Source organism: Labrys methylaminiphilus subsp. lupini, from assembly GCF_051161885.1.
Taxonomy (GTDB): Bacteria; Pseudomonadota; Alphaproteobacteria; order Rhizobiales; family Labraceae; genus Labrys.
Map to the genome: position 1 here is coordinate 1,382,580 of NZ_JBMDIH010000002.1, position 228,780 is coordinate 1,611,359.

The following is a 228,780-nucleotide window of genomic DNA, read 5'->3' on the forward strand; positions in this document are numbered from 1 at the left end:
ATAGCGGTCGATCAGTGTATGGATCAGCTCGATCGGCGAACCGGCGCCGCCGAAGCCTCCGATCATCACGGTCGTTCCGTCCTCGATCTCAGCCACGGCGCTGGCGAGGTTCGCGACTGTCTTGTCCATCTCAATCCATCCATGGGCCGAACGCGATCTGGAGGCGCAGGATTAAGCGCGATAACGCATTCCGTAAATCCAATTTGTGCGATATGATATTATTTGTTGACATATCGCACAAAGGAAACGGATGGCGATCAGCGAACGCGACATCATGGGAGGGTTGGCCAAAGGACTGGCGGTGATCGAGACCTTCACCGCCGAGCGCCCGCGCCAATCCATTGCCGAAGTCTCGGCCGCCTCGGGATTGGACCGGGCCACGGCCCGGCGCTGCCTGCTGACGCTCGCTTATCAGGGCTATGCCGATTACGACGGCAAATTCTTCACCCTGACGCCGCGCATCCTGCGGCTCGGCACGGCCTGCCTCGCGACCATGCCGCTGCCGCAGATCGTGCAGCCGATGCTGGACAGACTGGCAGAAGAGATCGGGGAAAGCTCGTCGGTCTGCATCCTCGACGGCAGCGAGATCGTCTATGTCGCCCGCGCCGCACAGAGAAAGGTGATGTCGGTGGTGCTGATGCCCGGCTCGCGCCTACCGGCCTATTGCACCTCGATGGGGCGGGTGCTGCTCGCCGGCCTGCCGGAATCGGAAGCACGGGCGATACTGGGTACGGATACGCTGCCGGCGCGCACCTCGCGCACACTGACCGATCCCGAGGCTGTCGTCGCCGAACTGGTGCGGGTCAGGGCCCAGGGCTATGCCGCCATCGACCAGGAGGTGGAGGAAGGATTGCGCTCCGTTGCGGTGCCTCTCTTGAATGTACGCGGCCGCGTGATCGCGGCGCTCAACACCGGCCTGCCGGCTTCCGGCCCGGTGGCGGATCTGACCAGCCGCTATTTGCCGGCCCTGCTGGCCGTGCAGGCGCAACTGAAACCGATCCTGCGATAGAGGTACCGTCGCATTCAGATCTCGAGCAACGCGTAGGGCCGGCCCGTCGGCTTTTCGATATGGGCAGCCACATTGTAGACGGGCGCGCCTCGCGGCGTCTTGCCCTGATAGGCACCACGATGGGCATGGCCATGGACCACGGCGCTGACCTCGAAGCGATCGATGGTTTCGGCGAGCCGCGAGGAACCCAGGAAGGGATAGATTTCAGGGGGTTCGCCGGCGACCGTCTCGACGATGGGGGCGTAGTGAAGCACTACCACCGCCCGATCGGCGCGAACCTGCCGCATGGCATTTTCCAGGCGCATCGCCTGGTCGATGCCCTCGGCCACCATGGCCTTGATGGCGGGCTCGCCGAACGAGCTCAGCATGAAGCGCCCGAAGCCACCTGCAAATCCCTTCACACCGACGAAGCCGACACCTTCGATCTCGACATGACGGCCGTCGAGCAGATGCACCTTTGCCGCTTCCAGAATGGCAGCCAGCCTGTCCGTCTCACCTCCCTCATAGTCGTGATTGCCGAGCACGGCGACCACGGGAATGCTGCAGGCGGTGAGGTCAGCGGCAAGATGCTCGGCCTGTTTCGGCTTGCCGAGATCGGTGAGGTCGCCGGCCAGCACCAGCACATCCGCCGCCTCCGAAATCTCCTTGAAGAGATCGCGGTAGGACTCTTCCGGCGTATCCTTGACATGCAGGTCGGCCAGGGCAGCCACCTTGATGCTTTTTGGCCTGTCATTCATCGCTTCTGTGTCCCTTGGAAGCGCGGCGGTCCCCCTCACCGCCCACATCGGCAAACCCCCATTCCTTGACGTCGATCTCAAAGTCTATGCGTGAATACATGCGGCCCCGGCAGATCTTCATCTGTGGGGGCGGCAATTGCCGCTGTGCAGCGAGCCGCTCGAGTAATTCCGTCAACAGCCAGGCCGGAACGACGTCGCGCTCTGATGGATAGATCCAGCGGAAATTGAGCAGGTGCATCAGGAGCACCTCCCAATGCACCTCCATATGCGCAAGCAGGCGCTGCCAGTCGATCTGCGCATGCGTCTTGAGGATGAGATGGACCACGTCGGCGCCGTCATAGCGATGGCGCATCTGCACGAAACATTTGGACCAGATGAGATCGGTCGGTCCGACGATGCCGACCTTGCAATCATAAAGATGGATCCGGCGTCCCTGCTCGAACCAGTCGTCTCCCACCGGCATCGTGCCGTTCGGCGAGGCAAAAATGACGTCGAAGAACTTCTTGCCCTTGAAAACCTTGCCGAGCCAGCGATCATCCTCGATCTCGACGGCATAGTTCTCGGCCTGGAAATAGGCGAGCAGGCGCTGGGCATCCCCCGCCTTGCAGAAAATGTCCAGATCCTTGGTCAGGCGGGTGATGCCGGTATAGGCGCTGACGGCAAAGGTGCCGGCCACCAGAAACGGAACATCGCAGGCAGCCAGGTCGTGGATGGCCTGTTGCACGAAGCTCTCTGCTTCGTCGTCGTGCAGCAATGGCTCGGCCATGGCCTGCATCAGGTGCGACCGCTTTGCCTTGCCTGTCTGTTTCTTGCGGCTTGTCGCCATCCCCACCGCCTTTGCCCGCTCGAAGCATTGATCCTCCCTGTTGGAACCGACGTTGAACAACTTGGTTCCGAAGTGATCACGTCCGGTGAGCATTCGATCGCGCCGCAGCCGCAATCGAAGGGCTTGCCTGCCAGCCGCAGCGGTTACCCCGGGCTTCGCCGCGCGAGGGTGAAGTGGATGGCACAGTGATGGCAATGTTGCGACCACCACCGACACCGTGCAAGTGGCCTTGCAATGCATCGACCGGATGTCCGAGGCCGCCCTGGTCTCCCAGGGAGCGACCTCATCGATCCCGACGCTGCCGAATTGGCGGCATCGTCAGCCCCGACGAGCCGCCTCGATCGCCGCGACATCGATCTTCCTCATCGCCATCATCGCGTCGAACGCGCGTTTTGCTTCCGCACCGCCGGCGGCTATCGCCTCGGTCAAGGCGCGGGGCGTGATCTGCCAGGAGATGCCCCATTTGTCCTTGCACCAGCCGCACGCACTTTCCTGGCCGCCATTGCCGACGATGGCGTTCCAGTAACGGTCGGTCTCCTCTTGGTCATCCGTGGCGATCTGGAAGGAAAAGGCCTCGCTATGCTTGAACGCCGGCCCGCCATTGAGGCCAAGACAGGGGATGCCGGCAACGGTGAATTCGACCGTCAGTACATCGCCCTCCTTGCCCGACGGGTAGTCGCCGGGAGCGCGATGGACGGCATGCACGTTGCTGTCAGGAAAGGTCTCGGCATAGAAGCGGGCCGCAGCCTCGGCGTCCTTGTCGTACCACACGCAGATCGTGTTCTTGGCAATCGCCATTGCTTGTCCTTTCGCTTTCAAAGCCAATGGAGCTTCTGACGGACTCGCGGTGGTTCGCAGTCGGCCTGAGCACCGCACCATGACCATAGAATGCGTTGCCGCCGCACAACGTTCCGACAGCTACGCCCAAAAAGTCAATGTTGGTGCAGGCACTTGTTGTTCGAAGTCACTGCTCGCGGGGGCACTGCCTCTGCAGGATGGCTGGGCAAAGACGGTTCGATGAGGGCAGCGGCGCAGCTACCGGACTTCCATCATGCTGCGTGGCAGGCGACACGCACGTCACCCTCGACCGTCCGCATCTCGGGCCGTTCGCGCTTGCACATCTCCATCACCAGCGGACAACGCGGGTGGAAGGCGCAGCCCGAAGGGGGATTGAGCGGGCTGGGCAGATCCCCGGCCAGGGGCGCGCGATCCCGGTTGGGATTTTCGATATCGGGGATCGTCTCCAGCAGCAGCCGCGTATAGGGATGGCGCGGCATGTCGAACACGGTGCGGCCCGGCCCCTCCTCCACCAGGCGGCCGAGATACATCACACCGATGCGGTCGGTGAGAAAGCGCACCACCGACAGATTGTGGCTGATGAACAGATAGGTCAGGCCGAGGCGCTGCTGCAGGTCCTTGAGCAGGTTGAGCACCTGCGCCTGGACGGAGACGTCAAGGGCGGAGGTCGGCTCGTCCAGCAGCAGCAATTCGGCCTCGGCGGCAAGGGCGCGGGCGATGGAGATGCGCTGGCGCTGGCCGCCGGAAAACTCATGCGGATATTTGGTGCCGTCACCGGGCGCCATCCCGACGGTCGCCAGGAGTTCGCCGACCCGGCGCCGGCGCTCGGCGCCCGGCAGATGCCGCATCGGCTCGGCGATGCTGCGGCCGATGCGCCAGCGCGGATTGAGGCTGCCGACCGGATCCTGGAACACCATCTGCAACCGCACCGCCTTGCCACCGGCGCCGACGAAGTCGATACGACCCGCGCTCGGCGCATCGAGACCGGCGATAAGGCGGGTGATGGTGGACTTGCCGCAGCCCGACTCGCCCACGATCGAAAAGGTGGTGCCACGCTCAATCCAAAAGCTCACGCCATCGACGGCCCGGACCAGCTTGCGGCCGGCGCGCGTGACCACACGCTGCAGGAAGGGCGCCGAGACGTCGAAGGTCTTGGAGAGATCGGCGACCTCGACCAGCGGGCTGGCGTTGTCCTGCTTCATGGCGCCTCGCTATCGATCCATTGATTGTCGGCGGCCACGACACGGCCCCGCTTCACCACGAGCGCGCGCGGCGGGCGATCCACCAGGATCTGCGCCAGGTTCTCGCCCTCGATCAGCACGAGGCTGCCTTCGCAGCCTGCCTCGAGCCCATAGCCTTCCAGCCCGAGCAGGTCGGCACCGCGGCGCGTGCCCATGTCGAGCGCCCTGAGCAGCTCGCCATCGGTGCGGCAATGGGTGCGGTAGGCCAGGAGCCAGCAACGGTCGAGCATGTCGCCATCGCCATGCGGGTTCCAGGTATCGCGCAGCGAATCGGAGGCAACGGCACAGCGCACCCCGCGCGCCGCGAGCTCGAACATCGGCGGGAAGCCAATCTCGCCCGGTACGGCGGAAATGATGCCGATCCCCGCTTCGGCCAGCACGTCGATCATGCGCTGCACCTTGTGCGCCGGGCCGTCGCCGAGGCAGAAGGCGTGGCTGACGACGACGCGGCCCTGCATGCCGAGAGCGCGCGTGCGCTCGGCGATCATGCCGAGCTCGAACAGGCCCAGTTCCCCTGGCTCATGCAGGTGGATGTCGATCTTGGCGCCCTTGCGGCTAGCGATGTCGAAGATGGTGTCGAGATGTCCCTTCGGATCAGCGTCGATGGTGGCCGGGTCAATGCCACCGATGACCGAGGCGCCCTCGTCCAGCGCAGCCTCCATCAGATCCGCGGTACCGGGATCGATCATCAGGCCGGTCTGGGGGAAGGCGACCAGTTCCAGGCCGACGGCATGCTTCACCTTCTGCCAGGCCTCCAGCACGCCGTGCAGATTGTCGAGCCTGTAGGCGGTGGAGATATCGACATGGCTGCGGATATGGGTCGAGCCCATCTCCACGCAGCGCCGCATCAGATTGCCGGCGCGCTCGGGCACGCCCCAGGGCAGCTCCTTGCGGATGGCGACCTCATTGTCGATCATGGCCCGCAAGGAGGGCGGCACATTGATGCTGTGCCAAGGCAGGCCCCACAGGATCTTGTCGAGATGGACGTGGGCTTCGACGAAAGGCGCGATGGCGATGGCCCCCTTGCCCTCCACCTGCGGCACGCCTTCGGGCCGGGCCAGGTCGCGGCCGACGGCGGCGATCTTGCCGCCGCGGATCAGGATGTCAGCGCTTTCCTTGGCATCCGGGCGGACATTGGTGAGAAGCAGATCGGTCATTTCAGGGCCCATGATCGACAAAACAGGGATCAACGAAGACGAGGATTGAGGACATCGCGCAACCAGTCGCCGACGATGTTGACGGAGAGGACGAGCAGCACCAGCGCGGCCCCCGGGAACAGGGAGATCCACCATTCGCCCGACAGCAGGAGATCGTTGCCGGCGCGGATGAGCGTACCGAGCGAGGGCTGGGAAGGCGGCATGCCCAGGCCAAGGAAGGACAGGATTGCCTCGGTGAGGATGGCGACGCCCAGCCCGAGCGTAGCGAGCACCAGCACCGGCCCGATCGTGTTGGGCAGGATATGCGAGAGCACGATGCGAAGGCTGGATACCTTGCTGATGCGCGCCGCGGCCACATAGTCTTTCTGGCGCTCGATCATGGTGGCGGCCCGCACCGTGCGTGCGAACTGTACCCAGTCGGCGACGCCGATGGCGAGGATGACGACATAGAAGCGCATGTCTTCGCGCAACGCCGCCGGCATCACGATCTTGGCGACCCCATCGATGAAGAAAGCGATCATGATGGTTGGAAAGGAGAGCTGCACATCGGCAAGGCGCATGATGAGGGCATCGATCCAGCCCCCGAAATAACCGGCCAGCAAGCCGAGGGTCACCCCGATGGTAACCGAGAACAGCACGGCCGCGGCGCCGACCAGGATCGATATGCGCATGCCGTAGAAGATGGCCGACAGAATGTCCCTGCCCTGCTCGTCGGTGCCGAGTAGGTAGCGGACGCTCCCGCCTTCCGACCAGACGGGGGGCAGGCGTGCATCCATGATGTCGAGCGTGGCCGGATCGAAGGGATCATGCGGCGCGATCAGGTTGGCGGCCACGGCGCACAGGATCAGCAGGCCGAGGATGAAGGTGGCGATGATGACCGCGGGCGAAGTGCGAAAACGCCAGGCGAGTTCGCTGGTGGCCATGGTCCGGACGATGGCGGCAAACTGGCTCATTTCACCCTCAATCTCGGATCGACCAGGAGATAGGTCAGGTCGACGATCAGGTTGATCAGCACGAAGCTGAAACCGACGAAGGCGAGATAGGCTGCCATCACCGGAAAATCCGCAAACTCGATCGCCTGCAGGATCAGGAGACCCATGCCGGGCCATTGGAACACCGCCTCGACCACGATGGCGAAGGCGATCAGCGAGCCGATTTGCAGGCCGACGATGGTGATCACCGGCAACAAGCTGTTGCGCAGGCCATGGGTGAGATGAACAGCCCGGTCCGACAGGCCGCGGGCCCGGGCGAACTTGATGAAATCGGAGCGCAGCACCTCCAACATCTCGCCGCGGATCAGGCGCATGATCATCGAGACCTGGAAGACGGCGAGTGTGATGGTGGGCATGATCAGGGCCTTGAGGCCGCTCACCGTGAGGAAACCGGTGGTCCACCAGCCGATCCGCACCGTGTCGCCGCGCCCGAAGGCCGACAGCCAGCGCAGCTCCACCGAAAAGACCAGGATCAGCAGCATGCCGATCAGGAACTGCGGCATGGAAATGCCGAGGAGCGAGCCCATCTGGAACAGGCGGCTCAACCATCCGCGCGGCCTCAGCGCCGTATAGACCCCCATGGGAATGCCGACCACCAAGGCGGTCAGGGTCGCCGCGAAGACCAGTTCCAGCGTCGCCGGCAAGCGGGTGAGGATGAGATCGAGCACGGGCTGCCGGTTGCGGTAGGAGACGCCGAAATCACCAACCACCGCCCGTTCGATGAAACGCCAGAATTGCACGATCGTCGGCTGGTCGAGGCCGAGGGCAGCCCGCAATTCCTCGCGCTGGGCCAGGGTGGCATTGACGCCGAGTACATTGTTGACGGGGTCGCCGAGGAAATTGAAGATGCAGAAGGACAACCCGGTAACGACCAGCATGACCAGGATGACGCTGGTGAGGCGGGTTGCGAGCATGGAGATCATGAGGGTCTCTCGATCCCTGGCGCATTTTCCAGAAGAGACGAAGGAGTCTCCGGTCGAGAAAGTGCGTCAAAACAAGAAGTTGAGCAATGGCTACGACTCAACGGCAATGCCCCTCGGTTTGTGCTGCCCCTCACCCATACCCTCTCCCCGTATGAACGGGGCGAGGAGGCACGAGCGTTGCGATTGATCTTCAATCCCTTCATCTCGCCCGACGGGCGGGCGAGATGGCGTGCCGCCGGCATGAAACTCGCCGCCAAAGCCCCCTCGCCCCGTTCTTACGGGGAGAGGGTATGGGTGAGGGGCTGAGCGACCTCATCAGAGTGAATAAGCTGAAATGCGGTCACACCCCACGGGACCTGCGGAGGGGCGGTGGGAGAAACCGCCCCTCCGTTTGCGCATGACGCCGGACAGTTTCGGGGGACCCGGAGAAAACATCATGCGGCAAGCGAAGACTGAGGGCATGGCGTCGCCGGCACAGGCCGGCTCGCAGCCCTAGTTCATGGTGTAGTACCAGAAGCGCGTATACTCGTCGGCGGGCACGACGGCATTGACCTTGTCGCTCATGCCCCAGGTCAGGAACTGCTGGTGCAGCATGATCTTGCCGACTTCGTCGCGATGGATCTTCACCACTTCCGAGATCATGGCCTGGCGCTTGGCCGGGTCGTATTCGGTGCCGATCTGTTCGATCAGCTTGTCCACCTTGGGGTTGGAATAGCCCTTGGGGTTCCAGGTGCCCAGATCGCCGGTAGGCGTATGGATCGTCGCCGACATGATGTTGTAGGCGTCGATCGAGGGCAGGCCGGCCCAGCCCAGCATGTAGAAGGAATATTTGCCGGCGGGCAGCTCGGTGTCGGTCTGGACCGGCGTGTGCATGGTCAACTGCACCTTGATGCCGATCTTTGCGAGCATGCCGACGGTGGCCTGGCAGATCCTTTCGTCATTGATGAAGGAACCGGCCGGGCAATCCATCGGCAGGGTAAAGCCCTTGGCATAACCCGCTTCCGCCAGCAACGCCTTGGCGGCGGCGACGTCATAGGGGAAGCGCACGTCCAGGCTGGCATCGTAGTAGGGAAGCTCGGGCGCGAGCGGCACGGCCGTCGGGCGCGAATTGCCGCGCATGATGCTGCGCTTGATGCCGTCGATGTCGATGGCCTGGTAGATCGCCTTGCGCACCCTGACATCGGCGAGCGGATTGCCCTCGACGCCGCTGCCCGGCAATGTCTTGCTCTGCTGGTCCATGCCAAAGAAGATCGAGCGCAGGTGCGGCGCGCGCATGATCTTCATGCCGGGAGTGGATGCGATGCGGTCCACATCCTGGGGCGGTGCATTGCGGATGAAGTCGACCTCGCCCGACAAGAGGGCGGCGACGCGGGTGGCGGCATTGGTGATCGGCGTATAGACGATCTCGTCGAGATTGTGCTGCGGCTTGTCCCACCAGTCCTCGTTCTTGACCAGCACGGTGCGTATGTCGGGCTGGCGCGAGGCCAGCTTGAACGGCCCGGTGCCGATGCCCTGGGTGGTCATGGCGCCGCCGGTGTTGGAGGACAGGTCGATCGGCTTGGTGGCACCGACCGATTCCTGGAATTTCTTGTCCAGGATGTACCAGCCGGCGAAATCGTTGAGCAGCAGCGCATATTTGCGCTTGAGTGTCACCTCGACGGTGTGATCGTCGACCTTGGTAATCTTGGCGATCGGCTCGAGCAGGCCGGCGAAGGGAGAGCCCGGCGCGCCCGCCCGTTCGAAGGAGAAGATCACGTCGTCGGCGGTGAAGGGGTCGCCATTGTGGAACTTGACACCCTTGCGCAGGTGGAACCGCCACTCGGTGTCCGAAACCGCCTCCCAGCTCTCGGCCAAAGCCGGCTCGAGCTTGAGGTCGCGGTTCCAGCGCACCAATCCTTCATAGACATTGCTGAGCAGGCTGAGCGTGAAGTCGTCCCGCGCCGCATGCGGGTCCATGGAACTGATTTCCTGGGCTTCAGCGAAACGCAGCGTCTTGGCGCTGGCCGCTCCGGTGGCCAGCGCGGCGCACGAGGCGATCAGCAGGATCTTCAAATAGGTCTTCACGGCCATCTCCCGGTTAAACGGTCCTTCGTCGGCGGTCACGACGGCGCGGCTTTATTTTTGTCTCGCGCTTCGCCACCAAGCGATCGGCTGCGTTCCGAATGGCTGGTGACACCGTTCTTCGCAGACGATCCATTCCCCTGCCCGTATCCAGTTCGGGCATTTCGATCATTCCATAAGCGGCACCAGCCGTCTACAAATTTGTACTATAACAAGTATACAATATTGTATGGCAGTGTTGGAGACGAGTTTACCCGGCGCGGGAGATGCCGCGCCCGCGTGATCGTCAGAGCGCTGTACCGCCTTGATGCAAGAAACAAGCCGCCGCGGTGGCGCCTGCAATGGCGAGCCGGGGACTCTCGGCCTGGCAGCGCGGACCGCTCTGCCGGCAGCGCGGGTGGAAGGCGCAGCCCTTGGGCCAACTGCCCAGACGCGGCATCGCCCCGTCGATCTGCGCCAGGCGCTCGACCTGCCGGTTGAGTGATGGGATCGAAGCCATCAGACCGGCCGCATAGGGATGGTTGGGCCGATGCACCACCGCTTCCACCGGGCCGATCTCGACCACTCGCCCGGCATACATCACCGCCACGCGGTCGGCGATCTCGGCAATCACCCCCATGTCATGGGTAACCAACATGATGGCGGTGTTCTTCTCTCGTGCCAGGCGCTTGAGCAAGGCCAGGATCTGGGCCTGAATCGAAACGTCGAGCGCCGTCGTCGGTTCGTCGGCGATGATCAGCTCGGGCTCCCCCGCCAGCGCCAGGGCAATGACGATGCGCTGGCGCATGCCGCCGGAGAATTGATGCGGATATTGTTCGAAACGATTGACGGGGTCGGCGATGCCGACTTCGGTGAGAAGGCGAATCGCCCGCTGGCGCGCTCCCTCGCGATTCAGATCGGGAAAATGCGTGCGGATGGTCTCGGTCAGCTGCCGCCCCACGGTGAACAAGGGGTCGAGGCTGGTCAACGGGTCCTGGAAAATGGCGCCGATCCGCCGGCCGCGGATCTGGCGCTGGCGGTGCGGAGGCAGGTTGTCGATGCGCTCCCCGCTCAGGCGGATGCTGCCCGCCGCGATGCGGCCCGGCGCCTGCAAAAGCCCGATCAGGGCGCTGCCGGTCATCGACTTTCCTGCACCCGATTCGCCGACCACGCCGAGGATCTCGCCCTGGACGATGTCGAAGGAGACATTGTCGATGGCGACCAGCGTGCCCATGCGTGTCGGGAACTCGATACGCAGATCCCGGACCTCCAGCACGGCCGGAGGCAACGTCGTCATCCCATCTGTTTCACTGTGTGCACTGGTCATGCCGCCTCACAATCCGGGTGCCGCCGCCTGGTTGCGGCCACCATGACAGGGGTTGTTTCCAACTCGGCAATATACAATGTAGAATACACTTGGTTTCCTCCGTTGAGTCAAATTGCAAGGCCACATCATGCCCCCATCGTCCGGGCCTCAAACGAAGCAAGCGCCTGTCGCCCCCAGGCGCCGCGGACGGGTGGACGAACGGATCCATTCGGAGATCTATTCGGCCATCATCAATCATCAGCTTCGACCGGCCACGCCGCTCCAGGAGGATGCCCTGGCCACCGCCTTCGGCGTCAGCCGCACGCTGATCCGCAAGGTCCTGCAGCAGCTTTCCCATGAAAAACTGGTCGAGCTCATCCCCAACAAGGGGGCGATCGTGGCCCGCCCCTCGGTGGAGGAAGCACGTCAGGTTTTCGAGGCTCGGCGCGAGATCGAGTGCATCCTGATCCGGCGCCTGGCCGCGACCATCACCGATGCGGAGATCACTCGCCTGCGGGCCGCGGTGGAAGCAGAGGCCCGGGCCCAGGAGCAAGGCGACAAGCGCCGGCGGCTGCAACTGTCGGGAGACTTTCATCGCGAACTTGCCTCCATGGCCGGCAATGACGTTCTCAAGGATTTCGTGCATGAACTCGTGTCGCGCTCCTCGCTGGTGATCGCGCTTTACGAATCTCCCGGTGCGGTTCCCTGCGCCTATGACGAACACAAGCGCATCGTCGATGCCCTGGCCAAGCGCGATGCGCAGGATGCCGCCCGCAACATGGAGCACCATCTGCGCCATGTCGAAGCCCAGGTAGACCTGTCAGACGTTCCGGCCCGCATCGACTTCAAGTCGCTCTTCCGACCGCTGGGCTGATACGCGCCAGCCGGCTGGCGCGTAGGCGGCCAACTTGCCGGCATAGGGCTTGGCGAGGGGATAAGCGAGGTCGCCATGCTTGGAGGTTTTGAGGCCCATGCCGACCAGGGCCTCGGCGAATTTGACCGCGGCGCAGACGCCGTCGATCACCGGGATCTGTAACCTGTCCTCGAGAAAATCGGCCAGGCCGGCCATGCCGGCGCAGCCGAGCACGATCGCCCCGGCCTTGTCCTCCTCCAGCGCCATCTGGCACTCGGCCAGGATGATGTCGCGAGCCCGCGTGCCCGGCTGCTCGAGTTCGAGTACCGGCAGTTCCGTCGCCCGCACGCGGCGGCAGTGATTGTGCATGCCGTAGTTGCGCACCAAATGCTCGGCGATGATGCGCGTGCGCTCCAGCGTGGTGACGACGGAAAAGCCGGTGGCCACGAAAGCGGCCGCATGCATGGCCGCTTCCGCAATGCCGATCACCGGCGCGTCCGTGATTTCGCGCGCCGCCAGCAGGCCCGGATCGCCGAAGCAGGCGATCACATAGGCGTCCGCGGGCGGCCCGTCGCGAATCTCGTCGACGAGGCCGATCACGCTCATGGCTTCGTCGAAATGCCCTTCGATCGAGGCCGCTCCGGAACGAGAAGTCGAGGCGACGATCTCCGTGCCGGGCGCAGCCACGGCGCAGGCGCTGATACGCATCGCCTCGGTCATCGACGCCGTGGTGTTGGGATTGATGAGCTTGATGCGCATGGAGTTCCTCGGACGGGGTGACGCATTTTGTTCTTAATATTGTATACGATATTGTATCTTTATGTGATTTCCCGCAGGCGTCAATGGCAATGATGGGGAACGATACCGTCGTGCCATCCAGCCCTTCTGGGTTGAGGATCAGGATCGATCAGGCCCGAAGGAACCCTTTCACGAAGCGCATCAACTCAATCACCCCTCCTGGCAGGCCTGACCGGCACGCTTGCTGTTCATATTGACGGAATGTGGTGACGTTGCCCGACGGCCGGATGCAATGCCATCGCAGATTGAATTTCATTGTTGACACATTATTGTATACATGTGACGTTCCAGATCGTATCCGACAGAACCGCCTGCAAGGGAGATGTCGATGGATCGCGATACCAGGCCCATCCTCAGGGTGCGCAATCTCAAGACCGGGTTTGCCACGCCGGCAGGCACGGTGGTGGCAGTCGACGGGGTCGACTTCGACCTCCATCGCAACGAGATTCTCGCGATCATCGGCGAATCCGGCTCGGGCAAGACCGTGACCGCGCTCTCGCTGATCCGTCTGATCACCTCGCCACCCGGGCGCTATCTCGGCGGATCGATCGAGATCGGCGGGCGCGACCTCCTCACTCTCGACGAGGCGGCGATGGAGACGGTTCGCGGCAAGACCATCGGCATGATCTTCCAGAACCCGCGCGCCTCGCTCGATCCTTCCTTCACCATCGAATCCCAGCTCGTCGAGACGCTGATGCGCCACGATCCGGCCCTCGGCCGCAAAGGCGCCCGCGCCGCGGCTGCCAAGGCGCTCCAGGAGGTCGGCTTTCCCGACATCGCGCGCGTGCTGGCAAGCTACCCCCACCAGCTCAGCGGCGGCATGTGCCAGCGCATCGGCCTCGCCATGGTGCTGGCCTGCAAGCCGGAACTCCTCATCGCCGACGAACCCACGACGGCGCTCGATGTCGGTGTCCAGGCCAAGATCCTGCTGCTGCTCAAGAAACGCAGCCGCGAGACCGGCCTGCCCATCGTCATCATCACCCACGATATCGGCGTGGTGCGCGCCATCGCCACCCGCGTCCTCGTGATGTATGGCGGCCATGTCCAGGAGGCCGGCGACATCGATGAGGTCCTGTCCGAGCCGCTGCACCCCTATACCAAGGCCCTCATCCGCTCCATTCCCGATCCGGACGCCCGTTCGGACGCCATGACCTTCATCAAGGGCGAACCGCCAAACCTGTTGGCACCGCCGCCCGGCTGCCGCTTCGCGCCGCGCTGTGATCAGGCGATCGGGCTGTGCCATCAGAAGCTGCCGGACTGGCGCGCCGCCGGCCCGGGTCGGATGGTGCGCTGCCACCTCGCCGCTGCGGGAGCAACCCAATGACGCGCCCTGCCCTGATCGAGGTGCGTTCCGTCAACAAGACCTTCTCCGTCAGCAAGGGCGGCCTGCTGCGCCGGCCCGCCGCGAGCACCAAGGCGGTCAACGATGTCAGCCTGACCATCGCCAAGGGCGAGATCCTCGGCTGCGTCGGCGGCTCGGGCTCGGGCAAGTCGACGCTCGGGCGCATCATCCTGCGCCTGATCGAGCCTGACAGCGGCGAGATACGCTATGATGGAACCGATCTGCGGGCCCTCTCGCGCGAGCAGATGCGCCACTATCGCCGCCGGCTGCAGATCGTCTTCCAGGACCCGCTGCAATCGCTCAACCCGCGGCGCACGGTGGCCGAGAACATCGCCCGGCCCCTGCTCAATTTCGGCATTTCCGGCGCGGCGGCCAGCCGGCGCGTCGACGAACTGCTCGAACTCGTCGGCCTCGATCCGCGCCAATCCTATCGCTATCCGCACGAATATAGCGGCGGCCAGTGCCAGCGCATCGCCATCGCCCGCGCCCTGGCGCTCGAACCCGAGTTCCTGTTCCTGGACGAACCGGTTTCGGCGCTCGACGTCTCGATCCAGGCCCAGATTCTCAATCTCCTGGCGGAGCTGAGAAAGAAGCTCGATCTCACCTTCCTGTTCGTTTCCCACGACCTGAAGATCGTCAAGCAGTTCTGCGACCGCACCATGGTGATGTATCGCGGCTGCGTGCTCGAACAGGGCACCAGCGAGGAAGTCTATGCCGAGCCGTTGCACCCCTTCACCCGCGACTTCCTCGGAACCGTGCTGCATCTGCGCAAGGATTCGCGCTGGGAACAGGCGGCCGAGCGAGCCGAGGATCTGGAAGGAACCGCGGGCCTTATGGGAGCGGGCTGCATCTATGCCGGCAATTGCGCCGAGCGCTTCGAGCCCTGCACCCGATCGGCACCCACGCTGACGGCCATCGCCGGCGAAAGGAAAGTGGCCTGCTTCCGCCACGGCGGGCCCTGAACGTCAAAACACCATCCCAACGACAATGAAAAATCACGAGGGGAACCATCATGACGAAAGAGCATCGCACCGAACGAACGGGACCGCGCAGGTCCTGGAGCGGCCTGCTGCGCGCGGGCGTGACGGCCGCCGCGCTGATTGCCGGCGCCTTTGCCGCCTTCGACGCGCCGCCGGCGCTTGCGGCCGGCAACACCATCACTTTCGCGGTGGAATCGGATTTCAGCCGCCTCGACCCCCACGCCTCGCGCACCTGGAACACCTTCAAGGTCGTGCGCCATCTGTTCGAAACTTTCGTCGAGGAGGATCTTACCAAGGGCCCCGACGTCGCGCCCAAGATCGTGCCGGCGCTGGCCGAGAGCTGGGACGTCTCGGCCGATGGCAAGAGCTATACCTTCCATCTGCGCAAGGGCGTCCAGTTCCATGACGGTACGCCCTGGAACGCGCAGGCGGCCAAGTTCAATCTCGACCGCATGACGGACAAGAATTTCAAATATTTCCAGCCCGTCTCCCCCGGCCTGATGGGCTGGATGTGGCAGGACCTCGCCGGCTATGAGGTGGTCGACGACACCACCTTCAAGATCAATCTCAAGCAGCCGAATGCCGAGTTCCTGCGCCGGATGGCCGCCGGCGGCTCGGGTGCGCCGCGCATGATCAGCCCCACCGCCGTCGAGACCTATGGCAACGACAAGATCGAGCAGCATCCCATCGGCACCGGTCCCTTCAAATTCGTGGAACGAGTGGTGGGCGAGAAACTCGTCATCGCCCGTAACGACAATTACTGGGATCCAACGCGCAAGCCCAAGGCGGATCAGATCATCTTCAGAGGCATTCCCGAGGTCTCCACGCGCGAATTGGCGCTGGCCGGCGGCGAAGTGGACGTGATAGGCACGCCTTCCCCCGATTTTCTCGATTTCCTCAAGCAGCAGGGCATCCAGATCATCTCCGGCCAGAGCCCGATGATTTATGTGCTGTGGCTCAACCACAAGGACGAGCATTTCAAGGATGTACGCGTGCGCAAGGCCGCCTGCATGGCGATCAACCGCGACGACATGGCCAAATATCAGCGCAAGGGCCTGGCCCGTCCAGCCTATGGCGTACTCAATCCCGGCGGTCCAGGCTTCGATCCCGCCTATAAGGACTGCAACTACGACCCCGAAGGCGCCAAGAAGCTGCTGGCCGAAGCCGGCTACCCCAACGGCTTCACCACAAGGATGGACTGGACCTTCGGTGCCGGCGCCGACGTGAATACCAAGGGCGACGCCGAGTGGCTGCAGCGCGATTTCGAGAAGATCGGCATCAAGGCAAGCATCGAGATGTTCGACAACAACACCTTCTGGGAGATGATGTCGAAGGGAATGCGCGAGGGCACCGGCCTGACATCGGCCTCCTGGGGCGAAAGCACCTTTGCCTGGCTCGACCAGATGATAACCACCACCGCTTTGCCGCCGAACTGCTGCAATTCGGGCTACTACAACAACCCCAAGATCGACACCCTCTTGTCGCAGGCCCGCGGTGCCGCCACGACGGAGGCCATGGACAAGAAGCTGCACGAGGTGCGCGATGCCATCGCCAACGACATGGCTTTCACCTCCTATTACACGGCCGATTCCGTCTATGCGGCCCGGCCCGAAGTGAAAGGTTTCGTGCTGGCGCCGCAGCACTGGTTCGACCTCACCGGCATCACCAAGCAGTAGCAACACCCCTCGTCCAGTCGCCCCCGCTGAGATTTTGGTGTTCGTGCATCGACGCCGAGACGAGCAAAGCGCAACGATCCCTCCCCGGTTTCGGGGAGGTCGCACACACAACTTGTGTGTGCTGGGGCCGGCAAAGCCGGCTCGGGGGGGGATAGCGTGGCGCTTAGGACGACCAGTTGGTCCACGTCGCACCACGCTCCCCCATCCGCCGGTGCCGCACACCGGCGCCTTCCCCGAAGTCCGGGAGGGATCTCAGCGCTCCATCTGTTCGGGTTGAGATGCGTGAATCCGAAGGCTCGATGGGGACGGCCAGATGCACCAATGAAGGGCTTTGCCATGTCCATCTTCGCTTTTGCCGGCAATCGGCTTCTCTATGCCATTCCGGTGCTGCTTGGCGTGACACTGGTGGTTTTCCTGTCGCTCCAGCTCATTCCCGGTGATATCGCCCTGACACTGCTCGGGCGCATGGCCACCGAAGCGCAGCTCGAAGCCTTGCGCCAGCGCCTCGGTCTCGACCAGCCGCTGATCCTGCAATATCTGCGCTGGCTGTGGAATCTCCTGCATGGCGACATCGGCAATTCCGTCTCGCAGCAATTGCCGGTGCTGCAGATCCTGCTGCCCAAGATCCTCAACTCGCTCATCTTGATGGCCGGCAGCCTCGTGATCGTGCTGGCCTGCGGCTTCGGGCTCAGCGTGCTCTCGGCGCCGCGTTTCCGCACCTTCACCGACAAGTCGGTGGTGGCTCTCACCTTGGTGCTGGCCTCGCTGCCGGTGTTCTGGCTCGGCATCGTGCTGCTCTATTTCTTCGGCTTCAAATGGAAGCTCTTCCCCATCTCCGGCATGTACAACATGATCGATCCCGGCGGCCTCGGGCAGTTGCTCCATCATATGGTGCTGCCGGCGATCGCGACCGCGGCCTCCTCGATCGCCGTCGTCACCCGCGTCACCCGTTCGCGCATGCTCGATGTCCTCGGCCAGCCTTATATCCTGGCCGCCCGCGCCCGCGGCCTCAGCCGCCGGCAGATCGTGCTGCGCCACGGCGTGCGTAACACCCTGCCGACCTTCGCCAGCATCGGCGGCCTGCAGATCGGCTATCTGTTCGGTGGCGTCATCTTCACCGAGATCATCTTCAACTGGCCCGGCGTCGGCCAACTCCTGTTCGACGCCATCATGCAGCGCGACGTGCCGGTGATCCAGGGCTGCGTGCTCGCGGTCGCCATCGTCTTCGTCCTCGGCAATCTGATCTCGGACGTCATCGTCCACGCCCTCGATCCCAAGCAACGGTGAGGCTGCCATGACCGCGGTCCCTTCCCTGGCGCCGGCCAGCAAGCTTTCGCCGCAGCGCCGCGGCAATCTCTATTTCGTCTGGCGCGGCGTACTCGGCGATCCCGTCGCCCGCATCGCCGCCGGCATCATCATCGTGCTGGTCCTCACGGCGATCTTCGCGCCTCTTCTCGCCCCGTTCCCGCCCAACGAAGCCAATCCGGCCCTGCGGCTTCGCCCGCCTGGCACGCCGGGCCATCTGCTGGGGCTCGACCAGCAGGGCCGGGACATCCTTTCGCGCCTGATCTACGGCGCGCGCCTCACCTTGATCTCAGGCGTCATCCCCGTATTCCTGGGGGCGGCCATCTCGATCCCACTCGGCCTCATCGGCGCCTGGTATCCCCGGCTCGGCGAGGTGATCATGCGCCTGATGGACGTGCTGTTCGCCTTCCCCATGGCGCTGCTCGCCATCATGCTCGCGGCGCTGATGGGCCCCGGCCTCGTCAACATGATGATCGCCCTGGTGGTGACTTTGGTGCCCTATAACACCCGGGTGGTCTATGCCGCGGCCCGCCAGGAGCGCGACCTTGCCTATGTCGAGGCCTCGCGCGCCATGGCCACGCCCGATCTCAAGATCCTGTTCGTGGAAATGCTGCCGAACGTGGTGGCCGCCTCCGTCGTCTATAGCTGCACCATCGTCGGCGCGGTGGTGATCACCGCCGCCGGCCTGAGCTTCCTCGGCCTCGGCGTGCAGCCCCCGATCGCCGAATGGGGCATCATGACGAGCGAAGGCCGCAGCTTTGTGTTCGTGGCGCCCCATATCGCCGCCATTCCGGGCCTCGCCATCACCATCCTGGTCATGGCGTTCAACCTGCTCGGCGATTCCCTGCGCGACTCGCTCGATCCCAGGACGCGTCTCCAGTTGGTCAAGCACCGGGCCGATCCGGCCGGTGGCCAGGACAGGGAGCGGTGAGGCCATGCTGACATTGATCAAGGATGCGCGCGTCCTCACGCTCGATGAGACCAATGGCGAGCATTCGAGGGCCGACATCCTCGTCCGCGGCGACTCTATCGAGGCGATTGCCCCGGACCTTGCGGCCGGAATCGGCATGGACGGCGTGCGGGTGATCGATGCCTCCGGCCAGCTCGCCATGCCGGGCCTGGTCAACGGCCACTTTCATTCACCGGCCAACTTCATGAAGGGCGCGCTCGACAACTGGCCGCTCGAGCTGTTCATGCTCTACGAGGTACCGCCTTTGATGCGCGAGGTCGTCTCCGCGCGCTTTGCCTATGTGCGCACCATGCTCGGCGCCATGGAGATGCTGCGCCAGGGCGTCACCTCCGTGCATGACGACTGCTTCTTCGTGCCGGTGGTCACACAGACGGAAGTCGACAACGTCATGCAGGCCTATGAAGATGCCGGCATGCGGGCCACGGTAACGCTCGACCAGCCCAATGTGGTCGAGCACGCCAAATACCCCTTCCTGAAGGATCTGCTGCCGTCCCACCTGCGCGAGCGCATGGAAGCGGTGCCCCTGATGTCGGACGCCGACCTGCTCGCCCATTACGAGGGCTTCCTCGAGCGTTGGCATGATCGCGCCGGGGGACGGCTGCGCTGTGCGGTGTCGTGCTCGGCGCCCCAGCGCGTCACGCCCTCCTATTTCAAGGCGCTCGGCGCGCTCGCCCGCGAACGCGACCTTCCCTACAACATGCATATCCTGGAAACGCGCCTGCAGCGTGTGCTCGGCGAGGTCAATTACGGCAAGTCGCTGATCCGCTATGCCCATGATAGGGGCGTGCTCAACGAGCAGGCCATGGTCATCCACGCCATCTGGATCGACGAGGACGATCTGGCGCTCCTGGCTGATTCCGGCTGCTCGATCGCCCATAATCCGGTGTCCAACCTCAAGATCGGCAGCGGCATCATGCCGTTCAGGCGCCTGCGCCAGCGCGGCATCAATGTCTGTCTCGGCAATGACGAGGCGGCCACCGATGACGGCATCAATCTGTGGACCGTCGGCAAGGTCGCCGGCCTCGTCCACAACGTCGCCGATCCCGATTTCGACCGCTGGCCCCTGCCCCTGGAAATCCTGACCGCGCTGACCTCGGCCGGCGCCAGGGCCATGCGCCTGCCCCGCCCGACCGGGCGGCTGGCGCCGGGCTGGCAGGCCGACATCATCCTCCTAGATCTCGACAGCTTCGCCTTCACGCCCCTCAACGACCTCAGGCGCCAGCTCGTCTATTGCGAGAACGGCTCGTCGGTCACCACGGTGATGGTGGGCGGACGCATCGTCGTCGAGAACCGCCGTCTGCTCACGGTCGACGAGAATGCGCTGAAGCAGGAAGCCCGCCTCCTGGCCGGCGAATTCGCCGAATACATGGCCCGCTGCAAATCCGCCGCTGACGAGCTCGAACCCCATTATCGGCGCATGTATCGGCAAGCGCTCGCCACACCCATCGGCCTCAATCGCTGGGCCGGGCCGATGACGCCCTGATCCACCTCCTCCTCAAGTCATCCCGAACGGACCGGAAATCATGACCACCACCAGAGTGAAAGCGCGCTATGTGATCGGCTTCGACGGCGAGCAGCACCGCACGCTCGTCGATGCCGAAGTCGTCTACCAGAACGACACCATCGTCTTCGTCGGGCGTGGCTATCAGGGTGAGGTCGACGAGGAAATCGACGGGGGCAACGCCATTCTCGGGCCGGGCTTCATCGATCTCAATGCCCTGGGCGACCTCGACACCACCATCCTCGCCTTCGACAACCAGCCCGACTGGGCGAAGGGGCGCGTCTGGCCGGACGACTATCTCGCCGCCGGTCCGATCGAGATGTATTCGGCCGAAGAGCAGACCTTCAAGATGAAATATGCCTTCGCGCAATTGGTGCGCAACGGCATCACCACGGCCCTGCCGATCACCTCGATGTTCTACAGGCAATGGGCCGAGACCTATGACGAGTTCGCCCGCTCGGCCGACAGCGCGGCGGAGATCGGCATCCGGGCTTATCTCGGCCCCTGCTACATGACCGGTGTCACCATCATCCGCCAGGACGGCAGCTTCGATACCTTCTGGGACGAGGAGCGCGGCCTCAGGGGACTGGAGACGGCCAGGGACTATGTCGGCACCTATGACGGTGCGCATGGCGGGCTGATCCGAGGCATGTTGGCGCCCGATCGCATCGAGAACTGCACCCCTGAGCTGCTGCGGCGCTCGGCCCATATCCGCGAGGAGCTCGACTGTCCGATCCGCCTGCATTGCTGCCAGGGCATGGACGAATTCGAGACGATCGTGGAGCGCCATGACAAGACGCCGGTGGAATGGCTGGCCTCGCTCGGCTTCCTCTCCAGGCGCTCGCTGCTGCCCCATGGCGTCTACCTGACCGGCCACTCCAAGGTGGCGCGGAGGGGCGACGATGTCGGCCTGCTGGCGCAATCCGGCGCCACGCTGATCCATTGCCCGCTCGTGCTCTCTCGCTATGGCGGCGCCATGGAATCCTTCGCGCGCCTCAAGCGCCAGGGCATTCCGATCGGCCTGGGCACCGACACCTTCCCGCCCGACATGGTGGAGAACATGCGTATCGGTATCAGCCTGTGCCGGGTTGCCGATGCGGATGTCGGCGCCTGCAGCTCGGCCGATTTCTACAACGCTGCCACCCTCGTGGCGGCCGATGCCCTCGGGCGCCCCGATCTCGGCCGGCTTGCCGCCGGCGCCAAGGCCGACATGACGCTGTTCGATCTTGGTGCCTTCGAACTCGGCCCGGTCATCGATCCCATCCAGACCATGATGCTCAGCGGCACCGGTCGGGATTTCAAGACCACCATCATCAACGGCCGGGTGGTGATGCGCGACCGGCAATTGCCGGGCATCGACCTCGAAGACTATCGCTTGCGAGCCCAGGCCCAGTTCGAGCGGCTGATCGACAAATATCCGCTGCGCACCTGGCGCCACCCGCCGGTCGAAGACATCTTCCTGCCCTCGTTTAAATTTGCATGAGCCGGTCGTGCCGGCCCGGCTGTGCTCCTTGATTGCGTCAAGGTTTCGCTGCCCCTCTCCTCGTAAGAACGGGGCGAGGGGAAACATCGGCGTGGCGCTCTAACCTGAAATCAATTCGTCTCGCCCGACGGTTGGGCCAGATGCAGGATTGCAAGGACATGTTGCGACGCTTGTGCGCCCCTCGCCCCGTTTACGGGGAGAGGGTTAGGGTGAGGGGCAGCGCAACAGCGACAGAGTGGCTGAACAACGAGAATCCCCGCGGCCATTGGTATAACTCTTTGTCTTGACCTATTTTCTCAATCGAAGGATCTCCAGCTCAAGCCGGAAGGCGCCAAATGCCGAGTGCCGATAAGACTCCAATGACCAAAGGGCACAGTGCGCAGCGCTTGTTCGCGTCCCAGGCCTCGCTCCACAAGCTCGAGATCTTCTGCATGGTCTGCGACCTTCAGAGCGTCACCCGCGTGGCGGAGCGGCTGCGCATCGCACAGCCGGTGGTCAGCGCGCATCTGCGCTTCCTGGAGGACAAGGTCGGCGCCAAGCTCTTCGAGCGCAGCGGGCGGCGCCTGGTTTTGACGCGGGAAGGCATCCGCGTCGAGGCCTGGGCTCGCGATGTCGTCACCCGAACCCGCGAACTGGAACGCGAGCTGGCGCTGTCAGGCGACGGGGAAGCAGGCAGCGCCGTGGTCTCGGCGTCCATGACAGTCGCCTCCTATGTGCTGCCTCCGATGTTCGCCGCCTTTCGCCGCACCTTGCGCGAGGGCGGCATCACCGTCCAGGTTTCCAACCCGCAATTCGTCACCGCCAGCGTCAGGGATGGCTCCTGCGATTTTGGACTGTGCATTCTGGATCCACGGCACGATGTCGATGGCCTCGGCGTCGAAAAACTATGGACTGAACAGCTCGTCCTGATTGTCGCAGGCGACAGCACCCTGGTCGGTAACAGCGCCGATCCGCAGGAGATCGCAAGCCTGCCCTTCGTCTCCTCCCCTCGCCAGCAGGTCCGGCGCGAGCTCGAGGAGGACGCGCTCTATGCCCATGGCATCCGGCATCGTGAGGTCGTCCTCGAATTCGGGCATCCGGAGGCCATGAAGCAGGCGGTGCGCCATCATGCCGGTGTCGCCTTCGTGCTGGAGAGCTGCGTGCGCGACGAACTCGCCAGGGGGCTGCTGCGGCAGGTCGCGACGCCGGGGCTTGACCTGCCTGTCCCCGTCTTCCTGATCCACAAGCGGGGCAAGACCTTCTCGCGCTTCCAGTCCCGGCTGATGGATTTCGTGCGGGAGGCAGCCGCAGATGGTCAGGTACCGAGTTTCGAGCCTCCTGCGGCGGTATGATGGCGGGCTGAGGAGTCATCCGTCAATAAACGAAACGAATTGGCGCTCCAGCTATTTCCGGGACGATGCCTCAGCAAGCCCGTTCGTCATTCTTCATTTCATAGGCATTTGGCTATGTATCGCTGCGAATTATATATTGGATTGTCGTAAAGCCCGGGCGTAAAACTCGACCCATGTTCGCGGGGAAGAGAGCCCTGCGCCGGGACAGAATCCAATTTCAAGCGCGTTTCCAGCCGCTGTGCCATGCACGGCAGCCTACGCGCTCGGCCATGGATCATCCGGTACCAGGCTGGGAGGAAGTCCATGTTTCTGGGTGTCGATATTGGCGGCACGTTCACCGACCTCGTTCTGCTGGACGAGAATGGCGGCCTGATTACCACCAAGGCGCTGTCCACGCCGGGCGAATTGGAGGTCGGCGTCTTCAATGCCGTACAGGATGCCGCCGCGCAGCGCGGCATGACCGGCGAGGAATTGCTGGCTCGGGTCATCGCCTTCGGCCATGGCACGACCCAGGCGACCAACGCCGTCATCGAGCGCGACGGGGCCCGTACCGGCCTGCTCGCCACCCGCGGTTTCGGCGACACGCTGGCGATCCAGCGCCTGATGGGCTTTACCGCCGGTGTGCCGGTCGACCGGCTCGGCTGGTATTCGCGCCGGCGCTATCCCCAGCCGATCGTGCCGCGCCATCTGGTGCGGGAGATCCGCGAACGTGTCGACCATGCCGGCAAGGTGCTGGTTGCACTTGACGAGGAGCAGGTGCGGGCCGCAGTTCGCTCCCTGGCGAGCGAGGGCGTCCAGACCTTCGCGGTCGCCTTCCTGTGGTCATTCCGCAATCCCGAGCATGAGCGCATTGCCGCCCGCATCATCGGCGAGGAAGTACCGGGCGCCTATGTCAGCCTCTCGAGCGAAGTTGCCCCCGTCATCGGCGAATATGAGCGCACGGCCACGGCCGCGCTCAATTCCTATCTTGCCCCCAAGGTCGTCTCCTACCTCGACGGCATCGAGCAGATGCTCAGGAAGCGCGGTTTCAAGGGCGCCTTCTCCATCCTCAATTCGGCCGGCGGCGTCATGCCGGTTGCCGAGGCCGCGCGCCGGCCGGTGACACTGGTCACCTCCGGCCCGACCGGCGGGGTGATGGGCTCGGTCCATCTGGCCAAGAAGCTGGGCTATCGCAACCTCATCACCACCGACATGGGCGGCACCTCCTTCGACGTCGCCATCGTGGTCGACGACAAGCCGCTGATGTCCACCAATCACGAGGCCGGCGGCTTTCATATCGCCACGCCGATGATCGAGGTTCGCGCCATCGGCGCCGGGGGCGGCTCGATCGCCCGCGTCATCGACGGCCAGCTGCGCGTCGGCCCCGACAGCGCCGGCGCCCGGCCAGGACCGGTGTGCTACGGGCGGGGCGGCAGATTGGCCACCGTCACCGACGCCGATGTCGTGCTCGGCATCATCGATCCCCAGACCTTTCTCGGCGGCAAGATGAAGCTCGACAAGGCGGCGGCATCGGCCGCCATCGAGGAGCAGATCGCCAAGCCGCTCGGCCTGACCACCGAGGAAGCCGCCGCCGGCATACGCCGCATCGTCGATGCACAGATGGCCGATACGCTGCGCGAGGTCACCATCGGCCGCGGCCACGATCCGCGTGACTTCGTGATCTTCGCCTATGGCGGGGCTGGCCCGGTCCATTGCGCCGGCTATGGCGCCGAGCTCGGCGTGCCCAAGATGGTGGTGCCCGTGACCTCCATGGCGCATTCGGCCTATGGAGCGCTCGCCGCCGACCTGCAGTTCGCCGTCGAAAAGTCGCTGCTGATGCGGGCAGGCGGCGGATCGCGCGCGCCTGCCGACGGCCTGGTCGCCTCCGAGATCGCGGCGGCCTTCGCGAGCCTCGAAGCCGAATGCCTGGACGCCATGCGCCGGGCCGGGGTCGCCCGCGAGGATATCCAGCTCGTGCGCACGGCGGATCTGCGCTATCGCCGCCAGACCAACGACCTCATCATTCCCGTGCCGGCGGGCGAGATCGCCGCTGCGACGCTGGACGAACTCGTCGCGCGCTTCGAGGCTGTTTATGAGCAGACCTATGGCAAGGGATCGGCCTTCCGCGAGGCCGGCCTCGAGCTGACCAATGTCCGTGTCGAGGCTTTCGGCAAGGCGCGTCGGCCCGAGATCGCCCTTGTGGCCCCCACGGGCGAGCCGACAGTCGGCAAGCGCCGGATCTTCGAGCCCGTCGCCACCGCATGGATGGATTGCGCCGTCTATAATTGGCGCGAGCTGCCGAAGGATTTCATCGTGACCGGCCCCGCCGTCATCGAGCACCCCGAGACCTCGGTCTTCGTGGCGGCCAGTCAGGTCGCCCGGCTCGACGCCACCAACAACATCACCATCGAGCAGCGCTAGGACATGGTGCGATCCGATGGGATCGCAACCCGCCCTAATTCTTTGTTTTGACGCATTTTCTTAGCCGAAAAGTCTATCGACTTTTCTGGAAAATGCTTTTGGGAGGCAGCAATGTCTACGACTGACAACGCCATCGATCCCATCACCTTCGAGGTCGTGCGCAACAAGCTGCAGGCGATCACCGAGGAACAGGCGATCACGCTCAAATCGGTCTCCGGCTCGCCGGTGGTGACCGAGGCGACCGACTTCAACAACGGCCTCTATCTCGCCGATGGCTCGATCGTCACCATGGGTCCGCAGGTGCTGTTCCACACCGGCACGATGTCCTCGGTCATCCGTTCTATCAATGCCGAGTTCGCCGAGAATCCAGGAATCCGCGAGGGTGACATGTTCATCCTCAACGATCCCTATCGCGGCGCCATCCATCAGCCCGACGTCTCGATCGTCGCGCCGATCTTCCACCAGGGCCGCCATGTCGCCTGGGCCGGCTCCTGCGCCCACCAACTCGATGTCGGCGGCATGAGCTTCGGCTCCTGGGCCATCGGTGCCACCGAAATCCAGCAGGAAGCCATGCTGCTGCCGGGCATCAAGCTCGTGGAGAACGGCGTGCTGCGCCAGGATCTGTGGCAGATGATCATGGGCATGACCCGCCTGCCCCATGTCCTGGGCCTCGACCTCAAGGCGATGATTGCGGCCAACACCGTGGCGGCCCGCCGCCTGGTCGAACTGATGGACCGCTATGGCGGCGACACGGTCGAGACCATCATGGCAGAGGAGATCGCCAGTTCCGAGCGCCAGATCCGCCAGGTCCTTTCAGCCCTTCCCGACGGCGTCTTCCGGGCGCGCGATTATATCGAGCATGACGGCCACGAGAACGTGCTCTACCGCGTCTGCGTCACCGCAACCAAGAAGGGCGACCGCCTCACCCTCGACATGACGGGGACCTCGCCGCAAGCGCCCGGCTTCATCAATTGCACGGCCTCGGGCATGCGCGGCGCCGCTCTCACCGGGCTCCTGCCGATCCTCGCGCCGCGCATTCGCTGGAACGAGGGCATCCTGCGCGCCGTCGATTTCGTCGCGCCCGAAGGCATCTTGTGCAACGCCTCCTGGCCGGCTCCGGTTTCCTCGGGCACGATCTCGACGGCCTGGATCGTCCAGAACGTCGTCGTTGCCGCGCTGTCGCGCATGGTGGCCTGCTCGCCCGAACATGCCGGCGAAAGCCAGGCCGTCACCAAGGGCCACATGATGGTGATGACCCTGGCGGGGCAGGACCGCGACGGCGGGCCGTTCGGCACCTTCCTGCTCGACTCGACGGCGGGTGGTGGCGGTGCCTTCCCCGATCATGACGGCCTCGACGGCTCCGGCGATTTCTGCGTGCCGCGACCGGCCATCGCCAATGTCGAGGCCAATGAGGCGAACGGACCCTTCCTCTACCTTTTCCGTGCCTTCGTACCCGATAGCGGCGGCCCCGGCCGCCAGCGCGGCGGCGCCGGCGCCTCCCTCGCCATCGCACCTTATGGTACCGACGCCCTGCATGCCATGATGCTCGGCCATGGCGTGGAGGTGCCCAATGCGGTGGGCCAGTTCGGCGGCCTGCCCGGCGCCTGCGGCCGCAACGTCATCCGCCGCGACGCCGGCGATCCGGCCGCCCTCGCAGGCCTTGCCGGCGATCTCGACGAATTGCTGGCTGCCGGAGTCGAGCAGCTCGGCCCCAAACCCGGCCGCATGCGCCTCACCTCGCGCGACGTGCTCGGCTATGCCTTCCAGGGCGGTGGTGGCTATGGCGACCCGCTGCTGCGCGATCCTGCCGCCGTGCTCGGCGATGTCGCGAACCGCCATGTCAGCCTCACGGCGGCGGCCGCCCAATATGGCGTGGTGATCGCGAAGGGCACAGTCGACCTCTCCGCAACCGAACAGGCCCGGGCCGCGATCCGCAGCCGGCGCCTGGCCGGCGCCACGCCCAAGCATGCTCCCGGCAAAGGGGAGTTCACCATCGCCGAGGGGCGCTTTGCCTGTGGCTGCGGTTGCGACCTCGGCCCCGTTACGGCGAACTGGAAGGACAGGGTGCGCAGCTATCGCATCGAGCCGGAGACCTACGGACCGCATATCCGCACGCATGCCGATCTCGAACTGCGCGAACATGTCTGTATCGCCTGCGGCACGCTGCTGGAAGCCGAAGTCGTGCGCAAGGACGAAGCTTCCCTGGTCACGCTACAGCTCGACGTCCACCAGAGCCAGCCCGAACACGCGGCGGCCTGATCCGGCCCGCAGGAAAGGAACCCATCATGCAATCTTACCCGTCACGCGGCGCCGTCATCGTCACTGGCGCCGGCCAGGGCATCGGGCGCCGGCTCGCTCTCACGCTCGCCGGCGAAGGCGTCGATGTCTGCATCGCCGACTGGAACGAGGACAAGGGCCGCGCGGTGGCCGAGGAAGACACGCCGGGCACCGGCCGGCGCCTGTTCGTGCGCACCAATGTCGCCGATGAGGCCAGTTGCCAGGGAGCCGTCGCGGCGGCGGTCGAAGCCTTCGGCGGTGTGTTTGGCCTGGTCAACAACGCCTCGATCTTCTCCACCTTGAAGATGCGTCCCTTCTGGGAAATCCCCTCCGACGAGTGGGACCAGGTCCAGGCCGTCAATCTCAAGGGCGTCTTCAACATGACGCGTGCCGCTCGTGAGGCGCTGGTGGCATCGGGCGAAGGCTCGGTGGTCAACGTGGCTTCCTCGACCATCCTGTTCGGGCGGCCCAATTATGCTCATTACGTCTCGTCCAAGGCCGGCGTGATGGGTCTGTCGCGGGCCATGGCGCGCGAGCTCGGTGGCCACTCGATCCGGGTCAACACGCTGACGCCTGGCCCGACCTTCACGGAGGTCGAACGGGCGACCGTGACGCCCGAGCAGAAGGCCGCGATGATCGAGCAGCAATGCCTCAAGCGCGCCGGCGGCCCCGACGACATCGCCGATGCCATCGCCTTCCTGCTTTCCCGCCAGGCCCGCTGGATTACCGGGCAGCTCCTCAATGCCGATGGCGGCATGATCACCCATTGATGTCAGGCCACCCGCACGGGTGGCCGGAAAGAGCACGCAGACATGGCTTACGCGATAGAACATGACAGGATGCTGATCGGCGGCGAACTGGTGCACGCTTCGAGCGGCGAGTTCGACATTTCCATCAACCCCGCCACCGAGGAAGCGATCGGCCGTTCCCCGCGCGGCACGGCCGAGGACGTCGAGCGTGCCTTTGCCGCCGCCGACGCCGCCTGGCCTGCCTGGGCCGCCCTCACCCCGTCCGAGCGCGGGGCCCGCATGCGCGCCTTCGGCGAGGCCCTGCGCGCCCGCGCCGAAGAGTTCCTCAAGATCGAGGTCGCCGACACCGGCAACACCATCACGCCGATGCGCGGCGATGTCGGCCATGCCGTGGACAGCCTGACCTACTATGCCGGCCTCATTCACGAACTCAAGGGCGAGACCATTCCCGCCACGGCCGAGAACCTGCATCTGACCGTGCGGGAGCCCTATGGCGTGGTGGCGCGCATCGCGCCCTTCAACCATCCCTTGATGTTTGCCGTCGCACGCACCGCCGCCATGCTCGCGGCCGGCAATGCGGTGATCGTCAAGCCGCCGGAGACGAGCCCCCTGTCGGCGCTGCTGCTGGCCGAGGTCGCGCGCGAGGCCCTGCCGCCGGGCGTGTTCAACATCGTCACCGGCCCCGGCGCCACGGTGGGCAATGCCATCGTCCGCCACCCCGGCATCAAGCGCATCGCCTTCATCGGTTCGCCCCAGACCGGACGCGCCATCCAGCGCTCGGCCGCCGAAGTGGCGGTCAAGCATGTGACGCTGGAGCTGGGCGGCAAGAACCCTCTGATTGCCTTTCCCGACACCGACCCCGAGATCATCGCAGCCGCTGCCGTGCGCGGCATGAACTTCAGCTGGCAGGGCCAGTCCTGCGGATCGACCAGCCGGCTGCTCCTGCACGAGGACATCCATGATGCCGTGCTCGAGCGCGTGGTCGAGAAGGTTTCCCACCTCAAGCTCGGCGATCCCTTCGATCCTGCCACCGACATGGGCCCTCTCAATTCACGCCTGCAATTGGAAAAGGTCGTTTCCTTTTTCGAAAACGCCAGGGATGACGGCTCGCGCCTGATGACGGGCGGCCGCAGGCCCTTGGGCGAGCGCTTCGCCAAGGGATTCTGGGTCGAGCCAACAGTCTATGCCGACGTCAAGCCCGGCATGCGGCTATGGCAGGAGGAGGTATTCGGCCCCATCCTGTCGGTCGGGCGCTGGAAAACGGTGGACGAAGCGGTGAACCTTGCCAACAGCACCGAATATGGCCTGACGGGCGCGGTGTGGACCAACGATATCCGCAACGCCCTCAATGTCGCCCGCAGGATCCGTTCCGGCCACGTCTGGATCAATGGCTGCTCCAACCATTTCCTCGGCGTTCCCTTTGGCGGCATGAAGAATTCCGGTGTCGGCCGTGAGGAAGGCATCGAGGAGATGATCTCCTACACCGAGGCCAAGACCATCAACATCATGCTGGGCTGAGCCGACCGCGAAGGTCCATCAGGCGGGTTCGAGAAGACGGGCTTCCCGCTTGAGCCAGTCTATGAACAGATCGACGGCCTTCTTCCGTGCCTTGCGCCGGGGCGCGATGAAGAAATAGGCGCTTTGCGTGACGATGGCTTCATTCGTGAGCCTGACCAGCCGGTTCTGGATCAGCAGATCCTCGACCAGCCGGCGCCAGCCGAGCGCGATGCCATGACCGTTCAAGGCGGCATAGATCGCCTCGGTATAGAAGCTGCAATGCATTCCCGAGGCTTTGCCGGGAGCCGCGACGGAGAACGCCGCAAGCCACTCGGCCCAATTGGTCCAGGTGGGGTCGGCGGTATCGTTGGTGATCAGAGGATAGCGCGTGAGCTGGGCGAGATCTCTGATCTCTCCGATCTCCCGCGCATAATCGGTGCTGCAGATGGGAAAGATCTCGTCGCGGAAGAGAAATTCAGCGTCACTGTCAGGCCAAAAACCGCTCCCGAAACGGATAGCCAGATCCACGTCCTCGCCGTCGACCTTGACGGCATTGTCCTGCGTGATGATGCGCAGCCTGATGTTGGGATGGGCTTTCGAGAAGGAGGCAATGCGGGGGAGAAGCCAGAAATGGGAAAAGGCTATCGTCGCCGCGATGGCAAGATCGTCTTCCGCCTCTTCCTTCGACCAGTCCGAGATCGTCTCCGCAATGAGATTGAAGGCCGTCGAGGTCGTGGACGAAAGCTGCTTTCCCTTCTCGGTCAATTCGACCCGCCTGTGCAGGCGCCGGAACAAGGGAAAGCCGAACATATCCTCCAGGAGATGGATCTGGCGGCTGATCGCCGCCTGGGTGACGCCCAGTTCCGCGGCCGCCCTAGTGAAACCGCCCAGGCGCGCCACCGCCTCGAAGGCGGTGAGAGCGGTGAGCGGAGGAAGCTTTCGCCGCAGATTGGCCATGACCTACAGCCCTCGGGAATTCTGACGCGCCGAATGCACCGTGATGACGGTGGCGTCACCCAATACGCATTACATTGAGTTATGGGAAATGCAAACATTTGTGCCGTTGAGTGGGCGGTTTCAAGCGCGCAATATGGGAGGAAATCTGGTGAGGAAAACTCATGCTCAATACATTCTCGTCTGTGATTTCGCCCCTGCTGGATCAGCGCATGGCGGGCCATGCCCTTCCCGCCGGCCTCTACACGCGCGAGGATGTCTTCAAGGCGGATCTGGAGGTGTTCTTCCGCCGGCACTGGATCTTTGTCGGGCTGGAGTGCGACGTCCCCGAGCCGGGCGATGCTCATGTGATCGATCTCGGCAGCTCCAGCATCATTCTGCTGCGCGACGACGACGGCCAGATCCGGGTGCTTCACAATGTCTGCCGCCATCGCGGCGCCCGCCTGCTGGACAGCGGTACTTCGATCGTCTCGAAGCTCGTCTGCCCCTATCATCGGTGGACCTATGAGCTGTCGGGCGAACTCGCCTACGCCCCGCATATGGGTACGACCTTCGACAAGACCTGCAGGAGCCTCAAGCCCGTTCACTTCCGGTCGATCGGCGGGCTCATCTATGTCTGCCTTTCGGACAATCCCCCCGAAGACATCGGCACGCTCGAGACCGTGATGCGGGAGCGCCTAGCGCCCTACGACATCGCGAACAGCAAGGTCGCCTTCCAAAGCGAGATCATCGAGAAGGGCAATTGGAAGCTGACCATCGAGAACAATCGGGAATGCTATCACTGCTCGTCCAATCACCCCGAGCTCTGCGTCTCCTTCATCGATCTCGATTTCGGCTTCGATCCGGCCAGCCTGAGCCCCGAGGACCGGGAAGAAGCCGAGAAGCACCAGGCTCTCTACGAGGCACGCACCAGGGCCTGGGAGGCTGAAGGCCATCCCTCGGCACCAGTCGAGCAACTCGTCGACTGCGCCACCAATTTCCGCACCCAGCGCCTGATCATCGCGGGTGCCGGCGAGTCCCAGACGCCGGATGCCACCGCCGCCTCCTCCAAGCTGCTTGGCTCGATGACGCGCAAGGATCTCGGCGACGTCCATCTATGGGGCCATAATTGCTGGCATCATTTCATGGGCGACCATGCCGTGAGCACCCTCATCATTCCGCTCAGCGCCGACGAGACCCTCGTCCGCACGAAATGGCTGGTGCACAAGGACGCCGTCGAGGGCCGCGACTACGATCTCGACAAGCTCACCAATGTGTGGCTCGCCACCAACGAGCAGGATGCGCAATTGGTCGCGCGTTCCTATTCGGGGGTTCTGGATCCGGCCTATGAGCCCGGCCCCTATTCCCCCTTCACCGAAGGCCAGCTCGACAATTTCGTCAGCTGGTACATCGATCGGATGCGCGCCAATGGCTACTGACGGCTCGCTGCAGGCAGGTGCCGGCATGACCATTGCTCCCCACGCCGAAGCGTTCGACCTGCTCCTCTGCGTCGATGTCCATGACGAAACGCATGACGTGAAAAGCTTCACCTTCCTGTCACCCGAGGGAAAGGCCTTCGATTTCGAGGCGGGCCAGCACCTGTCGCTCGAGCTGGAGATCGACGGCTTGCCCGAAAGCCGCTGCTACAGCATGTCTTCCTCGCCGGCGAGGCGGAAGGCCATCACCGTCACGGTGAAGCGCACGGAAGGCGGCCGCGTCTCGAACTGGCTGCACGACAATCTCGTCCCCGGCATGACGGTCAAGGCCTTGGGGCCGCTTGGCGCTTTCGTGCGGCCAGCAGCCGCGCCGGCCAAGCTCGCGCTGCTGTCGGGCGGCTCGGGCATCACCCCGATGATGTCCATCGTCAGGGATATTGCCGATTCCGCGCAAGCCGCGGACGTGGTCTTCGTCCATGCGGCGAGGACGCCGCGCGATCTCGTCTTCCGCGACGAGCTTTGCGTGCTGGCGAACCGGTTGAAGGGCCTGCGGCTGCTCCTGCTTCCCGAGCAGCTCATCGGCGAACCGTCCTGGCCGGGATTGACCGGGCGGATATCCAAGGCGTTCCTGTCGCTGGCCATCCCGGATCTCACCGAGCGTGTCATCATGTGTTGCGGCCCGGCGCCCTTCATGCAGGCCGTCCGCTCCTTCAGCGCCGAATTGGGCAGCCCGGCCCACAATTACTACGAGGAGAGCTTCGACAGTGTCGGCGTCGAGGAGCCAGCTGCCGATATCACGCCGCAGGCGAGACTCTTCAAGGTCGAGTTCGCCAAGCAGTCGCGGACCATCGAGGTAGCCGGCGAGCAGACGGTGCTGTCGTCAGCCAAGAAGGCGGGCGTTCGCCTTCCCTCGTCCTGCGCCAATGGCCTATGCGGCACCTGCAAATCCAGGCTCGTCAGCGGCAGCGTCGACATGCAGCACAATGGCGGCATCCGTCAACGCGAGGTCGAGGCGGGCTTCTTCCTGCCCTGCTGTTCCAAGCCGCTGAGCGACCTGGTGATCGACAGATAGCTTCCGCCACAAGGTTCATTGCACCCTGCAACGGTGGACCAATGCCTCCGGGATGGCAGGCATCCTTGCCTGTCATGCCGGGAAGAGGCGATTTCGATCCAAGATGCTACGATGGCATGAACGCCGTCCCGCCCAGGAGCGGGACGGCGTTCATGCCATCGTCGCCCTGGTTTGCCGCGCCCCGACAATGGGCACTATCAGGGTCAACAGGGCGCCCGAATACGGCTCCAGACCTGTACATTTATGTCTACTAAATAGACACAATTGACGCTATGCTAGACATTCATGTGCATTTCGCTTGATCGCCGATTTGCCGTTGATGGAGGGGGCGTCATGGAGCAGGTTTTGGGCGAAACGGGCTGGCGGGGCTCGGCCGAGGTCTGGCTGGAGGCGGCCTATGAACTCCTGCTCGAATCCGGGGTCAGCACGCTCAAGATCCTGCCTTTGGCCAAGAAGCTCGGCCTGTCGCGAACCAGCTTCTATTGGTTCTTCAAGGACCGCGAGGAACTCCTCGGCGCCCTGATCGAGCGCTGGCGCGACAAGAACACCGGCAATCTCGTCAAGCAGGCGCAGGCCTATGCCGAGTTGATCGCGGAAGCGATGCTCAATGTCAACGATTGCTGGATCGACAAGACGCTGTTCGACGCCCAGTTCGAATTCGCCGTGCGGAGCTGGGCCCTCGAATCGCCGGACATCCTCGCCGAAGTGCAAACTGCCGACCAGATACGCCTCGACGCCCTTGCGCAGATGTTCACGCGTTTTGGCTATACCGCGATCACAGCCGATGTGCGGGCCAGAACGACCTACCTCACCCAGATCGGCTATATCTCGATGCAGACGCAGGAAGACGTTGCCCTTCGCATGAAGCGCATTCCCGAATATGTCGAGATCTTCACCGGCGTAAGGCCGGAACAGCGTGAGCTCGACCGTTTCCATGCAAGGCATGGCTTCAAGTGAGAGCCTTTTTGCAAGGCCTGATCGACCCGGAGGGTCCTCAGGACTCCCTATCGGCCCGGAGCGCCCAGAAGGCGAATAGCGGCGTTGCGAGCGAGCGCATTGCATGCCGGATACCGGGCCTGTTGTAGAACGAGCCGCCGATACCCGGCGAAAACCAGTCTCCCTGCCCCTGACGGAACTCGCCGTCGGACAGCACCAGATAGACCTCTTCGGGAGCATGGTCATGGTCGGGATAGCGCACCTTCGGCGCCATCAGCGACACGCCGAGCCAGACGTCGCTGCGCTCCTCCAAGCCTCCGGGGCCCAGAAGCATCGCGTTGGCGTGGCTGTCGTCGAAATTGCCGCTGGCGGTGCTGTCATTGTTCGGACGCCGGCGCCATTGGAGGTTGGGCTCGACCTCCCTGAAACGCTGCAGCAGCTTGTCGAGCGTGGCTTGGCCCGTTTCGACACCAAGGGCAACATCGAGCTGTTCGCAAACCGGCAGACGCCCGCCGGGGCCGGACCGCACAGCGCCCGGTTCTTCCAACGCCGAGAAGATCTCGGCGATGGATTTCCGCGCCTTCGGATCCTGTGCAAATTGGCCGAAAGCTGCCTTGGCCGCCTCGACGAAGTGCTGAAGAGCCGCGCTGCGCTGTGTCATTGAAAGCCTCTCCCAGTCCGGCGAGCTTCGAAAATCATGGCACCGAGCTCAAAGATCCTTGGCCAGCCTAAGAGCATCATAGATGGCCGCATGGGTATTGCGAGCCGCAACCGCGTCCCCGATGCGGAAGAGCTGATACTTGCCCTCACCGTTGCGAACCACGGATTGAGGCTCCCCCGCGATCAGTTGATCATAAGACATCTCGCCGAGATTGCTCGAGGACGGCTTCAATTCGAAATAGAGATCGTCGAGCGGAATCGTGCCGTGATTGACGACGATCTGATCAAAGCTGCGCTGCCTGACAATGCCGCCATAGTCGCTGCCGATATGGGCAACCAGCAGGTTCCCGGATTTTTCGACGGCATGGAGGCGGTAGGTGACGGTGAAGGCGACATCCAGCTTCTGCAAGCTGCGCATATAGGGCACGAGGTTCATTGCCATGACTTCCGGCGCGAAGGAACGGTCGGGCGTCATGATCTCCACCTTCGCCCCGGCCTGCGCCAGCATCTCCGCCGCCTGCAATCCAGCGTGATCGCCGGCATCGTCGAAGATGAGCACGTTGGAGCCGGGCTTGACGTCGCCGGAGATGATGTCCCAGGCCGAGACGACGAGGTCGTTGCCCTTGGACAGCACCTCGGTGTGCGGCAGCCCGCCCGTGGCGACAACAATCACGTCCGGATTCTCGGCTTCGATCCTGTCGGCGTCCGCCCAGCTATCGAAATGGAAGGTCACGCCCAGCTTCTCGCACTGGCTCATGCGCCATTCGATGATGCTGATCATTTCCTTGCGCCGCGGGCTTTGGGCGGTGAGCCTGACCTGCCCGCCCGGCTTGCCTGCCGCCTCGAAGACAACGACCCGATGCCCCCGCTCGCCGGCGACGCGTGCCGCCTCCAGGCCTGCCGGGCCTGCGCCGATGACGACCACGGTCTTGCGGACCTTGGCTTGTTGCAGGGCATGCGGCATGGTCAGCTCGCGGCCGGTGGCCGGATTGTGGATGCAATAGGCGGCCCCGCCCTGATAGATGCGGTCGAGGCAGTAATTGGCGCCCACGCAGGGCCGGATGTCGTCCTCGCGCTTTTCGATGATCTTGCGCACCAAATGCGGGTCCGTCATGTGGGCGCGCGTCATCCCGATCATGTCGACCTTGCCGGCGGCGATGGCGTGGCGTGCCGTGGCGACATCCGGAATCTTCGCGGCATGGAAGGTCGGGAATTGCGTCGCTGCGCGGATCTCGCCGGCGAAGTCCAGATGGGGCGAATTGGCCATGCCCTGGATCGGGATGACGTCGGTCAGCCCGGCATCGGTATCGATATGGCCGCGGATGACGTTGAGAAAATCGATCAGGCCGCTCTCCTTGAGGCGGCGTGAAATCTCCAGGCCCTCTTCCTTGGTCGTACCGCCCTCGAGCTGTTCGTCGGCAGTATAGCGCACGCCGACAATGAAGTCGGGGCCGACGCGCTCGCGGATGGCCTTCAGCACGTCGAAGCCGAAGCGCAGGCGATTTTCCAGCGAACCGCCATAGGGGCCTTCCAGCTCGTTGGTGAGCGGCGACCAGAACTGGTCGATGAGATGGCCATAGGCTTCCAGCTCGATGCCGTCCATGCCGCCGGCCTTCATGCGCTCGGCCGCATCGGCGAAGTCCTTGATGATCCGCTCGATGTCCCAGTCTTCCAGCTTCTTGGGAAAGGCGCGATGCGAGGCTTCCCTCTGGTGGGAAGGCGCCACGACAGGCAGCCAGTCGCCCTTGTCCCAGCGCGTGCGGCGGCCGAGATGCGTGAGCTGGATCATGACAGCCGCGCCGTGCTCGTGAACCGCGTCGGTCAGGTCCTTGAGCCAGGGCACGATCTCGTCCTTGTAGGCGAGCAGATTGTTGAAGACCGGCGGGCTGTCCTTTGAAATGGCAGCGGACCCCGCCGTCATGGTCATGGCAACCCCGCCCTTCGCCCGCTCCACGTGATAGGCCCGATAGCGTTCCTTCGGCATGCCGTCCTCGGGATAGGCCGGCTCATGAGAGGTCACGATGATGCGGTTGCGCAGCTTGAGATGCTTGAGCTGAAAGGGCTGCAGGAGGGGGTCGTTCGACATGGCTCGGGATCCAGCGTTGCATGTGCCTCAAAAGGCTAGGCAGAATGTACACTGGTGTCAATCGAACTCTAACGGTCTAGTCATGTTTTTTGACAATGGTGTACATTTTTATTGCTTCTAAACGCGTGGCTATGGCAGCATGGGTTTCGTCCATGAGCGGCGACGCTTTCCGATAGGGGAGTTTGTGGTCGTTTCATTGCCAGGCATGGTTTCCGGCTGACCACATGAGCGGTTCACGATGAGCAGGCCCCTGAAAATCGGTGTGATCGGTGCAAATGGCTGGCTCGGCGGCGCCATCGTCCAGGCCCTGCTGGACGCCGGCCTGACATCGCCCGAGCATCTGGTCCTCTCCCTGCGCAGTGGGGAACCCGCGCGCTTTCCCACTGCGCGCTGGACCCGGGACAATCAGGATCTCGCCGACAGCGTCGATCTCATCATCGTCAGCGTGCGCCCGGCGGACTGGCCGGCGCTGAACGTCAAGGCTGCGGGTAAACTCATCATCTCCGTCATGGCCGGTATTTGCCTGGAACAGCTAATCTCGGGCCTCGGTTCTGAGCGCGCGGTGCGTTCGCTGCCCAACGCGGCAGCCGAAGTGCGGGCATCCTTCACGCCCTGGATCGCGTCCCCGGCGGTATCAGCCGAGGAGCGCCGCCTCGTCGGCCGGATTTTCGAGGCGTGCGGCAGGAGCGCCGAACTTGGGAGCGAGCGCGAGTTGGACTACCTGACCGGTCTTGCAGGCTCAGGCCCTGCCTTTCCGGCGCTGCTGGCGACGGCGATGATGCGCCATGCCACCGCCCACGGCATCGAAGCCGCAGTGGCCCGCCAGGCGGTGACCGCTCTTCTCGTCGGCACGGGACGGCTGTTCGAAAAGAACGGCGATGACCCAGAGAGCACCGTCGAGGTCTTTCTCGATTACCGAGGTACGACAGCCGCCGCCATCGAGGCGATGAAGGCGGGCGGCTTCGACCAGGCTGTCGGGGCTGGCCTCGCTGCGGCATTCCAGAAATCCATCAGCATGGGCCTGCCAGCCTAGCTGCAAGGGGCACGGTGACGGCGGCGCACCGACAGCCTGACAAAGCCGCCTGAAGCAGAGGGAAATGACCGTGAAGAAACTATTGTTGACGAGCTGCCTTGCTCTCGGCCTGGTCGGGCCGATGTCGCTGGCTCAGGCGGCCGAATGCGGCTCGGTATCCATTGCCAGCATGAACTGGCAGAGCGCCGAAGTGCTGTCCAACATCGACAAGTTCATCCTCAACAACGGCTATGGCTGCACCGCCGAGATCACGGTGGGTGACACGGTGCCGACGATCACCTCCATGGCCGAGAAGGGCCAGCCCGACATCGCGCCGGAAGCCTGGATCGATCTGCTGCCTGACGTGGTCAAGCGCGGCATGGACGATGGCAAGCTGGTGACGGCAGCGACCTCCCTGCCCGATGGCGGCGTGCAGGGCTGGTGGATTCCCAAATATCTCGCCGATGCCCATCCCGACATCAAGACGATAGGCGACGCCCTCAAGCATCCCGAGCTCTTCCCCGATCCCGAGGACTCCAGCAAGGGCGCCATCTACAACGGTCCGCAAGGCTGGGGCGGCACAGTGGTGACCGCGCAGCTCTACAAGGCCATCAATGCCGAGAAGTCCAATTTCAGGCTGGTCGATACCGGTTCGGCGGCCGGCCTCGACGGCTCGATCGCCAAGGCTTACGAACGCAAGAAGGGCTGGCTTGGCTATTACTGGGCCCCGACCGCCTTGCTCGGCAAATATGAGATGGTGCGCCTCGACCCCGGCTATCCGCGCGACGAGGCGGAGTGGAAGCGCTGCAACACCGTAGCCGATTGTGCCGATCCCAAGCCCAATTCCTGGGTTCCCGACAAGGTCTATACGCTGGTCGCCAAGAAGTTCTCCGAACGTGTCGCTCCCGATGTCATGGACTACCTGAAGAAGCGCGCCTGGCACAACGACACCGTCAACAAGGTGATGGCCTGGATGACCGACAACCAGGCCAATGGCGAGGACGGCGCCAAGCACTTCCTGAAGGAAAATCCCGACATCTGGACCCAGTGGGTGTCGCCGGCCGCCGCGGACAAGATCAAGGCCGCGCTCTGATAGCAAAAAGGCGGCGCGCGTCCGGCGCGCCGCTTTCGTGACGCCCATAGCAAAAACAACAGGGGCGCCGTCGCGGCGAAGAGGGGTTATCCGATGGAATGGTTCTACAAGTTTCCCCATATGAACGATGACAGCCTTCGCGACTTGAAGAAGGCGATCGACGAGGGGTTTCGCACGTTCACCCGCACCTATGGCGATGCCATCGAGAGCTTCTTCTCGCCGCTTCAGTATTTCCTGATGCAGGCCGAGCGCTTCATGACGCAGACGCCTTGGCCGATCATCACTTTGATCATCCTGGCCATCGCCTGGTTCGCCAGCCGCAGTTGGAAGGTGGTGGTCGCCTGCCTCCTCACCTTGCTGGCGATCGGCTATTTCGGCATGTGGGATGACACCATGCGCACGATCTCGATGATCTTCGTGGCGACGGTGCTTTCCATCGTGATCGGCATTCCCATCGGAATTCTAATGGCGCTCAATGACCGCCTCCAGAAGACGCTCAATCCGCTGCTCGACGTCATGCAGACCATGCCGAGCTTCGTCTATCTCATCCCCGTGGTCATGCTGCTGGGCATCGGCCGCGTGCCCGGCCTTATCGCCGTGGTCATCTACGCCATTCCACCCATCATCCGCCTAACCAATCTCGGCATCCGCCTGGTCGACAAGGATGTCCTCGAGGCGGCCGATGCCTTCGGATCCTCCGGCTGGCAGAAGCTCAAGAACGTCCAGCTCCCCCTCGCCTTGCCCACTATCATGGCCGGCATCAACCAGACGATCATGATGGCGCTCGCCATGGTCGTCGTCGCCTCGATGATCGGCGTCCAGGGGCTCGGCCAGCCCGTGCTGAAGGCCATCGCCAACCAGTATTTCACCCTCGGCATCTTCAACGGGCTGGCGATCGTCGGCATCGCCGTCATCTTCGACCGGGTCAGCCAGGCCTATGGCCGCCGCCTCCAGAAGCATCGGGAGACGGTCCATGGTTGAGGGTACGAAGCAGTACGGCATCGAAATCCGCAACCTTTCGAAGATCTTCGGCCCGAATGCCAAGGCGATGGTAGAGCTTGTCCGGCAGGGAGCGACCAAGGCCGAGCTCAACGAGCGGCATCGCCACGTCCTCGGCCTGCGCAACATCAACATCAGCATGCCGGTCGGTGGCATCCAGGTGATCATGGGCCTGTCCGGCTCGGGCAAATCGACCCTCATCCGGCACATCAACCGCCTGGTCGATCCGACCGACGGCGAAGTACTGGTGGGCGGCGAGGACGTCGTGAAGATGAACCAGCGCGAGTTGCGCGAGTTCCGCCGCCACAAGACGGCGATGGTCTTCCAGAAATTCGCGCTGCTGCCGCATCGCACCATCCTGGAGAATACGGTCTACGGCCTCGAAATTCAGGGTGTGCCGCGCGCCCGGCAGGTCGAGGAGGCGATGCGCTGGATCGAACGGGTGGGTCTCAGCGGCTTCGAAAGCCGATACCCGAACCAGCTCTCAGGCGGCATGCAGCAACGCGTCGGCCTCGCCCGCGCGCTCACCAACGACGCCCCGATCCTGCTGATGGACGAAGCCTTTTCCGCGCTCGATCCCCTCATCCGCATGGACATGCAATCCGTGCTTCTCGATCTGCAGCAGGAGATCAAGAAGACGATCGTGTTCATCACGCACGATCTCGACGAGGCTTTGCGGCTGGGTGACCGCATCGCCATCCTGCGCGATGGCGAGGTGATCCAGCAGGGTACCAGCCAGGACATCGTGCTCAATCCCGCCGACGACTACATCGAGAACTTCGTCAAGGAAGTGAACCGCGGACGCGTCATCCAGGTGGATGCGATCATGTCACCCCTCGTCGAGGGCTATGAGACGAAGGGCATGACGGTCTTGTCGGGCTCCACCCTGGAGGGCGCCATCCGGCTGCTCGCCCACCAGCCGCACGACGATGTCGCCGTCCTCGACCCGGCGGGCAAGCCCATCGGCGTGGTGAATCTCAGGCAGCTCGCGGCTGCCGTCGTGCCCTCGCACTGACGACCGGTCACCGAAGCAAGAAATCCGCGGGGCGGGGCGACAACCCGTGCCCCTCGGCAGCCCCCCTCTCAACCCACCGGATGGCCACGGTGTCCAAACAGTTTCCCCGCTTGTTCTCATCCATCGCAATCGGCAAGCACGAGCTCAGGAACAGGATCGTTTTCGGCGCCCACACCGCGAACATGGCGGTGAACGGGCTGCCGACGGAGCGCCATGCTGCCTATTATGCCGAGCGCGCCAAGGGCGGCGCCGGCATGATCGTGGTGGAGCCGATGCCGGTCCACCCCGCCGCCATTCTCACACGCGGCAATTTTCGCGTTTGTGACGACAGCGTCATTCCCGCCTTCCGGAAAGTCGTCAGCGCCATCAAGGACAACGGCGCCGTCGCCATCCAGCAGCTCTATCACATCGGCGCCCATGGCGATTCCGACAATTCATTCCATCCGCACTGGTCTCCCTCCGGGCTGCCGAGCTACCACGACAGCGACGGTTCCCATGCGATGAGCGAGGCCGAGATCCAGGAGACGATAGACGGCTTCGTGGAGGCTGCACGCCGATGCCGGGCCGCCGGTTTCGACGGCGTGGAGGTCTGGGCCGCCTATCTCGGCCTGGTCGACCAGTTCTGGACGCCCTGGACCAATCGTCGCGAGGACAAATGGGGTGGCACGCTGGAGAACCGCACGCGCCTGTCGAAGGAAATCCTTAGCCGCATCCGCAAGTCATGCGGTGAGGACTTCATCATCGGATTGGCCATCAGCGACGAGCCCGACTACAGCGTTGCGCTCAGCCGCGACGAACTGGTCGAAATCGTGAGCCTTCACGACCGGCAGGGCCTGATCGACTATGTCACTTGCGGTTCCGGCGGCTATCTCGACTTTCACAAGCTGATGCCGACCTTTCTCTATCCGGAAAAACTCGGCGCGGATCTGGCTGCCAGGATCAAGACCGTCACGACGCATGCACTCGTCATTGCCGAAAGCCATATCCGCACGCCCGAAAATGCCGAGACTGTCCTGAGCGAAGGCTCTGCAGACCTTGTTTCCATCGTGCGCGGCCAGATCGCCGACCCGCATCTGGCCAGAAAGGCCAGTGAAGACCGGGCCGACGACATCAGGGGCTGCATCTCCTGCAACCAGATGTGCTGGGGACGTCGCTCGCGCGACTATTGGATCAGTTGTCTGATCAACCCCTCCGTCGGGCGTGAGTTCATGTGGGGCGGCGACCGTTTCGAGCCGGCGGCTGCAGCAAAGCACGTCCTTGTGGTGGGCGGCGGCCCGGCAGGCCTGGAGGCCGCTCGCGTCGCCGCCGAACGCGGGCACAAGGTGACGCTGGCCGAGGCCTCCAGCCGGGTGGGCGGCAATTTCCTGCTGGCTGGCCTGCAGCCCCGCCGTGCCCAGATCCTCGATCTTCTCGCCTGGTATGAGCGTCAGTTGCTCAAGCTCGGCGTCGATGTCCGCTTGAACTGCTACATGGAGGCCGAGGACGTGACGGCGATGGCTCCGGATGTCGTCATCCTGGCCACAGGCTCCCTTCCGCCCGACACCGGCTTTCAGAAAGCTATTCCGGCGGTCGAAACGCTGCCGGGCATCGACAAGGGCAATGTCTTTTCGATCGAGGCCGTCATGAGCCGCCAGGCCCGTCTCGGCAAGCGCGTGCTGCTGCTCGACGAAGGCGGCGGCTGGCGCGGATGCGGAACGGCCTGGAAGCTGGCGGAAGAAGGCCACGAGGTCACCATCCTCACGCCGGATGCCTTTGTCGGCAAGGAATTGCAGCGCACCACCGCCGATGTTCCCTTGCGCCGGACACTCAAGAAGCTCGGCGTTACCTGGCAGGTCGAGGTCAGCATTGCCGAGTGGCACGGCCGGGGCGCCACGATCATCGACCACAACGGCGGCGAAAGATCGTTCCTTGCAGCCGACAGCCTGGTGCTCGCCATGACCAATATCCCGGCAAACTGGCTCGCCACGGACCTTGCGGCCCAAGGCGTTCCCTATGTCGAGATCGGCGATTGCGCCGCGCCCCGCCAAGCACCCTATGCCTTTTTCGACGGCCGAAAAATCGCCCTCGGCCTTTGACCGCTGCTGAAAAGCAAGACGTGGCGCGCCGGCAGTCCTCTCGCCATCACCCGGCCCTTTCCCGAAGGCACCCGTACCCGGCCTTGCCAAGCCATTCAGACTCGTATATTGGCCTTGTTTAACGATAAACAAGGAGCGTGCTTTGCCCAAAACCCATACCGGCTTTCATGGGGTCTACCCGATGATCTATGCCTATTTCGACGCTGAGGGTGGACTGATCGAAGCCCCCGTGAAGGCTTCGGTCGAAGCGATGATCCGCCATGGTGTCCACGGCCTGGCCGTGCTCGGCCTCGCCTCCGAGGTCAACAAATTGTCTCGTGCCAGTCGGCTGCAGCTTCTCGATTGGGTCAGCGAGGCGAATGCCGGGCGCGTACCGCTCAGCGTTACCGTGGCCGAGAACAATGTCACCGGTCAGGTCGAGTTCGCCAGGCTGGCCAAGGAGCGCGGCGCCAACTGGCTGGTGCTGCAGCCTCCGCCCGTCTCGCCGATCAACGAGTCCGAGCTTCTCGCCTTCTTCAGCGCCGTCATCGACAAGGTCGACCTGCCTGTCGGCATCCAGAACGCGCCGCAATATCTGGGCATCGGCCTCTCCAATGCCGGCCTCAGAGAACTCGCCCGCCGCCACGCCAATTTCCGCCTGGCCAAGACCGAAGGCAGTGCCGTTGCAATTGCCCGGTTGGTCGAAGAAACCGAGGGCATGTTTGACGTGTTCAACGGCCGCGGCGGCTTCGAGCTGCCCGACATACTGCGCGCGGGTGCTGCCGGTGTGATCCCGGGGGGCGAGAGCTTCGATGTCTTCGTCAAGGTGTATGACGCCATGCGGGCCGGTCACGCGGAAGAAGCAGAAAGGCTCTATCGCGAAGTTTTGCCGCTCATCGTCTTCCTAGAGGAGAGCATCGACCATCTGGTGACTTACGGCAAACAGGTCGCTGCCTTGCGCCTCAACGCGGACGCCGGCAAACCGGCGTTGCCCTCGACGGTGTGCACGCCCTTCGGCCTGGCGGCAATCCGCCGCTTCGCGGACGCCCTCGGCAAACTCTAAGCGTCTTGCGATTTGGCGGAATCGCCAGGAAGCGTTCCTGCTCCGGAGCATCAAGCCTTCCAGGCCGCGCAGAAGTGCGGCCCGGCCATAACAATCAAGCCATCAGACAGAACCAGAAGGGAAAGAGACATGACCGTTCGGATGACCCGCCGCCATTTTGCCGCCGCTCTCGCGGGCATGGCTGGCGCAGGCCTTATCGCCCCAACCATCGCCCGTGCAGAGACCGAGGATCTGCTCGCCCAGATCAAGAAGCGCGGCTTCCTGCGCGTCGGCACCTTCAGCATTCCGCCCGAGACCTGGATCGACATCGGCAGCGGTGAATGGAAGGGCATCGATGCCGATTTCACCAGGGCGATCGCCAAGTCGATCGGTGTCGAGGTCGATCCGGTCGTTCTCGTCCACGGTGCCCTTGCACCGGCCCTGGAGGCGGGTCGCGTCGACGTCATCGCCGGCCTCTACCGCACCGCCGAGCGCGAGAAGGTGATGGCTTACAACAAGGTGCCTTTCTGGTACGGCATCGACGTGCTCGTCACCCGCAAGGAAGGCGGTATCGACAAGGTGGAGGATCTCAAGGGCAAGGTCATCGGCACGGTACGCGGCTCGGCCCAGGAGCTGGAAGCGGAAGAGTTGAAGAAGCGCTTCGGCGCCCAGGACATTCGCAAGTTCGATGCCGCCGACCCCATGCTGCTCGATCTCAAGGCCGGCCGCCTCGATGCAGCGATCTGGTGGGGCTATACCTTCGACTATGCCGTCCAGAAAAACCCGTCCTATGACTTCAAGGTGGTGGAATATCTCCCGCCCGAATATCTGGGCAGCGAAAAATTACCGGCGACGCATTACGTCTTTGCGCGCAAGGGCACGCAAACTCTGGTCGAGGCCTTCGATGCCGAGATCCGCCGCTTGCAATCGGCCGGCGAGGACAAGAAAATCATGGAAAATTACGGCCTGAGCAACCCAGCCTATATCACCGGCGTGCTGAAGTGATGCCCACGGGAACGCGACGCGACTTGCATGTGGCGTCGTGTTCCCTGTCCCTGGATCAAAGTGCGGTTTCTTCGGACCGAACCTTGCTCTCCACCTCCTTGTTTCAATGCATTTTCTTGATCAAGAAGTCTGCCGGCTTCTTTGGAAAATGCTTTGGCGACTGACCTTTTGTCCGGAGTCCCCCGCTCATGGCGGATTTTCTCGACCTCGCCCAGCGCTACTTTCCCTATATCCTGCGCGGCGCGGTGGTGACCCTCGAACTGACCGTGTTGTCCCTGGTCGGCAGCATCATTCTCGGCCTGGCTCTCGCTTTGGCGCGTATGAGCCCGATGCGCTGGCTGAAAGTCATTGCAGGCATCTATATCGAACTCGTCCGGGCCACGCCGGCCCTGCTGCAGCTCTTCATCATCTATTTCGGCCTGACCAGCTTCGATATCCGCCTGGGTCCCTTCGCCGCGGCGGCGCTCACCCTCGGCCTGATCGGCGGCGCCTATGCGGCCGAGGTGTTCAGGGCCGGCATCGAAGCGGTCGATCGCGGCCAGTACGAAGCCGCGCGCAGCCTCGGCATGCCCACGCCGCTCGCCATGCGGCGCATCATCCTGCCCCAGGCCGCCGTACTGATCCTGCCGCCGTTCACAAATTTCGTCATCGCCATGATCAAGGATACCTCGCTGGCGCTGACGATCGCCGTGCCTGAGATCATGTACCGCTCCTATGACGCGGCCAGCCAATCCTTCCGCAGCCTGGAAATCTACGTCATGGCCGGCGTCATCTATGTCGCGATCTGCCTGCCGCTGTCGCAGCTGGCCAAAGCGCTCGAACGGCGAAAGGCCCCCCGATGACCGAGATCCTGACGCTTCAGGGCCTGCGCATGGCCTTCGGCAGCCATGAGGTGCTGCGCGGCATCGACCTATCGGTCGCCGAAGGCGAAAGCATCGCCATCATCGGGCCGAGCGGTTCGGGCAAGAGCACGCTGCTGCGCTGCCTCAACCGGCTGGAACAGCCGACTGGTGGACGAATGACCTTCGAGGGCCGAGAATTCACGCCGGCCTCCGACGTCAATGCCTTGCGCATGCGCATGGGCATGGTGTTCCAGCACTTCAATTTGTTTCCGCACATGACAGCGCTCGGCAACGTCATCGAAGCGCCGGTTCATGTCCGCAAATTGCCGCGTGAGACCGCGATCTCGCAGGCAAAGGCGCTGCTGGCCAGGGTGGGTCTCGCCGACAAGGCCGACGCCTATCCCTCGCAACTGTCGGGAGGGCAGAAGCAGCGGGTTGCCATTGCCCGCTGCCTGGCGATGGAACCACGCCTGCTGCTCCTCGACGAGGCAACGTCGGCGCTCGATCCGGAACTGGTCGGCGAGGTGCTGGCGGTGATCCGCGACCTCGCCCGGCAGGGCATGACCATGCTGATCGTCACCCATGAAATGGGCTTTGCCCGCGACGTCGCAGATCGGGTCATCTTCATGGATGGCGGTGTGATCATCGAGCAGGGTCCAGCTGCGCAGATCTTCGGCGCACCGCGCAACGAAAGGCTGCGGCGCTTCCTGCACGCGGTGCTCGAACGCGACGCCCCCTGAGCCACCCGGCGACAGTTTGAACATCGTACCGAAAAATCGGCGCCATGTTCAGAAAATTATGCAACAACAATGAGTTAAATAGAAATTCGTTCACAGAGAAACGTTTTATTTCTATAACTCATTGTTTCAGAAGTATTTTTGCGATCCAGCCGTTGCGGTGAAAGCGCTGCACACTTTGGCTATCCCATTTGACAAGGAACGGACATGTCGACCAGCTTCAGGCCCGATTACCACGTCGCAATCACCGGTGCCGCGAGCGGGCTGGGGGCTGCCGCGGCCCGCCATCTCGCCGCGCTCGGTGCGACGGTGGCCTGTCTCGACATCGACGAGGCAGGCGCCGCAAAGCTGGCAGCCGAAATCACCGCCAGCGGCGGCAAGTCACTGGCGGCCCGCCTCGACGTCAACGATCCCGCCGGCGTGGAAGAAATCTTCGCCAGGCTCGACCAGCACCTGCCCACTTTGGAGGCCCTGGTCAATTGCGCCGGCATCACCGGCACCACCAACATCAAGGCGCATGAGGTGGACCTGGCCGATTTCGACCGGGTGCATGCCGTCAATTTGCGCGGTGCCCTGATCATTTCGCAGGCGGCCCTGCGGCGGATGCTGCCAAAGGCCTATGGCCGCATTCTCCACGTCGCATCGATTGCCGGCAAGGACGGCAATGCCGGCATGACCGCCTATTCGGCGACCAAGGCCGGACTGATCGGCCTGGTGAAGTCGATGGGGAAGGACTATGCCACGGCCGGCATCACCGTGAACGCGCTCGCGCCCGCCGTCATCCGCACGCCGCTGGTGGAGGCCCTGCCCCAGGCAACGATCGACTACATGACCGCCAAGATCCCGATGGCGCGCTGCGGCGAACTCTCCGAAGCCGCCGAGATGATCGCCTGGATCGTCTCACCAGCCTGCAGCTTCACCACGGGCTTCACCTTCGACCTCAGCGGCGGTCGCGCGACCTATTGAGATGCGACCTGCCTGCTTCACGCCGCCTGCGCAAATCGCCTCTCGCCCTCCCCGACCAAGTCCCTGTCGAGCTCGAAGCCAAGGCCCGGGCGCTGGAGGGCCTCGATCCAGCCCTGCTTCGGATCGAGGTCGGGCGAGGTCACGATATCCTTTTGCACCAGTTGCCACATGATCTGGTTGCCGTCATCGAGATTGGGGATGGCGAGCGCGATATGATGCTCGGCACAGGTGGTGATGCCGGTGGTGAAGGAACTGTGGATGCAGATCTTCAGACCTGCCGCCTCGGCGACCGCCGCCGCCTTCAGCATCGGCTGGATGCCGCCGATCTCGCGTGGCCCGATACAGATCATGTCGGCGGCGCGCTGGCGGCAGATCTCATAGACATCGTAAAGCGTGAAGGCCGCCTGGTCGGCGACGATCGGAATGCCGACGGCTGCGCGCACATGCGCCATCGCCGGAATGCTCCAGCTTGCCGTCGGCTGCTCGATGAACTCGATCTCGAACCTCTCGAGCTTGCGGCACATGTTGATGGCCTCGTGCACGCCCCAGCCTTCATTGGCATCGAGCCGCAGGCGCGCATCGCCAATCTCCCGGCGCACCGCCGCGGTAATTTCCAGGTCGAGCTTCTCGCCTCGGCCGACCTTCAGATAGAAGACGCGCTCCCCACGTTGGCGGCCCGCGGCAGCGTCCCGCGCCAGCTCCTCGGCAGTCTCTCCCTGCAGGAAATAGAAATAGCCGACGGCCTTGCTATGGGCCCCACCCAGGAGCCGATGCACCGGCAGTCCCGCAAGTTTGCCTTGCAGATCCCACATCGCCATATCTACACCCGAGAACATCTGGTTGGCGGCGCGCATGATATTGGCGCCGTGACCGAGATATTCCTGGTGGAAGATGCGCGCTATCAAGGGCGCGACGTCATAGGGGGACTGCCCGACCAGATGACTCGCCAGCCGCCTGAGGATCGCCGCCGTTCCCGCCTGATCCGGCGCCACCGTGCATTCGCCAATGCCGACCATGCCATTGTCGGCCTCGATCTCGATCAGATTGACGGCGAAATTCTCCCTGATGCCGTAGGACCAGTGATAGGGCTGCTTGAGGGGCAGCACCAGCGGCCTGACGCGCACCTGCGAGACCTTGACCATATTGCTCGTTCCTTCCTGATATCGATGCGGGTGGCGTTGCCGATACGGGGCTTATCCTCGTCCTTCGGCAGCAAGCGTCGAGAGAGCCCGGGTTATGCGCTCCATCGCGGCCCTCGCGCGCAATGCCGTGTTGCGGGCTCGCAGGAAACTGTGCGGCAGGCCTTCCTCCTCATGCCAGGAGGCGGGGACGCCCTCGGCACGCAACCGGTTGCAATAGATCTCGCCATCGGAGGAAAGCGGATCACATTGGGCCGTGAAGACGTAGGTCGGGGGCAGATGCCCGAAGCTAGAGCCCGCCAGCGGCGTGAAGCGCGGATCGGCGCTGCAATCGATGCCGCCGGTACGCATGCCGCGATAATAGATGACGTCGCGGGTCGTCAGCAGCGGTGCGTGGGCATGGGTCAGATAGGAACCCTTGTCGAAATCGGCTCCCAGCAGGGGATAGATCAGCACCTGCCCGATCGGCCGCCGCCCCTCTTTCCCCTCATGATCCGCCAGGCAGGCGGCCAGATTGCCACCGGCGGAGTCACCCGCCAGCACAACCGGGTGCCCGAGGCCGGCCGTCACCCAGCCATAGGCGGCAATGGCATCCTCCAGCGCTGCCGTTCCCTTATGTTCCGGAGCCAGGCGATAGTCGACCGAGACGACCGTCAATCCGGTCGTCGCGCAGAACTCGGCGCAGACGTCGTCATGGCTGTCGAGACCGCCGAGGACGAAACCGCCACCGTGAAAATAGAGGATCGTCGCACGACCATTGCCTCCCTCCGCCGAATAGATCCGGATCGGAATGGCATGGCTCGGTGTCTCCACAGCCGTGGTTTCGACGGCGATGCCGGGCGGCCGGCCGGCATGAAAGGCCTGGGCCATCCGGTCGTAGACTTCCCGGTTGCGTTCGATCGACCAGTCGACGGCTTCAGGCGGATAGAAGCTGTTCGTCCGGTTGATGAAATCCCAGGTTTCGGCATCTATGAGGCGGGTGTAGTCAGGCGTCATCATCGGGTACCGCAAGCAGAAAAAATTCGATTTTCAGCAATACTTCGACTGCCATTGGGAACTCAATCGATCCGCAGGATTGGCATCGCAATGACAGTCATTCATCGTTCAAGTCCAAGAGCCATCAGAATTAAAGCAACCCCGCCTGCTTGAGATAGGCCTTGGCGACATCCTCGATCGCCTTCTTGTGGACGTCGACCTCGCCATTCAGAGCCTGCATGGTGGCGTCGTCCAGCTTGGCCGATAGCGCTTCGAGCGTGTCTTTCAGGTCCGGATGCGCCTCGAGCGTGGCCTGCCTGACGACTGGGGCGAGCGCGTAGTTCGGGAAGAAGCCCTTGTCGTCCTTGAGCAGGGTCAGCTTCATGGCGGCGATGCGCCCATCGGTGGCGCCGACCGTGGCGACGTCGATATCGCCGCTGGCGAGGGCATTGTAGACCAGCCCGATCTCCATCGGCCGAAGATTGGCACGCCCCGCCTTGAAGCCGTATTTTTTCTCCAGGCCGATCAGGCCGTCCTCGCGTTTGGGAAACTCCGCCGTGGCCCCAAGCAGGACCGGCTTGCCATCCTTATAGGCGGCGGCGAGATCAGAGAAGGTGACGAGGCCGTGCGTTTTGGCATTATCAGGCCGGATCGCCAGCGCATAGGTGTTGTTGGCCTTGGACGGCGCCAGCCATACCAGCCCCTTGGCCCCATCGAGCGTCTTCACCCTGGCATAGGTTTCCTGTGGCGACAGCGGCTCCGTCACCTTGTTGAAGGTCACCAGCGAGGTGCCCGTATATTCCCAATAGAGATCGACCTGCCCGTTCTCCAGGGCTGATCGCACGATGTTGGTGCCCATGCCGTCTTTCTTGTTGACGGTATAGCCCTTGCTTTCCAAGAGCTGCCTGGTCATTTCGGCGAGCAGGAACTGCTCGGTGAAATCCTTGCCGCCGACGGTGAGCGTGGCGGCAAAGGCGGTCGTGGACAACACGAAGGAGGCCGCGACGCACAAGGCGGCGATCGCGCGCTTGCGCAGAATACTGATCATGGTCTGGTTCCTTTGGCTCCATCAGCAAGTGACCGTCATCCCCGGCACGGCCGAAGGCCGTGGTATCCTCACGAGCCTTGCTTGTGAGTGAGGACGACAGGGCAGCTCACTTCAAGCCGTTCTGCTTGAGGAAATCGGCTGCGACGACTTCGACCGTCTTCTTGTCGACATCGACCTCGCCGTTCAGCTTCTGCATGGTGGCATCGTCCAGCTTGGCCGAAAGCGCCTCGAGGGTCGGCTTCAGGTCGGGATGGGCGTCGAGCACGGTCTTGCGCACCACCGGCGTGAGGGCATAGTTGGGAAAGAAACCCTTGTCGTCGGCGAGCACGCGCAGCCCCAGCGCCGCGATCTGGCCGTCTGTCGCCTGGGCGGAGATGACGTCGAGATCCTTGTTGGCCAAAGCCCTGTAGGCAAGGCCGAGATCCATCGGCTTGACGTTGGCCCGGCCGGCCTCGAAGTCATAGGTCTTCTGCAGGCCGAGCAAGCCGTCCTGGCGCTTGGGAAACTCGGCCGTGGTGCCCATCATCAGCGCCGTTCCGGCCTTGTAGGCGGCCGCCATGTCGGAGACCGTTTTCAAGGCGTCGGTCTTCGGATTGTCCTTGCGTACCACCATGGCATAGGTGTTGTTGGCCTTGGACGGCGCCAGCCAGACCAGTCCCTTCTCGCCATCGAGTTGCTTGACCCGATCATAGGTCGCCTGCGGCGAGAGCTTGTCCGTCACCTTGTTGAAGGTGACGAGGGAAGTGCCGGTATATTCCCAGTAGAGATCGACTTCGCCATTCTCCAGGGCGGCGCGGACGATCTTGGTGCCCATGCCGTTCTTCTTGTCGATCGTGTAGCCCTTGCTGGTCAGAAGCTGCGTCGTCATCTCGGCGATGATCTGCTGCTCGGTGAAATCCTTGCCGCCGACCGTGAGATTGGCCGCCGGGGCCACGCTGCCGGTCGCGGCCAGCACGATTACCGAAAACACCCCCGAAAACACGCACTTGCCCAGTTCCGTAAGCATTGTCATCGTCTTTCCCTCTGTTGCTTGTTGCCGCTGTTCAGCGCAGCGGATTGATGCCTCGCGGGACGAGGTAGTATTGCAGCCGGCCCACCAGGAAATCGGTCATGACAGCCAGGATCGCGGTGGGGATGGCGCCGGCGAGCATCATCGGCAGTTCGTCGAGGGCGATGCCGGTGAAGATCAGCTCGCCAAGGCTGCCGGCCCCGATCAGGAAGGCGAGCGGGGCCGAGCCCACGCAGATCGCCAGAGCGGTGCGGATGCCGCCGAAGATGACGAACAGTGCATTGGGCAATTCCACCCGCCACAAGGTCTGCAGCGGTGTCATGCCCATACCGCGCGCGGCTTCCAGGAGATGGGGCTGAACCGCGCGCAGCCCTGCATAGGTATTGCGCACCATCGGCAGCAATGTCGCCGCCCACAGCCCGAACACGGATGGCAGGATGCCGATGCCGAGCCAGGTCATCGACAAGGCGAGGATGGCGAGCGTCGGGATGGTGCTGCCCAGATTGAAGATCTGCATCGCGAATTCGGAAAAACGTCTGAGGGCCGGCCGCGACAGCAGGATACCCATGGGAACGGCGGTGAGGATGGCGAGCCCGCCCGCCCAGGCGACCAGTTCGATATGCTGCAGGCTCAGATAGGTGATGTCGTCCCAGTAGGCGAGAATCTCGCCCGCCATGCCGCTGAGCCACAGCCACAGGCAAACCGCAAGCAGCACCGCCCACATGCCAAGCGGCACCCAAAACTGCGAGCGCCCCCTGCCCTGCCTGGTCGCTATTGCCGCCGCTGGTCCGCTCATCCGGCTTCTCCGGCATGGCTGAGGCTGGCGACGATCGAGCGATAGGTCAAAACGCCCTTGAGCTGCCCCGCCTCGTCCACGCAGGGCAAAACGGGCATGTCCTGCGCAAACATGGAGGCCACCGCATTGCGCAGATCCGAATTGAGCGCGGCCGTGGTCTCGATCGGGCGCGCGTGGTCACCGACCATCCCCGTCGCAGTCCTGGCATGGTCGAGCGCCACCAGGCCCTCCGGTCGGCCATCGGCGGAGACCATGATGATGGCGTGCTGGCCGGAGGCCTGCATTTTCTCAAGGGCCAGAGCGATCGGATCCTGGCGTCCCACCGTATCGAACTGAGCGGTCATCGCCTCCCCGGCCGTCACCAGGCGCAGACGCTTGAGGGCCCGGTCGGAACCGAGGAAATTCTCGATGAAGGCATTGGCCGGCCTGGCCAGCAGCACGTCGGGGCTGGCATATTGTTCCAGGCGCCCACTGCGGAAAATGGCGATCTTGTCCGCCATCTTCACCGCCTCGTCGAGGTCGTGCGAGACGAAGATGATGGTCTTGCGGATCGCCCGCTGCATCTTCAGGAACTCGTCCTGGATCACCTCGCGGTTGATCGGGTCGATGGCGCCGAAGGGCTCGTCCATCAGCATGACCGGCGGATCGGCGGCGAGTGCGCGCAGCACGCCGACGCGCTGCTGCTGGCCGCCGGACAATTCGCGCGGATATCGGCTGAGGAACAGGTCCGGCTGCATGCCCACCAGTTCGAGCAGTTCGGCCGCCCGCGAGCGTGACTTCCTGCGGTCCCAGCCCAGCAGATCGGGCACCACGCAGATGTTCTCGCAGATAGTCTTGTTGGGAAACAGCCCGATCTGCTGGATGACATAGCCGATCGAGCGGCGCAGCTGGATCGGATCGGTCGCGCTGGTATCCTTGCCGTCGATATAGACCTTGCCGCCGGTCGGCTGGATCAGGCGGTTGATCATCTTCATGGTCGTCGTCTTGCCGCAGCCCGACGGCCCCAGCAGCACGCAGATCTCTCCCGCCGGCAGGTCGAGATTGATGTCGTCGACGGCGACGAAGGGCTTGCCCGCCGTTTCGAAAGTCTTGGTGAGATGTTCGAGACGGATCATCGGCTCGCTCCGCCCTTGATGCCCTTGGAAGTCAGCAGCCACTGCACCAAAGCGAGGAACAGGTCTGCCGCGATCGCCAGGAGGGACACGGCCAGAGCGCCCGTGATCAACTGCCGGGGATCGGATTGGCTGATGCCGCGCGAGATGAAGGTGCCGAGCCCGCCTGCGCCGATATAGGCTGCAATGGCGGTCACCCCGATATTCATCACCACGGCGGTGCGCACCCCCGCCATGATCACAGGCACGGCCAGCGGAATCTCGACCTGGCGCAGCCGCTGGCCCATGCTCATGCCCATGCCTGTAGCCGCCTCACGCAAGGCCGGGTCGACATTGGCGATGGCGGTATAGGTGTTGCGGATGATCGGCAGCTGCGAATAGAGGATCACGGCGATCACCGCGGGCACATAGCCGATGCCGTGACCGAAGGGCGATAGCAGCGGGATCATCAGCCCGAACAGAGCGATCGACGGCACGGTGATCATGATCGAGGCGAGATAAAGCACGGCGTCGGCGGCAGTTTTGGACTGGGTGATCGCAATGCCGATCGGCACTGCCGTGGCAAGGGCAATGCTCACCGCCACGAAGACGATGGAAATGTGTTCGAGTGCCCTGGCACCGATCACATGGAGATTGTCGGAGATAAAGGTCAGGATTTCCATCATGCCGCTGTGCCGCAATCCTCGTTTTGTCGCCGTCGTTCGAACCCGCAAACGCTCCTCAAAGTTCTGCATAGAGATCGGAGGCATTCTCATAGGTAAAGCGCAGGGGCACCGAGCCTCGGACCTGCCAGGCCTCGACTGGCTCGCCTGCGATCAGGCGGCATGCCTGGTCGGTGCCTACCACGGCACCGCCATAGAGCCGATTTGCCAGGTTGAGGATGGCAGTCTGATGCATGGCCGTGCTGGCCGTGCCGCAGGCATCCTTGACCAGGAGCACGTGGAAGCCGAGGGCTATCGCGTCCTTGACCGTCGCATCGACGCAGGCCTCGGTCCACACCCCCGCGATGGCCAGCCATTCGATGCCCTTGCGCCGCAATTCCTCCGCCGGCGAGCTGGCGCCGAACAGGCTCGGCTCCGATTTGAAGATGACTGCCTCCTCCGCGGCCGGCGCGACTTCGGCGCAGATGGCGATGCGCGGATCGTCCTTGTCGCTGAAAGCCGAACGTCCGTCGGCCTGCATGGGATGGAAGGGACGGCCGGGCTTCGCCGGATCCACGACATAGGCGGCGTGATAGAGCGGCACGCCGTGTCGGCGTGCCGTATCCTGCAGACGGCGTGCCTCCGCCAGCACGCCGGCATAGCCTTCGACCAGATAGCGCGGATCGGCCCGATGCTCCTCCTGGAGATCGATGAAGATGGCGGCCATCCGGTTGCGGTCGATATGCAGCGTCCGTTTCACGTCAGATCTGTCCTTCCAGGAACTCGTCCTCATAAGGGAAGCGCGACAGCAATTCCGTGCCGGTCTCGGTGATGAGGACCTCGTCTTCGAGCTTGACCCCTTCGCGCCCGCCCTTCTCGCCGATATAGCTTTCCACCGAAACGACCATGCCCGGCACCAGATGGCCGTCGCGGCCATAGGTTTCGTAATCCATCGAATGGGCGATGAACGGCGTTTCCCCATGCATGCCCACGCCGTGCATCACCGAGGTGTAGCGCTGGTCGACGAAACGCTCGGGGATCTTCCAGGCTTTCTCGGCAATCTCGCGGAAGGCCATGCCCGGCTTCACGATGCCGATATTGTGCTGCACCTGGTCGTAGGACATCCGGTACAGCATCTTCTGATAGGTCGTCGGCTTGCCCGGCCCACAGCGGAATGTGCGGGAGAAATCGGAATAATAGCCGTAGCAGCCAATGGTGTCGGTATCGAGTGCCACCAATTCGCCCGGGCGGATCTTGCGCCCGCTCGCCTCGTTGAACCAGGGATTGGTGCGCTGGCCCGAGCTCAGCAGGCGTGTCTCGATGAATTCGCCGCCCTGCCGGATCACCTCGTGATACATGATGGCGAAGAGCTCGTTTTCCGAAACGCCCGGCTTGATCGCCTCCCGGACCGAGGCAACGGCCGCTTCGGCGCCGGCCATCGAAACCTGAAGGCACTTGACCTCCTCCGGCGTCTTGATGGCGCGCACCGCCAGGATCTCGCCCTGGCAATCCCTGACGTCGCAGCCGCGCTTTTGCAGCGCCACTGCCTGCAGATGGCTGCAGCGGTCGAGGCCGAGCTTCATCGATCCGCCGCCATGGGTCTTGAGGAGTTCGGTGATCTCGTCGGCGAAGGGACCGGCCGTCTCGTCGTCCCGGCCCGACACCGATGACCACACGAGCTTGGAAGGCCGGGCCTCGTCGATCGTGTCGAGCACCATCGAGACATGGTAGCTCTGCGGATATTCGAACAGGACGATCGGCCCCTCGGTGGGGATGAAGAAATAGCGCGTGGAGTTGCGCAGGAAGTAGCCGAACATATTGCGCGAGCCGGTGGCGTAGCGCTGATTATAAGGGTCGAACAGCACGACCGCCCCATAGCCGGCCGCGGCCATCCATTGGCGCAGCCGGGCAAGGCGACCCTTGCGCAGGGCATCGGCATCGATGAAGGAAGGCTCGGTATCGGAAAGCCACATGCCGCCGGCCGGATCCGCAGCCGCCGGATGGCGCATGCGATCCTTGAAGTCGACATCCTCGACACGATCCGGATCGAAAACCACAATGCTCATGAATAGTCTCCTGTCCATGAACAGTGACCAACCGGCGCGCGCATTGTTTGGCTGCTTTCCGCGAAAACTATGCGCGATTCCGCAAGGCCGCCCGCCGTGACCATTCTCGTCATGCCGGGTCTTGTCATATCCTGGGCGCCTCCCCCGAGATCGACTTGCGCTGGCGCACGCCCCTCGGCGCGTAGCCGAAGCTATCGCGGAAGGCCCGGGAGAAATTGGCCGCATTGTTGAAGCCGCAGGCCAGCGCCACCTCGCCGACCCGCAGGCTCGAATGGGTGAGCAGATCGGCTGCCCGCCTCAGGCGCAGGCTACGGTAGTAATGGTTCGGCGTGACGCCGAGCTCGGAGCGGAAGGAACGCTCGAGCTTGTCGGCGGAGACGCCGAGGCGCCGCGCCAGCGCATCCATGCGAAGAAGGTCCTCGACGCAGTCCTCCATGATCGCCACGGCGGCCAGCACGAGTTCGTCGCCGATGCCGGTACGCAGGCGCAGCGGCATCGGCCGCCTGTCCACGCTCGACCGCAGCGGACTGTGCACAAACCATTCGGCGACGCCGGCCGAGAGCTCGCTGCCATAATCACGGCCGATCATGTCCAGCATCATGTCGAGGCTGCCCACCCCGCCTGCCGCCGTGAAGCGTCGCCGGTCGATGACATAGAGGTCTCGCTGCATGTCGAGGCCCGGAAAGGCCTCGCGAAAAGCCGGCTGGCTGGTCCAGTGCAGGGTGCAGGCATAGCCGTCGAGCAGACCGGCGCGGGCCAGCAGGAAAGCCGCATCGGCGACCGAGCCGAGATGTGCGCCAGCCCTGAGGTTGCGGCGGATCCAGGCCATGGCATCCTCGGCAACCAGATGATCGGCGTCGCCGCCCGAACACACCACGATGCGATCGACGGACGGCGCGTCCCGAACGCCGAAATCCGGCTCGATGTCGATGCCGTTGGAGGCCCGGACCTTCGATCCATCAGGGCCGACCGTGATCCAGGCATAGCAGCGCTTGCCGGACAGCGTGTTGGCGGCACGCAGCGGCTCGATCACCGAACTGAATGCCATCAGGGGAAAGCCCGGGAACATCAGCACGGCAAAGCGGATCGCCTCACTGGCCTGCCTTTCGCTCAGCCTGATCTCCATGGCATCGATCCCTTCAAGGTTCCCCGGCGCCGATCTCCGTGCGCCGGCGCACGACATAGGCCTCGAGCTCCTCGCGAACGGCTTCGTCCAGGGCCGGCTCCTGATATTCCCGCAAAGCGTGCTGCCAGAGGCCCGTCGCCCGGTCGAGTGCGTCATGCGCTCCGGCCTCCTGCCAGCTGCCGTAATTCTGCCAGTTGGAGAGCATGGGCTGATAAAATGCGGTTTCGTAGCGCGACATCGTGTGTTCGCTGCCAAAGAAATGCCCGCCGGCAGGCACGGCCTTGATGGCCTCGAAGCCCAGATCGTCCTCCTCGAAAGGCAGGGGACGCAGGAACTCCATCATGTTCTGGAGGATCTCGACGTCGAGGACGAGCTTTTCATAGGACGCCGTGAGGCCGCCCTCCAGCCAGCCGGCGGCGTGATAGATCAGATTGGCGCCGCCGAGGACGGCGCCCCAGGTCGCCATCTCCGTTTCATAGGCCGCCTGCAGGTCGACCGCATTGGAAGCATTGGCATTGGAGGTGCGATAGGGAAGGCCATAGCGCCGCGCAAGCTGGCCGGCGATGATGTTGGCCTTGGTGTTCTCCGGCGTGCCGAAGGCCGGCGCGCCCGAGCGCATGTCGACATTGGAGGTGAAGGCTCCATACATCACCGGCGTGCCCGGATTGACGAGCTGCGTCAGCACGACACCGAACAGGGCCTCGGCGTTCTGCTGGCACAGGGCCGCCGCCAGGGTCACCGGCGTCATCGCGCCCATCAGCGTGAAGGGGGTGACCGTTACCGGCTGTCCATGTTCGGCCATGGCCATGAGGCCGTCCGCCATGGCGTCGTCGAAGAGCCGCGGCGAGTTGACGGAAATGATGGTGATGACGCCGGGCGAAGCGCGCATCTCCTCCAGGGTGATGCCCCGCGCGATCGCCATCATGGCGATGGCATCCATGGCGCGGCCGCGCCCGATGGCGCTGCAGTGGAAGCTCAGATCGCTGAGAGACAGATTGGCTTTGTAGGTATCGAGGTGGCGCGAATTGGCCGGCAATTCGATGGGCGCGCACACCTGGTTGCCCAGGATGTGGATGGCGTTGAAATAATGGGCCAGGCGGGTGAAGTTCTCATAGTCGGCAAGATTGCCGGATCGCCGGCCGTTGATGCGGTCATGCACGTTGGGCGGCCCGGCCACCAGGCCGAAGACCAGCGCATTGCCGCCGATCTCGAGCTGCTTGTCGGGATTGCGGCCCGTCAAGGTGAAGCGACGCGGCGCGGTGCGAAGCGCTTCCTTCACCAATGTCTCGTCGATGCGGATGGTCTGGCTCTCCCGGTCGACGAGCGCGCCGGCCTTTTCGAACAGGTCCATCGCCCGCGTGCTCATCACCCGAATGCCGAGTTCGGAGAGAATGCGCATCGAGCTGCGATGCAGCATCTCCATGCGCTCTTCGTCGAGCATCTGCATGGGCGCATAGGGATTTGACACGCGCTGCCAGGGCAGCTGGGGAATGCCCCCGCCCCGCGCGCTTCTCGATCGGCGCCCCCCGCCACGCCTGTCCTGTGTCATGCCCGGTACGCCACCCTTGCTTGAATTCATCTGACAACTCGCCATGATAGGTGTGGTACAAGGCGCCTTTCACGTGATTAGTTTGGCGGCATTGCCCAAAAAAAATGATGTCATGGCGCAAAGCGGCGTTGAACCGGCGGAGGCAGTTGAACTAGCCTCCGGCAAACATCCAGAGCCGCCATGAAACCCCCTCCTCCGCTCAACTACATCCGCTCCTTCGAATGCTCGGCCCGGCATTTGAGCTTTACCGAGGCCGCCAAGGAGCTGGGCTATACCCAGGCCGCCATCAGCACCCATGTGCGGGCCCTGGAGCACTATATCGGCCGTCAGCTGTTCGTACGGTATCCGCGCAGCCTGAAACTGACCGAGATGGGAGAGGCCTTCCTGCCGACGCTCAGGCAGGCGCTCGATCAGATCGACCACGCCACCGAAGCCATCCTCGCCTCGGTCAGGAACCGGACGGTGGTGATTTCCTGCCCGGCGACGCTCGCCACCAACTGGCTCGCGGGCTGCATTGCTGCCTTCCATGCCAGGCATCCTGATATAGAAGTCGTGCTGCACGGCACGATCTGGGAGGATCCCAGCGAACCGGCGGCCGATCTCACCGTCTCCGCCCGGCGCTTCGACAACAAGCCACCAATGGCCATCCCGCTATGGGATGAGAGCCTGGCTCTGCTGTGCGCGCCGCAATTCCTCTCCGGGCCGAACGCGATCAGGTCCCCCGCCGATATCCTGAAGCAGGGCTGGATTTTCGTGCACAGCCGCCAGGAATATTGGCAATGCATGGGCGCGGCTCTCGGCATCGAGACGTCGGAGCACGAGAAATATCTCAGCACCAACTCCTCCAATATCGCCCTGGAGCTGGCGGTCGCCGGTGCGGGCTGCGTCGCCGTACAGCTTTCGCTCGCCCGCCCTTTTCTGAAAAGAGGGCTTCTGGCCGAACCCTTCGCTGTCCGCCCGCCCAGTCCGTGGGGCTATTATCTTTCCGACAATGCTTCATCCAAGGGCAGCGTGGTAAAAATCGTGAAGGAGTGGATTCTGGCCCGCGCCAAGGCCGACATGGTCTGACACGATCCTCCGATAGACTTCCCCGAGCCAATCCTACGTCTCAAGCGTTCGGCAACAAGCGAAGATCGCGAGGCCAATGACATCGTTTTATTTGGTCATTCTTTGCCGAACACCGCTTTTTTGCGCGAAAGGCTGCCTACCCGCCTCGTGCCCTGCTGCCTAGACTTGCCCGGTCACAACAGGCGAAAGCCCTGCCAGGATCTTCCGCGTGGATCTCCCAACGGCATCGGGCCTTCGCCGCATGGATTGTTCATCGGGAAGTTCGTTTCATGCGTAGCCATGCCCAGGCCGTCGTGATCGGCGGCGGTTTGATCGGTTGCTCGATCCTCTATCACCTCGCCAAGCTCGGCTGGACCGAAATCGTCCTGCTGGAACGGGACGAACTCACCTCGGGATCGACCTGGCATGCGGCCGCCAACATCCACGGCCTGCACGACTCGACCAATATCAGCCGCCTGCAGCACTATACGATGGCGCTCTACAAGGAGCTGGAGGCGGAGACCGGCCAGGGCTGCGGCATCTTCCAGCCCGGCTCGCTCTATCTCGCCCAGACCCAGGAGCGCGAGCACCAGTTGCGGCTGCAGGAAGCCAAGGCGCGCCGCTACGCCATGAATTTCTACGAGGTCTCGCACGGTGAAGCCGAAAAGCTGCATCCGCTCGTGGATTTCTCAGGCATACGTTGCATCATGTTCGAGCCCGAGGGCGGCAATGTCGACCCATCGGGGGTGACGGCGGCCTATGCCGCCGGTGCCCGCCAGCGCGGCGCCGAGATCCATCGCTTCACGCCGGTCACGGGCACCGAGGCGCAGCCCGACGGGAGCTGGATCGTGCGCACTCCGAAAGGCGATATCCGCAGCCAGTGGATCGTCAATGCCGCCGGCCTGTGGGCGCGCGAAGTGGCCGCCATGGCCGGGCTGACCCTGCCGCTGATGCCGACCGAGCATCAATATTTCGTCACGCAGACCATCCCCGAGATTGCCGCGCTCGATCGGCGTCTGCCCTCGGTCGCCGATCGCGACGGCGAATACTATCTTCGCCAGGAGGGCCTCGGCCTGCTGGTCGGGGCCTATGAGCGCGACATGCGGTTCTGGGGCGAGGACGAGACACCCGCCAATTTCGGCCATGAACTCTTTCCCGACGATCTCACCCGCATCGAGGACAACATGATGCGGGCGATCGAGCGCGTACCGGTGCTCGGCTCGACCGGCATCCGGCGGGTGATCAACGGCCCGATGATCTGGTCGCCCGACAGCGCCGTGCTGTTCGGCCCCATGCCGGAAATGAAGAACTACTTCTGCTGCAATGGCATCATTCCCGGCTTCTCCCAGTCGGGCGGCATGGGCAAGCTCGCCGCCGAATGGATGATCGAGGGCGAGCCCTCCCTCGACATGTTCGCCTGGGACCTCGCGCGCTTCGGCTCCTGGGCCGACAAGGCCTTCACCAAGGCCCGGGTTCGCGATCAATACGGCCATCGCTTCAAGATCCACTTTCCCAATGAGGAGCGCAGCGCCGGCCGGCCCGTGCGCACCCGCCCCATCCATGCGATGCAGCAGGAAATGGGCGCGGTGTTCGGCTTCAACTTCGGCTGGGAACATCCGCTATGGTTCGCCGCCGCGGGCGAACCCCGGGAGGAGACGGCCGGTTTCGCGCGCCAGAACTGGTGGGAGCCAGTGGGGCGGGAAGCGCGCATGCTGCGCGAGCATGCGGGCATCATCGATATCTCCAACTTCGCCAAATATGAGGTCACCGGCCCGGGTGCGCGAGCCTGGCTCGATGCGCTGTTCGCCAATCGCATGCCGACGCGGACAGGCCAGATCTGCCTCACCCCCCTGATCGGCCGGCGGGGCGGCGTCGCCGGCGACTTTACGGTCACCAAGCTTGCCGATGATCGTTACATGATCTTCGGCTCCGGCATGGCGGAACGCTATCATCAGCGTTTCTTCAACGCCGTGCCCCTGCCGGAAGCAACGCTGTTTCGTTCGATGACGGAGGCCATGTGCGGTTTCAGCGTCGCCGGCCCCAAGGCGCGCGCCCTCCTGCAGAGCCTGACATCCGATGACCTTTCCAACGACTCCTTCCCTTTCATGCGTTCGCGCCTTCTCAATCTGGCGGGCATCGAGGCCGTGGCCCTGCGCGTTTCCTTCACGGGCGATCTCGGCTGGGAGCTTCATTGCCAGGCCGGCGACCAGGAAGCGCTCTATCGCGCCCTCCTCGCGACCGGGAAGGAGCTCGGCGCCGGTCCTGTCGGCGCGAGAGCGATGACGTCGCTTCGCATCGAGAAGGGCTATGGCAGCTGGGGGCGCGAATATTCGCCGGAATATTGGCCTCAGGAATCCGGCTTGGCGCGTCTCGTCAAGCTGGACAAGGGCGATTTCCTCAACCGCGACGCCTATGCGGCCGTCGCCGACTGTCCGGTGCGGGACCGGCTCGTCACGCTGGCCATCGAGGCCGAGGATGCCGATGCAACTGGCGGCGAACCGATCTTCCTGCCGGACGGCACTCCGCTCGGCCAGGTTTCCTCCGGCAGCTATGGCTATTGGGTCGGCCAATCCTTGGCCCTGGGTTACGTCAAAGCCGATCTGGCCTGTGACGGCGATGCCGTGACAGTGGCCATATTAGGGATCCCGCATAAGGCGCGCATCCTCGCCGAGCCTGCCTTCGACCCAGGAGGCGAGCGCCTGAGAGGCTGAAGCCCCGTCCGGCCATGACCGTTTGCATATCGCGCACGCCGGCGGGCGCGACGCCGGGGCGATCATCGAGGATCATGGCCGGTTCGCGGGTCAGATTTGTGTTTCGGAACGGGCGGCCGTCACCTCCCAGTGCCGGTATGAAGGCTCGTCCGTCGGTGCGATCTCCGTCGCCAGCAGCACATAGCAACCGGGACAGAAGACCTGGCGCAGGCCAATCGGCCGATCGGTGAAATGCGACGCCGGGGCTCGCACACCGGGACCCGCATCCTGGGAAGGCCGCTCGCGGCGGATGGCGTTGGCGAAGGGGTTGCCCACACCAGCCCCCAAGGGATGATCGCAATGATCGCAAACGATGGTCCCGTCCGTCTGCTGCCTCACATTGTCATCGATCTTCATGGCTCTCACTCCGCAGCCTGGTTCGGGACGGGTTCGCCGACGCGTTCGCATCGGATCTGCCTGCGGCGCCGGCGGGTCGCCAGTTCGTCCGCGCTGCCATCGCCATTCAGCAGCACACCATAGATGTCGTTGGCCGCCTTGGCGGACACCTTGCGGGCCTCGACGTCGCGGGCAACGAGAACCGCATCGCGCAGGAGCGGATCACCGTAACCGCCGCCGCCCTGCCAATGGGTGTAGTAGACATCCTGCTCGCCCAGATGCGTCTCCAGATGCGCTTCCAGAATGTCGGCGGTGCCGCCAGCCTCCTCCAAGGTCGCGGGAATACGTCCGGCCGCGAAGAGTTCAGCGACACGGGCATTGCGCTTGAGAACATCATATTGGGTGCCGGCAGGATAGCCGCCGCTGATGCCGGTTGCCTGCGGCAGCGCCTTGCCGGTAGCTGAGACGACCAGATGCACGCCCCCGATCGGGGAATCATGCGGGATGAAGCAGCTCGATCCGCCCATGCCGCCGCGAAAACGGCCCGGTCCGCCGGAATCCGTCTCCTCTCGCCGCCACAGATAGAGCATGGGGAAGCTGAATTCGTTGATCTCGACATCGGCGACGCGGCCCATCGGGATACAGTTGAGACCACCGGTATCGACCCCGTCCTGATCGACACGGGCGCCGAGGCCCCCGGCCATGGAATCGCAGATCATGGTCACGAAGGGGTTCCCGCGCTGGTCGAGCCCGGCGAGCACGGCGAGGTCCCAGGTACCGCAGCACACGCACATCAGCGATTTGCGGTGCTCGGGATGCACATCGAGCATGCCCGCGACGCATTCGGACACCACGTTCTGCGTCGCCCAGGCCGAAGCCACCGAGGCCTTGCCAATGCCGGCCGGGAAGTTGCAATTGTTGATGGTGCCGGGCTCACTGACGATCTCGAGGCAGCGATAGAGGCCGCCCGGCGACCAGGGAATGTCGCCGCACAGCATGGTCAGCACGATGGGCATGATGCCGCCGCGAAGGCCAGCGAAGGTGCAGTTGGCAAAGCCCTCCGTTTCCTTGTCGGTGCCGGTGAAGTCGAACTTGAGGCTATCGCCCTGCTTGGTCATGGTCAGCAGGATCTTGTAGAGATTCCGGTCGCTGTGGCGGAAGGAATCCTGGTGGGCAACGCCGCTCCACGTGCCATCCGGCAGCGCCTGCAGCTTGGCACGCAGCCGCGCCTCGGCATCGTTCATCATGCGCTTCATCACCGCCTTGACGGTGAGCGCGCCATATTTGGCAATCAGGGCGGCGAGGCGCTCCTGGGCGATGTTGTTGGCACCGATCTTGGCCCGCAAATCGAGAGCAATCAGGCGCGGCACCCGGGAACGGCGCAGATACATGTCCTCGATGTCGGAGCGGATGCTGCCACCCTCGACGATCTTCACCGGCGGGATCGGCGTCGATTCCCAGAAGACGTCGCGCCCCTCCACCGACCAGCTTCCCGGCGAGACACCGCCGAGATCGACCTGATGGCAGACGACGGCGGTCCAGGCGAATACCTCGCCGTCATGGACGAGCGGGGCAAAGACGGTGACATCGTTCTGGTGCAGGCCGCCGCCAACCCAGGGATCGTTGCACAGGAACATGTCGCCGGCCTGGAAGCCGGGCTGCCTGGAGCGGTTCTCCAGCGTCCATTTGACCGCCATGTCGACGGAAGCGGCAAGCTGGGTGTTGTAGAGCCCGACGACGACGGAATCGCCGCATTCGTCGAGAATGGTCGCGCCGAAATCGTTGCAGTCCGTCACCACGACGGAGCCCGACATGCGCTTGAGGCCGTCGCCCATCTCTCCGGCGACGGCGGCGAGGCGGTGGCGGATGACCTCATAGGTCAGGGGATCGACGGCCTCGATGTCCTTGTCCGTCACCTGGTGCAGCTTCGCGCCCGATGCGAGCTTGCGGGTCTCGTCGAGTGCCTTCGGCTGATAGGCGTAGCGCTCCGACCCTGCGATTTGAATGAGCGGCATGGTTTTCTCCCCCTCAGCCCGGTTCCGCGACGCGAATGGCGAGATTGCCATAGGCGTCCACCACGCCGGCAAAGCCTTCCGGCAGCGCGACGGTGGTGGTCGGTGTCTCCACCACGGCCGGTCCCGTCAGTTTCGACCCGGCGCCCAGGCTGCGATAATCGTAGATCTTGGTGTCCTGCCAGCCTTTGCGCGTATCGAGGAACACCTTGCGCATCGAGGAAGGAATCGGATCGGCGGTCGCGCTTTCATGCGCGGCGAGATCGGCCCGGATCGGCAGGATGCCGATAGCGCGCACCCGGTAGGTGATGATCTGCAGGCCGGCGTCGCTGAACCCGGCACCTTTGCCGTAGATGCGTTCATAGAGCTGCTCGAAGCTGGCACCGATGCCGGCGATCTCTGCCTCCCCGAGCGGCCCTCCCGGCACCGGAGTGGTTACCTCGGCCATCTGCATGGTGTAGCGCAGCTCGGCTTCCCGCTCATAGACCACATTGGCAAAACGCAGCTTCTGCTGGACCAGGCGTTCGGCGAGCTCGGCTTCGAGCTTGCCGAAATTGCCGTTGAGCGTGGTCGGCTCGATGGGGAAGTTGCCCGGATCCGACATTTCCGCGGTCAGCACGATGTCGGAGGAGGCGAGCCCGTAGGCCGAAAACACCGCGGCGGTGGAGCCGAGCGGCACCACCACTTCCGACACGCCGAGATCGGCCGAATAGTTGACTGCATGGACCGGACCTGCGCCGCCAAAGGAATAGAGCACGAAATCGCGCGGATCATGCCCGCCATTGACCACGACGCTGCGCACGAGATCGGCGGTCTGGGCATTCTGGATGGCGTAGATCGCGGCGGCGCCCTGCTCCACGGTCAGGCCGAGCGGTTCGGCGATCCTGGTGCGGATCGCTTCGGCCGCGAGCTCCTTGGACAGCTTCTTGCGACCACCCAGGAAATTGTCGCCATTGATGATGCCGAGCACGAGATCGGCATCGGTGACGGTCGGTTCCTGCCCGCCCTCGCCGTAGCAGACCGGACCGGGACGGGCACCGGCGCTGCGGGGGCCGACACGCAGATTGCCACCGCCGTCGATCCAGGCGATCGCACCGCCGCCGGCACCGATGGTGCGGACATCGACCATCGCGGTGTTGATCTGATGCTGGTGCAGCACCGTGGTCGTCGTCGTGCTCGGTTTGCCGTCGCGCACCAGCCCCACCAGGAAGGTGGTTCCGCCCATGTCGGTGGAAATGATGTTCTTGTGCCCGAGGCGCTCGGCCAGGCGCAGGCAGCCGATCACGCCGCCGGTGAGCACTGAACCCAGCGTACTGACGGCGTGTTTGGGCGCATCGGCCGCCTGCACGCAACCACCTGAGCCCTGCATGACCAAGAGGGAGCCCTCGAATTTCTTGGCGCGCAGTTCTTCCTCGAGCGGGGTGAGATATCCCTTCAGCACTGGGCCGATCTGCGTGTTGATGATGGTGGTGGCGCTGCGGGTGTATTCGCGGATGCGCGGGCTGGTCTCATGCGACAGGGCGACATAGAGCTCCGGCGCTTCTTCCTGGATGAGCTCGCGAATGCGCCGCTCGTGCACCGGGTTGCGGAAAGCCCAGAGCAGCGAGACGGCAATCGCCCGCACGCCGTCATCGCGCAGCTTCCTCACCGCAACACGGACGCCCTGCTCGTCGAGGGGAACGATGACTGCGCCCTTGTGGTCGATGCGCTCGTCGATCTCGATCACGTCGCGATGCGGCACCAGCGGCGCGGGCTTGTTGGTGCGCGAGATGTTCTGGACGGCGCTCGGATCGAGGCCGGCATAGCGCCCTTCCAGATTCATGATGCGGATGGAATCGGCATGGCCTCGAGTGGTCAGGAAGCCGACACGCGCCACGTCGCCGGTGACGACGGCGTTGAGCGTAGAGGTGGTGCCGTGAACGATGTAATCCGTCTTCGATAGAAGGTCCTCCACACTGCTTCCAACCGTGTGTGCCAGTTCTCCAAGGACGTTGATGAAGCCGCGCGAAAAGTCGGGCGGCGTCGAGTGGGCCTTGGCGGAGACCAGCACGCCATCCGTGCTGGCCAGGAAGCCGTCGGTAAAGGTACCGCCGGTATCGACGCCGATTACATATGTCATGGATCCTCCCTTTGTTTTGTTTTTGGTTAGGCAGCACCGTCACGCGGAAGCGAAACGCGCGTCCCCTGCTTGGTTGTCAGCACACAAAACTGGAATGCGGCCGGGTTTGTCCTGAAGGTTTCGCCTTCACTCTCCGCCTGCCTTGAAGGCCCGCGGATACTCCCTAGCTCATTAAACAGCATACATAAATTCAGTATGCTGTCAATATGGTCGCGACGCTCTGCCGGCGCCGGCTCACGCCCTCACCCCTTCGGCAGTACGATGTTGATGGTCTTGGTCTCGGTATAGCCCAGCATCTCTTCGATGCCTTCCTCGCGCTCCACGCCCGAGCTTTTCATGCCGCCGAAGGGAACGCCAATGAAATGCGCCGAAGAACCGTTGATCCAGGTGTGGCCGGCGCGGATCTTGCGTACCATCCGCAAGGCGTCGTTGATGTTGTTGGTCCACACCGCCGCCGTCAGGCCGTATTCGGTACTGTTGGCCTTCTCCACCGCCTCGTCGAAGCCCGTCCACTTGCCAACCGACAGGATCGGGCCGAACACTTCCTCCTGCCACAGCCGCATGCCCGGCTCGACATCGGCATAGACGGTCGGCTCGACCCAGTAACCCTTTTCGAACATCGGACCATAGGGACGCTTGCCACCGGTCATCAGGCGTGCGCCATCCGTCTTGGCGCTCTCGAAGAAGGAAAGCACCTTTTCCAGCTGCACCCGCGAATTGACGGGCCCCATCCCGGTATCGGGCGATTGCGGGTCACCGAGCCGGATCGCCTTGACCTTGTCGACGACACGCTCCAGCACGGCGTCGTAGATGTCGGCATGCACGAGGAGACGGCTGGTTGAACCGCAGGATTGGCCCTGCCACGCGAAGTTCATGCCACGGACCGCTGCATCGGCAATCCGGTCCGGATCGACGTCCGGAAAGGCAATGAAGGGATTCTTGCCGCCCAGCTCCAGGCTGACATGCTTGACGCCGACCTCCGCTGCCGCGCGCTGGATGGCCCGCCCCGTCTGCGGCGAGCCGATGAAGGCGATGCGCTTGATCAAGGGATGCTGGACGAGAGCGTTGCCAACGACCCGGCCGTCTCCGGTGACGATGTTGAAGATTCCGGGCGGTAGCGCCTCCCGCGCAATCTCCGACAGGATCATGGCCGAGAGAGGGCTGGTTTCCGGCGGTTTGACCACGACGGCATTGCCGGCGGCCAGCGCCGCCGCAGTCCTCGCCACGGCAAACATCAGCGGGTGATTGAAGGGGGCGATGCGCACCACCACGCCATAGGGCTCGCGCAAAGTGAGGTGCAGATTTTCATGCGTGGAGGGGATCGTCGCGCCCTTCAGCTCATGGGCGAGACCAGCATAATAGTCGAGGCTGTCGACCGCGAAGCCGACGTCGCCGCGCATGGGCGTGACGGTGTTTCCGGTATCGGCGACCTCGACCTTGAGGATCTCCTCCGAGCGCGCCAGCAGGGCCTTGCCGAAGTCGCGCATCGCGCGGCTGCGTGCCAGCGGCGTGAGCGCGAACCATTCGGGCCAGGCGGCATCCGCCGCCCTGACAGCACGGTCGACATCCCCAACCGTCGCGCGCGGCACGCGGCCGATGACCTCTTCCGTTGCTGGGTTGATGGACAGGTCGAACTCGCCGCTGCTGGCATGAGCGAGCTCGCCGCCGATCAGCATGCGATCCGCCTGGGTGACGTAGTTCATCGGATAGTGCTCCTCCCGTTCGACGGACCCGTCAGCAGGCCTGCCTTTGTTCTTCACCATTCCGCCTGTCGATCCACGAAGCCGGGACCCTTGCAGCCCTGCCATCTCGCAGGCCGCGCCACAGGCACCCCATGACGACATGGCACATGGTTCATTCCATAATTGACAGTATACGGATTATCAGTTAACTGTCAATTATGGAATACCCGACCGAGCACTACCGGGATCGCACCGCCCGAGGCCACCTGCCCAAGGCCGCACGATCATCCGATGCCGTACGGACCGCACCGGTTCCAGTGAACAAGCCAATGGAGAGGAGACACCGAAAATGCAGCACAAGACCGTCATTGCCGGCGCGGGAATCGGCGGCCTGGCAGCTGCGCTCGGCCTCGCCCGCAAAGGCCATGCCAGCATCGTGCTCGAGCGCGCTCCGGCGCTGGGTGAAATCGGCGCCGGTATCCAGCTCGGCCCGAACGCCTTCCACTCCTTCGACTATCTGGGCGTCGGCGACGCCATGCGCAAACTGGCGGTTTATGTCGACCGCCTGCGTATGATGGACGCGCTGACGGCCGAGGAGATTGCCTCGATCGACCTGACCGAGCCGTTCCAGAAGCGCTTCGGCAATCCCTATGCCGTCATCCACCGCGGCGATATGCACCGGGTTCTGGTCAATGCCTGCCGCGCCGATCCGCTCATCGACCTGCGCACCGGCTGCACCGTGACCGGCTACGAACAAGACGGAACCGGTATCACGGCCCTGCTCCAGACCGGTGAGCGCATCGCCGGCAGCCTGCTGATCGGAGCCGACGGGCTATGGTCGAACATCCGTACCCAGCTCGTCGGCGACGGCGCGCCCCGGGTGACGGGCCATACGACCTATCGAAGCGTCATTCCCACCGAACAGATGCCGGAAGACCTGCGCTGGAATGCGGCAACGCTCTGGGCGGGCCCCAAATGCCACATCGTCCACTATCCGCTATCGGACTGGAAAAGCTTCAACCTCGTCGTCACCTACCACAACGACGCGCCGGAACCGGTTGCCGGCAAGCCGGTCAGCCAGGAGGAGGTGCTCATCGGCTTCCAGCATGTCCATCCGCGGGCGCAGGATATCATCCGTCACGGCAAGGACTGGAGGTTGTGGGTGTTGTGCGACCGCGATCCGACCGACAGGTGGACGGAAGGACGGGTCGCGCTCCTCGGCGATGCCGCCCATCCCACCCTGCAATATATGGCGCAAGGGGCCTGCATGGCGCTGGAAGACGCGGTCTGCCTGTCCGACGAAATCGCCGCCCATCCCGATGATCACGAAGCCGCGCTCACCTCCTATCAACGTCGCCGCGTGACCCGCACCGCCCGCATCCAGTTGATGTCGCGCGAGGTGGGCGATCACATCTACCATCCCGCCGGCGTTCATGCCCGATTGCGCAACGAGATCATGGCCGCCAAATCGCAGGAGCAATGGTACGACGCCCTGCAATGGCTGTACGGCGCCAACGGCCTTGGCGTAGCGTCGGCCCCACAACCTGTCGCGGCGGCCTGACCGCTTCGCACCGATCCAGCTTCACAACAATGCTTCGAGGACCATCCCATGTGTGTCGATAAATCCCACGCTTTCGAGGATGCCGCCGGCGTCATCGTCGCTGACCAGGCGGGCGCCGGAGCAGCCCCGTCACCGACGCTGGTCGAGGACCTGGTCAACGCCAACCACATATTGTTCGATCAGGGCGTCGTGGACGCCTTCGGCCATGTCAGCGTGCGCCACGATCGCCGCCCGGACCGTTTCCTGCTGGCGCGCAACATGGCGCCGGGACGGGTGGCGGCCGAGGACATCATCGAATTCACGCTCGACGGCGAAGCCGTCAATGCCGGGGGACGACGGGTCTATCTCGAGCGCTTCATCCATGGCGAGATCTATCGCCGCCGCCCCGACGTGACCGCCGTGGTCCACAGCCACTCACACGCGATCGTGCCCTTGAGCGTGTCGAAATCCACAAGGCTGCGAGCCTTGTTCCACATGGCCGGATTCATCGGCCAGGCTGCCCCCGTCTTCGAGATCCGCGATGCGGGCGGCGACAGCACCGATTTGCTCATCAGCGACAACGCGCTCGGCCGCGCACTCGCCGAACAATTCGACGCCAGCGACATCGTGCTGATGCGTGGCCATGGCTCGACAGTCGTCGCCCAATCGCTGCCGCAAGCCGTCTACCGGGCTGTTTATGCCGAACTCAATGCCCGCTATCAGCTCGAAGCCAGCCGTCTTGGCGATGTGACCTATCTCAGTGAGGGCGAAGGGCGCACGGCCGCGCAGAATATCGAGGCGCAAGTGCACCGGCCCTGGGATCTATGGGTCGAGCAGGCGAAGGCACGTCGCAAAGGGAGCTGACGAACGTCGAGTTCGGACGATGGATGGATTGGCGAGGCGGCTGGCGTTCGCCCGTTACCAATCTGCGTTCGGGGCCTTGCCCGGTAGGCTGCTTTGATTTGCCTTGGCCGATGATTTAACTATCGTCCGGCGGAAATTGGGTAGCATTTCGATGACAGAACTCTATGGCATGCCGGGACACCTGATCCGGCGCGCGCAGCAGATATCGAGCAGCATCTTCGCCGAGGAGTGCGATGGCTTCAATCTGACGTCGGTACAGTTCGCGGCGCTGTTCACTATACGCGCCAATCCGGGCCTGGACGCGACCCGGCTCTCGAGCCTGATCGCCTTCGACCGCTCCACCATCGGCGACGTGCTCGAGCGTCTTGAGGCGAAGAAATGGATTCGGCGGCGGGCCAGCCCGAGCGACAAGCGAGCCAAGCTGCTCTACCTCGCGCCGGCTGGCGAGAAACTCCTGAGCGACGTCGAGCCGGCCGTCCGCCGCGTGCAGGAACGCCTTCTCGCCCCCCTGCCGCCGGAGAGCCGCGCGACGATGATGCGCTTGCTGACTGAGCTCGTCAGCCTCCATAACGATAATTCGATCCCCTGAACGCGCTTTCCTAATCCACGTCCGCCGACCATCGTGATGGAGCAAAGCGTTCTCGATTTAATTGACAGTATACATAATATATGTATACGTACTAAAATAACCCAACCGAATTGGGCAGGCTCGCCAAGCCATCACCGGACAGATCGGTCGTGAAGGCGATCTTGCAGGGCGGTGCCACCCGATTTCGGCAATTTTCAAAGAACGATTCCGGCCGGCTCCCTCGCGGATAAAGACCGGCAATTCGGGGAGAAACGAGACCATGGCGAGCCCTTCGCTCAACGTTTCGCGGCTGATCGACGAAAGGCCGATCAGCGGGCTGCAGATCGCGGTGATCGGCCTGTGCGGCCTGATCAACTTCTTCGACGGCATGGACACCCAGTCGATCGGCGTGGCGGCGCCGTTCATCGCCAAATCACTGGGCCTGACCATCCCCCAGCTCGGCCCCGTCTTCTCGGCCGGCCTGCTCGGCGCAGCTCTTGGCGCCATCGGCTTCGGCGCTATCGCGGACAGGGTCGGCCGCAAGCGCCTGTTGCTGATCGCCGCGGTGCTCATCGGCGTCTTCACCCTGCTCACCGCCTTCGCCCAGTCTTTCAACGGCTTGATGCTTTGCCGTTTCCTCGCTGGCATCGGCCTGGGCGGCGCCACGCCCTGCTTCATTGCGTTGACTGCCGAATATACGCCGGAGCGCCACAGGGCGACCTGCGTGACGCTGATGTGGTCCTCCTTCCCGCTCGGGGCGATGGCCGGTGCCTTCATCAATTCGCGGCTGATCGAGCATTTCGGCTGGCAGATGATTTTCTATATCGGCGGCATGCTGCCGCTGGTGATTGCCGTCATCCTGGCGATTTGGCTACCGGAATCACTGAAATTCCTGATCGCACGCCGCAATGACACGGCCGCGGCGCGACGCATCCTCAGGCGCATGAGTCTTGCCACCGTTACCGACAGCACCCTGTTGACCGCCGACGGCGACAAGACCGAACGGGCCTCCTTCGGCTCGGTTTTCCGCGGAGGACGCGCGCTCGGCACGCTCCTCCTCTGGGGGCCCTTCTTCACAGGGATGGGCGTGCTGACCCTCACCGTGCTGTGGACGCCATCCCTGATGGGCATGAACGGCATCTCGCCAGCGGACGGTGCCTTCGTCGTTGCCTTCAACGGTCTCGGCGCCTTCTTCGGACAGGCCATTGCCGGCCGCTGCATCCAGCGGTTCGGCATCATCCCGACCATGGTGCCGGCCTTCATCCTCGGTGCAGCCGCCACGGTCGGCCTGGGCTACAGCGTAGCGTCCGTGCCCTCGGCCGCCTTGTGCATCGGCCTCGTCGGCCTGTTCCTCGGCATCGGTACGGCCGGCGCCATCGCCATGGCCGCAGAAGTCTATCCCACCGCCATTCGTGCCACCGGCGTCGGCCTGAGCATGGCGGTCGGGCGGTTCGGGCAGGTCTGCGCCCCCTATTTCGTCGGCCAGATGCTCGCCATCGGAGCTCTGCCCAGCGTGATCATGATTACCGCCGCCGGCGCGGCCATCATCGGCGGCATCTTCGTGCTCTTCTTCAAGCTGTGGCTCTCGCACAGACCTGCCACGGCCGCCTCCGAACTGAAGGCGGCGTCCTGACATGGCCATCGTGCCCCCCGTCCAGGATGCCGGCACCTATGACTTCGTCGTTGTGGGAGGCGGCTCTGCCGGATGCGTGCTGGCGCACCGCCTGACCGAGAGCGGCGCCAGCGTATTGCTGCTCGAGGCCGGGCAATGGGACCGCGATCCCCTCATCCATATCCCTGTCGGCATCGGCAAGATCTTCCCGCAACGCTTGCATGACTGGGGCTATTTCATGGAGCCAGATCCCGGCATCGACGGCCGTGGCATCGAATGCGCCCGTGGCCGGGTGATCGGCGGCTCGTCCTCCATCAATGTGATGGCCTATGTGCGCGGCCATCGCAGCGACTATGACCGCTGGGCGCAATCGGGCCTCGACGGCTGGTCCTATGCCGATGTGCTGCCCTATTTCCGCCGTTCCGAAACCTGGGAAGGCGGCGGCGATGCCTATCGCGGCGCCGAGGGTCCGCTGCGTGTGCAAAGGACCCGCTATCGCGACGCCATTCTCGGCGATTTCATCGAAGCCGGCCGCCAGGCAGGCTATCCCGTGACGAAGGACTACAATGGCGCACAGCAGGAAGGCTTCGACTACGTCCAGGAAACCATCCACGCTGGCAGACGCAACAGCGCCGCGACCGCCTATCTACGCCCCGCCCTGGGCCGGAAGAACCTGCGCGTCATCGTCAGCGCCCGTGCCGATCGCATCGAAATGGCGGACGGCCGCGTCACCGGTATTCACTTCAGCCAAGGCGGTCGCCCCCAATTTGCCCAAGCGCGGCGCGAGGTCGTCCTGGCCTGCGGTGTGATCAATTCGCCCAAATTGCTGATGCTCTCGGGTATCGGCGGCCCTACGCATCTGGCCGGGCATGGCATAGCGGTGAAGGTTGCCAGCCCCGGCGTCGGCAGCAATCTGCAGGACCATCTTTCGGTCATGGCGACCTACCGCCGCAAGAGCCCGAGCCTGTTCCAGCGCGAAATGCGTTATGACCGCCTCGCCGTTGCCATGCTCAAATCGCTGCTACGCAAGGACGGCTTTGCTTCAGACGTGCCGATCGGCGTGACCGCCTTCCTCAAGACGCAGCCGGACCTGACAGCCCCCGATGTCCAGTTCCTGTTCCTGGCGGCGCCCTTCCCTGCCCGGCCCTATCTGCCGCCCTTCACCAGACCGGTGCCGGATGGCTTCGGCTGCCGCGTTGCCCTGCTGCGCCCTGAGAGCACCGGCTCGATCACGCTCAGCTCAGCCGATCCCGAGGCCAAGCCGTACATCACGCCGAACTTCCTGACCTCGGAGCGCGACCGCGACACGCTGCGCGAGGGGCTGCGCATCCTGCGCAGGACGATGAACCAGCCGGCGATGGCACCCCATATCGTCCAGGAAAACGCGCCGGGCGTTGCCGCCCAGGACGACAACGCACTGGATGCGTTCATCCGCGCGACGTCTGTGACCGTGCATCACCCGGCGGGAACCTGCCGGATGGGCGCCGCGCAGGATGCGCGGCGCGTCGTCGACGGGCAGTTGCGACTGGTCGGCGTGGACGGGCTCAGGATCGTCGATGCCTCGGTCATGCCGGATCTGGTGGGCGGCAACATCAACGCGGTCGTGATGATGATCGCGGAAAAGGCGGCCGACATGATGCTGGGCAGGCCCGCCTTGGCCCGCGCCGCCGATGCGTATGAACAAACCGTCATTGCATGAAGAAAAAACGGCGATGCCACGCAGCTTCGCCGGTTTTTTGATGATTTAGTCCGTAATTATTTGCCTGCCCGGGCCAGTAGAGTTGGGGAGGCCGAGGCGCCATCATGCCTCCCAGTCGGGCTGCTTCCTCGGATGGGCGTCGGCGAAGGCGGGAAGCGCCTCGCAGGCGGCATGAACGGCCAGGAGGCGCGGCATGGCCGATAGATCGGCGCCGAAGCGCTGGGCCGAGAAAACCTGAGGCACCAGGCAGACATCGGCTAGGCCGGGAGCCTCCCCGAAGCAGAAGGTGGAAGGCGCGCGACGGGCAAGTATTGCTTCGCAGGCGGCAAGACCATCGATGATCCAGCGCTGGCACCAGCCATCCAGCGCCGCCTGATCGGCAGCGAAGCCGGTCTTCAGATAATCGAGAACGCGAAGGTTCTGCAGCGGATGGATATCGCAGGCGATGACCTGCGCAAAGGCGCGCACCTCGGCACGCAGGTTCGCATCCTCGGGAACCAGCTTCAGCCCTGGCTGCGTTTCGTCAAGCCATTCGATGATGGCAAGCGACTGGGTGAGGCGGAAGTCGCCCTCCTCCAGTGTCGGCACCAGCGCCTGGGGATTGAGGGCGCGATAGGCCGGCGCCTTCTGCTGTCCGCCATCCCGGCGCAGATGCACCGACGTGAAATCATAGGTCACGCCCTTGAGGTTGAAGGCGATGCGGCAGCGATAGGCCGAGGACGAACGGAAATAGCCGTGAAAGCGGATCATTCCGCTGCCCCGATCGTGAGCTCGATCGGGTCGAGACCGTCGATGCCGCCGGTGATGACATTACCGGTCACCACGGCACCGACGCCGGCCGGCGTTCCGGTCATGATCAGGTCGCCGGGCTGGAGATGGTAGTAGTGCGAGAGATGGCTGACGATCTCTTCCACCTTCCAGATCAGGTCGCTGAGATGGGCCTCCTGCTTGATCTCGCCATTCACCGCCAGATGGATGCGCTGGGGTCCGATGGCGGCGAAATCAGCGACCCCGGTGATGGGGGCGAACACGGCGGATTGCTCGACATCCTTGCCGAGATCCCAGGGGCGCTGCTTGGCACGCGCTTCGAGCTGGAGATCGCGGCGCGTCATGTCCAGGCCGCACGCATAGCCATAGATGGCCTTCTGCGCCGCGGCGACGTCCGCCTTGAAGACCGGCGCGCCGATGGCAATCACCAGCTCCATCTCGTAGTGGAAATTCGACGTGCCGGGCGGATAGGCGACCACCGCACCACTCTGCTCGGCGGTCAGCGCCGATTTGGTGAAATAGAACGGCGCCTCGCGATCCACCTCGACGCCCATCTCCGCGGCATGGGCGGCGTAGTTGCGGCCCACGCAGAAGATGCGGTGAATGGGATAGGCGGCCGCCTCGCCCTTTACCGGCACCGTCGGCCAGGCAGGCGAGGGAAACAGGTTCGCACTCGTCATCGGATTCTTCCCTTGCTGTGATGTCGCCTGCCCTCAGGCTCGGAATTCGAGCGGCAGGTCGCGCAATCGTGCCCCATTGTCCAGTTCAAGGGCTCCGTGCCAAAGTCGGCGTGCCCGTTCCATCGCCGTGCCCCGCAAAGGCCGTGCGTGCCCCTCAACATCGGCCACAAGCGCCTCCCAGGCGGCACCCGGCAGATCGCGCCAGACCACGTTGAGATGCACGGCAGCGTGGTCGAACAGATGACGCAGGGCTCGGGCGGGCAGCGTGGCGCCGAGCTCGATATCCTCGATCCGCCCTGCCTCGTCGTCATAAAGGGGTGGGACCGCCTCGCCTGCTGTCGCCGCCTCCATCTGCCGGCTGATCGCCCGCGCCTGATAGGCGACGTCGCAGATGACATGCGCGCGGGTCCAGCCGGGAACGCGGGATGGCGCGTAGAGCGCGGCGTCCCCGAGCTCGCTAAGCTTGCGGGCGAAATAGGCCGTGCCCAGCCGCGCCAGCCGCAGATCTTCCGCCGGCGCTTCCGGCGCATCGTAGCGCGCGCCGAGCCCCTGCCGCTCCTGCAGGGCTCGGCGGGCGGCGTCGAGGTCGCTCATCGCTCCCCGTCCTCGACCAGCGTGCGATCAAAATTCAGGCGCTCGATGATGGGTGCGTCCGAAAAGCGGAACAGGTCGAACCGGGTTTCGGCCTGCAGTGACCAGGCGATCCAGGAAGGAACCACGAAGATGTCACCCTTTTCGAGCTTGTGCGTCACGCCGCCCATCACCACCGCGCCGCGACCGTCGAAGACCTGGAACACCGAGGAACCGACTTCCCGCCGCACCGCCGTCTCCACGCCTTCGCGCAGGCGATGGAATTCGGCGCGGATGGTCGGCATCACGTCCCCGCCGGTGGTCGGGTTGACATAGCGGATCGCCGCGTGACCCTGCTCCACCGTGGCCGGCTGGCCCTCCTCCTCGAGCAGCAACTGCTCGGTGAGCGCTCGGTCGGTGTAGTCCCAACGATAGGCGCCGATGGGCGAGGAAACGGTGTTTCGCAACCCCGACAGCGGGCGCAGGCCCGGATGGCACCACAGCCGCTCGCTGCGCGAGAACTGCGGCGTGGCGTAGTCGGTCACGCGCTCCGAACCGAATTCGAAGAAGCCGACATCGTTCTGGTAGGAGAAGGGAATGTCGAGGCCGTCGATCCAGGCCATCGGCTGGTCGGTCTCATTGTGATGGCCATGGAAGTTCCAGCCCGGCGTCAGCAGGAAATCGCCCCGGCTCATGCGCACCGGGTCGCCGTTCACCACCGTCCAGACGCCCTCGCCCTCGACGACGAAGCGGAAGGCGTTTTGCGAATGGCGATGTTCGGGTGCGGTCTCCTTTGGGCCGAGATACTGGATGGCACACCAGAGCGTGGGCGAGACATAGGCCTCGCCACCGAGGCCGGGATTGGCGAGCCCGATAGCGCGGCGCTCGCCCCCACGGCCAACCGGAACGAGGGCACCCGAGGCCTGCGCCAGCGGAAACAGATCCGACCATTTCCACACATGCGGCACCGCCTTCGGACGGGGATGGCGCGGCATCAGATCGCCAAGCTGCGTCCAGAGCGGATTGAGGTGCTGGTCCTTGAAGTCGGCATAAAGCTGGCGCAACGCCGGCGTGTCTTCAGGCTGCATCGCATTGGCCATTGTCGTTCCTCCCGATGAGAATAGTACGTATACTTACTATTTGATTTTGTCAATGGTTGTCGCGCATGCGGAGCGCTGCTAAAGCGTTTTGCGATGTGGCGGTCACGCCAAGAATCGCGACGACGCTCTCGCCAATCCGTTGGATTGGCTTGGAACCAAAGAGCTAGAGCAAGCAAGCGTTGCCGTCTCAACGCGCTTTGCTCGAGGAAGCGGATATGGCGTTCATTCACCACCTTCCCGGGCACCTGATCCGGCGGCTGCATCAGCTTTCCGTCGCGACCTTCACGCAGAAGACACAGGAAGCCGGTTTCGATCTGACCCAGCTTCAATTCGCCGTGCTGTCCGTGCTGGCGGAGAATCCGCAGATCGATCAGGCCACGCTGGCCACGCTTGTCGACATGGACAAGGTAACGATCGGGGATGTCGTCTCGCGGCTGGAGGCGCGCCAATTGATCCGCCGCCTCGTCAAGGCATCGGATCGGCGCGCGCGCATCCTGACGCTGACCCCAAGCGGCAAGGCCCTGCTGGAAGAGGTGCGGCCTCTGGTGGTCGCAATTCAGGCAGAGATCCTGCGCACCTTGACGCCCGAGGAGCAGACTGGCTTCCTGGCTCTGGTCACCAAAATCTGCAGACCGTCGGCCTGAGAGGGCCGCAGCTCAAACGACAATCCGCCGCACCGGACTCGATTGACCGCACCGAAAAAGGCCGAGTGCCTCCGATCGCGGCGCTCTCAGCGCGCTCGATGGCAAAGCACCCGCCTTATACTGGCGACCCTGCCCTATTTCTTGGCGGGCAGGAGCGCGACGGCTGCCTCCGTCGTCAACAGGCGGAAGGTCAGGCTTTCCTGGAAGTAGAGCTGGACCGATGTCGCCGAATGGCTGGCATAGCCGATCGAGATGTCCTGGCCCACGGACAATTCGAAATCACCGCCTCGCGTCGTCAGCACCAACCCGCCCTCGATCGCCGGGGCCCAGATGATTCCCCCCTCCACCAGGCGCTCGACATGCTCGAAGACCGGATAGCCGTCGTCGCTGCCGCCGGTGGCAGCCGTATAGGCATCGGCTCCCAGCACCAGCGCATAGGGCCCATCCACCCCCGCCAGCCGCAACTGGCTCACTGCCTGTGCGACAATGTCCGGATAGCTTTTCACCTGGGCCGGAAGCGTCAGGGCCGGATTGGAAAGGCCCTGACGGATGCCCTCGATCCCGGCCGCGGCAAAGCCATCGAAGACCGCGCGATCCTCGGCAAAGGCGAGCTTGCGCGCCGCTTCCTTCACCGGCGACCAGTCCGAATCCGCCGCACCCCGCTCCACATCGTCGATGGCCTGGCGTGCCAGCTCGAAGGGAACGCGCAGTTCCACCAAGGCCTTCACCTCCCGCTGGGCGGCTTGGACCCCCTCGCCCGGCCCTGCAAGCGGAAGGATATGACCGGTTCCCACCGCCGATGTCGCCAGGCCCTGCGGGCCCTCGACGTCCACCACACGACGGCCGGCCAGATGGCGCTTGAGGGTGCGCGTCGCCTCCTCCTCGATCTGCGCCCAGGCGCCGTCGGAGATCGGTGCCAGCTCCCGATGAAGATTATTCATGGCCTGCTTCCTTCTTGAGCGATCCAATACCGAGCGAGCCGTCACCGCCAGCCGGCCGCGAACCAGAGCTTTGCGCAGGCTCGATATCTGCGGGAACCGGTTCGGCCGTCGCCGGCGCGGCAGCATCGGCCGCCACATCGTCCAGGAACGTCGCCGACGGCACGAAGAACAAGGAGCCGGTCACCGCCCGGCTGAAATCGAGCAGCCGGTCGTAATTGCCCGGCGGCCGGCCGATGAACATGTTCTCCAGCATCCGCTCGATCCGGCTGGGCGAGCGGGCATAGCCGATGAAATAGGTGCCGAACTCGCCCTTGCCGACGTCGCCAAACGGCATGTTGTCGCGCAGGATCTCCAAGGCCTCGCCATTCTCCTCGATCGAGGTCAGGACGTTATGCGCGTACGGCGCCTTGAGCGCATCGTCCTGCTCGATGTCGGACAGCTTGGCGCGCCCGATGATCTTCTCCTGCTGCTCGACGGGCACCTGGTTCCATCCGGTCAGATCATGCAGATATTTCTGCACGATCACATAGCTTCCACCGGCGAAGGCGCCGTCCTCCTCGCCGATGAGAGTGGCATCCACCGCCGCCTGGTCGACCGGGTTCTCGGTACCGTCGACGAAGCCGATCAGGTCGCGGTCGTCGAAATATTTGAAGCCATGAACCTCGTCGCTGCCGGCGACGGCGTGCCCGATCCGCGCCATGATCTGCGTCGCCAGTTCGAAGCAAAGGTCCATGCGCCGGGCGCGGATGTGAAACAGGATGTCCCCCGGGGTCGAGACCGCATGATGGACGCCGCGGATCTCGCGGAAGGGATGCAGATCCTTCGGCCGGGGCGCTCCGAACAGCCGGTCCCATAGATCCGAGCCGAAGCCCATCACGCAGGACAGCCGCCCCTCGAGATCCCGGAACCCCACCGCCCGCAAAAGCCCCGACAGATCCGCGCACAACGCCCGGACCGCCGCCTCCGACTCCCCGCCGGGCTTGACGGTTACCACCAGGAAAATGGCTGAACGCGAGAGGGGAGCAACGACCGGCTGCGAAATGACGGGTGGCAAACTCGACTCCATCATCAATTCATTATGCGGCCAGCAAGCACGAAGGCCGCCAAAGACTCAAGACGATGCCTCACCATATCCCGAGCCTCATTCACAGCGGGGTGCCGAATCTCGACCGTCTGCAGCGGATGCCGGAGCGGCTTCTCTTATCTGCACCTTGCCGAGATCGATGTGAAGAAGGTTACGGCACTCTTCTTTGATAATCTGCAACGATCCTCACACCGGCCGGGTCTGGACGATATGTCTGCGCCGAGGCGCCTGGAAAGACAAACCATGCAAACATGGCTTCTGCCGCCTGTCGGCAACGCGGCGATGCTCATGACAGTCCTGGGGGATGTAGAACCGGTCTGCCATCCAGCGTCGATGCGCGTCCGGTCACGGAAGGAATTGTTGCTCCCTATCGCGGGCGCAGTTTCGTCGCTATCATCATACCAATGCGGCGTCGGCCGGAATTGCGCGGATAGTGTCGACGCAGGGCATGGTGATCTATTTTCGGTAAGACCTTTGGATATGAGCGACAATACAAGACAGCTTTTCAGGCAAAGTATCGACCTTGAGAGCAACGAACTGCCCGACGGCTATGTCGTCTATGACCGGGGGCGCGACAAGGTCCATTTCCTCAATATTACGGCGGCTATATTGTTCGAACTGTGCGACGGAAGGAATACCGTCGCGGCGATGGCAGAATTCCTGCAGAAGCATTTCGAATTGCCCTATGTCCCGACGGCGGAAGTGGAAGGCTGCCTGGCGGATTTGCAGTCCCAAGGGTTGATAGAACACGCCCAGGCTGAAGCCGTTTAGGAGAGTTTCAAAGTGGCAGTCCGATCCAAAGGCACGACCTCGGCGCGAAGCGCCTGTCCGTCCGTGCTCGTGCTCACGCCCGTCAAGGATGCCGTTCCGCACCTCGACCGCTATCTCGGCCTGCTCGACAGGCTGGATTGGCCGAAATCGCGCTTGAGCATCGGTCTCCTCGAAGGTGACAGCGTGGACGGTACCTGGGACAAGCTCCAGGAACTCAAGCCAGGCTTGTCGGCGCGCGCAAGACGCCTGTCGCTGTTCAAGCGAGACCATGGTTTCAAGATTCCGACGGGCGTGCATCGCTGGGCACCCCAGATTCAGCTCCTGCGCCGCCAGATTCTGGCGCGGGCCCGCAATCAACTTCTGTTCCGGTCCCTGCGCGACGAAGAGTGGGTTCTCTGGCTCGATGTCGATCTCGTCGAATATCCGCCCGACGTCCTGCGCCGCCTGATGGCGACGGGATTCGAGATCGTCCATCCCCACTGCGTGACCAGGCCGGGCGGGCCGACGTTCGACCAGAATGGCTGGCGGGAGCATGGCAGCAAGATGCTGTGCGACCTGCGGGAGAACGAAGCCGTCCGTCTGGACGCGGTCGGTGGAACGATGCTGCTGGTCAAGGCGGACCTGCATCGTGACGGCCTGATCTTTCCGCCTTTTCTCTACGGCCGCAGCAATCCGAGGATCCGTCCCCAGCATCCGATCTGGGGACAGGGAGAGATCGAAACCGAAGGCCTCGGCATCATGGCCCAGGATATGAACGCCCAGTGTTGGGGGCTGCCCAACCTGGAAATCCTGCACGCAAACGGCTGAACGCCTGTTGGCTCAGCCCGTCCCTGTGGTTCTGGCCGGTCATCGCGGCAGATCGGGGGGCAGCTCCCCCGTGAGAGCCAGCAGCCCGGCAAGGGATGACGGCTCCCGGGAGCCGGGCTCATAGACGCAGGAGGCCGCCAGGATCGCCAGGCCCAGAATGCAAATCATGATCCGTTTCATTGGAAGCCTCGCTGGGCGCGGCGATGCCGCGCCCTCTCGGTTGGGTGTGGAAGACGCAACGTGACGGTAAGCTCGCTTCCTCAGACGAGGGCGAGCTCCACATCGATGTTGCCACGCGTCGCCTTCGAATAGGGGCAGGTCTGGTGAGCTTCCTCGACGATGGCCTGCGCGAACTCGCGATCGAGGCCGGGCAGGCTGACCTTCAGGCGCGCCTGCAGGAAATAGGCGCCCTCGGTGGTGCCGAGATCAACTTCAGCATCGACAGCCGTATCGGTCGGGAGCTTCAGCTTGCGCTTGCCAGCCGCAAGGCCCATGGCGCCGATGAAGCAGGCCGACCAGCCCGCCGCGAACAACTGCTCGGGATTGGTGCCCGGCTGGCTGCTGCCGGGAGGCGACAGCTTGATGTCGAGCCGGGCATCCTCGCTGCGTGCAGCCCCGTCACGGCCGCCGGTGGTGTGGGTCCGGCCGGTATAGAGAACCTTGTCGATCTTGGTCATGATACACTCCTGTCCATCTTGGGTTGTCGATACCGCCACCTGCGGCATCGGAAAGACCGGAGTGTCTTGAAGGGGGCGTTTGTCCGCCATGTTTCCGAAAACCCAGGAAGTGTAACAAACGGTAGTTTCCGGGGAGATCGACATGCAGGCATACCGCAATGCCGGAAAGCCTTGGAGAATGCTCCGGCAGTCAGCGGATGACGACTTCCGCCGCCAGCCCCCCGCCGTCGCGATTATAGAGCCGGACCGCACCGCCGATGGTGCCGGCCAGTTGCTGGGCGATGGCAAGGCCGAGGCCCGTGCCACCGGTCTCGCGATTGCGGGACTGTTCCAGCCGGAAAAAGGGCTGCATGGCAGCCTTCAACATGTCTTCCGGGATGCCGGGTCCGCGATCCATCACCGTGATGACAATGTTGCCCTCGGATCTGCGCTCCACGCCAATCTCGGCGGCACCGGCAAATTTCAGCGCATTGTCGATGAAGTTCGAGAGGATGCGCCGCAGCGCATGCGGCTTGGTCGATGCGACGCCGTCGACACAGCCAACCACCGTAACGGCCTTTCCGGTATCTTGATAGTCGTAAGCAACGCTGTCGATGAAGGAGACAAGGTCGATGCGCGCCGCTTTCTCGCCGCTGCTGTGCGAGCTGCGCGCATAGGCGATGCCGTCCTGGACCAGACGTTCGATTTCGCGAAGATCCCGCACCAGCTTGTCCTTTTCCACTGACTCATCGGCCATGTCGGCCCGCAGGCGCATGCGGGTGATCGGGGTTTGCAGGTCATGGGAGATCGCGGCGAGAATCTGGACACGCTCTTCGAGATAGTGAGCGATGCGCTCAAGCATTGCATTGAAGGCTCGGGCCGCATGGGCGACTTCGCTCGGGCCGGCCTCGCTGAGCGGGACGCTTTTCGCATTGGGATCGAGGGCGTCGGCCGCCGCCGCGAGTTCACCGAGCGGGCGGATGGCCTGCCTTACGGCAAACCAGGTACAGAACAGAAGGAGCGCCATCTGCAGCATCAGCACGTAAGGAAGCCAGTCTGCGATCGGCATGACGCCGCGTGGCGTGATCTCGATGGTCAGGGGGCTGCCGTCGCTCAAGGTCAGATGGGCCTGCAGGCGGTTGCCCTCACCCGGTATGGCTTCGATGCGCAGGGGGAAACGGGAACCGGCTGCACTCTCCAGTTTGGCCGCGATCTCCTGGCCATGGCTGGAGGTGTTGGGCACACCGGGAAGGCCCGGCCCCAGCGCGAGGTTGTAGTTGCCGCGGCTCAGCCAATCCAGCAACTCAGGCCTTTCGCTCGCCGGCGTCCGGTCGAGAACGGCGATCGAGGTCGCCACATCGTTTTCCAGCGTGCGCAGCATCAGCGCCTTCGCCGACATATAGCGTTCGGCGTAGAGGACACCGAACGACAGGCCATAGGCTATCGCCAGGCCTGCAAGCAGGATCAAAAACAATCGGGCGCGAAGGCTCTTGGGCCACCACAGCGGGTGGAACGCGCCGTCCACCATCATGGCCGGGGCTCCGAGATCTCCACGGGAACGGAGAGAACATAGCCTTCGCTGCGTACGGTCTTGATGTAGGTCGGCTCGCGCGCGTCATCGCCGAGTCGCTGGCGCAGACGACTGACCAGCAGGTCGATCGAGCGGTCGAACAGGTCGGCATCGCGGCCTTGCGTGAGGTTCAGGAGTTGATCGCGGTTGAGGACGCGCTGGGGATGGTCGATGAAGACGCGCAGCAACCGATACTCGGCCCCGCTCAGCGCGATTTCCGTGCCCTGCCTGTCGAGGAGATGGCGGCCGACGGTGTCGAGCCGCCACTCGCCGAAAGTCAGAAGCTGGCCGGCCTCGCTGATCTGCAGATTGGGCGGCAGCATGCGGGTTCGCCGCAGGACGGCGTTGATGCGTGCCAGCAGTTCGCGGGCGGCGAAGGGCTTGGGCAGATAGTCATCGGCGCCCATTTCCAAGCCGATGATGCGGTCCATCTCGTCGCTGCGGGCTGTCAGCATCAGGATCGGTATCGCCTTATGCTTTCCGGCTCGCAATTCGCGGCAGAGCACGAGGCCATCCTGGCCGGGCATCATCACGTCGAGCACGATCAGGTCGACCGTATTGGCGTCGAGGAAACTGCGCATCTGGCGTCCATCGGCAGCGGCCGAGGCACGAAGGCCGTTCTTCTTCAGATAGCTCGATACCAGATCGCGAATTTCGCTGTCGTCATCGACAATCAATACGTGGTCGACATGTTCCATGCCTGAACTTCCTGCTTGCGCCAGTCACTCATACCTGCGCTCGAAAATGCCGACGCATTCGAGCCGGGTATTACATCGCAACACCATGTCTTCTAGAGCAACGTCTTCTAGAGCAATGCGCGTTTTGTTGAAAACGCGCATTGCGCCAATTCGTTGTTTCCAAGCCAATCCATCGGATTGGCTTGAGCGTCTCGGCGATTTCCGGCGGCGCCATCAAATCGCCAAACGCTTTCACCTGCTCGAAGTCTCATACAAGGCGCAGAAATCAGGGCCGCGGCAGTGCGAAATTGGGCCAGCGCGATGTATCCTGGATGTGTCCCTCGCCGGCGCCCATTGCATATGGATGTAGGATCCGGCGGGCGCGGATACGTTCCGATACAATCGAGGCTCTATCGGTCACTTCTCGGGTTTTGTGTCGTCGTGTCGCCACCAGAGCCCCGGCCTACACGCCGGTACAATCGCCCAAGGCCTCCGACACATTCACGATACTCGCGCACGCCACATCAGCCTCCTTGCTCGTCGGGCCTCCCTGCCATCGTGGGCCCGGCACTCCGTTGCACAGGAGACAATGATGGTTCTTCTAGCCATTGCCTATTTCGGCGGCGTGCTGACCATTCTCAGCCCCTGCATCCTGCCTATTCTCCCCTTCGTCTTCGCCGGAACCGGGCTGCCTTTCCTCCGCGGCAGGCTGCCCATGCTTGCCGGCATGGCCGGCAGTTTCGCACTGGTTGCGACACTGGCGGCTGTCGGTGGGAGCTGGGCCATCCAGGCCAATGAATTCGCGCGCCTGGCTGCGATCGCGCTTCTGGCCCTCTTCGGCCTGAGCCTGATCTCGCCGCGCGTCGCCAACGCGATCACCCAACCGATCGTCGAGTTCGGCAACCGGCTGCACAGCGCTTCAGCGGCCTCAGGCAAGCGGACGGCCGCCAGTTCGCTCGTCCTCGGTGTGGCGACAGGCCTGCTCTGGGCGCCCTGCGCCGGCCCGATCCTTGGCCTGGTGCTGACCGGCGCGGCCCTGCAGGGCGCCAATGTCGAAACGACGCTGCTGTTGCTCGCCTATGCGGCCGGTGCCGCCACCTCGCTGGCCGGCGCCCTTCTGGTGGGCGGCAGGCTCCTTGCCGCCATGAAGCATTCGCTCGGCATCGGCGAGCGCATTCGGCAGGGTCTGGGCGTGGCAGTGCTCGTTGGCGTCGGCACCGCTGCCCTGGGCTTGGACACCGGCGTGCTGGCGCGGCTCTCCTATGCCGACACGGTAACCATCGAGCAGGCCATCCTCGACAGGCTGCATGTGGATCCGCGAACCGCCATGACGTCCAGCCTCGCCGCCAGCGGCATGCTGATCGCGAGCGCCAAGGCACAGACACCCTTCCGCAGCGATCTTCCCGTCGAGGGTCAGGCTCCCTCGCTCGACGGCGCCGTTGCCTGGCTGAACTCGCCTGCCCTCACCACGGAGCAATTCCGCGGCAAGGTGGTGCTGGTTGATTTCTGGACCTATTCCTGCATCAACTGCATCCGCACCACGCCCTATATTCGCGCCTGGGCGGACAGGTACAAGGATCAGGGCCTGGTAGTAATCGGCGTTCACGCCCCCGAATTCGCCTTCGAAAAGAAGCTCGACAATGTCAGGCAGGCGGTCCAGGATTTCGGTATTGGCTATCCCGTGGCTGTCGATAACGACTATCGCATCTGGCGCGCCTTCCAGAACAGCTATTGGCCGGCCTTCTACCTGATCGATGCCCGCGGCCAGATCCGCTACCACCATTTCGGCGAGGGCAATTATCGCCAGACCGAACAGGCGATCCAGGACCTGCTGCGGGAAGCCGGCAGTGACGGGCTGGCGAAAGAGGCGGTCGCGCCCGCGGCGAAGGGAGCGGAGGCCAGTCCCGACCTCGGCAATCTCGGTTCGCAGGAGACCTATCTCGGCTACAGCCGCGACGATAATTTCGCCTCGGCCGAGCGCGTGTCGCCTGACGCGTCGCGTGACTATTCGGTGGCGGATCCCGGCCTGAACCAATGGGGCCTGTCGGGCACCTGGACCGTCGGTCCGGAAAAAGCGGTTCTCGACAAGGCGGGCGGTGGCATCGCTTATCGCTTCAGCGCCCGCGACCTGCACCTGGTGCTCGGTCCCGGCGCTGCCGGCAAGCCCGTCCGCTTCCAGGTCACCGTCGACGGCAAGGCGCCCGGCCCCGACCACGGAGCCGATATCGATGCGCAAGGAAACGGCCTGGTCAGAGAAACGCGGCTCTACCAGCTCGTGCGCCAGTCCGGCGGGGTGTCGGCGCGGACCTTCGAGGTCCGCTTCCTCGACCCCGGCGTCGAAGCCTATGCCTTCACCTTCGGATGACGGCTTCTGCTCCAACCGCCATCCGGCCGTCCGGAACGCACAGCTCCCTGTATCGAGACGGCCGGGCATCGATATGGCGGTGAAAGAAGTGCATCCCTTCAAAATTTTTCTTGAACATTCGTTCCCGAATATTTAGACCATCGATATGGCAAGACTACGGGAATTCGACACCGACGCCGCGCTCGACGCCGCGATTGGCGTGTTCAGGGAACATGGGTTCGAGGGCAGCTCGGCCCAGATGCTCGTTGACGCCATGGGCATCGGCCGGCAAAGCCTCTATGCCGCCTTCGGCGACAAGTGGCAGCTCTATTGCTCGGCGGTGCGCCGCTATGGGCTGGGAGAATGCTCCGCCCATTTCGATGCCCTGCGGAGTGGCGCGCGCGGCATGGACGGCATCAAGGCGATGCTGCGCCGGGTGGTCGACAGCGCCGACCAGTCCTGCCTCGGCACCGGCTCGGTCTGCGAGTTCGGCGCTTCCCGTGCCGATCTCGCCGAGATCAACGCTTCCTTGGCCAGAAGCCTGGGCGGCGTCCTTGCCGGCCGGGTCCGCGACGCGCAACGCGAAGGCGATGTGGCCGCCGGTCTCGATCCGGAAAGAACGGCCGAGTTTCTGATCGCCAGCATCGCCGGCATTCGTATCGCCGGGCGCAGCGGCGCCGACCATGGGATTCTGACCAGCCTGGCCGACATGGCCTTGAGGGCTCTGCGCTAAGTCTTTTTTTGCACAATTCAGGAACGATCATTCAATATAGGAGTCAATCAATGAAAGCCGTCGTCATGAACGGAATCGGCGGAAGCGACAGGTTGAGCCATGTCGAGCGCGCCGAGCCGGCACCGTGTCCCGGCGAAGTCCTGGTCGAGGTCGCCTTTGCCGGCGTCAACTTCATGGATATCGGAGTCAGGCAGGGCATGGCCTGGACAGAGGTCCCAGATCCCAAGATTCTGGGCGTGGAAGGCGTCGGCCGCGTCCTGGCATGGGGTGATGGTGTCGCGGACTTCAAGCCCGGCCAGCGCGTCGCCTGGGTCTATGCACCGGGCAGCTATGCGGAACGGATCGCGATCCCGGCCGGCGCGCTGGTGCCTGTACCAGACGCGATCGATGACCGAACGGCCGCTGCGATCATGATGCAGGGGCTCACGGCCAGTCACTTCGCCACCGACTTCTATCCGGTCCAACCCGGCGACACTGCTTTCGTCCACGCAGCGGCCGGTGGCGTGGGGTTACTACTGACGCAGATCATCAAGCTGCGGGGCGGCAAAGTCATTGGGCGGGTTTCGACATCGGGCAAGGTGGCCATGGCCAAGGCAGCCGGGGCCGACCATGTGATCGTCGACGCCGAAGGGCGGTTTGCCGAGGATGTCCTGCGTCTGACCAAGGGAGAAGGCGTCTCTGTCGTCTATGACGGTTCGGGTCCTACTACTTTCCAGGGCTCGCTCGACATAGTGCGCCGGTCCGGCACGTTCTGCTGGTATGGCCCGGTCCTGGGCGGCCCCGGCCCGCTCGACATCATGAGCCTGCCGAGGAGCATCAAGATCGGCTACGCCGTCTTTTTCGATCATATCCACACGCCCGAACTGCTACGCACGCGCTCGACCCAATTGTTCGACTGGCTGGCCGACGGCAAGCTCGAGGTTCGGGTCGGCGGCGAGTATCCACTGGCGGACGCAGCCAAGGCCCATGCGGACATGGAGAGCCGCAAGACCACCGGCAAGCTGCTGCTCGTCCCGTAAACGCCGGGAGCGCCGTCTTTGCCGAAGCTCCGATCGGACCGGTCCCGAGGACGCCGGCATCTTGGTCTTCCCTTGTCGGGCCGCGCCATGCTTTGCTTGGCCGAATCCGATGAGGAGACCGACGTGGGCGCAGACAGCATTTCCGCATTCGCAACAGCCGCCGAGCTCGGCCGCCTGCTGGCGGAGGGCCGTGTTACCTCCGAGGCCATCACAGGTCGCGCGCTGGAGCGCATCGCCGCCCATGACGGCGCGCTTCGTTCATTTGTCGCCGTTTTCGCGGAAGAGGCGCTGCAGGCTGCCATCGCATCCGACCAGCGCCGCCGCCGCGGGGAGGCGCGGGGCTTTCTCGACGGTGTCCCCTATGCCGCCAAGGACCTGTTCCACGTCAAAGGCTGGCCGACGAGGGCCGGCTCCAGGGCGCTCGGTGCCGAACCCCAGGCTGTAACGGCCAACGCCGTGACGCGGCTGGCCGAGGCTGGCATGGTGCTCGTGGGCAAGGTCCAGACCGTCGAATTCGCCTTCGGCGGCTGGGGCACCAACCACGTCACGGGCACGCCACTCAACCCGCGAGATCCGGGCCTGCCCCGGGCGCCCGGCGGTTCCTCCAGCGGATCGGGCGTGGCGGTTGCCGCCGGCCTCGTCCCGGCGGCGCTCGGCACCGATACCGGCGGCTCCATCCGCAACCCGGCCGCGATGTGCGGCATCGTCGGCTTGAAGACCACCGTCGGCCGGATCGGGCGCGGTGGCCTGCTGACCCTCGCCCCCTCGTTCGACAGCGTCGGCCCTCTCACCCGTTCGGTCGAGGATGCTGCCCTCCTCTTCGCCGCCATGGCCGGGCGGGATCCGCTCGATCCGGCGACATTCGGCGCACCGCCGGTCGCCCTGTCGAGCGCATCGGAGCATGATCTAGCCGGGCTTCGCCTGCGCGTCCCCGCGGCGTCCGACCTTGCCGGTGTCGAGCCGCTGGTGCTCGAGCGGTTCCGGGCTGCACTCGCCGACCTCGCGGCCCTCGGCGCGGACATTCGGGAAAAGGCGATGCCCCGGGCGCCGGAAGCCTATATGACGCTGACCGGCGAGCTGATGTCGGCCGAATCCTGGCATCATCTCGGCCGCTATGCCGGGCCGGACGACGGCCTGGTCCATCCGGACGTGCGATCGCGCATCCTCAAGGGCAAGGAGATCGACGGCGCCCGCTACCAGAACCTGCTGGAGCAGCGGCGTGCCGCACAGATCGAGTTCGCCGGTTATCTGGAGGGCGCGGATGCGCTGCTGACGCCCACGGCGCCGATCCTGCCGCCGCCGCTTGCCGAGATCGACGAAACCAAGACCCCGCTCGGCACCTTCACGCGCTTCGTCAACCTGATGGACATGGCCGCTCTCAGCGTTCCGGCAGGCCTGGTCGGAACAGGCCTGCCGACCGCCCTGCAGATCGCGGTGCCCCGCTTCGAGGAAGCCCTGGCCTTGCGCATCGGCCGAGCCCTGGAAATCCGCCGGGGCGGGTTGTTCGAGCCGCCGACCGCCTATGAGATGCCTTGAGCCAGGCCGTTTCCTGGTCGTGAAGCAAACATCCCAATCCCACTTGCACGGGCACTGGGGATGGGCACCCGACCGGCGGGGCAAGCGCCGGTAGGACTAGCTCAGCGCAGCGACCGGAAGGCGGCACGGACTTCCTGCACGAACAGCTCCGGCTGCTCCCAGGCCGCGAAGTGGCCGCCATTCCCGGCCTCGCTGAAATAGACGAGGTTGTGATAGCAGCGCTCCGCCCAGCTCCGGGGCGCCCGATAGATCTCGCCCGGGAACACCGTCACCGCGACGGGCAGTTCGGCAATGTCGACGGCATTGAAATTGTTGGAGTGGTCCTCCCAATAGATGCGCGCCGCCGAAGCGCCCGTCTGCGTCAGCCAGTAGAGGGAGACGTCGTCGAGCATCTCATCCTTGGTCAGCACTTTCTCCGGATCGCCGCCGCTATAGGTCCAGGTCGCGAATTTCTCATACATCCAGGCGGCCATGCCCACAGGTGAATCCACCAGGGAATAGCCGATGGTCTGCGGCCGCGTGACCATCATGGTCGCATAGCCCGAACTGTCCTTGTAGAAGAGGTCAAGGGCATCGAAGGCTCGGCGCTCGTCCGGGGTGAGGCTCGTGGGCGCCGGCCCACCCGCCGTCAGGATCGCGGCGATATCCTTGGGCACCGTCCCCGGCATGTTGACGTGGATGCCGATCAGGCCGGGCACCTTCTGCAGCGCCATGCGGTGGGAGATCACCGAGCCGCAGTCGCCGCCCTGCGACACATAACGCTCATAGCCGAGACGCCGCATCAGCACGCCCCAGGCGCGGCCGATATGGTCGGAGCCCCAGCCCTTGGCCGTCGGCTTGCCCGAGAAGCCGAAGCCGGGGATCGAGGGCACCACCAGATGAAAGGCGTCCTCGGCCTTGCCGCCATATCTGGTGGGATCGACCAGCGGATCCAACACCTTCATGAATTCGAGGATCGAGCCCGGCCAGCCATGGGTCATGATCATCGGCATCGCCTTGGCATGTGGCGAGCGGATATGGATGAAGTGGATGTCGAGGCCGTCGATTTCGGTCACGAACATCGGCAGCGCGTTGAGCCTGGCCTCGACCTTGCGCCAATCATAGGATTCCGCCCAATAGGCGACCAGCGGCTTCAGCCTTGCCAGTGTCACCCCTTGCGAGAAGTCGGACACCGTCTCTTCGGGCCAGCGCGTGGCGCTCAAGCGCCGGCGCAGATCGACGATGTCCTCCTCGGCAATGGCAATCTTGAAGGGCCTGATATCGTTGCCGGCTTCCGCCGCGTGCAAGGCGGTGGGGATCAGGCCGACGAGCGCCGCTGCGGCGGCCGATTTCAGCAAACCGCGTCGGGACGTGTTGAAATCATGCGAAGGCAAATTGCTCGAAGAAGACGAATTGTTTGAAGACATCTTGTTTGAAGACATGGGGCAACTCCATTCATTTCACGGCAGCCCTCCTGCCGGTGCCCCGTCTTTGGCGATGCCATGTTTGCCCGATATGTCTCCGCCGCCCTCGATCCGCATCCTGCCGTATCCGGCTGGCTTGCCGATACATTGCCATACAGGCAGGCCGGCGGCGGCTGTGGCCGATTGTATCACTCTGTATCCAGGCGGAAGGGGCTTACATAGCCTTTCAAATCCAGCCGATGGCGACATAAGGCCGATACAGTGTTGCGGCTTTTTACGGCCACAACTTCAGCAATCGGGATTCATGTCGATGTCGGAACAAATCGATCAATCGCGCCGCGGCCTGCTCGGCACACTGGTGTTCGGTGCCGTTCTCGCGCCGCTCGGCGCAATCGGTGCCGTCAGCGCACAGACCAAGTCCTCTTCGTCCGCATCCGGCCGCGGCACCCATACCGCCTTCGCCTCGCTCAAGCAGATCAAGGCCGGGGTGCTCGATGTCGGCTATGCCGAGGCCGGGCCAGCCGATGGCACTCCCATGCTGCTGCTGCACGGTTGGCCCTATGACATCCACAGCTATGCCGACGTTGCACCGATCCTGGCGGCAGCCGGCTACCGGGTGATCGTGCCCTATCTGCGCGGCTATGGCAGCACGCGCTTCCTCTCGGCCGAGACGCCCCGCAACGGCCAGCAGGCCGCGCTGGGCAGCGACATCATCGCGTTCATGGATGCGCTGAAGATCGAGAAGGCAGTGATCGGCGGCTATGACTGGGGCGCCCGCACGGCCGACATCGTCGCGGCCCTCTGGCCCGAGCGCTGCAAGGCGCTGGTCTCGGTGAGCGGCTATCTCATCGGCAGCCAGGAGCTGAACAAGGCGCCCCTGCCGCCCAAGGCGGAGCTGCAGTGGTGGTACCAGTATTATTTCGCCACCGACCGGGGCGAGGCCGGCTATGCGAAATACACCCATGATTTTGCCCGGCTGATCTGGGAGCTCGCCTCGCCGCAATGGAAGTTCGACGACGCGACCTTCGCACGTTCGGCACAGGCCTTCGACAATCCCGATCATGTCGCCGTCTCCATCCACAATTACCGCTGGCGGCTCGGCTTGGCGCAAGGCGAAGCCAAGTATGATGAGTTGGAAAAGAAGCTCGCCGCCCTGCCGACGATCACCGTGCCGACGATCACCATGGAAGGCGATGCCAATGGCGCGCCGCACCCGGAGCCATCAGCCTATGCCAAGCGGTTCTCCGGCCGCTACGAGCATCGCCTGATCAAGGGCGGCATTGGCCACAACCTGCCGCAGGAGGCACCGCAAGCCTTCGCCCAGGCGATGCTCGACGTCGCCCGTTTCTGAACCAGGTGAAGGACTTCCACGATGAAGACCTCAGTGACCATGCCTTTGGCCGGTGCCTGCCTCGTGGCTGTGGTCGTCGCTGCGGCCGGAGCGCTCGCCCAGGATACGGAAGCCCCGAAGAGCGCATCCAAGCCGGCCTCGCCGATCTACGGCGTCACCATTCCGAACGGCTACCGGCAATGGGAATTGGTGGCGCCGGCGCTGGAGCACGAGCCCCTCAACGAGCTGCGCACTGTCCTCGGCAACAAGACCGCGATCGACGCCTATCGTGCCGGGACCCTGCCCTTCCCCGACGGGACCGTTCTGGTCAAGCTTGCCTGGAAGCATGTGCAGTCGCCGGAATTCGAATCCGCCTTGGTACCAGGGCCGGCAACAACGGTGCAGGTCATGGTCAAGGATTCCAGAAAATATGCCGCCACCGGCGGCTGGGGGTTCGGGCGCTTCATCGACGGCAAGCCTGTGGACCTGGCCCAACACGAGACCTGCTTTGCCTGCCATGAGGCGCGCGTGAAAGCGCGTGACTATGTCTTTACCAAGCTGGCGCCATAAGGCGCCCTGCTCCTGACGATCCGGAAATTCACATGCCGCCCCATCTCATCCTTTTCGCCGTCGCCACCTTTGCCTGGCGCCTCCTCACGCTCGCGATTTCGGCGCGGCACGAAAAGGCCTTGAAGAGGGATGGCGCGCAGGAATATGGCGCGAAGAACAGCATCCTCCTCGCGGTCTTTCACGTGATCTATTACGTCTGCGCGGTCGTCGAGTCGGCGGCCAGATCGCATCAGCCGAACGCCCTTGTGTCCGCGGGCGGCATCGCGATCTACATCGCATCCACTTTCGTCCTCGTTTCGGTGATCCGTTCGCTCGGCGGGCTATGGACGATCAAGATCATCATCAGCCCGCAGCATCGGCGGGTTCAGAGCGGCCTGTTCTCGTTCGTGCGGCACCCCAACTACTTTCTGAATATCCTGCCCGAACTCATTGGTTTCGCACTGGCTCTCAACGCCTATTGGACGCTGGTGATCGGCATTCCCCTCTATTTCATCCCCCTGGTGACCCGCATCCGGCAGGAAGAAGCCGCGATGCGCGAGACCTTCGCTCCCGATCTGTAAACGCCCGATTTCATCTTCCCGCCCGAGATCCGGTGCGGGTGACAACCCGAAGGAAAGTCCGATGAAGAAGTTCGTGAGAGGGCTGGCCGTCGCCGGCGCCCTGTTGCTGAGTGCGCCCGCTCTGGCCGAGACAGCCAAGCCAACCGTGGTTCTCGTGCATGGCGCCTTTGCCGACGCCTCGAGCTGGAACGGCGTGATCCAGCGCCTCGAAAAGGACGGCTACCCCGTCGTCGCCGCCGCCAATCCGCTGCGCAGCGTGCGCGGTGACGCCGACTCCGTGGCCAGCCTGATCGACAGCATCAAGACGCCCGTGGTCCTGGTCGGCCATTCCTATGGCGGCTCGGTCATCAGCGAGGCCGCCGCCGGAAAGGCCAATGTCCAAGCCCTCGTCTATGTCGCGGCCTTTGCGCCGGAAACGGGCGAGACCGCCATCGGGCTCAGCGGCAAGTTCCCCGGCTCGACGCTCGGGCCGACACTCGCCCCGCCGGTGTCGACCTCGGGCGGCGGCAAGGATCTCTATATCCAGCAGGCCAAATTCCCCGACCAGTTCGCCGCGGACGTTCCCAAGGCCGAGGCGAAGCTGATGGCCGCCACGCAGCGGCCGATCACCGAGGCCGCGCTCGGCGAGGCCTCGACCGAGCCGGCCTGGAAGACGATCCCCTCCTGGTTCGTCTATGGCGACAAGGACCGCAACATCCCGCCCCAGGCCCTGGCCTTCATGGCGGACCGCGCCCATTCCAAGCAGACCGTGGTGGTCAAGGGCGCCTCGCATGTGGTGATGGTGTCGAACCCGGCAGTTGTCGCCAAGCTGATCGAAGCCGCTGCCCAGGCTTCGCCGGGCAAATAGGCTGCCTGTGCCTGCCAGGCATATGGGCCTCGCGTGCTATCAATGTCCCGCAGCGTCCGTCGATGCCGAGAATTTCAATGAACGGAAACCGCCCGGGTTTCGGGCCTGGACGGTTTCATCCAAGTTCAGATCGATCAGTTTTCAAAGAAGGCCCAACGCGTACCATTCCACTGGAAATAATAGGAGCGGCCAGCATACATGGCATAGCTATATCTACCACCGCGCGACGATGTAAAATATATCGAAAATTGGCGGCAACCATTTACGACCGTGGAACTGCCTGTCCAGACCGAATAACTCACAGAATTGCTTTCACTGCCATCTGGATAGGCGCAGGTAACGGAGAATGGAAGCAATACGCTGCGCCCGCCACTGTTGATCGCACTGATCCGGACACCGCCGGCTTGGGCAGGTATCACGGCCAAACCCAAATTAATCGCCGCGAACGTGAGTACACAGGCTGCTTTGGCGCAAAGAAAGCGGATCATCGTTCATACCGTTCGGAAAGATACATCTTTGTGGTTGAAGCCTTGGGCCTCCGCTGCAGAAGGCTTGTCTAGTCGCCGGCCACCATGTCCGTAAAACAGGAGGCAATGGCTCTATTGGCACCGAGTTTCATTGCCCATGCGAAAATCGCAGGCGCTTCGCTCTTATCGGCGACGCCTCCCCAGACATCCTTGAATTTAGGGGCACCGGACGAGGTCTCGAAAAAGAAATAGCCCGGATCAGCCACGGGTACGTTCGCATATACCACGGTCCAGCTGGCCGCCTGCATGAATTTCGTAACGTCAACCTTGGATGGTCGAACCTTCGCGTTGAGGTTCCCTGCGATAAGCTTCGCATAGTCGGTTCGCCGCTGTTTTGTCAGATGGGTATCAACTCCGTCGCAGGGGGACGCCGCAAAGGCTGGGGCAGATATCAGATAGAACGCGCCGATAATCGAACCGAATGAAGCGACTTTTCTGAAGGTAGGCACCATAAAAATATTCTCCATACTGAGAGTTTTTTATTTAAAAAATAAAGTCTTTATCGAAAAACTATAAAATAATTACCATTAATTTTTGTTAAATTACACAAAACATATATTATTTTTGATAATATCATTCAACTACATTTATTATCTATTTTATCTAGACACCGATGACAATATTATCTACCAGAATGTTCTCGGTTTGTAATAAGCCGATGCGAAATTTGTCGTTGAAAGCGCAGGTAATGATCGGATCGTGATAAATCGCAAGAATGTAGTAGTTTTCTGAAAGGTTGCGTGCAGCGCATGGGGGAAGCCGAATGAAGCGTATCGGGCCGGCCTCTCCAGCATCGAAGAAGCGGCATTATGCTATCCAGGCTGGAACTTGATATTCGAGATCTTATGGGTGCCCTGAAGTCGACGCCGGTCATTCGTGACGGGAGTGTATGGGACCCGCATCAGTCAACGCTCATCGGCGATTCATATATCAAGGTGGATGAAGCCTGCGTCCTGTGCATCCTTAGTGTACATGTATTTCAGCCATTCATCAGCCGCATTATACGTGGCGACTACATAACGATCCAATATCTGCAGGTCAGCGGAAACTATTTCCACCACCATAGCGGGCAGATTCAACAGGTTCACTCAGGATCGGTCTCGCTGACTGCGGCTCCGATGTCTGTCACCGAGATCCGTCAGCTTCGCCCGTCAGCATCCACCATCGCCACGAGAGCCATCTGCATTCATATCGCACGTGACCATCTTGTCGGGTCATTCGGACTGCGGCCCGACTTCTGGCGCGACGAATATCGCGACGCTTTCTTCAATGTGGGAGCGTCTTCGCTTTCCATCGCGACGCCCCTCACGCCCGAGATGTGGATCATCCTCGACGCCCTGATCGACTGCAAGTTCGACGAGCCGATCCGCAGCATCTACCTGAAAGCCAAGGCCGTCGAATTGCTGGCTCTGACCGTTGTGCAATTCAACAATTTCGATCTCCCAGGCGGCACCGCGCAGCTTGCTTCGGCAGCCAGAGATCAGAGACTGATCGATATCGCCGCTCTCATCTATCGTCGAGAACTCAACAATCCTCCATCGGTCGAAGAATTGAGCCGACGTGTCGGGATCAACCGCAACAAGCTCACGGCCGGTTTCCAATCGGCTTTCGGACTGACCCCCGCTGATTTTTCACGCCGGCTCCGTCTCGAATGGGCCGCGCGGCGGCTTTCCGAGGGGCTCGATATCAGGCAGGCCGCCGCGGAGGTGGGCTATGACAGCGTGCCCGCATTCGGGCGCGCCTTCCGGCAGCATCACGGCAGGGTACCGTCCGTACTTTCTCCCCCGCCGGCCGATTGACTGAAATTACCCGGATAGCTGGCTGCCTGAAGCGGCATCGCACCACCCGATCCCCACTACCTTTTTCCTTTCGATGTCGTCGAAAGGGCCGCAGCGTCTTACCCAGCCGGGGATCGAGATTCCGCCAGAATTACCAAGAAAAGGCCAGAATGACAAAAAGGTGCAATTTTGTGAAATCCAGTGATATCAAAGGGTTAGTTATAACTTGAACCCTTGCGGGCCGAAAGGATAGCTCTTGGATGGGGGTAATATTATGAGGTCGGCGTTCGCCATGCGTAGCCCGGCTTCGATCTGTGGGGCATGGCTGCGAAGCAGCCAATCATCCGGCATTCCAGCGCGAGGAAGCTCCGTGTCGATTCTGCTTTGGAGGAGTGCTTTCCTCCAATGGCCGGCTTCGATCACCGCGCTGAGGAGACGCCTGGGATACGCATCAGATCGAGGTTTGCCAGAGCTGCGTCGGGTCGCGCCGCCTCTTTGCGACAGTCAGATCGTCCTGCTGCCCCCAGGACAAGGTGTTGAACGGGCATGCTCAGAGGCGTTCCGGACGAATGGGGTCCAAAATACGAGTCCGATGGGGGGGCGATGACGCGGTCCCACACTGGTCCGAATGCGATCGGGTATACGGCGCCCGTGCATATGGCCCTGGTGCTGCTGACGCCCCAGCCAGGCAGGGAACTCGCGCTCAACAGCGATCGCAGGACCGTGGGTGTGGCCCCTGCCGGCTCGCTTGAGATCATTCCCGCCTCGGCTGAGGTATTCGCCTGCTGGAAAGTCGAAAAGCAGAGCCTGCTGGTCGCGGTCGATCCCGGCCGCCTGGCGCGGCTGGCCGGTGCGGAGTTCGACAAGGATTGCTTCGAGCTCCACCCACCACAGCTGGGAACGGTCGACCGCCACGCCCATGCCCTCGCGCAATCCATGCGATATGAACTCGAGAACGCGGCTCTGAGCTTCGAGGAAAGTCTTGATGCCCTGATCACGCTGTTCTCCACCCATCTCCTGCGCAATTACTCATCGCTAAGGCCGCACTCGTCTCCTTCCCTCAATGGGGGCCTATCTCCGGCTACCTGGCGCAAGGTAAACGACTTCATTCAGGCGCATCTGGGCGAAACCTTGTCTCTCGAAAAGCTCGCTTCGATCGCACATTTGTCGCCAAGCCATTTCGCCCGGGCCTTCGGGCAGACGGCCGGACAATCGCCCCATGGTTATGTCGTGACGTCCCGATTGGCGCGGGCTCGTGAATTGATCGTCAACACCGACTTGCCGTTGAGCCAGATCGCGTCGAGTGTCGGTTTTGCCAATCACTCCCACATGACGATGCGGATGAAACGCCTATGGGGTGCGACACCTGCCGAATATCGGCGCCAGCAACGCTGAGACAGCGAGCGTGTCGCCTGCAGCGCCACTTTCTACCCATTCACACCCAGAGGAAGCCATCATTCCAGGCAAACCGGCCCGCCATCGGAACGCCCGAAAGCGCAGTGGCCGCCAAGATGGTTACGGGAATTGCCCGTATACCCCTTGCGCCGCCCGTCCTTCAATTCTCCCGCGCAGCCTTGACGACGCGTCCGAGGAATTCGACCAGCCGTGGCTCGAAGCGTTCGCCGAGGAGGCAGAGGCAATCATGGCGGTCGTAGATGATGTGATAACCGAGTTTTTCGAGAAACTCGCCAATCGCCCGTGAGGCTTCGGCCGTAAGCGCCACATGCTCGAACAGGATCGCCGAGGGACGGTGGCGGTCAAAATCAAAGGTGCGCAAGACAATGTCGTCGCAGCCTTCGACATCGATCACCAACAGGTCAGCCGTCTCGAATCCGGTTTCCCGGCAGAGCGAGTCGAGCCTGCGTGTCGTAACCGGCACGGTCTCAATCATTCCGGGCAGATCATCATATTTGAGTTCGTGCATCATGATGGTCGGCAGCGAGAAGCTGCTCAACACGTCCTCGCCGCGGACAATGTGGAAGTCACGCGTCCCCTCCTCCGGCCAGATCGCCTCATCGCGGAAGATCAGTCCGTCACGCGTGCCGTAATGGGTACGCAGCCGCTCCATCGCCGCCGGCACCGGCTCGACCAGCAGGCCGCGCCAGCCACCCTGGATGACGTGCCGGCTGATGGGATCGCCGCGCATGCCGTCATTGGCGCCGACCTGCACGAAGGTGAGCGGCGCCGCATCGGGCTCGATCATCGCAAGCACATAGTCGACGATCTCGGCAAAGACGTACTTCGTGTTGCGCGGCTCCTTCTGGCAGAACACGGAACTCGAAAGGCCGGCAACGCCGGGATAGGCAGGTCGATTCATCGCTGCTCGTCACTTTCCTTCATCGTGGCGAAGCGGCATCCTACGCCGCAGGACATGATCCCCTCGGGTGCGACTGTTTGCCGGACGCCAGCGGCCGGTGCGAGGCTGGACGAAGATCATGCCTCCACCGCCCATGATCGTCAGGGTGGCCCCGGACCATAGAAAACCGATGCGGAGATTACCAGGATAATGGCCATCTCCGGCCCGGGAACGAACACGGCCTCCCTCAGGACAACGGCCAGCCGACAGGATCAGAACGTCGCCGTCATGCTGACGAAGAAGTTGCGGCCGGGCTCCGGAAAGCCATAGGCAAGCTGATAGTCGGTATCGAAGATGTTGCGGATACCCGCATCGAACTGCAGGTTCTGGGAGGCCTTGTAGCTGACGTTCAAATTCGCCAGCGCAAAGCCCTCGGTCTTGAAGAAGTTGTTCTCCAGGCGGTCCGTCGACCAGCGCGAACTGTAGAGCTCGAGGCTTGGCCGCACCGTGAAATTGTCCCAGGGGAGCCATTCGACATAGAGATAGGCGATGTTGCCCGGGGTTCCGACCGGCTGTAGCCCGGGCCGCTGGGGATCCATCAGCCTGCGCTTGAGATAGGTGTAGCGGGCTCCCAGCGTCAGGTCGGAGCGGGCCGCCCATTCGCCATAGAGTTCGACGCCGTAGGTGCGGCCGTCGCCGACATTCTGGTTCTGGATCTTGTTGCCGCCGATGGAAACAGACTGGATGACGTTCTTGAGATCGCTGTAGAACACCGAACCGCCCAGTTGCACGCCTTCCAGAGGCTTGCCGGCCCAGCCGATCTCGTAATTGGTCGCCCGTTCTGGCTTCAGGCTCGGATTGGGCAGGGCGTCGCCAAAGCGCGTGCTGAAGCGCTCGAACAGGGTCGGAAAACGGGAGCGCGACGAGACGCTGGCGTGGAACTGCGAAGCCTCGCTCTGGCGGTAGATGCTGGCGAGCTGCCAGTTGAAGGCATGGCTGCCGCCTGTCGGATAGTCGAACCGGCCGAGCGTCGTATTATAGTCCTGCGCTCTCTTGATATCGTTGAGATCGTAGCTGACGCCGGCGACGAAATCGAGCTTGTCGGTGGCGTGGAAGGTGTCCTCGACGGCAAAGGACCAGGTATCCTCGGATGTGCGCTGCCATGGCTCCATGACGTCGGAAACGCCGGGCCGGTTGTGTTGGCGCTCCTGGTGGACGTCACGGCGGAAGTGGATCGCCGCCTTCAGCGTGTTCATCGCAATGAGGTCTGTGCCACCTTCGAGGCTGAAGCCATAGGCATGGTCGCGATAATAGCTGTCGAAGGAACGTGTCGTCGTCTGGGTCGTATGACTGTAGTCGTCATAGGCCTGCAGCAGGTTGTCGAACGTGTTGTAATAGGCCCGCGTCTTGATGTAGGAGGCCTCGCCGATTGCCGTCTTGGAGTTGAAGGCAAGGCTGGAGATGTTCCAGTAGGGCCATTCCCAGTCGCGCTGATATGCCGTGCCAGGTGGTAACGGCATTGGCGTGATCCCGCGCACCGGTTCATAGATCGAATAGGGCGCGGCCTTCTCGCCGCCCTGGCGCGTATAGCTCACGACATATTCATCGGTATCGTTGGGCGTAAAGCCGAGCTTGAAATTGGCGCGCCAGTCCTTGACGTTGGTGAAGTTGCGGCGACCGCCCTTTTCGATCGGCCCACCCGCACCGATCGACACCGGATCGAAGCTGCGCGGCAGGAACCAGCCATTGCTGGTGCGGTAGGAGCCGTTGGCCATCAGGTAGAAATGATCCTGCTTGATGCCCACCGATCCGGAGGTGGTGAAGCCCGCTAGGGCACCGGTGTTGCCGGCATCGATCCCCAGCCGCAATTCGCCCTCATAGGCCTTGGTCGGCTTGCGGGTAACCAGATTGATCGCGCCGCCCATGCCGCCGGGACCGCTGAGCACGGAGACATAACCCTTCTGCACCTGGATCTCGGCGAGATCCGGCGTCAGGAAGCGGCCGAAGTCGATACGGTTGTCCGCCGGCAGATAGACGCGGACGCCGTCGATATAGAGGGGAACCTGGAAGCGGTCGAAGCCGCGGATATAGATCAGCCTCTCGTTGCGGCTGCCACCTGTATTGGAGACTTCGACGCCCGGCGTCGTCGCCAAAGCATCATCGAGCGTATTGCGGTTGCTTTTCTGGATATCCGTGGCGGTAACGGTGCTCCGTGATATCGACTGGCCACCGATGTCGGAATTGCTGGCCTGCGACGGCAGGGTGCCGAGGACGAAGACCGGATCCAGCTCTATGGGCTGTTCGGCCTGGCCCTGGGCCGGTTTCTTTTTCTTGGTATCGGTCGCCTCCTGGGCTCCCGCCCCAGACAGCAGGACAGCATTCGACAGCAGCAATACGGCAACACTCGACAACAGTCGGCGCATCAGGATCCCCCAGCCCTTTAGACGGCTGCTGCTCCAAAGCCTCCGGGATGGAAGCCGCCCCTTGGAACGCAATCGTTATGCTTGATGGAATACAACGAAGTGATGTGCAATCAAGTCCTCCCCTGCAATTTTGTTTCAGGAAAGGAAAAGTAGCCGCGCAAATCAACCGAAAAAGAGTTAAATTACATCATCCCCGACATTCCCTCAACGATGAGAACGCGAGCCTAGAAGCCCTTCTTCGTCGCGCGACAGTCACAATTCCTGGCTGCGATCTGTGGCCGCGGCAGCCAGGCGGGCCTTGACCGGGATATCCATCCAACCATAACGATTGGTGGACTTCCGCGATGGAGACGTTTCGATGCTTCGGCGCTCATTCCTGTCGGCTCTGGTGGCGATGCTGCTTGTCGTTCTGCCACAGTCCGGCATTGCCCAGACGCGGACATTCGTCGACGCGGCCGGTCGCAGCGTCGAGCTGCCGGTCGCCATTCATCGCGCCATGGCGGCAGGACCCCCTGCTTCCGTTCTGCTCTACGCCATCGCGCCCGAGAAGATGGTCGGCTGGGTTCGGGCGCCATCGGCAGAGGAAAAGGCGTTCCTTGCGATTCCCTACCGCGATCTGCCGGCCCATGGACGGCTGACCGGCAAGGGCAATACGGCCAATATCGAAGCGGCCCTGGCGCTGAAACCCGATGTGATCATCGATGTGGGAACCGTCGACGGCACCTACGCCTCACTCGCCGACCGGGTGCAGCAGCAGACCGGCATTCCCTATGTCCTGATCGACGGCCGCTTCGCCAAGTCGGCCGATAGCCTGCGCAAGCTCGGCGATATTCTCGGCGAGCCCGGGCGGGCGGACGAATTGGTCCGGTTTGCCGACGAGGCAACACGCCGCCTCGATACAGCAGTGAAAGCCATCCCGGCCGGCGAGCGGCCGCATGTCTATTACGGCCGCGGCCCCGATGGTCTGGAGACCGGGCTTGCCGGCTCGATCAATACGGAGGTCCTGGAAGCGGTCGGCGCAACCAATGTCGCCGATGCCGCCGGTGCCGGCGGCCTTGCCCGAGTGCCCATGGAGCAATTGCTCGCCTGGAATCCCGACATCATCCTGACACTCGACCGCAACTTCCAGGCCAAGGTCGCGACAGATCCGGTCTGGGCCAGCATTACGGCGGTGAAGAACCACCGGGTCTACCAGGCACCGGCTCTGCCGTTCGGTTGGTTCGATGCGCCGCCCGGCATCAATCGCATCATCGGCGTGGCCTGGCTGACATCGGTGCTCTATCCCGGCCGTACGGACATCGACCTTCGGCAGGAAACAAGGACCTTCTACCACCTGTTCTATCATGTCGAACTCACCGAGCCCCAGCTCGACAGCCTGCTCGCTACCGCGACGGGAAAGCCGTAATGGCCGGGCGCAGGAGCCTGCACGAAGCCTTGCCCGGCGGACGGTCTCCGCACGCCTGGGCTTCGTTCCCGATCGCCTTCGCGCTCCTGGTGATCGTGGTACTGATCTCCCTCGGCACCGGAAAATACAGTGTTTCGCCGCCGGATACCGTCAGGGTGATCTGGTCCAGGCTGTCCGGCCTTCCCAGTGGTCTCGATGCGACGATCGACACCGTGGTCTGGCAAGTGAGGCTGCCACGCGTGATCGCCGGATTCCTGATCGGTGCATCCCTTGCGACGGCTGGGGCCGTTTACCAGGGACTGTTTCGCAACCCGCTCGTCTCGCCCGATCTTCTCGGCGTGTCGGCCGGCGCCAGCCTCGGCGCGGTCGCGGCCATCTTCCTTGGCTTATCGGTTGCCGTGATCCAGGCCATGGCCTTTGCCGGCGGGCTTGCCGCTGTCGGGCTCGTCTATATCGTGGGATCCTCGATCCGCCAGGGCGATCCGGTCCTGCTCCTGGTCCTGGCCGGCGTTGCAATCGGCGCGCTGCTCGGCTCCAGCATCTCCCTGCTCAAGGTGCTCGCCGATCCCTACAACCAGTTGCCGGCAATCACCTTCTGGCTGCTCGGAAGCCTTTCCAGCGTAACCCCAGCGGACGTCGCCTCGATCCTGCCGGCTATCATCATCGGCCTCGTCCCGATCATTCTGCTGCGCTGGCGCATGAACCCGATGGCCCTCGACGACGAGGAAGCCCGCGCACTCGGCCTGGCAACGGGCCATCTTCGGCTCATCCTGGTCGCAGCCGCGACCTTGATGACGGCGGCAGCGGTCTCGGTCTGCGGCATCATCGGCTGGATCGGCCTCCTGGTGCCGCATGTGGCACGTATGATGACCGGACCGGAGTTCTCGCGCCTGCTTCCGGCCTCCCTCATTTTGGGAGGCGGCTTTCTCATCGGCGTCGATACGCTGGCGCGCTCGATGGCGCAGATCGAAATACCGCTCGGCATCTTGACCGCCGCGATCGGCGCACCCTTCTTCCTCTTTATGCTGGCGAGGACAAGGCGAGGATGGCAATGATGCTGGAGGCGGTCGATCTGGCCTTCGGATATCGCGGCACGCTTGTGGGGAGCGGTGTAACCCTGGCGGCCCGGCAAGGCGAGGTTCTGTGCCTGCTCGGGCCCAATGGCTGCGGCAAGACCACCTTGTTCAAGACGCTGCTCGGCCTGATTCCGGCCCAGGGCGGGCGGCTGACCCTGGACGGACGCGACATCCGAGCTTTCAGCCGCGCCGAATTTGCCCGCCGCATCGGCTATGTCCCACAGGCGAACGCCGCCTATTTCCCCTTCAGCGTGATCGACGTCGTCCTGATGGGCCGGGCAAGCCGCATTCCCACATTCGCGGCCCCCTCCAGTCACGATCGCGAGATTGCCTGGGATGCGCTCGATATGCTCGGCATCCGCGAACTCGGCACGCGTTCCTACACGCAGATCAGCGGTGGCGAGCGCCAGATGGTGTTGATCGCCCGTGCCTTGGCGCAGCAACCGGCCCTGATCGTCATGGACGAGCCGACCGCCAGCCTCGATTTCGGCAATCAATCCCGCGTGCTCGAACGCATTCGTGCGATGGCAGGGTCAGGCCTTGGCGTGATCCTCTCCACCCACGATCCCGGTCACGCCTTCGCCTGCGGCGATCGCGTTGCCCTGATGCGCCAGGGGCGGCTCGATGCAGTCGGCCCACCCTCCGACGTCATGACGCCCGCCCTCCTGGAAAAGCTCTATGGCGTTGGGGTCGCCATCGAGTTCCTGGCATCGGCCGGCCGGCACATCTGCGTTCCCATCCTTGCCGCTGCGCAGCTTCCCGCCACGGCAAGCCAGACAAGAAGGACCTGAGCATGGTTCGCGAAAGCGAAATTAGACAAAACGAGGTGGCGGTTTCCCCTCCCGAGCCGACCGATGCGGGGCTGGTCTTCATTGGTCGCATCCTGACGCCATGGACGTCGAGGCTGATGGCCCCGCGGCAGGGCCGACCGGATGGGCCGGTCTGCCGCATCGAGATCTTCGAGCCATGGCAGGCGGCGCTCGACAGGATCGAGCATTTCGAGCGCCTGGAGGTCCTCTACTGGCTGCATCTGTCGCGCCGCGATCTCGTCCGCCAGAGTCCGGCCAATGACGGCACCACCCATGGCACGTTCGCACTTCGCTCGCCGGTCCGCCCGAACCCGATCGGCACCTCGATCGTGACGCTCGTGGCTCGCGAAGGATCGACATTGCTGGTCCGGGGGCTCGATTGCCTCGACGGCACTCCCTTGCTGGATCTCAAGCCCGATCGCACCCTGTTCAAGCCGATCGCACCCGAGCAACCCGGCGATCGGGAGACGCAGGCCTGACGCCCGCCTCTCTCCAAGGCACGCTGTTTTATGCGAAACGCTGCGAGGGGGCGGGACGCTTCGATCACGGCCACAGCTTTTCGCGCGACCATCCCACCGCTTCCCGCCGGTAGCGCAGACGCCGATGCCGACGTTCCGCATCGCCTTGCCAGAATTCCACCTCCTGCGGCGCCACGATGAAAAGGCTCCAATGCTGCGCAACCAGATCCGGTCTTTCCCGTATGCGGTCCTGCTGCAGTGCGAGCGCGTCCTCCAGATCCTTGGCGGATGTCAGCGGCTCACTTTGCCTGGCGGCGAGCGCAATCGCCCGCGCACCCGCCGGCCGGGCGAGAAAGTCGACATCACGCTCATGCACATCGGCCCGCTCAACCAAGCCACGAATGCGCACCTGGCGTCCGAGCCGTGACCAATAAAAAGTCAGGGCCACCTGGGGATTGTGCGCGATCTGACGTCCTTTCGGGCCCTGATCGGTGGATGCAAAATGCCAGCCGCGATGATCGAGATTCTTGAGGATGAGAACACGCGCATCGGGCGCCCCCTCCTCATCGACCGTCGAGAGCACCATGGCATGCGGTTCATCCACACCGGCCTCGACGGCATCGCGGAACCAAGAGGCAAACAAGAGCCGCGGTTCTCCCGGCACCCCATCCATGTCGAAGGTCGGGAGGGGACCGGCGAGCGACTTCAAGGCACGTAATTCGTCCTTCATCATCCCACCTCACGGCCTCGATATGATCAGCCGCAAGGATCCTTCGAAGAAAGGCTGGCTGCGGAGTTCGCCATAGCGCCTGTCCCAGCTTCCATCCTTCAGGTCGCGGCTGAGATCGGCAACGAATCGCTCGCCGACGGCAGGGTCGACGAAACTCCACGCCGAGTTGGCAAGCCGTGCGCCGGGCTCGAGCAGACGTTCCGGCCTGCCGTAATAAGCCTCGCCGAACCCGTCGATGCAGCCCAGCGGGATGGGCACCGGCCTGACCTCGATATCGCCTGCGAGCGCATCGGCAATGGACGCCATGCTTGGATAACGCCGGGTCTCGACGGCGATCATCTCCGGGGCGTAGGCCTGCAGCCAGGAACGTTCCAGCGCATCGGGATCGCAGCTGAGAACCAGGACCGGCCCACTCGTGACGCGGCGCATCTCCCTCAGACCTTGCTTGAGATCCGCCCATTGATGGACCGTAAATATCGCCATGCTGGCATCGAAACTCCGGTCGGGGAAAGGTAGGTGTTCGGCCGTTGCATCGAGTGCCGTCGACAGATGGGCCGGCCGCTGCGCCCGCATCGAGGCAGAGGGCTCGACCGCCGTCACCTTGCGGTCGACCGGTTCGTAGGAGCCCGCGCCGGCGCCGACATTGAGTACGGTTGCCGCGTCGCCCAGGGCCTCCAGGATGAATTGGGCGATGCGGGGATCCGGCTGGCGATAGGTCCGGTAGCCGCTACCGATCACGCCATAATTCGCATCGCCGGCGCTGCCGTCTTGGTATCTGCCATCCATATCCCGTCTCCCGTGTTTGCATGGAACAAGGCGGACGGCCCACTCGACGGCCTGTCTTCCTCCGTTCCAAAAATGGCTAGTCTCTTCTGTCGAGAGATAGAAAACACCATGATTTACATGGTGAAAATCGATATGATCGAACACCCAATGTTCGGAAAAAGCACATGGCAAGGCATATACCCTCGCTGAACGCGTTGCGCGCCTTCGAGGCGGCGGGCCGCCATGGCCTGATGACGCGCGCAGCCGACGAACTCAACGTCACCCACAGCGCGGTCAGTCGCCAGATACGGCATCTGGAGCAGGTGCTGGGCGTGCCGCTTTTCGAAGGCCCGAAGAACAGGCTGCGCCTGACTGACGCCGGCACGACATTGCTGTCCGGCCTCGTGAAGGCTTTCGACCAGATCGACATGTCGGTTCGCTCGGTGGCCGACATCGAGCAAGGCCCGCTCGACATATCGTGCCCCGGAACGTTCACCATGCGCTGGCTCATTCCGCGGCTCTATCGCTTCCAGGCCGAATATCCCGAAATCGAGGTGCGCCTGACGGCATCGTCCCGCCCCGTCGATTTCAGCAGGGACGGTTTCGACGTCGCCATACGCGTCGGGGCAGTGCCATGGCCTGAAGGAGCCGAAATCATCGAACTGTTTCCCGAACAGACCGGTCCCGTGCTCGCGCCGTCGCTGGCGGCGGCATCAGCCAGTGGGCTCGACGCCATCCCACAGCTCCACACCCGAACACGCCTGCGGGCATGGGGCGACTGGCATTCGCGCTCGGGGCAATCGATCCAGGCCGGGCCGCGCGTCGAATACGAGCATTTCTATTTCATGCTGGAAGCGGCGAGAGCCGGCCTCGGTGTCTGCGTCGCACCCTGGCCCTATGTCAGCGAGGACATCCATTCCGGCCGGCTGCAAGCACCGATGGGCTTCCTCGACAGTGGCCACGACTATGTCGCCCTGCGCCGGGCGAGACGCAATCGCAAGTCCAGCCTGTTTTGTGACTGGCTTCGCGCCGAAGCCGGCGCCTTTCTGAAATCCGACCCGCCACCGTCGAACATCTGAGGGCGCCATTCGACGGCACCCTCGGCGTTGAAGATCTCGATGACAGGGCGCAGGAGCGCCCTATCATCATATCGCTGCTCCCGGCGGCTCGGGCGGCCCCGTCAGAGCCTGGCCGCCACCGCCTTGGTCTCGGTGTAGTGCTCCATGACTTCCTTGCCCATCTCGCGACCCCAGCCGGATTGCTTGTAGCCGCCGAACGGCCAAGCCGGGTCGCCGTAATTATGGGTGTTGATGCAGATGGTGCCCGCCTTGATCTTGCGGGCCATCATATGGGCGACCTTGAGATTGCGGGTCCAGACGCTGGCCTGCAGGCCATATTCGGTGTCGTTGGCAAAGCGCGCGACCGCATCGAGATCGTCGTCGTCATAGGATTGGACGCAGACCACCGGCCCGAAGATCTCCTCGCGCACCACGCGCATGCTCCGATTGGTCTGGGCCAGCACCGTCGGCTCGACGAAGTAGCCCTGGTTGCCGATGATGCTGCCACCGGTCACGACCTCCGCCCCTTCTTCCCGGCCTGATTGCAGGAAGCCGGTAACTCTCTGGTGCTGCTCCTTGGAAACCAGCGGGCCGAGATTGACGCTCGGATCCAGGCCGTGGCCGACCTTCAGCTTGCCTGCCGCTTCCGAGACGCCCGCGACCACCCGGTCATAGATCGACTTGTGGGCGAACAGACGGGACCCGGCGGTACAGCACTGCCCCTGATTGTAGAAAATCGCATCGGCCGTGCCGGCGATAGCGAGATCGAGATCGGCGTCGGGAAAGACGATGGCGGGCGACTTGCCGCCGAGTTCGAGCGATACGCGCTTGAGGTTGCCCGCCGCCGCCCGCACGATGATCTTGCCGACCTCGGTCGAGCCCGTGAAAGCGATCTTGTCGACATCAGGATGCTCTGCAAGCGCTGCGCCGGCGGTCTCACCGAACCCGGTCACGATGTTGACGACACCGGCCGGGAATCCGGCCTCCTGGATGAGCTCGCCCAAGCGCAAGGCGGACAACGGGGTCTGCTCCGCCGGCTTGAGGATGATGGTGCAGCCCGAGGCAAGAGCTGGCGCCAGTTTCCACGCCGCCATCATCAAGGGAAAGTTCCAGGGAATGATCTGGCCGACCACGCCGACCGGCTCGCGCAGCGTGTAGGCGTGCCAGTTGCCTGCGCTCGACACCGGTATGGTCTCGCCGTTGAGCCGTGTCGCCCAACCGGCCATGTAGCGGAACATGTCGATCGAACCCTGGGCGTCGCCCCGGCGCGCATTGGTCACCGGCTTGCCATTGTCGAGTGCTTCGAGCTCGGCGAACTCGTCTGCATGCTGTTCCAGCAGGTCGCCGAGCCGCCAGACGAGCCGGGAACGCTCGGCGGGCGAAATCCGCGACCAGGGTCCCGTCTCGAAGGCCCGGCGCGCCGCGGCAACTGCAAGATCGATATCGGCCTTGTCTCCGGCCGGCGCCTCGGCGATCTTCTCCTCGGTCGCGGGATCTTCGACGGCGAAGGTCTTGCCGCTCCGGGCATCGACCCATTCTCCATCGATCAGGAGCTTGTGCCGCTTGGCGAGAAACGCCGCCGCGGCGGAACCGAGCGACGGTTTGCGGATTGCAATATTCATAAAGTCCTCCCTTGTTCAAAGATTTATCGGCATTGATTGTATTCAATTGGATACAACGCTGGTGCCAAGCCTGTGTAACGGCACGCCAATTTCGCTAACGCTGGGCGAGCGAGGGATTGGACTCCAGCAGCGATCCACGAACACCGTAATAGTCATACATATATAGCGATAGGCAAAATACCGCCGGATGGCAACCGCTCTTCTCCGGCGGCATCGGGCGGGCGTCGACAAGGAAAGCCTGGTTTGGTGTCTTGGCGGACGCTGTCATCGATGGCGCCTGGCCCGGCAACCCGAGGACGACCTACGCCCCTGCCAGGGCGGCCAGGAAATCGGCGTGCTTCATCGGCTTTGAAAACATCGGATAGTTCTTCTCGACAGCCAGCCTCTGCTCCTCTTCGCTGAGGGTGGCCGTACAATCCGTCAGCGTGATGACGTCGTATCCCTTCTCGTAGCCTGTCCTCATGGTCGACTCGACACAGCAATTGGTCAGGAAGCCGCCAAGCGCGATGGTCGAGATGCCACGGCTGCGCAGGATGAAATCGAGGTTCGTGGTGGCAAAGCCGCACAGCCCTCGTTTGCCTTCGACGACGATGTCTCCCGCTGCCGGCTTCAGGATCTCGACGATCTCGGCGCCCCAACTTCCCTTCCTGAACGACTTGCTGTCGACGACGCCCTTGAGGATGCCATAGGGGCTGGGGCTGAGTTCATGATAATCATCGGTGAAGGTGATCGGCGCATAGACGATCGTCGCGCCAGCCGCGCGAGCCTGCTTCACGGTCTCCACCGTGTTGGCCAGCATGTTCGTCTGCTCCATCACGGGCTTGACCGCCGCGTGCAGGGTGCCACCCTCGGTGGTGAAATCATTCTGGTATTCGATGAGAACGACGGCAGTCGATTTCGGATCCATTGTTTCTCTCCGGATGGCAGGGATCGAGTTCGCCTGGCGACGGCGGAGCGCCAGCCGGCAGCGCTATATATCACTCAATATTGCGCTTCGCGCGAAATTCCGCCGCCCCTTGCCATTGGCATGGTCGTTTGAAGCCGGCACGCCGGTAAGCGCCTTCTATCGGGGAAACCGTTCCGATCCAGTTTCAATCGATGGCGATCATCACATCCGAGGCCTTGATGGCCGCATAGGCGTCTTGGCCTTTCTGGAGTTTCAGCGCATCCACAGCCTCATTGGTGATCGAAGCGGTCACGATGGTGCCGCCGACGTCGAGCCGCACATGCGCGGTCGTCGCCCCTTTTACGATATCCACGATCTTGCCCTTGAGCGTGTTCCGTGCGCTGATCTTCATCGAACATCTCCAATGCAGAGGAAGGGCGGAAATTTGCCGGCACCGACAATCGCGCTGACAGCTTTCTACGATGCCACTATATCTTGTAACGAACCAGATAGGCGAAACACGAACGCTGGCGAAACACCGTGCCGTCCCTGAGCCTGCGCATAGATCTTGACCCTGAAGGCCGCATTGGCCCCGGAAAAATCGAGCTTCTCGAGAACATCGCTTCGCTCGGTTCGATCTCGGCGGCCGGCCGTGCCATGGGCATGTCCTATCGCCGTGCCTGGGATCTGGTAGAGGAAATCAACCAGATCTTCGGCAAGCCCGTCGCCACGCGTCAGATCGGTGGCAAGAATGGCGGCGGGGCCGTACTCACGCCTCTGGGCCTCGCCCTCATCGCTCGCTTTCGCGCCATCGAGCGGGCCGTCAGCGATGTTGCACGTGATCACATCGCGGCCTTGCAGAACGAGATCGCACACCAACCAGCCCATGAGGCTCGGACAGCGCCATCGGCGAGGATAAAGACGAAGAACTAGGCTCTTGGGTTCAGTTCAACCTGACCCGCTTCATTGAACAGAACTCGACCCGGCATTCCGCCTGCTCGATGGATGTCAACGCCTGTCGACATATCAGGGTCATGCGCTACGCGCACAGGGGCATACTCGTTGCGGCAGCATCCTACTTCGCCGCAATGCTTGTTCCTTCTTTCCCTCAACTCAATTCGGGATCTGAGTGTGAATTGATCCAGGGTTTCAGTCACCTCACCTTCATCGCGTGCAATTGGTCATGACTGATCAAGTCGTCATCCGTAATACGGGATGCATGATTGAAAAAATACACGCAATGCGTGTGCATGATCGGTGATAGACTTCGCCGTCGGTGTGCGGCTCACCACGGCCACCGGCACGGCCCTGTCGGCGCCATTCACCTAGTCCGACAGGGCCACCCTCTCTCGACCTTGCAGGAATCGAGATGAAGCACTTTGAAGATCTGCACGAATGCTCGGTCAGCCGCCGTGACGCTGGCGTGAATGACGCATCGAGGGCCATGCGCCGCCGGAGCGCCCCGCACGATGACGGCCAGCGACCACGGCTTAACTCGCTTATCCCAGGTCCGGCTTCGGAGACGCTGCAATGGCCGCCATCGATCCCCTCACCGCCGGCGCCGTCCTGCTGGCAACCGCCGCCACGGATGCGGTCTATGTCATGTTCACCGCTGCGGTGGTGGCCCGCAAGCGCGTGCCGGCCGCGACCTGGAGCAGTGTCTGGTATCTGCTGTCGTCCTATGCGGTCATCAGCTACACCGAGAACTGGGCCTATGTCGCTTTTGCAGCGCTAGGCTCGTGGCTCGGCGCCTACGCCTCGATTACCTTCCTACACCGCCCGCCTGGCGGCCCGCCCGTTGGTGCGGCACCAGACTAGACAATCGACAAGGGAGGGCCGTCATTGCCGGCCGTATCGCCTCACGAAATCCCGAGGTCCTCGGACCCTGGCACGCAAGCTCGAAGTCAACGCAGCAGATCTCGGTGTCGCGTTGCGTGTTGAGCCATCCTCCAATTCGATCCTGCGCGCCGGTCCATCATTCACTGACGGGCCAGCTCGCAATTCCCCAGAACAGGATTGTAATAAATTACTTCCGTGATCTAAGCTGATGACCGAAAGTGACCCACGCTGTCATGGAGGCAACGCTATGAAAGCGGCTCTTTCGCGCAGGGATTTCCTGAAGGCAGGTGTGGCTGCCGGCGTGGCGATCAAGATATCATTCCTGGGCCCCACCGCCGATGCGCGATTGATCGAGACGCCGCCGCGGCCAGGGCCGGATTGGCTGAACGGCCGGGGCAGGCCAAGATACCGCCTCGATGCGATCGCCAAGGTTACCGGTGAAAAGACCTTCTCGCGCGACTATCGCGCCCGCGATCTCGAAGGGTGGCCCAAGGAGCAATCGCATGCCTTCCTGCTGCATGCGACCAGAACGGACCTGGCGTTTGACGGCATCGACCTCAAGGTGCTGGGCGAGGATCTCAAGCCGGACCGGCTGGTGCTGTACCAAGATCTTGTCGCGGACGGCATCGAGATTCCGGTGCCGGGCTTCTATGGCGACGTTTTCCTTGTGCCGAAAGGGCAGACGGCACGCCTGCTCGGCCAGCCCGTGGCCCTGCTCGTCTATCACGATTTTGCCCGCTACGACGCCGCCAAACGCTTGACGCGCTTCGATGACACTGTCGTGCGCTATGGTGGCAAGGCAGCCTCCACCACACCCGGTCCCTATGCCTCCGCGCGCTATGTGCGTATCGACGGCGGCGATCCTTTTGCGGAGGATCGCTATTCATCGCTGAAGGACACCGTGATCCGGGCAGGCTTCAAGGGCGACGAGCCGCAATGGCCACCGGCCGGCAACGCTGACGCCATGGCGCGCGGCATGGCCGCAGCAGCCGAAATCGAGCGCGAGATCGCGGCCGCGGGTGATGATGCCCTGGTGCTGAAGCGTAGCTACTTCTCCCAGTCGACCGACGCCTCGGCCATGGAGGCCGACAATGGCAATGTCTGGTACGATCCGGCAAGCGGGATCCTGCATGCCATGATCGCGACACAGTCGCCTTATGAGGTCGCAGAAGTCGCGGCCCAGATGGTGTCGAAGTCGAAACATCCTTTGAAGGAGGTCGATCTTCGGGTCGGCTACACCGTGGGCTATGGCACCAAGGATCACGCGATCTTCCCCTTCTATTGCGTGCTCGCCGGGCTCTACGGCAATGGCCGCCCGGTGCGGCTGGCAAACGACCGCTACGAGCAGTTCCAGATGGGGCTGAAGCGCCACGCCTTCTGGATGGACAATGTGCTGGTGGTGGACCGAAAGACCGGGCAGTTCCGCGCCATGACCGGCCGCTACAAGAATGACGGCGGCGGGCGCGAGAATTTCTCGGCCTCGGTCGGTGCTGTCGGGGCAACCGCCGGACAATCGATCTATTACCTGCCGAAAAGTGATTTCTCGGCGGCGGCGGTTGCATCGCGTGCCGTCGATGCAGGCTCGACCCGAGGCTACGGCACGCTGCAATCGATGTCGGCGACCGAGATGATGGTCGACGAGGCGGCCGAATTGATCGGCATGGACGTCATGGATCTGCGGCTGAAGAACGTTCTGCGTTCCGGCATGAAGAACACGCAAGGCGCTATTCCCGCCGGGGCCATGCGTCATGAGGAGATCATTCTCAAGGCACGCGAACATCCCTTATGGAGCGAGCGGCAGAAGAAGAAGGCAGCGTTCGAAGCCGCCAATCCGGGCAAGAAATATGGCGTTGGCTACGGCCATGTGCACAAGGATTACGGCACCGGCGCCGAGGCTGCCTTCGCTGCCATCGAGTTCGATGCCAAGGGGCGCCTGAAGCTCGTCCATGTCGCGCATGAGATCGGCACCGGCGTGACCACCTCTCAGGCCATCATGGTGGCCGACATGCTTGGCGCGGCACCTGACGACACCGAATATGGCAAGGTCCGCTGGCCGCAAATGCCGCTCGAGACCACCGACCAGCCCTATACCATGTCGCAGGCCGAGGAAGACCAGCGCAGGCAGAATCCGCGTTGGACTCCCTCCTTCACCTCGCCCATGAGCGCTTCCAACAGCGTCTATTATCTCGGCCACGCCACGCGCGAGGCGGCACGGGCCATTATCGACCTCGCCATCTGGCCAGCGGCGCGGGCGCTGTGGTCACGCGGCATCGGCGGCGGCCAGATGGCTCCGGAGGCGGTGCGCCGTGACGACCTCAGGCTTGCCGGCGGGAAGGTCAATGCCGCGGGCCTGCAGCCACTTTCCTTTGCCGAGGTTGCGGCCGAAGCGCATCACCAGGGGCTCGTCACCGGGGTGACGGTCCACACCTTCAATCGCTGGCAATGGGCGGAGGCGGAGTTCGACCTCGGCGTGATCGGCCAGCACCGTTTTGCCATCGACGCGCTGGCCGTGCGATATGGCGATGGTGCGCCAGCCGAACGCAAAGCGCTGATGACCTTGGATGGCTGGCAGTTCGTAGATCGCAAGGCGGTGTCCTATCCGCCTGTCCAGCGCAACAATGCGGGCGTGACCTATTATACGCCCATGGCTACCCTCGCCGAGATCGTCGTCGACACCGCCACCGGTGAGATCTCCCTGCTGTCGCATCATTCCATCATGGATTGCGGCCGGCATATCGTGCCGGAACTGGTATCCGGCCAGATCCAGGGCGGCCTTGCCATGGGTATCGGCCACGCCCTCAAGGAATATCTGCCGCTTTACGAAGACGGCCCGGGCAACGGCACCTGGAACTGGAACCGCTACGAGCTCCCGATGGCGGGGGATGTTGCCGTGTGGTCGCAGACCGTCGAGATCCTGCCGGCGCTTTCCGAGACCGACCCGCCCAGGGGCATGGCGGAGGTGGTGATGATCGCGGTCGTCCCCGCCATTGCCAATGCCGTCGCACACGCTATCGGCAAGCGTTTCTACAACCTGCCTATCACGTCGGAAAAGATCCTGGAGGCGCTGGCATGACACTCGCGTCCAAGCAACTTTCGCTCACCATCAACGACAAGGCCGTCGGCCCCATCGACGTGCCCGAAACCATGATGATGCAGGATTTCCTCTACGAGTATCTCAACCTGACTGGCTCGCGCATGGGCTGCGGCCAGGGCATATGCCATGCCTGCACCGTGATCGTGGAAAAAGATGATGGCGCGCTCGAGGAAATGCGCACCTGCATCGTCGGCGCCCAGTGGTTCGCCGGCCGGAAGGTAAGGACCGTGGAGGGGCACGCCAAGCGCGACGCCAACGGCGCGATTACCCAGCTTTCACCTGTCCAGCTGGCCTTCATCGAACATTTTTCGTTCCAGTGCGGCTATTGCACGCCAGGCTTCGTGACGGCAGCGACCGTTCTCCTGGACCAGCTCGAACGCAAGCCGATCCCGCGTGCCGAGCTCGAGCAGACGATCACGGACACACTCGGCAGGCATATTTGTCGCTGTACCGGCTATGTACGCTATTTCGAGGCGGTGCGCGATCTTGCTCTCAATACCCCTGGCTTGGTGAAGGCGTAGCGCAGCCATGATGAGAAAACTGCTCTGGACGATCGCCGGCGGAATCGTGCTGGGGGCGGCCGTCGCAAGTGCGATCTTGCTGAGCCTGTTCGAAAAAAGCGTGGTTGCCAAGGATATTGAGCAGCCGCTTACGGCCGATGAGATGAAGACGTTCGCCAAGCGGGGCGCCTATGTCGCCGTTGCGGCCGACTGCTATGCCTGCCACACGGCCAAGGGCGGCGCGCCCTGGGCCGGCGGCCTGCCTTTCCAGACCCCGTTCGGCACGATCTATGCAACCAACATCTCGCCTGACAAGGACAATGGCATCGGTAATTGGACGCGTGCGGAATTCCATCGGGCCGTGCGCGACGGGGTAGGCAAGCAAGGCCACCTTTATCCGGCGATGCCCTATGCGTCCTACCGCAAGATGACAGCCGAGGATGTCGATGCGGTCTATGCCTTTCTGATGACGCGCGAACCGATGAAGGTCGAGAACAAGAAGAACGAGCTGAACTTCCCATTCAACATCCGCCAGACCTTGACGGTCTGGAATCTCGTCAACCTGTCCTCCGATGTCTCGACGGCAGATCCGGCACGTTCTCCCGTCTGGAATCGCGGGCGTTATCTGACCGATGCGCTTGCCCATTGCGGGGAATGCCACACGCCGCGCAATGTGCTGCAGGGCATGAGGAAGGATGCTTATCTCCAGGGTTCGGTCATCGAGGGCGCGCACGCGCCAGACATCACCAGGAATGGCCTCGAGCGCATGGGGTTTACCTCGCCAGTGCTCGCTACTTTCATGAAATCGGGCCTCTCGGCACAGGGCGCGATGACCGGCCAGATGTTCGAGGTCGTACATTTCTCCACGCAATATATGACGCCTGACGACCTCAACGCCTTGTCGGCCTATCTTTTCGATCTCGACGACGCCTCGAAAGGACAGACGCCGACACCATCGCCCGCGATCTCGGTGGCGCCCGAGGTCACGGCTTCGGCCAAGCCGACCTATCTCGCGCTCTGCTCGGGCTGCCATGGCGCCGAGGGCCAGGGCATCCCGCATGTCGTGGTGCCACTCGCCACCAATGCGACCCTGCGATTGACCAGCGCGCGCAATCTCGTGCGTGCTGTGGTCGACGGCATTCCGGCGCAGCGCTTTCCCGGGCTGGAGCGCATGCAGCCGATGCCGGGCTTCGGCCATCAGCTCGACGATCGCAGCCTGGCTGATCTGGTGAACTGGATGCGCCAGACCTGGGGCAATCAGGAGTCCAAGCTGACAGCGGAAGACGTCAAAAAGCTGCGCGAGAACCATTGAAGCGTTTCTGGCGCAGACGAACGCTCAGCGGGCAAGATCGAAATTACCGTATGGCTTGCCTTGACCATACAGATCGGCGGAATTGTCTGAAACTGTTCCTGTCCCCCTCGAATTCGCAGCTGTATGTGGTTGTCCTCAAGCCGCATGGACGCTTTGGTCGGAGATTGCGGAACGGCACCCCATCACGTCAGGAGAGGTCAAGGCATGAACACGTCGCCATCTCCGCCTGGCGTGGGGCCAGTTGACGGCTCGACCGTGCAGATCGGTGCCTTGGTTCCGCTAAGCCGGCCTGGCTGGGTCGAGGCAGGCCGGCATTTGCTTGCCGGACTCGAATTGGCCGTTGGCGAGGTCAATGCGGCCGGCGGGATCGCCGGAAGGCCGCTCGAACTGCTGGTCCGAGATACAGCGGCTGACCCGCAACGAAGCGTGGCGGCGGTCGATGAATTGGACCGCTTGGGCGTGGCTGCCCTGGTGGGGGAGTATCACAGCGTGGCCGCTCGCGCCGCGGCGGGCAGGGCCGATGCCCTCGGCCTGCCGTTTCTCTGCTCGTCTGCGGTTCTCGACGCACTCACCGAACAGCCGATACACGGGATCGCGCGCCTCGCCCCGGCACAGTCCCACGGCTGGCAGGTCTATGCAGACTTTCTCCTCGGCGCAGGCCACAGTCGGATCGCCGTAGCAGCCCAGCCAAGTGTCTATTGGGCCTCCGGAGCCCGCATTCTGCGAGACTATCTGTCTCCACGCGGCGTCACCGTCATCGAACTCGACATGCACTCGCTTATCCCCGCTGCGATGTGCGACAAACTCGCCGACATGCGCGCAACAGCCCTGCTTTTGCTGGTCGGGTATCCGGAGCCGGCCGTGTCGATCGTCAAGGCCGTTCGCCGCGATCAACGTCTCGCCACGATGATGATCGGTGCTCCGGCCGGGCAACCGGAGTTCGCCGAATGGGCGAGGTTGCTGGGTGACGAGGGCACCGCCATCCCGTTCTTGCGCTATCTGCCCGAGCGCCTCGGCCCGCTCGGCACCCGCATCGAGACGGCCCTGCGCGAACGGCTGGCCGAAGCTCCCTCCTTCGTCGCCTTCGAGGGCTACGACACGATCGCCGTTCTCGCCGCGGCGTTGCGCGGTCACGGCGTGGACCGGGCGCGCATTGCCGGATCCTGGCGGTGCGTAGCCGTTGAAGGCACCCGCGGGCGGATCCAATTCTCCCGCGCGCCGGGCATCGGCGTTTGGCAATGGACTTGGCCTCCAGTCCACGTGGTTGACCGAGATCCGGCGGCGCCAGATCGTTTTCGGTTCCTTTACACCCCGTAGGAAGGAGATGAGGTCCTGACGACGCATTTCGCGATAAACGATGGAGCGGTCGAGACCAAGCTGTTTTGCGTCCTCTGTCTATTGGGGCGTTCCCCCCGAGAGTTTTACCGCCATCGCCCTTTCTCGTATCGAGGGCGTGCGGCCCGGCCGCTTGCCCTTGGCTCGAACGGCGACAATGTCGTTCTCTATGCCCTCCGAGATCCATCACCCCGCCTGCTGCTGCTGATCTCCCGATCGACGGAAGCTCGTCGCCAATTAAGCAATATTGATGCCTGGTACCTCCAAGCCCCTTCGCTTCGATCAGCACCGAGTCCACGCCAATGTCGTGATCTGGACCGGGATTCGTCACTGGCCGATTCTGTTCGCCAACACGATCAAGAGCCGTCGGGCGTGAAAGGGCGGTTCGGCAGGACACTTTCCCCGAGAAGCGCGCGCGAGAATTCGTCGATGAGCGCCAATTCCCGATGATGGCGAAAACCGTCGCTGTCAGCCACCGCTAGGCAAACCTCGATCACCCTCTTCCTCGTAGCCAGTGCGGCCGCTTCAAGCTCGTGTAAACTCGTTCTTGCGGCATCGGCCGACGGCCGCATGCGCCGAATCCATTGGCGAGCCCGCTCGATCTCGTCCGGATTCAAGTCGATGCCCTGGGCGGCACAGCAAGCTGTGACATGGTCGAGCATGATCATCACTTCCTCGCCCGACATTTGCAGGTCGGCCCTCGCCACCGAGACGGCGAGCACGAGGCCGTTCTCCCGCGCGACCCTGCGGATCACGTCCCAGCGTTCCCCTCCCCGTTCATCGCCAGAGGCGGCTGGCGGCGGCTGCTGCCAAGACAGTCCGAGCACCTCCCGATAGAACGCATCCAGGGGTTCCTGGAGCACGCCATCCGCGTCGGCGATCGACACGATCCTGTCGAGGCGGAAAGAGCGCAGATCATCTCGATCATGGCTGTAGCCGAGAAGCCGGGGAATGCCGTCCCGCCCCGGCTTGACCGACCAGAGCGTAACAGGCCGAAACTGCCGGCGACCGGCGGCATCCTGATATTCGATGACCAGGAGAAGGCCACCGACACCGGATCCCCCCGAGGACCGGTCAGCCCTTTCGGATGAAGGCGCGTTCGGCCGAGGCGGTTGCGTTCTGCGGGGCATCGATGACCTCTCGACCCGCATTGGCAGGCGATACACGATCAAACTGGCGGCCAATCCTGGATCGGAAAGGCCGGCAACGACAAGCATGACCGAGGATCATCGGAACGATTACCGTCGGTCGATGGTTGATGATGAGATGCGCACGCGTCAACCGGACGTGGCAGTAAAGGGAACAGGGATGGTTTTTCCGGTTTCCCGCCCTGACCAACGCAATGGTAGCCGAGCCCTTGTCCTGCCCGTGCGTGTCACCTGTCGCCGGAGAGGGACAGAGGTGGGACGTTGTCGCCAATGGACAGGCGCATTGTCTCGCGGGCGGCAGCGAGATGGGCGCGGCAAGTGCGCTCGATGGTATCGACATCCCGGCTGAGCAGAGCATCGATATAGTCGAGATGCTGATGGATCGCTGCAATGTTGCGGGCCTTCTCGTCCACCTTGTTCCACTGATAATGATAGTGGAAGATGATCGAGATGATCTGGTAGAACTCGACGACGAAGCGGTTCTCGGAAGCATCGTAGATCAGGCGATGCAGCGTCTCGTCTAGGGCCGAGAAGTCGTGGAACCGGGTCTCCGCCACGGCCAACAGGGCCACATGATCCTCTCGGATTGCCCTGAGTTCGGCCCAGATCGGCGCCTCGGGGGGGAGCGTCGCGACCTTGCGGGCCGAGCGCAGCTCGAACAACTCGCGGATTTCCGAAAGTTCGGCGGCAAAGTCGGTGGTGATACCGCGAAAGATCCAGGTGCTGTTGGGCCGCTGCGCGAGCAGGCCGTAATGGCGCATCTGTTGAAGATATTGGCGGATCACCGTCGTCGAGACGCCAAACTCGCGCGAGAGCTGGGCAACGTTGATCGGATTGCCCGGACGGATGTCGGCGCGCAGGATCCATTCCATGAAGGCGCGCTCGACCTGGGCGGAACGCTGCTCGGTTTCTTCTTCCGGGAAGTAGTCGACCGGTCGCGGGCGGCGCAAAACCTCGCGCTCCCCCAGGATCCTGGCATGCTGCAGGTCCCGCAGCACGGCTCGCAGCGTCGTGCGGCTGATCTGCAAATCCTGGGCGAGCCGTGCCTCGGGGCCATCCAGGCACCTGATCGCAGGATCCGACAAGCGCTGGAGCAGGTGATTATAGGCTTTCTTGTAGACGCTCTTCGACCGCAAAGCATGCACCTTGGTTTATTAGACATTTAAAACCAATTGACGCCAACCTACTGCGCGACCATCGTCGCGGTCAAGGGCATCACGCCCCTTCAAGAATGATGGGATCAGGGCACCGCGCCTTTGGGCGCTGCCAGCAGATCCATCCGGGCAGGCAACGTCAGATCAGAGGGCGCCACGCGCGCACTGCATGAGCTATCAGTTCGATTTCACAGCACTGCTGCCCTATTGGCGGGACTTCGCACAAGGGGTGTGGCTTACGCTCCAGCTTTCCGCCTGGTCGACATTGTTCGGCTTCGTGGGCGGCACGCTCTGCGCCATCGCCCGGGCTGATGGCGCACCCTGGCTGCAGCGTATCGTCGGCGGTTATGTCGAGGCGATCCGCAACACCCCGTTGCTGGTACAGATCTTCCTGATCTATTTCGGGATTGCAGTGCTCGGCATCCACCTTTCCGCCAATCTCGCCGCCGTCATCGCCCTGGTGGTGAACATCACGGCCTACACCTGCGAGATCATGCGCGCCGGCATCGAATCCGTGCACAAGGCACAGATCGAGGCCGCCGATTGCCTGGGCCTATCCCGTCGCCAGACCTATTGGCACGTCATCCTGCGTCCCGCGGTCGAACGGGTCTATCCGGCTCTGACCAGCCAATATGTGCTGCTGATGCTGGCCTCCTCCATCACCTCACAGATCTCGGCCGAAGAGCTGACTGCCGTCACCGGCCGTATCCAGTCCGACACCTTCCGCAGCTTCGAAACCTATATCGTCACCGCCCTGCTCTATTTGTTGCTTTCCTTCGTCGTGCGCGGCGCCTTCTGGGCGTTCGGCATGCTGATCTTCCCGCGCAAGCGCCGATTGGGGACATCGCTGTAACATGCCAAGTTTCGGGCTCTATCATCTCGTCTTCCTGCTGCAGGCCGCTTTTTGGACGCTGGCGCTTTCGGCGCTCGCCTTCGTCGGCGGAGGCATTCTCGGCTTCGCCGTTGCGCTGGCGCGCATTTCCGACAGCCGGATCCTGCGCGCGCTCGCCGGCCTGTATGTACAGATCGTGCAGGGTACGCCTCTGCTGATCCTTCTCTTCCTGATCTATTTCGGACTGGCGATCTTCGGGCTGGATCAACTGCCGGCCCTCGCCGCCGCCGGTGCCGGCCTGACCATCTACGCCTCCGGCTTCCTGGGCGAGATCTGGCGCGGCTGCATCCAGTCCGTGCCGAAGACGCAGTGGGAGGCAGCCGAGTGCCTGGCGCTAACGCGCTGGCAGCGCATGAGCCGGGTGATCCTGCCACAGGCGATGCGCATCGCCACGGCTCCCACCGTCGGCTTCCTGGTCCAGATCGTCAAGAACACCTCGCTCGCTTCGGTCGTCGGCCTGGTTGAGCTCAGCCAGGCGGGCAAGCTGATCAACAATTCGACCTTCCAGCCCTTCGCCGTCTTCATCTGCGTCGCGCTGTTCTATTTCATCATCTGCTATCCGCTCTCGGTCTGGAGCCGAGGGCTGGAGAGGAGGCTCAATGTCGGCCGTCGTTAAGCTCGCCAACGTTCACAAGAGCTTCGGCGCCGTCGAGGTGCTGAAGGGCATTTCCTTCGAAGTCGGCCGTGGCGAAGTCGTCGCCATCATCGGGCAGTCCGGCTCGGGCAAGTCGACGGCGCTGCGCTGCATCGATGCCCTGGAGGTCATTCAATCCGGCACGATCGATGTCTGCGGCCATCAGGTCCACAGCCCGGCGCTCGACAAGCGTGCATTGCGCCGCGACGTCGGCATCGTCTTCCAAAGCTATAATCTGTTCCCCCACCTGACCGCCGAACAGAACATCATGCTCGCACCGGTCTGCGTGAAGTCCCTGTCGAAATCCGCGGCGCGCGAACTGGCACGCGACTGCCTGCGCAAGGTGGGACTGGAGGCCAAGGCCGATCACTATCCCGAGCAGCTCTCGGGCGGCCAGCAACAGCGTGTCGCCATCGCCCGCTCGCTGGCGATGCAGCCCAAGGTGATGCTGTTCGACGAGGTCACCTCGGCCCTCGATCCCCAACTCACCGGCGAAGTCCTGAAGGTGATGGAAGATCTCGCGCGCGGCGGCATGACCATGATCCTCGTCACCCATGAAATGGGCTTTGCCCGCCGCGTGGCAACCAACGTCATCTACATGCATCGAGGCCAGGTCTGGGAGCAACTGTCCGGCAGCCAACTGGCCAATCCTGTCACGCCGGAGTTGCGCGACTTCATCGCCGGCGAGCTTTGAAAACAAGAAAGGCAAGGGAAACGACATGAAACGTAGGCAATTTTTGCTGGCGGGCGCCGCCATGCTGTTTGCACCGGCCGCGGTGCGTGCCGATACGCTCGACAACATCCGCAGTCGCAAGAAGCTGATGATCGCACTCGATCTGGGCTCCCCGCCCTATGGTACGATCGATGCAGCCATGAAGCCGTCGGGTTCCGATGTGGAGACGGCCCAATTGCTGGCCAGCGACATGGGCTTCGACCTCGACATCGTGCAGGTCACCAGCCCCAACCGCATTCCCTTCCTGCTGACGGGCAAGGCCGACATGGTCATCGCCAGCTTCAGTGTCACGGAGGAGCGCAAGAAGGTCATCGACTTCTCCGATCCCTATGGCGTGATCCAGTCGGTGATTGCGGCCAAGAAGGAGATAGCGATCAAGGACGACGCCTCGCTCTCAGGCCTGCGTGTCGGCACCACGCGAGGCAGCTCCAACGACAAGGAACTCACCTCGCGGGGCACCGGCGCCGAGATTGTGCGCTTTGAGGACGATGCCACCCTCGTCACCGCATTGGTATCGGGCCAGATCGACATCATGGCGACGTCGCCGGGCATCATGCAGACCGCCAATACCCGCGCACCCGACGCGCCTTACGAAATCAAATATGTCCTGCGCGTCTTCCCCTATGCCATCGGCCTGCGAAAGAACGACGAGGCGTTGCGCACCGCGGTGAACGAGTGGGTTCATACCAATCTGCGCAACGGCAAGCTCAACGCCATCTACAAGAAATATATCGGTGCCGATCTGCCGGCAGAAATGCTCAACTGACATGAAAGCGCTGATGATCGAAAGCGAAGGGCGCACGCGTTTCCATGACGTGGCTGCCCCGGTGGAAGGCGCTGGCGAGGTGCGCATTGCCGTGCGCCATGTCGGCCTGTGCGGCAGCGACCTCAACACCTATCGCGGGCTCAATCCGCTGGTGCAGCTACCCCGGATACCCGGCCATGAAATCGGCGGCGAAATCATCGCAACGGGCGCAGGCGTGCCACCGGACTTCGCGGCCGGCAAGCGCGTTATCGTCATGCCCTACACCCATTGCGGCTACTGTGCCTCCTGCCGTAAAGGCCGCACCAATGCCTGCCGCTACAACCGCACCCTCGGAGTACAGCAGGATGGCGGGCTGGCCGAGGAGATCGTGCTACCCGCCGGCAAGCTGATCCTCAACGACACGCTGGCACCGCGGCATCTGGCCCTGGTCGAGCCGCTTTCGGTGGGCTTTCACGCCGTGAGGCGGGGCCGGGTGAACGCGGGTGAACGCGTCGTCGTGCTCGGCTGCGGCATGATCGGCATGGGCGCCCTGATCGCCGCCGTCGCCCGTGGCGCCGAGGTCATCGCGGTCGACATGAGTGCGGAAAAGCTCGCCCTCGCCCGGCGTTTCGGCGCGACCCATGTCATCGATGCCAGCGCGCGGGACGTGGTTGCCGAGGTCTCGGCCCTGACCGGGGATGACGGCGCGGACATCGCCATCGAGGCTGTCGGCCTGCCCGCGACCTTCACCCAATGCATCGCCCTTGCCGGCTATTCCGGGCGCGTCGTCTATGTCGGCTATTCCAAGGCGCCGGTGACCTACGACACTCAGCTCTTCAACCTGAAGGAGCTGGACATCAGGGGATCGCGCAACGCGACGATCGAGGACTTCCGCGCCGTGATCGCCTGGCTCGAAGGCATCGGCGATGAAGCCGATGCGCTGATCTCGCGCATCATTCCTTTCGAGCAGGCGGAAGACGCCCTGCCCTTCTGGGACGGCAACCGGGACAGTCTGAAGGTGGTGGTGGCGCGATGAATCTGCAGCAGGCTTTCGGATTGGCGGGCAAGACCGCGCTCATCACCGGCGGTGGCTCGGGCCTCGGCCTCGCCATCGCCCAGGCGATGGGTGCGGCGGGCGCCAAGGTCATCCTGGCAGGCCGGCGCGCTGATGTGCTCTCGGAGGCCGCCGCCACCATTGACGGCGCGGCCTGCGAAGCGGTGGATCTGGCCCAGGTCGACACCCTGGCCGCGTTCGCCACCGGCGTGGAGGCGCGGCATGGGAAAATTGACATATTGGTCAACAATGCTGGCAACACCATCAAGAAGCCCTTCGAGGAGACATCCCTGGCCGAGATCGACCAAGTGCTCGACGTGCATTTGCGCGGTGCGTTGGAGCTCACCCGCGCCGTGATCGCCGGCCAGGCCCGGCGCGGCACCGGCAACGTCATCTTCACCGCTTCCATGACGTCCTTCATCGGCCAGCCCTTCGTGATGGGCTACACCGTGGCCAAGTCTGCCCTGCTTGGCGCCGTGCGCGGGCTTTCGGCGGAATTTGCGGCCCGCGGGGTGCGCGTCAACGGCGTGGCGCCCGGCTGGATCGATACGCCACTCTATCGCAAGGCCACCGATAACGATCCGCAGCGCCGGGCCAAGATCCTCGGCCGCATCCAGATGAACCGGGTCGGCACGCCGGAAGAAATCGGCTGGGCCTGCGTTTTCCTGGCCTCGCCTGCCGCCAGCTACGTCACCGGGCAGACGCTCGTGGTGGACGGCGGCGCCCTGGTTGGTTTTTGATAAGGAGAAAGTCCATGCCGATCGCGACCAAGCGCAGCGACGAGGAAACCTTCGCGCTGCTCAAGGAACGGTTGTTCACGGCGGTGGTCGGCGACGTCCTCGACGTCATGGGACTGCGCAAGCAGTTCCTGCCGGCGACCATCGGCCCGCTGCAGCAGCCGATGCGCATCGTCGGGCGCGCCATGCCGGTGCTGGAGGCCGACATCTTCGCCGAGGGAACCGAGCTTTCGGCCGGCCCGCTCGCCAGCAAGCCGTTCGGCATCATGCTCGAGGCGCTCGACGATCTGAAGCCGGGCGAGGTCTACGTCGCCTCCGGCTCGTCCCTGCGCTATGCCCTCTGGGGTGGGCTGATGTCGACGCGCGCCACCCATCTCAAGGCCGCGGGAGCCGTGCTGAACGGTTATGTGCGCGATGCGGCCGACATCGAGGCGCTGGGATTTCCCACCTTCTGCCGCGGCGTCTACGCGCAGGATCAGGGCGTTCGCGGCAAGGTCATCGATTTTCGCACCGCGATCGAGATCGAAGGCATCCGCGTGGCTCCGGGCGATCTCGTCTTCGGCGATCGCGAAGGCGTCCTGATCATTCCGCGCGAAGCGGAGGATGAAGCCATCGCCCGCGCGCTCGAAAAGGCCTCGACGGAGAACCAGGTGGCCGTGGCGATCCGCAATGGCATGAGCGCCTGCGAAGCGATGGCGACCTTTGGCGTGATGTGAGGCCACAACCATGCAACTGGACCCTCGCCTGCTCCACCTCTCGCCACTCGACAATGTCGTCGTGGCGCGTGAAGGCCTTGAAGCCAAGGCCGTGCTGATACTGGACGGGCAGGCGTTTACGCTGGCCGGGGCGGTGCAGCGCGGCCACAAGATCGCCTGTCGCGTCATCGCGCCGGGCGAGAAGATCATGAAATACGGTGCGCCGATCGGCTCGGCCATCCGGCCCATTGCGCCGGGCGAGCATGTGCATCTCCACAATATAAAGAGCGACTATACGGCGACCCACGTCATCGGCTCGCCAGCGACAGAGGCAGAGTGATGAAAGGCTATCTTCGCAATGACGGGCGCAAAGGCATCCGCAATGTCGTCGCGGTCGCCTATCTGGTGGAATGCGCTCATCATGTGGCACGGGAAATCGTGCAGCGCTTTCCCGACCAGCCCGTTCACCTGATCGGCTTTCCGGGCTGCTTTCCCAACGCCTATGCCCAGCGCATGATGGAGCAGCTTTGCACCCATCCCAATGTCGGCGCCGTGCTGCTGCTGTCGCTGGGCTGCGAGAGCTTCAACAAATATGCGCTTGCCGAGACAATCGCGTCGAGCGGCAGGCCCGTGGAGACGCTGACCATCCAGACCAGCGGCGGCACGCGCAGCACGCTCGAGGCTGGGCGCGCCTGGGTCGCACGGCAGGTCGACATATTGGCAGGCCAACCCACCGTTCCCATGGCTCTCGACGAGTTGGTCATCGGCACGGTTTGCGGCGGCTCGGACGGCACCAGCGGCCTGACCGGCAATCCCGCGGCCGGACGCGCCTTCGATCGGCTGGTCAAGGCCGGTGCCACCTGCATCTTCGAGGAGACGGGCGAACTCATCGGCTGCGAGGAGATCATGGCCGCGCGCGCCGTTACGCCGGCCCTCGGCGATGCCTTGCGCGGGGCCGTGGCGAAGGCGGCGCAGTATTACGCCACGCTCGGCTATGGCAGTTTCGCACCGGGCAACGCGGATGGGGGCCTGTCCACCATCGAGGAAAAATCGATGGGGGCCTACGCCAAGTCGGGCTCCTCGCCCATCTCCGGCCTGATCAAGCCGGGCGATGTCCCTCCTCGTGGCGGGCTCTATCTGATGGACGTCGTGCCTGACGGACCGGTGCGGTTCGGCTTTCCCAATATTTCCGACAATGCGGAGATCGTCGAGTTGATCGCCTCGGGGTCTCACCTCGTGCTCTTCATCACAGGACGCGGCTCCGTCTCCGGCTCGGCGCTGTCACCAGTCATCAAGATTTGCGCCAATCCCGATACCTATCGATGCCTCGCCGAAGACATGGATGTCGATGCCGGCCGTATCCTGGAAGGGCGCGCCTCGCTGGACGAGGTCGGCGACGAAATCCTCGCACTGATCCAGGACGTGGCGTCGGGCGCGATGACGAAATCGGAAGCGCTCGGCCATCAGGAATTCATTCTCACCTACAAGGCCTTCGAGCCGATCGGTCCGGCTTGCCTGCCTATCCGATGAAACCTTCGACCGGTCCCGCACGGGCGGACACAGCTTACGAGCATTCCATACGACAACACCCGACCCAGGAGGTGAGCTTCCAAAGGCAGCAATTCGCCTAATCGTTAGGCATGCATAAAATTTCGCCCCATCATCGATGGGCGCCAGCCCCACCTGCCAGCCCCGAAAACCCGATCGCCACGCCCTGTGCCTTCCGAGAACGGTCTTTCGCCCGATTGGCACGCCGCTTGCAGGAGCCCCACGGGATCCAACAAGAAGCAAGGGGAAGGCGTCATGTCGAAGCTTGGAAGACTTGGTCATAGCCTGTCGGGCGGCATTGCCGCGATGTTGATCATCTGCGGTGCTGCCAGGGCCGAAGAAGGCACCATCAAGATCGGCATCCTGCATTCGCTGTCCGGCACCATGGCGATTTCCGAGACCACGCTCAAGGACGCCATGCTGATGCTGATCGAGGAGCAGAACAAGAAAGGCGGCGTGCTCGGGCACAAATTGGAAGCCGTGGTGGTCGATCCCGCCTCGAACTGGCCGCTTTTCGCCGAGAAGGCCCGGGATCTTCTCGGCAAGGACAAGGTGGCGGCGGTGTTCGGCTGCTGGACCTCGGTCAGCCGCAAATCCGTCCTGCCCGTGTTCAAGGAGCTCGACGGCCTGCTGTTCTACCCGGTGCAATATGAGGGCCAGGAGAGCGAGCGCAACGTCTTCTACACCGGCGCGGCGCCGAACCAGCAGGCTATCCCGGCCGTCGACTATCTGATGCAGCAGGAAGGCGTGAAGCGCTGGGTGCTGGCGGGGACGGATTACGTCTACCCCCAGACCACCAACAAGATCCTGCAGGCCTATCTGCAGTCCAAAGGCGTGGCCAAGGACGACATCATGGTCAACTACACTCCGTTCGGCCAGTCGGACTGGCAGACCATCGTCTCCGACATCAAGAAATTCGGTTCGGCCGGCAAGAAGACCGCCGTCATCTCCACCATCAACGGCGATGCCAACGTGCCCTTCTACAAGGAACTCGCCAATCAGGGCATCAAGGCCGAGGACATTCCGGTCGTGGCCTTTTCGGTGGGCGAGGAGGAACTGGCCGGCCTCGACACCGGGCCGCTGGTCGGCCACCTCACCGCCTGGAACTATTTCCAGTCGGTCGATACCCCGGCCAATGCCCAGTTCATCAAGACCTGGCGCGCCTTCACCAAGAATGACAAGCGCGTCACCAACGATCCGATGGAAGCGCATTATATCGGCTTCAACATGTGGGTGAAGGCGGTGGAGAAAGCCGGCACCACCGATCCCGACGCGGTGATCGACGCCATCGTCGGCGTATCGGTGCCCAACCTTTCGGGCAGCTATTCGACTATGATGCCCAATCATCACATCACCAAGCCGGTGCTGATCGGCGAGATCCAGGCCGACGGCCAGATGCAGACCGTCTGGCAGAGTTCGGGGCTGCTGGTGGGCGATGAATGGTCCGATTACCTGCCTGATTCCAAGGACCTGATCGCCGATTGGCGCAAGCCGCTTTCCTGCGGCAATTTCAACGTCGCCACCGGCAAGTGCGGCGGCCAGGGCACGAACTAGGCTCCGGCATGCTGTCCCGCAAACCCTCCCGTCTCCGGTTGCGCTCCGCCATGCGTGGGTGTCGTTTCCTCATCCTGGCCCTGTGGGCCTGCCTCCTCATGCCCGGCCTCGTCCATGCCGATGAAGCCGGCATACGGGCCAGCCTTGCCAAGCTGGCCGGCGCAGGAAATTTCCAGCAGGTCGAGGCGGTGGTGCGTGACCTGGCCGGGAGCGGCGATGCCCTGGCGGCCCGCCCGCTCGCGGCGCTGGCGGACGGCAATCTCTACTGGCGTCAATCCGACAAGGCGATCCTGATCGCCTCGGGTACCGGCGATCCGCTTGCGGTCGCCGATCCGGTCACCGGTACGGGGCAGGGGACCGCAGGCAAGGGCGAACTCGTCAGGATCAAGGTCAACAACGCCATCAGGCGGGCGATAAGGGAAGCGAGCGGCTCGCTCACGCTCGCCTCCAGCGACAAGGCGGCGCGCCTCACGGCCGCCGCTACCCTGATCCAGACCCCTGATCCCAGCGCGCTCACGGCCCTCGACAACGCCATCGGCAAGGAGACCGATGCCACCGTCAAGACCCGGTTGGAGACCGCGCGCGCTGCCGCGACCTTGTTCTCCGACAGGCCCCAGGCCGACAAGAGCGCGGCCATCGGGCTCGTCGCCTCGCTCGGCACGCGTGAAGCTGCCACGCTGCTCGGCCGCTTCGAGGCCGGTGCCGACGGAACCTTGAAGGACGAGGCCACCGCCGGTATCCGCGCCATTGATGCGCGCTTGAAAATGTGGGATCTGGCGGAGAACGTCTGGTACGGCGTCTCGCTGGCCTCGGTGCTCCTGCTGGCCGCCATCGGCCTTGCCATCACCTTCGGCGTGCTCGGCGTCATCAACATGGCGCATGGCGAGATGGTGATGATCGGCGCCTACACCACCTTCGTCGTGCAGGAGGCGGTGCGCGCCTATGCGCCTGGTCTCATCGACATATCCCTGCTGATCGCCCTGCCCCTGGCTTTTCTGGTCGCCGGCGCCGTCGGCGTCGTCATCGAGCGCGGCATCATCCGCTTTCTCTACGACCGGCCGCTCGAAACCCTGCTGGCGACCTGGGGCGTTTCGCTGATCCTGCAGCAGGGCGTGCGCGTGATCTTCGGGCCGACAAATCGCGAGGTCTCCAATCCCGGCTGGATGTCCGGCAGCTTCAGCGTGGGCGAACTGAACATCACCGCCAACCGGCTGTGGATCTTCGCCTTCTCGATCGCCGTGTTCATCGCCCTGCGCCTCATCCTCAATCGCACCCGCTGGGGCTTGCAGATGCGTGCCGTCACCCAGAACCGGCGCATGGCCTCCTCGATGGGCATCCGCACGCCGAAGATCGACGCACTGACCTTCGGCCTCGGCTCCGGTATCGCCGGCATCGCCGGCGTCGCCCTCAGCCAGATCGGCAATGTCTCTCCCAATCTGGGCCAAGGCTACATCATCGATTCCTTCATGGTCGTGGTGTTCGGCGGCGTCGGCAATCTGTGGGGCACGCTCCTGGGCGCGCTGACGCTCGGCATCGCCAACAAATTCCTCGAACCCTATGCCGGCGCGGTGCTCGGCAAGATCATCGTGCTCGTCTTCATCATCCTCTTCATCCAGAAGCGCCCGCGTGGCCTGTTCGCGCAGAGGGGACGGGCGGTGGAAGCATGATCCTCGCAACCCTGCTCAAGAACGGGCTCGACCGTCGCCTCTCCATCCTCGTCGCCCTTCTCGTGGCGGCGGCCGTGCTGGTGCCGGTCCTTCACCTGGCGGTACCGGCAGACAGCGCCTTCCACGTTCCCGCCTATCTCGTGGCGTTGCTCGGCAAATATCTCAACTACGCCCTGCTCGCCCTCTCCCTCGACCTCGTCTGGGGCTATTGCGGCCTTCTATCGCTCGGCCACGGCGCCTTCTTCGCGCTGGGCGGGTATGCCATGGGCATGTATCTGATGCGCGGGATCGGCGATCGCGGCGTCTATGGCAATCCCGTCCTGCCCGACTTCATGGTGTTCCTGAACTGGCAGGAACTGCCCTGGTTCTGGTACGGCTTCGACCGGTTCTGGTTCGCCGCACTGATGGCGATGGCCGTACCCGGCCTGCTCGCCTTCGCTTTCGGCTGGTTCGCCTTCCGCAGCCGCGTCAACGGCGTCTATCTGTCGATCATCACCCAGGCGATGACCTATGCCCTCATGCTTGCCTTCTTCCGCAACGACATGGGCTTCGGCGGCAATAACGGGCTGACGGATTTCAAGGATCTGCTCGGCTTTTCCCTGCAGGCGCCGGGCACGCGCGCGGCCCTGTTCGCCGCCAGCGCCCTGATGCTGGCCTTGTTCGTCGCGCTCACCGCCATGATCACCGCCTCCAAGCTCGGCAAGCTCATGGTCGCCGTGCGCGATGCCGAATATCGCTCCCGCTTTCTCGGCTGGCGGCCGGAGAACATCAAGCTGTTCGCCTTCACCTTCTCGGCGGTGATGGCCGGCATCGCCGGCGCGCTCTATGTCCCGCAGGTTGGCATCATCAACCCCGGCGAGTTCTCGCCGGCCAATTCGATCGAAGTGGTGATCTGGACCGCCATCGGCGGCCGCGGCACCCTGATCGGGCCGGTAATCGGCGCGGTGAGCGTCAACTGGGCCAAGAGCTGGTTCACCGCCGCCCTGCCCGATTTGTGGCTGTTCGCCCTCGGCGCCCTGTTCGTCGCCATGCCTCTCCTGCTGCCGAAGGGCCTGGTCGGCGCCTTCGCGCATTGGCGTCGATCCTGGTCCGCTCGCAAGGCCCCCGCGAGCAAGGCGCTTGCGCCCGCCCAAAGCGAAGCCGCGGAGGAAGCGGCCTCATGAGCCAGCAACCGCAAAGCATTCTCTATCTCGACGGCGTCAGCGTCAGCTTTGACGGCTTCAAGGCCATCAACAATCTCTCGCTCATCCTGGAACCTGGCGAGATGCGCGCCATCATTGGTCCGAACGGGGCCGGCAAGACCACGATGATGGACATCATCACCGGCAAGACCCGTCCCGATACCGGCGAGGTCTTCTTCGACGGCGAACATGATTTGACCAAGCTCGATGAAACGGACATCGCCAATCTCGGCATCGGCCGCAAGTTCCAGAAGCCGACCGTGTTCGAGACCCATACGGTCGAGGACAATATCGCCCTCTCGCTCAAGGGCAGGCGCGGCATCTTCGCTGCCCTGTTCGACCAGCGCTCGCGATCCGAGGCGGAGCGCATCGACGAGATCCTCGCCACCGTCCGTCTCGAACAGCGGCGGGGCGACAAGGCGGCCGGGCTGTCGCACGGCCAGAAGCAATGGCTGGAGATCGGCATGCTGCTGGCCCAGAACCCCAAGCTCCTGCTCATCGACGAGCCCGTAGCCGGCATGACCGACGCCGAAACGGCGCAGACCGGTGACCTCCTCAGGCAGATCGCCCGCTCGCATTCGGTGGTCGTTGTCGAGCACGACATGCATTTCATACGCGAGCTCGGGGTGAAGGTGACCTGCCTGCACGAGGGCAGCGTGTTGTCGGAGGGGCGGTTCGACCATGTCTCGGCGGATCCGCGGGTCGTCGAAGTCTATCTGGGGAGATAGAGGGTCATGATGCTGTCCGTCAGGGATCTGACCCTGCATTACGGCGCGGCCCAGGCGCTGCGCGGCGTGTCCTTGCAAGCCGAGGCCGGCAAGGTCACCTGTATTCTCGGCCGCAATGGGGTCGGCAAGACCAGCCTGATGCGCACCATCGCCGGGCAGCATCGGTCGAGCGCCGGTTCCATCAGCTTCGAGGGCAAAGTACTCGGCCGCAGCCCCGCCCATGACAGGGCCAGGCTCGGCATCGCCCTCGTGCCCCAGGGCCGCGAGATCTTTCCCCTGCTGACGGTGAAGGAGAATCTGCAGACCGGCTTTGCTCCGCTTAAACGAGCCGATCGCAGCATTCCAGCCCATATATTCGACCTGTTCCCGGTGCTCGCACAGATGCTGCAGCGCCGGGGCGGCGACCTTTCAGGTGGCCAGCAGCAGCAGCTTGCCATCGGCAGGGCGCTGGTGACCCGGCCCAAGCTTTTGCTGCTCGACGAGCCGACGGAAGGGATCCAACCCTCCGTGATCAAGGATATCGGCCGGGCCATCGCATTCCTGCGCGATAAGATGGGCATGACTATCCTTCTGGTCGAGCAATATCTCGATTTCGCCCGCGAACTCGCCGATCGTGTCGTCATCATGGATCGCGGCGAGATCGTCTTTTCCGGCGACGCCGCCGACCTGGACAAGCCCGATGTACGCCGACATCTCCTGCTCTGACCTCAGGAAGGCTCCGCTCCGTCTCGAACGGGCCGAGGGAGTCGCGCGCCTGGCCTTTCGCCGACGCGCCGGGGCCACCAGGCTCGAGACCCTCTATCAGGAAGGATGCGCCAAGGCGCGGTTGCCGCGACCGCTGCCCGGCGCGGAGCCAGAGGCGATCCTCATCAACACGGCTGGCGGCCTGACCGGCGGCGACAACCTCTCCTTCGAAATCGTGGCACGGCGGGCATGCTCGGCCACCATCACCACCCAGGCCTGCGAACGCATCTACCGCTCGACGGGCGAGGATGCGGTGGTGGTCAACCGGCTGGTCGTCGAGGCCGGCGCTCGCCTCGCCTGGCTGCCGCAGGAAACCATTCTGTTCGACGGCGGCCGTCTTGTCCGCTGCCTCGAGGCCGATCTGGCCGATGGCGCCGAACTTCTCGCCGTCGAGGCGGCGCTGTTCGGGCGCGCCGCCATGGGCGAAGTCGTCCGCAGCGGTGTCCTGCGCGATCGCTGGCGCATCCGTCGCAACGGCAGGCTGATCTTCGCGGAGGATTTCCGCATCGAGGGCGATATCGCCGGGCGCCTTGCCACTGCCGCGGCGTTGGGCGGGCAGCAGGCCATGGCCACGGTTCTCGCCGTTTGCCCGGAGCCGGAGGAACGGATCGAACAGGTGCGCGAGATCATCGGCGGCCATGGCGGTGCCAGCGCCTGGGACGGCAAGCTCGTCGTCCGCCTCCTGGCTCAGGACAGCCTAGCGCTCCGACATCGCCTCGAGCCTGTCCTTTCTTATCTGCTCGCCGACCGCCCGCTGCCGAAAGTGTGGCACCTCTAACCTCCGGAACTCGCATGAACCTCACGCCCCGCGAAAAAGACAAGCTCCTCATTGCCATGGCGGCGATAGTTGCCCGCCGGCGCCTCGAACGCGGCGTCAAGCTCAATCACCCCGAGGCGATCGCCCTCATCACCGACTTCGTGGTCGAGGGCGCGCGGGATGGCCGCTCGGTCGCCGAACTCATGGAAGCGGGCGCACATGTGCTGACGCGCGAGCAGGTCATGCCGGGTATCGCCGAGATGATCCACGACGTGCAGGTGGAAGCGACCTTTCCGGACGGAACCAAGCTGGTCACCGTGCACGAACCCATCCGATAAGCGCTTTGCTCTAGAGGCTGCCAAGGAACGATCATGAAGAAATATCTCGTCGCATTCGCCGCCGTGCCTGGCGCCGTGCTCGGGGCCACCCCGGCCCTGGCCCATCTCAACCCGGCCGAACATGCCTCCTTCTCCACAGGCTTCCTGCATCCGCTTTCAGGCACGGACCACGTGCTGGCGATGGTCGGCGTGGGCCTGTGGGCTGCCCTGCTCGGCGGGCGCGCGTTGTGGGCGGTCCCGACGACCTTCGTCATCGTCATGATGGCCGGCTTTGCCGCAGCCCTTGGCGGCATGCCCTTGCCCTTCATCGAGCCGGCGATATCAGCCTCGGTCGTGGTGCTCGGCCTGCTGGCCATGATGGCGTTCAAGGTGCCGACGCCCATCGGCATGGTCGTGGTGGGGTTCTTTGCCCTGTTCCATGGCTTCGCCCATGGCGGCGAGTTGGGCAATGCCAGCGCCACGTCCTTCCTGGTCGGCTTTGCCCTGGCAACGGCCTTGCTGCATGCGGCCGGCATCCTGCTCGGGCCGGGGATCGCCCGTATCGCGGGTGACCGGGCCGGCAAGTTTGCCACGCAATTTGCCGGGGGAGTGACTGCCCTCGCCGGTCTCGCTTTGATCGTGGGAGGCTAGACCATGATCCCGGGCGAAGTCATGCCGATGGCTGGCGATATCATGTTGAACGCCGGCGCGGAGGCGACCGTTCTCGTCGTCGCCAATTCAGGCGACCGGCCGATCCAGGTCGGCTCCCACTATCATTTCTTCGAAGTCAATGCGGCGCTCCTGTTCGACCGCGACGCGGCGCGCGGGATGCGGCTCGACATTCCCGCCGGCACGGCTGTTCGCTTCGAGCCCGGGCAGCAGCGGCAGGTGCGGCTGATCGCGATCGGCGGCAGGCGTCAGATCTTCGGCTTTCAGGGCAAGATCATGGGAGCGCTGTGATGGCCACTTCTCTTTCACGCGCCACCTATGCGCAGATGTATGGGCCGACCGTCGGTGATCGCGTCAGGCTTGCCGATACCGAGCTTTTCATCGAGGTCGAGAAGGACTTCACCATTCCCGGCGAGGAGGTGAAATTCGGCGGCGGCAAGGTGATCCGGGACGGCATGGGCCAGAGCCAGGCGAGCCGCGCCGCGGGCGCGGTCGATACCGTCATCACCAATGCGCTGATCATCGATCATTGGGGCATCGTCAAGGCCGATGTCGGCCTGAGGGACGGCCTGATTACCGCGATCGGCAAGGCCGGCAATCCCGACATCCAGCCCGGCATCACCATCGTCATCGGCCCCGGCACGGAGATCATTGCCGGCGAGGGCAAGATCCTCACCGCGGGCGGCGTCGACGCCCATATCCATTTCATCTGCCCGCAGCAGATCGAGGAAGCCCTGATGTCGGGCGTCACCACCATGCTGGGCGGAGGCACGGGCCCCGCCCACGGCACGCTCGCCACCACCTGCACGCCCGGGCCGTGGCACCTGGCCCGCATGATACGCTCCTTCGACGCCTTCCCGATCAATCTGGGGCTATCCGGCAAGGGCAATACCTCCCAGCCGGACGCCCTGGTCGAGATGATCGAAGGCGGTGCCTGCTCGCTCAAACTGCACGAGGACTGGGGTACGACACCGGCCGCCATCGACAACTGCCTCAGCGTGGCCGACGAATACGACGTTCAGGTGATGATCCACACCGACACGCTCAACGAGAGCGGCTTCGTGGAGGACACGGTCGCCGCCTTCAAGGGGCGTACCATCCACGCCTTTCACACCGAAGGCGCCGGCGGCGGCCATGCGCCGGACATCATCAAGGTGTGCGGCCTGCCCAATGTGCTGCCGTCCTCGACCAACCCGACCCGGCCCTATACGAAGAATACCATCGCCGAGCATCTGGACATGCTGATGGTCTGCCATCATCTTTCGCCCGCGATCGCCGAGGACATCGCCTTCGCCGACAGCCGCATCCGCAAGGAAACCATCGCGGCTGAGGACATCCTTCACGACATTGGCGCCTTCTCCATCATTTCTTCCGACAGCCAGGCGATGGGCCGTGTCGGCGAGGTCCTGATCCGCACCTGGCAGACGGCGCATAAGATGAAGCTGCAGCGCGGCCGCCTGCCCGGCGAGAGCGGCGACAACGACAATCTCAGGGTGCGCCGCTATATCGCCAAATACACCATCAACCCCGCCATCGCGCAGGGATTGTCGGCCTATGTCGGCTCCATCGAGATCGGCAAGCGCGCGGATCTCGTCTTGTGGAATCCGGCCTTCTTCGCGGTCAAGCCGGACATGGTACTGGTCGGCGGCACGATCGCCGCGGCCCCGATGGGCGATCCCAATGCCTCGATTCCGACGCCGCAGCCGATGCATTACCGCCCGATGTTCGGCAGTTTCGGTGGTGGGCCGGCGGCCTCTTCCTTGACATTCGTCAGCAAAGCCGCGCTCGCCAGCGGCCTGAGGGAGCGGCTCGGCGTCGCCAAGCCGATGGCGGCGGTGGAGAACACGCGCAGCGGCATTTCCAAGCGCTCCATGGTCCTGAACGATGCGCTGCCGCACATGGAAGTCGATCCCGAAACCTATGAAGTCCGCGCCGATGGCGAACTCCTGACCTGTCCGCCGGCGGCAGAATTGCCAATGGCCCAACGTTATTTCCTGTTTTGATCATGCTGCACGCCACTTCCCACTGCCATCACGACAGCCGGCTTCCCGTCGGCACCATCACGCTCGATCACAGGGGCCGTCATCTGCGCCGCAAGCGCCTCATCACCGATCAGGGCGATATCGTCATGATCGACCTGCCCGAAGCGGTGCTGCTCGCCAGCGGCGATGCCCTGGTGCTGGAAGACGGACGCACCATCACCATCCTCGCCTCCCCGGAAGCGCTCTACGAGGTCAGGCCCGGCCGGCAATGCCCGCTCGCCCATCTCGCCTGGCATCTCGGCAACCGCCATCTCGCTGCCGAAATCGGCGCCGATGTCATCCTGATCGAACGCGATCGCGTGATCCGGGCCATGTTGGAGGGCCTCGGGGCCGAAGTCCGGGAGGTGGTCGCAGCCTTCCAGCCCGTGCACGGCGCCTACCATGCGCATGGGCACGGCCACCATCACAGCCATGGGCACGGTCATGAATGATAGGACGGCGCATCTCGTCCGGCTTTTGAGCTGGCTGTCGCCGGCCTTTCCCGTCGGCGCCTTCGCCTACAGCCACGGCCTGGAACGGGCTGTCCATGACGGGTTGATCGAGGATCGCTCCACGCTGGTCGATTGGCTGACAACAATCATCCAGGCCGGTTCCGGCTGGAACGATGCCGTCCTCTTGGCGCAGGCTTGGCGCTTGACCTCCCGCGGAGAGAGTTGCGCCGATATCGCGGAGCTCGCCGAGGCTATGGCCGGCACGCGCGAGCGCCATCGCGAAACCACGCTGCAGGGCGAGGCTTTCGCGCAAGCCGTCGCGCACTGGACCGGGGAGCCCCCCGAACCGATGCCCTATGCCGTCGCCATCGGCCGGGTGGCCGCGCGCCATGGCATCGGGCTCGAAAACGCGCTGGTCGGCTTCCTTCACGCCTTTACCGCCAATCTGATCCAGGCTGCCATCCGGCTGGTCCCGCTCGGTCAGCGCGACGGGGTGCTGGCGCTCGCGGCCTTCGAGCCGGTCATCCTGGCCACCGCAAGGCGCGCCTCGCTTGCGATGCTCGATGACCTCGGTGCCTGCACCCTGATGTCCGACATCGTCTCGATGCGGCACGAAACCCAATATTCGAGGATCTTCCGCTCATGACTTCCAGCCCAGGCTCTCATGTCAGTCCAGGTCCCCATTCAAACCACGGCCCTTTGCGCGTGGGCATCGGCGGCCCGGTCGGCGCCGGCAAGACCACCCTGACCGAAATGCTGTGCAAGGCGATGCGCGAAAGCTATTCGGTCGCCGTAGTCACCAACGACATCTTCACCAAGGAAGACGAGCTCATCCTCAACCGGGTGCAGGCGCTTCCCCAGGACCGCATCATCGGGGTCGAGACTGGTGGTTGTCCCCACACCGCCATCCGCGAGGACGCTTCGATCAACCTGTCGGCGATCGCCGAAATGCGCCGGCGTTTTCCCGATCTCGACGTGGTCTTCATCGAATCCGGAGGCGACAATCTGGCTGCAACCTTTTCGCCGGACCTCGCCGATCTCACGCTCTACGTCATCGACGTCGCGGCGGGCGAGAAGATCCCGCGCAAAGGCGGCCCCGGCATCACCCGCTCCGATCTCCTGATCATCAACAAGATGGACCTCGCCCCCCATGTCGGCGCCGATCTCGACATCATGCGCGCCGATACCGAGAAGCAGCGCGGCAAGCGGCCCTTCGTGTTCACCGATATGCGCCGGCGCGTTGGGCTCGCCGACATCGTCGCCTTCATCGAACAGCAAGGCGGCCTGACGGCATAGGTCGCTCGACGTGACAGATGCCGGTTGCAAGGCCGTGCCAGGCATCCGGCCGTTTCCTACCGCGTCCTTCAGCGCTCCAATCGGGTTGCCGGCCTTTTGCCAGCTGGCGACCCTTTCCAATCTCGGACGATATCGATCAAGAGCGCAACGGCCGGATTGCGGGATTCACCCGGAACCGAGAGAACGACCCTCAATGTCGGCGCAGCCGCGAGCGATCTCGGTATGACATCCACAGCCGCCTCGTCGCATATCGACGCCGGCACCAGAGCCACGCCCAATTGTGCCGCCACGAGCCGGACGATGGTGTGCTGCAACTGGGGTTCGTAGCGAAATCGCGGGACGATGCCAGCCTTCTCGAAATAACCCGCGATGGCCTCGCGCAGCGTGGGCGCCACGGTTGCGGGCGCAGCGATCAAGTCCTCCGTTTCCAGATCGTGAGGAGTGATGCGGTCCCGCCCGGCCAAGGGATGCTCCCTCGGAACGATCAGGCACAGATGGTCCGTGATAACAGGCACGGTCCGCAACTGCGGAAATGGCCGGCCGGCAAAGGTAATGGCCGCGTCGAGTTCGCCGCCGAGAAGCCTGTGCTCGATATCGGCAGGCGTCGTCTCCAGGAGGACGATCCGAATGTCCGGTCTCAGCCCGGCGTAGCAACTGACGATCTGTGGCACGATGCGATGGGCGGCATGCATCATGAAGCCCAGGCGCAGCTCGCCCTTCTGGCCTTCCGCAACCAGCCTTGCATCGCGGCAGGCATCCTCGAACTGGGCCAGCACCATACGGGAATCCGCCAGAAATCTTTCCCCCGCCTGGGTCAGAGTGACGTGGCGCGAGTTTCGGTCGACCAACTGCACGCCGAGTTCGCGCTCCAGATTGGCGATCTGCCGGCTGAAAGGCGGCTGGGTCATATGCATTCGCGCAGCTGCCCGGCCGAAGTGAAGGGTCTCGGCGAGAGCCACGAAATACCGCATCTGCCGGGAATCCATTAATACCTCCAATGCATGGATAATAGCTTCGCATTGGATTGGATTATATCGATCGTCTCTTTTATGAAAGGCGACACCACAATCGGCGTGCCATGCTTTCCAATCTCCTCATCGTCCTGCCTGTCTTCGCGCTGATCCTCGCCGGCTGGCTTGCGCGGCGGTGCAATGCGCTTGGCCCGCATGCCACGCGCGAGGTGAACCGGCTCGTTGTCTATCTCGCGCTGCCTGCCCTGTTGTTCGACATCATGGCCAACGCAGACTTGGTACAGATCTGGCAGCCCGGCTTCATTCTGGCTTTTGCCCTGGGCTGCGTGCTCATCTTCTCCGTTGCATTGTGGATCCGCCTGAGACAGGGCAGCCATCTGGCGGATGCGGCGATAGACGGCCTCAATGCCGGTTACGCCAATACCGGCTTCATGGGGTTCCCACTGGTCCTTGCCGTCATCGGCCAATCCGGTATGGCTCCAACCCTGGTCGCGACGATCGTGACTGTCTGCGCGCTGTTTGCCGTTGCCATCGTCCTGATCGAGGCCAGCCTTCAGGCCCAGGCGCGCCGAAGGGATATCGCGTGGAAGACGCTGCTCGCGCTGATCAAGAATCCATTGCTGGTCGCGCCGGCCCTGGGGGCGGTGGTGATGGTTGCGGGTTGGCCACTTCCTCAGACACTCGATCAATTTCTCAAATTGCTCGGCGGTGCCGCCTCGCCATGCGCACTCATTGCGCTCGGCCTTTTCCTGGCGGACAATGCCGGAAAAGGCGCCGAGGCCGGACGCAAGGTAGAGGCCTTGCTGATCGGGCTGAAGCTGGTGGCTCACCCCGTCGCAACCTGGGTGATTGCCGGGCCCATCCTCGGCCTGGAACCGGATGCGGTCCGCATCGCCGTCCTTATCGCAGCCCTTCCGACCGGCACGGGCCCCTTCATGCTGGCCGAATTCTATGGCCGCCAAGCCCTGATCACCAGCCGTGTGGTGCTGGCAACGACGGCCTTGTCCATCGTGACGCTTTCTTTGTACCTTGCGGTATCAGGGTAAACTAAGGCCGTATCGACACCGTCACTCGGCGAACCCGCGCGCCTGTCCACCGACAGCGCCCACTCCCCCTTGACCGGAGCTCGCCAATCAGCGCTTGGCCTCCGGCGGGCTTCCCATGGATGACAATAGCGCCTGCCAGCGGCGCAGGCAGGAAACACGGTCAAATCCGCTCTCGATCAAGGCACGCGCATTGCGCCCCTTCTGCACCAAAAGCTCAGGCCGATGGCGCCATTCGCGGACGACTTTCGCAAAATCCGCGCTGTCGCCGGGCGTGATGACGGCACCACAATCGAACCGGTGGATCAGGTCGGAAATTTCGCCGTCCGGCGCCATGACTGCAATCATGGGCTTTCCGGCTGCAGCGATGCCGTAGAACTTGCTCGGCACGATCAGACCTTCCAGGCGTGGATTGAGCGATAGCCAGTGAATATCCGGCACCGTCAGGGACTGTGGCAGTGTGCCGGCGTCCTGATAGGGCAGAAATCGAAACATCCGGTCCAGCCCTTGGTCGGCAACGGCCCGCTTGAGATAAGAGGTGAGATAGCCATCCCCGATGAACAAGAACGCGATCCCGGGCTCGTCTCGAAGCAGGCGCGCGGCGCCGATCAGGGTATCGACCTCATGCGCCCGGCCGAGATTGCCCGAATAGCCGATCACGAACTTGTCCTGTAGGCCCCAGTCACGGCGTAAGCGGTTGGGCTCAGGGCCAGCCGGCACGATGTGCTGGTCATCGCACCAGTTGCAAATCGCCGTGACCCTGGCGGTCGGTACGCCGAATCCGGCGATCATCGCCTTCATCCTTTCGCCAACCGCTACATTCACGGCCGCACGGCGAAGACTGACGTTGCGCAGCCAGCGCAGGATGCCCCCCAAGACCCCCTGGCCGGCCTTCACGCCAAGCTCTGCTGCGACTTCCGGATACACGTCTTGCAGCCAGTTGATCTGCCGGAGGCGCTTCACCGCAATGATGGGCAGCAGCGAAACGCTCAGCAGCGGCGGATCGGTCTTGACCACAACGATATCGCCAGCCCGTGCGCGTCGCAAAAGCTCCCAGGCCAGAGTCGCGTGAACAGCCATGGCAAGGGCAGCCCGTCTGAGGAGCGATGAGCCCGCTTCCACCACCGGACCGACACGATAGATTGAAACACCGGGCAATGCCGCATCCGGATCCAGCCTGCGGGCGGGTTCGTCATAGCGGCCAGCACCGGTAAGGGCGGTCACGTCCCAACCCTGCTCGGCAAGGAAGGCCGCCAGATCGGAGGCGATTTGGCTGGTCGCGGACGTATCGGGATGGAAATAGCGATTGACCAGGAAAACGCGGCGCTGTTTCAAAGCCATGCTGGATCGCTGCCGTCCCGGTCAGCGTCGATAGTTCGGAGGAGAGTGCTGCTCCGCCAGGCCCCGAGCCGGGGCCTTTCTGCCCCTGCGTGCGGCCATGGCGCGACTGAGCGCGGCAATTCCCCTCCTTTCGCCGCCGAACACGAACATCATGGTCATGACGGCGATTTTCAGATCCAGCCCGAGGGATGCGTTGTCGATGTAATATTCATCGAGTGCGTCCTTCTCCTCGCTGGTCACGAGATTGCCGCCATTGACTTGCGCCCAGCCACTGATGCCTGGCCGTACGGCCAGGCGGAGCCCGGGATTGGCAGGTTGGTCTGCCGGCAGAAGGGGGCGCGGGCCGATCAAGGACATCTCGCCGGCGAGGACGTTCAACAATTGCGGGATCTCGTCGAGGCGCATCTTGCGGATGAGCCGACCGATCGGCGAGAGACGCTCGGCCCCGGGAACCACGTGCCCCTTGGCATCATAGGGGGCGTGATAGGTGCGGAACTTGTAGATGAAGAAATGCCTACCGCTACGCCCTACCCGCTGCTGCCAGAAATGCAGGGGACGCCCGACGTCGAAAAGCACGAGAGCTGCAACCAGCAGCCAGACAGGGGCCAGCAGTACCATGAGTATAACCGAAGCCACGATATCGATGACGCGCTTCACACCGAAATAGCGTGGCAATCCGGCCGCAGGGTCCGCCGCCGCCTCGCGAGCCACGACCGTCGGCAATGCCTGTGCCCGCCGCGCGGAAGCCTTGGGCATGAGTTCGAGCGCCTGTGCGACGCTCTTGAGCGCAATGCCTCGACGATCACATTCATCCGTGATGAAGCGAAGGCTGGCCGTGTCCAGTTGCTCGGGTTCCATGGACAGCCACACGGCCTCGATGGTCACGCCATGCAGCGCATATTCGTCGACGATCCGCCCGAGATCACCGACCCGTCCGGCCACGTGCACGCCATTGAGCGACCTTCCCGTCGCCGACGGCCCCTCGTCGAGAACCGACATGATTTGCGTGGTGACAGGCGATTGGCTCTCGATGAGCTTGATCACGAGCCACGCGAACTGGTCCGTGCCGACAAGGATGACCTTGCGAAGATCGGTGATATTGCGCTTGGCGCTGACCCTGGCCCGCTCATGAGAGACAAGCCTCGAGAAGGCCCGCCCCCCTGCCAGGCCTGCGCCGAGAACGAGCGAGTAGATGATAGGGGTCGACCGTGGTATGCCATCGAGCCGCGTGAGCATGAAAAGAAGCAAGGCACTGGCGCTGATCGTCAACGCGATCACCGCGCAGATCGCATAGAGATCGGGGACCGAAAAGGTATTCTGGATTGCATCCCCGGCGCGAAAGATGAGCAGGGCCGGGATTGCGAATGCGATCGTAACAAAAACGAAAAGATAGGGTCCCGGTAGGTCGAACGGCATATTCGGCCAGGCGAGAAGGTCGACATCTCGCAATGCCAGAGTCAATAACGGCGCTGCAATCACCCACAATACGTCGAAAAGCGATAGACGTATTTTACGCGGACTATATGACGTCGGGATTCGGGACCGCATTCAACGCTCCTTACAGGTCCAGAATAGATATGGCCACAACAACGTCAAGCGGCCAACCCAGAAACACAACCGACAGTTGCGGGGTGATCGCGAAGAAACGTCGCGGTTCCCAGGCTACGGTCCTCAGCCATGATCCTGGACAATCGGCCCCGCTGCTCCTCATGGCGTGGCACTCAGGAAGCGTCGCCCGGCTTCTTCCAACACGACTGCGGTGAGGCGGGAAGTAGCAAAGGCGCCGGTATCGACATTGATCCGATTGGCGTGCGTTTCCGGCTGGGAGACGGGTGAATGGCCGTGCACCACGATCTTGCCGAAGCTGCCCTCGAACTTCAAAAACTCGTCCCGGATCCATAGGAGGTCTCCGCCTGCCTGGCGATCAAGGGCAACATGTGGCTTCACGCCGGCATGGCAGAAGAAATAATCCCCGCATGCATGGCTTAGAACGGTGTCTTGCAGGAATCGCCGATGGGCGGGGGGCAGTTTTCGTTCAAATTGTTCGCGTGCCTGGCGGTAGCCGCGTCCGCGCAAGGCCTCACTGACGTCGACCCCATAGGAGTGCAGCGTTTCCAAGCCACCGAGGCCACGCCAGCTATCGAGAACCGAGGGATCATCGAGAAAGGACAACAGCAAATCCTCGTGATTGCCACGCAAGGCCTTGATGGGGACGCCGAACCGGCACGAGGACAAGTGCTCGATCACACCGGCAGATTCAGGGCCTCTGTCGACATAATCTCCCAGAAAAATCACGAGAGGTTCGGTGATACCGCCCTCGAGGTCAGCCAAAATCCGTTGGTCCATCCGCAACAGCAGATCCCGGCGGCCGTGAATGTCGCCAACGGCGTAAATTCTAGTTCCAGGCGGGATAGTCGACACACCTTCCCCCTCTGGCAACGCCATCATCAACATTACGAGTTATAACCAAACAGCGTTAAGATTACCCTTGATGCTTGAGCTATCAACACCCTTCTTCATCAGCCAGATGAATTTGTTCATTAACGAAACGAAATAATGCACGAGGAAAACCGGAGAAATTATTGGACAAAAAAACACACTTACGCCTATCGTTACGGCGTCTACGTATCCGATCTCAGGCGCGAGGGGTTGTGGGTGTCGCGTATGGGTATTCAATCGAGGCAGTGTTCGGCGCTCGTCCTGGTTTTCTGCCTACTGCTTGCATCATGCGCGAACGACACCGTTGGCGTCGCTTCGAAAGCCGACCAGGAAGCCCTTATCCAGAAAACGGCGGTCGCAGCTCCGAATATCCAGGCCGGCGACAAGATCAGGGTCACTGTCTTCGGCGAGGACCGTCTTACGGGGGAATACCAGGTCGATCCAGCTGGCTTCGTGTCCCTGCCACTCGCCGGTACCGTGAAGGCAGCGGGCCTGAGCAAGCAGCAGATGGAAAAGACGCTCGCCACCAAATTCAGCGGCGAGTATCTGCGCGACCCGAAGGTCACCGTGGACCTGGCCAGCTTCAGGCCCTTTTACATTCTGGGGGAAGTCAACAAACCCGGGGAGTACGATTACAAGAGCGGCCTGAATATCATGAGCGCCCTGGCTGTAGCCGGCGGAACCACCTACAGGGCAAGTACGTCCACCATCGACATTCAGCATGTGGGTGAAACCGGATTCAAGAAATACCCGATTTCGTCGAACATTCCCGTTCTGCCGGGCGATCTCATCCGCGTTCCCATGCGCTACTTCTAGAGTAAAACGCTTTAGTAACAGCCAGGAGTACCCATGCTGCGTAAAACGTCACTGGTTTTCCTGGCATCGGTGACGACGCTCATTCCGGGCTTCGGCCTGCGACCTGCATTGGCGCTCGACGCCACGCCCAGCCAGACCACGATCGAGACACTGGGTATCACCGCCAGCCCCAGCTATGTCGAGGGACTGCCCTTTGGCGGCTGGCTGGTTTATCCATCCCTGTTCCTCGGCACGGTATACAACGACAATATCGACGGTCAGGCACGGCACCGCCAGTCATCCCTGGGGTTGCAGATCCAGCCACGCCTGGACGCGGCCTGGGAAGACGGAATTCATCGCCTCGCCGTCTATGCCAATGGTGATTTCCAGCTCTACCCGTCGCATCAGGATAGCAGTCGCATCACTGCCAAGGTCGGAGGGGCGTGGACCTATTCGCCCTTGCCGGATCTGACCATCCGGCTGCACGGCGATTTCACCCGCGCCAACGGCATGTTCGTCCCAGGTTTCTGGTCATCGCCCTATCAGAGCTGGCAACGGCCGGGCGCCGTGCTCACCGATTCCTCGATTTTCACCAACACCTATGAGGCCGGCGCCTCGATCGAAAAGAAGGTGACCGATCAGACCTCCTTGCGCCTGTCCGGCGGCGTCATCTACGCCAGCTTCGATCGCCCCGATGACAGGGCCGAGGCAAAGAGCGGCTTCCCCATGCCGTTCAATGGAACGGACTATTATGTGGCGCTTCGCGCCACCACCATGCTGACCCCGCAGATCTATGCCTTCATCGAAGGTGGCGCCGATTTCCATCGATATGACAAGAACGTCAAGGGCGACTCCGTCTACCACGTGACCACAGGCCTCGGCTCGGAGCTGATCCGGCTCGTGCGCGGCGAAGTCTATGTCGGTTATCAGACCCGCAGCGGATCGCGCCGCATCTCAGGCTCGTCGAACCAGCCTGCATTCGGCGGAAGGATCACATATTACCCCACGCAATACATCACTATTGCCGCCTCTGCCGATCAGTCGCTCTCCTTTTCGCAAACCCCCGTTCTGCTTCCCTCAGGCAATGGCAGCGTCTCTCAGGCCATGCAATCGGCGTCAGGCCGGACATTCCAGTCTCGCATTCAGGCCGACTACGCGCTGTCACAACTGTGGTCGGCCTATGTCCAGGCCGGCTATGGCCAAACACGATACAATGCAATATCCAATCTCACTCAAACTCAGGTCTGGTCGGCTGGCGCAGGATTTCGTTACGACCTATGGCGCAATATGGCCCTTACGCTCGAATACCAGTTCAATCATTCCAATTCGAAATACAGGCAAGCGGCCCTTTTCAATTCCACCAGCTCGTTCAACCAGAATGTCGTCTCGGTCGGATTGACGTACCATTACTAGAGATCAGCGCGTTCAAATGGGAACGCGCTATGCTGCAGCTCTTTGTTTGGACGCATCCTTGCGATTCTTGCCAATGCCGGCAGATCGCAAAACGCCTTAGGGAGCCATCAACCATGCTGGCGAGGCTCACGCTGCCAATTCTTGCCTGCTTGTGGCACGTCGCTGCTGCACAGGCCCAGGCCACCAATGCTCCGACCTGCGTCTCGGAAGCGGATCCACTCGGTTGCGAGCAGGCGCGGGAAGACCTTTCGCCGGAGATGCTCAGGCTGCTTGCGGTCCATCCCCATGGTGGGCAGGCCCTGGAAGAAACGTCCTACCGAATGGCCGTTGCACAGCCTGAGCAGGCCTTCGCACTAGTCACTCTGGCTAATCGCTCCAATCCCGAGCAAATGAATGCGATCGCTCGCGGCCTGCTGCGCGCCTTCGACGAACTGGCCGAATCCAGTCCGCAGTGCCGGACAGGATGTATGGACAGGCTCCAAAAGATCATGATGCTGCGTGGCCTCGATCCCAGGTCGCCAATTGCCGCGGTGCGGCGGGACTGCGTTCGGGAAAAGACCGGCATCAAACCCTATTCGCTGACCTGCGGCACGCCCATCAGGGCCGCAATGCAATGCGCCGACCGGACTCTCACCTCCCTGCTGACGGCGCTGGCGCGCCAGCGATTCGCGACACTCGCCACGGCCTCGGGCAGCCCGAGGGGCTGCTTTGCGCCTGTCTATCAAAGCCCCCACAACGCCGCTGGCTGGACCTCGTCGGTTCCCCCCAACTTGCCGATAAGTCGAAATTGATGGTTGCCAGCCCCGTTCTTTTCCGCGAGCCTGAGGCCATGTTGTTCAGCAACGACGCGTTTGCCAATCCTGGAGCCGGCATCGAAGGGGCGCAGGCCCCGAACGCTCTCTCGTGCCGAACGCAATCATGAGCGGGCCCCTATCCGGCCTGCTCCGGGCCAATGCAGGCGGGCAGCGCTGGTATGTCGCACAGACACGCGTCCGCTCGGAGGAAACCGCGCGCTTCAATCTGGAAGCGCAGGGCTTCGAGGTTTTCCTGCCGCGCACGCAGCGCACCGTCATGCATGCACGCAAGCGCCGGACCGTCCTCCACGCTCTCTTTCCCGGCTATCTGTTCGTACGCCTCGATCTGGAGCGCGAACGCTGGCGCTCGATCAACGGCACCATCGGGGTGGTGCAGGTGGTGATGGGTTCCAGCCTGCCGCTCGCCGTGCCCGATGGCGTGGTCGAAACGATCCTGACCTATGTCGATGCCGACGGCATCGCGCGGCTCGATCGTGATCTTTCGCAGGGGCAAACGGTTCGCGTGAAGCTGGGTCCCTTTACCGAAAGCATCGGCCCCTTGATGCGCCTCGATCCCAATGAACGCGCCCGCGTGCTGTTGGAAATCATGGGCCGGGCCGTGGAAATCAATCTGCCACGGCGAGCGCTGGAGGCGGTTTGAAGTTAAAGCGTTTTGCAATTTGGCGGTATCGCCAAGAATCGCAAAAACGCTCTAGCCAATCCGTTGGATTGGCTTGGAAACATGGAGTTGGCGTAAAGCCGCGTTTCAGCATGAGCGCGCTTTGCTCCAGCCGGCGCAAGCCGGCCTTCAGATGTCGGACAGAGGGTGAAACAGGTCGTTTCACCCTAACGGCGGTAGCATGGCAAAACGGGAAGTCGAGATCGGGGCTGGCGAAGGTGGCGAACGGCACGCTTGTGGATGAGCGCCCGGCATCCCTTGCCGGGGCAAGGACGGCGGCGGGCGTGATCGAGAGCCTTCTCCTCGTGGCGCTCATCCTCGGCCTTGCCTGGGCTCCGGCCTGGCTCGGCAGCAACAGGCCGATAGCTTGGGGCGTGAACGGCATCCTGTTCCCGGGGCTGGTCATCGCCTACGAACTCAGCCGGGTCGTCCTGGGCCGGCCCCATGCGGTGGCCGCACGCTATCTCTTGGTCCCGATAGGCCTTTTCATTGGTGTCGTCGCCTGGATTCTCCTGCAGATTTCACCGGGGATGCCGCCCTCCTTGGTTCACCCCATCTGGCCGTTGGCTGCCCAGGCGCTCGGCGAACCCCTCCCCGGCACGATCAGTGTCGATCCCGGTGCGAGCGCACTCGGGCTCCTCCGCCTGATCACCGACGCCAGCGTGTTCTGGCTGGCGCTCCAGCTCTGCCGCTCGGCCTCCCGGGCACATCTGCTGCTCTATGCGATCATGACCATCATCGCCGTCTATGCAGCGTTGGGACTCTATCTCGCGGTTTTCGAGGCTTCGAAAATTCCCTATCTCGACGGTTCCGCCCCCGGCCTGGTGCGATCGACCTTCATCAACCGCAACAGCCTGGCGGCCTACGCCGGCATCGGCGTCATCATCGCTTTGACCCTATGGCTCAGGGCCTTGAGAGCCGGGGCGGCACCGGCGGTCGGCCTCGATCTCCGCCGCTCAGGCCGTTTCCTCCCGCCGATGGCTCAACTCCATTGGGTAGAGATCGGCGCGGGATTGGTCGCTCTGAGCGCCCTGATGGCAAGCGGTTCGCGTGGAGGCGTCATCGCCACCGCCACCGCTATCGCGTGCATATTGGTTTTGTCGTTCCCCCGATCGGGCAGATCCATCGTCGAGCGGATTTCGGTGCTCCTTCTGCCGCTGCTGGCTATAGGTGGTGCGGTCGCCTTGCTGGGCGACACCGTTTTCGGGCGCATCGCCGCCTCCGGCCTCACAGATACGAAGCGGGCGGCCGTCAACGACATCATGGTCCGCTCCCTTCAGGATGCTCCGTTCTCGGGCTTCGGCTACGGCACTTTTACCGACATTTTCCCCGTCTATCGCGATCAGTCGATCTCGACGACCGGCGTGTGGGACAAAGCTCACAACACTTATCTTGAGGTTTTGCAGGGCCTTGGCCTTGTATTCGGAACCATGATGATAACTCTGGTCGCCTGGCTCGTTGGCGTTTGTGCCGTCGGCGTGTTTCGCCGACGGCGGCACCGGGCTCCGCTAATCTGCGCCGCCGGTGCCGGTGTGCTCCTGGGCGTGCATGCGCTCGTCGATTTCAGCCTGCAGATCCAGGCGATCTCGTTGACCTTCATGGCCTTGCTGGGAGCCGGCGTGTCGCAATGGGCCAGTTCCAACGCGAATCTGTCGGACTAGAGGCTGTCATGAACTGCAGATGGATCCCTGACGACGATCGGGGCTGCGGAGCGAAAGCAAGGAACGGCGCCAGATGTTGAACCGTCTCGACACGAGGTTACGCGGATTGGACGACAGCGAAACCCAGGGCAGCGGATTCGATGTCCGCGATACCGTCAACTTCGTCTGGCGCCAATGGGCCTTCATCCTTGCCTGGACCATCCTGGCTGCACTGTTGGGGGCGGTCTATGTCGCCAGGCAAACACCGCTCTACACCGCCACCACCCAATTGCTGCTGGACCCCCGCAAGGAAAAGGCCGCTGGTCCGGACTCCATCTACACCGACACCGCTCTCGATCTGTCCGTGGTCGAGAGCGAGATCGCCGTAATGCGCTCCACCGTCCTGCTCAAGCGCGTGGTGCTCAAGGAAGGCCTGCTCGGCGGCGGCACTCCCGCCCAGCCGTCCCAGGACAATGCCGGTTCCTCCCCATCGGCAGCATCGGCTCCTGCAGGCGGGTCAGACGACGACATGTCTCCGGACATGGTCGCTGCGGTGGAAGGCCTCAAGAATGCGGTATTGATCTCCAGGGCCGGTCAGGCCTATGTGATCAACGTCTCCTACACCTCCGACAGCCCGGCCAAGGCCATGAAACTGGCCAATGCGATTGCCGATGCCTATGTCGTCGATAAGCTCGACGCCCGCTTCGAGGCGGCCAAGCGCGCCTCGAACTGGCTGAACGATCGGCTGGTGGAGCTACGCCAGCAATTGCGCCTCTCAGAGGAAGCGGTGGCGAGGTTCCGGGCCGACAACAATCTCGCGCAAGCCGTCCCCGGTGCGACGCTCAATCAGGAGCAGCTCACCCAATTGAACGGCCGGCTGGTATCGGCGCGCGCCGACACGGCCGAAAAGAAGTCGCATCTGGATCTGCTGACCAAGATCCAGGCCGAACGCGGCAAGCTCGACGCCTTGCCCGAGGCGGCCAATTCAGGCGTGCTGGCCGATCTTCGGCGGCAGGAAAACGACCTGTCCCGCCAGGAGGCGGATCTCCTGGCGCGCTATACGGGCGCCCATCCCCAGGTCGTCAACGTCCGTGCCCAATTGTCCGATGTGCGCCGCAGCATCGCCAATACACTGCGCCAGATCGCCAGCGATGTCAGGAACAACTACAATCTCGCTCTGGCCCGGCAGGACGCGGCCGAGCAAGCCTTGAAGGAGGCGTCCGGGCAATCCGACCTCGACGCATCCAAGACGATCACCCTGCGCGAGCTCGAGCGGACCGCCGCCGTCAACAAGAGCCTGTTCGAGGATTTCCTGCAACGCGCGCGCCTGACCCAGGAACAGTCGACCTTCGAAGCCCGCGACGCGCGGATCATCACGCCCGCCGTGGCGCCCGGCATCCCCTCTTCCCCGAAGCGCACCCAGATCATCCTGACCTCGCTCATCCTCGGGCTCATCGTTGGGATTGGGGCGGCCTATCTGAAAGAGGCGCTGAACGCCGGCTTCACCACGCCGCGCGAGATCGAAGCCCTCCTCGAAATGCCGCTGCTGGCTTCGATATCCCGCTTCACGCCCCGCACCAAGGACGAGAGCGGCCGCATCCTCAGCCTGCCCGAATACCCCTTGCGAATGCCGTTAGCGCGCAGTTCGGAGGCCATACGCTCCCTGCGCAGCGCCATGCAGATGAGCGATGTCGACCATCCTCCCAAGGTGGTGCAGGTGACGTCGACCCTGCCGGGCGAAGGCAAGACGACGATCGCCCTGATGATGGCGACCTCGGCGGCCCAGTCGGGCCAGAACGTGCTCTTCATCGATTGCGACCTGCGCCACCCCTCGGCTTCCTCGCAATTGAGGACAGACAAGGGCCCCGGCCTGATCGAGTGCCTGCTGGGCGAGATCGAGCTCGAGCAGGCGCTCTTCTACAGCGAAAAGCTTCGGATCTGGGCGCTTTCAGCGGGTGGCGAGAGCAAGAACCAGCCTGATCTTCTGGCCTCCGAACGCATGAAGGCGCTGATGGCAAAGGTGCGCAGCCGGTTCGATGTGGTGATCGTGGATACGCCGCCGATGGGACCGGTGATCGACCCGGTGATCGTGTCCAATCTCGTCGACAAGGTGATCTATATCGTGCGCTGGGCCTCGACGGCCCGCGAAATGGTGCAGCAATCACTGCGCCAGATCGCCGGCCAGAAGAAAGTCGCCGGCATCGTGTTCAATCACATCATGGACGACAAGGCCAAGAAGTATGGCCGCTTTGCCTATGGCTACTATTATGGCAGCCGCTACTACCGGAAATATTACGAGAAATGAGCAGTCGGATAGCGCGGATAGGCACGGCGGTCCTTTGCGTCGCTGTGGCCGGCCTTGCGGTCTGGCGCTCGGTCCCGGTCCTCGGTTTTGCGCTCGCCGAGCGCCTGGCCGAGGAAAGCAGCGACATAGCCGCCCTCCAAAGCTTTGCGACAACGCTGGAAACTGGGGCCCTGGCCGAGGCCGCCATGCAATCCGCCATCCCGCAGAACCAGCCCGTCGACAGGATCAAGGCCGCCAGCCGTCTGCTGACACGCCAGCCTCTGTCGAGCAGCGCCTGGCTTGATCTGGCCACGGCCCGGCTCGCCGGCGGCGAAGGCATGGCTGAGGTCGCGCAGGCCCTGCGCCTGTCGGCGCTGATGGGGCCGAATGAATCGGTCTTGATGGCGAGCCGCGCTCTCTTCGCCCTGCCGCTGTGGACCGCTCTTCCCGACGACCTCCGCCGCCGCGTGGCGCAGGATATCGCCGGCGGCTGGGACCGCTTCGAGACTTCCGACAAGCTCGTCATGCGCCTGACCCTTTCGGCAAGCCTCGCCACGCGCACCCAGCTCACCGCGCTGCTGCGCCAGGCAGACGGCATGAACCAGGCAAGACTCGACGATCTCGGCCTAAGCCCGTCCGCGCCTGCCCAGCCAGAAGGTTCGGTTCCGTGATGCATGCTGTCCAGAACACCGGCGAATGGCTCCCTGCCTGATGTGCGGCGTCGCGGGCATCTTCGCCTATCACTATGCAGCCAACGCCATCAGCCGCACGGAACTGAGTGCGATGAGCCAGCACATGGCTCGGCGCGGCCCGGATGCCAGCGGCGAATGGTTCGATCCGGCAGAACGCCTCGGCCTGGTCCATCGCCGCCTGGCCATCATCGATCTCGCAGACCGCGCCTCGCAACCGATGACGAGCGCCGATGGCCGCCATGTCATCGTTTTCAACGGCGAAATCTACAATCACCTCGCCTTGCGCGAAGCTCTGCAGAAGGAAGGTGCAGAATTCAGAACCCAATCCGACACCGAGGTGCTGCTGCATCTCTACGCCCGCTGCGGCGAGGCGATGGTTGCGCGGCTGCGCGGCATGTTCGCTTTCGCCATCTACGATACGAGCGCCCGCTCGCTGTTTCTGGCGCGCGATCCCTATGGCATCAAGCCGCTCTATTACAGCGATGACGGCTGGGTCTTCCGCTTCGCCAGCCAGGTCAAGACACTGATTGCCGGAGGCGGCGTCTCGCGCGACCGCGACCCCGCCGGGGATGTCGGCTTCTACCTGCTCGGTAGCGTGCCCGAACCCCATACCTGCTTTCGCGAGGTTCGGGCCCTGCCGGCAGGATCGACCATGCTGGTCGACCGCGCCGGCGCACAGGTGCCGCAAACCTACCACCGGGTGGCGTCCGTCTATGACGCCGCAGAGCACAATCCGGGGCAAAGGCACGATAATCCCGCAGCCTTTGCCGATATTGCCCTGGATTCGGTAAGGCACCATCTGGCCGGGGATGTCGAGGTTGGCGCCTTTCTTTCGGCCGGTGTCGATTCCGCCGCCCTTGTCGGCCTCATGCGCGATGCCGGTGCCCGGCAAATCAAAACCATTACAATCGGATTTGAGGAATTCGCCAACACGTCGGCAGACGAAACCTCCCATGCCGCCGAGATCGCGCGCTTCTACGGCACCCACCATGTCACGCGGATGGTCTCCAGAAGCGAGTTCGAAGCCGATCTGCAGCCTTTCTTCGACGCCATGGACCAGCCGAGCATCGATGGCCTCAACACCTGGTTTGCCGCCAAGACGGCCCGCGAGCTCGGCCTCAAGGCGGTGCTGTCGGGCCTGGGCGGCGACGAGCTCCTGGGCGGCTACCCCTCCTTCCGGGACATCCCGCGATGGGTAAGCGCCTTGCGGGTGCCTTCATGCATCCCGCTTCTCGGCAAGGGCCTGCGCCGCCTCGGCAAACCGCTTGTCGAGCGGCTGCGCCTTCATCCCAAACTCGCCGGCCTGCCCGAATATGGGGGGTCCTATGCTGGTGCCTATCTGCTCAAGCGCGGGCTTTACCTGCCATGGGAGCTCGGCGAGGTCCTCGATCGCGACACCATCGAGGAAGGCCTGCGCCGCCTCGGCCCCTTGAAGCTGATCAAGGCCCAGTTGCAGGGACGATCAAAGCGCCCCTTCGCCCGCATCGCGACGCTGGAGTCGAGCCTTTATCTGCGCAACCAATTGCTCCGCGATGCCGATTGGGCCGGCATGGCGCACTCGGTTGAGATCAGAACACCCCTGGTCGACAGCGAAGTGCTCAAGCGTTCGGCCCAGCTCGATTTGCGGGGCATTGCCGGCAAGACGGCGCTTGCCCGGGCTCCGGCGCAGCCCTTGCCGCAAGCCGTGCTTGACCGCCCCAAGACCGGGTTTGCCCTGCCGATCGCTGAGTGGATGCAGGCTTCCCCTTTTGGTTCACTGCCCGCCCGGCGCAAGCCACCCCGGTACGGCTGGGCACGAGACTGGAGCCGCATTGTCCACCGCCAGTTCCCATGACGTGGCGCCGCGGCGATTGAAGGTGCTGGCTCTGTTGACTGATGGCTGGGGTATGGCGGGCGGCATTGCCCGCTACAACCGGGATTTTCTCACCGCTTTGGCTGCAAGCGCCACAGTCGGGGATGTCGTCGTCCTGCCCCGGTCGGCCGGTACCTCGACGGATCTGCCCGCCCCTATCGTCCAGCTCGCATCACGGACGGGCCGGATGGACTATAGTCTGACGGCCTTCAAGCAGGCGCTTTCACAACGGTATGATCTGATCTTCTGCGGCCACCTCTTCATGGCGCCGCTGGCGGCGGCTCTCTCCAGGCTGGCACGCATACCGCTCTGGCTGCAGCTGCACGGCATCGAGAGCTGGGCCAGGCCGAACCTCGCCATCCGCCAGGCCACGCGACAGGCCCGATTGATCACGGCAGTCAGCCGGGCGACGCGCAGACGCGCCTTGGCATGGTGCGACATCGAACCCGAACGCCTGCATGTTCTACCGAATACGGTCGAAGAGCGCTTTTCGCCTGGTACGCCGCCTGCCGATCTCATCGATCGGCTGGGCACGCGGGGGCGCAAGGTGATCCTCACCGTGGGCCGCCTGTCCTCGCAGGAACGCTACAAGGGCCACGACCGCGTCATCGAGGCCTTGCCTCGGATCAGCCGCCGCTATCCGGACATACTCTACCTCATCGCCGGCGATGGGGACGATCACGACCGCCTCGCCGGGATCGGGCGACGGCTGGGGGTATCAAACCTGATCCGCTTCACCGGGCCGGTCCCCCATGACCAACTGCCGGATATCTACCGCCTGGCAGACGTCTTTGCCATGCCGAGCACGGGAGAGGGGTTCGGCATCGTCTTCCTGGAGGCCGCCGCCACGGGACTGCCCATCATCGCGACCAACCAAGATGGCAGCTGCGATGCCCTGGCGGACGGAAAACTCGGCACCCTCATTGACCCTGACGCTCCCCAGGCTCTCGCCGAGGCGATCATTGCCTGTCTCGATAGAGACCGGCCCGACCCGGAGCGCCCCAGCCGCTTTGCCTTCTCCCAGTTCGCCGCACAGGTCGACCATCTTGTTTCAAGCCGATTCTGATCCGATGCGGGCCGACCCGCTTCCACCGGAACTGCCGCAGGTGGTCACGATCATCGGTCCGGATCGGTTGTGGAGCCTCACCGACCTGCGCGAGCTTTGGCGCTACCGCGAACTCGTCTGGGTGTTGACGCAACGCGACGTCAAGGTTCGCTACAAGCAGACCGTGCTGGGCTTTGCCTGGGCAATCATCCAGCCCGTTTTGCTGATGGTGGTGTTTTCCGTGCTGTTCGGGCGTCTCGCCCAGATCCCCGCCGACGGTTCGCCCTACCCGATCTTCGTCTATGCAGGCCTGCTGCCCTGGATCTTCTTCTCCAACACCGTGTCGGCGGCGGCCGGCTCGCTGATTGGCTCCATCAATCTGGTCGGCAAGGTCTATTTCCCGCGGCTGATCATTCCATTGGCCTCCGCGGGCGTCGGCCTAGTCGATTTCGTGATCGCGACCGTGATATTGCTGGCGATGATGCTGATCTATGGGGTGGGCTGGAGTGCGAACCTGCTGGCGGCTCCCCTCCTGATCGCCGGCACCATCCTTTGCGCCCTGGGTGTCGGCATCGGGCTCTCGGCTCTGACGGTCACCTATCGTGACTTTCGCTTCGTCGTACCCTTCCTGCTCCAGTTCTGGATGTTCGTCACCCCGGTGGTCTATCCGGCAAGCTTGGTGCCCGAGCCCTGGCGATGGCTGTTGTTTCTCAACCCGATGGCGGGCCTGGTGGAGGGTTTCCGCTCGGTGTTTCTGGGACATCCCTTCGACTGGCCATCCATCGGCTTGTCCCTGATGCTGTCGCTGGGGCTGGTTGCCCTGGGTGTGTGGTATTTCGAACGCGTGGAGCGGCGTTTTGCGGACATCCTCTGACAACGGCCGGGCTCTTCCCTAGACCATGACCGCACCCAGCATCCGCGCCATGGGCGTGAGCAAGGAATATGCCCGTGGCGGCTACAATCCCTCGCTGCGCACCTTTCGCGAAGCGCTGGTCGGTGCGGTAACCAGGCCCTTTGGCAGCCTGGGAAGGCCCGCCGTCGAGCAGGACCGTTTCCTCGCCTTGTCCGACGTCACCTTCGACGTGCAGCCCGGAGAGGTCGTGGGGATCATCGGGCGAAACGGCGCCGGAAAATCGACGCTGTTGAAGATCCTGTCGCGCATCACCGCGCCGACGCGAGGACGCGTCGAAATTCGCGGGCGCATCGCCAGCCTTCTGGAGGTGGGAACCGGCTTTCATCCCGAGCTGACCGGCCGGGAGAACATTCGCCTGAATGGCGCCATCATCGGCATGACAGGGGTCGAGATCGCCCGAAAATTCGACACGATCGTTGCCTTTTCCGGGGTCGAGAAATTCATCGACACGCCGATCAAGCACTATTCGAGCGGCATGTATATGCGTCTCGCCTTTGCCGTCGCCGCCCATCTGGAACCGGAAATCCTGGTCGTGGACGAGGTTCTCGCGGTTGGTGATGCCGAGTTCCAGAAAAAGAGCCTGGGCAAGATGAACGAGATAGCCGGCCGGGGCCGAACCGTCCTGCTGGTCAGCCATAATCTCAGTGCGGTCGGCGCTCTGTGCCAGAATGCCATCCTTCTCGATGGAGGACGCATCCTGCATCAGGGACCGGCTGCCGAAACCATCGCTCATTACGCCTCCTTGTTCCGCAGCGATGACGGCACGGTCACCGAGGACAGGCCCCCGCCGGGGCCCCATATCGCCAGCGCCACGCTCGCCACCAGCCAGATCGCCTATGGAGACCGGCTCGTTCTCACCTGCGTCCTCCAATCTCCCGATCGGCGGCGCGCAGCGATCGAAATCGAGATTCACGACGAGTTGGGGCGCAAGCTTATCTATTCGTCGACGGCGCCGATGCATGGCCAGGAATTCGATCTCCAGCCTGGCGCCAATCGCATTTCCCTGGCGATCGGCCCGCTGCCGCTGGCACGGGGCAGCTATGAGATCCATCTGTGGCTGATCAAGCCGCGGGTCGAGGAATTCCATCGCCTGTCCCTGCCCGTGCGTTTCGACGTCGTGCAGTCCGACCCGGGAGGGGTGGGGTTCGATTTCCAGCAGTCCTATGACCGTGGCTGCCTGACCGTGCCGATCGCGATCGAAAGGCCGGAATGGTCGTGACATCATCCCTGCCCTGGCGGGCCAGGCTCTTGCGGTTTTACGCTCGTATGCCGGACCACCCGCTGAAGCTGCGGATCTACGACTGGCTGCGCTCCAGCCGTCCGTTCCGGTTTGTCACGGCGCGCTTGGCCTATGGCACCTTCAAGCTGGACCTGATCGACTACGTGCAGCACGCCATGTTCCAGGAGGGCAGCTACGAGCCGGCGAGTTTTGCACTGTTCCAGTCCCTCATCGAAACCGATGCGACGATCGTCGATGTCGGTGCCAATGTCGGCCAGTACAGCCTGGCTGCCGCCCGTCTGACCGGTCCAGGCGGGCGTGTCGTCGCCATCGAACCTCATCCCGGCCTTTGCGCCCGGCTTCTCGACAATATCCGCCTGAGCGGGGCCGAGGATCGTGTCCTGCCGGTGACGTCGCCGCTCTCGAGATCTTCCGACTTCATCGAATTCGGTCTTCCCGAAGCCGGCGCGCTCGGCACTACACGCCCGAGGAAGCCGGGTGAGGCGCGCGGCTTCCTGGCCATGGCCGTGACGATTGGTGACCTCGCCGGTCGGCTGGGGATCGAAAACATCGCCGTCATGAAAGTCGACATCGAAGGCCATGACCTTGCCGTCATCGACGACATGTTCCGTCACTCCACACTCAGGCCACGCCACATCCTGTTCGAACATCTGCCATCCCATTTCCGCTATGGGATCCCGGACGCAGACCTGCCCGCTTATTTCTCCGGCTTCGGCTATGAAGTGCTGACGGTCGACGGAAAGACCTATTCTCCGGGGCAGCCGCTGCCGGAAGACAATCTCTGGGCTCGGCGCATAGCCAAGGGAGACGGGCGCCCATGACTGCGGCCGTCTCGGTGATAGTGCCGACCTTCCGTCGCCTTGAAAGGCTGCCCGACCTGCTCACGAGGCTGGCGACCATCGACCACGCCGCCGATCTCGACATCGTGATCGTCGACCAGACCCCCGGCGCGGATCTTTCGGCCCTGGAGCGCTTTTCGGAGCATTTCGCCTCCTTGCGCTGCATGAGCCTCGCTGAGGCCAATGTCGCCCTGGCCCGCAACACCGGTGCGGAAGCCGCGTCTTGCGACATCCTTCTCTTCATGGACGACGACATGGCCCTCGACAGGTTCTTCATTCCCCATCTGCTCTCGCTGATGGGGCGGATGCCACGGACCGTGTTGGGCGCGGTCTGGCCGCATCAGGTAGCGATAGACCGGGCAGATGGCTTGCCCTCGACCGGGCAGGATGACGAAGCCCTGACTTTCCTGCCCACCGGTGCCCTCGCCATCAGCCGGTGGGATTTCCTGACTGCAGGCGGCTTCGATGCCAGGCTCGAGCGCTATTTCGAGGATGCCGAGTTCTCGCACCGCCTCAAGCAGCTCGGATTGCGCCTGATCCGCCATCCCGACCTCAAAGCGGAACATCATGATCACCAGGAGAACGGGACCTGGTATTCCCGCTCCATGATGGAGGCGGCCCCGCGCCTGATGCAGCAAACCGCCTATTTCCGCCGCAAGACCGGACGAAGCTGGGCAAAAGTGCTCTTCGCCCTCCTGCGTGTGATCGCCAGCGAGACGCGCCGGCCCGGCTATCTGCGTGGCGGCACGCAGCTGACGAGGGCCGCGGCTCTGGGCGTCTCGCTTCCGGCAGCGCTGATCTACGCGGCGCGCTCCCCCCTGCTTGCCCATGCGCCATCCTCCGGCGGAAAAGCGGGCTGACATGACAAGCGTCGCCATTATCATCCCCTGCTACAATGCCGGTCAAACCTTGGCGCAAACGCTCGAAAGCGCCATCGGCCAGCCCGGCCTCGCAGAACTCATCGTCGTCGACGATGGCTCGACCGACGGTTCGGCCGATATCGCGCGGCGCTATCTGCCCGCCGATCGCGTCATCGAAGGCCCAAATCGCGGCGTCTCGGCGGCGCGCAATCGCGGCATCGCCGAAACCCGCTCGGAATGGCTGCTGTTTCTCGACGCGGATGATCTGCTCACGCCCGGCACGATCGAACGGCGCCTTGCCGTTGCGGAGAACGCCGATGTGGTCGTCTGTGACTATCAGGAGTTCAGCACGGACGAGCAAGGCGCTCCCGTCCTCTCACAAATCCGCAGCATCGACTGGCCGGCGCTGCGGCAGGACGCGGAAAGAGCGATTGCCAGCCATGTCTGGCTCACCACGGGCGCCCTGCTCTATCGGCGAGAGCTGGTCGAGACGATCGGCGGTTTTCGCCCCGATCTGCCGGTGATCCAGGACGCCCGCTTTATGTTCGACGCGGCGTTCCATGGTGGGCGCCTCGTGCCCAGCGCCCATATTGGCGCCCACTACCGGATCGCGGCACAGAGCCTGTCGCGGCGCGATCCCGTACAGTTCTGGCGCGACGTGCTCCGCAACGGCCGGCAGATCGAGGCGCTGTGGCGCGAACGCGGTACCCTGACTTCCGATCGCATCGCCACCTTGCGTGACCTTTACGACAATGCCGGACGTGGTCTGCTGCGCTGCGAGGACAAAAGCTTTTTCGAAGCGAGCGCCGCAGGGCGCACACTCGGCCTGCGCCAATCGCGGCATGCGCGTATCGCAACGCCGCTCGCCCGTCTGCTAGGGCTGCGCGCTACGCACGGCCTGCTGTCCATGATGGGGCGGCCATGAACGAGACGCCAGCCGATGTCGTCATGGCGACCGCCTGGTATCCGCCCTACGATCTCGGCGGCACCGAAATCTATCTGGAAGGGCTGGTGCAGGAACTCTCCCTCAAGGGCCTGAAATGCGCTGTGCTCGTGCCGCGAGTACCCGGTGCGCCGGATCACTACGAGCACCGCGGTGCGACGGTGTGGACCTATCCGGTCGAACTGCCCAAGGGAAGACAGTCTGGTGGCGCAACGCGCCGGCATGGCCAGTTCGATCGTTTCGAAGCCCTGCTGCGGCTGAACCCACGCGCCATCTATCACCAGCATTCCTGGACGACAGGATGCGGTCTCGACCATCTGCGTGCCGCCCGCGCGCAGGGGCTGAGAACCGTCCTCACCTTTCACGTCGCCGGGACCGTATGCCTGCGCGGTACCTTGCTGCACTTCGGAGAGGTCCCTTGCGACGGTATGGTCGAGGAGATCCGCTGTGGCGCTTGCTGGGCGGAGAGCCGCGGTGCGCCCCGCGCGGCCGCATGGGCGATCGGCCGGCTGCCCCGTGCCTTTGCCGCCAGGGCCCTGCAGGGCCGCACACGCCTTGCCACCGCGCTTTCGGCAAGGGCGCTCGCCATCGGGAAAGGGCAGGAGCTGAACGAGGCCTTCGAGCTGAGCGACCGCCTTGTCGCCGTCTGCCAATGGCTCGCCGACACGCTGACGCGCAATGGCGCGCCATCCGACAAACTCGTGCTCAGCCACCATGGCCTCGCGGCTTCCTACCTGGCGGAGGCCGTGCAGGCAGCGGCTCGGAAGAGATCCGAGGGTATCAATCTGCGGCTCGTCTATCTCGGACGATGGGACAGGGCCAAGGGCATTCATGTCGCGGTTGCCGCCCTCCGCAGGCTGCCGCTGGAGACACCCGTCGAACTTTCCATCCACGCCATCGGCGCCACTGAGAACGACGGCTATGAGGCTGAAGTGCGGGCCCTGGCCGCGGGCGACCCGCGCGTCCGGTTCCTCCCGTCCCTGCCTCATCGAGACATCGCCGAGGCCCTGGCCGCGCATGATGTTCTTCTCGTGCCCTCGCTCTGGCTGGAAACCGGCCCGCTGGTGGTGCTGGAAGCCCAGGCGGCCGGTCTCTATGTGTTGGGATCGGATCTCGGCGGTATTGCCGAACTTGTTGCAGGCACAGAAGGCGGCGAATTGCTTTCACCCGGCTCCGTGCGGGATTGGGCCGAAGCCATCGGACGGCTCGCTGCGCGCAAATCCCAGGATCCCTTGCCGAAATTCCAGGGTCCTTTACGCAGCCAGGCCGATGTCGCCGACGACATGATCAACCTCTACCGTTCGCTGCCGCCCGCCCTCGCCCGGGAAAGCCGGCTTGTGAAGATCGATCCATGAGGATTGCCCTCACCTGCGATCCCGAACTGCCGGTGCCGCCGCAATTTTATGGCGGCATCGAACGCGTGGTCGACATGCTGGCGCGCCGCCTCGTGGCGCGTGGCCATGACCTGACCCTGTTCGCACACCCTGCCTCGCAATGCCCGGTGCCGAAACGGGCCTGGCCCGGCGCGAGCAGCCTTTCGCGCTATGATACGTTCAGGAATGCCGGCGAACTGGCGAGAGCGATCGCCGGCCAGCGCTTCGATATCATCCACAGCTTCTCGCGATTGGCCTATCTGGCACCGCTTTTACCGCGTGCTATCCCCAAATTGATGACCTACCAGCGCGAGATCAGCCCGCGCACGACCGGGCTGGCGCAACGCCTGTCGCGCGGCACGCTGCAATTCTCAGCCATCAGCGAGCATATGGTACGCCATGTCAGGCACGTCGGGACCTGGCACATCGTTCCCAATGGCGTGCCGAGCGAGACCTATACCTTCCGGGAACAGGTGCCAGACGACGCGCCGCTGGTCTTTCTGGGACGTGTGGAAGAAATCAAGGGGCCGCACCTGGCCATCGCAGCGGCCCGGCTGGCCGGCCGGCGGCTGATCATTGCCGGCAATCTGGCCGGGGAACACCAGGCCTGGTTCGAGGCCCATGTCGCTCCGCATCTGCGTGATGGCGATGTCGAGTATGTCGGGCCCGTCGACGACCGGCAAAAGGACGAGTTGCTCGGCAGCGCCGCCGCACTGCTGATGCCCATCCTGTGGGAAGAACCGTTCGGCATCGTGATGGCAGAGGCGATGGCCTGCGGCACGCCCGTCATCGGCTTCGGTCGCGGTGCCGTTCCCGAAGTGGTCGAGGATGGGCACACCGGATATGTCGTCGACACCGTCGAGGAAATGGCGGCGGCAGTCGCCAGGCTCGAGAGGATCGAGCGAGCCGCGTGCCGGCAGCGGGTCGAAATACTCTATAGCGAGGATGCCGTCACCGACCGCTATCTGCAGATCTATGAGGCCATGATCGCGGGACGGCGTTCGAGGGCTGCAGCATGAGGTCGGTGCTGAGCTACCCCGGTACCATGCCGCATGCCCAGCAGATCGCCCTGGCCTTGCATGAACAAGGCTGGCTGAAGACCTTCGTGACCAGTTTTCATTATTCCGGGCAAGGGTGGGGCGACCGCCTGCTGCGCGCCCTGCCGTCGGACCAGGCCGCGGCGTTGAGCCAGAAATTGCTGCACCGTTCGATCGAGACGATCCCGCACAGCCTCGTGCAGACCTATCCGGCATGGGAAATCCTGCGCAGCGTGGCGGCCAAGGGTGGCGCCGGACCAGTGACCGTCGACCGCCTCTGGGACTTGATGAGCCACCGCTTCGATGCGGCCGTCGCCAGCCGCCACGTGCCCAGCGCCGAGGCCATCCATGCCTTCGAATATACGGCGCTGGCGAGCTTCCAGCGCGCTGCGCATGAAGGAACTCGACGCATCCTGCATTTGCCCTCGCTCAGCAGCCGGCAATTCGAGAGCATCCGTCAGCGCGAACTGACCCGGTGGAAGCAGCTCGACGGCGCCAATGCCGCCTATTTCTCGGATCGCTTTGCGCGGAGGCAGGCGAGGCGCGACGCGGAGATCGGGCTCGCTGATCTCATCGTCACCAATTCCGCCCTTACCGCGCGCTCCCACATCGCCGGGGGTGCCGATCCCGCGAAGATCCTGGTCGTCCCCCTCGGCGCTCCTCCGGTGCTCGATCGGTCCCGGCCCCCGCGCGGGAGCGATACGGGACCTCTCCGAGCTGTTTATGCCGGCAACATCACCCTCGGCAAGGGCGTGCCCTATCTCCTCGAAGCCTGGCGCCGATTGCCGGTCGCCGCATATGCCAGGCTGGACATCTATGGCCAGATTGGGCTGCCTGCCGATCTTCTCGCCCCGGCTGATGACACGATCCGCTTTCATGGCTCGCGCCCGCGTGCCGAACTGTTCCGGGCTTTCGAGCAGGCCGATGTCCTGGTGTTTCCAAGCCTTGCCGACGGTTTCGGCATGGTCGTGGCCGAGGCCATGGCGCATGGCCTGCCTGTAATCGTCACAGACATGACGGGCGCGGCCGACCTCGTGACGCCCGAGAACGGGCTCGTCATTCCCTCAGCCGACGCAGAGGCCTTGACGCAGGCCCTTGCCTGGTGCCTCGACAATCGCCAGCGCCTGCAGGCTATGCGGACCGGCGCGCTCGAGACGGCCCGCCGTCATCAATGGCCGGCCTATCGCACTGCCCTAGCCGGCGGGCTCAGGCAACGCCTGGGAGGCGCCGACCACGGCTGTCCTGCCCACGAGATGGAGCGGACATGACGAGCCCCCACCCGGGATCGCATATCTGCATCCTCACCCCGGGCCAGCTCGGATCCAATCCGCGCGTGGTCAAGGAGGCGCATGCCCTCCACCAGGCCGGCTTCGCCGTCACCGTCGTCGCGACCCGCATGCTGGAGGGCGTAGAGCCGCGCGACCAATCCATCCTGCGCGAGGCACCATTCCGGATCGAGCGCATCGACCTGCGCTCGCGGGCAGGCTGGCGCCTGCGTCGGCTCGGCCAGGAACTTGCGGGCGCGGCACACGCCGCGAGTGGCAGGCGCCTTTTCAGCTCCCGGGCGTTCAGCGTGTTCACGCCTGCCCTGATCGCCGCCGCCAGCCGCGTCCCGGCGGATCTCTACATCGCCCATTATCCCCCGGCCCTGCCGGCTGCCAAGGCCGCTGCCAGTCGCTTCCACGCTGGCTATGCCTTCGATGCCGAGGATTTCCATCTGGGCGAGTGGCGCGACGGCCCGGCGGCCGAGGCGAACCGTTCGCATCTGCGCGCCATCGAGGCAGCCGCCTTGCCGGGATGCTGCTATATCACCGCCGCCTCGCCCGAGATTGCGCGTGCCTATGCGCAGGCCTACGCAGTGCCCATCCCGCAAATCGTGCTGAACAGCTTTCCGCTGTCGCAGGCCCCGAATGTGCCAACCGCCAAGGGTACGGCCGATCCGGGTCCGTCCCTCTACTGGTTTTCGCAGGTTATCGGCCCCGATCGCGGCCTCGAATGCGCGATCAAGGCCATTGCAAGGGCGGCCTCAAGGCCGCACCTCTACCTGCGCGGCCATGCGGGTGCGCCCTATGCAGGCCAATTGCGGCGCCTTGCGCAACAGGAGGGCGTGCCGGAGCGCCTGCATTTCCTACCCTCCGCGCTCCCTGGCGAGCTCGTCCGGTTGGCCGCCGGCCATGATCTCGGCCTGTGCGCCGAACCGGGACATACGGCCAACAATGCGTTCGCCCTCTCCAACAAACTGTTCACCTATCTCATGGCCGGGCTCCCAGCCATCCTGTCCGATACGCCGGCCCAGCGGGCGTTCGCCGGCTCGCATCCGCTTGCCACTGCGCTTTTCACAGCCGACGATGCCGCGAGCCTGGCTGCCAGCCTCGACAGCCTGCTGCAGGATCCGGCACGCCTGGCGCAGGCTCGGGCAAGCGCCTTCGATCTCGCGCAGAAAACCTATAATTGGGACCGGGAAAGCGTGATCGTGGTCGATCTGGCGCGCCAATCGTTGAACGGCTCGTCGCGGAGGCGGGCATGAGTCTCCCGCGCACCGTCCTGATCGTCTCCCCCTATTTCCCGCCGTCCAACCTCGCCTGCGTGCATCGGGCCCGGCATCTGGCCAATCACCTGCCGGCAGCGGGCTGGACCCCTGTCATCCTCTGCGTGGATGACCGCTTCTACGAACAGGAACCCGATCCCCTGCTCGGCAGCCTGGTCTCGCCGGCTCTGGAGATCATCAAGGTTTCCGCCCTGCAAGCCCGCATGACACGCCGGTTCGGCATCGGAGATCTCGGCCTGCGGGCCTGGTCGGCCCTTTCCCGCCGCGCGGCCGACCTGCTCTCGACCAGACGGATCGACGCCGTGCTGATCACGGGATCGCCCTTCTATCCCATGCTGATGTCGCGCTGGATCGAGCCGAAATTCGGCGTGCCGGTGGTGCTCGATTTCCAGGACCCCTGGGTTTCGGCGTGGGGCGGAGACCAGAAACCGTTGAGCAAGGCTGGGTTATCCCATCAGATCGCGCTTCGCCTCGAAGGACCGGCCCTGCGCAAGGCCCGCTTCGTCACATCGGTCTCCGAACGCCAGAACCAGGAACTGGCCGCGCGCCATTCCTGGCTCGATACATCGCGAATGGCGGCGCTGCCCATCGGCGGGGATCCCGGCGATCTGGAGCTCCTCGGGACCATGCCTGGCACCCGCCAAAGCCGGCTCGATCCTGCGACGATCAATCTGAGCTATGTCGGCACGGCGCTGCCGCGCTCGCAGGGGCTTTTCCAGGCCCTGCTCAAAGGCCTTGCCGAAATGAGAGCACGCCAGCCACGTCTGGCGGCGCGCCTGCGTCTTCATTTCATCGGCACGAGCAATCAGGCCAATGGCGGCGATACGTTCTCCATCCTTCCGCTTGCCGAGGCAGAGAAAGTCGCCGATCTCGTCGTCGAGACCCCCCAACGCCTCGCCTATGCCGAAGCCTTGGGGCTGATGGCCGAGTCCCAAGGCCTCCTGCTGGTCGGCTCGGACGAAGCCCACTATACCGCGTCAAAGATCTATCCCGCCTTGCTGACGCGGCGCCCCTATCTTTCACTGTTTCACCGCCTGTCCAGCGCCCATGCCCTTCTCGCGGCGGCCGGCGGGGGCATCAATTTCTCCTTCGCCGACGCCAACGGCCTGGCGGGCCTGGCGCAGGACATCGCCGCCGGATTGGAACGCCTCGCCCTCGACCCCGCCAGCCTCGGTCAGGCCCGGCGGGATCTCCTGGAGCCTTTTTCGGCCAAGGCCATTGCCGGCCGCTATGGCGCCATTTTCGACGGACTGCGCTGATCATGCGCCTGGCTGTTCTCACCTCCCATCCGATCCAATACCAGGCACCTATCTTCCGGGAACTCGCCAGGCGCATGGACCTGGAGGTCTTCTTCGCGCACCATCCCACGCCCCGGCAGCAGGCCGATGCCGGCTTCGGGGTTGCGTTCGACTGGGATATCGACCTCGCCGCCGGCTACCCCCACCGCTTTCTCGCCAACAAGGCCAGGAAACCGGGCGTGGACCATTTCTTCGGCTGCGATACGCCGGCCATCGCCCAGGCCTTGCGGGAGGGTGGCTTCGATGCCCTGCTCGTTTGCGGCTGGGCGCTCAAATCCTATCTGCAGGGTATTGTCGCTGCCCGGCGCCTCAACATACCCGTTCTGGTAAGAGGAGACAGCCATCTGTTGACACCGCGCCGGCGCCTGAAGGCCTGGGCGAAGCAGGCCGCCTATCCCCGTTTACTGCGCTTCTTCGATGCGGCGCTCTATGTCGGGCAGAACTCCCTGGCCTATTATCGCCACTATGGCTATCCGCCTACGCGGCTGCACTTTTCACCCCATTGCATCGATACGGACTGGTTTGCCACGCGGGCCACGCCGCAGGCCCGCGAAGCCCTGCGCGCCGGACTGTCCATTGCCGAGGGCAGCCACGTCATAGCGTTTGCGGGCAAGCTGATCGAACGCAAGCGTCCGCTCGATCTGATCGAGGCGGCTGCGCTATGCCGCAGCGGAGGACGCGCAATCGAAGTGATGATCGCCGGCGACGGTCCGATGCGCGAGGCGGTGCTGGAACGCGCCGCGCAGACCCAGGTGCGGCTGCATTTCCTCGGCTTTCGCAACCAGAGCGAAATGCCGGCCTTCTATGCGGCCTGCGACGGCTTGGCGCTGACCTCTTCCGGTCAGGAAACCTGGGGCCTCGTGGCCAACGAGGCGCAGGCCTGCGGGCGGCCCGTCATCGTATCCGACCAATGCGGCTGCGCGCCCGACCTGGCTGTCGATTCCGACAGCGGGCGGACCTTCGAAACCGGTAACGTCAAGGCTCTTGCTGCAGCCCTCATCGATCCGCCCAGGGGTGCTGGCATGAAGGCAGCCCTTGCGTCGCTGGTTCAGCGCTATAGCGTAGGCGCGGCGGTCGATGGCATCGAGGCTGCCCTGTCGTCCTGCCTCGAGAAGGCTGCCTTCCCGCGCAGGATATCAGGAGCCTTGACCTGATGCCGATGTCGGCCACCTCCCCGCGCTCGGCAGCCCCTCTGCCTGGGGCCGTGATCGTCGGCGCAGTGCTGCTCGCCATCCTGAACCTGCCGGGCGAGAACGCCCTGCTCACCACCTTCAGTCTGGTCGTGCTCGTTGCGGGCATTGCCCTGCTGTGGCGGCCCGGCGAGCCGCCGATCGGGCTGTTCATCTTCGCCTATCAATGGCTGCAAGCATCGATATCGGCCTTCCATGCCAACTGGCTCGGTATCGATGTCAGCGCCTATACGATCTATGGCGGGGACAACAAGTGGGCGATCATCCTGACCCTGTTCGGCCTGCTGTTCCTGGCAGTGGGCATACGGCTCGGCAGCGGGCCCCCCGACAGGGCTGTAAGCCGGCAGGCGAGGGAACTGGTGCTGGCTCAGCCCCTCGCCACCTGGTTCTCACTCTATCTCGCGGCCTCGATCGTCGCGGTCGGCGCGCTCCAGGCTGCCGCCCTCATCCCCGGCCTTGCGCAGCCACTCCTGGCGCTGGCCGGATTGAAATGGGCGTTCTTCATGATGTTCGCCTATGCATCCTTCGTGCGAAACCAGTTGGGCAACCCCTTGTTCGTCTGTGCTTTTCTAGCCGAACTTGCCATGAGCACGGGTGGGTATTTCTCCGATTTCAAGACGGTGATGTTCTTCACCCTCTTTGCCACAGCCATGGCCGGAACCCGCCTGCGCGGTCTCCATCTGCTGGGTGGAGCGATCCTGGTTTGCCTGATCGTCGTCAGCGGGATCCTATGGACCGCCATCAAGGAAGACTATCGCAATGCCGCATCCGGCGGTTCGGCCTCGCAGGCCGTCACGCTCGACCTCGGCGACCGGCTGGCGACCATTGCCCAGCTGCTCGGCCGGCTCGACGGTGCATCGATGTCGGATGCAACCGGAAAGATGCTCCACCGCATCTCCTATGTCGAATTGTTCGCCGTCGTTCTCGCCCGCGTGCCGCAGACCATTCCCCACGAGAAGGGCGCGCTCCTGTTGGATGCAGCAAGCCGCCCCTTCATGCCGCGCATCGTGTTTGCCGACAAGAGCCAGGTCGATGACACCCGCCGCACCAATTACTATACGGGTGGCCTTTCCGGAACTTATCGCGGCACCTCGATCAGCCTGGGCTACATGGCCGAGCTTTACATCGATTTCGGCCCCTTGCTGATGATGGCCGTCATCTTCGTCTTCGGCTATCTCTATGGTCGCATCTACCGATGGCTCGTGCATGCCCCGCGCGCCGGGCCGCTGCTGGGCTTTACCTCGGCATGTGCCATCCTGGTCCAGGCCGCCCTGCTGGAAGTCAGCCTGGCGAAATTGGTCGGCGGCGTGATGGTTTCGGTTCTTCTCACTGCCCTGTTCATCCGGCTGGTGGCGCCACGCATGCGCTCCTGGCTGGAAACCAGGCTGGCAACGCGCTGACAAGACGGATTTGATGGCAGGCCCTTGTCTCCTCTTGACCGCCTTGCGGGAAAACCCAGCTCTCTCGAAAGCCCGCCGGCTGGCGGCGCTGCATCCGCCCTCGGCCCTCCGGATCGCCGCTGCCGATGACGTCCCCGATATCGTATTGTATCTCGACAGTGGCTATGTCGGCCTTGCGGACCTGCCGCTATTGCGGCGCCGGGTCAGGACCCACCCCACGGCCAGGCATTTCCTGTTCTCGGAATCGGACTGGCCCTACGCCGTGCTGCCCGGGGCCTATCCATCCCTCACCAGGACCCTGCCCTGGGCGCGGAGCTGGAGCTATCTCCCAGACCCCGATGCCCCCACCCCGGCGGCCTCCCCGCCGCAGAAGGAACCTGCCTATCTGTTTTCCTTTCTGGGCCGAACCAGCACCCATCCGATACGCGAACGCCTCCTGGCGCTCGACACTCCAGATACACCGTGCCTCGATCTTGCAGCGGCGCCGGCCCGCTTCGCCGATTTCGACTATCGTGCGACCTATCGCGAACTGCTGCTACAATCGCAATTCGCCCTTTGCCCCCGCGGCTTCGGCACCGCCAGCATCCGTCTTTTCGAAGCGATGGCCCTTGGCCGTGCACCAGTGATCATCGCCGATGCCTGGCAGGCACCACCCGATATTCCCTGGCGGGATTTCAGCCTGTTCGTGGCCGAAAAGGACATCATGCATATACCGCATATCCTGAAGGAGGTCCGCGGACAGGCCGCGGTCATGGGCCAGCGCGCGCGTCAGGTATTTGCGACGCATTTCGCACCCGAGGTCTTCTTCGACCGCCTGCTCGCCATGCTGCTCACGCTTCCCTACGAAACAGGGACCGCCGCAATGGCTGGGCGCGCCTGGAAGGCACTGGGCTGGCGCGAAGGTTATTCATTGGCGCATCGGGTCAAGACCCGGTTCCGCGCCGCGCCGGGGCCGATATCTTGACCCTGCGCTGCCTCCATGTGGTGCCGACCTATCTGCCAGCCTTACGCTATGGTGGACCAATTCATGCCGTGCACGGATTGTGCCGTGCATTGGCGGGCCAGGGCTGCGATGTGCATGTCTACACCACCAATGTCGACGGCGCCGGCATCCTGCCGGTCCCGACCGACAGGCCCGTGCGGCTCGATGGCGTGGACGTCCACTATTTCCCCACCGGCCTCGGACGACGTCTCTACCGCTCTCCCGCCATGGGCCGTGCATTGGCACGGCACATCGCTTCCTTCGATATCGTGCATCTTCATTCCGTATTCCTGTGGCCCACTACCGTTGCCGCGAGGCTGGCACAGCGAAAAGCCGTTCCCTATCTGCTGGCGCCACGTGGGATGCTCGTCGAGGGCCTGATCCAGCGCAAGAGCCGGATGTTGAAATCGGCCTGGATCCGGGCTTTCGACCGGGCCAACCTTGCCGGGGCGGCGGCCATTCATGTGACCAGTCGATCCGAACGCCTCGACATCGAGAAACTGGGATTGCCGGCCCGGGCTTTCGCCCTGGTGCCCAATGGCATCGACATGCCGCCTGCCGGTGCCAGCCTCTTTCCGCCGGATCGCTCCCGGCCCTATGTCCTCTTTTTGGGCCGGATCAGCTGGAAGAAGGGCATCGCGCGTCTGATCGATGCCATGCAGCTTGTCGCCGATGCCGATCTCGTCATCGCCGGCAACGATGACGAGGGCGAAACCGCCCGGCTGAGGGCACGCGCGGCTGCGTTGGGGCTCGATGCCCGCGTCCGCTTCGTGGGCCCCGTGCATGGCGAGGAGAAATGGTCCTTGCTGCGCAACTGCGCCGCCTTCGCGCTGGCTTCCCATTCGGAGAATTTCGGCAATGCCGTCCTAGAGGCAATGGCCTGCGCCCGTCCCGTGGTCGTCAGCCCTGAAGTCGGCCTGGCCGACGTGGTCGCCAGCGCCGGCTGCGGCATGGTCGTCGACGCCTCTCCCAAGGCGCTGGGCGCAGCGCTTTCCTCCCTTCTGGCAGACCCGGATCTTGCCACCAGGCTGGGACAGGCCGGCGAGAAGACGGCACGCGAACAGTTCTCCTGGCCGGGCATTGCATCGGCCATGGTCGATGTCTACCAGGAGGCAATCCTCGCCCAGGCGAGGGAAGTCGCCCTCGTCGGAAGAGCCGTTCATGTCTGACTTGATCGCACCGCGGACGACGGTCCTGATCCTGAGCTTCAACGAAGCTCCGAATCTGGCACGCTGCCTCGAGCGGCTCGACTGGGCGTCCCGTATTCTGTTGGTGGACAGTGGCAGTACGGACGAGACCCTCGAGATCGCCAGCAGATACGCCAATGTCGAGGTCGTGCATCGCCCCTTCGACAGTTTTGCCGACCAGTGCAATTTCGGCCTTGGCCTCGTCGACACGCCGTGGGTGCTCTCGCTGGATGCCGATTATGAGTTGAGCGAGGATCTCGTTCGCGAAATTCAGTCCCTCCGCGAAGAAACCGCGCAGGGCTATTCGACGACGTTCATCTATCGCATCCATGGCAGGGCCCTGCGTGGGACCCTCTATCCCGCTCGCACCGTGCTCTACCGCCGGCAGGCGGCGCGCTATCGCGACGAGGGTCATGGCCATCGCGTGACCGTGGCGGGCGAAGTCGGCACCCTGGCGGCGCCCATCTATCACGACGACCGCAAACCCCTTCTCAGATGGGTCGATTCGCAAAAGCGCTATGCGCATATCGAGGCCGACCATCTGCTGGCGGCCCCCAGGGACACACTGAACCGGGTCGACCGCCTCCGGCTGAGGGCATGGCCGGCGCCGCTTCTGGTGTTCGTCTACACCTTGTTCTGGAAAGGTGCCTTCCTCGATGGCTGGGCGGGTTGGTACTATACCCTGCAGCGTACGATCGCCGAATGCCTGATCGCCTTGACCCTGATCGATCGGCGCCTGGCAAAATGACAGGAAGGGTCCTCGCTTGATCATCCTCGGCCTCAACGCCTACCACGCCGATGCAGCCGCCTGCCTTCTCAAGGACGGGCAGATCATCGCGGCCGCCGAGGAAGAGCGCTTTCGCCGCATCAAACACTGGGCGGGGTTTCCCAGCCAGGCCGTCGCCTATTGCCTTCAGGAAGCAGGCATCGGGCTTGGAGACGTCGACCATGTCGCCGTCAACAGCGACCCGACGGTGCATCGCCTGGAGCGCCTGGCCCATCTGGCACGCCACAGGCCTGATCTTGCCCTTGTCGTCGACCGGTTCCGCAACAGGCGCAAGCGCCTCTCCATCGTCGATGAACTGGCCGCCGCCTTTCCGGGGCGGCGCTTCAAGGGCGTTGTGCATCGGATCGAGCACCATCTGGCCCATCTGGCATCGGCTTTCTTCGCCTCCCCCTTCGAGGAAGCAGCCGTCCTCTCCCTCGACGGCTTCGGCGATTTCTCCTCTGCCGCCTGGGGAAGCGGGCGTGGCAGCGAGATCGCTATCGAAAAACGGGTCCTGTTTCCCCATTCCATCGGCCTGTTCTATCAGACGCTCACCCAATATCTCGGCTTTCCGCATTATGGCGATGAGTACAAGGTCATGGGCCTGGCGTCCTATGGCAAGCCGGCCTTCCTCGAAAGGCTGCGCCGCGTCATCAGGCTCCAAGCGGCAGGAACCTTCGCTCTCGACCTCGGCTATTTCCGGCATCACCGCGAGAGGATAGCTTTCGACTGGCAGGGCGGAGCCCCGGTCTTCGCCCCGCTCTATTCGGATGCGCTGGAGGACCTGCTCGGCCCGGCGAGAGCGCCGAGCGAGGCATTGACCGAACGCCATCACGACATCGCGTCTTCGGTCCAGGCTTTCTATGAGGAAGTCCTCGATCACATCCTGCAAGCCGTCTGGGACAAATATCGCCTGCCGAACCTCGCCATGGCCGGTGGCTGCGCCCTCAATTCGGTGGCCAATGGCAAGATAAGGCGCACCACCGCCTTCCGTCACCTCTATGTGCAGCCTTCGGCCGGTGATGCCGGTGGGGCCCTGGGTTCCGCCCTCGCCCTCTGGCACAAGCTCGGCGGCCGGCGCATAGCCGCGATGGACCATGCCTATTGGGGACCGGGCTTTGCCTCCGGCGACATCGATCGGCTTGTGATGGCCGAGACGGCCAATCTTGCCGCCCTGGGCTGCGAGATCCGGCATTTTGGCGATGATGCCGAGCTTAACCGGGTAACGGCAGCCGCCATCGCCGCCGGCAATGTGATCGGCTGGTTCGATGGGCGGATGGAATGGGGACCGCGCGCGCTCGGCAGCCGCTCCATCCTGTGCGATCCTCGGCGGGCGGATATCAAGCAGCTTCTCAACCACAAGATCAAACGGCGCGAGTCGTTCCGCCCCTTCGCGCCTTCCATCCTCGCCGAACACGCCGCCGATTGGTTCGAAGGTATCGACGAGGTGCCGTTCATGACCGAGGTTCTTCCGGTCAGGCCCGACAAGTACGCCCTTGTGCCTGCGATCACCCATGTGGATGGCTCCGGGCGCCCCCAGACGGTACGGCAACAGGCCAACCCGGCCTATCACGCCCTGATTTCCGCCTTCTTCGCGCAGACCGGCATTCCGATGGTGCTCAATACCTCCTTCAACGAAAATGAACCCATCGTCTGCACGCCCGGCGAGGCGCTCGACTGCTTCCTGCGGACACGCATGGACATTCTCGTGCTCGGGCGTGTGATGATCCGGCGCCGGGAGGGCACGGCGCCTGCCGCCCTGCCAGATAGCCAGCCCGTCGCCGATGGCCATGTCGCCGGTTCCTGAAACAATCGCGCCCTCGCGCACCGTCTCCTGTCGGGCCGTCTATGGGTGGTGCCTTGTCCTTGTCTGCCTCGAATGGTTTTATTATCGGCTGGGCCAGCAGCCCTTGCGCCAGATCGGCGACCTGCCCAATGTGATCTCCGTCCTGGAATTGATCGAGATCGCGGTGATTGTGCGCCTGATCGGGCACGGGCGGCGCGATACTCCCTTCCAGGCCGGTGAGACTGCCTTCATCCTCGCGGCGATGGCCGTCTGCGTGCTCGTGCTGCGCCAGATACCTCTCGCCGCCGCGCTGGCGCTCGCCATCCTTGCGGCATGGCGCTTGCGCAAGCGCCCGTCCTGCCGGGCCTCGCCCTTTGCGCTGCTGGCGTTCATCGCCCAATTCGTGCTCCTCGGCTGGCCCTTCCTCGCCCTTCACAATGTTGTTGGGCTGCTCGATGCCGCCATCGTGCGAACAGTGCTCCAGGTGGCGGGGCAGGAGGTGTCGGGCTACGGCACCTATATCCTTCGGCCCGCCGACAATATCGGCTTCGACGTCATGTGGGGCTGCGCCACCTCGACCACACTCGTCCAGAACCTTATGGCCTACGCCATCATTGCCGTCGGCTTCGGGGGGCCACTCCGTCGTTCCGACCGCGCAGCGTTCCTCATCGTCATTGGCGCGACCTTCGCCTTGAACTGGCTGCGCCTGATCCTGATCTGCGCGTCGAAGGAAGGTTATCTGGTCTGGCACGAAGGCACGGGCGCGAGTTTCCTGGCGGCATTCTACGCTGTCCTGATCCTTGTACTCGCTTATTGCCGGACCCGGCCCGGGCAAATGCAGCCCTCCGCATGACTCGCCTGTTCCATCTTCTGGCTGCTGCGCTGGTGGTCTGTTCGCTGACCCTGGCAATCCGTCAGGCCCGTGTTACCCCCCAGCCCGCCCCCGAAGCCCAGATCGCATCGGCTTTCGCAAAAGCCGGCTTTTCGCTCTCAGCCCAACGCAAGACCCTGCTTGGCCCCGAATTCTCTTTCATGCGGCCTGGTTGCACCACGCCGACACGAGCCGTGCTGACGGAGACCATCCACCGCGATGCTACCCAAATCCTCACCGACATGTCAGGCGCCAATGAAGAGCTGATCACCGTCTATAGCGGCGCGGCAGTGCCCAGCCTGCATCTTCGGGACCTCGCCTGGCCATGGCTGCGACGTAAGCTCGGCGTCATGCTGGGTCTTTCCCGATCGAGCGCCTGGGATTCCATCGGTCTTGCCATCTTTTCGCCCCGCCAGTGTCAGCGCAACAGCTTCGACTGGTCAGCTCTGCTCACCGAACCCTAAGTTCGACCCTGGCCTAAAGCGCGTTTTCGCGAAGCGGGCTTCAGGTCCAGTTGAAATTGTGAGCCGCGTTGCGCGTGTCCTCTTCGTAGCGGTCCTCCCAGACGCGCGTGAGGAATATCACCAGCGAGAATTCCGACATGAACAGAACGAGCGCCATGAAGGCCCAGACGATTGGTGCCGCGAACAGACGCAGCTCGCCGATCTGCGGGTAGTGGCTGAGAGCCAGATTTGCCCCCTCCATCACGAAGCCGATCTGCAGGCTGATGCCGATGATGATGACCAATAGGGAGACCGGTTCGCGCCATGCCGTCCTCAACGAGGTCCGGATCGGCCGGCGCTCGTCGAGGGATGCCGCTGGTCCCACCAATGCCAGGCCAGCCGTCGCCATGAAGCCGAGGGCATAGGACAGCAGGATGGCCCCGCGCAGGAGTTGCTCATGCGGAACAGGCGAAGTCGGCAAGGGCGGATGCTTGAGCAGGCCGATGATGGCCCAGCACAGCAGCACGTAAAAACCCATCCGCCGCGCCCGAGAGCCGGTGGGTATTACGGGGCGCCATTCTTCGTGGATGAGGCCCCGATGCAGGCGTAACGCGATGCGGGCGAGCAGATAGGTCGTCATGGCATGAAAAGTGACGAGCAGCCCGATCTGAACCAGCCCCGAAGGCCATGCCACCAGGAAAGATACCGGTGGCACCAACTCCTGAATGGCGAAAATCAACCAGGCGGCAAAGAACAGCCCCGGCTGGCGTATAATAGTCACGAATGCCTGTCGCCAGCTTTCGGCAAAGATATTGTAGGGCCGCGAGGAGGCAAAGAATCCGGCGATGCCGATACCCACCAGGATCACGAAAATGACCAGTGAAACCTCGATGGGCAGAGGAGGCATATGGGTTGCCCTAACGCAAGGCGCCGAAATGGAGCGCGGCTATCGGAATGAGATTACGCATCGGAACGACAATCCACAACCCGACTCTTGTTGGTTGAACGGGAACCGCGACGCGTATTGAAGGTCAATTGAACCTTCTTACGGCTAACCTCTCGACGCAGTCGTGACGAGGATTACGAGCTGCGCGTCGATAACAGGCCCTTGAGCCACCTCACCCAGTCCCTCATTTGCCTGCGTCCCAGCATCAGGGCCAGGAGGGCTACCACCAAATAGGAAATCGTGCTCGTACCCGGTACGGGACCAGGGATCTGCACCAGGGATACGTCGTCCAGACGCAAAGGCGATGTCAACAAGCCCGGCAAGTTCGTGAAGATCAGATTTGTTACACCAGCCGGCAAACTGACGGTAAGTGTATAAAGATTATAGCCGCCCAAACCAATGACCGTAATGCCATAGGTTAAATTGTAAGTCGTTCCCCCTATCTGGACACTGAAATTCAAAGTCCCAAGAGAAAGAGACAATTGCGGCGCCAGATAGAAGCTCAATTGATAAGTACCGGCGGTAGGAATATTGATGGATTGCGAAATCGTTCCGCCGCCGGTGGCAATCGTGCCATAGAAACTCCCGCTATGCGCCGGCGGGTTGAGAAATATTGTGCCTTCCTGCGTACGGGTAGACCCTCCAGCGTATGTCCACCCCGTCGTCGTCTCGAAGCCGCCATTCGTAATGAGCTGGGCGCGGGCCTGTGCAAGCAGGATTGGCGAAACAATCAGGGCGAACGCCAGAAGCAACGGCCCCCATGCCTTGAGCAGAAATTTCATGCCACTCTCCCGGCGCCAGTCCCCACGTCAGGTTGGGTGATAGGTTAAACTAAGCCCGGCCAATCAACAATCGCATTGAGATCGCCGCCCATCCCAGGAGACGATCTCAAGACCTCATTGGGCGGGGCTGAGGCTACGCAGCACCCTGTGTTCGTCCGATCTCAGCAGATCCTCGAAATAGGCGATCGTCCTGGCCAGGCCCTCGCGAAGGCCGACAGAAGGAGCCCAGTCCAGAAGCGCGCGCGCCTTGGCAATATCGGGCTGGCGCTGGCGCGGATCGTCCGCCGGCAAAGGCCGAAAGTTGAGCCGGGACGCCGAACCCGTCAGCTCGATGATGAGTTCGGCGAGTTCCCGGACGGTCATCTCCACGGGATTGCCGATATTGACCGGTCCGTGAATATCAGCCGGCGTCGCCATCATGCGAATGAGCGCTTCGATCAGGTCGTCGACATAGCAGAACGATCGCGTCTGCCCGCCATCGCCATAGATGGTGATATCCCGGTTGCACAGGGCCTGGACGATGAAGTTCGACACCACCCGCCCGTCATCGGGCTGCATGCGCGGACCATAGGTGTTGAAGATCCTTACGACCTTGGCCGGGACGTCGTATTGTCGAATATAATCGAAGAACAAGGTCTCGGCGCAGCGCTTGCCCTCGTCATAGCAGGAACGCGCCCCGATCGGATTGACGTTCCCCCAATAATCTTCCGCTTGGGGATGGATGTGCGGATCGCCATAGACTTCGGAGGTGGAGGCCTGCAGAACCTTGATCTTCAGGCGCCGCGCCAGGTCCAGCACATTGATGGCGCCCAGCACATTCGTCTTGGTCGTCTGGACCGGATCGAACTGATAATGCTTCGGCGAAGCCGGGCAGGCCAGATTGTAGATCTCGTCGGTTTCGACATGGAGGGGTGTCGTAATGTCGTGTTGCAACAGCTTGAAAGAAGCCTTGCCGAGAAGTTGATCCACGTTGCGACGTGAGCCGGTGAAGAAGTTATCGACACAAATAACTTCTTTGTTTTCCTTCAGCAGGCGCTCGCATAGATGCGAGCCGAGAAAGCCGGCACCGCCTGTCACCAAGACGCTCCTCACAGGCGCATTCCTGTCCGTCTCGTGAGCGTGAAGCCGTGATTCAAGACCTTCATGACCAAGAAAACTATCGATTTTTGCGGAGTCGTCAAATCCCGTGGCGAACCTTGCCTGGTCGCTTGTCGGCGCCGCCCTCCCCTTTTGCTCGCCTGAACACCTCTTGCAATGGCTCAAACGGGGCTGTCATGCCGGGCGAAATGACTTAATAAGCCCCTCGTCGATCATCCTCGTTCAACAACGGCCAAAACAGACGAGCCTGGAGTACAATACGGCGATGGGCGTTCTTCGCGCACAGATCTCCAGGCTGGTGAAGCGGGTGCTGGCCCGGCACGGGCTGCTCCTGATCAGGGCCGGAGCCAAATTCGGTCACGACCCCTGGGCCGACATCCAGCATCTTGGCGAGGCTTGGCGCTATCCCATTGCCACCGTCTTCGATGTCGGGGCCAATGATGGCGAGACGGCGGTCCTCGCCCTCCGCAAATTCCCCGACGCGAAAATCGTCAGCTTCGAGCCGCATCCGGACACGTTCGGCATCCTGATGCAGCGGCTCGGCAGGCAGGACCGGTTTACCGGCGTCAATACCGCGCTGGGAGTGCAGACCGGCACCGTCGACATGTTCGAATACCCCTCTTCGAAGATCAACAGTCTCAGCGACCGCGCGCAATATGCGCTGCGCTACCCGCAAGACGCCAAGCGGATCAGCGTGCGATCGACGACTCTCGACGCCTATTGCGAGCACAATGGCTTTGGGACGGTCGATATCCTCAAGCTCGACACCGAAGGTTTCGACCACACGGTTCTCCAAGGCGGCCGAGCCATGCTGGAACGGCGGGCCATCAAATTCATCTATGTGGAATTCAACGACCTGCAGCCCAAGGAGAATGCGGTGGGGGGCGATCTGATCTCCATCGATTCGCTCCTGCGGCCGCATGGCTACCGCTTCATTGCGTCCTACAACGATTATATCGTGACCGAAGGCGAGATGTTCTGCGTCTCCAACGCGCTTTTCGCTCTTCCTCCGGTCGCGTGACTTTCGCCGAGAATCGGCGCGTGACCGTCATCAGAACCGGATGACGGTCGATAGCGGCCCGTCCGGTCTGCGACGTATTTTCGAGCTTCCAAGGCAGCCACTACGCCAGAACCGAATATGCGACGCGGTCGCGCTACGCCATACAAGCGAGCGGCTCTGAGGCAACCGACCCCGCCGCGGGCGGTTGCCACTTCCGCTCGGGCCATGCTAGTCCTTCCCTGAGGGGATACGGCATCTTTCACCGTACTGGATAGCGCAATGCACCAGAGTCGTGGCCTTCTGCTTACAATTACTTGGATTGTTTTTGCGATAATCGGCCTGGCCCTCGGCGGCGGAGGGATCTGGCTGCTGATCCTGGGTGGGTCCCCCTATTATGTCGTCGCCGGGCTGCTGATGCTGGTGACGGCCTTCCTGCTCGCCAGGCGGCACTCTTCGGCCCTCGTCGTCTATGCCCTTCTCTTGCTGGGCACGCTCATCTGGGCGGTGTGGGAATCCGGCTTCGATTTCTGGCTGCTGGCGCCAAGGGGCGATATTTTCGCGCCGCTTGGCCTGTGGCTGCTCCTGCCCTTCGTCTCGCGCCCCTTGCGCTCACCCGCAACAGACAGGGTGAGCCTGGCGGCTCGCGCGCCCCTCATCGTCGCGCTTCTGGCCTGTGCCGGCGTTCTCGGCTATTCGCTCACGCAGGACCCCCAGAGCTTTGCAGGCAACTTGCCGCCGGCCGCTTCGCCAGCCCCCGTCGCCGCCGATGCCGCAAGCCTGCCCGACGGCGACTGGCCGGCCTATGGCCGGACCCAGTTCGGCAACCGTTATTCGCCACTCACCCAGATCACGCCGCAGAACGTCTCGCAGCTGAAAGTGGCGTGGACCTTTCGCACCGGCGATCTCAAGGGCCCGAACGATCCAGGCGAACTGACCAACCAGGTCACGCCGATCAAGATCAAGGACACGCTCTATCTGTGTTCGCCCCATCAGATCCTGTTTGCGCTCGATGCAACCACGGGCAAGCAGAAATGGAAGTTCGATCCCAAGATCGCCTATGACAAGACCTATCAGCACATGACCTGCCGCGGCGTCTCCTATCTCGAGACCAAGGCCGACGCCCGCACTTCCGACGGCAATCCGCCACCGGCGGAATGTCCGACACGCATCTTCCTGCCGACCAATGACGGAAGGCTGTTCGCGGTCGACGCCCAGACGGGCGCGCCCTGCGCACAATTCGGCAAGAACGGCGCGATTGACCTGATGGAAGGCATGGGCGTCACCCAGCGCGGCTTCTATTACGTGACCTCCCCGCCCGTGGTGACCGACAAGATCGTGATGGTCACCGGTTCGGTGATCGACAATTATTCGGCCACTGTGCCCTCAGGCGTGTTCCGGGGCTTCGACGTGCATACCGGCAAGCTGGTCTGGGCTTTCGACGCAGGCAATGACGATCCCAACCAGATGCCGTCGGCGACGCATAAATTCATCGACGCCTCTCCCAATTCCTGGATCGTGTCGTCCTACGACCCCAAGCTGAACCTGGTCTATATCCCGACCGGCGTGCAGACCCCCGATATCTGGGGCGGCAACCGCACGCCGGCGAGCGAGCGCTACGCTTCGTCCATCGTCGCCCTCAACGCCGATACGGGCAAGCTCGCCTGGTCCTACCAGACCGTCCATCACGATTTGTGGGACATGGACGTCCCCTCCCAGCCGAGCATCGTCGACCTCGCCAGGCCTGATGGCAGCGTGGTGCCGGCCCTCTATGTCCCAACCAAGACGGGCAATATCTTCGTACTCGACAGGCGTGACGGCAAGCCGATCGTGCCGGTTGAGGAGCGGCCCGTACCGCAGGGTGCGGCGCCGGGTGACCGGGTATCGCCGACGCAGCCCTTCTCCGCACTGACCTTCCGCCCCGAACGGAAGCTGACCGATGCGGATATGTGGGGTGCTACCATGTTCGACCAGCTTGCCTGCCGGATCATGTTCAAGCGCCTGCGCTATGAAGGAACCTTCACGCCGCCTTCGCTGCAGGGAACGCTGGTCTTTCCGGGCAATCTCGGTGTGTTCGAATGGGGCGGCATCGCCGTCGATCCGGTGCGCCAGGTCGCGATCGCCAACCCGATCTACCTGCCTTTCGTATCCAAGCTGATCCCGCGGGGGCCGAACAACCCGGCAACCCCCGATGCCAGCCTGCCTTCAGGCACCGAGCAGGGCGTGCAGCCCCAGTTTGGGGTTCCCTTCGGCGTGACCATCAATCCGCTGCTGTCACCGGTCGGCTTTCCCTGCAAGCAACCCTCCTGGGGCTTCATCGCCGGTATCGACCTGAAGACCAACAAGATCATCTGGATGCACCGCAATGGCACCATTCGGGACGTATCGCCGATCCCCCTGCCCTTGAAGATCGGCATGCCGGGCCTTGGCGGTCCCATCGTCACGGCCGGCGGCGTGGCCTTCATGACCTATACGATGGACAATTTCATCCGCGCCTATGACGTGACCACCGGCAACCAGCTGTGGGAGGATCATTTGCCCGCCGGCGGACAGTCCACGCCGATGAGCTATGAGATCGGCGGCAAGCAATATGTCGTCACCATGGCCGGCGGCCATGGTTCGTTCGGCACCACGATGGGGGATTATCTGATCGCCTACAGCCTGCCGTAATGCCGGTTGAAGGCTGATATTACCCAGCAGCCGATCCGACATCCCGACTTTGTTTCACGCCGGAGCAGGCTGGCCCAGGGCTGAGAGTTTTGCAAAAAAGCCTGCGGATTCCTCCAGCATATCCGCATAATAGGCGGCATAATCGCGATAGAAGGCCGTGTTTGCGCTGTCGGCGCGGATGGGCTCGCCCACTGTCTTCACGAAGCCACGCGCCGTCGCCGCGATGTCGTCGAACAGGCCCACCGCCTTGCCGGCAACGATGGCGCTGCCGAGCGTGCCGAACTCGTCACGGTCGAGCCTGCCATAGCTGAGCCCCAATATGTCGGCCTTGATCTGGCGGAAGGTCTGGCTGCGGGCCCCGCCACCGATGCCGGTGATGCGGGTTGGCACGAGATCGGGCGCGAGCGTCTTCACCGAGCGCAGATAGAGAAGATATTCATAGCCGATGGCCTCCATGACAGCCCGGACCATGTGGGATTTCTCGTGGCGCCAGGTCAGGCCGATAAAGGCACCGCGCATGTCGGTATTGTTGGGCGTGTTGCGCCCGCCCAGATGCGGCAGGAAGATCAGCTTGTCCGCGCCGGGCGGTGCGGCTTCGGCGAGGCGCCCAAGCTCGTCATAGGGATTGCGCCCTTCGCTTTCCCAACCGGCCTTCTCGGCATGACAGATCGCATCGCGGAACCAGCGCAGGTTGAGACCGCCGCCGGCGACATAGGCCATGGCGTAGTAGAGGCCCGGCACCACATGCGGGCAGGTCATCAGGGCCTGATAGGTGGTATCGGTGGCGAAGGTGTCGAGCACGATCGAGAAGACCGAAGCCGTGCCGGCGGCGTCATAGATCATGCCCGGCTCGACAATACCGCCTCCCAGGACATTGGCTGCCTGGTCGCCGCAACCCGCGGCAATTGGCGTTCCCTGTCGGAGACCGGTTGCCTCTGCGGCCGCGTGCGTCAGCCTGCCGACAACGTCCCAGGGTTCGACGATGCGCGGGAGCTTGGTGGTATCGAGACCAAAATCCGCAAGCAGCCCTTCGTTCCAACGACAATTGGCCGTATCGGCAAAGGCCGAGAAGTTGAGATAGGTCCGGTCGATGAAGGCGTCATCGCCCTTGAGCCCTGCCAGGCGACCGGCAACATAGGCTGCCGGCTGGACGAAGGCGCGGACGCGCGACCAGATCTCGGGAAATTCATGTTTCCAGTAAAGGATCTTGGGCCCGTGATTATAGGATGGCGCGCAGCCGGAGGCCCGCAGGATCTCCATGCCGCGCTCCTTCAACCGAGGCAGATAGCCGGCACAGCGATTATCGAGCCAGGAATCGTAGTGCGTGGGGGCATTCCAGTCGGCATCGATCGTGCAGACGCCTCCCATCTGGCCGTCGAGGGCGATCGCCACGACATCCGAAGGGTTCACGCCGCCCGTTTCTATCGCCGCGCGAATGGTGCGATGGACCGAGCCTTCGATATCGTCGGGGCGTTGCTCGACCCAGCCGGGTCTGGGATAGATCAACACTGATTCCTCGAAAGCCGAGCCCAACAGCTTCCCTGTTTCGTCATAGATGCCGGTCTTGGTGCCGGTCGTGCCGATATCGATGCCGATCACGGCCTTTGCCATGGCGTGTCTCCCTGATTTTGCGCCGGCAGGTTCGGCCCGCCATGTTTCGTATCTCTAGCCCGTTACGGGCCGGCGTATGGTCGCGTCCGATCAACCGCGCAAAGCGTGGGAAGCAGCGCCGTTGAGAAGGCGCCGTTCGTCTTCCAGTGACCAGCGGACCGGCTGACCCTCCTGACGCAGGTCACCCACCGGCGTCACCGGCAGGTCGAGCAGGGCGGGATAGATGGCGATCTTGCCCGAGACCTTGCCCGCATTGACCGCTTCGAGTGCATCCGGCAGGGCGCCAAGCCCCGCCACTGCTTCCAGATTGCCCGAGAGTTCGAGCGAGCCTTCGACCACGCGATCGAGAACGGCAAGCTGGTCGGCGACCGTGCACCCGGTGGAACCGGTGATGCGCGCATTGACGCTGGAGACCAGACCGAGTGGCAAGGCGCAAGGCTGGCCGAAGGGCATGCCGGCGAACAGCACGAGCATGCCGTCGGGCCGCATCAGCCTTGCGCCCCGCTCGATCACCGCGACCTCCGGCGCAACCACCACCACATCGTCACAGCCTTCAGGCGCCAGCCGGGCGACGCAGGCCTCGACCTCGCCGTCCTCGATCACCACCAGCGTCTTGCCATGCTGGCGGGCAAGCGGTGCGAAGTCATCCTCCAACGCCTTGAGGCGAGCGCCCTTGCGCGAGGTGGCGATGATCGTTGCCGGCCCATCCTTCAGCTCCAAGGCACGATGGGTGTGGATGCGGCCCATGGCGCCGCCCGCCCCCAGCACCAGGGCAGTACCGCCTGCGCGCAGTTCGAAGCGCGTGCGAGCGGGCACAAAGGCTTCGGATAGCGAGGGGCCGGGCGCGCCGAGAAAGGAGAGTTCGTGATAATGAATGCGTGCGGCATCGAGGATGACGCTCTCGCGCCCCAACCCTGCTCCGACCAGGACCATCAGGCCGCCCTTGGCAAGGCAGCCCGCCAGCCGGGCCGTCGCCTCCGCATCGATCGGGCCTGCGAGGATGATATCGTCATAGCTCGCCTGCCCGGCCTCCGAGGCCGCGAAGGCCTCCAGGCTGGCATGGCACACCACCGTCGCCGCGCCGCCCACCCAGGCACGCGCGGCCCCGCCGGCTCCGACCAGGACAATCTCGCCATCCGGCGCCGGCAGATCGAAGCGCGTCCCCGGCACGGTCTCCACCACCAATAGGCGGCCGCCCGGTTTCAGGCCTGTGCGGCAATTGGGGCGATAGGCCGCTTCCACACAGGCATAGGGCTCCAGCATGGCGATGGTCGCGGCGCTGATATCGGCGGGTACCGGAAAGACATAAGGCCCCTCGCCTGCCAGTACGCGCGCGTCGAGGCGGATAAATTCGGCGAAGGCACCCGGAAGATCCATGCCGACGGTGCGGCGCCTGCCCTCGACCATGATGGCCGGCTGCAGGCCGAGCCGGTCGCCGGGCCGGAACCGATCGCGCCAATTGGCCCCGGCGTCGACGATCGTCAGAGCCATCTCGTGCCCGAGCACGGCAGGGCTGTCGGCAAGGTCGCGATCGGCAAACAGGGGATGGGCCTTGCCCATGCGGATGATCTTGATGTCCGAAGAGCAGATGCAGACGGCGTCGATGCGGGCGACCACCTCGTCCGGCCCGGCCGGTGCCTGCGGTTCATCGACATAGCGCCCGCCCATGCCGATATCGCGGATGGCGCCACCGGCAAAGGGCCAGCTCCGGTTGAGGGCTGGCAGGCCGGAGGGCACGGCATTCTGGGAAAGGGCGGTACGGCGCATGGGATACTCGCTTATTTCAATCGGCTTCTGGCGATGACGCCATCGGTGTAATCGAGGCGCTCCAGGGCCTTGTCGTGATCCTGGAGGGCCACCAGCGCATAGAGCGCATCCATGGCGGTGAGCTGCGCCATCTTGGAGACCATCGATTCATACATGCCTTCGCCGCCCGTCGGTTCGGGTGCGGCGCCTGGCAGGGTCAGCACGGCGTCCGCATGCCTGGCGAGGGGCGAGCCGCCGGCGGATGTGATGGCGATGGTGGGCATGCCCAGGGCCTTCGCCTCGCGTAGCGCCTCGACCGTACTTTTGGTGCGGCCGCTGTCGCTGATGCCGATGGCGACGGCGCGCCCGGCCAGGCCCGCCACCGAGAACATCTGGATATTGGCATCGCGGTTGAAGATGCAGGCCTTGCCGATGCGCAGGAAACGCATGACGCCATTTTCGGCGGCAAGGAGCGAGGATCCGACCGCGAAGAACACGATGGTGTGGTGCTCTGAAACCAGGAGCGCCGCCTTCCACAATTCGGTGGGATCCAGCGTCATCGTGGCGCCGGTGATGATCTCGGCCTGGCGACGGGACACCTTGGCGATGATCGCCGCAGCATCGTCCCCTGGCGCGATGCCTTCATAAACCTCGTGCTCGGCCGCCCTTCCCCGGGCCGCTTTGCGCGTCAGCCCTTCGGCCAGCATGATGCGGAACTCTTGATAGGAGTCGGCGCCGACCAGGCGCACGAAACGGCTGACGGAGGACTGGGAGACGCCGGCTTCTTCAGCCAACTCCTTGATGCTCATGGCCTTGGCATCGGCCGTCCTGTCGAGCACGAAATCGGCGATGCGCCTCAGGGTTGGATTGAGCCCGCCACGCAGAGCGTTGATGCGTCGCGTAATCTCCGTTTGCGGTCCCTGCACAGGTCACTCCCAAAACCGTTCGTCGGGCGCTCTGCTTAGCATCATTCGGAGCCCTCGCCTCTGAAAGTAACTTTCTTTCTTTGTATCTTGCAAGGAAATTTCCTTCTAGACACCCAGGTCCGCCGATGCTAGCGTTTCAGCCCATCGAACTTCCCCGCAAAGTGGGAAGCGGCAAGAAATTATGAGGGAGAAAGCTCGTGAAAAGACTATATTCCTGCCTGGCTGCGGCAGCCTTTGCCTTGTCGGCCGCCACTTTCAGTGGCCAGAGCGCGGCTCAAGAGCATAAGAGGACGTACTACTACGCCTCCCAATTACAGGGGCATCCCTATCTTCTCGATTCTCTACTTGGCATGGACTATGCCGCCAAGAAATTCGGCGTGAACATCGTCACGCTCGGTCCGCAGAGCTGGGATCCTGTGGCCCATGCGGAAGCTGTGGAGCAGGCCATCGCCAAGAAACCGGACGGCATCGTAACCACGCTGTGGGAGCCCGGCGCCGTCCCGGCGATCAAGCGCGCCATGAGCCAGGGCATCCCGGTGGTGGTGATCGAGGCCGTAACGCCCGACAGCGGCGCGCTGACCTTCGTTGGCCTCGACAATTACGAAGCAGGCGTCGACACCGCCAAGGAGTTGATCAAGCGGTCCGGCAAGACAGGCAAGCTGGTGGTTTCCGGCAATTGGGGCGCCTCCAACACGGACGCCAAGTTCAAGGGCCTGATGGACTACCTCAAGGCCAATTCGCAGTGGGAGCTACTCGGCCGGGTCGACGACAAGGCGACCACCGAGACGGCAATCGACGCCGCCAAGACCATGTTCAACACCTATAAGGACATGACAGCCGTCATCGGGCTCGATTCCTCGTCCGGAACCGGCATCTGCCTGGCAGCCGAAGAGCTCGACAAGGACATCAAGCCGCTCACCGTCATCGTGCATGACCGCGAGGCGCCCGTCCTTGAATGCGTTCAGAATGGCGACATCGATGCCACGATCGTCAACAAGACGGCGTTGCAGGCCTACATGGCGATCCAATTGCTCGAAGCCTACAACGACGAGAAGGTCGGCCTCGCCACCGTGCCGATCTCCAGCGACAACAAGGCAGCCGGCGTCATCCCCTTCCCCCAATATATCTACATGGGAACGCAGGTGATCGATAAGGACAACATCCAGTACTTCCTGGCTGCCAACATGCCGAAGTTCAAATAGGGCAACGTCTGGCGGGTTCCCGTTCCATCATCCACGGAACCCGCTCCACCAGGCGAAAGCTCCCTGCCCTTCGCCCGCCCGCTTCTTCGCGAAGACCGCTTCGGATCATCAAGTCAGGAATACCAGCCATGGCGGACATCGTCCTCTCGCTGAAGGATGTCACCAAGTCGTTCGGTGCAGTGAAGGCGCTCGGCGGCATCAGCTTTTCCGTGCGGCGCGGCGAGATCCACACCCTGCTTGGCGAAAACGGGGCCGGCAAGAGCACCACGCTCAAGATCATCAAGGGGGACGTCACCCCCAGCACCGGCACGGTGGTGATCGATGGCGAGACCGTTACCGAATTCCTGCCCTCGAATGCCGCCAGATACGGCATTGCCATGGTGCACCAGGAACTCGCCGTCTTCGAGAACATGACGGTGGCCGAGAATGTCTTCGTCGACAGTCCGCCGCTGCGCGGCGGGCTCGTGGACGTCACGGAGATGAACCGGCGCACGGCTGAACTCCTGGCGATGTTCGAACTCGACATCGACCCGCGCACCCGCGTGCTGGAACTCACCCCCAGCCAGCGCCAGATCATCGAGATCCTGAGGGCCGTGAACGTCGAGCGCAAGATCGTCATCCTCGACGAGCCGACCTCCGGCCTCAATGCACATGATTCAGGCATCCTCCTGAACCTGCTCGCCAGGCTCCGGGCCAAGGGGCAGACGATCCTGTTCGTCTCCCACCGCCTCGGCGACGTCATGCGCATCTCGGACCGCATCACTGTCCTGCGTGACGGCATGGTGGTGGAGACGCTCGTCAACCAGGGGCTGCAGGAAAGCGACCTCGTCAGCCGCATGGTGGGGCGCAAGCTGGCGGAAGTCCATCACCGCGACCGCCCGGCCAAGGCGAGCCAGGAGCCGGTCGTCTTCAAGGTCGAGGGCGCAATACGGCAGGACGGTTTCGAGGACGTCTCGCTGTCGCTGCGCCGCGGCGAGATCGTCGGCGTCTACGGTCTTGAAGGCTCCGGTACGGCCGAGCTTTCACGCTCCCTCTTCGGCCTCGATCCGCTCGAAGGCGGGCGGATGGAAATTTCGGGCAAGGCGATTGCCTCGCCCGAGCCGCGCCGCATGATGGCGGCAGGCGTGTCCTATCTCAACGCCAACCGCAAGGATGCGGGGCTCTTCATGCAGCGCAGCGTTGCCGACAATGTTTCGGCGCCGGTGCTCCACCGCTTCGCGCGCTTCGGCTTTCTCAGTGAGAAGAGCCTGGTGGCGCAAGCCGCCGAAGCAATCAAGCGCTTCGCCATCCGGGTCGCCGGCACCAATGTGCCGCCGCGGGAACTTTCCGGTGGCAATCAGCAGAAGGTGATGCTGAGCGCCTGCCTTTCCTGCGACCCCGCGATCATGATCGTCAACGAGCCCACCCGCGGCGTCGATGTCGGCGCCAAAGTGGACGTGTATCGCGCGCTGACCGGCCTGGCCGACGAGGGGCGCAGCCTGCTGGTGTTCTCGTCCGAGCTACCGGAGATCCTGCTTCTCGCCGACCGCATCCTGGTAATGCGCGCCCGCAAGGTTGCGGGCTGGCTCACAGGCGCGGCGATGACGGAAGAGCAGGTCATGGCCCTGGCTGCCGGGAACAAGTGAGGATCGGGATGAGCCAGCAAGAGACAGCCCCGCTTGCCGCCGCCGCACCCGCGGCCCCTGCCCGGCGCCGCACCCGTCTGGGAACGATACCCCTCCTGGTGATCACCGTTGCGCTCTGCGCCTTTCTGGCCATCACGCGCGAGAACTTCCTGACGGCGAGCAATCTTTATTCGCTGGCCTTCGCCGTCTCGATCGAAGCGCTGGTCGTGCTCGCCTTCACCTATGTCATGGTGCTGCGCGAGATCGATCTTTCCGTCGGGGCTGTCTATGCCCTTTCCGGCGTCCTGTCGGGCTATCTCCTGCTGCAGGGCGCCCCGTTGCCGCTTGCCATTGCGCTGGCCCTCGGCGCCGCCGTCATTGTCGGCCTGGTCAACGGCTTCCTGGTCGTGCGCTTTCGCATCAATTCGCTGATGCTGACCATCGGCACCATGCTGATCGTGCGCGGCATCGTCGGCGTGATGACCACGACGCTGCGCGGCAACATCTTCCCGCGCGAATTTCGCAGCCTGGCCCGTCAGGCGTTTCTCGGCATCAACCTCACCATCATCGCCATGGCCGTCCTGGTCGTCGCCGCCCTGCTCTTCCAATGGCGCAGCGTGCTGTTCCGGCAGATGTGCTATATCGGCGAAAATCTGCAATCGGCGGCGATCTACGGCATACGCGCGGGCCGTATCAAGATGCTTGCCTTCGCGGTGTCGAGCCTGATGGCCGGCATTGCGGGCATCTACACAGCCTCACGCATCACCCATGCCGATTCCAACATGGGCGTCGGGCTCGAATTCAGCATGATCACCGCCGCGGTGCTTGGTGGCGCCAGCCTCTATGGCGGACGCGGCAATGCCGCCGCATCGGTGCTCGGCCTCTTCCTGCTCGCCGTGATCATGAACGGCATGGCGATGTACGACATCGAACCCGTCTTCCAGCAATTCGTCGTGGGAGCCTTGCTGATCGCCACCGTCGCGGTCGACACGCTCCTCAATCGTCATCGCGTCTGAGGGAGACAGTCATGGCTGCCCGTTCCGCCACCCCCAAGACGATGCCCTTCCTGAAGCGCTGGCGACTGGAGCAGGAGGCGATCACGCTGGCCGTGGTCGCCGCGCTCGTGCTGCTGCTGGCGCTGGGCACACCGGCCTTCCTCAACGCCAACAATCTCGACTCCCTGCAGACCAGCATGGCACCGAACATGATCATCGCCATCGGCATGATGGTGCTGTTCATCACCGGCCTGTTCGACCTGTCGGTCGGGGCGGTCATGGGCCTGTCCGGCATCGTCACGGCCTATGCGCTGTCGGCAGGTTACGGCATGGCTGGGGCCATTGTCTGCGGCCTCGCGGTCGGCGCTCTGATCGGCCTTGCCAACGGCGTTCTGGTCGCGGTTTTCAAGATCAACCACCTCATCGCCACGCTCGGCATGATGTACATGGTTCGCGGGCTGGTCGAGGTCGTGCTGATCGGCACCGGCCTCGGCGGTTTCACCGAATTTCCAGCGGCCTTCACCTTGCTCGGCAACGGCCAGGTTTTCGGGATCTACGGCATGTTCATCTTCGCTTTGGCACTGGTGATCACGGGCGAGTTCATCCTGCGCCGTACCGTGCTCGGGCGCAGGCTCTATTTCCTCGGCGGCAATCCCGAAGCGGCCGGCATGATCGGCATCAACACCACGCGTCTGCGCATTGGCGCCTTTGTCTTCTCCGGCTTCATGGCGTCGCTGGCCGGCGTGCTGGTCACCGCCCGCATCGGCATGGCGAACCGCTATCTCGGCATCGGGCTGGAGATGAACATTATCATCGCGTGCCTCGTGGGCGGCGGCAGCATTGCGGGCGGCAAGGGCTCGTTGATCGGCGCCATGCTGGGCGTCGGCTTCATCAGCCTGATGACGAATGCCTTCAATCTCTTCGAGGTGCCCTCCGAATGGCAAAGCTCGGTGATCGGGCTCGTCCTCGTGATCGTCGTGGTGATCGATGCCATCATGCTGCTGCGCAAGCAGCGCCTGTCGTGGGCAACCCTATTTGGCCTGCGATCGCTCCACGCCGGGCGATAACCACCATGTCGCCAACATCGTCGATGGCGCGATGGATACATCCGGCGATCGCATATGGGGCCACAAGCCTCATCGACCGGCTCGGTTCCTGCCGGTTTGCGGCAAGGTTTTCCGCCCTGCATCGACACGCGGGCAAGCCTAGGCAACGGTGAGGACACCCAGGAGCACGAGCAGAAACAGGATCAACGCGATCCCGATCAAGACCCGGGCTCCCGTCGCGGCCGCTCCCGCAAGCGCAGGCATTCCCAGCAGGCTCGCCGCCGCCGCGACGATCAGTAAAATGAGGATCCAGTGGAGCATGATAGCACCTCCTTGACATGGCGCTATCGAACCTCATGAGCGGACTTTTGTTCCCCCGTGAAAGAAACCGCACTTGCTTCCATGGGATGGGACATCCGTGCATATCGGATAGATTGAGTTCTCCGGCTCCCGGGAGACGGCTCCGACTTGCCTGCATACCTCGGCAGCCACGTCGTTTACGTCCTGGACGCGTCGACCTCGCAAATTCGAAAGTGGAACGATCACCCCCGTGCGAGGTTCTTGCATTGTTGCAACCGGGGATATTGATCATGGCTGATTTGCTTAGAATTCTCGCAGCGGCCGGCATCGCTTTGTCCGTCACAGCCTGCGCGAGCGACAATCCGGGCGATCGCGCCGCTGGCGGAGCGGTCATCGGCGGTGTTGGTGGCGCTGCGGTGGGTGCTGCCGTCTCCAACCGTCATCCTGGACGCGGTGCGCTGATTGGTGGCGCCATCGGTGCCGTGGGAGGTGCCGCCGTGGGCGCCGCGACGACGCCACCCAGTGGCGAGCGCGGATGCGCCCGGGTCGGCTATGACGACTATGGCAACCGCGTGTGCACGGCCTATTACTGATGCAGCGATCCGGAGCTGCCCGCAGCTCCGGATCTCGATGCGCGCGGCCCTCTTCGACGGCGCGCTGTGCATTCCCGCCTGGCCAAAATCGAAAGGCCTCGATCGCGAAGCACCCTTGGCTTCGTGCCGGCAAGCCGCCAGCCCTTGCTGGCGATCATGGTCATGCTTCGACGCCGCCGCCTTGTCTCCGCCTTGTCTTGGAACAGCTCGCGTCCTGCTGACGTTGAAAGGCGCAACATTTTGGGTCGCAGTGCATTGCTTCGACGTTTCTTGGCATTGATTTACAGGCGAGCGACGGCGCAGGCGGGTCCGCATGAGAGCCCGCATACCTCCTCGCATGCCCAAATGCCCGCGACCTTGGTCGGGTTCATCATTTGGGTGTCGGGCCGACATCAGATCTGGATCGCCCTATGCGCCGTTTTGCTGTTTATCGCGGATACCGTGCCGCTCGAGATCCAGCGGCGCCTGGTCAATTCTGCCGTGAAGGGCGGCGATCTCTACGGCGTGCTGATGCTGGCGATCATCTTTGCTGCACTGACGTTTCTGCAGGGCCTGATCAAGATAGGCCTCAATCTCTATCGCAATTGGATCGGCGAGTCGGCGGTGCGGTGGCTCCGCAACGAGATCTCGCATGTTGCGCAACGCCCTGACTCGGTGCTGCCCTCAGGCAAGGCCGGAGGCGTCGAAATCGCCATGGTCGTGGCCGAAGTCGATCCGATCGGTGGCTTCGTCGGCGCGAGCCTATCCGACCCGATCCTCCAGATCGGCATCTTGTTGTCGGTGTTTGGCTACCTCATCTATCTCCAGCCGCTGATGGCGCTCGTCGGCATCCTCGTCTTTCTGCCGCAATGTTTCCTGGTGCCGCTGATGCAGGGCGCCATAAACCGGCGGGTGGGAGCGCGCATCTGGGTGTTACGCAAAATCAGCGTGATGCTGGTCGACACGGCCGAGCGCGACGAAACGACCAATCATTCCCAATCCAGGCGCGTGGACCAGGTATTCCGCCTGAACATGAGCATCTTCAGGCTCAAATTCGTGCTCAACTTCGCGATGAACTGGCTCAACTCCCTGGGAACGGCAATCATTCTGGGTATTGGCGGCTACCTCGTCGTCCAAGGCCGGACGGAGATCGGGACCGTCGTTGCCTTCGTCTCCGGGCTCGCCAAGATCAACGATCCCTGGAGCGATCTCGTGAACTGGTATCGCGACTATCGCGTCATCCAGGCCCGCTATCGCCTGGTGGCCAGTGCGATGCGCAATGCCGACACGTAGGCTGAAGCTCGCGAGCCCCCGGCTCCCTTCCCCCAGGCTTCCTGTCACAACCGCAAGATTGACGAACTCCATACTACTGCGCGGGCTCGTGCATCAGTCTAAGATAGTGCTCTGCATGCTGGTAGTAGTTTTCGGCGGCGATAGCATCGCCGGCCATAGCCTCGGCCTGAGCCAGTGTCAGATAACGCTCATAGCGGCCATGCGCTGTTTGGAGCTTGTTCGAGCTTTTGCCGGCCGTTTTCGGTTCTGAGCGTCGCGGTTCGGTTAAGGATTTATGATTTATTTGCTGCTTACTTGTTTTCATCTGTGTGCCGAGCCATCATCGATGGCTCTTTCATATTGTTCTGGAGAGTGGGATCAGCCGAGTTGGTCGGCAACGATCTTGCGCAGTTCCTCACGGCTGAGGCCGCATGGTTCAGGTTGCCAGGTCGAGCCGTGTGCCGAACGCGTTACCGGAACCGTGGTCGTGACGACGCGGGATTGCTCCCCCACTTTGGAGGGCTGGTTGACAGTGTTTTTCATGAGTTCCTCTGACGCAGCAACACGTCTTCGTGCGTCACTTGTGTAAAAATTGCTGGGTGCAGGTCACACGAAACGGCATACGGCAAAGGCCGCAGTCAAACCCGTCGTGATGTTTGAAAACTTCGGCGTCTCAAATGACACCGGATCCAAGCTGACCTTAACCAACGTTGTATCTATAGAGGGAAAATGTGGCTTTTTTAAAAGGCCCGCTCACCGTGACGTAAAAGTAATAAACCACATCACGATAGAGGTCTATTATTTAGTACCCAAAGTACTCAAACACAATGATCCCACGAGCCAGAATCTGGATTTTTATATCTCCTCCAACATCGTGGCTTATAAATGCCTCACAGAAGCGAAGACCTACCCTAAAGAGAATGGCAGGCATCATGTGGTTGCCGTCGCTGCCGAACGGCTGCCAAACCAGAGACGCTTGGAGTGAAATCGGGCGATTTGGCAACGCCCATCCATCGTTTACGGGCTGACGGCTTCCGAGACATTGGTGAGTTTGCTCATTCGCCCCTCGCCGGAACCATCACCCCCTCCTGGTGTTTCTCCAAAGGAGGTAACAGATGGCACCGACAATGTTCACCCGACCGATCGATATCGACGGCATTACCATCGGCGATGCCGATGCGGCCGCGGACTACCTGCTCAACAATTGGCCCGCTGACAGTGGCGAGCGCTATGACTTCGCCAAGCGCGTCTGCCTTGAAGCGATCGAGGGCAAGCGCGATCCCGAAGACGCCAGGGCGGCCTTCCTGCTCGCCGCGGAGGAAGCTGGGGTGATCCTCACATGACGAAGCCCGCCCGTCGGAACGAAATGCCCCCGCTGCAGTTCAGGTAGGCGGAGGATTGAAATGTACAACCGCGCTTGGCAGCGCCCGGTCGAACTCCAGACCTATATCGGAGACTACCGCATTGTCGGCTCGACAGACGAAGCCGTCATCTTCCTGCTGAAACACTGGCCCATCGACTCCGACGGGAAACCGGCGGCGGGACGTCAGGGCTTCCTGGATGCTCTTGAAGGAGCAGAATCCGTCGATGTTGCCCGAGCCGTGTTCATTGAGGCCTGTATTGAACTTGAAATGCATGTCGCCGGATGACGAGCGAACAGAAACCGAGTCCGCACCTGCAGGAACCAGATCGCCCCGCCGATGTTTGGTTCAAGGAGGTGCGCCATGAACATCGGTATCTGGAGTAGCCCTGTGAGGTTCGAGACCACTGTCGGACAGTTTCGGATCATTGCGTCGAGCGAAGAAGCTTCCGACTTCCTGCAGAACCATTGGCCGACCGAAGCCGGAGACAAGCATCTCCTTGCCAGGCGAGCCTGTCTCGATGCCCTGGCCGGATCAATCCCGGCCGATCTCGCCCGGAAGGCATTTATCGAAGCCTGTGACGAATCCGGCATGCAAGTCATGCACTGAAGGAGAGCACGATGCCTGATCCGAAGGAGCCGAAGCCAGCCACCCCATCCCCGACGGAGAGCCCGCCGCCCATGCCGGAGCCAAATCCGCCGCCCCCGAACGAGATACCGATTGTGCCACCGCCACCAGGGAATACACCGATCGCGCCGGACGTCCCGAACCCGCCCGAGATGCCCCCTCTGGTTGATCCAAAACAGGTGTGACCTGAAGGCGCTTTTGCCAGCGCCAGCCAAATAAGTTCGGACACGACCTACTTTCGTGCTAGGGTGCCGCCTATGGTACGACGCTATAATCTTCGTAAGGAAGACGACGGCAAGTGGACCGTGTTCGATATCTTCACGGGCTTGGCGGCAGTAATCGACGACTTCGAAGTGATAGGTTTCGAGGTAGACGAGGCTGGAGATCTTCTCGAAAAGCTCAACACAGCTGATGTGGAGCGTCGGCGGCAAGCCGGCATGCTGTAACTTCATGCAATATATCGTAACCATCAGCCTGTTTCCGGGCCGATGGGCGAGAGGAATATTATGGACACCCTGCCTTGGAGTCGACCGGTCCAATTTGAGATCGATGCCGGCCAATACCGCATTCTCGTCTCGACCGAAGAGGCATCGCATTTTCTGCTGAACGACTGGCCCACAATAAGGGGACCGCGGCTCATCGACGCTCGGCGCGTTTGCCTCGATGTCATGGCAGGCATGGACGAACCCGATAATGCCAGAACGGCTTTCGTCGCGGCCTGCAAGGAAGCCGACATGCGCGTGATGCCGTGAAGGAGATTGGGATGCCCGCTTCGAAGCGCCGAAAACCATTCGACGGCCCATTCCGCGGGGCGCGGAAGAAGGGGCCCGGCGTCGAGAAGACGCCACCGGACGAAACACCGCTCGTGCCACCGAGGGTCGACTACCCTGCACAGACCGATGATAGACCTTTCCTGGAGCCTCACCCACGGTCTGCCAAGAGGAGGAAGGGTGGAGTTGACCGGATGCATGTCCTTTGACGGCAGCCTGGTGCGCTGGAGACAATCTGTCGTGCTCGACGCCATTTTCAGAAGGCTGCAGGCGGCTTTTGCGGAACCGCCCGGCACATTGAGGATGACCGGCAATGCAAGGCCCGATACATTCCTCACCAAAGAGTGACGTCGCCTGGATAAAAACCTAGGACGGTGTCCTGAGCGGCCCGGCCGCCGAGGTCGCTGTGATCAACATTGGCCGGGCCGCCTCGACCGATCTCACCATCAGCCGAACGAAACGCCGAATGCTTTCGGGTGGATCGTTTCGCGCCCACCAAACATGTTTCCAGGTCCTTTGTTCCGCAATTCGTGCGGCGGCCCGGCATAGCTTTCTCTGGCAGGGAACGCTGGCCGGGCCGCCTCGTCAGCAACATCCCATTGCTGAAGCGCGAAGCACGCCGTGGTACTGTCGCGGGGAGAGAACAGCAAAACCCGCAGATAGGTTCCGTCTCGACCCGATTTCACCCAAGCACCTGAAATCGTGTTCCGAATGCAGGCGAGAAAATTGCCAGGGACTATTTCAACGAGCGATCCTCTCGCTCAATCGATCAAGTCCGTCTTTGGCTCCGAGCTCAAGGGCCGAACCGGCTTTCATCTTGCAGCATGATTGCTGCAGGAGCCGCAAGTCTCAGGCCAGGGGCACTATCGATCGAACGGCCCATGCCCCTTTGTAATCGAGACCTTCATTCTCATCCAAAGTCGCCGCAACGGGTGTCAGCACCAACTGAGTGTCGGCGATGGCAACCACCACCTCGTCGGAAGTATGAGCGAGAACACGGCCGATCAGCGGTTCTCCCACCCCCGGCACAAGGGTGATCGGAGCGCCTTCATAAAAATCCGGTTGGCTATGGCCGGGGGCGGCAGAGAACGTGACGAGACTTCCCACCGTAAGGGGGTCGGGAATTTCGGAGACCATGGGTGCGATCCTTCCGGGCGCCATGAACAATCTTCAAGCGATGTGACGAGCCTGCATGGCTACCGCTGCGTCGCGCTCAGTCTCCACTCTCAAATTCAGCACGCGCGGCTAGCGCGTCGAAGTGTTCGGCTTCGAAGATCTGAGGTATTTTGCCGGGATCCCGAATTGCCGAAAAATCCGTGAGCGGGTCTGGATGGGCCTTGGCCTGCCGATACCGCATCACGGCCTCCTTCAAGCTGATATCATGGCCTTCGAAACTGACGATCTCTTCGGGATCGTAATCGAACATTGAGGTCATCGCCCCTACTCCCTCCAATCCTCCAACCCACGAACGGCTCGAAAGATCCGGCAGTGACCATAGCCAGTTCGTCGCGGGACCATTGCTCGATGACGGCTTCTTGATTTCGCGTGGGGTGAGACGGGCTTCACCTCACCGCCGGCATGGGCGATCCTAAGCCGCGCGAAACTTTCGGCGTCGTCGCTGGTTCGACAAAACGACTCGATCGGGAATGTTCCATGTCAAAAACTGATTGTCCGCCACCGCGGACGACCTACCGTTTGCAGTTGAATTCCCGCTTCAATTTCGCGGCGGTCGAAGCAATAGCCCCCTATCTCGCCCAATTGGGAGTGAGCCACGTCTATGCCTCCCCTTTCTTGAAAGCGAGGCCGGGCAGCAGCCATGGCTATGATATCGTCGACCATTCCACCCTCAATCCCGAACTCGGTTCGAAAGAAGATTTCGACCACATGACGCAGGTGCTACGCGCCCAAGGGCTGGGACTCATCCTCGATTTCGTCCCGAACCATATGGGTGTGAACGGCGCCGACAATCCGTACTGGCTCGATGTGCTCGAATGGGGGCAGGGCTCGGCCTACGCCGGCTGGTTCGACATCGACTGGCAGCCGGAGCCTTCGCATCTCAAGGGCAAGGTGCTGATCCCCGTCCTCGGCGACCAGTATGGCGCGGTGCTTGCCGGTGGCGGGCTGGAGCTATGCTTGGATGCCGCCGCCGGGGAGATCGCCGTTTGGGCTCATGGCGCCCACAAGCTTCCCGTCCATCCGGGACATTATGGCCGCATCCTTGGGAGCGATCATGCCGAGCTCGACAAACTGAGCGATGCCTTCTCCCATCTCGAAGGGTTCCATCCGCATGAACCGCGCAGGGCCGCGCAACTCAAGGCCGATCTTGCCGGCCTGGTTGCGGGAGATTCCAAAGTGGCGGAGGCCGTGGCCGAGCGTCTGCGGCATTTCGCCGGCATCGCCGGAGAGCTGGAGAGCTGGCGGCCACTCGACCGACTGATTGCCGACCAGCATTGGCGCGTGGCCTATTTCCGGGTGGCGGCCGACGACATCAATTATCGCCGCTTCTTCAATATCAGCGATCTTGCCGGACTGCGCATCGAGCATGAGGAATTGTTCGACCACACCCATCGTCTGGTCTTCGAGTTGATCGCCAAGGGCGTGCTCGATGGGCTGCGCATCGACCACATCGACGGGTTGCTGGATCCCAAGACCTACTGCCGGCGCCTGCGCGAAAAAGCGCCGCGGCCAATCTATCTGGTGGTCGAGAAGATCCTCGGAGCGGGCGAGGAACTGCGCGAAGATTGGCATGCCGACGGCACCACCGGCTACGAATTCGCCAACCTTCTCACCAATCTATTGGTCGACCCGAACGGCCAGGCGCGGCTCGACGAACTCTATAACCGCTTCGGCGGTGAGAGGCGCAGCTTCAAAGCCATCAGCCGCGAGTGCAAGCTGGCCATCATGGAAGACGAGATGGCCGGCGAACTCGGCGGGCTTGCGCGCGAGGCAGCCCGCATCGCTCGCTCCAATCCACGCACCGCCGATTTCACCCGCAATGTCCTGCAGCGTGCGCTCAGAGAAATCGTCGCCGGGTTTCGGGTCTATCGGACCTATGTCGACATGGACGGCGCCAGCCCTGCCGACCTGCAGGAACTCGAAAGTGCCTTCACCCATGCACGGCGCTCCGGGGCTGGCATAGACCGCTCGGTATTCGACTTCCTGTTCTCGCTGCTCAGCACCCAGGCGGTTGCAAGGCCCGGAAGCGGTTTCAGCCGGCAGGACGTGATGCGCTTTGCCATGCGGTTCCAGCAATATACCGGGCCGATCATGGCCAAGGGTGTCGAGGACACCGCCTTCTATCGCTATAACCGGTTCATTGCCGCCAACGAAGTCGGGGGCCATCCCGATCATCTCGGTGCCAGCGTCAACGCCTTCCATGCCGCCAATCTCGCTCGCCGCCCGGGCGCCATGCTCGCGACTTCGACGCATGATACCAAGCGCGGCGAGGACTGCCGGGCTCGCCTTGCCGTTCTCAGTGAAATTACCCCGGATTTCGCCGAAGCCGGCACCCGTTGGCGTGCCATGCTCGGCGGCGGCGAGGCCGAGCCTGATGGCAACGACATCTTCCTGTTCTTCCAATTGCTCGTCGGCGCCTGGCCTACAGGCCTCGTCCCTGAAGACATGAGCCAGCTCGAACGTTTCCAGGAGCGCATCCAAGCTGCCATGCTGAAATCGGTGCGCGAGGCCAAGGTTCACACGAATTGGGCCGCACCTGACGAAGCCTATGAAAAGGCCCTGCACGACTACATTGCCGCCGCTTTCGCAAACCAGGATTTTCTTGCCGACTTCATCGCCTTCGAAAAGCGCGTCATCGAGCTCGGTGCCTCCAATAGTTTCGTGCAAACCGTACTGAAGTTCACCGTGCCCGGCGTGCCCGATATCTACCAGGGTGCCGAAGCCTTCGATCTCAGCATGGTCGATCCTGATAATCGCCGTCCCGTCGACTGGGACTGGCTCACCAGGCGCCTGAAGGACATCGGGCCGATCGCACGGGACGATCTTCTCGACGGCAGTGCCAAATTGGCGACCACCGCCAACCTGCTTGACCTGCGCCGCCGACATGAAGCCTTGTTCACACAAGGTGACTATCGGCCCATCGCGATGGCAAACGATCGCTTCATCGCCTTCTCGCGGCAGCATGGCGATTGTGCCTTCGTCGTCGTGGCAGCCCGGTTCCCATGCCGCGGTCCCATCGATGGCTTTCTACCCCTCGCCCATCATTACCCCGTCTATGGCGAAATACTCTCCGGACGCCAGATCACACCTGGAAAGGAAGGCATCGACCTTGCGATGCTCCTGGCAGAGTTGCCCGCCGCCGTACTGGTAGCGCAGACGCCACCGGCAGTTCGGCAATCGCAGCCATGACCATGCCGTCGAACCGCTACGAACCACGCTTCGGCCCTGTCCTGCGCAACGGCAGGGTGTTGTTTCGCCTCTGGGCACCAAAGCAACGCCGGGTCGGCCTGCAATTGGAGCAGAGAGCCTATTCGATGCAAAGCCACGGCGGCTGGCATAGCCTGTCGGTGGCCGCCGACTTTGGTGCCCGATATCGCTTTGTGCTGGAGGACGGCGTGATGGTGCCGGATCCGGCCAGCCGCTTCCAACCCGACGACATTCATGGCCCGAGCGAACTGATCGACCCCGCGGCCTATCGCTGGCGCAATTCGGGTTGGCGGGGACGTGCCTGGCATGAAACGGTGCTTTATGAACTTCATATCGGCACCTTCACGCCGGAGGGCACTTTTTCCAGCGCCGCCAAACGGTTGGGCTATCTCAAGGAACTGGGGGCGACCGCCATCCAGCTCATGCCGGTGGCCGATTTCCCGGGGCGACGCAACTGGGGCTATGACGGCGTCCTTCCCTTCGCGCCGGATGCGGCCTATGGCCGGCCGGAGCAACTGAAGGCCTTCATCGATGAGGCCCATGGCCTCGGCCTCTCTGTGCTGCTCGACGTCGTCTACAATCACTACGGCGCCGAGGGTAACTATCTGCCGCTCTATGCTCCCATCTTTACCGAGCGCCACCGAACGCCGTGGGGGCCGGCCATCAATTATGATGACGAAGGATCTGCAGAGATCCGGGCCTTCACCATCGAGAACGTGCTCTATTGGCTGGAGGAGTTCCACCTGGACGGATTGCGTTTCGATGCCGTGCACGAAATACGCGATGCTGGGGCATTCCACCTCCTTGCCGAAATTCGTGCCGCGGTCGGCTCCGCCATAGGCAATCGGCCTGTTCATCTCGTGTTGGAAAACGAAGAGAACAGCGCCGAATGGCTCGATCGGCCAAGAGGCGGAACACCCGCTTTCACCGCGCAGTGGAACGATGATGTCCATCACGGCTTGCATGTGGCCGTGACCGGGGAGGATGCAGGCTATTATGCGGACTATGCCCGCCGGCCCGAACTGCTGGGCCGCGCATTGGCGCAGGGCTTTGCCTTCCAGGGCGAGACGATGGCCTATCGCGGCAGCAGCCGTGGGCAGCCATCGGCCCATTTGCCGCCGGACGCTTTCGTCTCTTTCCTGCAGAATCACGATCAGATCGGCAATCGCGCCTTTGGCGATCGCATCCATCACCATCATCCGCTCGGGGCCGTCAAGGCTGCTGCGGCAGCCTATCTCCTGGCACCGCAGATCCCCATGCTGTTCCAGGGCGAGGAGTGGGCCGCGTCCACGCCGTTTACCTTCTTCTGCGATGTCGAGGGCGAACTGGCCGACGCCGTGCGCAAGGGACGGCGCGACGAATTCTCGCGATTTCCCGAATACGCCGACCCGCAGGTGCGCGAAACGATCCCCGATCCCGTCAGCGAGCAGACCTTCCGTTCCGCCAAATTGCTTTGGCCGGAACGCAAGGTTAGCCCGCATGCCGACATGCTTGGCTGGTACCGGCGGATCTTGTCGGTTCGCGCCGCGAGAATCGTGCCGCTCATACCGACCCTCCCGCAGGCTGGACACTACCGCGTCGGGGAGAATGGGATCGTCGATGTTCTTTGGCAGAGCACAAACGAAACGATGCTCCGCGTCGTTCTTAATCTCGGCGACATGCCCAAACGGATGCAGGAGGCCATCAAAGGGCAACCCATCTGGATCGAGGGTCACTGGGAAGGCGCAACTCTCGGCGCCTGGACCACGATTTGGACGATTGAAACGCCGAATGAACCTGCCTGAACGTGATTGTACTGTGGGAAGGCCAGGCGCCTCCAAGACACCCACTGCGCTCGACACCAGCGATCAGTGGGTGAAGGAGCAGAAATTCCTGCTCCTTTTCTCTTTGTACTGCGTAAGGCTGAGCTGAGGCTGGGCTCACCCTTCCATCATGTGCCCGCATAAGGGCCTTTGAGCCCCAGCCTATCCACAAGTGCGGCATAGCGGTTGGTGTGCTGCACGAGCGAAGCGCCGTAGCGTTCGATCAGCGCCGCCCGCCGTTGCGGGTCAGTCGTCGCACAAAGAGCTCCCCAGATAGCGGCAAGCGCCTCGGAGGCTGCCTTGGCCTGGGCAAGCACCTCCTCATCGCCGACAGCTCGCGCAATGTCGCCCGCACTCACCGCGCCAATGCCAGGCACTGTCCGAGCACCGGCATTGCTGTAGCCCGGTGGCAGATCACCTTTCAGATTGGTGACGACGCCATAATGGATAACGTCGAAGATCTGATCGATCGCCTGCCTGGCGCCCTCGACCCGCGAAGGATGGTCGGTGTCGGCGGCAGCATGCGGCAGGAGCTCGAGCTTGCCGGGGTGGCGCCTTTCCAGCTTGCGATAGGGCACCATCGGGCCGGACAGCGTACCATCAGCCGCGTCGCGGAAAAGATCGGCGTCGATACAGGCATAGGAAACCTTGCCCTTTTCCAGCGCCGCGTCGAGGGCCTCGGCATCAATGACCTCGCCGCGGTCGTAGTTGATGAGCACAGCGCCGTCGGCAAGGCGATCGAGAATATCGAAGCCGACCAGCGACTGGTTGGCGAAGCGCCCGCTCTTGGCATCGAGCGGGCCGAGGCCCGTATGCACGGTGAGAACATGGGCCCCCTCGGCCGCCGCCTCGGCGGTCGGAGCGTATTCGAAACCTTCCGACTCGATCCACTCCTTGTGGCGCGCACGGGCGTGGATGGCGACCCGCATGCCGAAGGCGCTGGCGAGTTTGGCGAGCTCGCGGCCGATATTGCCATAGCCGATGACCGCAACACGGCGGCCTTCGAGTTTTTCGGTCGGGAAGTCGCGCAAATGCTTGCCGGTATCGAATTCGCCGGCAACGACGCGCCGGTGCAATTCGTCGACCTTGAGATCGGGCGCTACCTTGAGCAGCGCCTTGAAAGCCATCTGGGCCGTCGCACGGCTGTTGAAGCTCGGCGTGTTCATCAGGGGCGCTTCGCCGCCGATGCCGCTGCCGCCACCCCAAGAGGCCGATCCCATATTGCCGGTGCCGGCGCCGATGCGCACGCCGCCAAGCGGGAAGACCGAACCCTTGGGCAGGAACGTCGCCGCGGCAATCACGGCGTCATACTGGCCCTTGTCGGTCTGCGGCAGGATCTCCGCCTCGGTGCTGAGGTCGGGCTGGTAGAAGAAGTGGATGCGTCCTTTCTCCAGCGCCCCCTCGTCTAGGATCGGTCCGAGATGAAAGACACCGCCCTTGGCTTCGATGTGGCGGCGGACTTCCTGGTGATCGGGTTCCCCCTTACCGTTGAAGCGCATGCCGACGAGATCGGCCACCAATACCTTGTAGGCGCGATTTGAATCGTCGCGACGCACGCGCTCGCCGCCGGCGCCGGCGCCGGCGCTCACCGGGAAGGTCTCGCCGAGCTTGGCGAGTTCCTCCTCCAGCACCAAGATCTTGGCGCGCAGATAGGCGTATTCGAGATTGTCGAGCAGGGCGTCGATGTCCTCCGGCGGCCTGATGCCGCCGATCCAGGCACGGTAATCGCCAGGCGTGCCCGGGAAGGCGTTGACATAGCGGGCGACGTCGAGGCCGCGCTCATACTCCCCATTGGGATGGGTGATGCCTTCATAGGCCAGAACCTGCTTGGAGCGCGCGATGATGCGGGCGTGGATGGCGGGGTCGGTGATGTCGGCATCCTTGATGCGCAGCAGCGTCACCGCCGCGCCGCGCCGCTCGGGATCGGCGACGCCGAGTTCGAACAGGGGGTGTTTGGCCACCCAATCATTCACGGCGGCGCGGTTGCGCACCGAGCGCTTATAGAGATCCTGCACCGACCCGAGGCGCTTTTCTGAACGCAGCAGGCCGAAGGTGGTCTCGGCGAAGGCAAGGGTGGAATAGGTGTTGATTACGCCGCCCAGCATCTTGTCCTGCGCCGGATCGTAGATCGGCCCGACATTGACGGTCCGCTCGCCGGTGAGCGGGCGCTTGGGATCGACAGGCGCCACGATCTTGAGTTGGCGCGGGATCGCCCAGGATGGCGACTTCTGGTTCTTCTCGACGAGGTCCAGCGCCTGCGGCGTGAACGAGACGACAAAATAGCCGGAAATACCGCCGATCGCCTTCTGGAACGGCATGAACATGCAGCATTTATCGATGACGTTCTTCACCGCTTCCTCGCCCCAGGGCATGGCCCCGAGCATGGAGGTGGCGTCGAGCACGGCATGGTGTTCGGCCGGATTGCGGTTGAGCCATTCGATCAGGTTGGCGATGTCCTGGGCGGTATAGGTCGTGGCGCCAGTGGTCTCATGACCGACGCCGATGAAGAGCTTGGCGCCCATCTTCTCCAGGGCATCGGCACTGGGAATGGCGCCTTCCTGCTCGGCGAAATGAATGCGGCTTTCATCGCCATTGCGGGCATGGCGGTGCATCTCGATGAGCTGCGCCCCCCAGGACTGCCGGAAAAAGCCGCCTCCTTTGGCGGCTTCCGATTCCGGTCGGAGCGTGTCGACATAGACATGCTGGCTGGGATCGTTGGCGGTTACCAGATGAAGGGCACAGACCGTGAAACCACTATGGCCGCCGCCGAGCCCTACAGCCATCTTGTTGGCCTTGGGAAACTCGAAATAACGATGAATCTCCCGCATCATGTCAGTGAGGAATTTGTCGGCGGGATAGCCCCGATGCATGCTCCGTCCGACTTCGGCGGTGGTGAAGGGACCCAGATCCGCGCCGTGGTCATCGAGCTTGCGATAGTTCCTCTCGAGCCAGTTGTCGAATTCGAAGCGCAGGAGGCGCGCATCGACCTCGTCCAGCGTGCCGTCAGTGATCGGCCCGACGCCGAAGAAGGGATTGGAAGTACGCGCCGGCGGCCCGGAACGCGTCAGTTCGAGAGTCTTGTCGCGCTGTGCCTTCAACGTCTGGGCATTCGCCATCGGTCGGCGTCTCCTATTTGGGTGAAAGAGGCTCTTGTTGCCCGATAATAGCCGGCGCTTGCTGCCGCAAATATCACGAGGCCGACTCAACATTCGCCTTGTTGCGCATTTCCGCGTGCATCTGGCGGCCTGGCCAATCCGACCGGATCGCCATGATGACAGTGAGGCAGACCGGGAGGCATTCAAGCCCTCCAGCCCGAAGCCCGATGCGAACCTTCTCCCCTCCCCCATAGGGCTTGCGCACGGCCCGGCGGATATCCTTGATCACCGCCTCGGCAGGTAGCTTTCCATTCCGGTTTTTTGTCTCATTGGTGTTGACGCCACACAGTCAGTCCGCCCGCGTTGGGACTACGAGCTGCTCCCTGTATTCGGCCGGCCCGACCTGAACGTCCTTCAGGAAAGCCCGCCGCATGTTCTCCACGTCCGAGAACCCACATTGAACGGCAATGGAGGAGATGCTGTTGCTCGTCTTTTCCAACAGGCTCCTTGCCACCTCGATGCGCATGCGGCGGATCGTCTTGGCGGGGGTGTCTCCAACGGCCTCCTTATATTGACGGGCAAATGTCCTCGGACTCATGCCCATCCAGTCGGCGAGCACCTCGATATCAAGCCGGCGCGATAGATTTGTCATGACCCATTCATGAAGGGCGCCGAAGCGGCTGCCGATGTCTCGGCTCTGTGCGGCCAGCGGAATGCTGATTTGCGCCTGGCCTCCCGGCCGGTGCATGAAGACCAGCAGGGTTCGGGCCACGTCCAGGGCAAGAGCCCTGCCATGATCCTCCTCGATCATTGCCAGAGCCATGTCGATCCCCGACGTCATGCCGGCGGAGGTCCAGACATTGCCGCGCCGCGCATATAGACAGTTCGATAATACCGTCATGGAAGAGAAATGCTTTGTCATCGACGCATGCCATCGCCAATGCATCACGACGTCGGCACCATCTAAAAGGCCGGCCTCAGCCAATAGAAATGTACCCATAGACAAGGATCCGATACGTCTAATCCTCGTCTTTGTTTCTTTCAACCATCCTATCAGTGCGGATTCACTCGTGTAATTCAAAAATTTATATGAACTAATAACCAAAAGTGTATCTATTTTTTCCGCACTTAAATCAAATATACAATTTGAATCCAGTTTTATACCGCTATCGAGCGGAATTACTCCACCATATGGTGAAGCGACAGTAATTTGATATGCCCTATCCTTGTACCTCAAACCAACTTCGTGAAAAGCCTGTATCGGGCCAGCGGCATCAAGTGTAATCGCGTTTTCTGTGATCAGGATTACGACTTCTCTCGGAGAATTTGATGCGGTCGTGGCAGAAAATGAGGTCAATTTGTCCTCCACAAATCTGCGAGAGCACACCTAATCTCTATCTTGTCCCGATGATGTAAATGGACGCTCCCCCAGAAATAGTGGATATCACCCCTTAGGTATCTAAATCGTCTATGACCGTCATCCGGAGGGTATTTGCCATGAACGGAGAGGCACTGGTCGCGTTCGTCATTTTTCTGTTTCCACTCGCCTACAGCCCAGGACCGGGCAACACCTTCTTCGCAACGCTCGGAGCCACCGGCGGCTTTCGGGCAGCAGTGCCGGCCCTTGTGGGCTATCACGTCGCCACATTCATCGTGACGTTGCTGATCGGACTCGGGGTGGGGCTGACCCTCCTGTCGGAGCCCCATGTGGCAAAGATCCTGAATATAGCCGGAGCACTCTATGTGTTGTGGCTGGGCATCAAGTTTGCTCAGGCAGCTTTCGCCACCCCCCAAAGCGAACTGGACGCGACGACGGAGGGGCGCGCAAGCTTTCTGGATGGAGCCGTAATACTTCTTCTAAACCCAAAGGCTTACTTAATAATAGGTCTCATATTTACTCAATTCATGGGAAATTATGACGACAAAGTAGGTCACGTTTTTAGCATAGCCACAATATTTACTGTCAACAATCTGATTGCCTTTGCCGTGTGGACTCTGGCTGGAGCCGCCATCGCACGCCTGTTTAGCGGAGGAACGTCGGGTCGAGGTGTCAACATCTTCTTCTCGGTCTGCTTGATCGGCGTAGCGATATGGATGTTCCTGCCCGTGCTCCACACCTAACTGGTGGCGCCAGCCACCGTCCCAAACAGAGGTGGGCACCATGCATATCAGGACGGAACGAGCTGACGGTTGGACTGACGAATATGGCGGCGCCTTTCGCCGGCTCTATCCCTGGAAGGGCGTGACGGTGCCGCCCTGGGGTGGAGCCGTCATGAAGGTCATGCCGGGTCAGCAATCAATTCCACATGATCACGATGAAGAAGAAACATTCATCTTCATTTCGGGAAGCGGCACGATAACGGTGGACGGCGAAACCAGCCCTGTAGCCAGCGGTGACGTCGTCTATCTGCCCCGCTTCTCATGGCACTTCGTCGACAATACCTCCCGGGACGAGGAGCTTGCATTTCTCTGCGTCTGGTGGGGCGCTCCGGAAGCAGATGCGAAGGGAGCCTGACCCGATGTCCCGCACCTTTATCGTAACGGCCACGCCCCCCACACCGAACGGTGACTTTCACGTCGGACATCTTTCGGGGCCCTATCTCGGCGCCGACATCTTCTCGCGCTATCAGCGTATGCGCGGCAATCAAGTCCGCTATGTCTGCTCGGCCGATCGCAACCAGAGCTATGTCGTGACCACGGCCGAACGCCTGGGCAAGAATCCCGATCGCATGGCCACCGCCTGCCATGGCGAAATGCGCCAGACGCTGGAAGCCGCCGACATCCACATGGATGCGTTCAACATGGTGGACGATGACCACGTTGCCTTCGTCCAATCCTTCCTCGCAAAGGTGGAGGCCAATGGCCACGCCGTGCGCAAACCATGGCGTTTCCCCTATTCGGTGTCAGAGGATCGCTATCTGTTCGAATCCTTTGTTTCCGGCCATTGTCCGGTCTGCTGGTCGCCGACAGCGGGTGCTATCTGCGAGGCTTGCGGCCATCCCAACGATACGCGCACTCTCGAACTGGTTTCCTCCAGCCGCTCGGCCGGCGACATCGACTATCGCGAGGTCGAGATCGCCGTCCTGGAGCTCGAACGTTTCCGCAGCCAGTTCACGGCCTTCTACGAAAGCAAGCGCGGCATCTGGCGACCCCATGTCGTCGAATTTGCCTTCGAGATGCTGTCCAAGCCGCTACCGGACTACCCTCTCACCTATCCGTCCGACTGGGGCATCCCCGCCCCCTTCGCCGGCCTCGAAGGCCAGGTCCTGAATGTCTGGGCGGAAATGCTGCCAGGCCTGATCAATTCCACGCGGATCGCGGACGGCGAAAAGTCAACCGGCGACGGTGGAAGGACCGGCCTTTGGAGCCTTGGCCGGCAGGCCGAGCTCGTCGAGTTCCTCGGCTATGACAACAGCTTCTTCTTCACCTTCGTGCATCCGGCCCTGGCCTGGGCCCATGGCGATTGCAGGATCGTCGACACCATTCTCACCAATGAATTCTTCGAACTCGAGAACTTCAAGTTCTCGACATCGAAGGGACACCTGATCTGGGGACGCGATCTTCTGCGCGAACGGGACGTCAACGCCGTGCGGTTCTATCTTGCCCTGGCAAATCCCGAATATCAGAAGATGAACTTCACGCAAGGCGCCATGGACCAACTGGTCGAGGTTCGCCTGTCCCGGCCTTATAAGGAAGCGGCCAGCGGCATCCTCGAGGCGGCCGCGGCACTCGGGTTATCGGGCCAGCGCTGGCGTATCGACGAGCGGACCGCGGGGAGTCTTGGCGGCGTGCTTGCTCGCTTCGCCCGTTTCCACGAAATCGAAACCTTCAGCCCCCAGCGTATTGCCGAGCATCTGAGCCAGCTGCTGGTGCGCATTGCTGCCGGCAGCCGGCATGCCCTTTCGCCCCGCCTCGCCAGGGCCGAGGCAATCGAGGAAGTTCGCTACCTGGCGGCGCTTTTCCAACTGGTCCTGCCGCTCATAACCCGCCCCTTGATGCCCGCCTTCAGCGATCGCCTCAGCCAGGCTTTCGCGAAAGGCGCCACCGACGCCTGGCCAGCCAGCCTGGCTGGCCAGGAGTGTCAGATCGAGGCTGCGACCTATGGCCAGGCGCTCGCTGCCGCCTGGTTCGACCGGGAACCCGCCCTGAGGAGAGCATCGTGAAGCCTCCCGTCATCGACATCATCGGCATTGGCTTCGGCCCGGCCAACCTCGCCCTCGCCGTTGCCCTCGACGACGCCGGCTTTTCCGGGTCCCTCCACTTCATCGAGGCCCGGCCCGCATTCGCCTGGCAGCCCACCATGCTGCTTCGCGGCAGCGACATCCAGCATAACCCGCTGCGAGACCTGATCACCCCCGTCAATCCCAGGAGCCGCTACGGCTTCGTGAATTACCTGCATCAGTCGGGGCGTTTCTTCGACTATCTCAATCTCGGCAGCGCCTATCCGCTACGCCGTGAATTTGCGCATTATGTCGGATGGGTGTCCGGGCACTTCTCGCATCTGGTTTCCTATGATCGGACCGCGAGCAGTCTACAGGTGGTTCACGGCTCCGGTGCGGACCGACTGCTCCAGGTCGATTGCGTTGACGGCAGCCGCTATCTGGCTCGCGCTGTCGTCGTAGGACCGGGGCGCAGTGCCAACATCCCGGAGGCTTTCGCCGGCCTCCTGGGCGAGAAGATCTTCCACCTGTCGGACTATCTGCCCAGGATCACGCAGTTGTCCCAGCCGGAGAAGATCGTCGTCGTCGGCGCCAGCCAGAGTGCCGTCGAGATCATGCTCGATCTCGATGGCCGCTTTCCGCAAGCCGAGATCTACGGCCTGATGCGTGGTTATGGCTACAGGCTCAAGGATACCAGCCCCTTCACCGGCGAGATCTACTTTCCGCAGTTTACAGATTACTTCCATGCCGCCTCCTGGGACGGGCGGATGGCGCTGTCCCGGGAACTGAGATCGACCAACTACTCGGCTGCCGATGCCGATGTGATCAATCAGCTCTATCTCCGGCGCTATGAATCGCATCTGGAGGGAAGGCCGAACCATCTCAACATCATCAACAACGCCGATATCCGGCGTTGCATCTCTGATGGCAGCAAAACCAGACTCACAATCCAGGATCGCTATGCGCAGGCAGTGCGTGAACTGGCGGCGGACGCAGTGGTCCTCGCCACCGGGTTCCTCGACTTGGGAAGCGGCGGCCAGCGGGAGCTGATCCATCCTCTCCTGAGCGACCTTTGCGGCGACTATGAGTTCCACCCTGTCCAGGGCCTCGCAGTTGCGAGGGACTACAGCTTGGTGGGGTCGGATGCGCCGCCGGTCTATCTCAACGGCCTGTGCGAGAGTTCCCACGGCTTCGGCGATGCGGGCTCCTTCTCGCTTCTTTCGATCCGGGCACGGGACATTGCAATATCCGCCGCCCAGCGTCTCGACAGACGGGCGCCGATACGCCCTCCTCCGAAGCTGGCGACCGCCATGCGTGCTTAGAGCGTTTTTCAGGAAAGTCGATAGACGTTCCAATTAAGAAAACGCGTTAAAACAAAGAGTTAGAGAAAAATGATGTTTCGAAGACAAGTCATTTTTCTCTAGCGCGGCTTCCCAACGAAACAAGCCTGCCCCTGTTCGAGATAGTTCGGACCACGATCCGCCAACCATGCCGCACAACCTGTATCCAGTATGGAGAATGCCAAGATGACAGGTTCCATCGACAATACTCACGAATTGGTCTGCATCGGCTTCGGCCCAGCGGCGATTGCCGTGGCCGCCGCCATCGAGGACAATGTCCGCGCCGGCTCGTTGCCCCCCGACATGCGCCACAGGGTCGTCTTTCTGGAAAAGCAATCGAGCACGGCCTGGCAGGGCGGCCTCCTCCTGCCGGGGACCAACATCAACCACAACCATTATCGGGATCTGGCAACGCCGAGGGACCCTGGCAGCGCTTTCACCTTCGCGCGCTATCTCAAGGCCCAGGGCAGGCTGTTCGAGCACGGCGCCTGGAGCGGAGCCGTAAGCCGGATCGAATGGTCCGACTATGTCGGCTGGGCCGCCGGCCAGCTCGGCCAGTATGTGCGCTATGGCGAAGCCGTGGAATCGATCGGCCCCGCTTCGGACGGCGAGCGACGCACCCTGACAGTCACCTCCGGCAAGGGGCGCTATCGCGCCCGCCAGGTGATGCTGGCTTGCGGCATGGAACCCTTCCTGCCCGAACAGTTCGAGGCGGTTCCCCACCATCTCGCCCGTCACGCCGGCAACTATCTCTATTATCGCAAGGAACTCGATGAGCGCATTCATGCCTCGGCCGGCAGACCCCTTCACGTCGCCATTGTCGGCTCCGGCCTCAGCGCCGCGGAAATCATGCACGATCTGTTGACGCGACATGGGCCCGACCGCATCCATGTCACGTCGCTTCATCGGGGACTGCCGTTCCGGCAATATGACATGTCCCAGTTCTCGAACCAGATCTACATGCCGCCCGAGGCCGTTCGCTTTTCGGCGGCAACGCCGGCCGCCCGGCGCCGGATCTTCGAAAAATCCTGGGCTACCAATTTCTCGGGCGTCGACGCCGAATGCTCGGCGCAGGAATGGAACTTCCTCTACGAACGGCGCCTGATGGGACTGTCGAACGCCACAATCATAGACCGGCACGAGATCGATACCGTCCAGGAAATCGGTGGGCGCATCAGCCTTCGACTACGCGACATCATGACGGAAGACCATGCTGCCCCGATCGAGGCAGATTTCGTCATCCTCGCCACCGGATATCGCGATACCGCGCCCGATCGCCTGCTTTCGGGCATCGAGAGCGAGGTCGAGCGCGAATATGACGGCCTGCTCGCCATCACGCCCGACTACAGGCTCAAGACCTCCGACCGGGTGAGTGTGCCCATCTGGATGAACGGCCATTGCGAGCATACGCATGGCATTGCCGATACGCAGTCCTTCAGCCTGATCGCCTACAAGGCGGAAAGGATCTTCGAGGGCATTCGATCGCACCTGCAGGCCAGCCTGCCGCACCCGATCGATCAGCGCAGCAAGGAGAAAAAGCAGATGAGTGCCGCCTAAGGCATCTTGCGGCTTGAGGCAGCCGCCAGTCGCAAGGGGCGCTCCAGCCAATCCATCGGATTGGCTTGGAAACCAGGCGTTGGGGCAAACAGGCATCCCGCCATGAACGCGCTTGTTCCAGCGCGCTCGACAAACTGTTCTTCAGGGAGATTGAAATGTCCATTGAAGTCATCGAGCGACACGAGTCGCAGGTTCGCACCTATTGCCGCCATTTCCCCGCGCTCTTCAAGCGGGCGGAAGGAAGCCATGTCTTCGACTCCCAGGGCCGACGATATCTTGATTTCCTGGCGGGGGCCGGCTCGCTCAATTATGGACACAACAATCCATATCTGCGCGAGGCCCTGATCAACCATCTCAATGAGAATGGTATCTGCCAATCGCTTGACCTCTACACCACCGCCAAGGCCGAGTTCATGGAGGCCTTTTTCGATCATGTCCTGACGCCGCGAAACCTGGCGGACTATCGCGTTCAATTCGTCGGTCCCACCGGCACCAACGCCGTCGAGGCCGCCTTCAAGCTCGCCCGCAAAGTCACCGGCCGGGCCCAGATCGTCGCCTTCACCCGTGGCTTCCACGGCGTGTCGCTGGGTGCCCTGGCCGCCAGTGCCGAGAACGGCAAGCGCCGGGCCGCAGGCCAGCCCCTGAACAATGTCCTCAGGGCGCCGTTCGAAGGCTATTTCGGCCAGAAGGTCGATACGATCGCCATCCTCGAGAAATTTCTCGATGATCCCAATTCGGGATGGGAGGCTCCCGCAGCCTTTGTCGTTGAGGTGGTCCAGGGCGAGGGAGGCCTCGAATCCGCCTCACCGAGCTGGCTGCAACGATTGGCCGCCCTCGCCAGCCGGCTGGGATCGCTGCTGATCGTCGACGAAATCCAGACCGGCTGCGGGCGTACCGGCGACTTCTTCGCCTTCGAGGCCAGCGGCATCAAGCCGGACCTCATCTGCGTCTCCAAGTCGATCAGCGGTTTTGGATTGCCGATGTCGTTGCTGCTGATACGCAGCGAGCATGATCAATGGGCACCCGGCGAACACAATGGCACTTTCCGCGGCTCGAACCTGTCCTTCGTGACCGCGGCAGCCGCCATCCGTCATTACTGGCTCACCGACGATTTCATCGACGAGCTGCGCGCCAATGCGGTCATCGTGCGTTCGGGGCTCAATGAAATCGCCTCGCGCCATCGCGGCGTGACCGTGATGGGCCGGGGCATGATGCTCGGCCTGCGCTTTTCCGCAGAGGGCCGCGCCGACGCCGTGTCCAGGGCCTGTTTCGAGCAAGGCCTCATCGTCGAGACCTGCGGGCCGCATGGCAACACGCTCAAATTGCTGCCGCCCCTGACGACGCCTGAAGCCCTCCTGGAAGAAGGGATCGAGATCATTGCGCGCTGCACGGCCTTGAGCGAGCCCAGAACCGAGCTGCTTGCGGGTGCTGCGTGAGCGGATGACGACGGTGGCGGCACCGTGGATGCCCATCTCGGCCGCCGCCTCTTCGATGGCGCATGACGCCCGATCTCCTGCCACGGAGGACTTTGTTCTTGAACAAGCATCTGCGCATCGGACTGGCCGCCAATGACGGCGGTGCTCACACGCAAGAACTGCTCGATGCCTTCGTGGTGGCCAAGGCCTGGCTCGGCGTCGAGGCGTCCTACATCTGGGAGAATGACGAACGTGAGCCAAAGGCGGCGGCGCGGGCCGCCCAACGCATGGCCGACAGCGGCGTTCCCATCGTCGTCGGCCATCTCAGCGCGGCCGCGGCCGTCGCCGCCGTTCCCGTCTACGCAGCACGGAACATGGCTTTCATTGCCCCGGCCACCAGCCACCCGCGCCTCAATCCCCAGGGTTGGCCCGGGGTATTGCGGGCTTTCGGCACGGACGGCCAGACAGCGCAGTCGATGGTGGCGATCGCTCCCCCCGGGGAGAGCTCCGCAATCTGCTTTCAGCGCCAGACCTATAGCCAGGCGCTAGCATCGGAACTGCGGCAACGGCTCGAAGCGAAAGGTCACGCGCCCGCTTTGATCGAAATCACCGGCGACGCCGGCCTTGCAGCGTTACCTTCAGGGGTTTCTACGCTCTATATTGCAGGAATTCACGAATTCTGCGCCGACGTGGCGAGAGAAACAAGAAAACGGAAACTCGGTTGCACGATATCCGTTGGCGATGATTGCTATACGCCCAGTTTCGTCCAACGAGCATCCGGAGCGGCCGAGGGATGCCGCATCTCGACCCAGATCCTCTCCGCCCTGCTGGGCGAGAGTGACGATGCGCCGGCCCAGGGATATCTCCCAACTTCGGTCATAGCCTTGACGGTCGCCCTGCAGGCAACAGCTCTTTTTCCCGAGCTGAACGGAGCCGAGCTTGGGGAGGCCATTCGAGCCTGCAGCTGGAACACGCCCTATGGCGCGATAACGTTCGACGAACACGGCAATTTGCGCGACCTGAGCGCCGTATCCTTCGTGGTCGACAACGGAACTATCCGCCATTTCCGAGGGACCGCGTCCTAGGAACGCGCTCGGCCCGTATCATCGATACGGGCCGAGAAACGTCTTCTGCTCAAATCTACCAGAAGATGGAAATAATGCCTGAATCAATCCGTATAATAGCGATAGGTGATTAAAATCTGGATCGAGAGGAAAGAGATTACAGAAACAGGATAGATATATTTTGCAGCCGGGAGAATGACGGTAAGTATCTGATCACTCATTTTTGCCTCGCAAATTTGGTATCGCTCTTGCCATAAATATTTTGTGCGACTGTGAAGAGCAGATTGGAAGATAACTCTGGAATACCGATAGTAGTCATCCTTATCGACTGATCGTAGGAAATCGTCGGCCCGATCCTGTAATCAACCATCACCGAACGAACGGCACATTCCCTATCGCCATTGTTGTGATAATAGCTGGCAACTGCCTCACAAGTTTGTCGGGAAGCCGGTTGTTTTGTAAGAAAGTGTCGCAGGGCCCTGTTAAAACCAGAGCGAGCGCAAGTGTCCTGGCTTTTGCGGCATTCGGAGAATGTGCCTCGTCGGAGACGAGCTCCGAGCCAGGCAATGCCGGGCCGTTAGCAGCGACGGAATCGTGACGGCGATACACTGGAAGCGTTGATGACATCGCGAATGGCACCTGCCCGATCGAGCATCCGTAGGGGCGGTCCCAACGGTATCCAAATGTCACAGGGGGCGCCGGCGCAAGCTTTTCGACAAATCTCCAGCCAGCCGGCGAAGTCACGCGACAAACGGTGCTTACGGTCATGCCATGCAACTGGAGGCTGGACCGTGACATCCTTTGCAGATTTTTCCACGCGATCGAAAATCGTCGATGATGAGGTGCCTTTTGTCGGCGACCCGGCCTATGAGCAACTGGATGGCCCTGCTGCCATCGCCTATCGCCGCGCCGGCGGCACGCTTTTCGATATCCTGGTCATCGCCTCGATTCCCATGATCATCGTCTTGAACCTGCTCGTCTCGCCGGATCCGCAGGCAAAAGACCCGACCGGTCCTATTTCAGTCGCTACAATCACCGGCTCATCGCCGACGGCGACAACATCGCGCCAAATATACCTGTCGTCCATCAAATCGGCCAAGCTGTCCTGCGCCCTTGCGATTTGAAGCGCGCGCCTCAAATCACCAGACGCCACAGTAGCTACGGCGCACGCTTATCGTGCCGATTGAAGGGGTTGGCATACCGTCCCATGCTCCGAAAGCCACGACATGGGTCCATGCTAGGGTGATGGTAGTATCGACCGGAAGACGCACCGTAGCGCGACGGCATTGACCCCTGCGCGCAGTCACGCTCGGGCCCGGCGGGCGGTGACGAGCGGCAGACCGATCACTGCCCGCAATCCCTTGGTCTGGTTGAAGAGCCGGATATCACCGCCATGGTGGCGGGCGATAGCCCGGGCAATCGATAAGCCGAGGCCGACCCCGCCCGTTTCACGATTGCGCGAATGCTCGAGGCGGAAGAAGGGAGCGAACACCTGTTCGCCCGCATTCTCCGGGATGCCTGGCCCATCATCTTCGACGACGATGTCGATGCTCTCCGCCGAGCGCGCCAGTGTTACCCGAGCACGCTCGCCATAGCGTACGGCGTTCTCGACCAGATTGCGGATGGCACGCCGCAAGGCGTCGGGGCGACAACGGTAGCTGATCTTCGGGCCGTCGAGAAAGGCAACGTTCTGGCCGATCTCGACCAGATCGTCACACAGGCTTTCCACCAAGGCGGAGAGATCGACGGTGCGGGTGGTCTCGGCGGTTGCCTGCTCGCGCGCAAAAGCCAGTGCCGACTCCGTCATGGTCTGGATCTCGGCAATGGTCTTGAGCATCTTTTCCTGGATCTCCGGGTCCGAAACAAATTCGGCTCGAAGGCGCAACGAGGTCAGCGGCGTGCGCAGATCGTGCCCGATGGCCGCGAGCATGCGGGTGCGGTCTTCGACGAAGCGCTGCAGCCGGGCCTGCATGCGGTTGAAGGCCTCGGCAGTCTGCCGGATGTCGTCGGGGCCCGACTCCGGCAAAGGCGGCACGGCCTCGCCTCGCCCCAGCAGTTCCGCTGCGCTCGCCAGGCGTCGCATCGGCCGGGCAATGCCCCGCGCCACCAATATGGCGATGACTGACAGCACCAGGGCGGTGATGCCGAGGGAGAGAGCCGATTGCGAGGTCCAGAAGGTGTTGTGATAGTTCTTGGCATAGGCGGCGTTGAGCCACATCCCCCGATCGAGCTCGACGGCCAGCCCCATGCCGATCGCGGTGTCGAGATATTGAAACTTCGCCGGGCGGGCGAGCAGCCAGGACTGGGGTGCGATCTCCATCCAGCGGGCCGGTTCGCTGGCAAAAGCAGCACCGGCTGGCGTGTCCGGGACGGCCGCCATCACCGGGCCGCGGTTCGACTTGGGATGAACAGGCATTTTAGCAGGAGGGAGTGGCTGGTGAAGGCGCACCCAGGCGTCCTTGGCCCACGCCGTCGCATCGACAGGCTCCTGGTCTGACAACCAGAAGCGCGAATAGATCGTGCCGCTAACGGCAAGAATGTCGCCATGGACCGCATCCGGCGTCGCATTCAGCGACAAAGCGAGCGAAGCCGCCCGGCTGAAGAACTCCCCCTTGGCCGCCGCCCGCATGGCCTGGCCGCGCTCATCCCAAGAGACGAGAAAGCCGATGCCCTGCGAGACCGCCAGGGCCAGCAGCATGAATGTGATGATCTGGGCAGCCAGGCTGCGCCGCCACAAGGTCATCATGCCTGTTCGACCTCCGCGGTAAAACTGTAGCCGCCGCCCCAATGAGTCTTGATGAGCATGGGATTTTTCGGATCGAACTCGATCTTCTTGCGCAGCCGGCTGACCTGGTTGTCGATGCTGCGGTCGAAGGTGTCGGCCGCCCGGCCGACCGTGAGATCGAGCAATTGATCACGGCTCAGCACCAGGCCGGCATGGTCGAGGAAGGCCGTCAGCAGCCGGAACTCGGCCGTGCTCAGGGGGATGGCGACACCGTCCGATCCAGCAAGCTCGCGGCGGCCGACATTGAGCTGCCAGCGATCGAAACGCAGGGTCTTGGCCTTCAACGCACCGCGCTGGGGCGGCAGGCTGTTGACCCGGCGCAGCACCGCCTTGATCCGCGCCAGCAATTCGCGCGGATTGAACGGCTTGGTGAGATAGTCATCAGCCCCCATTTCGAGGCCGATGATCCTGTCGGTGTCATCGACCATGGCCGTGAGGAAAATGATCGGCACCACCGTGGTGCTGCGCAGATGACGGCAGACGCTCAATCCGTCCTCGCCCGGCATCATCACGTCGAGGATGATGAGATCGGGCGCATTGCGTTCCAGCAGACGCCGCAACGCCGCCGCGTTCTCGGCCACGCTGACGCGATAGCCATGCTGTGTGAGATATTTGCCGACGAGGTCACGGATGTCACGATGATCGTCGACCACCGCAATATGGGGCACCGATTCCATGCATGACACTCCGACCTAAGGCGACCGGGACAAGGCAGGTTCTTCGTACCGCATCCATCGCTTCCTGTTCCACTCTCCATTGTAATGGCGTCGTAGCGGGCTGGGTAGACCGGCCGCGATGGCAAATCGACTTGAACTGTATCGAATTGTATCCGGCCGATATCGCGCCATAGCTTGTGACACTTTTCCTGCGCCTGCCAGAATTCTGCAGATCTCGCCGCTCGCGCGGCCCCCGGACTCGATGGCGAGAATTTCCTCGCCCTCGAGGAGACATCGACTTCTCGGCTAGGAAACCTCGATCGCGGTCGTGACAGGTTTTCGGCGGCTTCCTCCTTCGAGCATCCGGCACAGCACATAGAAGACCGGTGTGCAGACAAGGCCGAAGGCGGTCACGCCGATCATGCCGAAGAAGACGGCCGTGCCCAGCGACTGCCGCATCTCGGCACCGGCACCCGTCGCCAGGAACAGCGGCAGCACGCCGAGAATGAAGGCGAGCGAGGTCATCAGGATCGGCCGCAGACGTATGCGGGCACCCTGGACCACCGCCTCGACACGGTCGAGCCCCTCCGCTTCGGCCTGGCGGGCGAACTCGACGATGAGGATGGCATTCTTGGCCGCCAGGCCGATCAGGATGACAAAGCCGATCTGGGCCAGGATGTTCACGTCCATCGCGAAGATCAGCAAGCCGCTCACGGCCGACAGCAGGCACACGGGCACGATCAGCAAGACGGCGAGCGGTAGCGTCCAGCTTTCATATTGGGCCGCCAGCAACAGAAAAACGAAGACGACGGAAGCACCGAAGATCAGAAGGCCGGTATTACCGGCAAGCCGCTCCTGGAGAGCCACCTCGGTCCATTCAAAGCCGAAGCCTTCGGGCAGGTTGTCGCGCGCGATCTGTTCCATTCGGTCGAGCGCCGTGCCGGTCGACGTCCCCACCGCCGCGGCGCCCTGTATCTCCGCCGCCGGGTACTGGTTGAAGCGCGGAATGCGATAGGGCCCAGACTTCTCCTGGAAGGTCGCAACGGCGCTCAACGGGACCATGGCACCGCCATCGCCGCGCATCTTGAAATTGCCGATCGAGGTAAGATCCGTGCGGTAGCGCCCATCGGCCTGGGCCCGCACCTGGAAGGTTCGGCCGAGCATGTTGAAATCGTTGACATAGGCCGAACCCAGATAGACCTCGAGCGCTTCGAAGATGCTTCCGGCGGACACCCCCAGCATCTGCGCCTTGATGCGATCGACATCGGCATAGACCCGTGGGGTAGCCGTGTTGAACGGCGAGAAGGCGTTGGCAATCCCGGGCGCCTGCGATGCGGCGGCCAGCACCTGCTGCGCTGCTGCCTCCAGCGCCTGGGGCGACTGGCCATTGCGATCCTGCACCATCAGCTTGAAGCCGCCGGCATTGCCCATCCCACGCACGGAAGGAGGCTTGATCGGGATGATGCGTGCTTCATAGAGATCGGCGAAGCGCGCTTGCAGCGAGCCGATGATCCGATCGGTGGTCAGTTCCTGGCGCTCGCGCTCCGCATAGGGCTTCAGGATGGTGAAGGCGATGCCGCTGCTGGATGCATTGGTGAAGGTGGCACCGTCCAGCCCGGCAATGGCCACGACATTTGCGACGCCCTCCGTGGCAAGGAGCCGGCGCGAGACCTCCTTCATCACCGCATCGGTCCTGCTCAGGGCCGCACCCGGCGGCAGTTGCACCGCATTGATGATGTAGCCTTGGTCCATCACCGGGATGAAGCCGGTTGGCGCGCGCGCAAATTGCCAGCCGGAGAAACCGACGAGGCCGGCATAGGCGACGAGGACGAGAACACTGACACGCAGGAGCCGCCGGGTCATGCTGCCATAGGCAATGGAGAGGCGGTCGAAGCCGCGGTTGAACAGGCCGAAGAAGCCGTGGAGCAGGCGCATCGGCAGGAAACGGCGGTGCGTCTGGTCTCCGGCCGTATGCGGCTTCAGCAAGAGCGCGCACAGGGCCGGGCTCAGCGTCAGCGAAACGAAGGCGGAAATGGCGGTGGCCGCCGCCACGACGACGGCGAACTGCCGGAAGAATTGACCCGAAATACCCGACATCATGGCGGCGGGCACGAAGACGGCGCACAAGACCAGCGTGATGGCGATTAGCGCGCCACCGATCTCGTCCATGGAGCGGTGGGCGGCCTCTCGCGCCGAATGCCCGGCGGCAAGATGGCGCTCGACATTCTCGACCACGACGATGGCGTCATCGACCACGATGCCGATCGCGAGCACCAGGCCCAGCAGGGAGATATTGTTGAGGGAATAGCCCAGCGCCGCCATGACAGCAAAGGTGCCGACCAGGGATATCGGGATCGCGAGGATGGGAATGATGGCGGCGCGCCAGGTTTGCAGGAAGAGGAGCACCACCAGGACGACCAGGCCGATGGCCTCGAAAATCGTCTTGTAGACTTCGCGAACCGACTCCGCGACGAATTCGGTGGGATTGAAGGGAATGGCGTAGCTCAGGCCGCCGGGCATCTCCGCGCCGAGACGCTTCATGGTCGCCGTCACGCGCTCGGCCGTCTCGATGGCGTTGGATCCGGGTTGCTGGAATATCTGGATCGGCTGGGCCGGTTGGCCGTTGAGATAGGCCGTGCCGCGGAAACTCTGTGCCGTCAGCTCGACGCGGGCGACATCCCGGATGCGGATGACGCGTCCCTCGGCATCGGTGCGCACGACGACGTTTTCGAATTGCTCCTTGTCGGTCAATCGCCCGAGCGTTTCCACATTCAGTTCGAAGGCCCCCTGGCGCGGCACCGGCGACAGGTTCATCACCCCTGCCGACACCTGGACATTCTGTGCCCGAAGGGCCGCCACCACCTCGCCTGCCGAAAGATTATGGACCGAGACCTTGTCCGGATCGAGCCACACGACCATGGCGTAATCGCGGGACGCGGCGAGGCGGACATCGCCGACGCCGTCAAGGCGCAACAATGCATCGCGGATACGCAGCGTGGCATAGTTGGCCATATACAAGGGATCGCGCGAGCCGTCCGGGGAGAAGAGCTGCACCACCATCAGCAGATCCGGCGAGGTCTTGCGCACGGTCACGCCGAGGCGGCGGACCTCCTCCGGCAGGCGAGGCTCCGCCACGGCCACGCGGTTCTGCACCAGCACCTGGGCTTCGTTGAGATCGGTACCGAGCTGGAAGGTCACGGTGAGAGTGAGCTGGCCGTCACCGGTCGCCTGCGAGGACATGTAGAGCATGTTCTCGACACCGTTGATCTCTTGCTCGAGCGGCACGGCGACCGTATCGCCCACCGTTTCGGCCGAAGCGCCGGGATATTGGGCCTGGACTACGACCGTCGGCGGGGCGATCTCCGGATATTGGGCCAAGGGCAGGGTAAAATAGGCGGCCACGCCAATGATCACGACGAGGACGGACATGACCGTCGCCAGGATCGGGCGATCGATCGAGAGATGGGCGATGCGCATCCGTCTACTCCGCGAGGCCGGCCGTCTGTATGGCGATGTTGCCCGGTTGGGGCGCGACCTTCTGGCCAGGCCGGGCCCGCAGCAGGCCGTTGACGACGATACGATCGTCGGGGCCGAGCCCGCTGGTCACCACCCGCAACCCATCCGGCCGGCTGGGCCCCAGCCCGACGGTGGTGGCCTGCAGCGTGTTGTCGGCTCCCAGCTTGAGCACGATGCGGGTTGCCTGGTCGGTGAGGATGGCGGTCTCCGGGATCAGCAAAGCCGCATAGTCCCCGGAAGCAGCCATGCGAACCCGGCCGAATTGGCCGGGTGTGATGGAAAGGCTCGGATTGGGAAGCGTGGCGCGGGCGCGGATGGTTCCGGCGCCCGGCTCCAATCGGTTGTCGACGAAACTGATGACGCCACCATGGGACCAGGCCGCCTCGCCATCCGGCCGGGCCTGGACAGCAACGCCCTTGTCGCGCATGGACGGCATGGCTCCTGCCTTCATGACACGCTCATGGCGCAGGAAGTCCCGTTCGCTCATGTCGAAGATGAAGTCGATCGGATCGAGCGCCACTATAGTGGTGAGAACCGTGCCGCTATCGGAGACGAGACTGCCGACATCCAGCCGTCGGTTGGAGACCCGTCCGGCAATGGGGGCTCGAATGGTTGCGAATTCGAGATCCAGTTCAGCCCGGCGCAGGGTGGCCCGTGCCGTCTCGATCGCCGCGTCGGCCGCTGCCTTTTGTTGCAGGCGCTGGTCGAGCGTTGAGCGCGAGACGGCAGCCGTGCCGACCAGTTGACGGGCCCGGTCCAGTTCCTGGCCGGCCAGCTCCGCCTGCGCCCTGGCGCTCTTCAGCTGGGCGTTGGCCATGTCGAGCGAGGCCTGATAGGTGCGCTGGTCGATGACGAAGAGTACCCGGCCTTTTTCGACCAATTGTCCGTCTTCGAAATTGATGGCATCCAGATAGCCTGGCACCCGTGCCCTGATCTCGACCATCGCACTGGCCTGGAAGCGGCCGGCGAATTCCTGTGTGTCGGCGACACGCATTTGCAGGGGTTGGGAGACGACGACCGCGGGTGCGGGACGGATGGATGCCGGCGTCACGGCCGCCCGTGCCTGATAGAGGCTCCATCCGGCGGCGCTCATGCCCACCAGGATCGTCAGGCCGGCCAGCCCTGTGATTGCCTTTATATTCTTCAAGTCCGTGCTCCGCGCCATGCGTGCTGCCGACGTTCCGCCTGCTGCCGGAGCGCCTTTATCGCGGGCCAGATTGATTGAGGCCTGTCTTGAAAGTGTGCCGATCAAGGGGGCAGATTGTCGAAGGATGTACCCGGTTTGCTGCGTTGCACAATTTGCGACAAAGCCGGTATCTTTTGCCCGGGGGTACCTATGGCGTCCGTCGAGCCAAGACAGCCACCATTTAGAGGGTGACTGATGTCCGCTGGATCGAAGATTTGGTTTTTTCTTCGTTTCTGCGACAAATAATCTTATTTCTCGAAGTAAAAATTAAATCGTAACTATCAACATCATCTAAAATTGAACTTGTTCGTTTAGTAAATAATATATAAACAATTTAATATATATATTGATTCAATTTTTATGAAATTAAATCTATTTTTATTTCGTATGGTATGAACAGAATATAACCCTAGGGCATGAAGCGCCGGCAGAAAGCATAAGAAGATGCGACTAGCTCTTTCCTGAGGAAATTTTTGTCGTTGCGGTACCTTGTAAAAATCAGAACACCATCTAAGGTCATCCGCAGCTAGTCTGGGTATAATTCTGCATGAATTATTCAGTTACAGTGTTATGCGGGGCTTGAGAATTTCGTATTGAAAGGATGACATCAACGTCCGGAAGATTGGGCAGACAATTCTCTCTCAACATGTATTCGACTGAGCCGAAAGCAATTTTTTGCTCAAGCCATATGGCGCGCGCCGTTTGTGGACTCAATATCGGGGTGGAAATGTAGTGTAGCTTGATAAGGCGACGCACTGTTATGCGACGAATTCCTGGATTTAGTTGCTTATTAAGATTGGATGCGAGTCTTTTTTCTTTTAGGGATTGCACAGCATCATGATCAGCAGGCGTGTTCTATTTCTGGCAGCACCCATTCTCGCCGTATCGCCGGTTGCTGCAGCAACGCAACCCGAGCAACCCGACATGCCTCCCGTAACAACGCCGTTGGCCGGAGACATCGACGAAATTCTGGCACGCAAGTCCCTCGTCGTTGCCATGCCGGGTTTCCAATCCTTGCCATTCTTCGGAGGAAGCAACGACAGGTCGCAGGGCATCGATGCCGACACCAGCCAGCAACTTGCTGACGCCCTCGGCGTGCAGCTGGTCCTCGACCGGAGTCCTTCCACTTTCGATGGCGCGGTTGCGCTCATCCAGCAGGGCCGCGCCGACATCGTCGTCGCCAAGCTGAGCCGCACCCTCAATCGGGCACGAAACATCAGTTATTCCCACCCTTATGCCCGACTGAGCCATGCCCTGATCATCAATCGGGTCCGCTTCGCGGTCCTCTCGACTGGGCGGCAGCCGGAGGAAGTCGTGCGCTCCTTCGATGGCGAGCTGGGCGTAATCGCCGGATCATCGTTCGAATATTACGCGCGAGCCAATTTCACCAAGGCGAAGGTGCGCACTTTCCTGGCCTGGCAGGAACTGGTCGCGGCAGTGCGAGACGGCCGCGTCGACGCGGCCTACCGCGACGATCTGGAAATCAAGCGGCTGCTGCACGAGGACCCGTCGCTCAGCATTGTGGCGCGATCCGTTACCTTGACCGATCTCACTGACACGATCGCGATCGGCGTGCGCCGAGGTTCCCCCTATCTCCTGGAATTCATCAATCTGTTCCTCGAGTTGTCCGGCCGCGACAAGCCCATGACGGCCGACGAACTGGTGGACCGCTACCTGCACAAGGCCTGACGTCATGAGTTCCGTGTCCGTTTCGAGCGAACATAAACTGTCGACCTGGAATGTCGGCCTGCGGCGCATCTCGCAATCGCCCTGGACGGTCATCGCATCGGTGATCCTCGGTGCCCTCTGCGGCGCGTATCTGCCGGATTTCGCCAAGTCCCTCGCCCCGATCAGCGACGCCTATCTCAATCTGTTGAAGATGGTCGTCTTGCCCTTGATCGTGTCGGCGACGGTCTTCGCGATCAAGTCGATGACCCGGGATCCGCAAACTGCCGCCTATCTTTCCAGGGTTGTATTGGCGATCGTCGTAATATCCGTGGCAACGGTCGCGATCACGGGCATGGTGACATTGCTGCTGAAGCCGGGCGTGATTACCGACGTGCAGGAACGCATCGAGCTCGGCATCGTGCTCAACAGCAGAGGGACCATCGGCACGGACCTGCAGATGACGCTGGCGCCGCCCAGCAAAACGCCCTCGAACGAAGGCGTTTTCTCCGGCCTGCTGGAGTTGATACCCAGCAACATCTTCAATTCGCTGTCGGTGGGCAATACCATGCAGGTGCTTGTCTTCTGCATATTGTTCGGCATCGGCATCGGCCGCGTCCCCGCAGCCACCTCCGTCAGCTTCGCCAATGCACTCGAGACGATCTACCGGGCCTGCCTGATCATGACGGGCTGGTTCAACGTCCTGCTGCCCCTCGCCTCCTTCGCGATCATCGCCAGCCAGACCGCGTTGACCGGTGTCGAGCCGCTGATGCTGATGGTCGGCTTCATCGCCACCTTCGCCATTGCAACGGGCATCATCATGATGCTGTCGCTGCTCGTGGTCTGGTTTCGCAGCGGCGAGAACCTGTGGGCGACCTTCAAGGCCCATCAGCCCCTGTTCATGATCGCCATCGCGACCCGTTCCAGCACGGCGAGCATCCCCTGGATCATCAGCCTTGTCGGCGAGCGCCTGCGCTTCAACCGCATCGTGGTGGAAATGCTGGTGCCGCTTCATGTCACCATGTTGCGCGCCGGGCCCATCATGCTGTTCGTCTGCGGTTCGTTGTTCATCGCCCAGCTCTATGGGCGTTCGCTCAGCACGAGCGATTACGTCTACATCGCCGGTGCTTCGATCCTGGTCGGCCTGACCACTGCCGGAATGAGCGGTGCGGTAACGCTATCGCAGATGGCCATCCTGTGCGCCCATCTGAACCTGCCCTTCGAAGCCCCCTTCGTGCTGTTTCTCACCATCGACGCGCTGACCGACACCATGCGGACGCTGACGATCGTATCGACGATCGCCGCGGCGACGGCCGCGATCGCGCCCAAGGACCTGGCCCAGCATCCGGTCGATGACAGCGAGGAGTACGCGCTCAACCTGCCCAAAGCAGAAGCTGCAGCATGACCGGCCGGCTCCTGCGACCCCGTCTCGGTGTCGTTGGCGGTCTCGGCCCTCTTGCCACCGCGGACTTCTATCGCAAGACGATCGACGCGGTTCCTGCCGAGAACGATGCCGACCATATCTCCATGGCAATCTTGAGCGTGCCACAAATACCGGACCGTTCAGGGGCGGTCCGCGAGGGCAATGACAAGCCACTGCCCTGGCTGATCGAAGCGGTCGAGATGCTCAACAGCCTCGATGTCGAAATCATCGCCATCGCCTGCAATACCGCCCATCACTGGTACGACGCCCTGTCCGAAGGCTCCAGGGCCGAGATCATTCACATCGCCGACGCGGCAATCGACGCGTTGCTTCGCCAGTACAGGGGGAACAAGGCGGCCGTCATGGCAACCCGAGGTACCCTGCATTCGGGGTTCTACCAGCAACGCCTGCAAGAGGCGGGCATCGCTTGCCGCAACCCCATCGGGCCGGCTTTCCAGGACGCCGTCGATGATGCGATCCGGCAGGTGAAATTGGGCAACCTCAAACAGGCAAAACTCGCCTGCGC

208 protein-coding genes (2 of these 208 running past the window's edge) are annotated in these 228,780 nt (G+C 63.1%); 136 read left to right on the forward strand and 72 right to left on the reverse strand.

The annotated features are described in order from the left end of the window. Positions 1–129, reverse strand: the beginning of a protein-coding gene (locus ACN6KF_RS32000; protein ID WP_434960917.1) for a 3-oxoacid CoA-transferase subunit A. 603 nt of this gene lie to the left of the window's left edge; 129 of the gene's 732 nt are visible here — the first part of the coding sequence; its start codon is at positions 127–129; its stop codon lies beyond the left edge, outside the window. 121 nt (positions 130–250) lie between these two features. On the opposite strand from ACN6KF_RS32000, the gene ACN6KF_RS32005 reads away from it, so the two are divergent. After that, a complete protein-coding gene (locus ACN6KF_RS32005) occupies positions 251–1,009 on the forward strand; it encodes an IclR family transcriptional regulator domain-containing protein (RefSeq protein ID WP_434960918.1) in 759 nt (252 codons plus the stop codon). A gap of 14 nt (positions 1,010–1,023) precedes the next feature. Here ACN6KF_RS32005 and ACN6KF_RS32010 read toward each other — a convergent pair whose 3' ends face one another. The 9 genes from ACN6KF_RS32010 to ACN6KF_RS32050 form a co-directional block, all read right to left on the reverse strand. Beyond that, positions 1,024–1,746, reverse strand: a complete 723-nt coding sequence (locus tag ACN6KF_RS32010) for a metallophosphoesterase family protein (protein WP_434960919.1) — start codon at positions 1,744–1,746, stop codon at positions 1,024–1,026. Next, complete coding sequence (locus tag ACN6KF_RS32015) at positions 1,739–2,572, reverse strand: nucleotidyltransferase family protein (RefSeq protein WP_434960920.1); 834 nt, start codon at positions 2,570–2,572, stop codon at positions 1,739–1,741. The genes ACN6KF_RS32010 and ACN6KF_RS32015 overlap by 8 nt, the downstream gene beginning before the upstream one ends. A gap of 318 nt (positions 2,573–2,890) precedes the next feature. Next, entirely contained in the window at positions 2,891–3,364 is a 474-nt protein-coding gene (locus ACN6KF_RS32020) for a VOC family protein (RefSeq protein WP_434961357.1), read from the reverse strand. 257 nt (positions 3,365–3,621) lie between these two features. After that, a complete protein-coding gene (locus tag ACN6KF_RS32025) occupies positions 3,622–4,572 on the reverse strand; it encodes an ABC transporter ATP-binding protein (protein WP_434960921.1) in 951 nt (316 codons plus the stop codon). After that, entirely contained in the window at positions 4,569–5,768 is a 1,200-nt protein-coding gene (locus tag ACN6KF_RS32030) for an amidohydrolase family protein (RefSeq protein ID WP_434960922.1), read from the reverse strand. Before ACN6KF_RS32030 ends, ACN6KF_RS32025 begins: the two co-directional genes overlap by 4 nt. Positions 5,769–5,797: 29 nt before the next feature. Continuing rightward, positions 5,798–6,721 carry an ABC transporter permease gene (locus ACN6KF_RS32035; RefSeq protein WP_434960923.1) on the reverse strand — a complete coding sequence of 308 codons (924 nt, stop codon included), beginning with the start codon at positions 6,719–6,721 and terminating at the stop codon, positions 5,798–5,800. Continuing rightward, positions 6,718–7,683, reverse strand: coding sequence for an ABC transporter permease (locus tag ACN6KF_RS32040; protein ID WP_434960924.1), 966 nt, complete (start codon positions 7,681–7,683; stop codon positions 6,718–6,720). The genes ACN6KF_RS32035 and ACN6KF_RS32040 overlap by 4 nt, the downstream gene beginning before the upstream one ends. A 492-nt stretch (positions 7,684–8,175) precedes the next feature. Continuing rightward, entirely contained in the window at positions 8,176–9,747 is a 1,572-nt protein-coding gene (locus ACN6KF_RS32045) for an ABC transporter substrate-binding protein (protein ID WP_434960925.1), read from the reverse strand. Between the two features lie 283 nt (positions 9,748–10,030). Continuing rightward, positions 10,031–11,020: an ABC transporter ATP-binding protein gene (locus tag ACN6KF_RS32050; RefSeq protein ID WP_434960926.1), complete on the reverse strand. Its 990-nt coding sequence runs from the start codon at positions 11,018–11,020 to the stop codon at positions 10,031–10,033. Positions 11,021–11,240: 220 nt separating this feature from the next. On the opposite strand from ACN6KF_RS32050, the gene ACN6KF_RS32055 reads away from it, so the two are divergent. After that, positions 11,241–11,903, forward strand: a complete 663-nt coding sequence (locus ACN6KF_RS32055; RefSeq protein ID WP_434960927.1) for a GntR family transcriptional regulator — start codon at positions 11,241–11,243, stop codon at positions 11,901–11,903. Here ACN6KF_RS32055 and ACN6KF_RS32060 read toward each other — a convergent pair. Continuing rightward, entirely contained in the window at positions 11,850–12,641 is a 792-nt protein-coding gene (locus ACN6KF_RS32060) for an aspartate/glutamate racemase family protein (RefSeq protein ID WP_434960928.1), read from the reverse strand. The two genes, ACN6KF_RS32055 and ACN6KF_RS32060, sit on opposite strands and share 54 nt — an antisense overlap. 367 nt (positions 12,642–13,008) lie before the next feature. Here ACN6KF_RS32060 and ACN6KF_RS32065 point away from each other — a divergent pair, with 367 nt between their 5' ends. From ACN6KF_RS32065 to ACN6KF_RS32120, 12 genes are all read left to right on the forward strand, one after another. Then, positions 13,009–14,004 (forward strand): ABC transporter ATP-binding protein, encoded by a 996-nt coding sequence (locus tag ACN6KF_RS32065; protein ID WP_434960929.1) that lies wholly within the window; start codon positions 13,009–13,011, stop codon positions 14,002–14,004. Next, on the forward strand, positions 14,001–14,984 hold the full coding sequence (locus tag ACN6KF_RS32070) for an ATP-binding cassette domain-containing protein (protein ID WP_434960930.1): 984 nt from the start codon (positions 14,001–14,003) through the stop codon (positions 14,982–14,984). The genes ACN6KF_RS32065 and ACN6KF_RS32070 overlap by 4 nt, the downstream gene beginning before the upstream one ends. 50 nt (positions 14,985–15,034) lie before the next feature. Next, a complete protein-coding gene (locus ACN6KF_RS32075) occupies positions 15,035–16,678 on the forward strand; it encodes an ABC transporter substrate-binding protein (RefSeq protein WP_434960931.1) in 1,644 nt (547 codons plus the stop codon). A gap of 336 nt (positions 16,679–17,014) precedes the next feature. After that, positions 17,015–17,965, forward strand: a complete 951-nt coding sequence (locus ACN6KF_RS32080) for an ABC transporter permease (RefSeq protein ID WP_322432131.1) — start codon at positions 17,015–17,017, stop codon at positions 17,963–17,965. Between the two features lie 7 nt (positions 17,966–17,972). Next, on the forward strand, positions 17,973–18,914 hold the full coding sequence (locus ACN6KF_RS32085) for an ABC transporter permease (protein ID WP_434960932.1): 942 nt from the start codon (positions 17,973–17,975) through the stop codon (positions 18,912–18,914). Positions 18,915–18,918: 4 nt separating this feature from the next. Further along, on the forward strand, positions 18,919–20,436 hold the full coding sequence (locus ACN6KF_RS32090; RefSeq protein ID WP_434960933.1) for an amidohydrolase family protein: 1,518 nt from the start codon (positions 18,919–18,921) through the stop codon (positions 20,434–20,436). Positions 20,437–20,476: 40 nt separating this feature from the next. Continuing rightward, positions 20,477–21,937, forward strand: a complete 1,461-nt coding sequence (locus ACN6KF_RS32095) for an amidohydrolase family protein (protein WP_434960934.1) — start codon at positions 20,477–20,479, stop codon at positions 21,935–21,937. A 359-nt stretch (positions 21,938–22,296) separates the two neighbouring features. Continuing rightward, positions 22,297–23,268, forward strand: a complete 972-nt coding sequence (locus ACN6KF_RS32100; RefSeq protein WP_434960935.1) for a LysR family transcriptional regulator — start codon at positions 22,297–22,299, stop codon at positions 23,266–23,268. A gap of 303 nt (positions 23,269–23,571) precedes the next feature. Continuing rightward, positions 23,572–25,668, forward strand: coding sequence for a hydantoinase/oxoprolinase family protein (locus ACN6KF_RS32105; RefSeq protein ID WP_434960936.1), 2,097 nt, complete (start codon positions 23,572–23,574; stop codon positions 25,666–25,668). A gap of 111 nt (positions 25,669–25,779) precedes the next feature. Next, positions 25,780–27,927, forward strand: a complete 2,148-nt coding sequence (locus ACN6KF_RS32110; protein ID WP_434960937.1) for a hydantoinase B/oxoprolinase family protein — start codon at positions 25,780–25,782, stop codon at positions 27,925–27,927. Between the two features lie 26 nt (positions 27,928–27,953). Continuing rightward, on the forward strand, positions 27,954–28,715 hold the full coding sequence (locus tag ACN6KF_RS32115) for an SDR family NAD(P)-dependent oxidoreductase (protein WP_434960938.1): 762 nt from the start codon (positions 27,954–27,956) through the stop codon (positions 28,713–28,715). Between the two features lie 42 nt (positions 28,716–28,757). Continuing rightward, positions 28,758–30,212, forward strand: coding sequence for an aldehyde dehydrogenase family protein (locus tag ACN6KF_RS32120; protein ID WP_434960939.1), 1,455 nt, complete (start codon positions 28,758–28,760; stop codon positions 30,210–30,212). An 18-nt stretch (positions 30,213–30,230) separates the two neighbouring features. On the opposite strand, the gene ACN6KF_RS32125 is transcribed toward ACN6KF_RS32120, so the two are convergent. Beyond that, the gene (locus tag ACN6KF_RS32125; protein ID WP_434960940.1) at positions 30,231–31,148 is read right to left on the reverse strand and encodes a LysR substrate-binding domain-containing protein; all 918 of its coding nucleotides are present in this window, start codon (positions 31,146–31,148) and stop codon (positions 30,231–30,233) included. Positions 31,149–31,309: 161 nt separating this feature from the next. Between ACN6KF_RS32125 and ACN6KF_RS32130 the strand changes: the two genes are divergently transcribed. From ACN6KF_RS32130 to ACN6KF_RS32140, 3 genes are all read left to right on the forward strand, one after another. Then, positions 31,310–32,563, forward strand: a complete 1,254-nt coding sequence (locus ACN6KF_RS32130) for an aromatic ring-hydroxylating oxygenase subunit alpha (RefSeq protein WP_434960941.1) — start codon at positions 31,310–31,312, stop codon at positions 32,561–32,563. 25 nt (positions 32,564–32,588) lie between these two features. Continuing rightward, a complete protein-coding gene (locus ACN6KF_RS32135; RefSeq protein ID WP_434961358.1) occupies positions 32,589–33,632 on the forward strand; it encodes an FAD-binding oxidoreductase in 1,044 nt (347 codons plus the stop codon). A 333-nt stretch (positions 33,633–33,965) separates the two neighbouring features. Then, positions 33,966–34,589, forward strand: coding sequence for a TetR/AcrR family transcriptional regulator (locus ACN6KF_RS32140; protein ID WP_434960942.1), 624 nt, complete (start codon positions 33,966–33,968; stop codon positions 34,587–34,589). Positions 34,590–34,626: 37 nt separating this feature from the next. On the opposite strand, the gene ACN6KF_RS32145 is transcribed toward ACN6KF_RS32140, so the two are convergent. Next, on the reverse strand, positions 34,627–35,229 hold the full coding sequence (locus ACN6KF_RS32145) for a dimethylsulfoniopropionate lyase (RefSeq protein WP_434960943.1): 603 nt from the start codon (positions 35,227–35,229) through the stop codon (positions 34,627–34,629). 48 nt (positions 35,230–35,277) lie between these two features. Next, positions 35,278–37,314, reverse strand: a complete 2,037-nt coding sequence (locus ACN6KF_RS32150; protein WP_434960944.1) for an oxidoreductase — start codon at positions 37,312–37,314, stop codon at positions 35,278–35,280. A 238-nt stretch (positions 37,315–37,552) separates the two neighbouring features. On the opposite strand from ACN6KF_RS32150, the gene ACN6KF_RS32155 reads away from it, so the two are divergent. The 10 genes from ACN6KF_RS32155 to ACN6KF_RS32200 all read left to right on the forward strand — a co-directional run bounded on the left by ACN6KF_RS32155 (position 37,553) and on the right by ACN6KF_RS32200 (position 48,079). Next, a complete protein-coding gene (locus ACN6KF_RS32155; protein WP_434960945.1) occupies positions 37,553–38,347 on the forward strand; it encodes a pyrroline-5-carboxylate reductase family protein in 795 nt (264 codons plus the stop codon). Positions 38,348–38,417: 70 nt separating this feature from the next. Next, positions 38,418–39,419, forward strand: coding sequence for an ABC transporter substrate-binding protein (locus tag ACN6KF_RS32160; RefSeq protein WP_434960946.1), 1,002 nt, complete (start codon positions 38,418–38,420; stop codon positions 39,417–39,419). A 93-nt stretch (positions 39,420–39,512) separates the two neighbouring features. Then, positions 39,513–40,400: an ABC transporter permease gene (locus ACN6KF_RS32165; RefSeq protein ID WP_434960947.1), complete on the forward strand. Its 888-nt coding sequence runs from the start codon at positions 39,513–39,515 to the stop codon at positions 40,398–40,400. Then, on the forward strand, positions 40,393–41,433 hold the full coding sequence (locus ACN6KF_RS32170; RefSeq protein WP_434960948.1) for a quaternary amine ABC transporter ATP-binding protein: 1,041 nt from the start codon (positions 40,393–40,395) through the stop codon (positions 41,431–41,433). The genes ACN6KF_RS32165 and ACN6KF_RS32170 overlap by 8 nt, the downstream gene beginning before the upstream one ends. Before the next feature lie 89 nt (positions 41,434–41,522). Next, on the forward strand, positions 41,523–43,508 hold the full coding sequence (locus ACN6KF_RS32175) for an oxidoreductase (RefSeq protein WP_434960949.1): 1,986 nt from the start codon (positions 41,523–41,525) through the stop codon (positions 43,506–43,508). A gap of 142 nt (positions 43,509–43,650) precedes the next feature. Continuing rightward, positions 43,651–44,550, forward strand: coding sequence for a dihydrodipicolinate synthase family protein (locus ACN6KF_RS32180; protein ID WP_434960950.1), 900 nt, complete (start codon positions 43,651–43,653; stop codon positions 44,548–44,550). A 129-nt stretch (positions 44,551–44,679) separates the two neighbouring features. Beyond that, positions 44,680–45,534: a substrate-binding periplasmic protein gene (locus ACN6KF_RS32185; RefSeq protein WP_434960951.1), complete on the forward strand. Its 855-nt coding sequence runs from the start codon at positions 44,680–44,682 to the stop codon at positions 45,532–45,534. Positions 45,535–45,722: 188 nt separating this feature from the next. After that, positions 45,723–46,376: an amino acid ABC transporter permease gene (locus tag ACN6KF_RS32190; RefSeq protein ID WP_434960952.1), complete on the forward strand. Its 654-nt coding sequence runs from the start codon at positions 45,723–45,725 to the stop codon at positions 46,374–46,376. Next, positions 46,373–47,116: an amino acid ABC transporter ATP-binding protein gene (locus tag ACN6KF_RS32195; RefSeq protein WP_434960953.1), complete on the forward strand. Its 744-nt coding sequence runs from the start codon at positions 46,373–46,375 to the stop codon at positions 47,114–47,116. The genes ACN6KF_RS32190 and ACN6KF_RS32195 overlap by 4 nt, the downstream gene beginning before the upstream one ends. 204 nt (positions 47,117–47,320) lie before the next feature. Further along, on the forward strand, positions 47,321–48,079 hold the full coding sequence (locus tag ACN6KF_RS32200; protein ID WP_434960954.1) for an SDR family NAD(P)-dependent oxidoreductase: 759 nt from the start codon (positions 47,321–47,323) through the stop codon (positions 48,077–48,079). Between the two features lie 17 nt (positions 48,080–48,096). Here the strand turns inward: ACN6KF_RS32200 and ACN6KF_RS32205 are convergent, their stop codons facing one another. The 11 genes from ACN6KF_RS32205 to ACN6KF_RS32255 all read right to left on the reverse strand — a co-directional run bounded on the left by ACN6KF_RS32205 (position 48,097) and on the right by ACN6KF_RS32255 (position 59,540). Continuing rightward, complete coding sequence (locus ACN6KF_RS32205) at positions 48,097–49,221, reverse strand: mandelate racemase/muconate lactonizing enzyme family protein (protein ID WP_434960955.1); 1,125 nt, start codon at positions 49,219–49,221, stop codon at positions 48,097–48,099. A 51-nt stretch (positions 49,222–49,272) separates the two neighbouring features. Then, a complete protein-coding gene (locus ACN6KF_RS32210) occupies positions 49,273–50,214 on the reverse strand; it encodes an alpha/beta hydrolase (RefSeq protein WP_434961359.1) in 942 nt (313 codons plus the stop codon). 130 nt (positions 50,215–50,344) lie between these two features. Beyond that, complete coding sequence (locus ACN6KF_RS32215; protein ID WP_434960956.1) at positions 50,345–51,241, reverse strand: glycine betaine ABC transporter substrate-binding protein; 897 nt, start codon at positions 51,239–51,241, stop codon at positions 50,345–50,347. 106 nt (positions 51,242–51,347) lie between these two features. After that, entirely contained in the window at positions 51,348–52,253 is a 906-nt protein-coding gene (locus tag ACN6KF_RS32220; RefSeq protein ID WP_434960957.1) for a glycine betaine ABC transporter substrate-binding protein, read from the reverse strand. A 31-nt stretch (positions 52,254–52,284) separates the two neighbouring features. Further along, the gene (locus ACN6KF_RS32225; RefSeq protein WP_434960958.1) at positions 52,285–53,046 is read right to left on the reverse strand and encodes an ABC transporter permease; all 762 of its coding nucleotides are present in this window, start codon (positions 53,044–53,046) and stop codon (positions 52,285–52,287) included. Continuing rightward, entirely contained in the window at positions 53,043–54,161 is a 1,119-nt protein-coding gene (locus ACN6KF_RS32230) for an ABC transporter ATP-binding protein (protein ID WP_434960959.1), read from the reverse strand. The genes ACN6KF_RS32225 and ACN6KF_RS32230 overlap by 4 nt, the downstream gene beginning before the upstream one ends. Continuing rightward, positions 54,158–54,820, reverse strand: a complete 663-nt coding sequence (locus ACN6KF_RS32235) for an ABC transporter permease (RefSeq protein WP_434961360.1) — start codon at positions 54,818–54,820, stop codon at positions 54,158–54,160. The genes ACN6KF_RS32230 and ACN6KF_RS32235 overlap by 4 nt, the downstream gene beginning before the upstream one ends. A gap of 58 nt (positions 54,821–54,878) precedes the next feature. Next, positions 54,879–55,559 (reverse strand): isochorismatase family protein, encoded by a 681-nt coding sequence (locus ACN6KF_RS32240; protein WP_434960960.1) that lies wholly within the window; start codon positions 55,557–55,559, stop codon positions 54,879–54,881. Position 55,560: 1 nt separating this feature from the next. Beyond that, positions 55,561–56,865 (reverse strand): M24 family metallopeptidase, encoded by a 1,305-nt coding sequence (locus tag ACN6KF_RS32245; protein WP_434960961.1) that lies wholly within the window; start codon positions 56,863–56,865, stop codon positions 55,561–55,563. A gap of 124 nt (positions 56,866–56,989) precedes the next feature. Continuing rightward, positions 56,990–57,991: a GlxA family transcriptional regulator gene (locus tag ACN6KF_RS32250; protein ID WP_434960962.1), complete on the reverse strand. Its 1,002-nt coding sequence runs from the start codon at positions 57,989–57,991 to the stop codon at positions 56,990–56,992. 13 nt (positions 57,992–58,004) lie between these two features. Then, positions 58,005–59,540, reverse strand: a complete 1,536-nt coding sequence (locus tag ACN6KF_RS32255) for a trimethylamine methyltransferase family protein (protein ID WP_434961361.1) — start codon at positions 59,538–59,540, stop codon at positions 58,005–58,007. 180 nt (positions 59,541–59,720) lie between these two features. Between ACN6KF_RS32255 and ACN6KF_RS32260 the strand changes: the two genes are divergently transcribed. Continuing rightward, a complete protein-coding gene (locus ACN6KF_RS32260) occupies positions 59,721–60,608 on the forward strand; it encodes a LysR substrate-binding domain-containing protein (RefSeq protein ID WP_322432150.1) in 888 nt (295 codons plus the stop codon). A 269-nt stretch (positions 60,609–60,877) separates the two neighbouring features. Continuing rightward, positions 60,878–63,298 (forward strand): GcvT family protein, encoded by a 2,421-nt coding sequence (locus tag ACN6KF_RS32265; RefSeq protein ID WP_434960963.1) that lies wholly within the window; start codon positions 60,878–60,880, stop codon positions 63,296–63,298. A gap of 90 nt (positions 63,299–63,388) precedes the next feature. On the opposite strand, the gene ACN6KF_RS32270 is transcribed toward ACN6KF_RS32265, so the two are convergent. The 4 genes from ACN6KF_RS32270 to ACN6KF_RS32285 form a co-directional block, all read right to left on the reverse strand. Continuing rightward, positions 63,389–63,694, reverse strand: a complete 306-nt coding sequence (locus ACN6KF_RS32270; RefSeq protein ID WP_434960964.1) for a hypothetical protein — start codon at positions 63,692–63,694, stop codon at positions 63,389–63,391. Between the two features lie 5 nt (positions 63,695–63,699). Further along, a complete protein-coding gene (locus ACN6KF_RS32275) occupies positions 63,700–65,688 on the reverse strand; it encodes a hydantoinase B/oxoprolinase family protein (protein ID WP_434960965.1) in 1,989 nt (662 codons plus the stop codon). A gap of 13 nt (positions 65,689–65,701) precedes the next feature. Further along, positions 65,702–67,804, reverse strand: a complete 2,103-nt coding sequence (locus ACN6KF_RS32280; protein WP_434960966.1) for a hydantoinase/oxoprolinase family protein — start codon at positions 67,802–67,804, stop codon at positions 65,702–65,704. A 242-nt stretch (positions 67,805–68,046) separates the two neighbouring features. Then, positions 68,047–69,507: an aldehyde dehydrogenase family protein gene (locus ACN6KF_RS32285; protein WP_434960967.1), complete on the reverse strand. Its 1,461-nt coding sequence runs from the start codon at positions 69,505–69,507 to the stop codon at positions 68,047–68,049. 328 nt (positions 69,508–69,835) lie between these two features. On the opposite strand from ACN6KF_RS32285, the gene ACN6KF_RS32290 reads away from it, so the two are divergent. The 5 genes from ACN6KF_RS32290 to ACN6KF_RS32310 all read left to right on the forward strand — a co-directional run bounded on the left by ACN6KF_RS32290 (position 69,836) and on the right by ACN6KF_RS32310 (position 75,769). Continuing rightward, complete coding sequence (locus ACN6KF_RS32290; RefSeq protein WP_434960968.1) at positions 69,836–71,047, forward strand: 3-hydroxybenzoate 6-monooxygenase; 1,212 nt, start codon at positions 69,836–69,838, stop codon at positions 71,045–71,047. Between the two features lie 48 nt (positions 71,048–71,095). Next, positions 71,096–71,890, forward strand: a complete 795-nt coding sequence (locus tag ACN6KF_RS32295) for a class II aldolase/adducin family protein (RefSeq protein WP_434960969.1) — start codon at positions 71,096–71,098, stop codon at positions 71,888–71,890. A 151-nt stretch (positions 71,891–72,041) separates the two neighbouring features. After that, positions 72,042–72,479, forward strand: coding sequence for a MarR family winged helix-turn-helix transcriptional regulator (locus ACN6KF_RS32300; protein WP_434960970.1), 438 nt, complete (start codon positions 72,042–72,044; stop codon positions 72,477–72,479). Between the two features lie 259 nt (positions 72,480–72,738). Further along, entirely contained in the window at positions 72,739–74,091 is a 1,353-nt protein-coding gene (locus ACN6KF_RS32305) for an MFS transporter (RefSeq protein ID WP_434960971.1), read from the forward strand. A gap of 1 nt (position 74,092) precedes the next feature. Next, positions 74,093–75,769 carry a GMC family oxidoreductase gene (locus ACN6KF_RS32310; RefSeq protein ID WP_434960972.1) on the forward strand — a complete coding sequence of 559 codons (1,677 nt, stop codon included), beginning with the start codon at positions 74,093–74,095 and terminating at the stop codon, positions 75,767–75,769. Positions 75,770–75,871: 102 nt separating this feature from the next. Here ACN6KF_RS32310 and maiA read toward each other — a convergent pair whose 3' ends face one another. Genes maiA through ACN6KF_RS32330 form a run of 4 tightly spaced genes read right to left on the reverse strand, consistent with a single transcriptional unit; the run spans position 75,872 to position 78,887 of the window. Continuing rightward, positions 75,872–76,519 carry a maleylacetoacetate isomerase gene (gene maiA, locus ACN6KF_RS32315; protein WP_434960973.1) on the reverse strand — a complete coding sequence of 216 codons (648 nt, stop codon included), beginning with the start codon at positions 76,517–76,519 and terminating at the stop codon, positions 75,872–75,874. Next, on the reverse strand, positions 76,516–77,217 hold the full coding sequence (locus ACN6KF_RS32320; protein WP_434960974.1) for a fumarylacetoacetate hydrolase family protein: 702 nt from the start codon (positions 77,215–77,217) through the stop codon (positions 76,516–76,518). The genes maiA and ACN6KF_RS32320 overlap by 4 nt, the downstream gene beginning before the upstream one ends. A 33-nt stretch (positions 77,218–77,250) precedes the next feature. After that, the gene (locus ACN6KF_RS32325) at positions 77,251–77,811 is read right to left on the reverse strand and encodes a maleylpyruvate isomerase N-terminal domain-containing protein (RefSeq protein ID WP_434960975.1); all 561 of its coding nucleotides are present in this window, start codon (positions 77,809–77,811) and stop codon (positions 77,251–77,253) included. Then, the gene (locus ACN6KF_RS32330) at positions 77,808–78,887 is read right to left on the reverse strand and encodes a cupin domain-containing protein (protein WP_434960976.1); all 1,080 of its coding nucleotides are present in this window, start codon (positions 78,885–78,887) and stop codon (positions 77,808–77,810) included. The genes ACN6KF_RS32325 and ACN6KF_RS32330 overlap by 4 nt, the downstream gene beginning before the upstream one ends. Before the next feature lie 215 nt (positions 78,888–79,102). Here ACN6KF_RS32330 and ACN6KF_RS32335 point away from each other — a divergent pair, with 215 nt between their 5' ends. Further along, positions 79,103–79,531 carry a MarR family winged helix-turn-helix transcriptional regulator gene (locus ACN6KF_RS32335; RefSeq protein WP_434960977.1) on the forward strand — a complete coding sequence of 143 codons (429 nt, stop codon included), beginning with the start codon at positions 79,103–79,105 and terminating at the stop codon, positions 79,529–79,531. Between the two features lie 134 nt (positions 79,532–79,665). Here the strand turns inward: ACN6KF_RS32335 and ACN6KF_RS32340 are convergent, their stop codons facing one another. Both ACN6KF_RS32340 and ACN6KF_RS32345 read right to left on the reverse strand, forming a co-directional pair. Further along, positions 79,666–80,472: a family 1 encapsulin nanocompartment shell protein gene (locus tag ACN6KF_RS32340; RefSeq protein ID WP_434960284.1), complete on the reverse strand. Its 807-nt coding sequence runs from the start codon at positions 80,470–80,472 to the stop codon at positions 79,666–79,668. Next, positions 80,465–81,538, reverse strand: coding sequence for a Dyp-type peroxidase (locus ACN6KF_RS32345; RefSeq protein WP_434961362.1), 1,074 nt, complete (start codon positions 81,536–81,538; stop codon positions 80,465–80,467). The genes ACN6KF_RS32340 and ACN6KF_RS32345 overlap by 8 nt, the downstream gene beginning before the upstream one ends. Before the next feature lie 159 nt (positions 81,539–81,697). On the opposite strand from ACN6KF_RS32345, the gene ACN6KF_RS32350 reads away from it, so the two are divergent. After that, positions 81,698–82,327: a PqqD family protein gene (locus tag ACN6KF_RS32350; protein WP_434960978.1), complete on the forward strand. Its 630-nt coding sequence runs from the start codon at positions 81,698–81,700 to the stop codon at positions 82,325–82,327. Positions 82,328–82,339: 12 nt separating this feature from the next. Next, positions 82,340–83,134 carry a glycosyltransferase family protein gene (locus ACN6KF_RS32355; RefSeq protein ID WP_434960979.1) on the forward strand — a complete coding sequence of 265 codons (795 nt, stop codon included), beginning with the start codon at positions 82,340–82,342 and terminating at the stop codon, positions 83,132–83,134. 39 nt (positions 83,135–83,173) lie between these two features. Here ACN6KF_RS32355 and ACN6KF_RS32360 read toward each other — a convergent pair whose 3' ends face one another. The 4 genes from ACN6KF_RS32360 to ACN6KF_RS32375 all read right to left on the reverse strand — a co-directional run bounded on the left by ACN6KF_RS32360 (position 83,174) and on the right by ACN6KF_RS32375 (position 86,058). Further along, a complete protein-coding gene (locus ACN6KF_RS32360) occupies positions 83,174–83,302 on the reverse strand; it encodes a hypothetical protein (RefSeq protein WP_434960980.1) in 129 nt (42 codons plus the stop codon). Between the two features lie 92 nt (positions 83,303–83,394). Then, positions 83,395–83,811 (reverse strand): organic hydroperoxide resistance protein, encoded by a 417-nt coding sequence (locus ACN6KF_RS32365; RefSeq protein ID WP_434960981.1) that lies wholly within the window; start codon positions 83,809–83,811, stop codon positions 83,395–83,397. A 190-nt stretch (positions 83,812–84,001) separates the two neighbouring features. Further along, positions 84,002–85,321 (reverse strand): sensor histidine kinase, encoded by a 1,320-nt coding sequence (locus ACN6KF_RS32370; RefSeq protein ID WP_434960982.1) that lies wholly within the window; start codon positions 85,319–85,321, stop codon positions 84,002–84,004. Beyond that, entirely contained in the window at positions 85,318–86,058 is a 741-nt protein-coding gene (locus ACN6KF_RS32375; protein ID WP_434960983.1) for a response regulator, read from the reverse strand. The genes ACN6KF_RS32370 and ACN6KF_RS32375 overlap by 4 nt, the downstream gene beginning before the upstream one ends. A 571-nt stretch (positions 86,059–86,629) precedes the next feature. Between ACN6KF_RS32375 and ACN6KF_RS32380 the strand changes: the two genes are divergently transcribed. The 4 genes from ACN6KF_RS32380 to ACN6KF_RS32395 all read left to right on the forward strand — a co-directional run bounded on the left by ACN6KF_RS32380 (position 86,630) and on the right by ACN6KF_RS32395 (position 91,669). After that, positions 86,630–88,402 carry a cytochrome c biogenesis protein DipZ gene (locus ACN6KF_RS32380; protein WP_434961363.1) on the forward strand — a complete coding sequence of 591 codons (1,773 nt, stop codon included), beginning with the start codon at positions 86,630–86,632 and terminating at the stop codon, positions 88,400–88,402. 145 nt (positions 88,403–88,547) lie between these two features. Further along, positions 88,548–89,114 (forward strand): TetR/AcrR family transcriptional regulator, encoded by a 567-nt coding sequence (locus ACN6KF_RS32385; RefSeq protein WP_434960984.1) that lies wholly within the window; start codon positions 88,548–88,550, stop codon positions 89,112–89,114. Positions 89,115–89,164: 50 nt separating this feature from the next. After that, positions 89,165–90,133 carry a quinone oxidoreductase family protein gene (locus tag ACN6KF_RS32390; protein ID WP_434960985.1) on the forward strand — a complete coding sequence of 323 codons (969 nt, stop codon included), beginning with the start codon at positions 89,165–89,167 and terminating at the stop codon, positions 90,131–90,133. Positions 90,134–90,256: 123 nt separating this feature from the next. Next, on the forward strand, positions 90,257–91,669 hold the full coding sequence (locus tag ACN6KF_RS32395; RefSeq protein ID WP_434960986.1) for an amidase: 1,413 nt from the start codon (positions 90,257–90,259) through the stop codon (positions 91,667–91,669). A 101-nt stretch (positions 91,670–91,770) separates the two neighbouring features. Here the strand turns inward: ACN6KF_RS32395 and ACN6KF_RS32400 are convergent, their stop codons facing one another. Further along, a complete protein-coding gene (locus tag ACN6KF_RS32400) occupies positions 91,771–93,075 on the reverse strand; it encodes an epoxide hydrolase family protein (RefSeq protein WP_434961364.1) in 1,305 nt (434 codons plus the stop codon). A 307-nt stretch (positions 93,076–93,382) separates the two neighbouring features. On the opposite strand from ACN6KF_RS32400, the gene ACN6KF_RS32405 reads away from it, so the two are divergent. The 4 genes from ACN6KF_RS32405 to ACN6KF_RS32420 all read left to right on the forward strand — a co-directional run bounded on the left by ACN6KF_RS32405 (position 93,383) and on the right by ACN6KF_RS32420 (position 96,379). Further along, on the forward strand, positions 93,383–94,423 hold the full coding sequence (locus tag ACN6KF_RS32405; RefSeq protein WP_434960987.1) for an alpha/beta fold hydrolase: 1,041 nt from the start codon (positions 93,383–93,385) through the stop codon (positions 94,421–94,423). A 21-nt stretch (positions 94,424–94,444) separates the two neighbouring features. After that, positions 94,445–94,972, forward strand: coding sequence for a cytochrome P460 family protein (locus tag ACN6KF_RS32410; protein ID WP_434960988.1), 528 nt, complete (start codon positions 94,445–94,447; stop codon positions 94,970–94,972). A 32-nt stretch (positions 94,973–95,004) separates the two neighbouring features. Further along, a complete protein-coding gene (locus ACN6KF_RS32415; RefSeq protein WP_434960989.1) occupies positions 95,005–95,532 on the forward strand; it encodes an isoprenylcysteine carboxyl methyltransferase family protein in 528 nt (175 codons plus the stop codon). A 61-nt stretch (positions 95,533–95,593) separates the two neighbouring features. Further along, positions 95,594–96,379 (forward strand): alpha/beta fold hydrolase, encoded by a 786-nt coding sequence (locus ACN6KF_RS32420; protein ID WP_434960990.1) that lies wholly within the window; start codon positions 95,594–95,596, stop codon positions 96,377–96,379. 134 nt (positions 96,380–96,513) lie between these two features. Here ACN6KF_RS32420 and ACN6KF_RS32425 read toward each other — a convergent pair whose 3' ends face one another. Beyond that, positions 96,514–96,867, reverse strand: a complete 354-nt coding sequence (locus tag ACN6KF_RS32425) for a hypothetical protein (RefSeq protein WP_434960991.1) — start codon at positions 96,865–96,867, stop codon at positions 96,514–96,516. Positions 96,868–96,935: 68 nt separating this feature from the next. Further along, positions 96,936–97,358, reverse strand: coding sequence for a hypothetical protein (locus ACN6KF_RS32430; RefSeq protein ID WP_434960992.1), 423 nt, complete (start codon positions 97,356–97,358; stop codon positions 96,936–96,938). Positions 97,359–97,751: 393 nt separating this feature from the next. On the opposite strand from ACN6KF_RS32430, the gene ACN6KF_RS32435 reads away from it, so the two are divergent. Both ACN6KF_RS32435 and ACN6KF_RS32440 read left to right on the forward strand, forming a co-directional pair. After that, complete coding sequence (locus ACN6KF_RS32435; protein ID WP_434960993.1) at positions 97,752–98,705, forward strand: helix-turn-helix domain-containing protein; 954 nt, start codon at positions 97,752–97,754, stop codon at positions 98,703–98,705. A 582-nt stretch (positions 98,706–99,287) separates the two neighbouring features. Beyond that, positions 99,288–100,079, forward strand: a complete 792-nt coding sequence (locus ACN6KF_RS32440) for a helix-turn-helix domain-containing protein (RefSeq protein WP_434960994.1) — start codon at positions 99,288–99,290, stop codon at positions 100,077–100,079. A gap of 160 nt (positions 100,080–100,239) precedes the next feature. Here the strand turns inward: ACN6KF_RS32440 and ACN6KF_RS32445 are convergent, their stop codons facing one another. After that, positions 100,240–101,001: an FkbM family methyltransferase gene (locus tag ACN6KF_RS32445; protein ID WP_434960995.1), complete on the reverse strand. Its 762-nt coding sequence runs from the start codon at positions 100,999–101,001 to the stop codon at positions 100,240–100,242. Between the two features lie 251 nt (positions 101,002–101,252). Beyond that, positions 101,253–103,403: a TonB-dependent receptor plug domain-containing protein gene (locus ACN6KF_RS32450; protein ID WP_434960996.1), complete on the reverse strand. Its 2,151-nt coding sequence runs from the start codon at positions 103,401–103,403 to the stop codon at positions 101,253–101,255. Between the two features lie 358 nt (positions 103,404–103,761). Here ACN6KF_RS32450 and ACN6KF_RS32455 point away from each other — a divergent pair, with 358 nt between their 5' ends. The 4 genes from ACN6KF_RS32455 to tsaA are packed head-to-tail and all read left to right on the forward strand — an operon-like array spanning position 103,762 to position 107,172. Beyond that, positions 103,762–104,808 carry an iron ABC transporter substrate-binding protein gene (locus tag ACN6KF_RS32455; protein ID WP_434960997.1) on the forward strand — a complete coding sequence of 349 codons (1,047 nt, stop codon included), beginning with the start codon at positions 103,762–103,764 and terminating at the stop codon, positions 104,806–104,808. Then, a complete protein-coding gene (locus ACN6KF_RS32460; RefSeq protein ID WP_434960998.1) occupies positions 104,808–105,863 on the forward strand; it encodes a FecCD family ABC transporter permease in 1,056 nt (351 codons plus the stop codon). Before ACN6KF_RS32455 ends, ACN6KF_RS32460 begins: the two co-directional genes overlap by 1 nt. Continuing rightward, entirely contained in the window at positions 105,860–106,675 is an 816-nt protein-coding gene (locus ACN6KF_RS32465) for an ABC transporter ATP-binding protein (RefSeq protein ID WP_434961365.1), read from the forward strand. Before ACN6KF_RS32460 ends, ACN6KF_RS32465 begins: the two co-directional genes overlap by 4 nt. A 2-nt stretch (positions 106,676–106,677) precedes the next feature. After that, complete coding sequence (gene tsaA, locus ACN6KF_RS32470) at positions 106,678–107,172, forward strand: tRNA (N6-threonylcarbamoyladenosine(37)-N6)-methyltransferase TrmO (protein ID WP_434960999.1); 495 nt, start codon at positions 106,678–106,680, stop codon at positions 107,170–107,172. A gap of 64 nt (positions 107,173–107,236) precedes the next feature. Here the strand turns inward: tsaA and ACN6KF_RS32475 are convergent, their stop codons facing one another. Both ACN6KF_RS32475 and ACN6KF_RS32480 read right to left on the reverse strand, forming a co-directional pair. Beyond that, positions 107,237–107,884: a pyridoxine/pyridoxamine 5'-phosphate oxidase gene (locus tag ACN6KF_RS32475; protein WP_434961000.1), complete on the reverse strand. Its 648-nt coding sequence runs from the start codon at positions 107,882–107,884 to the stop codon at positions 107,237–107,239. A 6-nt stretch (positions 107,885–107,890) separates the two neighbouring features. Next, entirely contained in the window at positions 107,891–108,667 is a 777-nt protein-coding gene (locus tag ACN6KF_RS32480) for a class I SAM-dependent methyltransferase (RefSeq protein ID WP_434961001.1), read from the reverse strand. Positions 108,668–108,831: 164 nt separating this feature from the next. Between ACN6KF_RS32480 and ACN6KF_RS32485 the strand changes: the two genes are divergently transcribed. Next, positions 108,832–109,725 (forward strand): LysR family transcriptional regulator, encoded by an 894-nt coding sequence (locus ACN6KF_RS32485; protein WP_434961002.1) that lies wholly within the window; start codon positions 108,832–108,834, stop codon positions 109,723–109,725. A gap of 101 nt (positions 109,726–109,826) precedes the next feature. On the opposite strand, the gene ACN6KF_RS32490 is transcribed toward ACN6KF_RS32485, so the two are convergent. The 3 genes from ACN6KF_RS32490 to ACN6KF_RS32500 all read right to left on the reverse strand — a co-directional run bounded on the left by ACN6KF_RS32490 (position 109,827) and on the right by ACN6KF_RS32500 (position 112,624). After that, complete coding sequence (locus ACN6KF_RS32490; RefSeq protein WP_434961003.1) at positions 109,827–111,326, reverse strand: aldehyde dehydrogenase family protein; 1,500 nt, start codon at positions 111,324–111,326, stop codon at positions 109,827–109,829. Positions 111,327–111,627: 301 nt separating this feature from the next. Then, positions 111,628–112,233, reverse strand: a complete 606-nt coding sequence (locus tag ACN6KF_RS32495; protein ID WP_434961004.1) for a cysteine hydrolase family protein — start codon at positions 112,231–112,233, stop codon at positions 111,628–111,630. Between the two features lie 184 nt (positions 112,234–112,417). Continuing rightward, positions 112,418–112,624 carry a TOBE domain-containing protein gene (locus tag ACN6KF_RS32500; RefSeq protein ID WP_434961005.1) on the reverse strand — a complete coding sequence of 69 codons (207 nt, stop codon included), beginning with the start codon at positions 112,622–112,624 and terminating at the stop codon, positions 112,418–112,420. Between the two features lie 128 nt (positions 112,625–112,752). Between ACN6KF_RS32500 and ACN6KF_RS32505 the strand changes: the two genes are divergently transcribed. The 6 genes from ACN6KF_RS32505 to ACN6KF_RS32530 all read left to right on the forward strand — a co-directional run bounded on the left by ACN6KF_RS32505 (position 112,753) and on the right by ACN6KF_RS32530 (position 120,274). Continuing rightward, a complete protein-coding gene (locus ACN6KF_RS32505; protein ID WP_434961006.1) occupies positions 112,753–113,145 on the forward strand; it encodes a winged helix-turn-helix domain-containing protein in 393 nt (130 codons plus the stop codon). 597 nt (positions 113,146–113,742) lie between these two features. After that, complete coding sequence (locus ACN6KF_RS32510) at positions 113,743–114,030, forward strand: hypothetical protein (RefSeq protein WP_434961007.1); 288 nt, start codon at positions 113,743–113,745, stop codon at positions 114,028–114,030. Between the two features lie 268 nt (positions 114,031–114,298). Next, positions 114,299–117,124, forward strand: coding sequence for a xanthine dehydrogenase family protein molybdopterin-binding subunit (locus ACN6KF_RS32515; protein WP_434961008.1), 2,826 nt, complete (start codon positions 114,299–114,301; stop codon positions 117,122–117,124). Next, a complete protein-coding gene (locus ACN6KF_RS32520; RefSeq protein ID WP_434961009.1) occupies positions 117,121–117,666 on the forward strand; it encodes a (2Fe-2S)-binding protein in 546 nt (181 codons plus the stop codon). Before ACN6KF_RS32515 ends, ACN6KF_RS32520 begins: the two co-directional genes overlap by 4 nt. 7 nt (positions 117,667–117,673) lie before the next feature. Further along, entirely contained in the window at positions 117,674–118,957 is a 1,284-nt protein-coding gene (locus ACN6KF_RS32525) for a cytochrome c (RefSeq protein WP_434961010.1), read from the forward strand. Between the two features lie 204 nt (positions 118,958–119,161). Further along, the gene (locus tag ACN6KF_RS32530) at positions 119,162–120,274 is read left to right on the forward strand and encodes an ABC transporter substrate-binding protein (protein ID WP_434961011.1); all 1,113 of its coding nucleotides are present in this window, start codon (positions 119,162–119,164) and stop codon (positions 120,272–120,274) included. A 374-nt stretch (positions 120,275–120,648) separates the two neighbouring features. Here the strand turns inward: ACN6KF_RS32530 and ACN6KF_RS32535 are convergent, their stop codons facing one another. Continuing rightward, complete coding sequence (locus ACN6KF_RS32535) at positions 120,649–121,422, reverse strand: tellurite resistance TerB family protein (RefSeq protein ID WP_434961012.1); 774 nt, start codon at positions 121,420–121,422, stop codon at positions 120,649–120,651. Positions 121,423–121,667: 245 nt separating this feature from the next. Beyond that, positions 121,668–122,576: a GntR family transcriptional regulator gene (locus ACN6KF_RS32540; RefSeq protein ID WP_434961013.1), complete on the reverse strand. Its 909-nt coding sequence runs from the start codon at positions 122,574–122,576 to the stop codon at positions 121,668–121,670. A gap of 187 nt (positions 122,577–122,763) precedes the next feature. Between ACN6KF_RS32540 and ACN6KF_RS32545 the strand changes: the two genes are divergently transcribed. The 22 genes from ACN6KF_RS32545 to ureG all read left to right on the forward strand — a co-directional run bounded on the left by ACN6KF_RS32545 (position 122,764) and on the right by ureG (position 141,018). Further along, entirely contained in the window at positions 122,764–123,447 is a 684-nt protein-coding gene (locus tag ACN6KF_RS32545; protein WP_434961014.1) for an amino acid ABC transporter permease, read from the forward strand. A 1-nt stretch (position 123,448) separates the two neighbouring features. Beyond that, complete coding sequence (locus ACN6KF_RS32550; protein WP_434961015.1) at positions 123,449–124,102, forward strand: amino acid ABC transporter permease; 654 nt, start codon at positions 123,449–123,451, stop codon at positions 124,100–124,102. Further along, on the forward strand, positions 124,086–124,814 hold the full coding sequence (locus tag ACN6KF_RS32555) for an amino acid ABC transporter ATP-binding protein (RefSeq protein ID WP_434961016.1): 729 nt from the start codon (positions 124,086–124,088) through the stop codon (positions 124,812–124,814). The genes ACN6KF_RS32550 and ACN6KF_RS32555 overlap by 17 nt, the downstream gene beginning before the upstream one ends. A gap of 25 nt (positions 124,815–124,839) precedes the next feature. Next, entirely contained in the window at positions 124,840–125,619 is a 780-nt protein-coding gene (locus tag ACN6KF_RS32560) for a transporter substrate-binding domain-containing protein (protein ID WP_434961017.1), read from the forward strand. 13 nt (positions 125,620–125,632) lie between these two features. Continuing rightward, complete coding sequence (locus tag ACN6KF_RS32565) at positions 125,633–126,634, forward strand: zinc-binding alcohol dehydrogenase family protein (protein WP_434961018.1); 1,002 nt, start codon at positions 125,633–125,635, stop codon at positions 126,632–126,634. After that, entirely contained in the window at positions 126,631–127,392 is a 762-nt protein-coding gene (locus tag ACN6KF_RS32570) for an SDR family NAD(P)-dependent oxidoreductase (RefSeq protein ID WP_434961019.1), read from the forward strand. The genes ACN6KF_RS32565 and ACN6KF_RS32570 overlap by 4 nt, the downstream gene beginning before the upstream one ends. 14 nt (positions 127,393–127,406) lie before the next feature. Beyond that, positions 127,407–128,105 carry an RraA family protein gene (locus tag ACN6KF_RS32575; protein WP_434961020.1) on the forward strand — a complete coding sequence of 233 codons (699 nt, stop codon included), beginning with the start codon at positions 127,407–127,409 and terminating at the stop codon, positions 128,103–128,105. Positions 128,106–128,115: 10 nt separating this feature from the next. Continuing rightward, complete coding sequence (locus tag ACN6KF_RS32580; RefSeq protein WP_434961021.1) at positions 128,116–128,424, forward strand: UxaA family hydrolase; 309 nt, start codon at positions 128,116–128,118, stop codon at positions 128,422–128,424. Beyond that, positions 128,424–129,614 (forward strand): UxaA family hydrolase, encoded by a 1,191-nt coding sequence (locus ACN6KF_RS32585; protein WP_434961022.1) that lies wholly within the window; start codon positions 128,424–128,426, stop codon positions 129,612–129,614. Before ACN6KF_RS32580 ends, ACN6KF_RS32585 begins: the two co-directional genes overlap by 1 nt. A gap of 324 nt (positions 129,615–129,938) precedes the next feature. Further along, on the forward strand, positions 129,939–131,186 hold the full coding sequence (gene urtA / locus ACN6KF_RS32590; RefSeq protein WP_434961366.1) for an urea ABC transporter substrate-binding protein: 1,248 nt from the start codon (positions 129,939–129,941) through the stop codon (positions 131,184–131,186). A 50-nt stretch (positions 131,187–131,236) separates the two neighbouring features. Further along, positions 131,237–132,853 carry an urea ABC transporter permease subunit UrtB gene (urtB, locus tag ACN6KF_RS32595; protein ID WP_434961023.1) on the forward strand — a complete coding sequence of 539 codons (1,617 nt, stop codon included), beginning with the start codon at positions 131,237–131,239 and terminating at the stop codon, positions 132,851–132,853. After that, on the forward strand, positions 132,853–134,016 hold the full coding sequence (gene urtC / locus ACN6KF_RS32600) for an urea ABC transporter permease subunit UrtC (RefSeq protein ID WP_434961367.1): 1,164 nt from the start codon (positions 132,853–132,855) through the stop codon (positions 134,014–134,016). Before urtB ends, urtC begins: the two co-directional genes overlap by 1 nt. Then, on the forward strand, positions 134,013–134,762 hold the full coding sequence (urtD, locus tag ACN6KF_RS32605) for an urea ABC transporter ATP-binding protein UrtD (RefSeq protein WP_434961024.1): 750 nt from the start codon (positions 134,013–134,015) through the stop codon (positions 134,760–134,762). The genes urtC and urtD overlap by 4 nt, the downstream gene beginning before the upstream one ends. A 9-nt stretch (positions 134,763–134,771) precedes the next feature. Further along, entirely contained in the window at positions 134,772–135,467 is a 696-nt protein-coding gene (gene urtE / locus ACN6KF_RS32610; RefSeq protein ID WP_434961368.1) for an urea ABC transporter ATP-binding subunit UrtE, read from the forward strand. Continuing rightward, positions 135,442–136,284, forward strand: coding sequence for an urease accessory protein UreD (locus tag ACN6KF_RS32615; protein WP_434961025.1), 843 nt, complete (start codon positions 135,442–135,444; stop codon positions 136,282–136,284). Before urtE ends, ACN6KF_RS32615 begins: the two co-directional genes overlap by 26 nt. A 14-nt stretch (positions 136,285–136,298) precedes the next feature. Next, on the forward strand, positions 136,299–136,601 hold the full coding sequence (locus ACN6KF_RS32620; protein ID WP_434961026.1) for an urease subunit gamma: 303 nt from the start codon (positions 136,299–136,301) through the stop codon (positions 136,599–136,601). Positions 136,602–136,634: 33 nt separating this feature from the next. Further along, complete coding sequence (locus ACN6KF_RS32625) at positions 136,635–137,231, forward strand: HupE/UreJ family protein (RefSeq protein WP_434961027.1); 597 nt, start codon at positions 136,635–136,637, stop codon at positions 137,229–137,231. Between the two features lie 3 nt (positions 137,232–137,234). Next, positions 137,235–137,540 (forward strand): urease subunit beta, encoded by a 306-nt coding sequence (locus tag ACN6KF_RS32630; protein WP_434961028.1) that lies wholly within the window; start codon positions 137,235–137,237, stop codon positions 137,538–137,540. Next, complete coding sequence (gene ureC / locus ACN6KF_RS32635) at positions 137,540–139,252, forward strand: urease subunit alpha (protein WP_434961029.1); 1,713 nt, start codon at positions 137,540–137,542, stop codon at positions 139,250–139,252. The genes ACN6KF_RS32630 and ureC overlap by 1 nt, the downstream gene beginning before the upstream one ends. Positions 139,253–139,254: 2 nt before the next feature. Beyond that, positions 139,255–139,722 carry an urease accessory protein UreE gene (locus tag ACN6KF_RS32640; RefSeq protein ID WP_434961030.1) on the forward strand — a complete coding sequence of 156 codons (468 nt, stop codon included), beginning with the start codon at positions 139,255–139,257 and terminating at the stop codon, positions 139,720–139,722. Further along, on the forward strand, positions 139,679–140,368 hold the full coding sequence (locus ACN6KF_RS32645) for an urease accessory protein UreF (RefSeq protein ID WP_434961369.1): 690 nt from the start codon (positions 139,679–139,681) through the stop codon (positions 140,366–140,368). Before ACN6KF_RS32640 ends, ACN6KF_RS32645 begins: the two co-directional genes overlap by 44 nt. Beyond that, positions 140,365–141,018 (forward strand): urease accessory protein UreG, encoded by a 654-nt coding sequence (gene ureG / locus ACN6KF_RS32650; RefSeq protein ID WP_434961031.1) that lies wholly within the window; start codon positions 140,365–140,367, stop codon positions 141,016–141,018. Before ACN6KF_RS32645 ends, ureG begins: the two co-directional genes overlap by 4 nt. 68 nt (positions 141,019–141,086) lie before the next feature. Here ureG and ACN6KF_RS32655 read toward each other — a convergent pair whose 3' ends face one another. After that, positions 141,087–142,004, reverse strand: a complete 918-nt coding sequence (locus ACN6KF_RS32655) for a LysR family transcriptional regulator (RefSeq protein WP_434961032.1) — start codon at positions 142,002–142,004, stop codon at positions 141,087–141,089. Between the two features lie 92 nt (positions 142,005–142,096). Between ACN6KF_RS32655 and ACN6KF_RS32660 the strand changes: the two genes are divergently transcribed. After that, a complete protein-coding gene (locus ACN6KF_RS32660) occupies positions 142,097–143,035 on the forward strand; it encodes an AEC family transporter (RefSeq protein WP_434961033.1) in 939 nt (312 codons plus the stop codon). 87 nt (positions 143,036–143,122) lie between these two features. On the opposite strand, the gene ACN6KF_RS32665 is transcribed toward ACN6KF_RS32660, so the two are convergent. The 3 genes from ACN6KF_RS32665 to ACN6KF_RS32675 form a co-directional block, all read right to left on the reverse strand. Beyond that, a complete protein-coding gene (locus tag ACN6KF_RS32665; RefSeq protein WP_434961034.1) occupies positions 143,123–144,373 on the reverse strand; it encodes a glycosyltransferase family 4 protein in 1,251 nt (416 codons plus the stop codon). A gap of 21 nt (positions 144,374–144,394) precedes the next feature. Next, positions 144,395–145,834: a sugar transferase gene (locus tag ACN6KF_RS32670; RefSeq protein WP_434961035.1), complete on the reverse strand. Its 1,440-nt coding sequence runs from the start codon at positions 145,832–145,834 to the stop codon at positions 144,395–144,397. Between the two features lie 246 nt (positions 145,835–146,080). Continuing rightward, positions 146,081–146,827 carry a metallophosphoesterase family protein gene (locus tag ACN6KF_RS32675; RefSeq protein WP_434961036.1) on the reverse strand — a complete coding sequence of 249 codons (747 nt, stop codon included), beginning with the start codon at positions 146,825–146,827 and terminating at the stop codon, positions 146,081–146,083. 102 nt (positions 146,828–146,929) lie between these two features. Here ACN6KF_RS32675 and ACN6KF_RS32680 point away from each other — a divergent pair, with 102 nt between their 5' ends. From ACN6KF_RS32680 to ACN6KF_RS32810, 27 genes are all read left to right on the forward strand, one after another. Then, complete coding sequence (locus ACN6KF_RS32680) at positions 146,930–147,628, forward strand: polysaccharide biosynthesis/export family protein (RefSeq protein WP_434961037.1); 699 nt, start codon at positions 146,930–146,932, stop codon at positions 147,626–147,628. 33 nt (positions 147,629–147,661) lie between these two features. Next, positions 147,662–149,020 (forward strand): outer membrane beta-barrel protein, encoded by a 1,359-nt coding sequence (locus ACN6KF_RS32685; protein ID WP_434961038.1) that lies wholly within the window; start codon positions 147,662–147,664, stop codon positions 149,018–149,020. A gap of 29 nt (positions 149,021–149,049) precedes the next feature. After that, a complete protein-coding gene (locus ACN6KF_RS32690; protein ID WP_434961039.1) occupies positions 149,050–149,811 on the forward strand; it encodes a hypothetical protein in 762 nt (253 codons plus the stop codon). 127 nt (positions 149,812–149,938) lie between these two features. Further along, positions 149,939–150,475, forward strand: a complete 537-nt coding sequence (nusG, locus tag ACN6KF_RS32695; RefSeq protein WP_434961040.1) for a transcription termination/antitermination protein NusG — start codon at positions 149,939–149,941, stop codon at positions 150,473–150,475. Between the two features lie 236 nt (positions 150,476–150,711). Then, the gene (locus tag ACN6KF_RS32700; protein ID WP_434961041.1) at positions 150,712–152,154 is read left to right on the forward strand and encodes an O-antigen ligase family protein; all 1,443 of its coding nucleotides are present in this window, start codon (positions 150,712–150,714) and stop codon (positions 152,152–152,154) included. Between the two features lie 73 nt (positions 152,155–152,227). Further along, positions 152,228–154,438 carry a GumC family protein gene (locus ACN6KF_RS32705; RefSeq protein ID WP_434961042.1) on the forward strand — a complete coding sequence of 737 codons (2,211 nt, stop codon included), beginning with the start codon at positions 152,228–152,230 and terminating at the stop codon, positions 154,436–154,438. After that, on the forward strand, positions 154,435–155,088 hold the full coding sequence (locus ACN6KF_RS32710) for a hypothetical protein (RefSeq protein ID WP_434961043.1): 654 nt from the start codon (positions 154,435–154,437) through the stop codon (positions 155,086–155,088). Before ACN6KF_RS32705 ends, ACN6KF_RS32710 begins: the two co-directional genes overlap by 4 nt. A gap of 25 nt (positions 155,089–155,113) precedes the next feature. Then, a complete protein-coding gene (gene asnB / locus ACN6KF_RS32715; protein ID WP_434961044.1) occupies positions 155,114–156,943 on the forward strand; it encodes an asparagine synthase (glutamine-hydrolyzing) in 1,830 nt (609 codons plus the stop codon). After that, a complete protein-coding gene (locus ACN6KF_RS32720) occupies positions 156,921–158,027 on the forward strand; it encodes a glycosyltransferase family 4 protein (protein ID WP_434961045.1) in 1,107 nt (368 codons plus the stop codon). The genes asnB and ACN6KF_RS32720 overlap by 23 nt, the downstream gene beginning before the upstream one ends. A 4-nt stretch (positions 158,028–158,031) precedes the next feature. Then, positions 158,032–158,880 carry an ABC transporter permease gene (locus tag ACN6KF_RS32725; RefSeq protein WP_434961046.1) on the forward strand — a complete coding sequence of 283 codons (849 nt, stop codon included), beginning with the start codon at positions 158,032–158,034 and terminating at the stop codon, positions 158,878–158,880. 25 nt (positions 158,881–158,905) lie between these two features. Next, positions 158,906–160,138 carry an ABC transporter ATP-binding protein gene (locus tag ACN6KF_RS32730; RefSeq protein WP_434961047.1) on the forward strand — a complete coding sequence of 411 codons (1,233 nt, stop codon included), beginning with the start codon at positions 158,906–158,908 and terminating at the stop codon, positions 160,136–160,138. After that, positions 160,129–160,980: an FkbM family methyltransferase gene (locus tag ACN6KF_RS32735; protein ID WP_434961048.1), complete on the forward strand. Its 852-nt coding sequence runs from the start codon at positions 160,129–160,131 to the stop codon at positions 160,978–160,980. The genes ACN6KF_RS32730 and ACN6KF_RS32735 overlap by 10 nt, the downstream gene beginning before the upstream one ends. Further along, positions 160,977–161,858, forward strand: a complete 882-nt coding sequence (locus ACN6KF_RS32740; protein ID WP_434961049.1) for a glycosyltransferase family 2 protein — start codon at positions 160,977–160,979, stop codon at positions 161,856–161,858. The genes ACN6KF_RS32735 and ACN6KF_RS32740 overlap by 4 nt, the downstream gene beginning before the upstream one ends. Position 161,859: 1 nt before the next feature. Further along, positions 161,860–162,783, forward strand: coding sequence for a glycosyltransferase family 2 protein (locus ACN6KF_RS32745; RefSeq protein WP_434961050.1), 924 nt, complete (start codon positions 161,860–161,862; stop codon positions 162,781–162,783). After that, a complete protein-coding gene (locus ACN6KF_RS32750) occupies positions 162,780–164,156 on the forward strand; it encodes a glycosyltransferase (RefSeq protein WP_434961051.1) in 1,377 nt (458 codons plus the stop codon). The genes ACN6KF_RS32745 and ACN6KF_RS32750 overlap by 4 nt, the downstream gene beginning before the upstream one ends. Then, entirely contained in the window at positions 164,153–165,193 is a 1,041-nt protein-coding gene (locus ACN6KF_RS32755) for a glycosyltransferase family 4 protein (RefSeq protein ID WP_434961052.1), read from the forward strand. Before ACN6KF_RS32750 ends, ACN6KF_RS32755 begins: the two co-directional genes overlap by 4 nt. Next, positions 165,190–166,479 carry a glycosyltransferase family 4 protein gene (locus tag ACN6KF_RS32760; protein WP_434961053.1) on the forward strand — a complete coding sequence of 430 codons (1,290 nt, stop codon included), beginning with the start codon at positions 165,190–165,192 and terminating at the stop codon, positions 166,477–166,479. The genes ACN6KF_RS32755 and ACN6KF_RS32760 overlap by 4 nt, the downstream gene beginning before the upstream one ends. Further along, positions 166,476–167,738 carry a glycosyltransferase family protein gene (locus tag ACN6KF_RS32765; protein WP_434961054.1) on the forward strand — a complete coding sequence of 421 codons (1,263 nt, stop codon included), beginning with the start codon at positions 166,476–166,478 and terminating at the stop codon, positions 167,736–167,738. The genes ACN6KF_RS32760 and ACN6KF_RS32765 overlap by 4 nt, the downstream gene beginning before the upstream one ends. Next, positions 167,735–169,018 (forward strand): glycosyltransferase, encoded by a 1,284-nt coding sequence (locus ACN6KF_RS32770; protein WP_434961055.1) that lies wholly within the window; start codon positions 167,735–167,737, stop codon positions 169,016–169,018. Before ACN6KF_RS32765 ends, ACN6KF_RS32770 begins: the two co-directional genes overlap by 4 nt. A 2-nt stretch (positions 169,019–169,020) precedes the next feature. Then, on the forward strand, positions 169,021–170,211 hold the full coding sequence (locus tag ACN6KF_RS32775) for a glycosyltransferase family 4 protein (RefSeq protein WP_434961056.1): 1,191 nt from the start codon (positions 169,021–169,023) through the stop codon (positions 170,209–170,211). Next, positions 170,211–171,647 (forward strand): hypothetical protein, encoded by a 1,437-nt coding sequence (locus ACN6KF_RS32780; RefSeq protein ID WP_434961057.1) that lies wholly within the window; start codon positions 170,211–170,213, stop codon positions 171,645–171,647. Before ACN6KF_RS32775 ends, ACN6KF_RS32780 begins: the two co-directional genes overlap by 1 nt. Before the next feature lie 13 nt (positions 171,648–171,660). After that, positions 171,661–172,611: an exostosin domain-containing protein gene (locus ACN6KF_RS32785; RefSeq protein ID WP_434961058.1), complete on the forward strand. Its 951-nt coding sequence runs from the start codon at positions 171,661–171,663 to the stop codon at positions 172,609–172,611. After that, positions 172,608–173,798, forward strand: coding sequence for a glycosyltransferase (locus tag ACN6KF_RS32790; RefSeq protein WP_434961059.1), 1,191 nt, complete (start codon positions 172,608–172,610; stop codon positions 173,796–173,798). Before ACN6KF_RS32785 ends, ACN6KF_RS32790 begins: the two co-directional genes overlap by 4 nt. Continuing rightward, entirely contained in the window at positions 173,791–174,564 is a 774-nt protein-coding gene (locus ACN6KF_RS32795) for a glycosyltransferase family 2 protein (RefSeq protein WP_434961060.1), read from the forward strand. The genes ACN6KF_RS32790 and ACN6KF_RS32795 overlap by 8 nt, the downstream gene beginning before the upstream one ends. Before the next feature lie 16 nt (positions 174,565–174,580). Next, positions 174,581–176,389, forward strand: coding sequence for a carbamoyltransferase family protein (locus ACN6KF_RS32800; protein WP_434961061.1), 1,809 nt, complete (start codon positions 174,581–174,583; stop codon positions 176,387–176,389). Beyond that, entirely contained in the window at positions 176,373–177,221 is an 849-nt protein-coding gene (locus ACN6KF_RS32805; protein WP_434961062.1) for a hypothetical protein, read from the forward strand. Before ACN6KF_RS32800 ends, ACN6KF_RS32805 begins: the two co-directional genes overlap by 17 nt. Further along, positions 177,218–177,703, forward strand: a complete 486-nt coding sequence (locus ACN6KF_RS32810) for a hypothetical protein (protein WP_434961063.1) — start codon at positions 177,218–177,220, stop codon at positions 177,701–177,703. Before ACN6KF_RS32805 ends, ACN6KF_RS32810 begins: the two co-directional genes overlap by 4 nt. A 40-nt stretch (positions 177,704–177,743) precedes the next feature. On the opposite strand, the gene ACN6KF_RS32815 is transcribed toward ACN6KF_RS32810, so the two are convergent. From ACN6KF_RS32815 to ACN6KF_RS32825, 3 genes are all read right to left on the reverse strand, one after another. After that, positions 177,744–178,589 carry a hypothetical protein gene (locus ACN6KF_RS32815; RefSeq protein ID WP_434961064.1) on the reverse strand — a complete coding sequence of 282 codons (846 nt, stop codon included), beginning with the start codon at positions 178,587–178,589 and terminating at the stop codon, positions 177,744–177,746. 173 nt (positions 178,590–178,762) lie between these two features. Continuing rightward, a complete protein-coding gene (locus ACN6KF_RS32820; RefSeq protein ID WP_434961065.1) occupies positions 178,763–179,410 on the reverse strand; it encodes a carbohydrate binding domain-containing protein in 648 nt (215 codons plus the stop codon). Between the two features lie 114 nt (positions 179,411–179,524). Continuing rightward, positions 179,525–180,487: a UDP-glucuronic acid decarboxylase family protein gene (locus tag ACN6KF_RS32825; protein WP_434961066.1), complete on the reverse strand. Its 963-nt coding sequence runs from the start codon at positions 180,485–180,487 to the stop codon at positions 179,525–179,527. Between the two features lie 286 nt (positions 180,488–180,773). Between ACN6KF_RS32825 and ACN6KF_RS32830 the strand changes: the two genes are divergently transcribed. Both ACN6KF_RS32830 and ACN6KF_RS32835 read left to right on the forward strand, forming a co-directional pair. Then, the gene (locus tag ACN6KF_RS32830) at positions 180,774–181,529 is read left to right on the forward strand and encodes an FkbM family methyltransferase (protein WP_434961067.1); all 756 of its coding nucleotides are present in this window, start codon (positions 180,774–180,776) and stop codon (positions 181,527–181,529) included. 258 nt (positions 181,530–181,787) lie between these two features. Continuing rightward, positions 181,788–184,175, forward strand: a complete 2,388-nt coding sequence (locus tag ACN6KF_RS32835; RefSeq protein ID WP_434961068.1) for a glucose/quinate/shikimate family membrane-bound PQQ-dependent dehydrogenase — start codon at positions 181,788–181,790, stop codon at positions 184,173–184,175. 54 nt (positions 184,176–184,229) lie between these two features. On the opposite strand, the gene ACN6KF_RS32840 is transcribed toward ACN6KF_RS32835, so the two are convergent. The 3 genes from ACN6KF_RS32840 to ACN6KF_RS32850 form a co-directional block, all read right to left on the reverse strand. Continuing rightward, positions 184,230–185,786 carry an FGGY-family carbohydrate kinase gene (locus ACN6KF_RS32840; protein WP_434961069.1) on the reverse strand — a complete coding sequence of 519 codons (1,557 nt, stop codon included), beginning with the start codon at positions 185,784–185,786 and terminating at the stop codon, positions 184,230–184,232. 90 nt (positions 185,787–185,876) lie between these two features. Then, on the reverse strand, positions 185,877–187,553 hold the full coding sequence (locus ACN6KF_RS32845; RefSeq protein WP_434961070.1) for an alcohol dehydrogenase catalytic domain-containing protein: 1,677 nt from the start codon (positions 187,551–187,553) through the stop codon (positions 185,877–185,879). A gap of 11 nt (positions 187,554–187,564) precedes the next feature. Beyond that, a complete protein-coding gene (locus ACN6KF_RS32850) occupies positions 187,565–188,458 on the reverse strand; it encodes a MurR/RpiR family transcriptional regulator (RefSeq protein ID WP_434961071.1) in 894 nt (297 codons plus the stop codon). Between the two features lie 197 nt (positions 188,459–188,655). On the opposite strand from ACN6KF_RS32850, the gene ACN6KF_RS32855 reads away from it, so the two are divergent. The 4 genes from ACN6KF_RS32855 to ACN6KF_RS32870 all read left to right on the forward strand — a co-directional run bounded on the left by ACN6KF_RS32855 (position 188,656) and on the right by ACN6KF_RS32870 (position 193,326). After that, positions 188,656–189,660, forward strand: a complete 1,005-nt coding sequence (locus ACN6KF_RS32855; RefSeq protein ID WP_434961072.1) for a substrate-binding domain-containing protein — start codon at positions 188,656–188,658, stop codon at positions 189,658–189,660. Between the two features lie 128 nt (positions 189,661–189,788). Beyond that, complete coding sequence (locus tag ACN6KF_RS32860; protein WP_434961073.1) at positions 189,789–191,285, forward strand: sugar ABC transporter ATP-binding protein; 1,497 nt, start codon at positions 189,789–189,791, stop codon at positions 191,283–191,285. A gap of 8 nt (positions 191,286–191,293) precedes the next feature. Next, complete coding sequence (locus ACN6KF_RS32865; protein ID WP_434961074.1) at positions 191,294–192,280, forward strand: ABC transporter permease; 987 nt, start codon at positions 191,294–191,296, stop codon at positions 192,278–192,280. Positions 192,281–192,291: 11 nt separating this feature from the next. Continuing rightward, a complete protein-coding gene (locus ACN6KF_RS32870; protein ID WP_434961075.1) occupies positions 192,292–193,326 on the forward strand; it encodes an ABC transporter permease in 1,035 nt (344 codons plus the stop codon). 138 nt (positions 193,327–193,464) lie between these two features. On the opposite strand, the gene ACN6KF_RS32875 is transcribed toward ACN6KF_RS32870, so the two are convergent. Continuing rightward, the gene (locus ACN6KF_RS32875; protein ID WP_149250000.1) at positions 193,465–193,626 is read right to left on the reverse strand and encodes a DUF1328 family protein; all 162 of its coding nucleotides are present in this window, start codon (positions 193,624–193,626) and stop codon (positions 193,465–193,467) included. 269 nt (positions 193,627–193,895) lie between these two features. On the opposite strand from ACN6KF_RS32875, the gene ACN6KF_RS32880 reads away from it, so the two are divergent. Next, positions 193,896–194,198, forward strand: coding sequence for a YMGG-like glycine zipper-containing protein (locus ACN6KF_RS32880; protein ID WP_434961076.1), 303 nt, complete (start codon positions 193,896–193,898; stop codon positions 194,196–194,198). Between the two features lie 144 nt (positions 194,199–194,342). Next, the gene (locus tag ACN6KF_RS32885) at positions 194,343–195,470 is read left to right on the forward strand and encodes an ABC transporter transmembrane domain-containing protein (protein ID WP_434961077.1); all 1,128 of its coding nucleotides are present in this window, start codon (positions 194,343–194,345) and stop codon (positions 195,468–195,470) included. Between the two features lie 73 nt (positions 195,471–195,543). On the opposite strand, the gene ACN6KF_RS32890 is transcribed toward ACN6KF_RS32885, so the two are convergent. Together ACN6KF_RS32890 and ACN6KF_RS32895 are read right to left on the reverse strand one after the other, a co-directional pair. Next, a complete protein-coding gene (locus tag ACN6KF_RS32890) occupies positions 195,544–195,774 on the reverse strand; it encodes a DUF4167 domain-containing protein (RefSeq protein ID WP_434961078.1) in 231 nt (76 codons plus the stop codon). A 53-nt stretch (positions 195,775–195,827) separates the two neighbouring features. Further along, the gene (locus tag ACN6KF_RS32895) at positions 195,828–195,992 is read right to left on the reverse strand and encodes a hypothetical protein (protein WP_434961079.1); all 165 of its coding nucleotides are present in this window, start codon (positions 195,990–195,992) and stop codon (positions 195,828–195,830) included. Positions 195,993–196,041: 49 nt separating this feature from the next. Here ACN6KF_RS32895 and ACN6KF_RS32900 point away from each other — a divergent pair, with 49 nt between their 5' ends. The 7 genes from ACN6KF_RS32900 to ACN6KF_RS32930 all read left to right on the forward strand — a co-directional run bounded on the left by ACN6KF_RS32900 (position 196,042) and on the right by ACN6KF_RS32930 (position 198,555). Next, a complete protein-coding gene (locus ACN6KF_RS32900; RefSeq protein WP_434961080.1) occupies positions 196,042–196,434 on the forward strand; it encodes a hypothetical protein in 393 nt (130 codons plus the stop codon). A gap of 130 nt (positions 196,435–196,564) precedes the next feature. After that, a complete protein-coding gene (locus ACN6KF_RS32905; protein WP_434961081.1) occupies positions 196,565–196,792 on the forward strand; it encodes a DUF982 domain-containing protein in 228 nt (75 codons plus the stop codon). Positions 196,793–196,852: 60 nt separating this feature from the next. Further along, positions 196,853–197,098 carry a DUF982 domain-containing protein gene (locus tag ACN6KF_RS32910; protein WP_434961082.1) on the forward strand — a complete coding sequence of 82 codons (246 nt, stop codon included), beginning with the start codon at positions 196,853–196,855 and terminating at the stop codon, positions 197,096–197,098. A gap of 75 nt (positions 197,099–197,173) precedes the next feature. Continuing rightward, a complete protein-coding gene (locus ACN6KF_RS32915) occupies positions 197,174–197,419 on the forward strand; it encodes a DUF982 domain-containing protein (protein WP_434961083.1) in 246 nt (81 codons plus the stop codon). A 275-nt stretch (positions 197,420–197,694) separates the two neighbouring features. After that, positions 197,695–197,883, forward strand: coding sequence for a hypothetical protein (locus ACN6KF_RS32920; protein ID WP_434961084.1), 189 nt, complete (start codon positions 197,695–197,697; stop codon positions 197,881–197,883). A 60-nt stretch (positions 197,884–197,943) separates the two neighbouring features. Beyond that, positions 197,944–198,189 (forward strand): DUF982 domain-containing protein, encoded by a 246-nt coding sequence (locus ACN6KF_RS32925; protein WP_434961085.1) that lies wholly within the window; start codon positions 197,944–197,946, stop codon positions 198,187–198,189. Between the two features lie 216 nt (positions 198,190–198,405). Beyond that, complete coding sequence (locus ACN6KF_RS32930; protein ID WP_434961086.1) at positions 198,406–198,555, forward strand: hypothetical protein; 150 nt, start codon at positions 198,406–198,408, stop codon at positions 198,553–198,555. A 501-nt stretch (positions 198,556–199,056) separates the two neighbouring features. Here the strand turns inward: ACN6KF_RS32930 and ACN6KF_RS32935 are convergent. Both ACN6KF_RS32935 and ACN6KF_RS32940 read right to left on the reverse strand, forming a co-directional pair. Next, positions 199,057–199,344: a hypothetical protein gene (locus ACN6KF_RS32935; RefSeq protein ID WP_434961087.1), complete on the reverse strand. Its 288-nt coding sequence runs from the start codon at positions 199,342–199,344 to the stop codon at positions 199,057–199,059. 76 nt (positions 199,345–199,420) lie between these two features. Next, positions 199,421–199,642, reverse strand: coding sequence for a hypothetical protein (locus ACN6KF_RS32940; RefSeq protein ID WP_434961088.1), 222 nt, complete (start codon positions 199,640–199,642; stop codon positions 199,421–199,423). A gap of 218 nt (positions 199,643–199,860) precedes the next feature. Here ACN6KF_RS32940 and treY point away from each other — a divergent pair, with 218 nt between their 5' ends. Together treY and treZ are read left to right on the forward strand one after the other, a co-directional pair. After that, positions 199,861–202,572, forward strand: a complete 2,712-nt coding sequence (gene treY / locus ACN6KF_RS32945; RefSeq protein ID WP_434961089.1) for a malto-oligosyltrehalose synthase — start codon at positions 199,861–199,863, stop codon at positions 202,570–202,572. Then, on the forward strand, positions 202,569–204,374 hold the full coding sequence (gene treZ / locus ACN6KF_RS32950) for a malto-oligosyltrehalose trehalohydrolase (RefSeq protein WP_434961090.1): 1,806 nt from the start codon (positions 202,569–202,571) through the stop codon (positions 204,372–204,374). The genes treY and treZ overlap by 4 nt, the downstream gene beginning before the upstream one ends. Before the next feature lie 146 nt (positions 204,375–204,520). Here treZ and ACN6KF_RS32955 read toward each other — a convergent pair whose 3' ends face one another. Both ACN6KF_RS32955 and ACN6KF_RS32960 read right to left on the reverse strand, forming a co-directional pair. Beyond that, entirely contained in the window at positions 204,521–207,508 is a 2,988-nt protein-coding gene (locus tag ACN6KF_RS32955; RefSeq protein ID WP_434961091.1) for an NAD(P)-dependent oxidoreductase, read from the reverse strand. A gap of 328 nt (positions 207,509–207,836) precedes the next feature. Continuing rightward, positions 207,837–208,874: a GlxA family transcriptional regulator gene (locus ACN6KF_RS32960; RefSeq protein ID WP_434961092.1), complete on the reverse strand. Its 1,038-nt coding sequence runs from the start codon at positions 208,872–208,874 to the stop codon at positions 207,837–207,839. Positions 208,875–208,984: 110 nt separating this feature from the next. On the opposite strand from ACN6KF_RS32960, the gene ACN6KF_RS32965 reads away from it, so the two are divergent. The 8 genes from ACN6KF_RS32965 to ACN6KF_RS33000 all read left to right on the forward strand — a co-directional run bounded on the left by ACN6KF_RS32965 (position 208,985) and on the right by ACN6KF_RS33000 (position 218,147). Then, positions 208,985–209,608 carry a LysE family translocator gene (locus ACN6KF_RS32965; RefSeq protein ID WP_434961093.1) on the forward strand — a complete coding sequence of 208 codons (624 nt, stop codon included), beginning with the start codon at positions 208,985–208,987 and terminating at the stop codon, positions 209,606–209,608. Between the two features lie 151 nt (positions 209,609–209,759). After that, positions 209,760–210,002, forward strand: coding sequence for a cupin domain-containing protein (locus tag ACN6KF_RS32970; protein WP_434961094.1), 243 nt, complete (start codon positions 209,760–209,762; stop codon positions 210,000–210,002). A gap of 4 nt (positions 210,003–210,006) precedes the next feature. Next, positions 210,007–211,650 (forward strand): class I tRNA ligase family protein, encoded by a 1,644-nt coding sequence (locus ACN6KF_RS32975; RefSeq protein ID WP_434961095.1) that lies wholly within the window; start codon positions 210,007–210,009, stop codon positions 211,648–211,650. Then, a complete protein-coding gene (locus tag ACN6KF_RS32980; RefSeq protein ID WP_434961096.1) occupies positions 211,647–212,969 on the forward strand; it encodes a SidA/IucD/PvdA family monooxygenase in 1,323 nt (440 codons plus the stop codon). The genes ACN6KF_RS32975 and ACN6KF_RS32980 overlap by 4 nt, the downstream gene beginning before the upstream one ends. 204 nt (positions 212,970–213,173) lie before the next feature. After that, complete coding sequence (locus tag ACN6KF_RS32985; RefSeq protein ID WP_434961097.1) at positions 213,174–214,544, forward strand: SidA/IucD/PvdA family monooxygenase; 1,371 nt, start codon at positions 213,174–213,176, stop codon at positions 214,542–214,544. A 155-nt stretch (positions 214,545–214,699) separates the two neighbouring features. Next, the gene (gene ectB, locus ACN6KF_RS32990) at positions 214,700–215,980 is read left to right on the forward strand and encodes a diaminobutyrate--2-oxoglutarate transaminase (RefSeq protein WP_434961098.1); all 1,281 of its coding nucleotides are present in this window, start codon (positions 214,700–214,702) and stop codon (positions 215,978–215,980) included. Positions 215,981–216,078: 98 nt separating this feature from the next. Further along, complete coding sequence (locus tag ACN6KF_RS32995; protein ID WP_434961099.1) at positions 216,079–217,044, forward strand: ABC transporter substrate-binding protein; 966 nt, start codon at positions 216,079–216,081, stop codon at positions 217,042–217,044. 770 nt (positions 217,045–217,814) lie between these two features. Further along, positions 217,815–218,147: a hypothetical protein gene (locus ACN6KF_RS33000; RefSeq protein WP_434961100.1), complete on the forward strand. Its 333-nt coding sequence runs from the start codon at positions 217,815–217,817 to the stop codon at positions 218,145–218,147. Positions 218,148–218,326: 179 nt separating this feature from the next. Here ACN6KF_RS33000 and ACN6KF_RS33005 read toward each other — a convergent pair whose 3' ends face one another. The 4 genes from ACN6KF_RS33005 to ACN6KF_RS33020 form a co-directional block, all read right to left on the reverse strand. Further along, complete coding sequence (locus tag ACN6KF_RS33005) at positions 218,327–219,769, reverse strand: ATP-binding protein (protein WP_434961101.1); 1,443 nt, start codon at positions 219,767–219,769, stop codon at positions 218,327–218,329. Next, positions 219,766–220,485, reverse strand: coding sequence for a response regulator (locus tag ACN6KF_RS33010; RefSeq protein ID WP_434961102.1), 720 nt, complete (start codon positions 220,483–220,485; stop codon positions 219,766–219,768). The genes ACN6KF_RS33005 and ACN6KF_RS33010 overlap by 4 nt, the downstream gene beginning before the upstream one ends. Before the next feature lie 285 nt (positions 220,486–220,770). Continuing rightward, on the reverse strand, positions 220,771–223,941 hold the full coding sequence (locus tag ACN6KF_RS33015; RefSeq protein WP_434961103.1) for an efflux RND transporter permease subunit: 3,171 nt from the start codon (positions 223,939–223,941) through the stop codon (positions 220,771–220,773). A 4-nt stretch (positions 223,942–223,945) separates the two neighbouring features. Then, entirely contained in the window at positions 223,946–225,127 is a 1,182-nt protein-coding gene (locus tag ACN6KF_RS33020) for an efflux RND transporter periplasmic adaptor subunit (protein WP_434961104.1), read from the reverse strand. An 876-nt stretch (positions 225,128–226,003) separates the two neighbouring features. Between ACN6KF_RS33020 and ACN6KF_RS33025 the strand changes: the two genes are divergently transcribed. The 3 genes in view from ACN6KF_RS33025 to cuyB are tightly spaced (at most 4 nt apart) and all read left to right on the forward strand, a layout consistent with a single transcriptional unit that may run on beyond the window. Then, positions 226,004–226,855: a substrate-binding periplasmic protein gene (locus ACN6KF_RS33025; protein WP_434961105.1), complete on the forward strand. Its 852-nt coding sequence runs from the start codon at positions 226,004–226,006 to the stop codon at positions 226,853–226,855. A gap of 4 nt (positions 226,856–226,859) precedes the next feature. Continuing rightward, entirely contained in the window at positions 226,860–228,236 is a 1,377-nt protein-coding gene (locus ACN6KF_RS33030; RefSeq protein WP_434961106.1) for a dicarboxylate/amino acid:cation symporter, read from the forward strand. Further along, positions 228,233–228,780, forward strand: partial view of a cysteate racemase gene (cuyB, locus tag ACN6KF_RS33035; RefSeq protein ID WP_434961107.1) — the 5' portion only. The gene runs 187 nt beyond the window's last position; only the first 548 of its 735 coding nucleotides appear in the window; it begins with the start codon at positions 228,233–228,235; the stop codon falls past the right edge of the window. Before ACN6KF_RS33030 ends, cuyB begins: the two co-directional genes overlap by 4 nt.

Bases quoted from the DNA above. Each gene is read 5' to 3' on its own strand.
- ACN6KF_RS32005 (WP_434960918.1), top strand. From the start codon at position 251: ATGGCGATCAGCGAACGCGACATCATGGGAGGGTTGGCCAAAGGACTG.
- ACN6KF_RS32010 (WP_434960919.1), bottom strand. From the start codon at position 1,746: ATGAATGACAGGCCAAAAAGCATCAAGGTGGCTGCCCTGGCCGACCTG.
- ACN6KF_RS32015 (WP_434960920.1), bottom strand. From the start codon at position 2,572: ATGGCGACAAGCCGCAAGAAACAGACAGGCAAGGCAAAGCGGTCGCAC.
- ACN6KF_RS32025 (WP_434960921.1), bottom strand. From the start codon at position 4,572: ATGAAGCAGGACAACGCCAGCCCGCTGGTCGAGGTCGCCGATCTCTCC.
- ACN6KF_RS32030 (WP_434960922.1), bottom strand. From the start codon at position 5,768: ATGACCGATCTGCTTCTCACCAATGTCCGCCCGGATGCCAAGGAAAGC.
- ACN6KF_RS32035 (WP_434960923.1), bottom strand. From the start codon at position 6,721: ATGAGCCAGTTTGCCGCCATCGTCCGGACCATGGCCACCAGCGAACTC.
- ACN6KF_RS32040 (WP_434960924.1), bottom strand. From the start codon at position 7,683: ATGATCTCCATGCTCGCAACCCGCCTCACCAGCGTCATCCTGGTCATG.
- ACN6KF_RS32050 (WP_434960926.1), bottom strand. From the start codon at position 11,020: ATGACGACGTTGCCTCCGGCCGTGCTGGAGGTCCGGGATCTGCGTATC.
- ACN6KF_RS32060 (WP_434960928.1), bottom strand. From the start codon at position 12,641: ATGCGCATCAAGCTCATCAATCCCAACACCACGGCGTCGATGACCGAG.
- ACN6KF_RS32065 (WP_434960929.1), top strand. From the start codon at position 13,009: ATGGATCGCGATACCAGGCCCATCCTCAGGGTGCGCAATCTCAAGACC.
- ACN6KF_RS32070 (WP_434960930.1), top strand. From the start codon at position 14,001: ATGACGCGCCCTGCCCTGATCGAGGTGCGTTCCGTCAACAAGACCTTC.
- ACN6KF_RS32075 (WP_434960931.1), top strand. From the start codon at position 15,035: ATGACGAAAGAGCATCGCACCGAACGAACGGGACCGCGCAGGTCCTGG.
- ACN6KF_RS32080 (WP_322432131.1), top strand. From the start codon at position 17,015: ATGTCCATCTTCGCTTTTGCCGGCAATCGGCTTCTCTATGCCATTCCG.
- ACN6KF_RS32085 (WP_434960932.1), top strand. From the start codon at position 17,973: ATGACCGCGGTCCCTTCCCTGGCGCCGGCCAGCAAGCTTTCGCCGCAG.
- ACN6KF_RS32090 (WP_434960933.1), top strand. From the start codon at position 18,919: ATGCTGACATTGATCAAGGATGCGCGCGTCCTCACGCTCGATGAGACC.
- ACN6KF_RS32095 (WP_434960934.1), top strand. From the start codon at position 20,477: ATGACCACCACCAGAGTGAAAGCGCGCTATGTGATCGGCTTCGACGGC.
- ACN6KF_RS32100 (WP_434960935.1), top strand. From the start codon at position 22,297: ATGACCAAAGGGCACAGTGCGCAGCGCTTGTTCGCGTCCCAGGCCTCG.
- ACN6KF_RS32105 (WP_434960936.1), top strand. From the start codon at position 23,572: ATGTTTCTGGGTGTCGATATTGGCGGCACGTTCACCGACCTCGTTCTG.
- ACN6KF_RS32110 (WP_434960937.1), top strand. From the start codon at position 25,780: ATGTCTACGACTGACAACGCCATCGATCCCATCACCTTCGAGGTCGTG.
- ACN6KF_RS32115 (WP_434960938.1), top strand. From the start codon at position 27,954: ATGCAATCTTACCCGTCACGCGGCGCCGTCATCGTCACTGGCGCCGGC.
- ACN6KF_RS32120 (WP_434960939.1), top strand. From the start codon at position 28,758: ATGGCTTACGCGATAGAACATGACAGGATGCTGATCGGCGGCGAACTG.
- ACN6KF_RS32125 (WP_434960940.1), bottom strand. From the start codon at position 31,148: ATGGCCAATCTGCGGCGAAAGCTTCCTCCGCTCACCGCTCTCACCGCC.
- ACN6KF_RS32130 (WP_434960941.1), top strand. From the start codon at position 31,310: ATGCTCAATACATTCTCGTCTGTGATTTCGCCCCTGCTGGATCAGCGC.
- ACN6KF_RS32135 (WP_434961358.1), top strand. From the start codon at position 32,589: ATGACCATTGCTCCCCACGCCGAAGCGTTCGACCTGCTCCTCTGCGTC.
- ACN6KF_RS32140 (WP_434960942.1), top strand. From the start codon at position 33,966: ATGGAGCAGGTTTTGGGCGAAACGGGCTGGCGGGGCTCGGCCGAGGTC.
- ACN6KF_RS32145 (WP_434960943.1), bottom strand. From the start codon at position 35,229: ATGACACAGCGCAGCGCGGCTCTTCAGCACTTCGTCGAGGCGGCCAAG.
- ACN6KF_RS32150 (WP_434960944.1), bottom strand. From the start codon at position 37,314: ATGTCGAACGACCCCCTCCTGCAGCCCTTTCAGCTCAAGCATCTCAAG.
- ACN6KF_RS32155 (WP_434960945.1), top strand. From the start codon at position 37,553: ATGAGCAGGCCCCTGAAAATCGGTGTGATCGGTGCAAATGGCTGGCTC.
- ACN6KF_RS32165 (WP_434960947.1), top strand. From the start codon at position 39,513: ATGGAATGGTTCTACAAGTTTCCCCATATGAACGATGACAGCCTTCGC.
- ACN6KF_RS32170 (WP_434960948.1), top strand. From the start codon at position 40,393: ATGGTTGAGGGTACGAAGCAGTACGGCATCGAAATCCGCAACCTTTCG.
- ACN6KF_RS32185 (WP_434960951.1), top strand. From the start codon at position 44,680: ATGACCGTTCGGATGACCCGCCGCCATTTTGCCGCCGCTCTCGCGGGC.
- ACN6KF_RS32190 (WP_434960952.1), top strand. From the start codon at position 45,723: ATGGCGGATTTTCTCGACCTCGCCCAGCGCTACTTTCCCTATATCCTG.
- ACN6KF_RS32195 (WP_434960953.1), top strand. From the start codon at position 46,373: ATGACCGAGATCCTGACGCTTCAGGGCCTGCGCATGGCCTTCGGCAGC.
- ACN6KF_RS32200 (WP_434960954.1), top strand. From the start codon at position 47,321: ATGTCGACCAGCTTCAGGCCCGATTACCACGTCGCAATCACCGGTGCC.
- ACN6KF_RS32205 (WP_434960955.1), bottom strand. From the start codon at position 49,221: ATGGTCAAGGTCTCGCAGGTGCGCGTCAGGCCGCTGGTGCTGCCCCTC.
- ACN6KF_RS32210 (WP_434961359.1), bottom strand. From the start codon at position 50,214: ATGACGCCTGACTACACCCGCCTCATAGATGCCGAAACCTGGGATTTC.
- ACN6KF_RS32215 (WP_434960956.1), bottom strand. From the start codon at position 51,241: ATGATCAGTATTCTGCGCAAGCGCGCGATCGCCGCCTTGTGCGTCGCG.
- ACN6KF_RS32220 (WP_434960957.1), bottom strand. From the start codon at position 52,253: ATGACAATGCTTACGGAACTGGGCAAGTGCGTGTTTTCGGGGGTGTTT.
- ACN6KF_RS32225 (WP_434960958.1), bottom strand. From the start codon at position 53,046: ATGAGCGGACCAGCGGCGGCAATAGCGACCAGGCAGGGCAGGGGGCGC.
- ACN6KF_RS32230 (WP_434960959.1), bottom strand. From the start codon at position 54,161: ATGATCCGTCTCGAACATCTCACCAAGACTTTCGAAACGGCGGGCAAG.
- ACN6KF_RS32235 (WP_434961360.1), bottom strand. From the start codon at position 54,820: ATGGAAATCCTGACCTTTATCTCCGACAATCTCCATGTGATCGGTGCC.
- ACN6KF_RS32245 (WP_434960961.1), bottom strand. From the start codon at position 56,865: ATGAGCATTGTGGTTTTCGATCCGGATCGTGTCGAGGATGTCGACTTC.
- ACN6KF_RS32250 (WP_434960962.1), bottom strand. From the start codon at position 57,991: ATGGAGATCAGGCTGAGCGAAAGGCAGGCCAGTGAGGCGATCCGCTTT.
- ACN6KF_RS32255 (WP_434961361.1), bottom strand. From the start codon at position 59,540: ATGACACAGGACAGGCGTGGCGGGGGGCGCCGATCGAGAAGCGCGCGG.
- ACN6KF_RS32260 (WP_322432150.1), top strand. From the start codon at position 59,721: ATGAAACCCCCTCCTCCGCTCAACTACATCCGCTCCTTCGAATGCTCG.
- ACN6KF_RS32265 (WP_434960963.1), top strand. From the start codon at position 60,878: ATGCGTAGCCATGCCCAGGCCGTCGTGATCGGCGGCGGTTTGATCGGT.
- ACN6KF_RS32270 (WP_434960964.1), bottom strand. From the start codon at position 63,694: ATGAAGATCGATGACAATGTGAGGCAGCAGACGGACGGGACCATCGTT.
- ACN6KF_RS32275 (WP_434960965.1), bottom strand. From the start codon at position 65,688: ATGCCGCTCATTCAAATCGCAGGGTCGGAGCGCTACGCCTATCAGCCG.
- ACN6KF_RS32280 (WP_434960966.1), bottom strand. From the start codon at position 67,804: ATGACATATGTAATCGGCGTCGATACCGGCGGTACCTTTACCGACGGC.
- ACN6KF_RS32285 (WP_434960967.1), bottom strand. From the start codon at position 69,507: ATGAACTACGTCACCCAGGCGGATCGCATGCTGATCGGCGGCGAGCTC.
- ACN6KF_RS32290 (WP_434960968.1), top strand. From the start codon at position 69,836: ATGCAGCACAAGACCGTCATTGCCGGCGCGGGAATCGGCGGCCTGGCA.
- ACN6KF_RS32295 (WP_434960969.1), top strand. From the start codon at position 71,096: ATGTGTGTCGATAAATCCCACGCTTTCGAGGATGCCGCCGGCGTCATC.
- ACN6KF_RS32300 (WP_434960970.1), top strand. From the start codon at position 72,042: ATGACAGAACTCTATGGCATGCCGGGACACCTGATCCGGCGCGCGCAG.
- ACN6KF_RS32305 (WP_434960971.1), top strand. From the start codon at position 72,739: ATGGCGAGCCCTTCGCTCAACGTTTCGCGGCTGATCGACGAAAGGCCG.
- ACN6KF_RS32310 (WP_434960972.1), top strand. From the start codon at position 74,093: ATGGCCATCGTGCCCCCCGTCCAGGATGCCGGCACCTATGACTTCGTC.
- maiA (WP_434960973.1), bottom strand. From the start codon at position 76,519: ATGATCCGCTTTCACGGCTATTTCCGTTCGTCCTCGGCCTATCGCTGC.
- ACN6KF_RS32320 (WP_434960974.1), bottom strand. From the start codon at position 77,217: ATGACGAGTGCGAACCTGTTTCCCTCGCCTGCCTGGCCGACGGTGCCG.
- ACN6KF_RS32325 (WP_434960975.1), bottom strand. From the start codon at position 77,811: ATGAGCGACCTCGACGCCGCCCGCCGAGCCCTGCAGGAGCGGCAGGGG.
- ACN6KF_RS32330 (WP_434960976.1), bottom strand. From the start codon at position 78,887: ATGGCCAATGCGATGCAGCCTGAAGACACGCCGGCGTTGCGCCAGCTT.
- ACN6KF_RS32335 (WP_434960977.1), top strand. From the start codon at position 79,103: ATGGCGTTCATTCACCACCTTCCCGGGCACCTGATCCGGCGGCTGCAT.
- ACN6KF_RS32340 (WP_434960284.1), bottom strand. From the start codon at position 80,472: ATGAATAATCTTCATCGGGAGCTGGCACCGATCTCCGACGGCGCCTGG.
- ACN6KF_RS32345 (WP_434961362.1), bottom strand. From the start codon at position 81,538: ATGGAGTCGAGTTTGCCACCCGTCATTTCGCAGCCGGTCGTTGCTCCC.
- ACN6KF_RS32360 (WP_434960980.1), bottom strand. From the start codon at position 83,302: ATGATTTGCATTCTGGGCCTGGCGATCCTGGCGGCCTCCTGCGTCTAT.
- ACN6KF_RS32365 (WP_434960981.1), bottom strand. From the start codon at position 83,811: ATGACCAAGATCGACAAGGTTCTCTATACCGGCCGGACCCACACCACC.
- ACN6KF_RS32370 (WP_434960982.1), bottom strand. From the start codon at position 85,321: ATGATGGTGGACGGCGCGTTCCACCCGCTGTGGTGGCCCAAGAGCCTT.
- ACN6KF_RS32375 (WP_434960983.1), bottom strand. From the start codon at position 86,058: ATGGAACATGTCGACCACGTATTGATTGTCGATGACGACAGCGAAATT.
- ACN6KF_RS32380 (WP_434961363.1), top strand. From the start codon at position 86,630: ATGGTTCTTCTAGCCATTGCCTATTTCGGCGGCGTGCTGACCATTCTC.
- ACN6KF_RS32385 (WP_434960984.1), top strand. From the start codon at position 88,548: ATGGCAAGACTACGGGAATTCGACACCGACGCCGCGCTCGACGCCGCG.
- ACN6KF_RS32390 (WP_434960985.1), top strand. From the start codon at position 89,165: ATGAAAGCCGTCGTCATGAACGGAATCGGCGGAAGCGACAGGTTGAGC.
- ACN6KF_RS32400 (WP_434961364.1), bottom strand. From the start codon at position 93,075: ATGTCTTCAAACAATTCGTCTTCTTCGAGCAATTTGCCTTCGCATGAT.
- ACN6KF_RS32405 (WP_434960987.1), top strand. From the start codon at position 93,383: ATGTCGGAACAAATCGATCAATCGCGCCGCGGCCTGCTCGGCACACTG.
- ACN6KF_RS32410 (WP_434960988.1), top strand. From the start codon at position 94,445: ATGAAGACCTCAGTGACCATGCCTTTGGCCGGTGCCTGCCTCGTGGCT.
- ACN6KF_RS32415 (WP_434960989.1), top strand. From the start codon at position 95,005: ATGCCGCCCCATCTCATCCTTTTCGCCGTCGCCACCTTTGCCTGGCGC.
- ACN6KF_RS32420 (WP_434960990.1), top strand. From the start codon at position 95,594: ATGAAGAAGTTCGTGAGAGGGCTGGCCGTCGCCGGCGCCCTGTTGCTG.
- ACN6KF_RS32425 (WP_434960991.1), bottom strand. From the start codon at position 96,867: ATGATCCGCTTTCTTTGCGCCAAAGCAGCCTGTGTACTCACGTTCGCG.
- ACN6KF_RS32430 (WP_434960992.1), bottom strand. From the start codon at position 97,358: ATGGTGCCTACCTTCAGAAAAGTCGCTTCATTCGGTTCGATTATCGGC.
- ACN6KF_RS32435 (WP_434960993.1), top strand. From the start codon at position 97,752: ATGGGTGCCCTGAAGTCGACGCCGGTCATTCGTGACGGGAGTGTATGG.
- ACN6KF_RS32440 (WP_434960994.1), top strand. From the start codon at position 99,288: ATGACGCGGTCCCACACTGGTCCGAATGCGATCGGGTATACGGCGCCC.
- ACN6KF_RS32445 (WP_434960995.1), bottom strand. From the start codon at position 101,001: ATGAATCGACCTGCCTATCCCGGCGTTGCCGGCCTTTCGAGTTCCGTG.
- ACN6KF_RS32450 (WP_434960996.1), bottom strand. From the start codon at position 103,403: ATGCGCCGACTGTTGTCGAGTGTTGCCGTATTGCTGCTGTCGAATGCT.
- ACN6KF_RS32455 (WP_434960997.1), top strand. From the start codon at position 103,762: ATGCTTCGGCGCTCATTCCTGTCGGCTCTGGTGGCGATGCTGCTTGTC.
- ACN6KF_RS32460 (WP_434960998.1), top strand. From the start codon at position 104,808: ATGGCCGGGCGCAGGAGCCTGCACGAAGCCTTGCCCGGCGGACGGTCT.
- ACN6KF_RS32465 (WP_434961365.1), top strand. From the start codon at position 105,860: ATGATGCTGGAGGCGGTCGATCTGGCCTTCGGATATCGCGGCACGCTT.
- tsaA (WP_434960999.1), top strand. From the start codon at position 106,678: ATGGTTCGCGAAAGCGAAATTAGACAAAACGAGGTGGCGGTTTCCCCT.
- ACN6KF_RS32475 (WP_434961000.1), bottom strand. From the start codon at position 107,884: ATGATGAAGGACGAATTACGTGCCTTGAAGTCGCTCGCCGGTCCCCTC.
- ACN6KF_RS32480 (WP_434961001.1), bottom strand. From the start codon at position 108,667: ATGGATGGCAGATACCAAGACGGCAGCGCCGGCGATGCGAATTATGGC.
- ACN6KF_RS32485 (WP_434961002.1), top strand. From the start codon at position 108,832: ATGGCAAGGCATATACCCTCGCTGAACGCGTTGCGCGCCTTCGAGGCG.
- ACN6KF_RS32490 (WP_434961003.1), bottom strand. From the start codon at position 111,326: ATGAATATTGCAATCCGCAAACCGTCGCTCGGTTCCGCCGCGGCGGCG.
- ACN6KF_RS32495 (WP_434961004.1), bottom strand. From the start codon at position 112,233: ATGGATCCGAAATCGACTGCCGTCGTTCTCATCGAATACCAGAATGAT.
- ACN6KF_RS32500 (WP_434961005.1), bottom strand. From the start codon at position 112,624: ATGAAGATCAGCGCACGGAACACGCTCAAGGGCAAGATCGTGGATATC.
- ACN6KF_RS32510 (WP_434961007.1), top strand. From the start codon at position 113,743: ATGGCCGCCATCGATCCCCTCACCGCCGGCGCCGTCCTGCTGGCAACC.
- ACN6KF_RS32515 (WP_434961008.1), top strand. From the start codon at position 114,299: ATGAAAGCGGCTCTTTCGCGCAGGGATTTCCTGAAGGCAGGTGTGGCT.
- ACN6KF_RS32520 (WP_434961009.1), top strand. From the start codon at position 117,121: ATGACACTCGCGTCCAAGCAACTTTCGCTCACCATCAACGACAAGGCC.
- ACN6KF_RS32525 (WP_434961010.1), top strand. From the start codon at position 117,674: ATGATGAGAAAACTGCTCTGGACGATCGCCGGCGGAATCGTGCTGGGG.
- ACN6KF_RS32530 (WP_434961011.1), top strand. From the start codon at position 119,162: ATGAACACGTCGCCATCTCCGCCTGGCGTGGGGCCAGTTGACGGCTCG.
- ACN6KF_RS32535 (WP_434961012.1), bottom strand. From the start codon at position 121,422: ATGCCCCGCAGAACGCAACCGCCTCGGCCGAACGCGCCTTCATCCGAA.
- ACN6KF_RS32545 (WP_434961014.1), top strand. From the start codon at position 122,764: ATGAGCTATCAGTTCGATTTCACAGCACTGCTGCCCTATTGGCGGGAC.
- ACN6KF_RS32550 (WP_434961015.1), top strand. From the start codon at position 123,449: ATGCCAAGTTTCGGGCTCTATCATCTCGTCTTCCTGCTGCAGGCCGCT.
- ACN6KF_RS32555 (WP_434961016.1), top strand. From the start codon at position 124,086: ATGTCGGCCGTCGTTAAGCTCGCCAACGTTCACAAGAGCTTCGGCGCC.
- ACN6KF_RS32560 (WP_434961017.1), top strand. From the start codon at position 124,840: ATGAAACGTAGGCAATTTTTGCTGGCGGGCGCCGCCATGCTGTTTGCA.
- ACN6KF_RS32565 (WP_434961018.1), top strand. From the start codon at position 125,633: ATGATCGAAAGCGAAGGGCGCACGCGTTTCCATGACGTGGCTGCCCCG.
- ACN6KF_RS32570 (WP_434961019.1), top strand. From the start codon at position 126,631: ATGAATCTGCAGCAGGCTTTCGGATTGGCGGGCAAGACCGCGCTCATC.
- ACN6KF_RS32575 (WP_434961020.1), top strand. From the start codon at position 127,407: ATGCCGATCGCGACCAAGCGCAGCGACGAGGAAACCTTCGCGCTGCTC.
- ACN6KF_RS32580 (WP_434961021.1), top strand. From the start codon at position 128,116: ATGCAACTGGACCCTCGCCTGCTCCACCTCTCGCCACTCGACAATGTC.
- ACN6KF_RS32585 (WP_434961022.1), top strand. From the start codon at position 128,424: ATGAAAGGCTATCTTCGCAATGACGGGCGCAAAGGCATCCGCAATGTC.
- urtA (WP_434961366.1), top strand. From the start codon at position 129,939: ATGTTGATCATCTGCGGTGCTGCCAGGGCCGAAGAAGGCACCATCAAG.
- urtB (WP_434961023.1), top strand. From the start codon at position 131,237: ATGCGTGGGTGTCGTTTCCTCATCCTGGCCCTGTGGGCCTGCCTCCTC.
- urtD (WP_434961024.1), top strand. From the start codon at position 134,013: ATGAGCCAGCAACCGCAAAGCATTCTCTATCTCGACGGCGTCAGCGTC.
- urtE (WP_434961368.1), top strand. From the start codon at position 134,772: ATGCTGTCCGTCAGGGATCTGACCCTGCATTACGGCGCGGCCCAGGCG.
- ACN6KF_RS32615 (WP_434961025.1), top strand. From the start codon at position 135,442: ATGTACGCCGACATCTCCTGCTCTGACCTCAGGAAGGCTCCGCTCCGT.
- ACN6KF_RS32620 (WP_434961026.1), top strand. From the start codon at position 136,299: ATGAACCTCACGCCCCGCGAAAAAGACAAGCTCCTCATTGCCATGGCG.
- ACN6KF_RS32625 (WP_434961027.1), top strand. From the start codon at position 136,635: ATGAAGAAATATCTCGTCGCATTCGCCGCCGTGCCTGGCGCCGTGCTC.
- ACN6KF_RS32630 (WP_434961028.1), top strand. From the start codon at position 137,235: ATGATCCCGGGCGAAGTCATGCCGATGGCTGGCGATATCATGTTGAAC.
- ureC (WP_434961029.1), top strand. From the start codon at position 137,540: ATGGCCACTTCTCTTTCACGCGCCACCTATGCGCAGATGTATGGGCCG.
- ACN6KF_RS32640 (WP_434961030.1), top strand. From the start codon at position 139,255: ATGCTGCACGCCACTTCCCACTGCCATCACGACAGCCGGCTTCCCGTC.
- ACN6KF_RS32645 (WP_434961369.1), top strand. From the start codon at position 139,679: ATGGGCACGGCCACCATCACAGCCATGGGCACGGTCATGAATGATAGG.
- ureG (WP_434961031.1), top strand. From the start codon at position 140,365: ATGACTTCCAGCCCAGGCTCTCATGTCAGTCCAGGTCCCCATTCAAAC.
- ACN6KF_RS32655 (WP_434961032.1), bottom strand. From the start codon at position 142,004: ATGGATTCCCGGCAGATGCGGTATTTCGTGGCTCTCGCCGAGACCCTT.
- ACN6KF_RS32660 (WP_434961033.1), top strand. From the start codon at position 142,097: ATGCTTTCCAATCTCCTCATCGTCCTGCCTGTCTTCGCGCTGATCCTC.
- ACN6KF_RS32665 (WP_434961034.1), bottom strand. From the start codon at position 144,373: ATGGCTTTGAAACAGCGCCGCGTTTTCCTGGTCAATCGCTATTTCCAT.
- ACN6KF_RS32675 (WP_434961036.1), bottom strand. From the start codon at position 146,827: ATGTTGATGATGGCGTTGCCAGAGGGGGAAGGTGTGTCGACTATCCCG.
- ACN6KF_RS32680 (WP_434961037.1), top strand. From the start codon at position 146,930: ATGCACGAGGAAAACCGGAGAAATTATTGGACAAAAAAACACACTTAC.
- ACN6KF_RS32685 (WP_434961038.1), top strand. From the start codon at position 147,662: ATGCTGCGTAAAACGTCACTGGTTTTCCTGGCATCGGTGACGACGCTC.
- ACN6KF_RS32690 (WP_434961039.1), top strand. From the start codon at position 149,050: ATGCTGCAGCTCTTTGTTTGGACGCATCCTTGCGATTCTTGCCAATGC.
- nusG (WP_434961040.1), top strand. From the start codon at position 149,939: ATGAGCGGGCCCCTATCCGGCCTGCTCCGGGCCAATGCAGGCGGGCAG.
- ACN6KF_RS32705 (WP_434961042.1), top strand. From the start codon at position 152,228: ATGTTGAACCGTCTCGACACGAGGTTACGCGGATTGGACGACAGCGAA.
- ACN6KF_RS32710 (WP_434961043.1), top strand. From the start codon at position 154,435: ATGAGCAGTCGGATAGCGCGGATAGGCACGGCGGTCCTTTGCGTCGCT.
- asnB (WP_434961044.1), top strand. From the start codon at position 155,114: ATGGCTCCCTGCCTGATGTGCGGCGTCGCGGGCATCTTCGCCTATCAC.
- ACN6KF_RS32725 (WP_434961046.1), top strand. From the start codon at position 158,032: ATGCGGGCCGACCCGCTTCCACCGGAACTGCCGCAGGTGGTCACGATC.
- ACN6KF_RS32730 (WP_434961047.1), top strand. From the start codon at position 158,906: ATGACCGCACCCAGCATCCGCGCCATGGGCGTGAGCAAGGAATATGCC.
- ACN6KF_RS32735 (WP_434961048.1), top strand. From the start codon at position 160,129: ATGGTCGTGACATCATCCCTGCCCTGGCGGGCCAGGCTCTTGCGGTTT.
- ACN6KF_RS32740 (WP_434961049.1), top strand. From the start codon at position 160,977: ATGACTGCGGCCGTCTCGGTGATAGTGCCGACCTTCCGTCGCCTTGAA.
- ACN6KF_RS32745 (WP_434961050.1), top strand. From the start codon at position 161,860: ATGACAAGCGTCGCCATTATCATCCCCTGCTACAATGCCGGTCAAACC.
- ACN6KF_RS32750 (WP_434961051.1), top strand. From the start codon at position 162,780: ATGAACGAGACGCCAGCCGATGTCGTCATGGCGACCGCCTGGTATCCG.
- ACN6KF_RS32755 (WP_434961052.1), top strand. From the start codon at position 164,153: ATGAGGATTGCCCTCACCTGCGATCCCGAACTGCCGGTGCCGCCGCAA.
- ACN6KF_RS32760 (WP_434961053.1), top strand. From the start codon at position 165,190: ATGAGGTCGGTGCTGAGCTACCCCGGTACCATGCCGCATGCCCAGCAG.
- ACN6KF_RS32765 (WP_434961054.1), top strand. From the start codon at position 166,476: ATGACGAGCCCCCACCCGGGATCGCATATCTGCATCCTCACCCCGGGC.
- ACN6KF_RS32770 (WP_434961055.1), top strand. From the start codon at position 167,735: ATGAGTCTCCCGCGCACCGTCCTGATCGTCTCCCCCTATTTCCCGCCG.
- ACN6KF_RS32775 (WP_434961056.1), top strand. From the start codon at position 169,021: ATGCGCCTGGCTGTTCTCACCTCCCATCCGATCCAATACCAGGCACCT.
- ACN6KF_RS32780 (WP_434961057.1), top strand. From the start codon at position 170,211: ATGCCGATGTCGGCCACCTCCCCGCGCTCGGCAGCCCCTCTGCCTGGG.
- ACN6KF_RS32785 (WP_434961058.1), top strand. From the start codon at position 171,661: ATGGCAGGCCCTTGTCTCCTCTTGACCGCCTTGCGGGAAAACCCAGCT.
- ACN6KF_RS32795 (WP_434961060.1), top strand. From the start codon at position 173,791: ATGTCTGACTTGATCGCACCGCGGACGACGGTCCTGATCCTGAGCTTC.
- ACN6KF_RS32805 (WP_434961062.1), top strand. From the start codon at position 176,373: ATGTCGCCGGTTCCTGAAACAATCGCGCCCTCGCGCACCGTCTCCTGT.
- ACN6KF_RS32810 (WP_434961063.1), top strand. From the start codon at position 177,218: ATGACTCGCCTGTTCCATCTTCTGGCTGCTGCGCTGGTGGTCTGTTCG.
- ACN6KF_RS32815 (WP_434961064.1), bottom strand. From the start codon at position 178,589: ATGCCTCCTCTGCCCATCGAGGTTTCACTGGTCATTTTCGTGATCCTG.
- ACN6KF_RS32820 (WP_434961065.1), bottom strand. From the start codon at position 179,410: ATGAAATTTCTGCTCAAGGCATGGGGGCCGTTGCTTCTGGCGTTCGCC.
- ACN6KF_RS32830 (WP_434961067.1), top strand. From the start codon at position 180,774: ATGGGCGTTCTTCGCGCACAGATCTCCAGGCTGGTGAAGCGGGTGCTG.
- ACN6KF_RS32835 (WP_434961068.1), top strand. From the start codon at position 181,788: ATGCACCAGAGTCGTGGCCTTCTGCTTACAATTACTTGGATTGTTTTT.
- ACN6KF_RS32840 (WP_434961069.1), bottom strand. From the start codon at position 185,786: ATGGCAAAGGCCGTGATCGGCATCGATATCGGCACGACCGGCACCAAG.
- ACN6KF_RS32845 (WP_434961070.1), bottom strand. From the start codon at position 187,553: ATGCGCCGTACCGCCCTTTCCCAGAATGCCGTGCCCTCCGGCCTGCCA.
- ACN6KF_RS32860 (WP_434961073.1), top strand. From the start codon at position 189,789: ATGGCGGACATCGTCCTCTCGCTGAAGGATGTCACCAAGTCGTTCGGT.
- ACN6KF_RS32865 (WP_434961074.1), top strand. From the start codon at position 191,294: ATGAGCCAGCAAGAGACAGCCCCGCTTGCCGCCGCCGCACCCGCGGCC.
- ACN6KF_RS32870 (WP_434961075.1), top strand. From the start codon at position 192,292: ATGGCTGCCCGTTCCGCCACCCCCAAGACGATGCCCTTCCTGAAGCGC.
- ACN6KF_RS32875 (WP_149250000.1), bottom strand. From the start codon at position 193,626: ATGCTCCACTGGATCCTCATTTTACTGATCGTCGCGGCGGCGGCGAGC.
- ACN6KF_RS32880 (WP_434961076.1), top strand. From the start codon at position 193,896: ATGGCTGATTTGCTTAGAATTCTCGCAGCGGCCGGCATCGCTTTGTCC.
- ACN6KF_RS32890 (WP_434961078.1), bottom strand. From the start codon at position 195,774: ATGAAAACAAGTAAGCAGCAAATAAATCATAAATCCTTAACCGAACCG.
- ACN6KF_RS32895 (WP_434961079.1), bottom strand. From the start codon at position 195,992: ATGAAAAACACTGTCAACCAGCCCTCCAAAGTGGGGGAGCAATCCCGC.
- ACN6KF_RS32905 (WP_434961081.1), top strand. From the start codon at position 196,565: ATGGCACCGACAATGTTCACCCGACCGATCGATATCGACGGCATTACC.
- ACN6KF_RS32910 (WP_434961082.1), top strand. From the start codon at position 196,853: ATGTACAACCGCGCTTGGCAGCGCCCGGTCGAACTCCAGACCTATATC.
- ACN6KF_RS32915 (WP_434961083.1), top strand. From the start codon at position 197,174: ATGAACATCGGTATCTGGAGTAGCCCTGTGAGGTTCGAGACCACTGTC.
- ACN6KF_RS32920 (WP_434961084.1), top strand. From the start codon at position 197,695: ATGGTACGACGCTATAATCTTCGTAAGGAAGACGACGGCAAGTGGACC.
- ACN6KF_RS32925 (WP_434961085.1), top strand. From the start codon at position 197,944: ATGGACACCCTGCCTTGGAGTCGACCGGTCCAATTTGAGATCGATGCC.
- ACN6KF_RS32930 (WP_434961086.1), top strand. From the start codon at position 198,406: ATGTCCTTTGACGGCAGCCTGGTGCGCTGGAGACAATCTGTCGTGCTC.
- ACN6KF_RS32935 (WP_434961087.1), bottom strand. From the start codon at position 199,344: ATGGTCTCCGAAATTCCCGACCCCCTTACGGTGGGAAGTCTCGTCACG.
- ACN6KF_RS32940 (WP_434961088.1), bottom strand. From the start codon at position 199,642: ATGACCTCAATGTTCGATTACGATCCCGAAGAGATCGTCAGTTTCGAA.
- treY (WP_434961089.1), top strand. From the start codon at position 199,861: ATGTCAAAAACTGATTGTCCGCCACCGCGGACGACCTACCGTTTGCAG.
- treZ (WP_434961090.1), top strand. From the start codon at position 202,569: ATGACCATGCCGTCGAACCGCTACGAACCACGCTTCGGCCCTGTCCTG.
- ACN6KF_RS32955 (WP_434961091.1), bottom strand. From the start codon at position 207,508: ATGGCGAATGCCCAGACGTTGAAGGCACAGCGCGACAAGACTCTCGAA.
- ACN6KF_RS32965 (WP_434961093.1), top strand. From the start codon at position 208,985: ATGAACGGAGAGGCACTGGTCGCGTTCGTCATTTTTCTGTTTCCACTC.
- ACN6KF_RS32970 (WP_434961094.1), top strand. From the start codon at position 209,760: ATGAAGGTCATGCCGGGTCAGCAATCAATTCCACATGATCACGATGAA.
- ACN6KF_RS32975 (WP_434961095.1), top strand. From the start codon at position 210,007: ATGTCCCGCACCTTTATCGTAACGGCCACGCCCCCCACACCGAACGGT.
- ACN6KF_RS32985 (WP_434961097.1), top strand. From the start codon at position 213,174: ATGACAGGTTCCATCGACAATACTCACGAATTGGTCTGCATCGGCTTC.
- ectB (WP_434961098.1), top strand. From the start codon at position 214,700: ATGTCCATTGAAGTCATCGAGCGACACGAGTCGCAGGTTCGCACCTAT.
- ACN6KF_RS33005 (WP_434961101.1), bottom strand. From the start codon at position 219,769: ATGATGACCTTGTGGCGGCGCAGCCTGGCTGCCCAGATCATCACATTC.
- ACN6KF_RS33010 (WP_434961102.1), bottom strand. From the start codon at position 220,485: ATGGAATCGGTGCCCCATATTGCGGTGGTCGACGATCATCGTGACATC.
- ACN6KF_RS33015 (WP_434961103.1), bottom strand. From the start codon at position 223,941: ATGCGCATCGCCCATCTCTCGATCGATCGCCCGATCCTGGCGACGGTC.
- ACN6KF_RS33025 (WP_434961105.1), top strand. From the start codon at position 226,004: ATGATCAGCAGGCGTGTTCTATTTCTGGCAGCACCCATTCTCGCCGTA.
- ACN6KF_RS33030 (WP_434961106.1), top strand. From the start codon at position 226,860: ATGAGTTCCGTGTCCGTTTCGAGCGAACATAAACTGTCGACCTGGAAT.